Below are 221693 nucleotides of genomic sequence, written 5' to 3'. Positions count from 1 at the left end.
CAGAACATCCGCACCATCGCCACCGCGCCCTGGCTGCTGCTCCCCGGCGTCGCCGTGGTGGTGGCGGTACTGGTGCTCAACTTCGTCGGCGACGGGGTCCGCGACTCCGCCGACCCCTACAGATAAGGGCGGTGAGAGTCGTGCGGGCAGGCGAACGGGCGGCCGAGGCGGGCGGAGCCCCGGCCGCGCAGGCCGGCGGCGCCCCCGGGGCACCCGGCGGCGAGGTGCTGGTGGAGCTGCGGGGCCTCAAGACCCACTTCTTCACCGACGAGGGCACGGTGCGCGCCGTCGACGGGGTCGACCTGGAGATCCGGCGGGGCCGCACCCTGTGCGTGGTCGGGGAGAGCGGCTGCGGCAAGAGCATCACCGCCCGCTCCATCCTCCAGCTGGTGGAGGCGCCCGGCCGGGTGGTCGACGGGCGGATCCTGCTGCGCCGCGGCGGCGCCGACGGGGGGCCCGGCGAGGTCGTGGACCTGGCCGGACTCAAGCCGGGCGGCAAGGAGATCAGGAGCGTCCGCGGCAAGGACATCGCGATGATCTTCCAGGAGCCGATGACCTCGCTCTCGCTGGTGCACACGGTGGGCAACCAGATGGTCGAGGCCATCCGGGTGCACAACGACGTGGGCAAGCGCGAGGCGCGCGAGCGGGCGGTCGAGCTGCTGGGCATGGTGAACATCCCCAACCCCGGGCGGCTGGTGGACTCCTACCCGTTCCAGTTCTCCGGCGGGATGCGCCAGCGGGTGATGATCGCGATGGCGCTGTCGTGCGACCCCGGCCTGCTGATCGCCGACGAGCCGACGACCGCGCTGGACGTGACCACCCAGGCCCAGATCATGGAGCTGCTCAAGCGGCTCCAGCGCGAGCTGGGCATGGCGATCATGTTCATCACCCACGACATGGGCGTGGTGGCCGAGATGGCCGACGACGTGGCGATCATGTACCTGGGCAAGGTCGTGGAGAAGGGCCCGGTCGACGACATCTTCCACGACCCCAAGCACCCCTACACCCGGGCGCTGCTGGAGTCCATCCCCAAGATCGGGCACCGCCGCCGCGAGCGGCTGCGCTCGATCAAGGGCATCGTGCCCGATCCCGCCAACCGGCCCGCCGGCTGCGTCTTCCACACCCGCTGCGACGCCTTCATGCCGGGCCGCTGCGACGCCACCGTGCCGCCGCCCGTCGCGCTCGGCCCCGACCGGCAGGTGCGCTGCCTGCTCTACGGCGGTGACGGCGGCCCGGCCCCGGGAGCCCCCGACGCCCAGACCGCCGCGCCCGAACCCACCCCGGAGAGCAGCCATGGCGACTGAGACCACCCGCCCCGAGGAGCACGCCCCCGGGGGCGGCGGCGAGGCGCCCGACGAGCGGGTGCTGCTGGAGACCGAGGGCGTGCGGGTGCACTTCCCGATCCGCAAGGGCTTCCGGCAGAAGGTGGTCGGCCAGGTCAAGGCGGTCGACGGCGTCGACCTGAGCATCCGGGCCGGGGAGACCCTGGGCCTGGTGGGGGAGTCCGGCTGCGGCAAGACCACCCTCGGCTCGGCCGTCATGCGCGCCCGCGAGATCACCGGCGGCCGGATCCGCTTCCGCGCCTCCGACGGGCGGCTGCTCGACGTGTCGCGGCTGGGCCCTGACGACCTGCGCGCCTACCGGCGCGAGGTCCGGATGATCTTCCAGGACCCGCACGCCTCGCTGAACCCCCGGTTCACCCTGCTGGAGATCATCGGTGAGCCGATCCGGGTGAACGAGGGCCTGAGCGGCTCCGCCCTGGAGGAGCGGGTGGCCGCGATGCTGCGCAAGGTGGGGCTGCGGCCGGAGTACATGCGCCGCTACCCGCACGCCTTCTCCGGCGGCGAGCGGCAGCGGGTCAGCATCGCCCGCGCGCTCGCCCTCGACCCCCGGCTGGTGGTGGCCGACGAGGCGGTGAGCGCGCTGGACGTGTCGATCCGCTCGCAGATCCTCAACCTGCTGCAGGACCTCCAGGACGAGCTGAACCTCACCTACCTGTTCATCTCGCACGACCTGTCGGTCGTGGAGTACCTGTGCGACCGCGTCGCCGTCATGTACCTCGGCAAGATCGTGGAGCTGAGCGAGACGGAGCCGCTGTACGCCGCGCCGCGCCACCCCTACACCGAGGCGCTGCTGTCGGCGGTGCCCAAGCCCGACCCCCGGCTGCGCGGCGGCGAGCGCCGGATCGTGCTCACCGGCGATGTGCCCGACCCGTCGGATCCGCCGTCGGGCTGCTCCTTCCGCACCCGCTGCCGCTACGCCACCGAGCGCTGCGCGGCCGAGGAGCCGCCGCTGCGCGAGGTGGCGCCCGGCCGCCGCGCCGCCTGCCACTACGCCGAGGAACTGGAGCTCAACGGAGTGGTCTGAGCCGCCCCGGCCGCACGGGCCGGGGCGCCGCGGACCGTCCACCACTGTCCGGCCGCAAGGGCGAGCCGACTCGGGGGCCACGCCACAACGGAGGAAGCATCGATATGGACACGGGAACACCCACACGCGGGCGGCGCCGCCCGCGCACGAGAGCGCTCGGCGCGGTCGCCGGCGTCCTGGTCCTCGCGCTGACCGGTTGCAGCTTCTTCTCCACCGACCCCGCGGGGCAGGAGGAGGGCGCCGCCGTGGAGGGCGTCAACGAGGCGCCGATGCTGGCCGAGCGGGTCGAGGCGGGCGAGCTGCCGCCGCTGGCCGAGCGGCTGCCGGAGGACCCGGTCGTCGTGCAGCCGACCGAGCAGGTCGGCACCTACGGCGGGGAGTGGAACTCCGCCATCGCGGGCGTCGGCGACTGGCCGTGGCTGGGCCGCACCGTCGGCTACGAGAGCCTGACCCGCTGGAGCACCGACTGGACGGAGACCATCCCCAACCTGGCGGAGTCCTGGGAGTACAACGAGGACGCCACCCAGCTCACCTACACGCTGCGGGCCGGGCTGCGCTGGTCCGACGGCGAGCCCTTCACCTCGCGCGACATCGAGTTCGCGCTGAACGACATCTTCGGCAACGAGGAGGTCTCGCCCGAGGCCATCACCGACCCGGGCACCGTGGAGGTCGTCGACGACCAGACCTTCACCATCACCTGGGAGGAGCCGCGGGCGCTGTTCGCCGCCTCCGACCTGCTCAACTACCAGATCGTGAACAAGCCCCGGCACTACCTGGAGCAGTTCCACGAGGACTACAACCCCGACGCCCAGGAGCTGGCCGAGGAGGAGGGCTTCGACAGCTGGGTGGAGATGCTCGACGTGCGCGCGGGTGTCACCAACAGCGCCCTGACCTGGCAGAACCCCGAGCTGCCCACGATGAACCCGTGGATGGTGGTGGAGCCGCTGGCCGACTCGGGCACGATGGTGCTGGAGCGCAACCCCTACTACTGGAAGATCGACACGGAGGGCAACCAGCTGCCCTACATCGACCGGGTGAACTTCGAGATCATGCAGGACCCCGAGGTCATGCTCACCCGCGCGCTCAACGGCGACATCAACATGCACTCGCGGCACTTCAACACGCTGGCCAACCGGCCGGTGCTGGCCGAGAACCGCGAGCGGGGCAATTACGACTTCTTCGCACAGACGCCCAGTGAGATGAACACGAACGTCATCGCGTTCAACCTCACCCACGAGGACGAGAGCCTCCGCGAGGTCTTCAACGACATCGACTTCCGCATCGCGATGTCGCACGCGATCAACCGGCAGGAGGTCATCGACGTCGTCTACCAGGAGCAGGGCGAGCCGTGGCAGGCCGCGCCCCGCCGCGAGTCGCCGTACTACAACGAGGAGCTGGCCACCCAGTACCTGGAGTACGACCCCGAGCTGGCCGAGCAGATCCTCGACGACGCCGGCTACGAGCGGCGCGGCGGCGACGGGCCCCGGCTCGGCCCCGACGGCGAGCCGATCGCCTTCACGCTCTCGGTGGCCACCGACTTCCGGCCCGATCAGATCGACGCGATGGAGATGGTCGTCGGCTACTGGCAGGCCGTCGGCATCGACGTCCAGCTGCGGCCCGAGGACCGGGCGCTGTTCCTGGAGCGCAAGCAGAACAACGAGCACGAGGTCAGCGTCTGGTCCGGTGACAGCGGCCTCACCGACGTGCTCTACGACCCCCGCTGGTACGTGCCCTGGCACAGCGGCGAGTCGGCCTTCGCCATCCCGTGGGCGCAGTGGTACGCCTCCGAGGGCCAGGACGAGCGGGGTCAGGAGCCGTCGGAGCCGGCCCGGCAGCAGCTGGAGCTGTACGACCAGGTGCAGGCCGAGCCCGATCCGGCGGCGCAGCAGGAGCTGATGCGGCAGATCATCGATATCGCCCAGGACCAGTTCTGGGCGATGGGCATCGGCCTGACCCCGGAGACCTACGGCATCGTCGCCAACGACTTCCACAACGTCCCCGAGCGCATGTTCAGCGCCTCCAACTACAACGACCCCGGCCCCACCAACCCCGAGCAGTACTACGTCGAGCAGCCCTAGCCGGCCGGGTGGCGGCGCCGGCCGGGCGGGATCCGGCCGGCGCCGCCACCGGCGCGCCGGACCGCCCACCGCAACGGTCACAGGAGAACCCGTATGACCTCCGACACTTCCGCCCGTCCCGCCGCGCCGGTCCAGGGCGCCGACTCCACCGAGCCGGCCCCCAGCGGACTCGGGCTGGTCCACGAGCTCGACCGCTCGCTGCGGATCGGCTACGGCGGCACCGAGCTGACCCGGTACGTCTACCGGCCGTGGGACGTGCAGCTGGAGTCGCCGCGGCCCTACTTCCACCCGCTGCGCACCCTCGGCGGCGACCTGGTGAGCCTGTACCGCCCGCACGACCACGTGTGGCACAAGGGCATCGCCTGGTCGCTGCCCAATGTCGGCCCGGCCAACTTCTGGGGCGGCCCCACCTACCTGCGCGACCGCGGCTACCAGCAGCTGGACAATGACGGCGCCACCGTGCACCGCGCCTTCGACCGCGTGTCGGCGGACGGCGGCGCCGTCGAGATCGCGCACCGGCTGGACTGGGTCACCCAGCAGGGCGAGACCTGGTTCACTGAGACCCGCTCCGTGCGCGCCACCGTCCAGCCCGATCAGGGCGCCTGGACGCTCGTCTTCGACACCGAGTTCACCAACCGGACCGGCGCCGCCATCCGGATCGGCAGCCCCACCACCGAGGGCCGCGAGAACGCCGGCTACGGCGGCCTGTTCTGGCGCGGCCCCCGGTCCTTCTCCAACGGCACCGTGTACACCCCCGACGCCGTCGGCCGCGACGAGCTGATGGGCGTGCGGGCGCCGTGGATGGCCTACGCCGGCCGGCACGACGACCACGACCGCTCCTCCACCCTGGTCTTCGTCGACGAGCCCGCCAACCTCGGCCATCCGGTCAAGTGGTTCGTGCGCACCAACGTCTTCGCCTGCGTCTGCCCGGCCCCGTTCTTCGACGAGGAGGTCCCGGCCGAGCCCGGCGTCCCGCTCCGCTTCCGCTACGCCGTCGTCATCGCCGACGGCGACCGCGGCCGGGACGGCTCCGGCACCCTCGCCGAGACCGGCCGCAGCCAACTCGCCGAGGCCGCGGCGGTGCGGTCGTGAGGGCGGGGCGGGTGGCGTCGACCGGTGGGCACCGGGCTGTGGTGACGGGGCGCGGCCGCGGGCATGGACTACGCCGTGGCGCTGCGGCGCCGGCGGTGGATCGGCTCGACCAGGCCGTGCGGACGGCCGAGGAGGCGTACTCATGACGACCGAGCCCGGACTCCAGTACGACCTGGGAGCGGCGACCGGCCCCACCCCGGGCTTCCCCGGCGGGACGGCAGTCTCCCACCTGCGGGTCTACGACTGGCCCACCTCCGACGGCCTGGCCGGCGGCTCCCCGCACCTGCACACCGCCTCGGCGGAGGGCTACGTGGTGCTCCAGGGCTCCGGAGCGCTGGAGACGCTGAGCGCCGCCGGCTTCCACTCCACCCCGCTCTCGGCCGGCACCCTGCTGTGGTTCACCCCCGGCACCGTGCACCGGCTGGTCAACCACAGCGGCGACCTCGAACTCGTGGTGGTGATGCAGAACGCGGGCCTGCCCGAGGCGGGCGACGCCGTGCTGACCTACCCGCAGCACGTGCTCGCCGACGCCGAGGCGTACCGGGCGGCCACCGCGCTGCCCTCGGCCGCCGACTTCGCCAACGCGGCCGACGCCGACGACGCGATGGCCGCCGCCGCGCGCCGCCGCCGCGACCTGGCCATCGAGGGCTACCTGGCCCTGCGCGAGCGCGTGGTCTCCGAGGGCCCGCAGGCCCTGGCCGAACTGCACGAGGCGGCCGTCCGCCTCGTCACCGCCAAGGCGGCCGGCTGGCGCCACCCCTGGCGCTCCGGCCCCCTCGCCCAGGCCGAGACCACCGGCCGCCACCTCGACGACCTCGCCTCCGGCCACGCCCCCCACCTCTCCGACGCCACCGTCTACACCGCCCAGCGCCCCCAGGGCCTCCGCCGCCACGGCATGTGCGGCCGCCTCCAGGTCTGGGACCTCGACGGTGCCCAGCCCCTGACCTGACCCCACCCCCGCCGCCTCGCGCGGCCACCGCCCGGGCCGCCCCGCTCCCCCTCCACGGGACGGCCCGGGCGGACGGGGCGCGGTCGACCGCGGCTCCGCGAATCCGCTGCCGCACGGCAGGTGCGCTCACCTGTATGCGCAGAGGCGTAAAAGGCTCATATCGGCGTCATTCGTTGAATGATCTCTGTCGAGAACGGCCGCCGGTCGCCCGCGTCCACTTCTTGCTTTATCGTGACACCTGCACGTGATGCCGCCGATGGTCGGACTGGGTGGCGCATGTAATGGATGATCATCGCACCGACTGAAATGCGGCGAGTCGCCGATGCAATCCGGGATCGATTCTTCGATCAGATGTGCTCAGCGGAGCGCGACACCGTCTTCTTTGTGGGAAACCAGGCGAAGCGCACCCATGTCTTCTCGGTACTGGGGATCTACTACCCGAACCGCTAGGCCGCGGCCAGCCCGTTGAGGCGCCGCCGGATCTCCTCGAGGAGTACCGACCGGTGGCAGCGCTCCTCGGCGGCTTCGAAGCACATCAGCGCCACCGTCTGGGACTTCGCCTCTTCGGTGATCGCGTCGATCCAGCCGGCCGCCTCGGCGAACGCGATCAGGCCGTAGTAGTTGCCGCGCGCCTCGGTGAGTTCCTCGCGTGTTCCTGAGAAGCCGGGCCGGTTCCACTTCGGATTCCCGAGGGCGGGCGTGTGCAGGTACCTGATTCCGTGCCGGACGAGCCTGTCGCGCAGTTTCGTCTTGCTCAGTCCCGTTTTCCGGGAGATGGGAGTCAGGCGGACGTCGACGAGTAGCGATACGTCTCGGCGGAGGAGGTCCGAGATGAAATCATCGATGTTCGTTCCCTCGTATCCGACACCGATCGCGCCGGATGTGCTGAAAAGCGGAACGTCCATCGGAATCGACCTTCGGTTGCCGTAGCCGGGTCTGCCAATGCTAGCGAAGTACTTTGCCCTTCCAAAGGCATACGACACATCTGTGCCACCGTCGACGGTGTCTCACGACGGCCGTTTCGCCGTCTCGTCGTCCTCCGTGCCGGGTGGTGGGTCGGTGAGGCGGCGCAGGAGGGAGCGCAGTTCGCGGTGGCCGTCCTGGCCCAGGACGGCGGTGATGTCGTGGTGGGTGGCGGCCACCGCGGCGCGGGCGGCGGTCAGGCGGGTGTGGCCGCGTTCGGTGAGGCGCAGGGCGTAGCGGCGGCGGTCGGCTGGGTCGCGGGCGCGTTCGACCAGGCCGGCGGATTCCAGGTGGTCGACGAACTGGACCATGACGGACTCGGCGATGCCCATCCGGCGGGCGAGCCGCTGCTGGGGGCAGGGCTCCAGTTCGCTGAGGACGTTCAGGGCGCCGAAGTGCCGGGCGGCGATGCCGTGGCCGGCCAGGGCGGCGTCGTTGCGGTCGCGGAAGTGGTAGTACGCCTTGAGCAGCAGGAAGGCGCCGCGGTGCTCGGCGGTGCCGACCGCCTCGCGGGTGGGGCCGGGTGGCAGCAGCGCGTGCAGCAGCCGGATCAGCCGTTCGGTCTCGGCGGCGGACAGCGGCTCGGTGACCAGGGCTTCTAGGCGCTCGACGGCCGGGGCCAGTTCGTCGCGGGCGCGGCGGCCCTGCTCGGTGACGGCCAGGATGTAGGAGCGGCGGTCGCCGGGGTTGCGGCGGCGCTCGACCAGGCCCTGCTCCTCCAGCCGGTCGATCAGCTTGACCACGATGGTGCCGCTGACGTCCAGCAGGTCGGCCAGCCGCTGCTGGGAGTAGCTCTCGTCGCCGCAGAGCATGCTCAGGACCGCGTAGTCGCGGGGGTGCGGGCCGTCGGGCAGCAGCTCGCGGCGGAGCCGTTCCTGGCGGTCGAAGACCCTCCGCAGCAGGTATCCGACGTAGTCGCCGAGCGAACCGGGGACGGGGCGCTGGTCGGAGTGGTCGGCATGCGTCGTCAGCTCGGTCACCTCCCGCGCCAGGCTACCAGTTCGATGAAGGTAGTTAACGGTTCGCTAGGTTGATGATTATCCGCCTTGACCGTTAAGTGGCTTGACGATACGGTCTGGTCCGGCGGGGATGAGAGACGGCGGACCGGCAGCGCGGTCAGCGGCGGGGGAGGACGGCGATGGAGCCGAACGCGGCACCTGGGGCCCTGGAGTCGGAGGGCCCGGTCATCGGCGCCTACCTGCGCGAACTCGGACGGCGGCTGCGCGCCCAGCGCCGTCCGGCCGGCTTCACCGCCGACGTGCTCGCGGAGCTGGCCGGCGGCCTGGCCGACGCCGCCGCCAAGCACCGGCGCGCGGGCCTGGACCCGCACTCCGCCCAGCTGCGCGCGGTGGCCGAGTTCGGCTCGGCCCGCGAGCTGGCCGACGCCTACCTGGAGGCCGTCCCCGTCCGGCCGGGACCCGCCGCGCCCGGCGCGCGCCCCGGCGCCCGGCGCCTCGCACGGCCGGCCCGGCCGTGGTCGCTGGGCCTGAACACCTGAGACGGCCCGGCCCGTGAACCGCACCCGATCAGCGAGGTACCCGCGATGAGGCTCACCGTGTTCGGCGCCACCGGCGGCACCGGCCGCCGGCTGGTGGACCTGGCGCTCGCCGCCGGCCACGAGGTCACGGCCGCCGTCCGCGAGCCCGCGCGGCTGCCCGAGCGCGCCCCCGCCGCGCCCGCGCCGCATCCCGTCCGCTGCGACGTCCTCGACCGCGAGCAGGTCGCCGCCGCCGTCGCCGGGGCCGACGCCGTGCTGTCGGCCCTCGGCGCCACCGACGGCGGGCCCGTCTGCGGCACCGGCGTGCCGCACATCATCGCCGCGATGAAGGCGCACGGCGTCCGCCGGCTCGTCGCCCTCAGCGCCGCGCCGGTGCCCGACCGCGACCCCGGCGACCGGCCGCTGTACCGGCTCACCGTGCGGCCGATCCTGCGCGCGCTGTTCTCCGCCGCCTACGCCGACCTGGCGGTGATGGAGGGCGAGATCTTCACCAGCGGCCTGGACTGGACGGTACTGCGCCCGCCCCGGCTCACCGACGGACCCGCCACCGGCGCCTACCGCACCGCACTGCGCCGCAATGTGCCGGGCGGCTACGCGATCTCCCGGGCCGATCTCGCCGCCGAGATGCTGCGTGTGCTGGACGACTCGGCCGCGGTCCGCGCGACTGTGGGCATCGGCTACTGACTCCGGCCATGCCTGGACGCCCCGGCCACCGTCCGCGCCCCGTCGGCACCGGCGACCGACCCCGGCCGGGGTGTGGTCCGCCGCAGTACGCGGCTGCGGCGGGCACCAGGGTGGGGCGGCCTGCGGCTGTCATAGCCTGGGCCGATACCGGGTGCGCGGCGGGGCGTGTCCGGCCGGAGCCGACTCGGGGACGTTTTCCATGGCACAGCCGATCACCGTGGCCCGGCGGGCCGTGCGGTTGCTGCCGCATCCCGTGCGGGTGTGGCCGCGGCTGAGTGTCGGCGTGCTGCTCGGCGCGGGTACCGCGCTGCTCGAAGCGGTCTTGGGGGCTGTCGCGGGCCTGGCCTGGCTCGGCACCCTGGGACGGCCGGTGGCGCGCCGGGCGCTGGCGGCGCGGGTGAGCACCGTCGCGCACGAGCTGGTCCGCTGGGAGCGGCGCCGCATGGACCGCTGGTACGCCTCCGACGTCTCCGCGCCGCACCCGGCGCCGGGTGGCGGCACCGGTGCGCCGACCTATCTGGCGGTGCGGGTGCCCGTCGCGCTGGCCGGTGCCTGGGTGGTGCTGGGCGCCTCGCTGCTGTCCGTCGGCTCGGTCATCGTCGCGATCGGCGAGGGCGTCGTGTACGGGGCGCGCTCGGTGCACCTGAACTGGCCGGGCGTCAACCTGATCTCCAACAACGTCATCACCGGCGTCCTCATCGGCGCGACCCTGGGCTACCTGGCGGCGCGGCTCACCCTCGCGCTGGCCTCGGCCGAGCGCCGGCTGGCCGCGCGGATGCTGGGCCCCAGCCAGCAGGATCTGCTCGAACGCCGCATCACCGAGCTGACCGCCAGCCGGGCCGGCGTGGTGGAGGCGGTGAACACCGAGCGGCGCCGCATCGAGCGCGACCTGCACGACGGCGTCCAGCAGCGGCTCGTCGCCCTGTCCATGCTGCTCGGCCGGGCCAGGCGCGCCGCGGCCGCCGCCGGAGCGCCGGCCGGCGAGCTGCTGGACCAGGCGCACGACCAGACCCAGCGGGCGCTGGACGATCTGCGCGAGGTGGCCTGGCGCGTCTACCCCGCCACCCTGGACGACGTGGGGCTCTCCGCCGCGCTGTCGGGCATGGCAGAGCGCTCGGCGGTGCCGGTGCGGCTAAAGTACCGGCTGGCCGAGCGCCCGCCGGGCCCGGTGGAGGCGGCCGCCTACTTCGTCGTCTGCGAGGCCGTCACCAACGCCGTCAAGCACGCCGCCGCCTCGGCCATCGAGGTCCGCGTCGAACCGCGCGGAACCGCCGTCGCCATCCGCGTGCACGACGACGGCGCCGGCGGCGCCGACCCGGCGGGCACCGGCCTGTCCGGGCTGGCCCGCCGGGTGGCCGCCCTCGACGGCGCCTTCGCCGTGCACAGCCCGCCCGGCGGACCCACCACCGTCACCGCGGAGCTGCCATGCGGGTGATCCTCGCCGAGGACTCGGTGCTGCTGCGCGAGGGCCTGGTCCGGCTGCTGGCCGAGGAGGGTCACACGGTCGCGGCGGCCGTCGGCGACGGCGAGGCGCTGCTGGCCGAGCTGGACCGCGCCGCCGAGCCGCCCGACGTGGTCGTGGTGGACGTGCGGATGCCGCCGACCCACACCGACGAGGGCCTGCGGGCCGCACTCCAGATCCGGCGGCGCCGGCCCGGCATCGGCGTGCTGGTGCTCTCGCAGTACGTCGAGAAGCGCTACGCCACCGAGCTGCTGACCGCCTACAGCGGCGGAGTGGGCTACCTGCTCAAGGACCGCGTCGGCCAGGTCGAGGAGTTCCTGGCCGCGCTGGAGCGGGTGGCGGCCGGCGGCGCCGCCTTCGACCCCGAGGTGGTCCGCCAGCTGCTCGCTCGCACCAGCCACGTCGACCCGGTGGCGCGCCTCACCGCCCGCGAGCGCGAGGTGCTGCACGAGATGGCCCAGGGCCACGCCAACGCCTCCATCGGCGCCCGCCTGAGCATCACCCAGAGCGCCGTCGAGAAGCACATCAACGCCATCTTCGACAAGCTCGACCTCTCGCAGACCACCGGCTACAGCCGCCGCGTGCTCGCGGTGCTGCGGTACCTCGGCAGCTGAGCCGGGACGGCGACGGGATCTCCAGCGCCGCCGTTCCCAGCGGTGCGGAGAGCCTTGCGGACACGCTCGTAGCGGTCTTCGAGGATGTCGTCCATCCGGATCCGGTCCTGGAACCGGTCCAGCCGTGACGGGGCCTTCTGGTCGAACGCGAGGATTTCGAACCAGCGCTCCGGCCGTGGTCGCCGCCCTGTGACCAGCCCAGGGTCCCCCGGCCGTCCGTGTCCTGGGCCCGGCGTTCCACCTGCTGAAACCCTGATCGCCCTTGACGGAACGTCAGCGCGGTGTTACGCGATCATTACCGAACCGGTCAGGAGGTCGTGATGGTCGACAGCCCCGATCGCGAACCCGTATCCGCCGACCCGCCGCCGAGTCCCGCCCCCGCCCCCGCCCCCGATCCGATTCCGCCCGGTGAGCCCGTCAGACCCGGTCCCGACGCCGTCGCGGCTCCCGCCGCCGAGTACCCGCTGGGCGTGAGCCGTCCGCCGCTGGGGCTCGAGGACCTGCCGGAGCCCGAGGAGGTCTTCAAGGTCCGGCGGCTCGGGCCGCTGCAGATCGTCCAGTTCGTCATCGGCCCCAGCCTGATCGCGCTGGGCATCTCGGTCGGCAGCGGTGAGTGGCTGCTGGGGCCGCAGGCGGTCGGCTCCTTCGGCTTCGTCGGCGTCGGCTGGGTGATCACGGTCTCGGCGCTGCTGCAGACCTTCTACAACGTGGAGATCTCCCGGTACGTGGTGGCGACCGGCGAGGTGCCGATCGTCGGCTTCGGCCGGGTGCCGCCCGGCTGGAAGTTCTGGGTGCCCTTCTCGCTGTTCGTCTTCTACTTCGCCTTCATCTTCGGCGGCTGGGCGGCCGGGGCGGGGCAGGGCCTGTTCGCGCTGATCGCCGGGCGGGTGCACGAGCCGGACGAGGTCCAGTGGACCCGGCTGCTGGGCATCGGGCTGCTGCTGGTGGTCTTCCTGATCACCGTGCTGGCCCGCCGGATCTCCCGTGCCCTCGAACTGGCCAACTGGGTGATCATCGGCTCGCTGATCGCGGTGCTGCTGGTGGTGACGGTCGCGGTCGTGCCCGGCTCCGTCTGGCTGGAGGGCGTGAGCGGCCTGGTCACCCCGGCCGCGCCGCCGGAGGGCATCACCGCCACCCAGCTGGGCGGACTGGCCGGCTTCACCGCGCTGGCCTCCGGGCTGAACTGGTACGCGATGAACCACTACCGGGACAAGGGCTACGGCATGGGCCACCGGGTCGGCTTCCTGTCCGGCGTGCGCGGCGGGCGCGCCGAGGTGCGCCCGGTGGGCGTGACCTTCCCGGACACACCGGTGAACCGGTCCCGGTGGAAGCGCTGGTACCGGCTGCTGATGATCGACCTGTGGGGCGTGTTCTTCGTCGGCGCGATGCTCGGCATGCTGCTGCCGACGGTGCTGATGGCCCACCTGGTGGTGAGCAGCGGCGAGGCGCCCACCCCGGCGAACGTGCCGACCTTCGCCGCCGAGCAGTTGGGCGCCCAGTACGGCCCGGCGATGTTCGCGCTGATGCTGCTGATCGGGGTGCTGGTGCTCTTCTCCACCCAGCTGGGCATCTTCGAGGCGCTGGTCCGCAACTTCACCGACGCCGTCCACGCCACCAGCCCGCGGCTGCGGCGGCTGATCGAGGGCGACCCGCGGCGCTTCTACTACCCGTACATGCTGGTCGTGCTGGCCGTCATCGCGGTGGCGATGCACCTGGCGCTCCCGGCCGAGCTGGTGCAGATCTCGGCGAACATGTCCAACTTCGGCGCGCTGATGTTCCCCTTCGTGCTGATGTACCTGAACTCCCGACTGCCCCGGCCCGCCCGGCCGCGGCCCTGGCACTACGTGATCCTGGTGCTCAACTTCCTGTTCTTCGGCTTCTTCTTCGTCAACTTCGTCTACGAGTTCTTCACCGGGGCCGCCCTGGTGCGGTTCTGAGCGCCCGACCGGCCGGCCGCACCGCGGGCAGCGCCAAGGTGCGGCCGGCCCCTTACGGGTCGTCTCCGTAAATTTCCTACCAGGATGTCGACAAGTTCGTAGGTTTTGTATATGGCTGAGGCAGATCCAAGAGGCGTACCCCGTTCGTGCCCATCGGAGGATCCATGCCATTCAGCCGAATCGTCCCAGCCGCCGCCCTTCTGGCCGCCGCCCTGACCGTCCCGACCGCTGCCGCCCACGCCGCCCCGACCCCCGGCCCGGCCGCTCCGGCGCCTCCGGCGGCCACTGTCAGCCGTTACGTCCCCTTGACCGGATCGAGCAGCGCGAACCTGGGTCGCGCCGCCGGCTGCGCCGAGGGCGAGTCCGGCCGCTCCGGCGTCCGGGTGCTGTTCTTCGGCACTCAGGAGTCCGGCAACCGGCTCCGCCAGCCGGGCACCTGGGCCAGCACCACCACGCCCCGGGTGGCCGACACCGTCGCCAGCGGCTACGCCCAGCAGTGGGCCGCGGGCTTCGCCGAGTGCCGGGGCTCCAACACCGCCATCCTGGCGCTCGGTGTGAACAACAAGTCCGACGGCGGCGTCGGCGGCGCCGCGGCCGGCGCCCGCTGGGCCGCCCTGGTCTCCAGCGCCGACAGCGCCATCAGCGCCGCCGGGGTGACGGTCACCGCCGCCGTCGACGCCGAGCCCGGCTGGTCCAACCCCGCGTGGGCGCGCGGCTGGCTGGACGCCTTCACCGACGCCAACTCCCGCACCCTGTACGCGGTGAATTCCGCCGACGGCTGCCCGACCTACGGATCCACCTCCACCACCTGCAACAACGGCTGGACCGTCGCCGACGTGCACTACGTGTCGACCGGCGCCGCCTCCACCGTGCGGGCCATCCCGCAGATCTACCGAACCGACGGCATCCAGGCCCGGCAGTGGTCCCGGATCAGCTCCTGGGGCGCACGCGGCTCGGCCGGCCCGGTCAGGTTCGCGGGCGCCTTCTCGCAGCGGACCGCCTGCCAGCAGCGCGGCTGCACCAACACCGACAACACGCCGGCCGCCGCGTGGACCCAGCTGTACAACGAGCTGAACGCCCACTCCGAGACGGCCGTCGACAGCCTGCCCTACTCCACCGACGTCCGCTGGCCCTAGTTTCTGACCACATCCGGCCCGGCCCGCCGCCTGCGGGCCGGGCCGGCGCCCGTCGGACGGCCCCGTGGCATGGGGCCTCTGTGGCCGCTGGTGCGGACGCGACACGCCACGATCACTGCGCATTCTCCGGTTTGCCCTGTTCCGGGAAGTTACATTCGGTATTGTTCATGCCCGCCGGAGTGATCGATTCGGGCGCCGCCGCTCCACGCGCGCCCGTTAAGCCGACGAGGGGGCAGACGAACCGTGGATGTGGCACGGCTCAAGGACTCGTGGCGCGCGGTCGCCGCCCACGGCGACCAGGTCCCGCTGTTCTTCTACTCCTCCCTCTTCCTGAGCCATCCCGAGACCCGCGAGCTCTTCCCGACCGGCATGGCCGGGCAGCGCGACCGCCTGGTCTCGGCGCTGGGCCGCATCGTCTCCCAGGTCGACCAGGTCGACGAGCTGCTCCCCTTCCTGCAGGGCCTCGGCAAGGACCACCGCAGGTTCGCGGTGGTCGCCGAGCACTACCCGGCGGTCGGCGCCGCGCTGCTGGACACCCTCGCGCACTTCCTCGGCCCGGCCTGGACCGACGAGCTGGCCTCCGACTGGACCGCCGCCTACGGCCTGGTGGCCAAGGTGATGACCGAGGCGGCCGACGAGGCGGCGAAGGTCTGCCCGCCCTGGTGGGACGCTGAGATCATCAGCCACGAGCGGCGCGGCATGGACGTCGCCGTCTTCACCGTCCGCCCCAACTACCAGCTCGACTTCCGGCCGGGCCAGAGCGTCGCGGCCGAGAGCAACCTGCGCCCCAAGCTCTGGCGCTACCTGACCCCCGCCAACGCGCCCCGGGCCGACGGCACCATCGACTTCCACGTCCGCCAGGTCGACGGCGGCATCGTCAGCCCCGTCCTGGTCCACGGCGTGCGCCCCGGCGACTTCCTGCGGCTCGGCTCGCCCGTGGGCGAGCGGCTCACCCTCAGCGGCGAGGCCGACGCGGTGCTCATCGCCGGCGGCACCGGCATCGCGCCCTTCCGCGCCATCATCGAGCAGGTGGCCGCCGAGCACACCGCGGGCGGCACCCGCAAGGTGCACCTCTTCGCGGGCGCCGCGCTCAGCTTCTACCTGTACGACCTCGACGGGCTGCGCAAACTCGGCGAGGAGCACCCCTGGCTCACCGTGGTGCCGTGCGTCTCCCAGGGCCCGGCGCCGGCCGACGCGCGCACCGGCGACGCCGTCGACGTCGCGCTTCGGCACAGCACCTGGGCCGATCAGGACTTCTATGTCTGCGGCTCGCCGCAGATGGTCGCCGGCACGGTGCGGCGCCTGCGTGAGGAAGGCGTGCCGGACGACCGCGTCCGCACCGAGGAATTCGGTTCCGACACCCCAATCGGAGGCACATCGTGACCGTGTCCGAGGACACCTGGACGACGCGCGGGCCTCAGCCGCGCCTCAGCCCCGAACAGGTGCGCGCCCAGGAGTTCGGGCGGACGTCGCTCGGCCGCCGCGGGCTGAACGAGGACGAGGTACGCCAGTTCCTGCACCGCGTCGCCGAGGAGATCGCGGCCGGCGACGCCGAGAAGCTGTCGCTCCGCTCCGACCTGGAGCGGCTGCGCGACCGGTTCCGCGCCACCAAGGACACCGGCAAGCGGGACTCCGACGACGAGCAGCCCCAGCAGCAGCAGCCGCGGCGGCCCTCGGCCGAGGCGGTCAACGTGCTCGCCGCCGCCCAGCAGCAGGCCGACGCCTACATCGCGCAGGCGCAGGACTACGCCCGCCGCGTCACCGTCCAGGCCCGCGAGCAGGCCGAGCTCACCCTGCGCGAGGCGCAGGAGCGCGCCGAGGAGGCGGCGGACGAGGCGGGCCGCGTCTACCGGGCGCAGGCGGGGGAGCGCTACGCCGCCGAACTGGAGGAGATGGAGCGGCGGGTGGCCTGGCTGAAGACCTTCTGCCACGCCGTCCAGGTCCAGATGCAGGCGGCCAGCGACGCCTTCGCCAAGGAGATCGGCCGGCTCGGCGAGCTGTCGCTCAGCCAGCCCGACCTGGTCAAAGCCGAGGTGCGCGCGCCGGCCGCCAGGTCCGAGGAGACCGAGTTGACGGAGCGGCGATTCACCCGCTGAACGCCGCGACGTCCGCATCCGGACTCCGGCCGCTCCGCTCCGGATGCCCATTCGTTACCGTCGACCTGCCACACTGAGCCCTGATCGGCGGAAACGAACCTGAGCGAGGCGTGGCACGGTGGAATGGATCGTAGTGCTGCTCGTCATCGCGGCCCTGGTCGCGGTGATCGTCGTGCTGCTCCGGCAGCGCCGTGCGGCCGAACCGCAGGCGCGGCCCCCGGCCGTGCCGAGCGACCCCTTCGCCGACACCGGCACCGGCGGCGACCCCCGCTCGCTGAAGGCCGGCGACATGGTCGAGTACCTGGGCGACCGCTCCTGGGTGCGCGGCTCGCTGCGCCTGTCGGAGGGCGGCTCCACCTGGTCGGAGCACTTCCTCGACCTCAGTGAGCAGGGCTCGCCCAAGCGCTGGCTGTCGGTCGAGGAGGACCCCGACCTCCAGCTGGCCATGTGGACCTCGCTGCCGGAGTCCGACCTCACCCCGCACAGCCCGGTCCTGGAGTTCGAGGGCGTCACCTACCGGCTCCAGGAGCGCGGCACCGCCTCCTACCGCTCCGAGGGCACCACCGGGCTGCGGCCGCAGGGCGGCATGGACTACGCCGACTACGAGGCGCCCGACGGCCGCCAGCTGTCCTTCGAGCGCTTCGACCACGGCCGGTGGGAGCCCAGCCTCGGTACGCCCGTGCCCAACGGCAGCCTGACCATCTACCCGGGGAGCTGACCCGTGCGGGCGACCATCACCGCCCCCTTCTCCGACACCCGGGCCGACCAGCTCGTGTGGACGCTGGAGCACCCCGAGGCCGAGGCGCTGGCCGCCCGGGTGCTGACCGCGCCGGGCCTGCGGCTCGAACTGCGGGTGCTCGGCGCCTCCCATCAGGTGGCGCTGGACGGCGACGCAACCGCGCTGCTGGAGACCGTCGCCTGCCTGCCGCAGCGCCCCGGCGGGCTGCCGCCGCGCCGCGCCCTGCCGCTGCCCGGCATGGGCCGCTACGACTTCCGGTCCCGGGTGCGCCCGCTGGCGCCCGACGCGCTGGCCGAACGGGTCGAGCGGCTGGCCGCCGAGGTCGCCGCCCACCCGGGCGGGCTGATCGCCGCCTTCCCCGGCGGCCCGCACGCCGTCACCGCGCTGACGGCCGTACTCGCCCCCGGCCTGGTGCGCTGGCACAGCTGGCACGCCTATCCGCAGAGCGGCGAACTCGTCACCACCACGACCACGGTGAGCCTCCCATGAGCAGACGCACCGGAAGCAGCGACCAGGGAGGCGGCATGATCCGACGCCTGCGCACCGCCCACCGCCCCGACACCGACCGGGGCGCGAGCCAGTACACCTGGATCATCGTGATCGTGGTGGTCATCATCATCTTCCTGCTCCTCAGCCAGTGCCGCCCCGGCTACAGCAGCGGCGGCGGCTTCTTCTTCGGCGGCTACAGCGGCTCCAGCGGCGGCAGCGGGTTCCGCGGCGGCGGCCCCGGCTTCGGCAAATGACGACCCGACCAGCGCACACCGCGACAGCCAAGTGAGGATCCCGTGACCAATGTGCTCTACCTGACCGCCGCCGCCCTGGGCTACGGCCTGGTCGGCCTGGTGCTGATGGTGGTCGGCTACGTGCTGACCGACCTGCTCACCCCCGGACGGCTCGCCGACCTGATCTGGGTGAACCGCAACCGCAACGCCGCGGTGCTGCTCGCCTCCAACCTGCTCGGCGTCGGCATCATCGTCGCCATGGCCATCTTCGCCAGCGAGGAGGGCATCTGGCTCGGCCTGCTCAGCACCGTCGCCTACGGGCTGGTGGGGCTGGTGCTGATGGCGCTGTCCTTCCTGGTGGTCGACCTGCTCACCCCGGGCAAGCCCGGCACCGTGGTGGCCGAGACCGAGCTGCATCCGGCGGTGTGGGTGTCGGCCGCGGCGCACCTGGCCGTCGCGTTCATCGTCGCGGCCGCCATCTCTTGACCGGGAGCGGCCCGGCCGCTCCGACCACGGACGGCGGCGCGGCGGACGCGGCGCCCGTGGCGGACCCCGGGTCCGGCGCGGACGCCGGGCAGGCGGCCGCGCCGCTGCCCGGCGCGCTGGCCGGGCGGCCGCGGGCGGCCCGCCTGCTGGTGCTGCTGGCCGTCTTCATCTGCGCGGCCTGCGGCCTGGTCTACGAGCTGGCGCTGGTCGCGCTGGGCAGCTACCTGCTGGGCGACACCGTCACCCAGGCGGCCATCGTGCTGTCGGTGATGGTCTTCGCGATGGGCGTCGGCTCGCTGGCGACCAAGCGGCTGCGCCGGGCCGCCGCCTCCTTCGCCCTGGTGGAGGCGCTGCTCGCCCTGGTCGGCGGGCTGTCCGTGCTGCTGCTGTACGCCGCCTTCGCCTGGTTCAACCTCTACCAGCCGGCCCTGATCGTCATCGCCTTCGCGATCGGGGCGCTGATCGGCGCCGAGATCCCGCTGCTGATGATGCTGATCCAGCGGATCCGCAGGCAGGACGCCGCCAGCGCGGTGGCCGACCTCTTCGCCGCCGACTACATCGGGGCGCTCATCGGTGGCCTGGCCTTCCCCTTCCTGCTGCTGCCCATGCTCGGCCTGCTGCACGGGGCGCTGGTGGTGGGCGCGGTCAACGCGGTGGTCGGCGTGGCCGTGGTGCTCTGGCTGTTCCGGGGTGATCTCGGCCGCCGCAGCACGGTGCTGCTCAGCGCCGCGCTGGCCGTCGTCCTCGCGGTGCTCGGCGGCGCCTACGTGCTGGCCGACCGCTTCGAGGTGACGGCCAGGCAGGCGCTGTACCGCGATCCGATCGTGCACGCCGGCCGCTCCGCCTACCAGGAGATCGTGCTCACCCGCTCCCTCGACGGCCGCGACACCCGGCTCTTCCTCAACGGCGACCTCCAGTTCTCCTCGATCGACGAGTACCGCTACCACGAGGCCCTGGTCCACCCGGCGATGAACGGCCCGCACGGCGAGGTGCTGGTGCTGGGCGGCGGCGACGGCCTCGGCACCCGCGAGATCCTGCGCTATCCGGACGTCGAGCGGGTCACCCTGGTCGACCTGGACCCCGCCGTGGTCGAGCTGGCCCGCGAGGACCCGGTGCTGAGCGCCCTCAACGGCGGCGCCTTCGGCGACCCGCGGGTCGAGGCGGTCGCCGCCGACGCCTTCAACTGGCTGCGCGACAACCCCGACCGCTACGACGTGGTCGTCGCCGATCTGCCCGACCCCGACAATGTCGGCACCGCCAAGCTGTTCTCGGTGGAGTTCTACGAGCTGATCCGGCACGCGCTGCGCCCGGACGGCCGGCTGGTGGTGCAGGCCGGCTCGCCCTTCTTCGCCGCGGACGCTTACTGGAGCGTGGGCGCCGGGCTGAACGCGGCCGGGTACCAGGCGGTGCCCTACCAGGTCGACGTGCCGAGCTTCGGCAACTGGGGCTTCTTCCTCGCGGGCACCGGGGGGCCGCCCGAACTGGCGCTGGCCGCCGAGCGCCCCCGGCTGCGCTTCCTGGACGAGGCCACCCTGGCCGCCGCCGCGGTCTTCCCGGCCGACCGCAGGCGCACCGGCGCGCTGCCGTCCACCCTGCTGCGCCCGCGCATCATCGACTACTACGAGTCCGGCTGGGACGGCTACTGAGCCCTCGCGGCGCATGAACAGGGCGCGGCCGGATAGCCGGAGCGCATGGGAACTTCAGTCGACGGCGCGCCCCCCGCCGCCGCCGTGCGAGCGGCCGCACGCGGAGTGGTGGCCGCGATGGCCATGTCCGGTGTGCGCAGGCTGTGGACGGGACTCGGCCTGCAGGAGCGCACCCCGCCCGAGGACGTGCTGACAGAGACCGCGCCGCAAGTCTTCCTGCGGGTGCCGCGGGAGCGCCGCCCGGCCGTGGTCGAGCTGGCGCACTGGGCCTACGGCGGGACGGCCGGCGCCGCCTTCGGCCTGCTGCCGGCGCGGGTGCGCCGTGCCGCCTGGAGCGGCCCCGCCTACGGGATCGCGGTCTGGGCGCTGTTCGAAGGGGTGCTCGCCCCCGCGCTCGGCCTGCGCCACGCGAAGCCCGGGCGCCCGGCCGAGCGCGCGGCCTTCCTGGCCGACCACGTGCTGTACGGCCTCATCGTGGCCGCGCACCCGGCCGGGCGGCGGCCGTGAGCGGGCGGCCGGGCACCGGAGGTACGGACGCGGAGCTGCCGGTGCTCACCACGATGGAGGAGCTGCTGGCCGAGGTGGCCCGCCCCGAGGAGGTCTACGTGCGCCACTCCAAGGGGCCCGAGCACGACGCCGCGCGGACCAGTGTCGACTACGAGAGCGGCGTGCGGCTGCCCGGCCTGTCGGTCAACCCGCTCAGCCCGCCGTCGTGGTGGACGCGCCCGCCCGCTGACTGGGTGGCCCGCCAGGTCCGCTCGTACGCGCACCTCACGGGCGAAACCGGCAACCGGACCTGGCTGCTGTTCGGCCGCGTCATCGGCCGCGGCCCCGACAACGAGCCGCTGGTGGACCGGGTCCAACCGCTCGCCTGGCTGCACGACGAGCTGCTGATCACCGCCCGCCGCTGGTACGAGGCCCGTTTCGACGTGGGCCGGGCGACGGCGGGCTGAGCCGGGCGGGGCGCCTCAGCCCCGGCCGTGGCTGGTGGAGGGCTCCAGCGGTTCGCGCGGCGCGGGAAGATCCGGCAGCACCGGCGCGACCTTGTCCATGCCGGTGATCCACAGGACCTTGCGGACCGAGGGGCGGGGCCGGCTCAGGGTGAGCCGCCCGCCGCTGGCGCGGATGAGGCGTGCCGCGGTGTCGAGCGCGTCGACGCCGCTGGAGTCAATGAACCGCAATCCGGACAAATCAACGATTATGGTGTTCTCGGCCGCATGATTGGCGGCCAGCACCAGTCTGGTGGAAACCTCCAGAGCGTTGGATATGTCGATTTCGCCGGTGAGGTGGACCACGGCGCCGGCGTCGGCCTGGCCGTGGTTAACGCCTACATACACGAAAAAACCTGTCCGGACGATGGGTAAGGATGACGAAATCCTACGCCTTGTGCCGGAGCAGGCTGTCGTACGTACCGAAAACAGGCCGGGATCCTGGAAAGTCAGCCCTTCCGGGCATGACCGATATTGCGGCGGACCGCGGAGTGAGACGGCCTGATCAGTACGCGGCGCCGTCGAGGGTGAAAACCGCCCAGACCGATTTCCAGTCATCAGGCAGGAGCGTCCATCCCCACCGGGTGGAGAGCGCCTGCACGATGCCCAGGCCGCGGCCGTTCTCAAGCTCGCGGTCGGCCGGGTTCCGGTTGACCGGAAGTCGGTGGGTGGGATCGTTCACCAGGCAGATGAGGTGTTCGCCCCGGCGGGCCATCCGGAAGGGGAAGCAGGCCGGGGCCTGCGGCGCGACGCCCGCAGGGGTCATCGGGGCGGCGCCGGCGGCCGGGCCGCAGACTCCGAAGCCGTGCCGCAGCGCGTTGGAGACGAGCTCGGAGGCGATCAGCGCGACGTCGGTCTGGAGCGCTCCGGCCCGCCACTGGTCGAGCCGGCTGCGGCAGAAGCGGCGGGCCCGGGAGACGGATTCGGGGAGGGCGGGGAGCAGGATCGTGGCGCAGTCATCGGGGTAGCCGAAGCCGTGGGCGACGTGGTCGGGCCACCAGCTGAGCACGGAATCCGGTGCGATCGCGCGAGGCGCCACGGGGTGGGGGTGCGTGGCAGCGGTGGTGATCTTGCCCATCACCGGCACGATGACTCCTCGAGAGCGGGGGCCGAAGGCGGAGTTCAGCCAAGCGGACAATCTCGATTCTTCTCTACGCGTATCCCGTATGCAAGCCAGAATGCACGTGCAGATGCACATTTTTTTGCCGGGTGCAGCCGGATCTGAGCGGATCCGTCGCCTCGGTGCCGGAAGCGGCCGCCGAATGGGCCCCGAACGCGGGCATCGGCCCGCGTTCGGGAACCACGGGGCCCGGCGGGCTCAGCTCTTGCGGGCGCGCGAGGTGCGCCGGCCGCTCTCCTTCTTCAGCGCCGTCACCAGCTGCTGCTTGGTCATGCTCGACCGGCCGGAGATGTCCAGCCGCTTGGCCTCCTGGTAGAGGTGCTCCTTGCTGGCATTGGCGTCGACACCGCCCGCGGTGGGGCGGTCGCCGCCCTGCCGCCGCGCCCGAGGATTGCGCGCCTGGGAGTCGGAGGGCCCCTTGTCCTTCTTCGGCTGCCAGCGGTCGCCGACCTTCTCGAAGCCGTGCTTGAGGGCCGAGTAGGCGGTCCGGTGCGCGCGCTCGCCCTCGCCGTAGGTCTCGACGGCGGAGTCGTGCGCCTTGATCCAGGTCTCCTGCGCCTTCTTGGGCGAGCGCTGCAGCGTCGACGGCAGTTCCTGCCGGCCTGGCATGCCCGCCACCCCCTTCCGAGTCCGAAGCTCTGACGTGGCGTGTCGAACACTCCATCGCCTGCCCGGCAGGGGATACGGCAAACCGGCGCCGGAACGGGGCCTCAGGGGGCGGAGGGCGCGGCGTACCTGCCGATGTACTCGATCCGCCAGTCGCCGGGGTTCAGCCGCTCGGCCAGGCCGCGCAGCAGCTCGATGTCCTCATCCGCCCGCGGCGGGCTGATGCCGACCACGATGCGGGCCGCGGTGGCGGTGCGGTCGCCGCTCATGGCGTGGCAGCGGCCGGAGGCGACGGTGTGGACGGCGTCCAGCAGCCGCACCCACGGCTCGCGGTCCTCGGCGCGCATCGGCTCGCGGCGGGTGATGGTGAGGTGGCGCCAGCCGAGCACGATCTCGGCCACCTCGGTGGTGATGGGGTCGTCGTGGAACCGGAAGGACCGCTGTTCCCCGGAGTGTGACGGCATCGGCTCGGTTCGGCCCATGAGCGGGGTTTCCTCGTCGCAGGGGATGGGCGGGCGCGGGCCGGTCAGGGGCCGCTACCGCGTGTCGACTGGGTCATCGCTATCAGTGACGGTACCCGGTCGCGGACACAGGCCGGACCCGACGGGTGCCCGACGCTGGAGGGACGGCCCAGGACCGGAGTGCTGTCGATTATGTCCGTAGAGGCGACCAGTGTCCACGCACCGCTACGGAGTGCGCGGAAGGGCCGATTTCGCCGCCGCGGGGCCGTGCGCCTCGCGCAGGGTGGTCGACGGGGTCTCGCCGAAGCGCTGCCGGTAGGCGGCGGCGAAGCGGGCGAGGTGGGCGAAGCCGGTCTGGATGGCGATGGCCGAGACCGAACCGCGGGTGGGCTCGGCGCGCAGCAGCGCCGCCCTGGCCCGGTCGAGGCGGACGTTGCGCAGCAGCTGCATCGGGGTCAGGCCGTGGCTGCGGCGGCAGACGAACTGGAGGTAGCGCACGCTCACCCCGACGCCCTCGGCGATGTCGGCGACGCCGAGCGGGCGGTCGTAGTTGGCCTCCAGCCACTCCACCACCCGGGCGGCCAGCCCTGGCTCGATCCTCTCGGTGCGCAGGCCGCCGGCCAGCTCGGCGGTCGCGGTGTGCGGCAGGCCGAGCAGCAGCGCCGACAGCAGCGACTGCTCCAGGCTGCGCGCGGCCATCGGGTGCACGCCCTCCACGGCCACCTGGTCCAGGACGGTGACGGTGTAGCGCCAGGTCTGGTCGACCAGGGCCGGGCCGTGCACGGCCGACTCGTCGTCGCCGAAGAAGCGCAGCGGCTGCGCCATCGGGCGCCCGGTCAGCGACTGGAGGTGGTCCTGGAGCCGGCCCATGGAGGTGCTGACGACCAGGCAGCCGGCCACCGGATCGGGGGTCATCCGCATCCGCTCCTCGTCGGAGACCAGCACGGTGCCGCCGGTCACCTCCGAGCGCCCGGAGCCGAGGTAGCTGACGCCCATCTCGCCCTGCGGCACGCACAGCGCGAACTCGCCCTCGGTGGGCGGGGTCTCGACCACGGCGCCGCCGCCGCCGTAGCGCACCCACACCAGCCGCACCCGTTCGAGGGTGAGGCCGTTCACCACGCCGTCGAGGCCGACGGAGGGGTCGAGCGCGTGCAGGTCGTGGCCGACGGCCAGCGGCTCGACCGCGGCGTGCAGGTCGTCGACGCTCGTGCTGCTCAGGCGGTGGTGGGTCGTGAGCAGCGGCTCCGGGGCGGGGTCCTCCGCCGTCCGCAGGGGGGCCGACGCCACCGGGGAGTGGTGAGTCATGCACCCGATGGTAGGCGGCGTACCCGCGCCGCGGCAGCCCGACGGCGTGCTTGGGTGCCCCTTCCGTGCACTGACGGCGTCCCGTGTGCGCTTTTGGCGCCGAGTTCGCCCGGAATGGCGCCGGGCCTCAGCGGCCGGTGCTGACCGGTTCCTCGGCCACCCGCAGCCCCTCCTGGAGCCGGCTGAGGATGTCGTTGTCGCCGCGCTGGGCCAGCCGCGCGGTCAGCTCGGCCGGGCCGACCGGCTCGGTGCAGCCGATCCGCTGCGCGAGCACCCGCACCGCCTCCTCCAGGGTGGCGGGCGCGGTGTAGCCGCTCAGCGCGAGGCCGGCCGCGACCGGCTCGGTGCCCTCGGCGGCCAGCATCGGCCCCGGCAGCACGCGGGCGTCCAGCCGGTCCTCGCGCACCGAGACGAACACGCGGTCGCCCTGGCGCACCTCCATGCGGCCCAGCAGCGGGGCGAGGGAGTCGATGACCGGCTCGTCCTGCCAGACGAACACGATGACCTCGTCATGCGGTCCGAGCACCGACAGCAGCTGGCCCTGGCGCAGGCCGAGGTGGTCGGCGAAGCCGGCCGGGACCGCGATGGGGCGGCCGTCCAGGTGCTCAGCGGTGATGTCGATCCGGTGCCACCAGGTGCCCTCGGGCACCCGGAAGCAGCGGGCGGAGTCGGCGACGCCGATGGCCTGCTCGACCAGGTGGTGGGTGGGCAGGGCGGCGCGGTCGCGGCGGCGGCGGACCGGCAGCGGGATGGCCGGCAGCACCACGTCGGACAGCGGCGGCGGCTCGGGCGCGGAGGGGTCGTCGTTGATGACCTCGCCATTGCGGATGCTCAGGCCGGGAGTGGACAGGATCCAGGCGCGGGCGGCGTGCTTGCCGATGCCCAGGCGGTCCAGCAGCGCGCCCGCCTCGGTGACCGAGGGGCGCTGCGAGAGCAGTTCGCGGGTGCGCTGGCGCAGCTGCTGGACGTCGCCGGCCACCAGCCAGCCGTCGTGCAGGGCGAGGTTGCGGGTCAGGCTGACCAGCACCCGCCACACCGGGATGCCGATGACCGGCACCTCGGCGGAGTGGGCCGGGTGCGCCATCTGCATGTGCTCCAGGGTGGAAGCGGTGCCGAGCAGCTCGGTGACGTAGGCCAGGTGCTCGGCCATGTCGGCCGCCTCGGGGGAGTTGAGCCAGGTCAGCAGGCGCGACTCGGCGCTGCGCTGGGTGGTGCGCAGCGCGGCGGGGTCCATGCCGAGCCGCTGCGAGAGCGCGGTGACGCCGACGGGCTCGGCCGCGAACAGCCGCTCGGTGGCCACCCGCAGCTCCGCGTCGTCCCAGCGGCGCAGCTCGGTGTCGATCAGCCGCACCAGCGGGTCGAGCGGCTCGGCCGACGGCGCCGGCTCGGGATCCTCGGGCCGGTGCGCGGCCGGGACGGGCGGGGCCTCGGCGTCGGCCGGGATGGCCGGAGTGTCGAAGGTGGTGGGCGGCCCGGAGTCGGGCTCGTGTCCGGCGTGCGGGGCCAGCGCGCCCGGCGGCACGTACCTCGGCGGCGGGCCCTGGTGCTCGGCGTAGCCGGACTGGGGACCCGAAACGGCCTCGGCGACCGGCTCGGCGTAGCCGGCGTCGGCGGACTCGGGGACCTCGGCCGGGGGCGTCCAGTCGTGCGGGGCGTAGGGCTCGTCGGCCGGGGCCCAGTCGGGGCGGGCGGGCGGCTCGTCGGCGGGCGCGCGGTAGCCGGTGTCGGGGTCGGGCGCGTGGTCGGCGGCGGGCGGGGCCGGGAGCGGGGGCGGCTGGGGCGCCGCCTGCACCGGCGCGGCCGGCTCCTCGGCGGGCGGGACGGCGTCGGGCCACAGCTCGGGGCGGGCCTGGTCGACGACGTCGGTGGAGGCGACCAGGTACAGCAGCGCCGTGCGGACCGCCTCGGGCGCGTCGGCGGGGACCCAGTCGGCCACGGTGCGGGCGGCGTCGTGGGTGGAGGCCGGCAGGTCGAGTTCGTCGGGGTCGTCCAGCAGCCCGACGGCGAGCATGGGCGCCAGCACCTGGCGGGCCAGCCCGGCGATGACGTCGGTCGCGCCGAGGCCGGCCGGGTAGCGCCGTTCGCGCAGCCTGCGCGCGGTCTGGTCGGGCAGCAGCAGCGGCTCGGCCGCCCCGGAGCGCAGCGCCTCGGACAGCTCGCCCGGCCACTCCTCGGCCGGGACCGGCGGCAGCGCGCGCAGCGCGGGCAGCACGTCGCCCAGCGGCACGTGGTCCCAGTGCTGGTGCACCAGGCGGGTCACCCGGTGGTAGAGCCAGTCCTCGCCCACCACCCGGGCCACCCGCGGCAGCGCCATCGACTCCCACCAGGTGTCGGGCAGGCGGGAGTCGCCCAGGGCCTCGGAGAGGTCCTCGGGGCGGCTCCACCGCACGACGGGCAGAAGATCGCTCAGACACAGCGACGGGAGAAGGCGCATGGCCCCGATGCCTCCGGAGGGGTCGCAGGGACGGCCGGCAGGCCAGCCGCGACACGGGCCATCCCCCGGACTGGCCGAGCGTACCCGCGCCGGCCGTTCCGCTGGTCAGCGGAACGGACAAAACCACCGGCTCGCATTGTATGGGGGCGTTTACCGCGAGACGCTGAAATCCTGGAAGATGGCAGGATCAGACAGTCCTCGGCGAGCGCGCCCTGTGGTATACGAAGCCTGCCACGAACGGCCCCGGCACGTCCATGAGCAGCCGCGACAGCGCCAGACCGCTCGGCGCCCGCCCGCACCACCCGCCACCGCGCGGCGGCCGGGCCGAGGACGCCGCCCCTCGCGGCGCCGCCGCGGCCGGCCGCGGCGGGCCGGAGCGGAAGCGGTGGTGGCACGGGCGGCGGCGGCCGCGCCGGTCCGCCCGGAGTGCCCGCGGGTGACCCTGTGTAGTGTGATGATCGCCACCCGGAGCGCACCGGCTCCGCGCGCCCGCCGGGTCTCAGCCGAAGGCGGCGGCCACCCGCTCGGCGCCGAGCGCGGCGCCGACCCACTCGGCCTCGGCCTCCACCTCCGAGCGCCGCCGCGCGCCGAGTCCGTCGAAGGGCCGCACGGTGAGGGTGAGCCGCCCCGACGCCGAGCGCTGCCGCCAGGTGCCGGCGATCTCGCCGTCGACCAGCAGCACCCCGGGGTTGCCCGCCGGATTCCACACCGACCCGCGGCGCGTGCGGTCGGGGACGAGCAGTTCGCGGTCGGCCAGCTCGGTGACGGGGTCGTAGGGGCCGAGCAGCCGGGTGCCCTCCGGCTCGGGCGCGTCCAGCAGCGCGGCCGCCGCGTCTGCGAGCACGTAGTGGCGGTGCCCGCCCAGCCGCACCTCCTCCAGTTCGTCCTCGGCCAGCGCCCACCAGCGGCGGCCCGCCGCCGGGGTGAGGCCGAGCCATCCGGCCAGGTGCACCGGGCGGGCCGGGCCGAAGGCGCGCAGGAAGCGGCGGACCAGCTCGGCGCGGGCCGGCGCGGGGTCCGCGGGCGGGCCGGCCTCGCCGGTGGGCGGCAGATAGCGGAAGAGGGTGGAGTGCTCCACCTCGATGCGCAGCCCGGCCTGGAGGGTGGCGGCGCGGAACAGGCCGTCGTGGACGTGGTTCACGCCGCAGCCGCCGCACCACGGCGCCAGCCGGGGCGGCACCGCCGGGGTGACCGCCTCGCTCAGCTCGCCCTTGGTCAGCGGCTCGCCCGCCGCCATCGCCGCGCGCATCGCGTCGGCCACGTCGGCGAGGGCGGCGTCGTAGCGGACCCCGTCGGCGGACAGCTCCCGGCCGAAGGTGCCGAAGCTGTACGGGGCGATGTCGGCGCCGTCCTCGATGCGCAGCGCCGCCGTGTACAGGTCCACGTCGGCGGCGGCGTGCAGGTGGATGGCGCCGCGCACCGACTGCACCAGCGCGTGGCCGCCGGGGTCGTCGTCGGGCTCGATCCCCCTCAGCCGCAGCGCGAGCCGGGCGGTGCGGCCCGGCGGGTGGTCCTGGGCGCCGGTCGGCAGTACGTCGCGCATGGACAGGGCGCGGTAGGCGATCACCCGGCCGCGGTCCACGCTCCTCGCGCTCGTCCGCGTCATGCCTCCACGGTACGCACCGGTGCCCGACACGCCCGTGGCGGTCCCGCGCCTCGGCGCGGCGCGGATCAGCGCCCGCCCAGGCTCACCGTGATGTCGCGGGCGGCCTGCGCCACCGCCGGGCCGAGGTCGCGCACCCGCGCGGCGGGCAGCCTGCTGGCCAGCGCCGACACGCTCACGGCCGCCGCCACCGCGCCGTCGTGCCGGAAGATCGGCGCGCTCACGCAGCGCACCTCCGGCTCGTTCTCGCGGTCGTCGATGGCGTAGCCGCGCTCGCGCACCCGCGCCAGCTCGGCCCGGAACACCCCGGGGTCGGTGATCGTCTTCGGCGTGACGGCGGGCATGCCGCCCGCGATCACCTCCTCCACCACGTCCGCGCCGCTGAAGGCGAGGATCGCCTTGCCGACGGCGGTGCGGTAGGCGGGCATCCGGGCGCCGATCCGCGAGCCCATCCGGACCGTCGCCTCGTTCTCGACCTTGTCGACGTAGACCACCTCGCGGCCCTCCAGCACCACCAGGTGGCAGGTGTGGCCGGTGGCGCGCATCAGCGCGCGCAGCCGCTGCGCGGCCGCCGAGCGCAGGTCGAGCTGGTCCAGGTACGCCTGGCCGAGGCTGAGCGCGGCCGGGCCGAGCCGGAACAGGCCCGTCTCGCGGTCGCGGGTGAGCAGGTCCGCCTCCAGCAGCGGCGCGGCCAGCCGCAGCACGGTGCTCTTGTCGCAGCCGACCAGCTGCGCCAGCCGGGTCAGCGCCAGGCCGCCGCCGTCCGCGCCCGCCACCCGCACCGCCTCCAGCAGCGCCAGCGCCCGTCGCACCGACGAAGAGGCGTTGCGGGCCGGCCGGGGCGGCTCAGCCACGGCCGCCGCCCGGCACCGCGCCGCTCACCCCTTCACCGCCCCGGCCAGCCCCGCCACCAGGTGCCGCTGGACCGCGATGAAGAAGATCAGCACCGGGACGGTCATCAGCACCGAGCCGGCCATGATGCCGCCCCAGTCGTTCTCGTCGGGGCGGAAGAAGCCGAGCACGGCGATGGGCAGCGTCTGGTTCTCGCTGGCCGAGATGATGAAGGTCTGGGCGAACAGGAAGTCGTTCCAGGTGGAGATGAACGAGAAGATGCCGCAGGCCACCACGCCCGGCGCCACCAGCGGGAACAGGATGCGCGCCACGAAGCGGAAGCTGCCCGCGCCGTCGATGGCGGCCGCCTCCTCCAACTCCTGCGGCACCGCCCCGACGAAGCCGCGCAGCATCCAGATGGCGAAGGGGATGGAGAAGGCGGTGTGCACCAGGATCAGCGAGCCGAGGTGGTTCAGGCCCAGCGCGGGCACGGCGCCGCCCAGGTTGCGCAGCAGGAAGAACAGCGGGATCGTCAGCGCCTCCACCGGGACCATCTGCGCGACCAGCACCGTCACCAGCAGGGTGGTGCGCAGCCGGAAGCGGAAGCGGGTGAGCGCCACCGCGGCCAGGAAGGCGCACAGGGTGGACAGCCCCACCACCGCCAGCGCCACCACCAGGCTGTTGACGAAGTAGCGGCCGAAGCCCTCCACGGAGAGCACCCGGACGAAGGCGTCCAGGCTCGGCTCGGTGGTGTAGGGCAGCGCGTCGCCGGCCTCCAGGGCGGCGCGCGGCTTGAGCGCCGACAGCACCATCCAGTACAGCGGGAAGGCGACGACGAGGGCGGCCAGCAGCCCGGTGCCGTTGAGCAGCCAGCCCCGGGCCCGGGCGGGCGCGGAGCGGCAAGCGGCGGTCACAGCTCCTCCCCGGTGCGGCGCAGCGCCCGCAGGTAGACGAGGGTGGTGCCGAGCAGCAGCAGGGTCATCACGACGCCGATCGCCGAGCCGAGTCCGTACTGGTTGGCGGCGAAGGCCTGCTGGTAGCCGTAGACGTTGAGCACCAGGTTCTGGCCGGCGATGCCGCCGCCTCCCGTCATCACGTAGATCTGGGTGAAGATCTTGACGTCCCAGATGATGGACAGGATGGTCACCGTGGTGATCACCGGCCGCAGGATCGGCAGCATCACGTGCCAGACCAACCGGGGCGCCGAGGCGCCGTCGAGCCGGGCCGCCTCCAGCACCTCCTGCGGGATGGCCAGGATGCCCGCGTAGACGGTGACCATCACCAGCGGGAAGGAGCACCACACCACCTCGGCGCCGACCAGCCCGAAGGCCGACCACTTGCCGTAGGTCCAGGAGTGGCCCTCGAAGCCGCTCAGCCCCAGCCCGCTCAGCACCTGGTTGACCAGGCCGAGCGTGGGGTCGAACAGGAACAGCCAGACGGCGCTGCCGGTGACGGCCGGGGTGGCCCAGGCGCCCAGCGCGGCCAGGAAGAGCGCGGTGCGCACCCACGGGTGCAGCCGGGTGGCCAGCACCGCCAGCAGGACGCCCACCAGCAGGGTGGCCAGCACGCAGCCGCCCGCGAAGACCGCGGTGTTGCCCAGCACCGTCCAGAACTCCGGATCGCCCAGCAGCCGGGCGTAGTTGTCCAGGCCGGTGAACTCCAGCGGCTCGGCGCCGGTGACCTGCGGCTGGCGGTAGTCGAAGAACGAGACGTTGACCAGCTGGTAGAGGGGGTAGCCCATCAGCCCGGCCAGCACCAGCAGGGCCGGGGCCAGGTAGATCCAGGGTTCGAGGCGGCCGCGGGCCCGGCCGGCGGAGGGGGTGCCCCCCGTCCGGCCGGGGCCCGGCGCGGCGGCCGCGACCGGCGTCGCCGTCACCGCGGCTCCTAGCGGCCGTCGAAGGCGTCGTCCATCCGCCCGGCCGCCTCCGCCGCCGCCTCGTCCACCGTCGCCTGGCCGCCGGCCACCCGCTGCAGCATGGACGGGAGCACGGCTTGGGCGTCGATGGCGGTCCAGGCGCCGGTGGCCGGCACGAAGCGGGTGCCGGCCTCCAGGGTGGCGACGAAGGGCTCGATCGCCGGCTCGGCCTCGGCCGCCTCGGCCTGCACGTCGGTGAAGGTGGGCAGGTTGCCCATGGCGTCGAACATCCGGCGCTGGTACTCCTTGCCGCCCAGCAGCCGCAGGAACTCCACCGCGAGGGTGCGCCGCTCGGTCCCGGCCAGCACGCCGAGGTTGTTGCCGCCGGCGAAGGCGGGGGCGGTGCTGCCCGCCTCGGTGCCCGGCAGCGGCACCACCGCGTAGTCGCCGGCGACCTCGCTCTCGTCCACGGCCAGCCGGTTGAAGTCGCCGCCGATGGTCATGGCGGCGTCCCCGGCGATGAACTGCTGCACGCTGTCGTTGCCGGTCATCTCCGCGCAGGTCTGCGGCGGGCAGATCTCCTCGGTGAGCAGGTCCGTGTAGGCGGTGATGCCCTCGACGGACGCGGCGGAGTCGATGGCCGAGGCGAAGTGCGTGCCCTGCGCCTCGGCCAGTTCGCCGCCGTGCGCCCACAGGAAGGGCAGGAAGGCGTAGGTGTAGGCGCCGCCGGTGGAGATGCCCAGCAGCTCGGGCCGCTCGGCGCGGATCTCCTCGGCGGTGCCGGCCAGCTCGTCCAGGGTGGCCGGGGGCTCCAGGCCCAGCTCGTCGAAGACGTCGGTGCGGTAGTACAGCGCGCGCACGCCCACGTACCAGGGCAGCGCGTAGTTGCCGCCCTCCACCACGGTGGAGACCGCCAGGCCCGGGTCCATGTCGGCGTACTCGTCCCAGGCCTCCAGGTCCGCGCGGATGTCGGCCAGGCCGCCGGCCTCCACGTAGCCCGCGAGGTCGGTGTTGCCGAACTCCGCCACGTCGGGGGCGCTGGCGGGGTCGTTGAACGCGGCCTGGAAGCGCTCGGCCCGGCTCTCCACCGGGATGTACTGGACGTCGACGGTGACGCCCTCGTGGGCGGCCTCGAACTCGGCGACCGCCTGCTCGACCACGGTCTCCTTCGCCTCCTGGTTCACCTCGGTGAACAGCCAGACGCGCAGGGTGCCGGTGGTCTCATCGGCGCCGGAGGGGGAGTTGGTGGACTGCGGGGGCGCGCAGGACGCCAGCAGGGCGGCGGCACACAGCAGCCCGAGGGCGCGGACGACTCTCACCGGACCTCCAGGAGAGGGGAGCGGAGCGGGACCCCTCGCGCGGACGCGAGGGACGAGGGGAACCGCAATGTACAAACCGCCCCGGCCGGTGCTGAAGGTGATCTCCCGAATGTTGTGCACTGCACAATCGGGGGTGCTCTATGCAATACGGGTGCGCCACCGGCGCCGTCACGGCCGTCCGGACGGGACCGTCCGGACGGGCTCGGCGCGCCGGAGGCGGCCGCGCGGCTAGGGCAGCCGGAAGAACACCATCGGGTTGTCCTTGGTGTCGTGCACCCGCTCGGCGATGCCCAGCGACTCCTTCAGCTCCATCAGCCGCCGGTGCGTCTCGGGCGCCTTGGCCTGGGCCGGGGTGAAGTACTCGACGCCCTTGTCGGCCAGCCAGCGCAGCAGGACGGCGCCCTCGGTGAAGGGCAGCGGGCGGCGGCCGTGGAAGACGTCGTGCACGCTCACCGGGGTGCCCGAGGGGACCTTCGGGAAAAGGTGCTCGATGTACCAGTGCGCGAAGCGGCCGGAGTGCGCGGCGTCGATGAAGAGGTAGTCGACATCGGGGGGCAGGGTGCCGAGTTCGTTGCGCACATCGCCGTGGTGGAAGGTCCAGCGCTTCTCGGCGAGGTCGTCGGGGATATTGCTCTTCACATTGTCGACGAGGTCGTAGGAGTGCAGCTGCCCTTCACCGTTGTCGGCCAGCGCGCGCAGCAGCCAGGAGGTGGACCAGCCGTGGAAGGTGCCGATCTCCACCACCTGCCGCGGCCGCAGTTCGCGCAGCAGCAGATAGGTCATCTCCGCTTCGATGTCGTCCAGTTTGGGCTTCATCGTGGCCTGGCGGTCGGCGAGGAACCGCCGCTGCGCTTCGCGTGCGGCGCGCAGATCGGTGGCGAATGCCCGATAGAGCGCTGAAACGGACTCATCGGTCAGGGTGTTCGCGGTCAATTCCGTCTCCCTCGCTTATCGGTCCGGCGCGCGCACCGATGACCGAATGCGCACGCGCGGTCCCCCGTCACCACCGGTGCACCATATCGGTTGCCCAATGCGGCGGCGGCGCCCACGGCGAGGGCGTCAGTTCGGCGGCGGGGCGGCGGTGCTGGCCCTGACCACCACATCGCCCTCCACGTGCACCACCCGCGGCTCCTTGGCCGGGCCGTCGGTGAGGGCCAGCCGGGCGGCCTGCTCGCCCATCCGCTCCAGCGGCAGCCGGACGGTGGTCAGCTGCGGGGTGATGTCGCGGACGGTGGGGATGTCGTCGAAGCCGGCCACGGACATGTCCTGGGGCACCCGCACGCCCGCCTCGCGCAGCGCGGCGAGCGCGCCGGTGGCCATGACGTCGTTCACCGCGAACAGGCAGGTGGCGTTGGTGCCGGCCGCGAGGAGTTCGCGGGTGGCGCGGTAGCCGCCGTCGCGGGTGAAGGCGCCCGGCACGATGGCGCGGTCGGGCAGGCTGACGCCGGCCTGGGTGAGGCCGTCGCGGAAGCCGGCGATGCGGTCGGTGGCGGTGAGCAGGTGCGGGGCGCCGCCGAGCACCGCGAAGCGGCGGTGGCCCAGTTCGGCCAGGCGCAGCGCCAGCGACTGCGCGCCGGAGTAGTTGCCGGGGACGACGGTGTCGGCGTCCAGGGTGGCCTGGGAGACCAGCGCCACCCGGCCGCCCTGGGCGCGGAAGGCCTCGATCTCGGCGGCCAGCCGGTCGGTCTCCTCGGAGTGCGCGGTGCGGCTGCCGGCCAGTACCACGGCGCGGGCGCGGTGCGAGCGAAGGGTGGAGACCAGCGCGCTCTCGCGGTCGGCCTCGCGCGAGGTGGTGCCGAGCACCACCACCAGGCCCTGCTCCTCGGCCACCCGGGTGACCCCCGCCGCGATGCTGGAGAAGTAGGGGTCGGAGATGTCGTGCACCACCAGGCCGACGAGGGTGCTGGTGTTGCGGGCGAGGGTCTGCGCGGAGGCGTTGGCGAGGTAGCCGAGTTCGCGGGCGCTGTCGATCACCCGGCGGCGCAGCTGCTCGCCGACCTGGCGGGTGCTGCCGTTGAGGACCCGGGAAGCGGTTGCCAGCGAGACACCGGCGTGCTTGGCCACTTCGACCAGGGTCGCGTGCCGACGCTGCACCGGCTCCACCTCCTCACGCGCCCGCCGTCCGCGCGGTCGCGGGGCGGCCCAGAACGGTCGTAGCACCGCTGGGAAAGTTTTCCCGTCCATCATGGCAGACCGCGCCGCGGGCCGGACACCGGTCGGCGGGCGAAAGGCGAGCGAGTCGCACCATAGCGGGGCCGCGACAGGTGGGATACGATGGAAAACGCTTTCCGTGCGCGAAGGGTGGATGAATGGACAGTCAGGTACTCGGCATCGCCATGAACGGCGTCACGGGCCGGATGGGCTACCGGCAGCATCTGCTCCGGTCGATCCTGGCCATCCGGGAGGACGGCGGGGTGGCGCTGCCCGACGGCACCCGGGTGGTGCCCGAGCCGCTGCTGGTGGGCCGATCCGAACGCAAGCTGCGTGAGCTGGCCGACCGCCACGGCCTGGACCGGTGGACCACCGACCTGGACGGGGCGCTGTCCGATCCGTCGGTGAGCGTGTACTTCGACGCCCAGGTGACCTCCGCCCGCGAGGCCGCGCTGCGGGCCGCCATCACCGCGGGCAAGCACGTCTACGTCGAGAAGCCCACCGCCGACAGCCTGGCCGCCGCGATCGACCTGGCCCGGCTGGCCCGCGACGCCGGGGTGAAGAACGGGGTGGTGCAGGACAAGCTCTTCCTGCCCGGGCTGATCAAGCTGCGCCGCCTGGTCGACAGCGGCTTCTTCGGCCGGGTGCTGTCGGTGCGGGGCGAGTTCGGCTACTGGGTCTTCGAGGGCGACTGGCAGTCGGCCCAGCGCCCCAGCTGGAACTACCGCTCCGAGGACGGCGGCGGGATCGTGGTGGACATGTTCCCGCACTGGCAGTACCTGCTGGAGAACATCTTCGCGCCGGTGCGCCGGGTCAGCGCCACCGCCGTCACCCACCTGGACCGGCGCTGGGACGACGGCGTCCCCTACACGGCCACCGCCGACGACGCCGCCTACGGGGTCTTCGAGCTGGAGGGCGGCGTCATCGCGCAGATCAACTCCTCCTGGTGCGTGCGGGTGAACCGCGACGAGCTGGTGGAGTTCCAGGTCGACGGCACCGAGGGCAGCGCCGTGGCCGGGCTGCGGCACTGCCGCGCCCAGCACCGCTCGACCACCCCCAAGGCGGTGTGGGACCCCGACGTGGCCGATGGCGGCGGCTACCGCGAGCAGTGGCTGGAAGTGCCCGACAACGGCGAGATGGACAACGGTTTCCGGGCCCAGTGGGAGCTGTTCATCCGGCACGTCTGCGCCGACGAGCCCTTCGGGCACGACCTGCTCTCGGGAGCCCGCGGCGTGCAGCTGGCCGAGGCGGGGCTGGAGTCCTCGGCCACCGGCCGCAGGATCGACATCACGGAGATCGTGCTGTGAGCGGCCCGACGCTCCGGCTGCCCGGCGCCGACGGCGCCCTGCACTCCTACACCCTGCGCGGCGCGGCCGCCGTGGGCGCGGACGCGACCGGTGCCCCGCCGCGCTCGCGCACCGCCTACGCCGCCGCGCACGTGGTGGCCGACCCGCTGGCCGGGAACGCCCCCGACGCCCCGGCCCGGCTGGACTGGGACGCCACCCTCGCCTTCCGCCGCCACCTGTGGAGCACCGGCCTGGGCGTGGCCGAGGCGATGGACACCGCGCAGCGCGGCATGGGCCTGGACTGGCCGGCCACGGCCGAGCTGATCCGCCGCTCGGCCGCCGAGGCGGCGGCCTGCGGCGGCGCCCTGGTCTGCGGCGCGAGCACCGACCAGGCGCCGCCCGAGCTGGACTCCCTCGACGAGGTCGTGGCCGCCTACACCGAGCAGCTGGAGACGGTGGAGGCGGCCGGGGCCACGCCGGTGCTGATGGCCAGCCGGCAGCTGGCCGCGCTGGCCAGGGGCGCCGACGACTACGCCAAGGTCTACGACCGGCTGCTCGAACAGGTCGCGCGCCCCGTGGTGCTGCACTGGCTCGGCCCCGCCTTCGATCCGAAGCTGGCGGGCTACTGGGGCCACACCGACCCGGCCGACGCGATCCCGGCCGTCGCCGAGCTCATCTCCCGGCACGCCCGCGCCGTCGACGGCATCAAGGTCTCGCTGCTCGACGCGGAGCTCGAAGTGCGGCTGCGGCGGCTGCTGCCGCAGGGCGTGCGGCTGTACACCGGCGACGACTTCAACTACCCGGAGCTGATCCGGGGCGACTCCGCCGGCTTCTCGCACGCGCTGCTGGGCATCTTCGCCGCCATCGCGCCGGTCGCCGCCGCCGCGCTGCGCGCGCTGGACGAGGGCGACACCGCGCGCTACGAGGAGCTGATGGCGCCCACCGTGCCGCTGTCGCGGCACCTGTTCGCGGCGCCGACCTACTACTACAAGACCGGCATCGCCTTCCTGGCCTGGCTGGGCGGGCACCAGCGCGGCTTCACCATGGTCGGCGGCCTGCACAGCGCCCGCTCGCTGCCGCACCTGGCCGAGGCGCTGCGGCTGGCCGACGCGGCCGGGCTGCTGCCCGACGCCGAACTCGCGGCGGCGCGGATGCGCCGGCTGCTGGACGTGGCGGGGGTGGAGGCGTGAGCGCGGTCGACGTACCCTCGGGCCGGCCCGCCGGCATCCCCACCCCCCGGCCGGGGGACCCCCGGCTGGCCCGGCTCTCGGTGAACCAGGCGACCGTCAAGCAGTGGGACGTGGCCGCGCTGGTGCGCGGCTGCGCCGCGGCCGGCGTCCCCGCGGTCGGCCTGTGGCGCGAGCCCGTGGCCGCCGCCGGGCTGGCCCGCTCCGCCAAGCTGGTCCGCGACGCCGGGCTGCGGGTGTCGTCCTACTGCCGCGGCGGCTTCCTGACCGGCCCCGACGGCGCCGCCGCGCTGGCCGACAACCGAGCCGCGATCGACGAGGCGGCCGAACTCGGCGCGCCCTGCCTGGTCATGGTGGTCGGCGGCCTGCCCGAGGGCTCGCGCGACCTGCCGGGTGCGCGGGCCCGGGTCGCCGAGCGCCTGGCGGAGCTGGCCCCCTACGCGGGGGAGCGCGGGGTGCGGCTGGCCCTGGAGCCGCTGCACCCGATGTTCTGCGCCGACCGCGCGGTGCTCTCCACCCTCGGCCAGGCCCTCGACCTGGCCGAACCCTTCCCGGCCGAGCAGGTCGGCGTGGTGGTCGACGCCTACCACGTGTGGTGGGACCCGCAGGTGGAGCGCCGGATCGCCCAGGCGGCGGGCCGGATCGCCTCCTTCCAGGTCTGCGACTGGGTCCTCCCGCTCCCCGCCGACGTGCTCAACGGCCGCGGCATGGCCGGCGACGGCTGCATCGACCTGCGCGCCCTCCGCCGCTCGGCCGAGGCGGCCGGATACACGGGCGACATCGAGGTGGAGATCTTCAACGACGCCCTGACCCAGGCCGACGCCGACGCCGTCGTCGCCACCATCGCCCGCCGCCACATCGAGCACGTCCTGGAGCCGGAGGTCTAGGCCGGGCGGCCGCGGGCTCCGGCTCAGTCCTCGCAGGCGGTGCCGAAGGGGTTGTCCACGACATAGCGCCAGTAACCGTCGGCGCCGCGCCTGGCCACATCGGTCGCGGTGCCGGCGAGGTGCGTCTCGCGGCCGTCGGGCGCGGTGCCGTCGATGGTCCAGTCCACGATGTGCAGCGCGATGTCGCCGCTGACGTAGCAGTGGCGCGGTACGACCCGGATGGGGATGCGCAGCGCCAGCAGTTCGGCATTGGCGCGCACTCGCTCGCAGCCGGTGACCGGCTCACCCGGCCGGGCGGCGAAAGCGGCTTCCGGCTCATAGACGAGGTCGAGCCGTTCGGGATCGAAGCTGTTGAAGGCGCGGGCGAAGACGTGCGGGTGGTCGGCCGCCTCGGTGCTCAGCGGCACACTGGGGATATGAGCGGATCGGAGGTCGCGGTTCATGCGGCCAGTGAAACAGGCACCGGTGTGGGTCACCGAACGGAAACCCACGCGGCCTGGGATCCCGAGCTGGTACCGGACGGGCGCGGCCGTACCCGCAGGCCGGAGCCGGACTGTCCGGTCGAACTGGCGCTGGCCGCCGTCTCGGGCCGCTGGACCACGCTGCTGCTGCGGGAGCTGATGGCGGGCCCGTGCGGCTTCACGGAGCTGCGCGGGCGGCTGCCCGAGCTGTCGGCCAAGGTGCTCAGCGAGCGGCTGCGCACCCTGGCCGAACGCGGACTGGTCGCCGTCGAGCGCGAGCGCGGCTTCCCGGTGCGCACCCGCTACCGCCTGACGGAGGCCGGACAAGCGCTGCGGCCGCTGCTGGTCCAGCTGTACGCCACCGGCGCGCAGCTGGCGCGGCTCGCCTGAGCCTGCCCGGCCGCGGGCTACAGCAGTCCGCCCGTCTCCACCGGCAGCCCGGTCTCGAAGGAGCGGTTGGCGGCCAGGCCGCACAGCAGGGCGCGGGCGCCGTCGGTGTGGTCGGGGGCGGGGACGCCGGTGCCCGCGAACAGGGCGTCCAGCAGCAACCGGTCGCCGCCGCCGTGGCCGCCCTCGCCGATGGTGACGGGGACCTCCTCGGCGGGCTCCCAGTGCCGCTGGAGGGTGAGGCGGGAGGTGGTGTCCTTGGGGCCGGGGGCGTTGGAGTCCCAGGCGACGTGGTCGCGCTCCAGTACGTCCAGCTCCAGGCGGCCGCCGCTGCCGGTGAAGGCGACCCGGTAGCCCTCCCACGGGGAGTAGGCGGCCAGGTGGTAGCTGAGCGCGGTGCCGGAGCCGTAGCGGACCAGCAGCGACATGTCGTCCTCGACGGTGATGCCTGGGGCGAAGACGTTCTGGTCGCGGTGGTAGCCGTCCTCGTGCTCGGCGTCGAGGTACAGGGAGCGCAGCACGGGGTCGTCGGCGATCCGCAGCGCGAAGGGGTCGTCGGCGGCGCGGTCGTCGGCGTGGGCGCGGTCGTAGCCGCGGGCCAGGCCGCGGCGGCGGCCGTTGTCGTCGCCGTAGAAGAACAGCCGGCCCCAGCCGAAGACGGACTCCGGCTCGGCGCCCAGCCACCAGTTGACCAGGTCGAAGTGGTGGCTGGACTTGTGCACCAGCAGGCCGCCTGAGTTGGCCCGGTCGCGGTGCCAGCGCCGGAAGTAGTCGGCGCCGTGGGACAGGTCGAGCAGCCACTCGAAGTGCACCGAGCCGACCTCGCCGATGGCGCCCGCCGCCAGCAGCTCGCGGACCTTGGCGTGCACGGGGTTGTACCGGTAGTTGAAGGCGACCCGGACCCGGCCGCCGGTGCGCCGCTGCGCGTCGAGCACCTGGCGGCAGCCGGCCAGGTCGCTGGTCATCGGCTTCTCGGTGATCACGTCGCGCCCGGCGTCGAGCGCCGCCGCGATGTAGTGGGCGTGCGTGCGGTCGACCGAGCAGACGATGACCTCGTGCACGTCCTCCTTGTCCAGCATCTCGGCGAACCGGTCGGGGCCGTAGGCGGGGACCTCGGCGGCACCCTGCTCGCGGAGCAGGGCGTTGTGCGCCCGCATCCGGGTGAGGTTGGTGTCGCAGAAGGCGGCCGCGGTGCCGTGCGCGGCGTGCGAGCCGGCCAGTGCGGAGGTGTACATGCGGGCGCGGGAGCCCAGGCCGACGACGGCGTAGCGGCGCGGCTCGGCGGGCTGCTCGGAATGCTCGGTCACCTGATGATGGTAAGCGCTTTCCAAGGCTCCTGCCTAGGGGTAGTCTCCACGCAACCGCTCGGGCCGCTCCCGGTCCGGCGGAGCGGCCGGGGTGCGATGGGGCGCCTCCGCCGGTGTCGCGCCAGGTCTCCGGCTTCAGCCATTGACGCGCGTCCCGAACGCTGCTAGGAACCAGTTACTCCAATCCTGGATAGCGCTTACCGAGATTTCATGACACCATCTGGAAATCATCGGGAAATACGCTCCGCAATCAGAAGGAGGCCCGTGTATGACCTCCGGCCGTCGGTTTACCGTGATCCGGGTGCGCCTCGCTGAGCAGCCGGTGAGCTGGGCGAGAGAGGCGCCATGATCGGACTCCGCGAGCGGACGCGCGCCGGCTCGGACAATGTCCCCTCGGCCGCCGACACGCAGCGCACGCGCAGACGCTGGCGCGGCCGGCAGGACACTCTCGCGGCCGGCCTCTTTCTCGGGCCCTGGTTTATCGGTCTCATCTTCATCACGCTCGGGCCCATTCTCGCGTCGCTCTACTTCTCCTTCACGGATTACAGCCTGCTGTCCCCGCCGGAGTGGATCGGGCTGGAGAACTACCAGCGGATGCTGGAGGACGAGCGGCTGCACTCCTCGCTGGGCGTCACCGTCGTCTACGTGCTGGTGTCGGTGCCGCTCCAGTTGGCGCTGGCACTGGCGCTGGCCCTGGTGCTGGACCGGGGCGTGCGCGGCCTGCCGCTGTACCGCTCGGTGTACTACCTGCCGTCGCTGCTGGGCAGCAGCGTCGCGATCGCGCTGCTGTGGCAGCAGATGTTCGGCGCCGAGGGGCTGCTCAACGTCGTCCTCTCGCTGTTCGGGGTCACCGGCGAGAGCTGGATCTCCCACCCCGACTACGCGCTGTCGACCATCATCGGCCTCAACGTCTGGACCTTCGGCGCGCCGATGGTCATCTTCCTGGCCGGACTGCGCCAGATCCCGGCGATGTACTACGAGGCGGCGGCGGTCGACGGCGCGGGCCCGGTGCGCCGGTTCTTCCAGATCACCGTCCCGCTGCTCACCCCGATCATCTTCTTCAACCTGGTGCTGCAGATGATCAACGCCTTCCAGAGCTTCACCCAGGCGTTCATCGTGAGCGGCGGCACCGGCGGCCCGTCGGACTCGACCCTCTTCTACACGCTGTACCTGTACCAGCGCGGCTTCGGCGCCTTCGACATGGGCTACGCCTCGGCCATGGCCTGGCTGCTGCTGGTGATCATCGGAGGCTTCACCGCCGTGCACTTCATCGCCTCGAAGTACTGGGTGTTCTATGGTGACTGAGACGCAGCCCCGCGGCGCCGCCATGCGCGCCGCCCGCAGGCGGCGCGAGCACGTCCGCCGCCTGCTCACGCACCTCGGCCTCATCGCCTTCGGCGCGCTGATGCTCTACCCGCTGCTGTGGATGCTGGTCAGCTCGATCCGCGCCACCGAGCAGATCCTGCGCGACCCCAGCCTGCTTCCCAACAGCTTCGTGTGGCAGAACTACACCGAGGGCTGGGTGGCGCTGGAGCACCCCTTCCACCACTACCTGCTCAACTCCGGGATCGTGGTGGCCGGCTCGGTGGTGGCCAACCTGCTGGCCTGCTCGATGGCGGCCTACGCCTTCGCCCGGCTGGAGTTCCGCGGCAAGCGGCTCTTCTTCGCCATCATGCTCGCCACGATCATGCTGCCGGTGCACGTGGTGATCGTGCCGCAGTACATCCTGTTCTCGCAGCTGGACTGGATCAACACCTTCTATCCGCTGATCGTGCCGAAGCTGCTGGCCACGGACTCCTTCTTCATCTTCCTGATGGTGCAGTTCATCCGGGGCCTGCCGCGCGACCTGGACGAGGCGGCGCGCATCGACGGCTGCGGCCATATCGGCATCTTCGTGCGCATCATCCTGCCGCTGTCGGTGCCGGCGCTGGCCACCACCGCCATCTTCACCTTCATCTGGACCTGGAACGACTTCTTCACGCAGCTGGTGTTCCTGACCGATCCGGACCTGTACACCGTCCCGCTCGCGCTGCGCACCTTCGTGGACTCCACCAGCCAGACCTCGTGGGGTCCGCTGTTCGCCATGTCGATCGTCGCCCTGGGTCCGATCTTCGGCTTCTTCCTGGCCGGACAGCGCTATCTCGTCAAAGGCATCGCCACCACCGGAATCAAGTAGCCGGGACCGAACAAGCACCGCGAAAGGAGACGAGATGCCACCTCGTCTGGGCACCGACCGCCCGAGAACCGCCTCCGTCCGAGTCAGAGCGATCGCGGTGGCGGCCGTGCTCGCCCTGGCCGCGTCCGCCTGCGGCGGAGGCGGCGGCAGCGACGACGGGACCGTCACGCTCCGCTTCTCCTGGTGGGGGGCCGACGCCAGGCACGAGACGACCCAGCAGGTCATCGACCGCTTCGAGGAGCTCAACCCCGGCATCACCGTCGAGGGCGAGTACACCGACTGGGAGGGCTACTGGGACCGGCTGGCCACCACGGTGGCGGGCAACGACGCCCCCGACATCATCACGCACGAGGAGCGCTACCTGCGCGACTACGCCAGCCGCGGGGCGCTGCTCGACCTCAACGAGACCGAGATCGACACCTCGCAGATCGACCCGCTCGCCCTGGACGGCGGCGAGCTGGACGGCGGCATGTACGGGATCGCCACCGGCGTGAACGCCTTCGCGGTCGTCGCCGACCCGCAGGCCTTCGAGGACGCCGGCGTCGAGATGCCCGACGACGAGACGTGGACCTGGGAGGACTACATGCGGATCTCCGAGGAGATCTCGCAGAACTCCGAGGACGGCTTCTACGGCTCCCAGGACTTCGGCTTCACCGAGAACGCCTTCAACATCTTCGCCCGCCAGCGCGGTGAGAGCCTGTACACGGCCGACGGCTCCATCGGCTTCTCGCCGGAGACGCTGGAGGAGTGGTTCCAGATGCGGGTGGACATGATGGAGTCCGGCGCCACCCCGCCCGCCTCGCTGAGCGTCGAGAGCGACGCGGGCGGCCCCGACCTGTCGCTGCTGTCGACCAACACCGGCGCGATGGGCAGCTGGTGGACCAACCAGCTCGGCACCCTCGCGGGCACCGCCGGGCGCGACCTGGAGCTGCTGCGCTTCCCCGGCGAGAGCGAGGGCGAGCGCACCGGCATGTACTACAAGCCGGCCATGTACTACACCATCTCGGCGCGCACCGAGCACCCGGAGGAGGCGGCCCTCTTCGTCGACTTCCTGCTCAACGACCCGGCCGCGACGGAGCTGATCCTCTCCGACCGGGGCCTGCCCGCCAACATGGACCTGCGGGAGCAGTTCGTCCCCGAGTTCCCCGAGGCCGACGCGCAGAGCGCGGAGTTCCTGGCGAGCCTGGAGGACCACATCGTCGACGCCTCCCCGGTGCCCCCGATCGGCGCCGGCGAGGTCGAGCTGATCATGAAGCGGGTCGTCCAGCAGGTGCTCTTCGGCGAGCTGACCCCGGCCGAGGGCGCCCAGCAGTTCATCACCGACGTGGAGGCCGCCACCGGCGAGTGAGCCGGCGGCCTGATCACCGCCGGGCCGGATCCTCCGGCCCGGCGGTGCGCCACGCCTGGACACCGCCGACGTAGGCCGCCGCCGGCTCGCCGGGACCGGGCTCGCCCGCGGCGGCCGCCACCTCGGCGGCGTAGCGCTCGGCGTCGTCGCGCGGTTCGTAGCCGAGCGCGCGCGCCTCCTCCAGCGACCACCACCGCCGGGTGTTGTCCGACACCCCCCAGGCGACGCGGAAGCCGGGGTCCGGCGCGCTCAGGCACGCTTCCACCAGGCGGGCGCAGTCGTCGGGGGAGAGCCAGGTGGCCAGCATCCGCACATCGCTCGGCCGCTCGAAGCACGAGCCGATCCGCAGCGCGATCACGTCCAGCCCGTAGCGGTCGTGGTAGAGGCTGCCCAGGGCTTCGAGCGCCGCCTTGCCGACCCCGTAGAAGCCGTCGGGCCGGGGGAACAGGTAGTCGCCGGCCTCGCCCGCCGCGCGGGGGTGGAAGCCCACGGCGTGGTTGGAGCTGGCCAGCACCACCCGGCGCACCCCCGCCAGCCGCGCCGCCTCCAGCACCTTCTGGGTGCCGTCGATGTTGACCGACAGGATCCGCTCCCAGGCGTCCTCGCCGCTCAGCCCGGCCAGGTGCAGCACGGCGCCGACGCCGTCCATCGCGGCGGCCATGGCGGCGGCGTCGGTCACGTCGGCCGTCACGGTCTCCACCCGCTCGCCCTCGGCGGCGGGCGGCGGCGGCTCGGTGTCGAGCAGCCGCAGCACCCGGTCCGGCCGGGCCAGCCGGGGCCGCAGCAGGGTGCCCACGATGCCGGACGCACCGGTGATCAGCAGCCGTGCGGTCATGTCGCGCGTCCTCTCCGCTCTGCGCTTCGCGGTCCGGCCGGCGCGTCCGCGCCGCCTCAGCGGCCGCTGAGCGCCTTGGCGACGGCGGCCAGCCGCTCGGCGCTCGCCAGCCCGCCGTGGTACAGGTGGAGGTCCTGGGCGCCCGCCGCCGTGTAGCAGTCGATCAGCTCGCGCAGCAGCCCGGCGTCGGCCGGGCGCGGCGGCAGCGCGAGCACGTACGCGCCGAGCCGGGCGTCGGTGCCGCCGGGCCCGGCCCCGGCGGCCAGCCGCCGCAGCGCGCCCAGCCCGGCCACGTCGGCCTCGGGGGTGTTCCAGCAGTTGCCGACCAGGCCGTCGACGGCCGTGCCCACCTCGGGCGCGGCGGTGGCGAAGGGCCCGGTCGCCCACGGGTCCGCCGAGGCGTGCAGGGTGACGGGGACCGAGGGGTCCAGGCGGCGGATCTCGGCGACCAGCTCGCGCCGCAGCCGCGCCGCGATGCCCGTCCTGACGGCGGCCAGCGGCTCGGCCGTGTCGGCGCCCACCGCCGCCACCGTCGCGGGCGCGGCCGGGCCGTCCACCCCGGCGCGCACCCGCGCCGCCAGCCCGTCCGGGTCGATCCCGGCCTCCCGGTAGGCGGCCGCGCAGGCCGCGCAGAAGCAGAGCGAGAGCAGGGCCTGCCGGACCGGCGACCAGTCGGCGCCCTCGGTCTTCTCGTGGTGGCCGCCGTGCTTGAAGCCCAGCGGCCCGCAGGCCTCCAGCACCACGCCGTCCGGCCGCCCCTGCCGCACCACCTCGCGCACCAGGGTCCGGCAGAAGGCGGCGACGTCCGGCGCCGACGGGCACAGGGCGTAGGGGTAGCGGTCGCCGAAGGCGTTGCGCACGGCCACGTCGGGCGCGGCGTCGCCGAGGAGGGAGTTGTGGGTGAGCACCACCCAGGCGTGCACCGCGAGCCCGGCCGCGCGCAGCGCGTCGCGTGCGGTGCCGAAGGGGTCGGCCTCCTCCAGCCAGGTCGGCGCGGCCGGGACGAGCCGCTGCCCGCGCCAGGCGTCCGGCGCGACGGGCACGTAGCAGGCGGCGTGCCTGGCGTCCACCAGGCGGTGGCGCGGGTGGTGCGGGGTCGCCGCCCTGACCGTGTGGTAGTTCGCGGCCAGCGCGACCGCGCCGGCGCCCAGCCCGGCCAGCCGGGCCGGCGCGTCCGGGTCGCCCAGCACGTCCCAGGGGTAGGCGTAGATGACGTTCACCGCGGGTCCTCTCCTCGTGGGGCGCCGGCCGTAGGGGTCAGACCGGGTCGATGTGGCCGTCGGCGACCAGGACCTCGAAGGCGCGGCGCACCGAGCCGCCGGGCGGCAGCACCACCTCGTGCTCGAAGGCCAGCGCCGAGCCCACGCCCGGATAGCCGGCCACCCGGACGAACCAGGGGTCGGCCGCCGACGCGGCGTCGGCGCCGCGCAGCACCAGGGTGTAGCGGTCGTCGCCGCCTCCGCCGTCACCGTGCACGGCCAGCCACGGCGCGGGCTCGCCGTGCACCGCGTCCTCGCCCTCGGCGTCCGGCGTGCGGACCCGCAGCGGGGCGGCCGGGCGGGGCAGCCGCCAGAACAAGCCGCCGTAGCCGGCGCGCTCGCGGCCGTTGGTGCCGGGGCTGCCCAGCGGGACCGGGCGCTCGGTGGCGTTGCGCAGCTCGAAGGCGAACTCCAGCCGCCAGCCCTGGGGGGCGGGCGTCAGCCGCAGGCTGCGCTCCTCGGTCAGCACCCGGCCGCCCTCGCGCGACTCCCAGCGCAGCGTCTGGCCGAGATGGTCGTCCCCGCGCTCGCCCCAGGCGTCGTGCCGGATGGCGCCGTGGTCGTCCAGGGCCTGGTAGCCGCGGCCGCGCACGTAGGTGCGCCCGCCCCAGAAGTTGGTGCCCGCCACGTCCTGGAGGGAGACCGAGACGCCCAGGTGCCAGCGGTGGTCCTCGGGCGCGCAGTCGGTGACCGCGGTCCCGCCCAGGGTGGTGACGGGGTGCAGGAACGGGCGCGGGCCCAGGACCGGTTCCAGGTGCGGGGCGTCGTACTGGTAGGAGGCGACGGTGCGGCCGCCGACGGACAGCGGCAGCGGCGCGGGGCCGGGCTCAGCGGGCACCGACGGCCCCCCGGCGCGCGCTCCTGGCCCAGTCGGGACCGGCCTCCCCGAACAGCGCCAGCTCGCGGGCGCAGCGGGCGACCGCGCCGTCGACGCCCGCGATGATCGCGCGCCGCTCGGGCCCCTCGCCCTCCCAGCGCAGGTGCGCCTCGGGGATCGGGCGGGGCGGCGGCGCGAGCCGGATCGCCTCCAGCACCGCCATGAAGGCGCCGCAGCGGTGCGCCGCGGCCAGCAGCGGGACCTCGGGGTCGGCCAGGTGCTCGATCAGGTTCTCCAGCAGGTCGGTGCGCGGGTAGGTCCGCTCGCTGGTGCCGGTGGTGGTGTGCACGGTGATCCGGTCCTCGGTGTAGTGCACCACGGCGCGGCCGCGCGAGCCGGTCAGTTCAAGGTACGGGTCGGTGTTCTGCTCGGCGCACAGGGTGGCCGCCGCCGCGACGGTGCCGCCGTCGCGGGTGCGCACCCGCACGCTCACGGTGTCGTCGGCCTCGATCGGGCGGGCGCGGAAGCGCTCGACCTCCACGGCGGCGACGTCCTCGACGGTCTCGGCGCCGTGCAGCCGCAGTGCGGAGGCGAGGGCGTGCGCGAAGGGGTTGGTCAGCGCGCCGTCGGTGACGGGGGTGCCGTCCAGCTCCATCCGGCCCGCCCACGGGGTGCGGGCGTAGTAGGCGTCGGTGCGCACCCAGGTGCCGGCCGCGCCGATGCCGCGCAGGTCGCCGAGGATGCCGTCGCCGACCAGCCGGAGGGCGGCGGGCAGCGCGGCCGAGCCGAGGCTCTGGAAGCCGATCTGGCAGGGGCGGCCGGTCAGCTCGACGGTGCGCAGCAGCTCGGTGAAGTCGGCGAGGCGCGCGGCGGGCGGCTTCTCCACCAGCACGGCCGATCCGGCGCGCAGCGCGCGCACGGCCAGCGGCACATGGGTGTGGATGGGGGTGGCGATCACCGTGATCTCGGGGCGGCAGCGGTCCAGCAGCTCGTCCAGGTCGGCGGAGACGGGCACGCCGCCGATCTCGGCGCGGACCTCGGCGTCCAGCGGCCGGGGCTCGCACAGGCCGACCAGCGAGGTGGTGCCGAGCGCGCCCAGCCGGAGCAGCCGGGCGCGGTGGATTCGGCCGTAGCCGTACGCGCCCACCAGCAGCACACGGGCGGGGGTCTGCAAGGTCGGGTCCTTCCCTCGTGGGTCCGGCACGCCGCACGGAAAGCGTTTACCGAACCGTAGGATTCCGCGTTCGCGGCTGTCAACTCCCGTCCGGGCGCGGAGCGCCCGGAAAGACGGGCGGGGCATGGCGCGGCCGCGCCATGCCCCGCCTGGGCGGGCACCGGTCACCGAGGGCCGGCGCCCGCCGCCGGGCCGGTCAGATGCGGCCCGGTCCCGCGCCGTTCCGCACGATGGTGGGCACGTTGTTGGCGTTGTCCAGGCTGTAGGAGTAGGGGAGCGAGGCGACGCTGCCCGCACTCTCCGGCGAGCCGGAGCCGGTGAAGACGTTGCCGCGCTGGACCAGGCGGCCGTCGTCGGAGCTGGCGTAGCCGACCAGGGTGGGCTCGTCGACGTTCTCGAAGTAGTTGTTCTCCACGAGCACGCCCGCGTCCATGGTGGAGGCGACGCCGTACTCGTTGTCCCGGTAGTAGTTGTTGTAGACGTGCACGGTCTCGCCGAAGCGCACCCGCGGGTGGCGGGTCTGGCTGCCGTCGAAGAAGTTGTGGTGGTAGGTCACCCGCAGGTTGCCGTCGTCAGCGGTGTGGCCGTCGCTGTGACCCAGCAGCATGCTCTTCTCGTGGTTGTAGAAGCGGTTCCACGAGACGGTGATGAAGTCCGATTCGCGCTTGATGTCGACGCCGCCGTCATAACCGTTCGTGAAGCTGTTGTGGTCGATCCAGATGTTCGTCGACGCGTCCTGGACATTGATCGAGTCGTCAGCCGCGTTCGAGAAGTTCAGGTTCTGGATGATGACGTTCCGGACACCGTCGATGTCGAATCCGCCGCCGCGGATTCCGGAGCTGGAACCGACGCCGATGATCGTCTTGTTCGAGGCGACGTCCATCATTCCGGAGATGGTGATGACGCCGTTCACCTGGACGACCGCGTTGCCGGAGCTCTGGACGGCGTCCTCCAGTTCGCCGGCGGTGTCGACGTTGAAGACGGTGCCGTTGCCGCCGCCGGTGGTGCCGCCGTTGGTGGCCGCCCAGCCGGTGGGGGAGCCGACGAGCGGGCGCATGTCCAGCTGGGGGGTGGTGTCGGCGAAGGCGGTGGCGCCGCCGGCGAACAGCAGCGCGGTGAGCGCGGCGGCGGTGGCGACCCGGCGCCGCAGCGGCGGCCGGTTCCTGTGCGGGGGGGTTTCCATGAAAAGTGCTCCTTGGGCGTGAATTGACCGCACCGGCCGTTTGGGGGGGCATGCGGGAATGCGTTATGGAGAAGGAGGGCAGCATTGTTCGCACGCCCCTTGTCCGGGCACTTTCCCGCTCACCGGTACAGTCGTCTCGACGGGTAGACGCTAGTTCCTGGAAAGCGCTTTCCTGATCCAGAGGTTACAAACGGGTTTCAGGTGTGTCAATGGCTTTCCGGAGTTTTTTCGTCGCGGCTGGTGACCGTACCAAAATGATCTCGTGATTGGCGTGTGATGAGGTCGCCGGCCTCGCGACCGGGTGCGGGGCCGGCGGACGCGTCCGTCCGGGGCGCGGCCGGCGGCGCCCCTGGGGGCCGGGCCTCGCGGCGCCCGGGCCGCCCGGGAGGCGGCGGGCTGGCCGGATTTGGTCACCAGAGGTAATAGCGTATTTACTTTCCGATCACGCGGTGGTCCGCTCGTCGGGTGAAGCTGGTCCGGCTTCACAGCCAGTCCGCGACCCTGTCCTCAACCCTGTCCCCCGCTCACAGGGAGAGCCCTCGATGAGACGCGTCCAGACCGCCGTGCTCGCCGTCCTCGCCGCCGCCGCACTCCTGTTCGGCATGGCCGCCCCGGCCGCCGCCGCCCCGCCGACCCCGCCCAGCGCCGCCACCGCGCGCAGCCAGCTCGCCGCCCTCACCACCGAGGCCGAAGGCTCCTCCAGCCCCTACGACCGCGACCTCTTCCCGCACTGGTCACCGGTGTCGGGCAACTGCAACGCCCGCGAGACGGTGCTGCGCCGCGACGGCACCAACGTCACCGTGGGCAACGACTGCTACCCGACCTCGGGCAGCTGGTACAGCCCCTACGACGGGGTGACCCTCAGCAGCCCCTCGCAGGTGCAGATCGACCACATGATCCCGCTGGCCGAGGCGTGGCGCTCGGGCGCCGACACCTGGAGCACCGCGCGCCGCGAGGACTTCGCCAACGACCTGGCCACCGCGCAGCTGTGGGCGGTCAGCGGCTCCAGCAACCAGTCCAAGTCCGACCAGGACCCCGCCGAGTGGATGCCCACCCGCTCCGCCGTGCACTGCCTGTACGCGCGTGCGTGGGTGAACGTCAAGTACGTGTGGCGCCTCAGCGTCGACTCCGCCGAGCGCTCCGCGCTGACCAGCATCCTCAACCGCTGCTGACCGGCGGCACCGCCCGCCTCTCGCGGCCCCGGCACCTCGGTGCCGGGGCCGCACGCGTCTTCCCGCGGGTGTTGAATGTGTCCGGAGCCGCGCGGCGGGCGCGTCGGTCCGCTCGTAAACGGGAAGGCGGCCGTAGATGCTGATCGTGACCAACAGTGCGGCGGGCGGGACCGACGACGACACTGTGCGGCTGGTCGTGGCCGAGCTCGGCGAGGGCGTCGACACCGCGGGCAGCACCGACCCCGCGCAGCTGGACGAGCTGCTGGACCGGGGCCATGACACCGTCGTGGTGGCCGGCGGCGACGGCAGCCTGCACGCCGTGGTGAACGCGCTGTACCGCAGGGGCGAGCTGGCCGACCGCATCGTCGGCCTGGTCCCGCTGGGCACCGGCAACGACTTCGCCCAGGGCATGGGCATCCCGCTGGACGCGGCCGAGGCGGCCCGGCTGCTGCGCGGCCGCCGCCCCACCCCGGTCGACCTGCTGGTCGACGACACCGGCGAGGTGACGGTGAACGCGGTCCACCTGGGGGTGGGCGCCGAGGCCACCCGCGCCGCGCAGAACTGGAAGCCGCTCCTCGGCCCGGCCGGCTTCCCCGTCGGCGGCGTACTGGCCGGGGTGAGCGCCAAGGGCTGGCACGCCCGCGTCGAGGTCGACGGCCGGGCCCTGGTCGACAACGACCTGGAGATCCTGATGGTCGGCCTGGCCAACGGCCCCTTCATCGGCGGCGCCACCGGCGTCCTCAGCCCCGACGCCCGCCCTGACGACGGCCTGGTCGACGTGGTCGTGTCGCACGCCACCGGCATCGCCTCCCGGGTCGCCTACGCCATGGACCTGCACCGCGGCGAGCACCACGCCCGCGCCGACGTCACCTTCCTCCAGGGCCGCGAGGTCGCCGTCACCGGCGGCCCCTTCGCGATCAGCGCCGACGGCGAGTTCAGCGAGGGCCTGGAGTCCCGCACCTGGCGGGTGCTCCCCGGCGCGCTGAACTTCCTGGCCCCACCCGTCGAGGACCGGCCGGCGACCACCAGGCCGTAGCGGTGCCGCGCGGGGCGGGCGGAGCCGGGGCCACCCGGCTACGGATCGCCGGCTTCGCGGGCGGCTTCGGCCGCGGCGGGGTGCGAGGGCTGCGCGCCGGGCGCCTGGTCGACCGCCGAACGCAGCTCCGTCAGCCAGGCCAGATGGCTGAGCAGGGCCGCGCGTCCGGTCGGCGTCAGCCGGAACCAGGTCTTCGGGCGGCGGCCGACCGCCCCCTTGCGGACTTCGAGGTACCCGGCGGTCTCCAGGGTGCGGCTGTGCTTGGAGACCATCGGGTCGCTGACGCCGAGCAGTTCGCGGACGGTGGCGAAGTCCACCCACTCCGCGCCCTGGAGGAGCGCGCACATCGCCAGCCGGGGACCCGTCTCCAGGATCGGCCGGCGCCCGGCGGCGCCTGGAGCGCCCGAATCGCCATCGCCCGGCGGCTCCGGTGCCGTCACGGGTTGACCCGTCCGGCTTCGAGATCCCGGCGCATGACCGTGCGGATGCGGATCTGCCCCACGGAGGCGAGCACCGCGACCGGCACCAGCGCGGCGAGCGCGATGCCGAGCTGTCCGAGGTCCACCAGAATGTAGACGCCGACGAAGCCTGCGGCCGTACCGGCCATGACCGCGACCCACAGCCCCCGGGCGCTGGGATAGGCGAAGACCCGGCGCGGCAGGTACACGCCGCTGCGCCGCCGCCGGACCACCGCGTAGGCCGCCGAGCCCAGCGCCACCGCGAGCAGGCCCCACCGCAGGTAGGCGTCGGCGCCGGGCAGGAAAGACGACCAGATCGGTATCCCGGCGATCAGCACGCACACGGCCGCGAAGACGACCCAGTAGGCACGGGGCAGCTCGGCGTGGGCGGCGATCTTGCGGCGCATCTCGGCGACCTGGTCCAGCTCGGGTGTGTCGGCCATGTCCGTCTCCTGTCCGTCAGTCAGCTTTCGATATGGAAAGTAGATACCGTACGGGCAGAACTTGTCAATCGGGCTCTCTGGGCGTGGCGGGTCGTCGGCCCGGGTGGGGGCGCGTGCGGTGCGCCCGGCCGGGCGTGCGGCCCGCACCGGGCCTGCACGCGCGGAGACCGCGCAGATGCCGAAGGGGCGCACCACCGGCCGGTGGTGCGCCCCTCAATCGGAACGGACGGGCGGCGGCGATCGCTGATTCAGTGAAATCTCTTCCATCGGAAGTCCGCGCCGCGACGGCTACGACCGGCCGTCAGCGGTACCGGTCGGGGTGTCGTCGGTGAGGCGTGGGAGGGCGAGGGTGAATCCGTGGAGTTGGTGGGTGTCGGTTCGGTGGGTGGGGGTGAGGTGTCGCAGGGTGATCCAGGCGGGTTCGGTGGGGTGGGCGGTGGTGTGGGCCAGTAGCCAGGTGCGGAATTCGTTGCCGAGGGCTTGGACCATGAGGTCGGTGATGGTGGCCAGGTAGTGGGGGTCGGTGGTGGGCTTCACGGGGGTGGCGTCGGAGCTGGGCGGTGTGGTGGTGACCCACAGGACGAAGCACTGTTCGGGGGGTGCGGGCAGTACGGGCGACAGCATCGGGTCGGGATAGGTGGCCGGGCCGATGTGGGGCTGGGTGGGTGGGGTCATGATTCGTCGTCCTTGTGTGTGTCGGGGTCGGATCGGTCGGGGTCGGCTTGCTGGTCGAGCAGGGCCCGGACGTCCTCAGCGGTGTAGCGGCGGTGCCCGCCCAGGGTGCGGATGTAGGTCAGGCGCCCCTGGCGGGCCCAACTGGACACGGTCTTGGGATGCACGCGGAACAGATGTGCCACCTCTTGGGCGGTCATGAGTTCGGGCAGCTCGCCCTGGAGTTCTTCGGGCAGCGGCGGACGCTCGGGAAGCCGTGCGGGGTCGAACCAGTAGTGGCCGCTGATGAAGGCGGCGAAGATTTCGTTGTTTTCGGCCATCGCTTTGAGTGCCTGCGGGGTGCGGCCGGATAGGCGTGCGGCTTCTCCGAGCGGGACGTAGGCGGCGGGCATGGTCGTTGGGGTCCTTGAGGGCGGGGCGCGCATGGGTGCGCCGGAGACGGAACGGGTGATGGGGGTTCCGGCCGCGGGGGGGAGTGTCCCCCTGGGGCCTGCGCCGCCCCTGTTTGGGGCAGGTCGGGGGCGGGCGGGTGCTCGACCCCCGCGACCGGGACGATCAGGGGGCGCCGCGCCGGGCGGGCGGCGGCACCGGTCGGCCGGAGGACTTCGGCCAGTGCAGTTCGAAGTACACGGTGCGCCCGGTGGCATCGGCCCGGTCCCCGTAGGCAGTGGCCAGCGCGGCCACCAGCGCCAGCCCTCGTCCACCGGCCGCATCGGGGCCGCTCATCGCGTAGCGGGGGTGGGTTCCGGTGCGGTTGCCCGCATCGTCGCACTCCACCCGCACGTGTCGCCGCACGCGATCACACGCCACCCGCAAGCCGAACCATCCACCCGGACGACTAGAGCAGGTATGAGACAGCGCGTTGGTGGCCAGTTCCGACACCAGCAGCAGCGCGGTATCCACCACGTCATCCGGCACCCGGTTGTCGTCGAGTACCCGCCGCACCCACCGCCGCGCATCGGCCACCGACGCGGCCACACCCGCAAACCGCCGATCCACCGTCCCCGGCATCGCGATCACGGCACCACCGAGACCGATCACCGCACAGCCGCCTCGGCCAAGGCATCCGAACCCCCGCGCCGCCCTTGTGCCGACGCGCGCTCATGCGCGACAAGGTACGGACGGACCAGGGCGGGTGCCCTGGCGATGTCCTCCATCGCCAAGGTCTCGGTACGCTCCCACGACGCCTCCGGGCGACGCCGCAGCGGCGGCAATCGGCGCGGGGCGGTGGCGCGCCGACCGTGACACCACGTCCTGGGAACGAAGCCACGCGCGCACCGGATGAGACGACGCAGAGCATTCCGAGCGGCCTCCGACCAGCCGACCGGAGAGCCATTCCCATTTCGGGACCAACGGATGCGATGGGCGATTCTGAGCGCGGTGAGGGTGCGGTCGGAGTCGGTGTGGGGATCAAGTCTCGTCGCCAGTTGATGACGCCAACTGTCGACTGCGACGCGCTGCGGCGCTGGGTTCGCCATCGTCATCGCCTCCTTAGAAGGTGTGATGACGACGACGGTAAGGCTCCCGGTTCCCGGCCCGCTGGAAAGTTTCTCTTTGTTTCTAACGGGGTTCGAGCTGGTTCTTGCGATTGCTCATGCACCCTTGAGGGCGGCGCGCGCTCCGGCGATCAGCCGGTGCGCATGGTGCCCATACACCGCAGACTCTTGGAAACGGTCCCAGGCGCGGATAAAAAGGGCGACATCTACGGAGTCGTCCAGCCACAGTTCGGCGTTGAGGTTCTCCACGATGACCAGCCGTTCGTCGTAGATCCAGAACCCGTGGCTCGGCGGCAGTCGCAGCCGCGAGCTGAACGGAATGATCCCCAACTCGACGGTGTCGAGTCCTGCCAGGCCAGCAAGTCGGTCCAGCTGTCCGGCCATGACTTCGGGCGGAAAGATGAGCATCCGCAAGGCTGCTTCCCACACGACGAACCGAAACCTGCGCTTGGAGTCGTACAAGATCTCCTGGCGGCGGATTCGTGCCCGCACCGCTTCTTCGGTGTCACGAGGGGTCTGGTGAAAATCAGCGCTCACCATGAACATGTGGCGGGCGTACTCGGCCGTCTGGAAGATGCCGGGGATGCAGGACTCCTGGAAGCCCCGGAACAGAGTGGTGCGCTGGGATTCGTTGATCCCAGCCTCTTGGCGAGGTCTGTGCCCGGCCGCAAGCTGGCGGCGCCAGGTGCGGTACCTGGACTCCATGGTGCGTAGCAGCGTCACCAGTTCCCCGGCGGCTTCTGGACGACCGCATGCACGAGCCCATGCGGTCAAGTCCTCGGCCGTGGCGGTCTGCTTGCCGTTCTCCAGCTTGGAGATCTTCGAGTGGACCCAGCCCAGCGTTTGGGCCATCTGGCGACCGGTCAGCTTGCTCTCGGTGCGCAGCTCACGAAGCCGCGCACCGAGAGCAAGCCGAGCCTGCTGGAAATCGGTACTCATAGGGGTATGAATACCGTGGCCGGCCGGGCGAAGTGCCACGCGGCATCGCGGATCTGACAGCCCTTCAGTACCTGGTCAGGGTCGTCGGTCAGGCGCATGCCGAGGGATCTGTCTCCGTCGAAGGCGAAAATGCCGATGGTCTTGGAGTCGAAGAGCCAGAAATCCGAGTGTGGCGCGTGGGGGAGAAGCCCGGCGTCAGCCCGCGCCAGGTAGCGGATGTCCTCTCCCGCGTCGATACTGTCGGCGACATCGGACAACAGCCACCGCTGGTAGTCGGTCGGTGGGTCATCGATGATCCGCACCCGCTCGACGCGCTTCCCCGCAGACCTGAGCGCGCGCATGGTGGCCAGCCACGGCCGCTGCGGATCGGGTTCGGCGGGTTCCCCGCGCAGCCATGCCTGGAATTCCTCGGTCTCGGAGGCGACCCCGTAGGCCCGCCTGGTCTCCAAACGCCACGCGGTGTGCTCGAATCCGGCTTTGAAGAATTCGGTGATCTGCGGGCCGGTGATGCGGTCCAGCACGGCCTACTCCTTGGGCGCGTACTGAGTGAGCAAGGCACGCGGGATGACAACGGCGGCTTCTCCCGGCTTGACATGCTTCAATTGGGCCAGTGCCTCAGGCTCGGTGAGCTGATCGCCCTGCACGACGATGTCACCCGTCTCGGTTTCGTACAGAGTCGGGCAGTCGCCCTCCTTGGACGTCGACCCGATCATGCGCAACTCCATCGCGAAGTCCCTCCTTCGTAGGTGGTCGCATCGTAACCCTGAGTGTCCAGGCAGGGAGTGCGTTCAGCCGGTCCGCCAGCAGGGCTATCGCCCCGGCGTTCCGCCTTGGCATTCGGCCTCATCTTGGATTGACCACCACCAGGATGGCCCGCGCGGCCGGGCGTCGTCAGCGGTGACGACCCGACCCGCTCCCCTCACCCGCTGGGCCACCGCAGCACCAAGCGTCCGTCCAGGTCGCGGATCTCCATGGCGACGACATCCTCGGGCTTGCCCCGGGTGAACAGGGTGACCTCGGCCTGTTCGGCGTCGCGGGCGTCCCAGCTGCCGGCGCGTTCGGTGCTGCCGTCGGCGCGGACGACGGTGAGGACGTAGCCGGTGGTGGCGTCGCCGTAGTCGTAGCGGCTGTTGTAGACGCAGTCCAGTTCGATGCGGGTGCCCTCGGGGCGTTCGACCAGGGTGGCGGCGCCCCACATGTCGACCCCGCCGACCGGCTCGAAGACCGCCGGGGCGGCGACGGCGGACGGGGACGGGGCGGGCGTCGCGGGCGGGGGGGCGGGGCGCAGCAGCGCGCCGGCCGCGAAGGCGGCGGCGGCCAGGCAGGCGGCGGCCGCGACGGCCGCGGTGGCGGTGCGCAGCCGCGAGCGGCGGCGCGTGCGGCGCACCCGGTCCACCAGGGAGGGCAGCAGGCCGCCCGGTGGTGCCGGTGCGGACTCCAGCAGGTCGTCGGCCGAGGCGTGTGCGAGCAGGCCGGGCATGGGCGCCAGTTCGCCGACGGCGGCGCGGCACTCGGCGCAGCCGGTGCGCAGGTGCGCCTCGAAGCGCTCGCGGTCGTCGGGGTCCAGCGCACCCAGCACGTACGCGGCCGTGTCGAACCGGTGCGGGCAGCTCATCCGTCCCCCTCCTCTACGACGCCCATCTCCGCCAGCGCGACCCGCAGGGCGCGCAGCGCATAGTAGGTGCGCGACTTGACCGTCCCCGGCGGCACCCCCAGGCGCCGCGCCGCCTCCGACACGCTCCGGCCCTGGTAGAAGCACTCCACCAGCACCTCGCGGTGCGCCGGGCTGAGGCGGCGCAGCGCCTCGGCCACCAGCAGCGACTCGACGGCGGCGTCGACCTCGTCGTCGGTCGGCCGCTCCGGCGGGGCGTCGGTGACCACCTCGGGGCGTACCTGGCGGGCCCGCCACTCGTCGATCACCCGGTTGCGCAGGGTGCGGAAGAGCCAGCGGCGCGCCTCCACGTCGGGGGCGGACAGCACCTGGGGGTGCCGCCAGGCGCGCAGCATCGTCTCCTGCACCACGTCCTGCGCCCGGCCCTCGTCGCCGCCGGTCAGCCGCAGGGCGTAGCGCCACAGCGCGGAGGCGTGCTCGTCGTGCAGCGCCTTCAGCAGCCGTTCCTCGGTGGACACCCGGTCCGCCTCCCGCCCGCCGTCGCCCCGCCCTCAGCCGCCGGTGCCCCACACGGAGGCGGCCCCGGCGTGGCCCACCCGGATCACCATGAACACCACGGCGGCCGCTGAGAGCACCACCAGCACCCGCACCAGCACCATCGCCGTGCGCAGGCTCACGGCGGACGCCGGGGCGGGCCCGCCGCCCCCGTCCGGGACGGGCCCGCCGTCTCCGGCCTCCGCGCCCACCCGGGCCGCGACCGGCAGGTCGGCGGTACGGCGGTCGACCATCCGGCCGCCGACGACCAGCGCGGCCACCGCCACCGCGAACACCAGCGTAGGGGCGATCATCTGCTGGCCGAGCGCCATGTGCGCCGCGGCCGCCGGACTGAGCTGCCCGCGGCTCTCGGCCAGCTGCTCACCGGTGAACTGCGCCACCGGCACCGACACGGCCGCGGCCAGCGTGAGCACCAGCACCGGCCAGCCGTACGCGCGCCGCCAGGCGGGCCGCGCCGCGACCAGCACCGCGCACAGCGCCGCCAGCGGCACCAGCACCACGGCGGCGTGCACCACCAGGGGATGCGCCGGTACCCCGAACACGGCCAGCGCCAAGGATCGTGTCTCCATACCCGTCACTACGGCGCCCGGCCCCGTCCGGTTCAACCCGGGCGGGACGGACGCGGGCGGACGCCGGAGTGCCGGCCGCCCCGCGTTTCCCCCCGAGCCGCCAGGGCATCCGCACGGATGTGGACCACTCACGCGCTCCCGTGCTCGACGCTCTCGACGCCTATCACCGCACCGGTCAGACCCCCTTCACCCCGCCCGGGCACAAGCAGGGGCGGGGCGCCGACCCGCGGGTCGCCGCGGTGCTGGGTACGGACGTGTTCCGGTCCGATGTGCTCGCCACGGCAGGGCTGGACGACCGGCGGAGTTCGCAGGGGGTGCTGGCCGAGGCCGAGGCGCTGATGGCGGACGCGGTGCGCGCCGACCGGACCTTCTTCTCCACCTGCGGGAGTTCGCTGTCGGTCAAGGCGGCGATCCTGGCGGTGGCCGGGCCGGGGGAGACGCTGCTGATCGGCAGGGACGCGCACAAGGCGGTGGTGTCGGGGCTGGTGCTGTCGGGGGTGCGGCCCGTCTGGGTGGATCCGCACTGGGACGCCGAGCGGCACCTGGCCCACCCGCCGGGGCCCGAGGAGTACGCCGCCGCCTTCGACGAGCACCCCTACGCGTCCGGGGCGCTGGTGACCAGCCCCACGCCGTACGGCACCTGCGCGGACCTGGCCGCGATCGCCGAGGTCTGCCACGAGCGGGGCAGGCCGCTGGTGGTGGACGAGGCGTGGGGCGCGCACCTGCCCTTCCACCCCGGGCTGCCCCGGTGGGCGATGGACGCGGGGGCCGACGTGTGCGTCACCTCGGTGCACAAGATGGGCTCGGGCCTGGAGCAGGGCTCCGTCTACCACCTGCGCGGCGAGCTGATCGATCCGCGGGTGCTGAGCGCCCGCGCCGACCTGCTCGACACGACGAGCCCGTCCGTGCTGGTCTACGCGGCGCTGGACGGCTGGCGCCGCCAGATGGCCGAGCACGGCCGGGTGCTGTACGACCGCGCCTTGGCGCTCGCCGGGGAGCTACGGGACAAGATCGGCGCCGTCGAGGGGCTGCGGGTGAACGGGCCGGACGCCTTCTGCGGCCCCGGGCTCGCCTACGACCAGGACCCGCTGCAGATCGTCATCGATGTCAGCGCGCTGGGGGTGAGCGGCTACCGGCTGGCCGACTGGCTGCGCGCCGAGCACCAGATCAACCTGCACCTGGCCGACCACCGCCGGATCAGCGCCCAGCTGAGCCACGCCGACGACGAGCACACCGCCGGGCGCCTGCTGGAGGGGCTGCGCGACCTGGTCGCGCACGCGCCCAAGCTGCGGCCGGCCCCCGTCGTGGCGGTGCCCGACCCGGCCGACCTGCGCCTTGAGCAGGTCATGTCGCCGCGCGACGCCTTCTTCGCCGCCGTCGAGCAGGTGCCGCTGGACAAGGCGGCGGGCCGGGTGGCCGCCGAGATGCTGACGCCCTACCCGCCGGGAGTCCCGGCCGTCCTCCCCGGCGAGCGCTTGCACGCCGGAGTGCTGCGCTACCTGCGCAGCGGGGTGGAGGCCGGGATGGTGGTGCCCGACGCGGCCGATCCCGAACTGGGCAGCGTCAGGGTGGTGGCCGCGGAGGCCGAGCCCGGCTGAGCCGGGCCCGGCCCCCGGACGGCCGTCAGTCCGCGTCCGCCGCCCGGGCGGACCGGCGCGGTTCGAGGATGCCGCTGAGCAGCACGGCGCCCACCGCGATGACCGGGATCACCCCCAGGGCGAGGCCGAGCCCGGCCACGTCGGCGATCGCGCCGATGAGGGGCGGCAGCGCCAGGAAGCCGACCCTGGCCAGCCAGGCGGCGATCGTGACGCCGTCGCCGCTGCGCACCCCCGGCAGGTTCCCGGCGGCGTGCAGCCCGGCGGGGAACAGGGTGGACACGCCGAGGCCGAGCAGGCCGAAGCCGACCACAGCCGCGACCGGGTGCGCCACCGCGAGCGCCACGGCCAGCGAGACGCCGGCCAGCAGGGCGCCCGCCCGGCCCACCGCCCGGGCGCCGAAGCGGTCGGTCAACCGGTCGCCGAGCAGGCGGCCGATGGTCATCATCGTCTGGCAGGCGACGAAGGGCAGGCCCACGGCGAAGGCGGAGGCGTGCAGCGACTCGCTCATGTACACCGCGCCCCAGGAGGAGGCGGAGTCCTCCATGCCGCCCGCGAAGACCAGCAGCACACCCAGCCCGAGCAGGGTCAGCGCGGCCGGGCCGATCCGGCGCAGCGCGGCCAGCGGCCCGCCGCGCGCCGGAGTGCCGGTGCTCCCGGGGTCGGCGGTGCTCGGCGTGTCCGCGCCGTCCGCGTCGCCGGCCGCGCGGGCCTCGTCGGGGCGCTCCGCGTGCTCGGGCCCCGGCAGCAGGAAGAAGACGGTCGCGACGGAGGCCAGCACCAGCAGCACGCCGACGGCCGACAGGTGCGCCAGGATCGGCACCCCCAGCCCGCTCGCGGCCGACGCGGTCAGGCCGCCCGCCACGGCGCCGATGCTCCACAGGGCGTGGAAGCCGTTGATGATCGACCGGCCGTAGCGCCGCTGCACGCGCAGGCCGTGCGCGTTCATGGCGGAGTCCATCCACGCGTCCAGGGTGCCGAGCCCGAACATCACCGCCGCGAAGGCCGCCCAGCTCGGCGCGAGTCCGGCCGCGGGCAGCAGCAGCCCGCTCAGCACGCCCGCCGCCGCGGCCACCCGGCCGCTGCCGACCCGGGCGATCAGCGGCCCGGCGAGCATCCCCAGCAGCAGCGCGCCGGCCGGGCTGGCCGCGATGGCCAGGCCGAGCGCCGTGTTGGAGAGGTCGAGCCGGTCCTTGATGACCGGCATCCAGGGCACGATGTTGGCGAAGGTGTACCCGTTCACCAGGAAGAGCCCCGCGACCGCCAACCGGGCCCGCCTGCTGGTCACGTCGGCACGCACCGCGCGCCGGTCGTCAGTCCTCACCACACCTCCTCGTCGGCGCCGCCACGGGCGCTCTTCTTTCGTCTGACGCCTTGCGGGCACGGGGAATCGGCGCGTACCGGTCTGGCGGATCCGGCGCGCGCTCGGCCGCGACCAGCGTATTGGCGCCGACCGCGCCGCGACAGGGGCCGAGCGCATATTTGTCCGGACATGGGATGACGGGCCGACCGGGCCGGCCCGCGCAGCGGACCGGCACCGGGGGCGGACCGCTCAGGTGAGGGCGTGCACCAGCAGATCGGTCAGGCGCGGGGCGCCCGCCAGCTCGGGGTCCAGGTCGGGATCGTAGATGGCCAGGTCCACCCCGGCGGCCAGCGGAGAGGCAAGCAGCGGGCGCAGCACCGCCGCGAGCTGGTCGAAGTCCAGGCCGCCGGGCTCGGGGGAGTCGACGGCGGGCATCAGCTCGGCGTCGAGCACGTCGACGTCGACGTGCACCCAGAAGCCGTCCAGGTGGTCGGCGCTGAGCCGGTCGAGCGCCGCGCGGGCCGCCGCCCCGGGGTCGGCCCGCACCGCGGCCGCGTCCAGCAGGGTGATCCCGGCCGCCGCCGTCTCCTCGATGTCCTCGTCGTCCGGACGGAAACCGATGGCCACGACGTCCTCGGGCCGCAGGTAGGGCCGGGCGCCCGCGTCCAGCTCGGCCAGTGCCCCGCCCCGCCCGGTGAGCAGCGCCAGCCCCTCGCCGGCCGCCGCGCCCACCCCGATGCTGTTGCCGGGGTGCCGGTAGTCCAGGTGGCCGTCCAGGTAGGCGAGGCCGAAGCGGCCGGTGCGCCGGAGCGCCAGCCCGGCGCCGAGCAGCACGCTGCAGTCGCCGCCGAGGACGACGGGCAGCTCGCCCGCGGTGCGCATCGAGGCCAGCCGCTGGGCGAGCGCCCGCGTGTAGCCGGCGATCGCCTCCTCGTTGCGGACGGTGCCCGGCGTCCATTCCGCCCGGTAGCGCGCCGGGGTGAGCACCCCGGCGTCGCGGGCGCCGAGCCGGGCGAGCAGCCCCTGGTCGCGCAGCGCGCCGGGCGCCTTGTGGCAACCGGGTACCGAACCCTCCTCCGGCGGGTGCAGCCCGAGGTTGGACGGGGCGTCGAGCAGGGCGAGCGGGCGCATGGCGTCTCCTGGAAAGCGGGCGGCGGGCCGCGTCGCGGCCGCGTCGGTTGCCTCCATGATCACCCGGGCCACCGGCGCGGCTTCGCGGCGGGGTGGGCGGGGCGCGAGGTGGTCCGGCCGCCCGAAGGGGCCGGGGCGCGCCCCTAGCGGAAGCGCCCGATGACCCGGGTGAAGCCGAGGTGGCGGCCCTGGTCGGTCCTGATCAGTTCGTGCTCGTTGCGGACCAGTTCCCGGATGGCCGGGTCCTCGGGCAGCGGGCAGACCTCGTTCCACAGCCGCCACAGCCGCCAGCCGTCTGGGACCAGGTCGGCCGCCTCGACGTCGACGCGGCCGCTGCGCTCCCAGTGCCGGCGCCACCAGTCGGGGCTGTGGAAGGAGTAGTAGGCGGGGTCCCACAGCCCGCTCAGCTCCTCGGGCACGCCCGCGTCGAACTCGGCGGTCAGGCCGGGGGCGACGATGCCGATCCGGGTGCCCGGGCGGGCGAACCGGGCCAGGTAGTCCAGGTAGAGGTCACTGGTGCCGAAGTAGTGGTAGGAGTCGATGCTCACCACCGCGTCGAAGAAGCCGTGCGGGAAGGGCAGGTCGTGCGCCTCGGCCTTGATCGGGAAGACGGAGTCGCCCGCTCCGGCCTCGGCGGCCAGCCGGAAGATCTCGGTGGGCTCCACCCACAGCTCCGCCGCCCACACCTGGACGCCGAACTCCTTGGCCAGGAAGACGGAGGTCAGCCCGCGGCCGGGGCCGAGGTCGAGCACCCGCATGCCCGGCGACAGCTCCAGGTCGCGCGTCAGCGCTTCCAGCAGCCACAGCGGGTTGGGGCCCATCATGTTCGCGATGACCCACTCGGGGTCGTAGCCGGCGGTTCGGGGGTACTCGGGCAGGCGGGGGTACTCGGGCAGGCTGAGCCGGTCGGCGAGGGACCGGTCGGATTCGTCGCTCATGATCCGCGACGCTGGCAGAAGTCCCGGCGGCCGGGCAATCGAATTTGCGCCCGCCGCCCGCGGGTCAGCCGGCGCCGCCCGCCGCGATGCGGGTGCGGAACTCGCGGTAGCGGTCGGCGAAGCCGATCAGCACCACGCCCACCAGGACGCCCTCGCGGTGGTAGCCGACGACCACCTCGCCGTCGGGATCGCCGTCGAGCACCCGCACATCGGCCATGCCCAGCTCGGGGGAGCCGAAGGACTGGAGGTTCAGGTCGTACTGGTCGCTCCAGAAGGACGGGACCGGCCGGAAGGGCTCGTCGGGCACCGGCTCCCCGGCGACGGCGGCCGCCAGGGTGCGCGCGGCCCGCTTGGCGGTGTCGGGCGCCATGTTCCAGTGCTCGACCCGGCGCGGCGGCCCGCCGAAGAGCGGGTTGGGGAAGCGCGCCACATCGCCGACGGCCACCACCTCGTCGCGGCCGCCCACCCGCAGCGCGTTGTCGCACAGCACGCCGTCGCCCAGGTCCAGGCCGTTGCCGGTCAGCCACTCCACGTTCGGCCGCGAACCGACCGCCTCAACCAGCACGTCGGCGGGCAGCAGGGTGCCGTCGTCCAGCTCCACCGAGCGCAGCCGCCCGTCCGCGCCGTGCAGCGCCTCCAGGGTGCGGCCGAGCGCGAAGCGCACACCGCGCGCCTCGTGCCGGCGCCGCATCGCCGCGCCCAGCTCCGGGCCGAGCTGGCGCAGCAGCGGCACCTCGACCAGGTCGAGCACGGTGACCTCGCAGCCGGACTCCACCGCGCTCGCCGCCACCTCCGTGCCGACGAAGCCGGCGCCGACCACCACCACCCGCGCCCCGGGCGCCAGCTCGGCGCGGAGCGCGGCGGCGTCGTCGCGGGTGCGCAGCACGTGGCGGCCGCGCGGCCCGCCCGGGAGCGGCAGCCGCAGCGCGCGCAGCCCGGTGGCCACCACCAGGCCGTCGTACTCCGCCACCTCGCCGTCGGCCAGCCGGACCTTGCGGGCGGCGAGGTCGGCGGCGGCGACCTCGCGGCCGGTGCGCCAGTCGATGTCGGCCGCGCTCTTGCGCCGCCGCAGCGCCACCACCTCGTCGCTCACGCCCTCGACCAGCGCCCGCTTGGACAGCGGCGGCCGGTAGTAGGGCAGGTGCGGCTCGGCGCCGAACACCGTCAGCTCACCGGTGAAGCCGGCCGCCCGCAGCCCCTCGGCGGCCCGCAGCCCGCCCGCACCCGCGCCCACGACCACGATCCGGCGGTCCGCCTCCGACATCGACGCACTCCTCACGCACCCCGGCCGCCCGCGCGGCGGCTCCCGGACCGCACGCTACGCGATCGCCGCCCGGCGCGGGCGGCCGTCCGGGCGGGACGGGCGCCGCGGGCGCGTGCCCTCGGCGCGGGTGATGGCGGCGGCCCGGGGCGCCTAGCATGATCGCTGTTCTCGCGGACGGTCGGAGGGCCTGCCATGTGGAAAGAGCTGACCGGGCGGCTGTACCCCGACGCGGAGTTCGCCGCGCCCGCGTCCGACGCGGAGATCGACCGGATCGAGCGCCGGCTGGGCCAGGCGGTCCCGGAGGACCTGAGGGAGCTGCTGCGGCAGAGCGACGGCGTGCGGGCCGAGTACGGATCCGGGCTGGTGTGGTCGGTGCGGGAGATCATCGAGGAGAACACCGAGTTCCGCAGCAACGCCGACTTCGCCGAGCTGTACCGGCCCTTCGACCGGCTGATGCTCATCGGCGACAACGGCGGCGGCGACCGGTTCGGCTACGCCCGGGGACCGGCGGAACGGCCCGACGTGTTCGCCTGGGACCACGAGACCGACGAGCGCACATGCGTCGCCCGGTCGCTCCAGGACTACCTGGAGTGCCGGGCGGGTTCGGACGGCGACGACTGGTACAAGTGAGCGGGGCCGATCGGCCCTGCTAGCCGCCGCTCTCGCGGTCGGCCTCGAACTCCTCGTCGGCCGCGTCGGGACGCTCGGTCGCGGAGGTGCCGTCGTCGGTGACGGTCGGCTCGACCTCCCGGTCCTCCCGCGCGCGGGTGGGGTGGCCGCTGCGGACCATGCCCTCGGTCTCGTGGCGCAGGTTCTCGTCCACCCTCGGGCTGTGCTTGTCGCTGCCGCGCTGCATTCGCCTTCGCCCCCTACGGTCGCTTGGCAGGCGCCTGAACCCGCTGAGCTACCCGGCGCTCCGGCGCGGCAAACGGCGCCGCGGCCCGGCCCGCCAGGAGCGGACGGGCCTCAGGAGCGCTCGGCGAAGCGCTCGACCTGGCGGGTCTTCCCGGCCACGATCAGCACGTCGCCGCGGTGCACCACCGTGTCGGCGGTGGCGTAGGTGAAGTCCTCGCCCGGCCGCTTGATGCACACCACCGTGATGCCGTACTTGGAGCGCAACTGGGAGTCGCCGAGCCGCATCCCGACGGCCTCGGCCGGCGGGCGGGTCTTGCCGAGCGCGAACTCGTCCTCGAACTCGATGAAGTCCAGCATCCGGCCGGTCACCAGGTGGGCCACCCGCTCGCCCATGTCGTGCTCGGGCAGCACGACGTGGTGCGCGCCGATCTGCTCCAGGATGCGGCCGTGCTGGCGGGAGACCGCCTTGGCCCAGACGTTGCTGACGCCCAGGTCGACCAGGAGCGAGGTGGTCAGGATGCTCGCCTCGACGTCGGTGCCGATGCCGACCACGGCGCGGCTGAACTCGTGCGCCCCGATCTGCCGCAGCGCCTCGGGGTCGGTGGAGTCGGCCATGACGGTGTGGGTGAGCCGCTCGGCGAACTCCTGGACCAGGCGCTGGGTGGAGTCGACGCCCAGCACCTCCCAGCCCGAGCTGACCAGTTCGAGGGCGAGCGAACCACCGAAACGGCCCAGGCCGATCACCAGCACGCGGGTGTCCTTGGGCATCGCACGCGCCCGGCCGGATGCGGATTTGCGTCTAGCCAACGATGGGTCGCTCCTCGGGTAGTTCGTAGCGCAGGCTGCGTTCGCGCAGCGCCAGCGCGGCCGCCAGGGTGACCGGCCCGAGCCGTCCGGCGAACATCAGCGCGGTGATCAGGACGTGCCCGGCGGGCGGGAGGTCGGGTGTCACCCCCGTGGAGAGTCCTACCACTCCGAACGCGGACACTACCTCGAACATCACCACCGGAAGCCCGAAGTCGGTGATGGTGAGCAGCACCATCGTGCCGACCACCACCACGCCGAGGCTGATCAGCGCCACGCTGATGGCCTGCCGCTGGGTGGTGGCCGGGATGGTGCGGCCCATCACGTTCACCTTGCTGTCGCCGCGGGCCTCGGCGACCAGCACGAACAGCAGCAGCGCGAAGGTGGTGACCTTGATACCGCCGGCCGTGCTCACGCTGCCGCCGCCGATGAACATCAGCACCATCGTGCCGAGCAGGGTCGCCTCGTTCATCTGGCCGACGTCGACGCTGTTGAAGCCGGCGCTGCGCGGCATGGTGCCGTGGAAGAACCCGGCCAGCAGCTTGCCGCCCGGACTCAGCGGCCCGAGGGTGTTCGGGTTGTTCCACTCCAGCGCGGTGATCAGGAGGAAGCCGACCACCAGCAGCAGCCCGGAGGTGATCACGGTGATCTTGGTGTGCAGGTTCCAGCGGCGCGGCGTGCGCAGCCGCCGGCGCAGCTCCACCAGCACCGGGAAGCCCAGCGCCCCGGCGATCGCGGTGACGATGACCGGCAGGCAGATCCACGGGTCGGCGGCGAAGCCCATCATGCTGTCGGAGAACAGCGCGAAGCCCGCCTGGTTGAACGCGGCCACCGCGTGGAACACGCCGAACCACAGCGCTTGGGGGAAGGTGTAGTCGTAGCCGAGCCAGAACCGGGCGGTGAGCAGCACGGCCGTGACCGCCTCGAAGAACAGGCTCAGCCGCGCCACGTTCAGCGCCAGCGAGCGGAAGTCGCCCAGGCCCAGGCCGTGGCTCTCGGTCTGCGCGGTGATCTGGAGGCGCAGCCCCACCCGGCGGGAGACCAGCAGGCCGAAGACGGCCGCCAGCATCATGATGCCGAGCCCGCCCACCTGCACCAGGCACAGGATGATCACCTGGCCGAGGAAGGACCAGTGCACCGCGGTGTCGACGGCGGCCAGGCCCACCACGCACAGCGCCGAGGTGGCGGTGAACAGGGCGTCGACGAAGGTGGTCTGGTAGCCGGGGGCAGTGGCGGCCGGCAGCATCAGCAGGCCGGTGCCGATCATGATGCCGACGAAGAAGGCGGTCAGCACGATGCGGGCCGGGGCGCGCCAGGTGGGGGTGAGCTTGTGCAGCATCCGGGCGAAGCCGTCGCGCCTGCGGCGGCGCCGCATGCCCAGCGTCCAGCTCACCACCGCACCGCCCACCTTCCTCGCCCGCTGCCGCTGGTGCCGTTCGCGGGGCTCGGCGGAGGTGCCCCCGGTGGCCCGGCGGCGGCACCGGGAGCTGCCGCGGGGACCAATACTGCCAGCCCCCGCGGACGGCGCGGGGGCGACCCGGCGATCGGGCGGCGTGGGGCTCAGTCGGCGCCGAAGCGGCGCCGGGTGCTCGCGAAGGCGTCGTCGGTGCGCTCCAGCGCGGTGCGGATCTCGTCCTCGGTGTGCGCGGTGTTCAGGAACCAGTTGTGCCAGGGGTGCACGTAGACGCCCGCGGCCAGCGCGGCGGTCGTCCAGTGGTACGCCTTCTCGAAGCTCGTGTCGTCGGCGAAGGTCAGGAACGGGATCTGGGGCGGGCCGCTCTGGGTGACCGCGAGTCCGTGCGCGGCGGCCTGCTCGGCCAGCCCGGCGCGCAGCAGCTCGCCCGCGCGGGCCATCGCGGCGATCCCGCCGGTGTCGCGCAGGGTCTCCAGGGTGGCGACGGCGGCCGCCATCGGCGCGGCGGAGAACCAGAAGGAGCCGGTGCTGTACAGGCTCGCGGCCGCGTCGCGCAGCGCGTCGGTGCCGGTGACGGCGGCGATGGGGTGGCCGTTGCCGAGCGCCTTGCTCCAGGCGGTGAGGTCGGGGCGCACGCCCAGCGGCTCCCAGCTGCCGCCCAGGTCCAGCCGCCAGCCGGCCCGGACGTCGTCGATGACCAGCGCGGCGCCGATCCGGTCGGCCAGCGCGCGCAGGCCGCGTGCGAAGGCGGGGTCCGCCAGCTCCTGGTCCTCGAAGGCGTCGTGCCGGAACGGGGTGACGATGATGGCGGCCACGTCGCCCTCGGCGCTCGCCGCGGCCCGTTCGGCGCTGGCGAGGTCGTTGTAGGCGAACTCCACGAAGTCCGCGCGGTCGGCGGGGGTGAGGCCGACGGTGGCGGGGGTGAACCAGGAGTTCGCGCCGTGGTAGGCGCCGTGGGCCATCAGCACCTTGGCGCGGCCGGTGGCGGCGCGGGCCACCACCAGGGCCTGGGAGGTCGCGTCGGTGCCGTTCTTGGAGAACATCGCCCAGTCGGCGGAGGGCACCAGCTCGATCAGCAGCTCGGCCAGCTCCACGAAGACCGGGCCGGGGCCGTTGAGGGTGTCGCCCCTGGCCAGCTGGGCGGCGACGGCCTCCTCCACCCGGGGATGGCGGTGGCCGAGCAGGATCGGGCCCCACGACGACATCAGGTCGATGTACTCGCGCCCGTCGGCGTCGACAGTGCGGGCGCCCTCGCCGCGCACGAAGAACTGCGGGAAGTCCGGCGGGAACAGGGCGGCGTTGAGGTGCCCGTACATCCCGCCCGGCACGGCGCGGGCGGCGCGGGCGCGCAGGTCGGCGTCGCTGTGCGGGTGCCGGCCGGCGGGCCGGGTGCTCGGCTGGGTCACGGTGGTCCCCTTCTGGGTGTTCGGCGCGGGCCGCGCCCTCAGCGGTGCGCGGGGTCGAGCGGGCGCAGGGCGGTGGGCAGGTCGGTGAGCCCGGCGTCGGAGCCGAGGCCGGTGGCGGTGGCGGCCGCGGCGGCGGTGCCCCAGTGGGCGGCGGTGAGCGGCGGGCGGCCGTGCAGCAGCCCGGCCAGGAAGCCGGCGCTGTAGGCGTCGCCGCAGCCGGTGGTGTCGACCACCTCGACCGGCAGTGCGGGGACGTGGTGCTGCCCGTCGGCGGTGGCCAGCAGGCTGCCCTCGGCGCCGAGCGTGACGGCCACCCCGGCGGGGCCGGCGGCCAGCAGCGCGGCCGCGGCCGCGGCGGTGTCGCCGGTGCCGGCCAGCGCTCGGGCCTGCTCCTCGTTGGGCAGCAGGTAGTCGATGTGCGGCAGGAAGCTCGCGGTGGCCGCGACCAGGTCGGGCAGGTTGGACAGCAGGTCCATCGTGACGATCGTGCCGCCCGCGCGCACCTCGTCCAGCAGGGCCAGGAAGCCGGGCTCGTTCAGGCCGAAGGTGACGTCGGGGCCGCCGAGGTGCACGGCGGCCGCCGAGCGCAGCAGCGCGGGGTCGACGTCGGCCGTCTGCACGGTGAGGTTCGCGCCCGGCGCGTGGAAGGACGGGCGGCCGCCGTCGGCGCGGATCGGCAGCACCGAGGCGCTGGTCTGCGCGTCGGAGCGGCGGACGAGGTGGCGGGTGCCGACGCCGCGCCTGGCCAGCATCGCCAGCAGGAAGTCGCCCAGCTCGTCGTCGCCGATCGCCCCGGCCGTCTCGACGGGCAGCCCGAGCCGGACCAGGTCGACGGCGGTGGCGGCCGCCGCGCCCGCCGCGGTGACCCGGATCTGCTCGACGACGTGGGTGTCCTGTCCGTCGGGGATCGCCTCGACCGGGCGGGCGAGCACGTCCACGATGTGCGCGCCGAGGGTGACGACGGTGCCCGGGACGGGCGCGGATGCGGTCATGGGCGGTCCTCGGGTTCGGGCGGCCGGGCGGGACGGACCCGGCCGCGTACGGGAGCCGCCATAGTAGACAGGCGCCCGACTAAAAAGAAATACTCGGAAAGGTCCGGATCGGGGCGCGGAGGCGGGGCGGAGGTCGGGGGAATGCCGAAGGTGGTCGACCACGAGGCGCGGCGGCAGGAGATCGTCGAGGCGGCCTGGCGGGTGATCGTGCGCGAGGGCATCGACGGCGCCACCACCCGCGCCATCGCCCGCGAGGCGGGCTACTCCAACGGCGTGCTCACCCACTACTTCGCCGACAAGGCCGACATCCTGCTGCACGCGCTCCGCCTGTCCCACCAGCGGATCGTGCGGCGGCTGCACACCAAGCTCGCCGCGGCGCACGGCCTCGCCGCCCTGCGCGCCCTGTTGCTGGACAACCTGCCGCTGGACGCCCCCCGGGCCGAGGAGACCCGGCTGGAGATCGGCTTCTGGGGCGCGAGCCTCGGCCGCCCCGGACTCGCCGAGGTGCAGCGCTCCGAGGGCGGCGACCTGCGCGACGCCCTGCGCACCCTGCTGGACGAGGCGGCCGCCGGGGGCGAGATCGTGTCGGCGGAGGACCCCGACGACCTCGTCGAGCGGCTGCTCGCCCTGGTCGACGGCCTCAGCCTTCACCACGTGCTTTACCCCGACCGGATGCCCGCCGCCCGGGTCGAGCGCCTGCTGCTGGCCGAACTCGACCGCGTCGTGCCGGTCCCCGAGGAGGAGCGGTGACCGGGGCCGCCGACCCCGCCGTCCTTACCGAGGCGCTGCGCCGCGAGCTGTGCGCCACCGGCCGCCTGCTGGCCGCCGCCGGACTCGTCACCGGCACCTCGGGCAACCTCAGCGCCCGCCTGGGCGAGCTGGTGGTCGTCACCCCGGCGGGCGTCGCCCTGGACGCGCTCGAACCCGACGACTGCCCCGTGCTCGACCTGGCCGGAAACCGCCTGGCGGGCACCCTGGACCCCACCTCCGAGACCAGCCTGCACCTCGGCGTCTACCGCACCACCTTCGCGGGCGCCGCCGTGCACACCCACTCCCGCGACGCCGTCGCCGTCGCCTCCGTCCGCACCGAACTCCCGCCGCTGCACTACACCGCCCTCGCCCTCGGCGGCACCGTCCGCGTCGCCCCGTACGCCACCTACGGCACCCCTGAACTCGCCGAGTCGGTCCTCACCGCCCTGGACGGAAAGTCGGCCGCCCTGATGGCCAACCACGGCGCCCTCGCCATCGGCCCCGACCTCACCCGCGCCCGCGACAACGCCGAACTCCTCGAATGGCTCTGCGGCGTCTACATCCGCGCCTCGCAACTGGGCGAGCCCCGCGTCCTGACGGAAGCCGAACTCGTCGCCGTCATCGAACGCTCGGCCCGCCCGTGGCGGCCGGAAGGGACCTGACTCCGGCGCGGAAGGAACACCCGGCCGAAAAGAAGAAGCGGCTCCCGAAGGAGCCGCTAGGCCAGAGACGTTAACCTCTGGCGGGGTACGACCAAACTATACACGACCCGCTCGGTCTGGTCGCAACTGAGCGTGAGGGGTCAAGGGTCGTGAGCGTGCACACGGCGGTCCGCGCGGTGAAGCGGCTCGCCCCGGCCAAGCGGGTGGTGGCCGTCTTCCCGCCGAACAGCGGGTCGGGCGCGCTCGCCACCGAGGCGCGGCGGGCGGCCGGGGCCGCCGGGCCCGTCCCTGCTTCGCCCGGGGGTGGCGGGCATCAGTACCCTGTCGCTTGTGGAGGAGCGGGGGGCGTCGGTGGACGGTGGCGGTGAGCGGCTGACGGTGTCGTGGTGGCGGCGGCCGGGCGGCGGGGTGCGGCCGGTGGCGGTGACCGGGGTCTTCGATCTGCTGCACGTCGGGCATGTGCGCTTCCTGGTGCAGGCGCGGGCGGCGGGGACGGCGCTGGTGGTGGGGGTCGAGGACGATCCCCGGGTGCGGTCCTGGAAGGGGCCGGGGCGGCCGGTGGTGCCGGCGGCGCAGCGGGCCGAGGTGCTGGCCGCGCTGGAGTGCGTCGACGGAGTGTTCCTGGTGCACGGCGACCCGCAGGTGAACAAGCCCGACGCCTACCTCGACGTGCTGCGGGCCTGCGATCCCACGGCGCTGGCCTACACCAGCGGCGACCCCTACGCCGCCGAGAAGCGGCTCGCGGCGGCCGAACTGGGCATCGAGGTGGTCGAGATCGCGCTGGTCCCCGACCAGTCCACCACCCGGCTGCTGAACCGGCTGGAGTCCTGACCGTACCTGGGAATGCGGCATCCGCTCCGTTTCGCCATGAAATGGATTGACGGCTTCGCGTCGATACCGGCCGGAAAATGCCGTTGAATCGGTGCGAAAAGTGCGATGTCGGCATTGGGGCGCGACGGTGTGCGACCGGTCCGCGCCGCGCCGACCTGGGGTGTTTCATTCTCGGCCCGCGGCGGGTTAGTGTTCCGCTCGGCGGCGGTCCCTCCCTCCGGGGCACGTCGCGCCGGTCGTTTCAGAACTGTCTTCCGACGGAGGGATCGATCATGTCCAACCCGCTCGCCGAGGCGGTCGCAGCACTGCTCGGCACCGTTTTCGTCATCGCTCCCGGCGGACTCGCCGCCTCCTCGTCCGTCACCTCGATGAACTCCACCTTCGGCCTGTACGGCCCCGGGCGCATCGCCGTCTCCTACGACGAGTCGGTGCCCGTGGGCGCCCGCGGCGCGGTGCGGGTCACCAGCAGCGGCAACGGCGGCACGGCCGTGAACCTCACGGTGCACGGGCTGGAGCCCAACCGCGAGTACGGCGCGCATGTGCACACCGAGCGCTGCGGCCCCGACCCGGCCGACGCCGGGCCGCACTACCAGAACGAGGTCGACCCGGTGCAGCCCTCCGTCGACCCCGCCTACGCCAATCCGAGCAACGAGATCTGGCTCGACTTCACCACCGACCACACCGGCCACGACTCCGCGCACGCCGCGGTGAACTGGACCTTCCGCGAGGACGAGGCCCACTCGGTGGTCATCCACGAGCACCACACCGCCACCGGCCACGGCGTCGCCGGCACCGCGGGCGCCCGCCTGGGCTGCCTCACCTTCTCGATGTCCTGACCGCCGCCGATCCGACGCCTGGGCGGCATCAGCCCCGCGCCCGTTTCACCTCGCGGCCGCGCTTGCCGGTGTCGCTCACGGCGTCGACCACGAGCCAGACATTGGTCGACGGGTTCGGGCCGTTGCGATTCGCCTCTGTGTGCTCGGGGCAGGCCCGCTGGGCGCGCTGGCGCGCTGCTTCGTGGGCCGCGAAGGGAAAGTCGTCCGGCAGGTGCTTGTCGTAGCCGGGGATGCGCTTGGGCAGCTTGTTCTTTGCCAGGTGGTCGCGGCTCACTGCCGATAGATAGTCCTGGAAGTGGTACAGCAGCCACAGTTCGAAGCTCGGGTTGGATACGACGACCTTGATGCCGTTCCTCTTCGCGGTCTCCAGAGCGGGCAGCAGGGTGGTGTGCTCGTCAACGTCGACCAGGCACCACACCTCATCGAAGCGCAGGTTGGCGTCGCCGCGCGCATCCGCCTTCCTGGCTTCCTTGTTCCGTTCATCGATGGCGGCCTTGACGACATTGAGCGGATCGCACCCGATTCCCAGGGTCCGGCAATCCCGTAACTCGACCAGCTGTGACTGCAGGTAGCGTTTCAGCCCTTCAATATACTGGCATTCGGTCACCGTGCCCTCGCAGGCGATCAGCAGGCGCGGCCGCGCCTCACGCGTGCCGACCTTGCGGCGCAGACTCGGCTTTCCCCGGCGCGGGCTCATCGGACGCCCGATGAATGTCGATGAAGAGTTTCCGGATATCCGCGAAGTTCACGAACGGGACGGCCCCGTAGCGACCTTGCAGGTAGCCGCGCTCGGTGTTCTCCGAGCCCCGAGGATGGAACTCGGCGAGGGAGTACAGCGACGTAGCGCCGTCCTGGTCCTTCTCGGTGAACCATACTTCGTCCCGCTCCAGCAGATCGTTTTCGAGCATGCTACCGAGCAGGGCCGTGTCGTGGGAGGCGAACACGAGTTGTGCGTTCCTCGGGTTGATCTCGACATCCTTGAACATCCGGATCAAGGTCGACGTGATCATGGGATGCAGGCTGGAGTCGATTTCGTCCACCAGAAAGGCCTCTCCGTTCCGAAGGACGCTGAGGAGTGGCCCGGCGAGCGCCAGCCAGGCTTGAGTGCCGTCGCTTTCCTGGTCGATCGGGAGTATGCCGCCGGTCGGCTGGTGCCGAAGTGAGATCTTGAACGCGAGGTCCTCTCTCGCGCCTTTGCTGATCTGGTCAAATAATTCCTCGGGAACCTCAAGGTCTTTGATAAGGTTTTCGAAATGACTTATTGCCGTCTCCGGGAAAGAACTCTTGGTGATCTCGGTTCCCGATATGCCGAGATCGGCAACTTGGAGAAGGCGGTCGATGTGAGACTGGTCTACGGGGTCCTTGATGATTTGTTTCGTGGCGCTTGTGCGAGCGGCTTGGTCTCCGACGTGGGCGGACCTGATGCTCTGGGACAGTGAATGATGTAGGTTCCTGAGGAGATGATGATTATTGGAAGCGGCGCATGAAAGGTATAGTGAATTCTCGCGAGTCAGCTTCCTGATCTGATCCAGTTGACCGGTCAGATGGCGGCCGAAGGAGTATTCGTTCGTGGTGGAGCGCTCGAATAGTCGTTGTGATCGTCCATGTGGAAAGGTGAACAACCATTCGCTCGTGACGGCTGCGTCAGTGACTTCGAAGCCATAGGAATAACGCACCTGTTCCCAGGTGAAATCTATCTCATAGAACGATGGGTCGGCGCGCGCCTTCTTGTCGAGAAAGAACGGCGTCCGTGGTACTCCTTTGTCGGGAGGCCAGAACATATGCGACTCGTAGATGGCTTCCTTCATCCAGCGCAGCGCATCCAGCACGTTCGACTTACCCGAGGCGTTCGCACCGTAGATCCCGGCGACCCGCGCCGTGGGCGGGATCTCGCCGCCCTTCGGCTTCGGCTCGCCCCTTCGGGGGACCCGCACAAGGGAGAGTTCCTGTTCGTCCCGGAGCGAGCGGTGGTTCTTCACTCGGAACCTCAACAGCATGGTCGCCCTCTCTCACGCCCGTCCAGCGCCACACTATGCAGTTTGAGGTCAACTTGCGAAGGCTTTCGTCGTAAAGAGCTGCCAAACCGCTGTCCAGATGGCCTCGCGTGCCTCAGTCTGCCGCGAGTCCGCCCAGGTGGCGTCTGACCTGGGCTGTGACGATCTCGGCCTCGCCCGGCTGGAGTTGGTCGGGGCCGAGCCACAGGCCGCGGGCGGCGCCGAGGGGGGCGTCGGGGAGGACGGCGACGGCGGGGTCGTCCTTCCGCAGGGCGGTGATGGCGGCGGCGACCCGGTCGGGGGTGGCGTCGACGCGCAGGTGGACGCGGGGGACCGGCTGCCCGGCCTCGTTGAGGGGGTCGCGGGTGGCGGTGACGCCGGGGAGGTCGGACAGTTCGGCCAGCCAGTGGGCGACGGTCGCCTCCCAGTCGCGGGCGAGCGCGTCGTGGTCGAGTTCGACATAGCGCTGCACGGCGGCCAGCAGGCCGGCGATCTCCTCCTTGCCCGCCTTCATCGCGCGGGCCAGCCGCTGGTAGGGGGCGCCGTTGAGGCGGGCGGCCTCCACCAGGTCGGCGCGGCCGACCATCAGGCCGCTGGCCTGCGGGCCGCGCAGGGCCTTGCCGCCGCTGAAGACGGCGAGGTCGGCGCCGGCCTCGGCGGTGAAGTGCCACAGGTTGGAGACGGGCGGCAGCTGGGCGGCGGCGTCGACGATGACGGGCACGCCCCGCTCGTGCGCCGCCCTGACCACCTGGTCCAGCGGGAGCGCGCCGGGCGGCAGGTGCGAGCCGGCGACGTAGAGGACGGCGGCGGTGCGCTCGGTGAGCGCCGCCTCAAGCTCCCAGTCGAAGGTCTGCAGCACATTGCCGATCTGGCGGACGCGGGCGCCGGCCAGCGTCACGGCCGGGTCGTAGGGGATGCGGTGCGCGGCGTGCATCACGACCTCGTCGGGGATATCGGGCTCGCCGGCCGCGCCCTCGGAGATCCGGCCGATCAGCCGGGGGTCGCCGCCGGTGCGAGCGGCCAGCACGCCCAGGACCAGGGCGGCCGCGCAGCCGGAGGTGGCGTAGGCGGCCTCGTTGCGGGTCAGCTCCGCGAGCCGGCGGCCCGCCGCGGCGTGCAGCTCGTGCATGTCCACGAAGGCGCCGGCGGCCTCGCGCATCGCGTCCAGCACCTCGGGCGGCATCAGCGAGCCGCCCAGCGCGGTGAAGGTGGTGCTGGCGTTGATCACCCGGGTGAGCCCGAGCGCGGTGTGGAAGCCCATGGTCGCGTGGTCGTCCTTCGGTTCGGGGGCGGTCGGTGGCGAAGGGGCGGCCGGACGGCTCAGCCCAGCTCGCGGGAGATGGCGTCGGTGGTGGCGCGCAGCTCGGGCAGCAGCTTGCTCAGCTCGGGCAGCGCCGCGATGACCTTCAGCGAGGTGATCGAGACGGCGGCGACGATGTCGCCGGTGCTGTTGCGCACGGGGGCGGCGACGCAGTTGATGAAGTCCTCGAACTCGCCGTCGTCCACGCCCCAGCCGCGCTGCGCGATCCGCTCCAACTCGGCGTCGAGCGCGCCGAGGGTGTCGAAGGTGGTGCTGGTGTGCGAGGTCAGCTCGGCGGCGGCCAGCACCTCCTCGCGCCGCTCGGGGGTGAGCTGGGCGAGGATCACCTTGCCGACGCCGCTGGCGTGCGGTGAGGCGGGCCGCCCGATCCGCGAGTACATCCGCACCGCGCCCGAGGACTCCACCTTGTCGATGTAGATGATCTCCCGGCCGACCAGCTGGGCCAGGTGGATGGTGTGGCCGCAGGACTGGTGCAGCGCGCGGATGTGCGGGGCGGCGACCTGGCGCACGTCCAGCGACTCCAGCGCCTCCTGGGCGATGGCGATCAGCCGGGTGCCGACCGCGTACCTGCCGTCGGCGCGGCGCAGCGCGAAGCCGTTGGCCTCCAGCGTCTGCAGCAGCCGCAGCGCGGTGGAGCGGTGCACGCCGAGCCGGTCGGCCACCTCCGACAGCCCCCGCGCCCGCTCGGCCAGGAACTCGACGATGACGATCGCCCGCTGCACCGTCTGCGACATACCGGTCCGTGCTCCTCGCCGTGGTGGTGGCGCCGCCGCGGTACGCCCGCGCCGGCGCGGGCCGCCCGGGCGGCGGCAGCTCCGCGCCGGCCCGGTGACGGCCATGAGTGCGTGCATATAATGCCGCCTCGATTGCATATGGCGCAACAGGTGCGGAGGCGTGATGGTGGACCGGCAGGCGGCGGCGGACTGGCGACCCGACTACGAACTGCTGCTGCGGGGCGGCACGGTGGTGGACGGCACCGGCGGGCCGCCACGCCGCGCCGACGTGCTGATCCGCGACGGCAGGATCGCCTCGATGGAGCGGCACCGGCCCGGCTTCCCGCTGCCCCAGCACACGATCGATGTGGGGGGCCTGGTGGTGGCGCCCGGCTTCATCGACATGCACTCCCACTCCGACCTGGCCGTACTGGCCGATCCCGAGCACATCGCCAAGGTGGCGCAGGGCGTCACCACCGAGGTGCTGGGCCAGGACGGGCTCAGCTACGCCCCCGTCACCGACGCCACCCTCGGCCAGCTGCGCGAGCAGCTGCGCGGCTGGAACGGCGACCCGGAGTTGGACTACGACTGGCGCAGCGTCGGCGAGTACCTGGACCGGATCGACCGCGGCGCCGCCGTCAACGCCGCCTACCTGGTGCCGCACGGGACCGTGCGGCTGGCCGTGATGGGCACCGACGAGCGCGCGGCCACCGCCGAAGAGCTGGCCCGGATGCGGGCGCTGGTGGAGGAGGGGCTGGCGCAGGGCGCCGCCGGCCTGTCGACCGGCCTCACCTACACCCCCGGCATGTACGCCGATGACGAGGAGATCGTCGAGCTGTGCGCCGCGGTCCGCGCCCACGGCGGCTACTACTGCCCGCACCACCGCAACTACGGCGCCGAGGTGGTCCGCGGCTATCTGGACTGCCTGGAGATCGCCCGCCGCGCGCAGGTGCCGCTGCACCTGGCGCACTGCCATGTCAACTTCCCGCCCAACGCGGGCCGCGCCCACGAGGTGCTGGACGCGATCGACCGCGCGAGCGCCGAGCACGGCCTGGACGTCACCCTCGACACCTATCCCTACCTGGCCGGGGCCACCTACCTGGCGGCGCTGCTGCCCAGCCGGGTCCAGGCCGGCGGTACCGCGGCCACGCTGGCGCGGCTGCGCGACCCGGCCCGCCGCGCCGAGATCGCGCACGAGATCGAGGTCAGCGGCTCCGACGGCCACCACGGCATGCCGATGGACTGGTCCACCATCGTCATCTCGGGCACCGGCGAGGAGCAGGCGTGGGCGGTCGGCCGGTCCATCGCCGAGCTGGCCGCCGAGCGCGGCGCCGCCCCGGCCGAGCTCTTCTTCGACCTGCTGCTCGCCGACGAGCTGGCCACCGGTTGCCTGGTGCAGGTCGGCAACGAGGACAACGTGCGCGCCATCATGACGCACCGCGCGCACACCGGCGGCAGCGACGGCATCCTGGTCGGCGCCCGGCCGCACCCGCGCGGCTGGGGCACCTTCCCCCGCTACCTGGGCCACTACGTCCGCGAGCTGGGCCTGCTCAGCCTGGAGGAGGCCGTCGCGCACTTCACCTCGCGCCCGGCCCGCCGCCTCGGCCTGGCCGACCGGGGCGTGCTGCGCCGGGGGGCGGTGGCCGACCTGGTCGTCTTCGACCCCGACCGGGTCGCCGACACCGCCACGTACGAGAACCCCAAGCGCCGCCCCGCGGGCATCGAGCACGTGTTCGTCAACGGGGTGAAGACCCTGGCCTACGGCCGCCGCACCGGCCTGCTGCCCGGGCGCGCGCTGCGCCGCCGGACGGACCCGCGCGGATAACGGTTCGGGAATCCGCTATTGACACGCGGCCCTCCCACCAGCAAAGTTTCACCCCACAAAGAGCGCAACAAGCGTTGCGACATGTGCAACAGCAGGACGGTAGCTGGGAGAGGCGATGAGGTCGAAGACGATGCGCGGGGCGGCGCTTGGCGTCGCCGTGGGGCTGGGCCTGACGCTGTCCGGCTGCGCCGGGGCGGGAGGCGGCGGCCAGGGCGGCGAGGGCCCCTCGGTGGAGGAGGGCGGGCAGCTCACCTTCGCCAACTGGCAGTGGCTCGAACCCGGCAGGGGCGAGCAGATCTGGAGTGCCGTCGGCGGCTACTCCGAGGCCAATCCCCAGGTGGAACTGGTCCAGCAGGAGATCGTCCGGGCCGACTACGAACGCACGATCAGCACCCAGATCGGCAGCGGCCAGGGACCCGACGTGTTCATCATCCCCGACACCTACTTCCCGGAACTGGCCGCCTCCGGGGCGCTGGAACCCCTCGACGGCGTCCTCGACCCGGCCGACCAGGAGCGGCTGAACGCCACCAACGAGAACTTCGCCGTCGACGGCCAGCAGCTCGCGCTGACCTGGGAGAGCGTCCCCTTCGCCTTCTTCTGGAACGAGAACCTGCTGGACGAGGCCGGCGTGGAGCCGCCGACCAGTCCCGAGGAACTGGTCGAGGCCGCGCAGACCGTCCAGGACGAGACCGGCGCCACCGGCTTCGCGGTGCGGCACCAGATGAACGAGGAGACCGTCTGGTGGCTGGACTTCGCCAACTGGCCGTACGGCTTCGGCGGCGGCTGGTCCGACGGCGAGCAGCTGACCATCGACTCCGCTGAGAACATCGAGGCGCTCACCGCCTACCAGGAGGTCTACGACTCCGGCGCCTTCGCCGTCGGCGACGACGCCTCCACCTTCCGCTCCCGCTTCGCCGAGGGCGAGGTGGCAATGATGATCGACAACAGCTCCGCGCTGCTGACCATGGTGGCCGACAACGAGACGGTGACCAGCGAGGACATCGGCGCCTCGCCGCTGCCCTTCACCACCGACGGCTCCACCTACGCCGGCTTCGCGATCGGCATCAACGCCAACAGCCAGAACAAGGAGCTGGCCCGCGACTTCGTCCGGTGGATGTTCACCCAGGAGGGCCAGGCCGCGATGGCCGAGGGCCTGGCGCCCAGCCTGGTCGGCACGGACGTGGAGGTGCCCGCCGACTTCGTCGAGGCCAACCCCTGGGTGCCCACCTTCCACGAGCAGCTGCCCAACGCCACCACCGCCGTGATCGCCGGCTTCGAGACCGAGACCCCGCAGATCCGCACCGCGATCCTCACCCAGGTCGCCCGGGTGCTGACCGAGGACGTCGACCCGGCCGAGGCGCTGGCGCAGGCCCAGGCCGACGCCGAGGCGGCGGTGGAGTAGCCGAGTGAGCGCATCCGCCGCGCCGACCCGCGACGCGCCGCCGCCCGCCAAGCGGCGGCGCCGTCGCCAGGTCGCGCCCTACGTCTTCGCCGCGGCCGCGGCGCTGTACCTGCTGGCGTTCACCGCCACACCGCTGTTCCGCGGCGTCGACATGAGCTTCACCGACACCCGGCTGCTCAACCCGACCGGGGGTCGCTACATCGGCTTCGACAACTACGTGTCGGTGCTGGGCGGCGCGGCCTTCTGGAACTCGGTCGCCACCACGCTGGTCTACACCGGGGCCACCGTCGCCTGCTCGCTGGTCTTCGGCACAGCGGCCGCCGTGCTGATCAACCGGGCCTTCCCGGGCCGCACCTTCGCCCGCGCCGTCATGACGCTGCCCTGGGCGGTGCCGACGGTCGCCGTCGTGCTGGTGTTCCGCTGGATCTACAACGACGGCACCGGCGTGGCCAACCAGGTCACCGGCGCACTGGGCCTGGGCCAGCCCAACTGGCTGATCGACCCGCGCTACGGCATGCTCGCGGTGCTGATCGCCACGGTCTGGAAGGTGACCCCCTTCGTCATGCTGGTCGTGCTGGCCGCGCTCCAGTCGGTGCCCGACGAGCTGTACGAGGCGACCCGCGTCGACGGGGCCGACGGGCTCAGCACCTTCAAGGCGGTCGTGCTGCCCTACCTGATGCCCACCCTGCGGGTCGTCGCGCTGCTGATGACCATCTGGTCCTTCCGCCGCTTCGAGATCATCTTCCTGCTCACCGGCGGCGGCGCGGACACCAACACCATCGTGGTGCACGTCTACCGCGAAGCCTTCCTCAACTCCGACCTCGGCACCGCCGCCGCGATCGGGATGCTCGGCCTGGTGCTGTCGCTCATCGTGACCGTCGTCTACTTCGTCATGGAGCGGCGGGCCATGCTGCAGGAGGGGGACAGGTAATGCTGATGCACCGCAGGCTCTCGCTGGGCGTGCGCGTCGTACTGGCCCTGGCCACGACCGTACTGGCCGGCTTCCCGGTCTACTGGATGTTCGACACCGCCACCACCCCCAGCGACGCCCTCTACCGCGGCGACCAGTCCTGGCTGCCCGACCTCACCCGCGCGGGCAACGTCTTCAGCGTGCTCGCCTCCGACACCCCCTTCCTGCGCTGGCTCGGCAACTCCGCCGTGATCGCCTTCGGCACCACCCTGCTGAGCCTGGCCATCGCGGTGATGGCCGCCTACGCGCTCAGCCGGTACAAGTTCCACGGCAAGGGCCTGCTCGGCTTCGGCCTGTTCGCCACCCAGATGCTGCCCGAGGCGCTGCTACTGGTGCCGCTGTACTCGCTCTTCGCGATCCTCGGGCTGCTCAACGGCCTGGGCGGGCTGATCCTGGTGAACACCTCCTTCGCCATGCCGGTCGCGGTGTGGATCCTGAAGTCGGCCATGGACGGGGTGCCCTACGAGATCGAGGAGTCCGCGCGGGTGGACGGCTGCTCGCCCTTCGCGATCCTCCAGATGATCATGCTGCCGATCGTGATGCCGAGCCTGGCCGCCGCCGCCGTGATCGCCTTCTTTGACGGCTGGAACGAGTACCTGTTCGCCACCACCTTCATCGAGGACCGCGAGCTGTGGGCGGCCTCGACCGGGCTGGCCTCGTTCGTCGGCGAGTTCAGCACACCGCTGGACACCGTCTTCTCGGCCGCGCTGCTGTTCACCCTGCCCGCCATCGTTTTCTTCCTGCTGATGCAGCGCCGCATCGTGAGCGGCCTGACCGCGGGTTCTGTGAAGGGATAGCCGGATGCCTGTCATCCACTTCAACGGGATCAGCAAGCGGTTCGGCGACAACGTCGTCATCCGCGAGTTCGAGGCCGAGGTGCCCGACCAGGAGTTCCTGGTGCTGCTCGGCCCCTCAGGCTGCGGCAAGTCCACCATGCTGCGGATGATCGCCGGACTCACCGACATCACCAGCGGCGAGCTGCGCCTGGACGGCGAACTCGTCAACGAGAAGACGCCCAAGCAGCGCAACGTCGCCTTCGTCTTCCAGTCCTACGCGCTGTACCCGCACATGAGCGTGCGGGCGAACATCGCCTTCCCGCTGGTCATGGACCGCTTCCGCTGGTGGCACCACATCCCGTTCGTCAACGGCTTCGTCAAGCGGGCCATCATGCGCGACCCCCAGGTGGCCGCCAAGGTCGCCGAGGTCGCCGAGATGCTGGAGCTGACCGACTACCTGGACCGCAGGCCGCGCGCGCTGTCGGGCGGCCAGCGCCAGCGGGTCGCGGTGGCCCGCGCGCTAGTGCGGGAGCCGTCCATCTACCTGCTGGACGAGCCGCTGTCCAACCTCGACGCCAAGCTGCGCACCCAGATGCGCGCGGAGATCTCCGCGCTGTACCAGCGGGTCGGCAAGAGCTTCGTCTACGTCACCCACGACCAGGTCGAGGCGATGACCATGGGCACGAAGATCATCGTGCTCAACGGCGGCGTAGTGCAGCAGTACGGCACCCCCAAGGAGATCTACGACCGCCCGGCCAACACCTTCGTCGCCCGCTTCATCGGCTCGCCGGCGATGAACCTGATCCCGGCGGAGGCGGCGGCCGGCACGGTCCGCGTCGAGAGCGGCGGCGCGCTCGAACTCCCGGCCTCGGACCCCGACCGCGCCCCGCAGGACGGCGCGCTCACCCTGGGCGTGCGCGCCGAGAAGGTGCGCATCCGGCCCGCGTCCGAGGGCGGGCCCGGCCTGGAGGGGCACGTCACCATGGTCGAGCACCTGGGCGCCGAGACCATCGTCGGCTTCAAGTTCGGCCCGGCCGCCGCCTCGGGGGAGGTGGGCGCCGCCGCCTCGCGCGACCTGCACTACGCGCGCATCCCCGGCGACGTGGTCTTCGACTTCAACGAGCCGTGCCGGATCGAGCTGGACCTGACCGGCGCGTCCTGGTTCGACCCCGAGAGCGGTGAGCGGATCACCGGCGCCCCGGTGCCGGCATGACCGACGGCGACGACGGCGGCCGCGCCGCCGCCGAGGTGGTCTGCGTCGGCGAGACGATGGCCCTGCTCACCCCGGTGGACGCCCGGCCGCTGCTGGAGCGGCCGCGGCTGGAGATGGCGCTGGGCGGCGCCGAGTCCAATGTCGCCTGCGGCCTCGCCGGGCTCGGCCACCGGGCCGCCTGGCTGAGCCGCGTCGGCGACGACCCCTTCGGCGCGCTGGTCCGCGCCGAGGTGGCCGCTCGCGGCGTGGACACCGCGCACGTGGAGGTCGACCCCGACCGGCCGACCGGCGTGTACTTCAAGGACCCCAGGCCCGGCGGCACCCGCGTGCACTACTACCGGCGCGGTTCGGCCGCCGCCGCCATGGACGCCGGGCTGGCCGCGCGGCCGGGCACCGGCGCCGTGCTGCGCGGCGCCCGGATCGTGCACCTGTCCGGCATCACCCCGGTGCTGTCGGAGAGCTGCGCCGAGCTGACCGACGAGCTGCTGGTGCGGCGCGCGGTGCCCGGCCCGCTGCTGAGCTTCGACGTCAACCACCGCCCGGCGCTGTGGTCGGCGCAGCAGGCGGCCGAGCCGCTGCTGCGGCTGGCCCGCGCCGCCGACCTGGTCTTCGTCGGCCGCGACGAGGCGCAGACCCTGTGGGGCACCGGTGATCCGGCGGCGATCCGGCGGCTGCTCGGCTCGGTGCCCGCGGTGGTGGTCAAGGACGCGGGCGAGGGCGCCACCCTGTTCGCCGCCGACGGCCCGGCGACCTTCGTGCCCGCGCTGCGGGTGCCGGTGGTCGAACCGGTCGGCGCGGGTGACGCCTTCGCGGCCGGGTACCTGTCCGGACTGCTGGACGGGCGCGACCCGGTGCGGCGGCTGCGGCTGGGCCACCTGCTGGCCGCGATGACCCTGCGCCAGGTCGGCGACCTGGCCGAACCGCCCCCGGCCGGGTCGCGCGAGCGGCTGATCGGCCTGTCCGAGCACGAGTGGGCCGGCGCCCGGCTGCCCGGTCCGGAGCCGGCCGCCGCCGACCTGCCCTGAGCGGCGGACCGCCGTCCGCCGTCCGCGCCGACCCGCAGTGAGGAGTGCTGCCATGACGACCGCACCGGAGAACCCGTCCGGATTCGACGCGATCTTCGGCGACCGCCGGGTGATGGCGATCCTGCGCGGAATGCCGCCCGGGCAGACCGTCGAACTCGCCCAGCGCGCCTGGGACCTGGGCATCGAGCAGGTCGAGGTGCCGGTGCAGACCCCCGACGCGCTGCCCTCGCTGGCGGCGGCGGTGGCCGCGGCCCGCGAGCGCGGCCGAGACATCGGTGCGGGCACCGTCACCACGGTCGAGCAGGTGCGCGCGGTGGCCGCGGCGGGCGCCGTGTTCACGGTGGCGCCCGGCTTCGACCCCGCCGTCGCCGCCGCCTCGGCCGCCGCTGGGCTGCCGCACCTGCCGGGGGTGGCCACTCCCACCGAGGTGCAGCAGGCGGTCCGGCACGGCCTGAGCTGGCTGAAGATGTTCCCGGCCACCGCGCTGGGCACCGCCTGGTTCAGCGCGATGCGCGGCCCGTTCCCCGCCGTCAGACTGGTGGCCACCGGGGGCGTCGACGCCCGCAACGCCGCGGAGTACTTCGCGGCCGGGGCGCGGGTGGTCGCCGTCGGCTCGGCGCTGGCCGACCCCGAGCAGCTGGACCTGCTCGCACCCCTGGTGCGGGCCTGACACCCATCCACCGCAGAGCCTGGAGGGCAGTGTGAGCAAGCAGCAGATCAGTACCGACGGGGCCCCGCGCCCGGCCGGAAGCTACAGCCAGGGCATCGCCACCGGCGGCTTCCTCTACACGGCCGGCTTCGGCCCGCAGGACCCCGCCACCGGCGAGATCGCCGAGAGCGTCGGGGAGCAGACCAGGCAGGTGCTGCGCAATATCGCGGCGGTGCTGGCCGAGCGCGGCCTGACCTTCGACGACGTCGTCAAGGTGACCGCGCACCTCCAGCACCTCAAGCGCGACTTCGCCGAGTACGACGCCGCCTACCGCGAGTTCTTCACCGAGCCCTTCCCGGTGCGCACCACGGTCGGCTCGGACCTCTACGACATCCTGGTGGAGATCGACGTGGTCGCGCGGCTGCGCGGCTGAAGGGGAGCGGTGTGAAGATCACCCAGGTCGAGACCTTCCTGGTCGCCCCGCGCTGGCTGTTCGTCAAGATCAGCACGGACGACGGCCCCGACGGGTGGGGCGAGGCGACCCTGGAGAGCCGGTCGGAGCCGGTGGCGGCGGCCGTCGACGTCCTCGCCGAGTACCTGCTCGGCGCCGATCCGCTGCGGATCGAGGCGCACTGGCAGGTGCTGACCAGATCCGGCTTCTACCGGGGCGGCCCGGTGCTGTCCTCGGCGGTGGCCGGGATCGACCAGGCGCTGTGGGACATCGCGGGCAAGTACCGCGGCGCGCCCGTGCACGAACTGCTCGGCGGGCCGGTCCGCGAGCGGGTGCGGGTGTACTCCTGGATCGGCGGCGACGACCCCGCCGAGATCGCCGACCAGGCCGCCGCCCAGCGCGAGGCCGGGTTCACCGCGGTCAAGATGAACGGCTCGGGCGCGCTGGAGCCGATCGACACCCCGCTCGCCGTCGACCGGACGGTGGCGCTGGCCGCCGCCGCCCGCGAGGCGCTGGGCAGCGACGCCGACTTCGGCATCGACTTCCACGGCCGCTTCAGCACCGCGATGGCCCGCCGGGTGCTGCGCGAACTGGAGCCGCTGCGGCCCATGTTCGTGGAGGAGCCGGTGCTGCCCGAGTACGCGCCGCACCGGCTGCGCGACGTGGTGGAGTCCACCTCCATCCCGATCGCCACCGGCGAGCGCATCTACGACCGGCCCGGCTTCCTGCCGGTGCTCCAGGCCGGGATCGGGGTGGCCCAGCCCGACCTGGCGCACTGCGGCGGCATCTCCGAGGGGCGCAGGATCGCGTCGCTGGCCGAGACCTTCGACGTGCACATCGCGCCGCACTGCCCGCTCGGCCCGCTCGCGCTGGCCGCCTCGCTGCAACTGGCCTTCGCGACGCCGAACTTCCTGATCCAGGAGCAGAGCGCCGGCATCCACTACAACACCACCGCCGAACTGCTCGACTACCTGGTGGACCCCTCGGTGTTCGCCTTCACCGGCGGCTACTGCCCGCGGCCCACCGCCCCCGGCCTCGGCGTCCAGATCGACGAGGCCGCCGTCCGCAAGGCCGCGGCCGACGGCCACCGCTGGCGCGGCCCGGTCTGGCGGCGCCGCGACGGCTCCTTCGCGGAGTGGTGAGCCGGCCGGCCGGCCGCTCCGCCCTGGTCCTGGTGCTCGGCGGCGGGGCGCTCATCGCGCTCGTCGCCGCCATCGGGTGGGCGGCGCGGCCGGCCGAGCCGGCCGAGGACGCATGGGAACCTACGGGTGGGACGCCGTCCCCGACCGCCTCGTCATCACCCGCGCGGGTATCGAGCAGGCGGTCTGGGCGGAGTTCCACCGGCACGGCCTCCCCCCGCCGCGCTGCGACGCCGGCATCCCCGAGGCGAGCGCGCACCCGCCTGGCACCGAACTGGAGCACCGCTGCTACCTGCCCGCCACCGGGGCCGAACCCGACCAGCGGACCGTGATGATCACCATCACCGTCCAGCACGGCGGTCCGCTGCTGCGGAGCGTGCCCCAGCCCTGATCCGCCCGGCGGACGGGCCGGGCGGGTGTCCGAGGGGCGGCGGCATCGGGCGCGCCACCGTCCGGCCTGCGATTTTACGGCGTGCGGAAATGCCGCCGCGGATGTGCACCGCGCGGTGGAGGAGCCGTTCAGAAGGCCACCGCTGTTCCCGCTTCAGTGGATGGTAATCACCTTTCGGCGCGCGAATATCGACCACGGACCGCAATTCTCCGAACGGCGTGCGGGCGGCCGCGGACCAGGGCGGGACGGTATTCGATTCCGCGGCCGAGGGATGGCCGGTGCGGGGCGCGCCGCCGCCGCGGCGCCTGGTCTGCGGCGGGGCGGCGCGCCGGGCCGGTCAGGTGACGCGCACCGCGCCGGCGAAGTGGCCGCGGTAGTGGCCGGACATCCGCACCACCTCGACGCGGCCGCCGGAGTTGGGGGCGTGCACCATCCGGCCGCCGCCCAGGTAGATCCCGGCGTGCCCGGGGCCGGAGTAGAAGAACACCACGTCGCCGCGGCGCAGGTTCCCGTAGGAGACCCGGGTGCCGACGTCGTACTGGTCGTAGGTGGTGCGCGGCAGCCGCACGCCCGCCTTGCGGAACGACCACTGCACCAGGCCCGAGCAGTCGAAGGCGTCGGGTCCCTCGGCGCCGTAGCGGTAGGGCTTGCCGACCCTGCTGAGCGCGTGCTCGACGGCCTCCTCGGCGGTGCCCGGAGCGCGCTCGGCCGGGAGCGGCCCGGCCGAGGCGGGCGCGGTGGCCCCGGCCAGCGTCGTCAGCCCGACCACCACCGCGGCCATGGCGGCCGCGAAGCCGGTATGGGACCGGCGGGCCTTTTTGAGCCGTTGTTTGGCGGTGAAAACAGTGGTGAACAGCATTGGATCCCCCGTTGAGTGCTGGGCCGAATCCCCCGTGGGCGGCGCATCGGCCCTGGCGCCACCGCGGATCAGAACAGCACACCGGCCGCGATTCGCCGAGCAATTAAGTGCGGAAGCCGATGGTCCTGGTGTTCTTTTTACCTTCCGTTCGAAACCAGGGATTGTGCATCGGGGCCGACTGGCGAAGCATTGGCGCATGACCCAAGCACCTGAGCCCGCGCGTCCCGACGCGGGCAATGCCGAGATACTGCGGTCGATCACCGAACTGGTGGAGGAGGAGCGCGCGCTGCGGAACCGGAGCGGCGCGCAGGGCCCGCAGGCCCTGAGCGCCGAGGAGCGCGACCGTCTGAAAGGTCTGGAGGTCCGGCTCGACCAGTGCTGGGACCTGCTCAGGCAGCGCCGCGCCGAGGCCGAGTTCGGCCGCGACCCCGACGACGCGAGCGTGCGCCCGCCGGGGCAGGTCGAGAACTACCGCCAGTAGCGGGCGCCGCCGGCGCCGGTCCGGTTCCAGCCCCCGGCGGCCGGAACCGGACCGCCCGACCGGTCCCCGTTCGTGCGGGTAGCGCCCGGACACGGGCAGAATGCCGGTGTGCCGAACACGTGGACCGCCCCTGAGCGCCCGGACGGCCGGCGGTGATCGAGGCGCTGGTCGGAACCGGGCTCGCCTCCGCCGCGGGCCTGAACGCCTACATTCCGCTGCTGGTCGTCGGCCTGCTGGCCCGCTACACCGAGCTGGTGCCGCTGTCGGGCGGCTGGGAGTGGCTGGAGCACCCCGTCACCCTCGTCGTGCTCGGCGTGCTGCTGGTCATCGAGGTGGTGGCCGACAAGGTCCCGATGGTCGACCACGTCAACGACGTGCTGCAGACCGTGGTCCGGCCCACCTCGGGCGGTATCGCCTTCGGCGCCGGGGCGGCCGCGCAGACGGTCGACCCCACCGCCGCCACCGCGGCCGACTGGGGGCCGGTCATCGCCGGAGTGCTGATCGCGCTCGCCTTCCACGGCCTCAAGGCGGTCGGCCGGGCCGGGGTGAACGCCGCCACCATGGGCGCCGGCGCGCCGATCGTCAGCACCGCCGAGGACGGCCTGAGCCTGGGCATGGCGCTGGCGGCGGTGCTCGCCCCCGTGCTCGGGCTGGTGCTCGCGCTGGGCACCGCCGCCGGGCTGGTGGTGCTGTGGCGACGGCGGCGGGCGCGCCGCCGCGCCGAGCGGGACCGGGCCGCGCCGCCGGGCTGAGCGGTCAGCCGCCGGAGGGCTCCTCGCCCAGGCAGGCGGCGAGCACGCCGGTGAGCCGGTCCTCCAGCCGCTGGGGGTCGTAGTCGGCCAGGCCGCCGCGCTCGTGGATCTGGCGCAGGGTACTCGCCCCCACCAGGAAGGTGACGGCCAGCTCGGCGCGCAGTTCGGCCTCGGGCCCGTCAAGGCGCTCCCGCAGCGGGCCGACCAGCGCGGAGTCCAGCCGCTCCCGGAACACCGCCTTCAGGTCGGGGTCGGCGCTCGACCGGTTCAGCGCGCGCAGCAGCGGGCTGCCGCCGCCGTGCGTGCGCTCGACCATGTGCCGGGCCAGCCGGCGCGGCAGTCCGGCGCGGTCGCCCTCGAAGATGCGCGGGAAGGCCGCCTCCTCGGCCACCACCTCGCGCAGCAGGCCGAGCTTGGAGCCGAAGTACCGGTTGATCAGCGCGACGTTCACGCCCGCCGCGGCGGCGATCGCCCGCGAGGACACCGCGCCGTACTCCTCGCGGGTGAACAGGTCTCGGGCCGCGTCCAGGATGCGCCGCCGGGTGAGGGCGCGGTCCCTGACGGGTGGACGCCCGCCGGCGTCCGCGTCGGCGTCCCGGTGGAACGCGCCTGGGGTGTCGCTTGGCACGGAAATCGCCCTCACCTGGTACGGAGCCGTCTGCGGCCTGGACGCAGCCCATTGTGGCGCACCGCCGCCGGGGCTCGGTCGCTTGACAAGTAAACAGTGTTTACTTAGTTTGGTTGTACCGTACATCAATTCTCCGCCGACCGGTGCGGTCCCCGTCCACGCGCCCGCCCCCGCCGGTGCGCTCGACCATGGACCCAGGAGGCACGGCACGCCATGGCGCAACCCGTCGTCCGGCAGGAGGACGCCCCCGAGGCGGAGGCGGGCGGGTACAGCCGCCGCCAGATCGCCGCCATCCTGACCGGGCTGATGCTCGCGATGCTCACCTCGATGCTCTCGACCTCGATCGTGGGCACCGCGCTGCCGACCATCGTCGGCGAGCTGGGCGGGCAGGAGCAGCTGTCGTGGGTGGCCAGCGCCACCCTGCTGGCGCTGACCGCCTCCACCCCGCTGTGGGGCAAGCTGTCGGACCTCTACGGCCGCAAGCGCATGTTCCAGCTCTCCCTGGTCATCTTCGTGCTCGCCTCGGCCGGCGCGGGCTTCGCCGCCGACATGCCGCAGCTCATCGCGGCCCGCTTCTTCCAGGGCGTCGGCGCGGGCGGCCTGGCCGCCCTGCCGCAGATCATCCTCGGCGACGTGTTCACCCCGCGCGAGCGCGGCCGCTACGGCGGGGTACTCGGCTCCGTCTTCGCCGTGTCCACCGTGGCCGGACCGCTGCTCGGCGGCTTCATCGTGGACACCTCATGGCTCGGCTGGCGCTGGTGCTTCTTCATCACCATCCCGCTCGCCGTCATCCCGATGGTGGCGCTGCACTTCAACGCGCACATCCCCAACCGCAGGAACCGCGACGCCCGCATCGACTGGTGGGGCGCCACCGCCATCACCGGCGCGGCCGCCGCCGCCATGCTGCTGCTCTCCCTCGGCGGCCGCGAGTTCGCCTGGGTCTCCTGGCCGTCGGCCGCCCTGCTGGTCCTCACGGTGGCGCTGGTGGCGCTCGCGGTGCCGGCCGAGCGGCGGGCGTCGGACCCGATCCTGCCGCCGCGGCTGTTCCGCAACCGCTCGGTGGTGCTGGCCAGCCTCGGCCTGGCGGTCATCGCCAGCGCCATGTTCGGCATGATGATCTACCTGCCGCAGTACCTGCAGATCGTCAAGGGGCTGAGCCCCACCGCGTCGGGGCTGATGATGGTCCCGATGGTCGGCACCGTGCTGGTCACCTCGATCGGCTCCGGCGTGCTGGTCAGCCGCACCGGCGTCTGGAAGCCCTATCCGGTGGTCGGGATGGTGCTGGTCTGCGCCTCGCTGCTGCTGCTGTCCACCCTGGACACCGGGACCAGCCTGACCCTGCTCGGCTCCTACATCGCCGTGCTGGGCGCCGGGATCGGCCTCACCCTGCAGATCCTGCTGCTGGCCGCGCAGAACGCCGTGGAGCGCGCCGACATCGCGGTCGCGGTCTCGGGCGCCTCGTTCTTCCGCTCGCTGGGCGGCGCGATGGGCGTGGCCGTCTTCGGCGCCATCCTGACCAACCGGCTGGCCGGCGAGCTGGCCGCGGGGGCGCCGCCCGGGGCGGCCGCCGGCGGCCCGGCCGTCGCGCTCGGCTCGCCCGACGCCATCCTCGCCCTGCCCGAGGCGGTGCGCACCCTGGTGGTCGGCGCCTTCAGCGAGGCCATGGGCACGCTCTTCCTCGCCGGGGTGCCCATCATGCTGGTGGGGCTGGTCCTGGTGCTGTTCGTCCCCGGCACGCCGCTCAAGGGCCGTTAGCGGGCGCGCTCACAGGTAGCGGTGGAAGCCCTCGGCGGAGTTCTCGAAGCCGACGGCCGCGTAGAACTGGTGGGCGTCCTCGCGCGACTGGTGCGACAGCAGCTCCATCCGGAAGCAGCCCGCTGCCTCGGCGCGGTCGACGGCCTCGTCGACGAGCGCCCGGCCGACACCGCGCCGGCGGTGCGGCGGGTCGACCACCAGGTTGTCCACCACCGCCCACGGCTTGGCGTCGTGGGTGAGGTTGGCGACCAGGATCAGGTCGAGCGTGCCGATCAGCTGGCCGCGCCGCTCGGCGATCAGGACCGTGCGGTCGGGGTCGGACTCGATACGGGTCCAGGCGCGGACCGCCGCCGACGACATCCGCGCGTTGTGGCCGGGGGAGGGGACGTCGCCGAGGTGCTGGAGCAGCCTGAGCAGAGCCCCCAGGTCGGACCGGATGGCCGCCCGGATGGTGAATGGTTCGCGCATTGTGCAGCCAATTATGGGTGATCGCGAACCAGTGCCGCGCCCGGCCGCCGGGGGCCCGCGGAGCCCGCCCCGTCAGGGGCCGCCCGCGGGCCGCTCGTCACGGCCGAGGCAGGCCCCTCAGTTCTTCCTGATGATCCGGACGGTGGTCTGCGCCGGATCCTTGCTGTCGTCGGCCTCCGGCGCCGTCTCCGCGGCGGCCGGCGAGCGGTCGGCCTGCTTGGCGCCGGTGGACAGCCGGGTGGTCGCCTCAGCGTCGGTGCCCGCGGGCGCGGCCTGCCGGTCGGAGCGCTCCTGCTGCGCCACCGCCACCGCCCGCTGCTGCGGCCGGATCGGGTCGGTGGACTCGGGGTCGCCCTCGCGCTCGCGCGCCGGCCGCTCCGCCGCCTCGGCGCCGGGAGCCGCCGACGGCCTGCGGTCCTGCGGCGGGCGGTTCTCCGGACGGTCCTGCTCCGGACGCGGACCCGACTGCGCCGCCGGCGGCTGCGAACCGGTGCCGACGTGCCCCTGCTGCCCGGACCGGCCCTCGGCCGGGGCAGCAGAGCCGCGCTGCTCGGGACGGCGGGACACACCCGGGCTGACCGGGCGGCTCGAGCGCCCCTCGGACCGGGGCGCCTTCTTGTTCACCGTCTCCTCGATCGACGCCGAGGACTCCTCGTGCCGAAGCAGGTCGGCCAGCGTGTCGCGGATGTCGGTGAGCCGGCGCAGCGCCTCGCCGTGGGTGGCCATGGCCGTCTCAAGGCGGCGGTCGGCCGTCTCGTTCACGACGGTGGCGCGGCGGTCGGCCTCGCTGCGGACGCGCTCGGCCTCGGCCTGGGTGACGCTGCGCAGCTGGTCGGCCTCCTTGCGGGCCGTGCCCACCAGCTCCTGCGCCTGCTCGCGGGCGGCGCTGACCAGGCGGTCGGCGTGGGTCTGCGCCTCGGCGACGACCCGCTGGGCCTCCTGGGACGCCTCGGCGCGGATGCCCTCGATCTCCTTGTCGATGGAGGAGCGCTTGGCGCTGGCCTCCTCCTCGGCGAGTTTGAGGATCTGGGACATGCGCTCGCTGAGCACTTCGTGCTCGGCCTTGGGCGCGGCCTGCTCACGGGCGGACTGGAGTTCGCGCCGCGCCTGCTCGGTCTCGTCCAGGGCGCGGGCCAGCCGCTCCTGGAGGTCGCGGTTCTGGTGGTGGAGTCGGGCGATGAAGTCGTCGACCTGGCGCCGTTCGTAGCCCTTCCGCACGACGTCGAACTGGTCGTCGCGGAGCAGGTTCGGCAAGAATTCGTTCTGTTCGTTCATAGCCAATCACGTGGGTTGGTGGCGAATCGCGGAGCGACGTCGGTGGTGCGCAGCGGCTGAGGGAGCAAGGTGCGATGGTGCGGAGACGCTTCCCCCATCATCCCCCTACGCAGCCGAAACATGTGGTCCGCACGTCATATCGCCAGGTTGGGTTCGTCCGGGGCAAGCGCGACATCCAGTTCTGGACTACCACACGGTCGTGCCGTCCCGGCCCGGATCGGCGAACATCGACCCCGAAAAGCGTGCCGCCGCGTACCCCGGTCACAATTATGTCCGTCGGTCCCGCCGGTCCGACCCCGACCACTCGATCGGCAGGATGGGCGCGCCGGTGCCGCGGCCGAGGCCCCGCCGGTACCCGACCCGCCTCCTTCCCAGTGAGGGGCCGCTCATGCACCCCGTCCGGATCATGCTGGAACGCCTGCGAGCAAGCGGTTCCGACACCGCGGAACCGGTCGGGCAGTGGGCGGAGCTGCTGGCCGCCGCCACCGGCCTCCCCGCCGGGCGGCTGCGCGCGATGCTGGCCGATTCCGGCTCCGCCCCGCCGCCGATCACCCCGGCGCTGCCCGCCGCCCAGGTGGTGGTGCTGCTGGCCGGCTATGCCGACCAGGCCCGCCGGCTCGCCGAGGCGGAGCCCGCCCTGGCCGGGCCCGGCGGCGCGGACGCGGTCGGGCGCAGCGCCGAGGAGGCGCGGGCCGAACTGGTGCAGCTCGCGGTCGAGGAGGCGGCCGCGCCCGGACCCGGCGGCGAGCCCGACGACAGCGCGGACGAGCCGGACGAACGCGAGGCGGACGGGGACGACGAGGGCGAGGACGACGGCCCTCCGGGCGGCGGCCCCTGGGCCCGAGGCGCACTGTCCGGCATCGTCCGCTCGCGGGTGCTGCCGTGGGCGGTGGCCGCCGTCGCACTGGCGCTCGCGGCCGGCCAGTTCACCACCGGGACACTGGCCAGGGCCGAGGCCGGCTCCACGGAGCTGCCGCTTGTGGAGACCCCGGTGGGCACCGGCGGCCGCAGTGTCGTGCACATCGACGGCACCCCCGGCGGCGACGGCGGGCACGACCTCGAGCACACCATTCACATCCTGGAGACCGGCCTGGCCGATATGCAGCAGGTCATCGACGCCGAGCTGGGCACCGCACTGGGCTACACCCTGTTGCAGAGCGGTCCGTGGACCGACCACTACTGCGGTCCGGGCTCCCGCGATCCCTGGCGGATCGAGATGGAGACCCGCGCACTCGACCCGCGGCAGGCCGCGGCGGCGCGCGGCGCCCTGATCGCCTACTGGCACGAACTCGGCTTCACCACCGTCTCCAGCTACCGTTTCGAGCAGGGCGAGAACGCGACCGGCTCCATCCGCTCCACCGACGACCCCAGCGAACCCTCGTTCCCGGGCGACTACCAGTGGGAGTTCTCGGTGAACTCCTACCGCACGCCCGCGCGGATCTTCGCCACCAGCCCGTGCGTGCAGGAGCGGCAGTAAGGGGAGGCCGGGACCGGTGGAGCACCGGACGACGACAGCGAGGGAAAGGCACGGCGTGTCCCAAGGACAGAGCGTGCCGGAAGGGCAGGACATGTCGGACTACGCCGAGCGCTACCCCGGAGCCTGGATCGGGTCCGCCGACTTCGGCGGCCCGGAGATCCACCCCGAGGCGTGGGTGGCCCCCACCGCCGTGGTGGTGGGCCGGGTCATCCTCGGCCCCGGCAGCACCGTCTGGTACGGCTCGGTGCTGCGCGCCGAGGCCGAGGACATCGAGGTGGGCGCCGAGGTGAACATCCAGGACGGCTGCGTGCTGCACGTCGACCCCGGCGAGCCCACCCTGCTGGAGGACCGCGTCAGCCTGGGCCACCAGGCCATGGTGCACGGCGCGCACATCGGCACCGGCGCGCTGATCGGCATCGGCGCGGCCGTGCTGCACCGCGCCACCGTCGGGGCGGGCGCGCTGGTGGCCGCCGGAGCGGTGGTGCCGCCGGGCACCGCGGTGCCGGCCGGGGTGCTCTACGCCGGGGTGCCCGGACGCGTCATCAGGGAGCTGACCGACGACGACATCGCCCGGCAGGCGCGCACTCCCGACAACTACGTGCGCAGGGGCGCCGAGCACGCCGGAGTGCGCTGGGCGGGCTAGCCGGCGCGCGGTTTCCGCCCGCCCGCCGGGGTTAGGGGCCCGGCATGGCCAAGCGCGAGATCGTGATCGTCGGTGCGGGGCACGTCGGGCTCTACGCCGCCCTGCGGATGCAGCGCCGGATGGGGCCGCTGATCCGCTCCGGCCGGGTGCGCATCACCCTCATCGACTCCCAGTCCTACATGACCTATCAGCCCTTCCTGCCCGAGGCGGCGGCCGGCAGCGTCGAGCCCCGCCACGTGGTGGTGCCGCTGCGCCGGGTGCTGCCCCGCCTCCGCGTCCTCGCCGGGGTGGTGCGCGGCTGCGACCCCTCCGAGCGCACTGTGCGCTTCACCCCGGCCGGCGGCGGCGAGCGCACCATCGGCTATGACGTGCTGGTGATGGCCCCCGGCTCGATCTCCCGGGTGCTGCCGGTGCCGGGCCTGGCCGAGCACGGCATCGGCTTCAAGACCATCGAGGAGGCGGTGGCGCTGCGCAACCACGTCCTCTACCAGCTCGACATCGCCGCCGCCACCGAGGACCCCGAGCTGCGCCGCCAGGCGCTCACCTTCATGTTCGTCGGCGCCGGCTTCGCGGGCGTGGAGGCCTTCGCCGAGCTGGAGGACATGGCCAGGGACGTCGCCCGCAAGGAGTACCCCGGCATCGGCGCCGAGGAGATGCGCTGGATCCTGGTCGAGGCGACCGAGCGCATCCTGCCCGAGGTGGGTCCGGAGATGGGCGCCTGGACGGCGGAGCGGCTGCGCGCCCGCGGCTGCGAGGTGCGGCTGAAGACCATGGTCGACAAGGTCGAGGCCGATGCCGTCACCCTCAACGACGGTGAGCGGGTGCCCACCTCCACCCTGGTGTGGACGGCCGGGGTCAAGCCCAACCCGCTGGTCCGCGAGAGCGGCCTGCCCATCGACGACAAGGGCCGCATCTCGGCCACCGCCCTGCTCACGGTGCACGACCACCCCGAGGTGTACACGGCGGGCGACTGCGCGGCCGTGCCCGACCTGACCAAGCCGGGGGAGTTCTGCGCGCCCAATGCCCAGCACGCCGTCCGCCAGGCGGTGCGGCTGGCCGACAATGTGCACGCCGCCCTGCTGGGCCGGCCGCAGCGCCCCTACCGGCACGCCTACGCCGGCTCGCTGGCCAGCCTGGGCCTGTTCGACGGCGTGGCCAATGTCTACGGGGTGCGGGTCAAGGGCCTGCCGGCCTGGGCGCTGCACCGCGTCTACCACCTGGGCCGGGTCCCGACCTTCAACCGCAAGGCGCGGGTGACCGCGGACTGGGCGCTGGCGCTGTGCTTCCCCAGGGACGCCGTCTCGCTGGGCACCCTGCACGACCCAAGGCACACCTTCGAGGACGCCGCCGCCGAGTCCGGCGCGGTGCGATGACCCGGACGGGCGGGCCGGGAAGGCCGATGGGCAACGGGAAAATGACTCGCGTTAGCCATGTGCGGACCCCTGGTCCCGCCGTAGCCTGAACGGCAGGTTATGGGAGACCGCAGGGGACCGCGGCACCCGCGAGGCGCCGGCTCGCCGGCGCCGGCGGGCCGCGGGCAGGGCAACGGGGAGGAGGGCGCGGTGAACAACCTCGACATGCGCCTTCACGACCACGTCGCGCTGGACGAGATCGAGTTGTACGCCGAGGTGCTGACGGCGGTGGCGATCAGCGAACGGCGGCTGTCGGTCGAGGAGATCGACGAGGTTCTCGGCCTGCGCGTGCCGGTCGGCCAGGATGTGACTCGTTAGTACTAGTCCGCTTAGCAGCCGGGTGCCGGCGCCCGCGGCGGCCCGCCGCCGCCGAGCGGGCCCGCCGCGCTGAAGCCGCGGCGCTCCCGTCCCCCCGGTCGAGCGCGGCAACCGCCCCCCGGCGCGGACCGGCGTGATCCGCGTCGCTTTTCCACCCCCTCCCTCCGGGCCCCGGCCGGCACCGCACCGGCCGCGCCGCCCCTTCTCCCCGCCGTCCCCCGCGCCGGAGCGCCTGCCGCCACGCCGCTGCCGCGCCCGGCGGCGGTCCGGACATCCGGCCGGTCCGCCGGGTGCGGATCCGCCGCCTTCCAGACCGATGGCGGACAGGGTTCGATCGATATCCGCTGGGTGTTCGCTTGGTGCTCACTTGCCCGTAACATCCTCACGAGCCATGTCTGCCCGGGAGAGGGGCGGAAGAGTTGGGGGAACAACCGTGCGCCTGCGCCTGACGCCGCGCGAGGACAGCTTCTACGAGTTGTTCTCTGACTCGGCGAACAACCTGGTCACCGCATCGCGGCTGCTCAGCGAGCTGATCAGCGACGACAGCGAGCGCGAGGCCATCGCGGAGAAGCTGCGCGTCTGCGAGCACGTGGGTGACGAGCATACCCATGTGATCATGAGGCGGCTTAACGAGACCTTCATCACCCCCTTCGACCGCGAGGACATCTACCGGCTGGCCGGCACCCTCGACGACGTGATGGACGCGATGGAGGCCGCCGCCGACCTGGTGGTGCTGTACCAGATCAAGCAGCTGCCCCGCGACGTGGTCCAGCAGGTGGCCGTGCTGGAGCGGGCCGCCGAGATCACCGCGGAGGCGATGCCGCGGCTGCGCTCCATGCGCGACCTCACCGAGTACTGGATCGAGATCAACCGGCTGGAGAACCAGGCCGACCAGATCTACCGGCGGCTGCTGGCCCACCTGTTCAGCGGCGAGTACGACTCCCTGAGCGTGTTGAAGCTCAAGGACGTCATCGAGCAGCTGGAAGAGGCGGCCGACGCCTTCGAGCGCGTCGCGAACACGATCGAGAGCATCGCGGTCAAGGAGTCCTAGGTCGTGCTCCTGCCTCTGGACGCCGAGTTCCTCGCGCTCCTCGTGGTCGTCGGCGTCGCCCTGTTCTTCAACTACACCAACGGCTTCCACGACGCGGCCAACGCCATCGCCACCTCCGTGTCCACCCGGGCGCTGACTCCGCGCACCGCGCTGGCGATGGCGGCGGTGATGAACCTGATCGGCGCCTTCCTCGGCACCGGGGTGGCCGAGACGGTCGGCGCCGACATCATCGAGGCGCCCCAGGGCATGAACGGGCTGGCCGTGGTCTTCGCCGCACTGGTCGGCGCGATCACCTGGAACCTGGTCACCTGGTGGTTCGGCCTGCCCTCGTCCTCCTCGCACGCCCTCATCGGCGGCATGATCGGCGCGGCGCTGGCCGCCACCAGCACGGTGCTGTGGAACGGGGTGCTGGACAGCGTCGTCATCCCGATGGTGCTGTCGCCGATCGTCGGCGGGCTGCTCGGCTACCTGGTGATGGTGGCCATCCTGTGGATCTTCCGAAGGTCCAGCCCCCGCCGGGTGAGCCGCGGCTTCCGGCTGGCGCAGACCGTCTCGGCCGCCGCCATGGCGCTCGGCCACGGCCTGCAGGACGCGCAGAAGACCATGGGCATCGTGGTGCTGGCCCTGGTCACCACCGGCTACCAGACCGGCTACAGCGTGCCGGTGTGGGTCACCGTGCTCACTGCGAGCGTGCTCTCGCTGGGCACCTACGCGGGCGGCTGGCGGATCATGCGCACGCTGGGGCGGCGGGTGATCGAGCTGGATCCGCCCAAGGGCTTCGCCGCCGAGGCGACGGCCGCCAGCGTGCTGTACGCCACCGCCTTCATCTGGCACGCGCCCATCTCCACCACCCACACCATCACCTCGGCGATCATGGGCGTGGGCGCCACCAAGCGGCTGTCGGCGGTGCGCTGGGGGGTGGCCGGCAACATCGTGTTCGCCTGGGTGCTGACCATCCCGGCCGCCGGGCTGGTCGCCGCGGCCGTCTACTGGCTCACCGCGCTGGTGCTCTAGCCCGGGAACCGGGAGGCGCCGTGCGGGCGGGGGCCTGCCCGCCCGCACGGGCGCCGGTCAGCCGAAGCGGCCGGTGATGTAGTTCTCGGTGTCCTTCTTGTCGGGGTTGGTGAAGATCTTGTTGGTGTCGCCCATCTCCACCAGCATGCCGCCCTTGCCGGGGGCCGACAGGTTGAAGAAGGCGGTGGTCTCGCTGACGCGGGCCGCCTGCTGCATGTTGTGGGTGACGATGACGATCGTGTACTCGGTCTTCAGCTCCGCGATCAGGTCCTCGATGGCGAGGGTGGAGATCGGGTCGAGCGCCGAGCAGGGCTCGTCCATCAGCAGCACGTCGGGCCGCACCGCGATGGCGCGGGCGATGCACAGCCGCTGCTGCTGGCCGCCGGACAGGCCCGCCCCGGGGCGGTTCAGCCGGTCCTTGACCTCGTTCCACAGGTTGGCGCCGCGCAGCGCCCGCTCCACCAGGGCGTCCAGCTCCGCCTTGGGCATCCGGCGGCCGTTCAGCCGCACCCCGGCGATCACGTTGTCGTAGATCGACATGGTGGGGAAGGGGTTGGGGCGCTGGAAGACCATGCCGATCTGGCCGCGCACCGCGACCGGGTCGACATTGGCGGCGTAGATGTCCTGGTCGTCCAGGAGCACCTTGCCCTCGACCCGGGTGCCGGGGATGACCTCGTGCATCCGGTTCAGCGCCCGCAGGTAGGTGGACTTGCCGCAGCCCGACGGGCCGATGAACGCGGTCACCGAGCGCGGCTCGATGGTCATGGAGACGTCCTCCACGGCGCGGAAGGCACCGTAGTAGACATTGAGTCCGGAGACGTCGATTCGCTTAGCCACAGCTTTTCCTCATCGTCCTCAGGTCGTGCCGGTCGGGGGTGCGGGGCGCCGCTTGGGGCGCGGGCCGGGTCACCGCCCGGTCCTCGGGGCGAAGATCCGCGACACCAGCCGGGCCAGCAGGTTCAGCGCCATGACGATCACGATCAGGGTCAGCGCCGCCGCCCACGCGCGCTCGAACGGGATCTGCCCGCCCTGGGAGATCTGCCGGTACACGTACACCGGCAGGGTGATCATGCGGCTGTCGAAGGCGTTGAAGTTGATCGAGTCGGTGAACCCGGCGGTGACCAGCAGCGGAGCGGTCTCGCCGATGATCCGGGCGATCGCGATCATCACGCCGGTGGTGACGCCCGCGATCGAGGTGGGCAGCACCACCTTCACGATCGTGCGCCACTTGGGCACGCCCAGCGCGTACGACGCCTCCCGCAGCTCGTTGGGCACCAGCTTCAGCATCTCCTCGCTGGAGCGGACCACCACCGGGATCATCAGCACCGACAGGGCGCACGAGCCCGCGAAGCCCATGAAGTTGCCGGCGCCGAACAGCTGCAGCCACAGCGCCGCGATGAACAGGCCCGCCACGATCGACGGGATGCCGGTCATCACGTCCACGAAGAAGGTGATGGCCTGCGCCAGCCGCCCCCGGCCGTACTCCACCAGGTAGATGGCGGTCATCAGCCCGACAGGCACCGAGATGACGGTGGCCCAGCCGGTGACGATGAGGGTGCCCATGATGGCGTGGTAGGCGCCGCCGGCGTCGTCCCTGGCCAGGACGTTGCGCATCGAGGTCTGCAGGAAGTAGGGGTCCAGCCGCAGGACGCCGTTCTGCACCGTGGTCCACAACACGCTGACCAGCGGGATCATCGCCAGGCCGAAGCAGACGTACACCAGGGTGGTGACCAGGCGGTCCTTGGCGCGGCGCCCGCCCTCGACCGAGGCCGAGGCGGCGGTGATGGTGACCGCGAACAGCAGCACGGACAGCACGGTCCACTGCGCCAGCCCGAACGCGCCCACCGCGACCAGGACGGCCGCCACCACCGCGGCGCTGCCGGCCAGCGTGGCGGCCGGAGCCCAGCGCGGCAGGCTGCGGCTCAGCAGGGACACACCCGCGCCCGGCGCGGCGGGGGGTGTGGTCAGGGTGCTCATTCGGTGAACTCCTTGCGGCGCGACACGATGTAGCGGGCGGCCATGTTCACCACCAGGGTGATCGCGAACAGCACCAGGCCGGCCGCGATCAGCGCACTCACCTGCAAGGTGCTGGCTTCGGGGAACTGGAGGGCGATCAGGGCGGCGATGGTCTGGTGGTGGCCGGCCTGGAGCAGGAAGAAGTCGATCAGCAGGCCCGGCGAGAGCACCATGGCGACCGCCATCGTCTCGCCCAGCGCGCGGCCCAGCCCCAGCATGGCCGCGCTGATCACGCCGGAGCGGCCGAAGGGCAGCACCGCCATCCGGATCATCTCCCAGCGGGTGGCGCCGAGGGCGAGCGCGGCCTCCTCGTGCATGGTGGGGGTCTTCAGGAAGACCTCGCGGGCCACCGCGGTGACGATCGGCAGGATCATCACGGCCAGCACGATGGAGGCGGTGAGGATGGTGCGCGGCGGGCTGGCCACCGGGCCCGCGAAGATCGGGATGAAGCCCAGGTAGCGGTTGAGTCCTTCGAAGAACGGGCCGATCTGCGGCATCAGCCAGGTGATGCCCCACAGGCCGTAGACGACGCTGGGGATCGCGGCCAGCAGGTCGACGACGTAGCCGAGCAGCGACGCCAGCCGGCGCGGGGCGTAGTGGCTGATGAACAGGGCGATGCCCACGGCCACCGGGGTGGCGATGACCAGGGCCAGCACCGCGGCGAGCAGCGTGCCGAAGACCAGGGCGGCGACACCGAAGGACGGCGCGTCGCCGCTGGGCGCCCACTCGGTGTCCGTCAGGAAGTTGCCCTGGTTCTCGCTCAGCGCCGGCAGCGCCTGCACGAGCAGGAACACCGCGACGGCGGCGAGGATGACCAGGATGAGCACGCCGGACAGGCGTGCGCTGTTCTCGAAGACGAGGTCGCCGGGCCGGCGCCTGGTCCTGCGGCCGGGCGGCGGTTTGGCCGGCTGCTCCGTCTGGGGGGGCTGGGTGGTGGTCATGCGGGCTCCGGTGGGAACTTCTCGGTGCTGCGGCGGGTCACGGGGAAGGTGCTTCAGACATGCCTCGAGCCGGGTGACCACTGAGGGTCACCCGACTCAGGGGCTACGTGCCGACGCGGCTGTCAGGCGCCAAGGCCCTCGAGCACCGCCATCACGTTCTCACGGGTGGTCTCCGAGATCGGCGCGGAGCCGGCCTCGGTGGCCGCGACCTGCTGGCCGTCCTCGCTGGCCAGGTAGGACACGAAGCTCTGCACCAGCGCGCCCTCCTCGGCGTTCTCGTAGGAGGTGCAGATGATCTCATAGGAGATCAGCACGATCGGGTAGACCCCGGCCTCTTCGGTGGTGTAGTCGAGCTCGATGGCGAGGTCGCCCTCTGCCACGCCCTCGGCGGCGGGGGAGCTGTCCACGATGGCCGCGGCGGCCTCGGGGGAGAACTCCACGAACTCCTCGCCCACGCCCACGCGGGCGGAGGAGAGGTCGTTGGCCGCGACCTGGCTGGCGTCGACGTAGCCGATGGTGCCGTTGCCGCCCTGGACGGTGGTGACCACGCCGGCCGAGCCCTGGCCGGACTGCGAGGACAGCTCGCTCGGCCAGTCGCCGGAGACCTCGTGCGGCCAGGCGTCGGGCGCCACGGCGGACAGGTAGGCGACGAAGTTCTCGGTGGTGCCCGACTCGTCGGAGCGGTTGACCGGGGTGATCTCCAGGTCGGGAAGCTCGGCGTCGGGGTTGTCGGCCGCGATCGCCTCGTCGTTCCAGTTGGTGATCTCCTGGTTGAAGATCCCGGCGATGACCTCGGGGCTAAGGTTCAGCTCATCGACGCCCTCCAGGTTGAAGATGACGGCGATCGGGCTGATGTACAGCGGGAGGTGCACGGCCTGGCCGCCGCAGCGCTCGTCGGCCGCCGCCTGCTCCTCGGCGTCCATCACCGCGTCGGAGCCGGCGAGCGCGATCGCGCCGTCGGCGAAGTTGGTGCGGCCGGCGCCGGAGCCGGTGGGGTCGTAGTTGACCGTCGCATCCGGGCAGGCGCTCTGGTAGGCCGACCGCCAGGCGTTCATCGCGAGTTCCTGCGAGGTGGCGCCGCCCGCGTTCAGCGTGCCGGGAGCGCACTCCACCCCCTCGGGGAGGGCCGCGGGGGAGGCGCTGCCGCCGCCCGCCGGCTCGGGGTCGCCGCCACAGGCGCTCAGGGCGAGGGCGCCGGCCAGCGCCACACCCGCGAACTTGCCGTACTTGGAGAGCTTCACTGCCCTACCTGTCCTTCCATGGACTGGGTCATGGGATTGGGGAATGGCCCGATCCGCGGACCACGCAAAGTGACGCTAAGGAGGACAAGTGACGATCCGTTCGTGCAAAGGTGAACTGGCAGTGAACGGTGCCGCTTCGGTAAGGGAAATCACAGTGGCCTACTACTAACGTACGTATGAACACGCAGGTCACCGGCGTGAAGTCACGATACAAGCACGTCTCGGCATCGGTTCCCAAACCTTGACAACCATGCGCCGTTGTTTTAGGCGCGGCCACATGCTGTGCTCCGCCGGCCGACGGAACGTGATCGCCGCACCGCGCCCGAAACCCCGGCACGTCAGCCGCCTCCCAGCGGTGAACCGGAGTGTAACCCCAGGTCAGGGCGGTTCCGGTTCATTCGAGTACATGATGTCGGCATCCCACTCGGTGAAACCGAGCCCCCGGTACAGCCGTACGGCCGGGGCGTTGTCGGCCTCGACGTAGAGCAGCACCTGCTCCAGCCCGCGGTCGCGGAGGTGGCCCAGCCCGACCACGGTCAGCAGCCGGCCCAGCCCGCGCCCCTGCGCCGCCGGATCGATCCCGACCACGTAGACCTCGCCCACCGGCCGCCCCGGATCCAGGCCGGCGCCGTCGGCGTGCACCTTGGTCCAGTGGAAGCCGAGCAGCGCGCCGGTGGTGCCGTCCTCGACCAGGAAGAAGCCGTCGGGGTCGAACCAGTCCTCGTCCTCGCGGTGGCGGAGGTCGAGGAGGGTCATCGAGCCCTGCTCGGGGTGGTCGGCGAAGGCGCGGGCGTTCGCCTCCAGCCACGCCGCCTCGTCGGCGCCGGGCCGGAAGGTGCGGACCCTCATGCCAAGCGGCACGCTCACCTCGGGCAGCGCCGGCGCCGCCGCGCCCAGCGGGCGGCGCATCTTCAGCAGCTCGCGCACCGGGCGCAGCCCGGCCCGCTCCGCGAGCCGCCCGGCGGCCGGGTGCCGCCCGTGCGCCCACAGCCGCAGCACCCGGGGCCCGGCCTCGGCGAGCAGCCGGTCCAGCAGCAGTCGGCCGTGGCCGCGCCCGCGGTGGCCGGGGTGCACGACCAGCTCGGCGACGCAGTCGCTGGCCAGGCCGTCCAGCTCCGCGGTGGCCAGCCCCGCCAGCTCGTCGCCGGACCACAGCAGGATGTGCCGCAGCGCCGTCTGGCCGCCGTAGCGCAGCCGCAGCGCGGCCTGCTCCGACAGCGGGGCGGTGGAGTCGGCCGCCGTCGCGGCGTCGACCAGCCGCAGCGCCGCGGCCGCCTGGTCGTCGGAGAGCTCTGGATGCACCTCGATGCGGACGTCGATCATGAAGCCAGCCTACGGGCGGGGCCCGCTCCGGCCCGGTCCGACGCGTCCGGTGCGCCCCGATCGGTCCGGGCCGTCCGCCGCGCCGCTCAGGCCGGGGTGCGGCGGTGCCGTCCGGGGTAGGCCGCGCCGGTGCGCACCCGGCGGGCGCCCAGCCAGGCGGGCAGTGCCAGCCAGACCAGCACCGCGGCGGCGCCGGCCAGGACGGCGGGGCGCAGGGTGGGCGCGGGGCCGAGCGCGGCGGCTCCGGTGGTGGCGCCCGCGGGCAGCGCCCGGCCGGAGCCGGGCGGCTCGGGGGTGACGGTGGGAAGCGCCAGTTCGGCGGTGACCAGCGGCAGCGGGATCGGCGCGTCGGCGGCGGACGGGGCCGCGAAGGAGGCGCCGGGCGGGCCGAGCAGCGGCGGGCCCACCTCGACCGGCGCCGGCACCGGGCCGCTGGTGGTGGCGAAGGGCTCGCCGCCCTGCGCGCCGCCGCCGTCCGATGAGCCGCCGGACGGGCCGTCGGAACCGTCAGAGCCGCCGCCGGAGCCGCCGTCCCCGGAGCCGCCGCCACCGCCATCGCCGCCGGGTGAGCCGCCGCCACCGCCGGGCGGGCCGTCCGAGCCGGTCGAGGTCGGCGAGGGGCCGGTCGGCGACGGGGAGGGGCCGGTGGGCGAACCGGTGGGCGATCCCGTGGGTTCCCCGGTCGGCTCGGGCTCCTGGGTCGGCTCGGGTTCCCCGGTGGGCTCCGGCTCCTCAGTGGGCTCCGGCTCCTCGGTCGGCTCCGGTTCCTGCGTGGGCTCGGGCTCCTGGGTGGGCTCGGGCTCCTGGGTGGGTTCCGGTTCCTGCGTCGGCTCGGGCTCCTGCGTGGGCTCGGGCTCGCCGCAGGTCTCCGCGCTCGGGCACGGCGAGGGCGAGGGTTCGGCGTGCGCCGCCGGGGTGAACGCGAAGGCGGAGAGCCAGACCACCAGGCCGACGACCAGGGCGGGCAGGGCGCGGACGGAGCTTCGGCGCCGCATGGTCAGCCTCCGGGGACTCGACCGCCGGTGCGGGTCGTGCTTCGACCGCTGCCGGCGCGGGGGTGGTCAGTCGGTGGGCGGCTACTTCTTCCAGAAGGTGAGCAGAGCGAAGTCGAAGGGCTTCAGGCTGACCGGCCTGCGGTGCCGGCCGGTGCCGTAGCCGCCGACGCGCACCCGGCGGGCCGGGATGGCGGGGATGGCCAGCCAGGCCAGCAGGGCCAGCACGCCGAGCAGGATGGCGGGCTGCACGGTGGGCGAGGGCTCGGCGACGTCGGCGACATTGGCGGTGGTCGCCGCCGGGTCCTCGCCGGAGACCGAGGGGGTGACCATCGGCAGCGCCAGTTCGTCCTGGAGCAGCGGGGAGTCGGCCAAGGGGTCGCCGCCGAGGAGGTCGTCGAGGTCGCCGCCGGTCAGCCCGGAGCTGGGCACGTCCAGCAGCGGGCCGTTGGCCGAGGGGGACCAGCCGGACCAGCCGCCGTTGGAGCCGTTGGACCCGTTCGACGGCGAGCCGCCGCCGGAGCCTCCGCCAGAGCCGGACTCCGACTCGGAGGGGTCCGGGTCGGGGGTCGGGTCCGGGTCGTCGGAGCCGGTGGGGGAGGGCGTGGGGGTGGGGCTAGGGGTGGGGCAGTCGTCGCCGCGCGGCACGGTGGAGCCGTCGTCGCAGGCGATGCGCTCCGACAGCACCGTCACCCCGGCGGCCTCGGACTCCACCGGCTCTGCGCCCTCGGCCGTGGCGGTTCCCACGGCGCTCAACTCCAGGTTCTCGGTGCCCTCGGCCTCGACCGCGCCCTCGGCGGTGAGCACGGTGGTGGGGCCGGTGTTGGGCTGGATGGTGGCGGGGAGTTCGAGCTGCGCAAGCTCCTCGAAGGCGGCGTCCAGCTCGGCGGGCACCACGTTGACCTCGGCCGACTCGATGACGACCGGCTGGTCGTTGGGGTTGACCACGCCCAGGCTGAAGACGAGTTCGGAGTCGCTTTCGACCTCGCCGGTCGGCCGGACCGTGAGCACGAGCTCGATCGGCTCGGCGGGGGTGCTCGGGCTGGGGCTCGGGTCGGCGGTGCCGGTGTCGGCCCAGCTGACGCCGGCGCCGAGCGGCACGAACAGCGCCATCCCCGCGGTGGCGGCGATGAGCGACCGAGCCGTCACACGTCCGCGAATCGTCACCGCTACCGCCCTCCCAGTACTACGGCCGCCGGCCGCGGGTCGAGGATGTGCAGCAGTCTATGTACCTGGTATCGCTCGAACCACACATCCACACCGCAAACGGTAACGGGGCGACCCCTGCGCGCGTCAACACGCGGGGCCGCCCCCGGTCACCGCCTCCAGCGCGTCGGCCCTGGTCGGGCAGGTGGCGGCCGGAGCGCGGCGGCAGCGAATTAACCGGCGGTTACGGTCTCGGCCTCGCCGAGTTCGCCCAGTTCAGGGACGAAGCGGTAGCCGACGTTGCGGACCGTGCCGATGAGGGTCTCGTGCTCGGTGCCGAGCTTGGCGCGCAGCCGCCGGACGTGGACGTCGATGGTGCGGGTGCCGCCGAAGTAGTCGTAGCCCCAGACCTCCTGGAGCAGCTGGGCGCGGGTGAAGACCCGGCCGGGGTGCTGGGCCAGGAACTTCAGCAGCTCGAACTCCTTGAAGGTGAGGTCGAGCACCTGGCCGCGCAGCCGCGCGCTGTAGGTGGCCTCCTCGATCACCAGGTCGCCGCAGCGTATCTCCCCGGTGTCGCCGTCGCCGTCGGTGCGGCCCACGGCGAGCCGCAGCCGGGCCTCGACCTCGGCGGGGCCCGCGTCGGCGAGGACGACGTCGTCCAGGCCCCAGTCGGCGCTGATCGCGGCCAGGCCGCCCTCGGTGACGATGGCGATCAGCGGGCAGCGCAGGCCGGTCGTGGTGAGCAGCCGGCAGAGGTCGCGCGCCACGACCAGCTGGCGCCGGGCGTCCACGAGCACGGCGTGCACGGGGGCGCTCTCGCTGGTCTGGAGGTCGATCAGGGCGGCGGCCTCGGCCGGCGCGAGCTGCACCTGGTGGGTCAGCAGCCCGAGCGCGGGCAGGATCTCGTCCGCGGGCTCGGTGGTGTCGGTGAGGAGCAGTAGGTTGCTCATACATGCCCTTCCACAGCGTGGAACCCCGGGATGACAGGGCTCGAACGACGAAGGGATCCGGGCAACATCCACCCACCTGGCGCCTTTGCCGGGATCCCGTCCGCAGACAAGGATAACCGACATGCCCACCGTGACCATGAGGTACTGGGCCGCGGCCCGCGAGGCCGCGGGCACCCAGGAGGAGAGCTGCGAGGCCGCCACGCTCGCCGAGGCGCTGGCCGCGGTGCGGGCGCGGCGCTCCGGCGACGACCGCTTCGGCCGGGTGCTGGCGCGCAGCTCCTTCCTCGTGGACTCCGATCCGGTGGGCCGCCGCGACCCCGCCGGCGTGGCGCTGGCCGAGGGCGCCACCGTCGAGGTGCTGCCCCCCTTCGCGGGCGGCTGACGCCCGGTCGCGCGGGGCGGGCGGACGCGGGCCCGCGCGACCGGGAGCGGCCGGGCCCCTGCCGGCGGACTCGGCCCAGCGAACCGGACAAGCCGGGCGAACGGGCCTAACGGGAAAATGTGCCCGGGATGTTCGCCCGCTTTTCCGCCATGTCAATCCTTCCTATTACGACAAGCGGTAAGGTTTCCCGCGATTCAGGTGGGGCACGACGCGCCTGCCGCTTCGAGGACCGTGCGCAGCGCCTCCGCTACGGACGGTACGGAATGATTGGGTGCGCCATGCGTAGGTTTCTGGGTTGTCTGGGCATCGTGCTGATCGTGCTCGTCATCGGTCTGGGCATTCTGGACCGGGTCGCGCACAGCGCCGCGCAGTCGGAGCTTGCCGGCCGCATCCAGTCGGGCTTCCAGCTGGAGAGCGAGCCCGCGGTCGCCATCGCCGGCTTCCCCTTCCTCACCCAGGCGGTGAGCGGCACCTACGACGAGATCCGCGTCACCATGGGCGAGCAGACCTACGAGGACGTCCAGGTCAGCTCGGTCGACGTCTACCTCCGCGAGGTCCAGGCGCCGCTGTCGGACCTCCTCACCTCCGGCGCCGCCTCCGTGGTGGCCGGCAGCGCCGAGGGCACCGTCGTCGTCCCCTACTCCGAGGTCCAGCGCCGCGCCCCCGAGGGCTTCGAGATCACCCCGGAGGGCGACCTCCTGCGCATCGACGGCCAGATCACCGCCCTCGGCATGGCCGTCCCCGTCTCCGCCACCCTCGCCCTGGAAGTCACCGAAGAGGGCCTCCAGGCCGTCCCCCAGCAGGTCAGCGTCGACAGCGTCCCCATCGAGGCCGTCCAGGACCAGCTCGGCTTCGGCATGGGCTTCTCCACCCTCCCCATGGGCCTCCAGATCTCCGACGCCGTCGTCCGCGACGAGGGCATCGCCATCACCGCCACCGGCCAGGACATCCCGCTCTCGCAGACGCCGCAGTAGGAGCTTCCGGCAACGAGAGTGCTGCGCCGTCCGGAGTTGCCACCGGGAATAGCCCGAGATCCCGTGATGATTGGATCTTGGTATGACCGGAACGGCCGGACTCGTGGTCCTGGTGGTGGCGCTGGGGGGCGCCACCGTGTTCGGGCTGGTGTGGCGGTGGCGCGGCGGGCGGTTCCGCGGGGTGCGGCGGGGAGGCGCGGTGGGCGGCGGGGCGGTCGGCGAGGTGCTGAGCGCGGCGGAGCTGGGTGAACCGCTGGGAGAGCGGGCGACGGTGGTGCAGTTCTCCAGCGCGTTCTGCCAGCCGTGCCGGGCGACGCGGCGGGTGGTGGCCGAGGTGGCGGGCATGGTCGACGGAGTGCGGCAGGTGGAGCTGGACGCGGAGGCCAATCTCGGACTGGTGCGGCGCCTGAACGTGCTGCGCACGCCCACGCTGCTGGTGCTGGACGCCGAGGGCGCCGTGGTGCGGCGGGCGGCCGGGCTGCCGCGGAAGGCCGACGTGATCGCGGCGATCGGCGAGGCCGTCCGGTGACGCGCTCCGCCGCTGCGGCGCCGAGGCGGAGCGGCCGGGCGGCGCCCGCGGTCCGGCCGAAAGCCGCCCGGCGGGCCGCCGCCGTGGTGCTGATCACAGGCTTCCGGGCCGCCGGCGGGGGGTGGTACGGAAACTCGGCCGTGACATCGCCGGTCATGCGCCGTAGCATCGGGGACGTGCTCACCGGAACCAGGCAGCTGCTCACCAAGCGGCGCGCGGTCGACTTCGGCCGCTGCGAGACCGCGCTCTGTCGTACTGCCTGAGCTTCCCCGGCCTGGATGTCCCCGCGCCCCGGCGCGGGTCGACACCGCCGCATCGCGCACCGTCCCCGGAGCACCCCGCTCCGTCACCCGCACCACTCCGCTCTTTCGTCCCCTGCGAAGGGCCTGAACCATGCAGATCGATCCGCGCGGGCAGCGCTTCGCCGCCGTGCTGACGACGCTCGTGCTGGCCGCCGTGCTGGTCACCGGGAGCGTGTGGCTGCTGGCGGCCCAGGCGGCGGTGTTCGCGATCGCCGCGCTGGCCGGGCCGCGCCACTCGCCCTACGGCCTGCTGTACGCGGTCGCGCTGCGGCCCAGGCTCGGGCCGCCGGCCGAACTGGAGGACGCCGCCCCGCCCCGCTTCGCGCAGGGCGTCGGGCTGGCCTTCGCGCTGGCCGGGCTGGCCGGCTACGCGCTGGGCGCCGAGTGGCTGGCGCTGGGCGCCACGGCGGCGGCACTGGTCGCCGCCTTCCTCAACGCGGCCTTCGGCTTCTGCCTGGGCTGCGAGATGTACCTGGTGCTGCGGCGGCTGCTCCCGGCCGGGCGCGCCGCCGCCTGACCCGGCCGGTGCGGCCGACGCCGTCCGCACGGCGACGTCAATCACTACCGATCAGACCGGATAGATCAAGCAAGCCGAACAAGGAGGCTCATCATGGCCCGCTCCGACGTCCTCGTGGACGCCGACTGGGTGGAAGCCCACCTGGACGACCCCAGCGTTGTCATCGCCGAGGTCGACGAGGACACGTCGGCGTACGACAAGGGGCACATCCGCAACGCGGTCAAGATCGACTGGAAGAAGGACCTGCAGGACCCGGTGCGGCGCGACTTCGTCGACCGCGAGGGCTTCGAGAAGCTGCTGTCCAGCCGGGGCATCGGCAACGACCACACCGTCGTGCTCTACGGCGGCAACAACAACTGGTTCGCCGCCTACGCCTACTGGTACTTCAAGCTCTACGGCCACCAGGACGTCAAGCTGCTCGACGGCGGCCGCAAGAAGTGGGAGCTGGACTCCCGCGAGCTGGTCGAGGAGGTGCCGGAGCGCACCCCCACCAGCTACAGCGCCTCCGAGCAGGACGCGTCCATCCGCGCCTTCCGCGACGAGGTCGTCGCGGCGATCGGCAGCAAGGCGCTGGTCGACGTGCGCTCGCCCGACGAGTTCACCGGCAAGCTGCTGGCCCCCGCGCACCTGCCGCAGGAGACCTCGCAGCGCCCCGGCCACATCCCCACGGCGCGCAACATCCCGTGGGCGAAGACCGCCAACGAGGACGGCACCTTCAAGTCCGACGAGGAGCTGAAGGAGCTGTACCAGGACGCCGGCGTCGACCTGGACAAGGACGTCATCGCCTACTGCCGGATCGGCGAGCGCTCCTCGCACACCTGGTTCGCCCTGCACGAGCTGCTCGGCCTGGACAACGTGAAGAACTACGACGGCTCCTGGACCGAGTACGGCTCGCTGGTGGGCGTGCCCGTGGAGCTGGGGGAGGCCAAGTGAGCGCCGACGGCTGCGGTGCCCCGGTGGGCGGGGTCGCGCTGGAGGACGTCGACGCGGGCGGCCAGGCCGTGATCCAGGGCACCGTCACCCGCGACGGCCGGCCCGTGCGCGGCGCCTACGCGCGGCTGCTCAACCCCGACGGTGAGTTCGCCGGCGAGGTCGCCACCGGCGACGAGGGCACCTTCCGCTTCTTCGCCGCCGACGGCCCCTGGCAGCTGCGCGTGCTCGCCTCGGGCGGCTTCGCCGAGACCTACCCGGTCCAGGCGGAGACCGGCAAGGTGATCGACGTCCAGGTCACCGCCTGAGCGCACCCGCCCGTTTCCGTCCCACGTCCGCTCCCGGCGCCCGCGCGGTGCCGGGAGCGGACGCGTCTGAGCGGCCGCGCCGCACCGCCCTGTCGTTCGGGTGACAACACCCTTACTCGCGCGCCGGACGGCGGAAGCGCCGCTGAGCTGCCCCGACGCCGCTACCAGCGGCTAAGTGATCACCAGGGCGGACATAGCGATCTGGACAGCGGCCAGCCCGCCTGAAAACCTTGTTGCCGAAAAACCCCGAACGGTGACGGGCCCCGAGACGCCTGGTCCAGCCCGCCCACCAGCCGGTTCCGCCGAACGCCCAAGGGTCCCATGCCGACGCCAGACGCCCGCCGACGCGGCCCTCGGCGTGCCAGATACCTGCTGCCGAAGACCATGCCGCGCCGTGCGCAGGTCCTCGGCGCCTGCTGGCTGCTGTGGCTGCTCGCGCACCTCGTGCTCGCGCAGCTGGCGCTGCTCGCCGTCGCGGGCCTCTACCTGATCGCCCGCGCCGCCAGGCTGCCCGCGTCCTGGCTGGTGGTGCCGGCCGCGTTCAGCCTGCTGTGGGCGCTGGTCACCGGGCCCGTCGACGCCGTCGCGGGGCTGGTGCGCGGCCCCCTTGAGGTGCTCGGCTACTTCGGCGGCGTCGCCGGCGACCCCGCCCGGCTGCGCGACCCCGCCGCCGCCTGGGCGGGCTGGGCCGGCTGGCTGCCCGGCCAGCTGCCGCTGGCCATCGCGGTCGGCGCCGCGGAGGCGGCATTCTTCGTCTGGCTCGACTGGCTGCACACCGACGAGTGGCGGGTGGGGCACCGCCACCCCTCCCCGCTGGTGCTGCTGCGCCGGGCCGGTTCGGGCCTGGCGGTGCGCCGGGGCGCGGTGCTGACCAAGGACGGCGTCGCGGTCGGCGTGGTGCGGCGCACCGGCGAGCGCGCGGTGCTGACCTGGCGCGAGCTGGCCGAGGGCGTGCTGACCGTCGGCATGTCCCGCACCGGGGTGAGCACCACCAGCTTCCAGCTCGTCTACGGGGCGCTGCGCCGCCGCAAGCCGGTGGTCGCCGTCGACCTGTCCGGCAGCGACGAGATCCGGCGCCGCTTCCTGGACGCCTGCCGCGCCACCGGTATCCCCGCCCAGGTCATCGGCCCCGGCGAGGCCGCCGTGTACGAGCCGCTGCGCCGCGGCGACCCCGCCCACCGCGCCGAACTCGTGCTCGGCATGGTCGACTGGGCGGGCATCGCCGAGCAGCACCGCAGGACCGCCCGCGCCTACCTGCGCGAGCTGTTCGCGGTGCTGGACGCCGCGCCCGGCGACCCCCGCACCCCCGTCCTGGCCGAGGTGGCGCACCTGCTCGGCCCGGCGGCGCTGCGGGCGCGCGCCGAGGTGATCCCCGCCCACCACCCGCACCGCAAGCGGCTGCTGGAGCGGGTCAAGGTCTGCGTCAAGGTGATCGAGGCCGACGCCCGGCCGCTGCCCACCGTCGCGGCGCGGCTGCGCGAACTGCTCGGCTCCGAACTCGGCCCCTCGCTGCGCCCCGACCCCGGGCGGCTCGCCGAGGGCGAGGCAGGCGACGGCGGCGTGGACCTCGAACGGCTCATCGTGCGGCGCGGCGCCGTCCTGTTCAGCCTGGACACCTCCGCCCACGGCCGCGCCGCCGCCTCCCTGGCCGGGCTGGTCGTCCACGACCTGCTGGCCCGCTGCGCCGAGCTGCGCGAGATGGGCATCGGCGGCGACGCCCTGGTCTGGATCGACCGCTGCGACGAACTGCCCGCCGAGCCCCTGGCCGAGCTGGTGAACCGGGGCGTGCGCGACGGCGTCGCCCCCGTCTTCACCACCTCCGACGACCGCGCCGAGGTCGGCTCCACCCTGGACCGCTTCGGCGAGCGCATGGGCACTGTGCTCATCCACCGGATGACCGACTCCGACGCCGCCTTCCGGCTGGCCCGGCTGGCCGGCGAGCGGCGCGGCACGGTGGCCGCGCCGGAGGTCGCCGAGAGCGCCGCGTACAGCGCCGGCCTGGACGAGCCGGGCGAGGGGCCCAGCCACGACCGCGTGCTGGCGGTCACCCCCGCCGAGATCCAGGAACTGGACGATTACACCTTCGTCATGGCCGTCAAACGGCCGAGGCGGCGCATGCTGGCCGACGTGCTCGCCGTGCCGCCGCGGCTCGGCCACGCCGCCGCGCCCGCCGACACCGGAACGGAGGCCGCCGAGCCCGCGCCGCCCGTCCCCGCCCGGAAGCGCGCCGCCGCCCCGGCCGATCCGGCCGGATCCGGTCGGCCCGGCGGCCGCGGCATGCCGCTCGCCGCCCCCGTCCCCGCCGACGCCGACGCCGGCCCGGCCGCGCCGCGGCAGCGCTGGCGGCCCCCCGACCTCGACCCCGCCCCGCCCGAGCCGCCCGCCCCGCCCATCCGCCCGACCGGCCCCGCGCCGCTACAGTTCCGCACACGGGGACCGCAGGACCGGGCGCCGGGCGGCTCGACCCCGCCGCCGCGCCGGAGACCCCGAACAACAGGCCCGTAGCACAGGCAGGAACTCGATGTCGGCTGATTCACCTGAGCTCCGCGTCCGCCCCGACCAGGTCAGACTGGGCTGGCAGTTCCGCCAGGACCACCCCGACCCCGGACCGCCGCCGCGCCGCCCCGTGCCCCCCGAGCACGACCGGATCAGCGACGACTGGGTCGCGGCCCAGCGCCGCGAGGAGAACCTGATCAACCGGCCGCTCAAGGCCGTGCTGATCGGCGCCGCCGCCGGCGTGGTCGTCTTCCTGGTGCTGACCGCCACCGGCGCGGTCAACTCCGTCCTGGGCGCGATCCTGATCGGCTGCTGCCTGGTGATCACCGCCCTCACCGCCTACGCCACCTGGCAGGGCGGCCAGGCGCTCAAGGAGCGCATCCGCGAGGAGCAGGAACGGCTGGACCGCATCCGGACCGAGAAGGACCGCAGGCTCCGCATCGAGCAGGAGGAGCACGCCGAACTCCACCACGTCTGGCAGGAGCGCCGCGAGGAGTTCGAACGGCAGCGCCCCTGGCAGGCCGTCGCCCTGCCGCCTGACGTCAACCGGGTCGACCTGGCCGGGGGCACCCTGGTCGGCTGGTCCGCGGCGGTCACCATGATCGGCGCCGCCCGGCTCGCGGCCGGCGGCGACGTGATCGTGCTCGACCTGTCCGACGGCGCCGTCGCCACCGACCTGGTCGCGATGGCCGAGCGCTCGGGCGTCGACCCGCTGGTGTGGGTGCTCCCGGCCGACCTGCCCCGGCTCGACCTCGGCCTGGGCCTGGGGCGGGAGGCCACCGCCGACCTGCTCTCGCTGGTCGTCAGCGTCAGTGAGAAGGAGAGCAGCACCCGAGACCTCTCCTTCGACAACTCCATCCTCGACCGCCTGCTCGGCATCCTCGGCGAGGGCGCCACCATCGCCTCCGTCGCCGCCGCGCTGCGCGCCCTGGCCCAGGTGGGCGACCCGCGCGACGACGTGCGGGCCGGTCTGCTCACCCCCGAGCAGGTGGAGCGGATCACCACCCTGTACGGCCAGGGCGCCACCGACCGGGTGGTGATCGAGCGCGCCTGGGCGCTGGAGGCGCAGCTGCGCAAGCTGGAGTCGCTGGGCACCCGCCCGGCCCGGATGCCGCGCTCGCGGCTGCGGGTGGTCGCCACCGACCGCCGCTCCGGCGTCTTCGGCAACAAGGTGCTCGGCACCTACGCGGTCACCGCGCTCACCCACCTGCTCCGCCAGGCGCCCGAGGCGCTGCCCTGGCAGCACACCCTGATCGTCTGCGGCGCCGAGAAGCTGCGCGGCGACGTGCTCGACCGGCTCACCGACGCCTGCGAGTCCACCCGCGCCGGACTCGTGCTCGCCTACCGCTCGCTGGGCGCCCCCGTGAAGGAGCGGCTCGGCCGGGGCCACGCCGCCGTCGCGTACATGCGGCTGGGCAACGCCGAGGACGCCAAGGCGGCCGCCGAGCAGCTGGGCACCGAGCACCGCTTCGTGCTCAGCCAGCTCACCGAGACCGTCGGCTCCTCCATCACCGACACCCTCGGCGACTCCTACACCTCCACCGTCGGCACCAGCGACTCCACCTCCACCACCTACTCGGAGTCCACCAGCAAGGGCCGCAGCCGGGGCAGCGGCCACAGCGACGACGGCTGGCTGCTGTCGGCGTCGGGCACCTTCTCCAGCAGCCGCGACGCGAACTCCTCCTTCTCCACCAGCGACTCCACCGCCATCAGCGAGGGCATCAACGCCTCCACCGCCTGGGGGCGGAACACCTCCCGCGCGATCGGCACCAACGAGTCGCAGGCGCAGAGCCTCCAGCGCTCCCGCGAGTTCCTGGTCGAGCAGCACGAGCTGCAGCAGCTGCCCGCCACCGCGATGATCATCACCTACGCCGACGCGAGCGGGCGCAGGCTGGTGCTGGCCGACGTCAACCCCGCCCTGCACGCCCTGGAGAACCGCACCATCGCGGAGTTCGACGGCGCCCGCCGCACCGGCGGCGTGGCCGCGCCGGTGCCCGAGGCGCCGGTGCCGGGCGCGGCCGCCCCGGCGCCGCTGCCGCCGCCCGACGCCCCCGAGGAGCCCGCCCAGGCCGGGCCCGCCGCCCGCCCCGTCGTGCCCAGCCGGGTCGACCCGCCGTCCCCGATGTCCACCGCCCCGCCCAACCTCGGGCCGCCGCCGGAACGGCTGGACTGGCGCACCCGGAGGCCCCGCCGCTGAGGCCCTCGGCCGCCCGCCGCGCCGTTACGGGTCGGTTACCCGTGCGCGGCGGCCGGCCGGGGCGGCTACGATCCTTCAGACGGAGTCCTGCCCGTTGTCGGCTGTGATGTGGAGAAGATGAGCAAGCTATCGTTGCGAGCCCGGCTCGCCGCGACGCTGGGACTCAGCGCCGCGCGGCTGTCGCGGGCCACCGGCCGGGGCGACGGCTCGGTCATCGGCGGACGGGTCGCCCTCAAGGTCGAGCCCGACGTACTCGCCGAACTGTCCCGCGGCCGCCAGTTGGCCCTGGTCAGCGCCACCAACGGCAAGACCACCACCACCCGGCTGATCACCAACGCGCTGCGCGCGCTCGGCCCGGTCGCCACCAACGAGTTCGGCGCGAACATGCCGTCGGGCCACATCACCGCGCTCTCCTCCGACCTCGAAGCGCGCAACGCCGTGCTGGAGGTCGACGAGAAGTACCTGCCGATGGTGCTGTCCGACACCAAGGCGGCCGTGGTGGTGCTGATGAACCTCAGCCGCGACCAGATGGACCGCGCCTCCGAGATCAACCTGCTCGCCCAGAAGTGGCGCTTCGCGCTGCGCGGCAGTCCCGCGCACGTCGTCGCCAACTGCGACGAGCCGCTGGTCGCCTGGGCCGGCCTCGGCTCCTCCAATGCCACCTGGGTGGCGGCCGGCCAGCGGTGGAAGGAGGACTCCTGGTGCTGCCCCGAGTGCGGCGGCCACCTCGACCGCTCCGCCGACCCCCACTGGGAGTGCCACGAGTGCGGCCTGCGCCGCCCTGAGCCGTCCTGGGTCCTCGACGGCGACACCGTCACCGACCCCCACGGCCGCAAGCACGAGCTGCGGATGAAGCTGCCCGGCGACGCCAACCGCGCCAACGCCGCCATCGCGCTGGCCACCGCCGCCGTCTTCGGCGTGCCGCCCGACAACGCGCTGCCGCGGCTGCGCGAGGTCACCTCGGTGGCCGGGCGCTACTCCTCGATCCAGCGCGGCCCCGTCGAGGTGCGGCTGCTGATGGCCAAGAACCCCGCGGGCTGGCTGGAGTCCTTCGCCATCCTCGACCCCCCGCCGGTGCCGGTGGCGCTGTCGGTGAACGCCCAGGTGCCCGACGGCCGCGACACCTCCTGGCTGTGGGACGTCGACTACACCGTGCTGCGCGGCCGCAAGGTGTTCGTGCTCGGCGAGCGCCGCACCGACCTCGCGCTGCGCCTGGACACCGACGACGTCGAGTTCGAGGTCATCGACCACATCGACCAGGCCGTCGCCAAGACCGGCACCAAGCGCCTGGACGTGGTCGCCAACTACACCGCCTTCCAGCAGATCCGCACGGAGTGGGGCAGGGTCACGTGAACGACAGCGCGCTTCGGATCGTCTGGATCTACCCCGACCTGCTCAGCACCTACGGCGACCAGGGCAACGCCCTCATCCTGGAGCGCCGCGCCCGGCTGCGCGGCATCCCCACCGAGATCGTGCACGTCCACTCCAGCGACGCCGTGCCGGTCGAGGGCGACGTCTACCTGCTCGGCGGCGGCGAGGACCGCCCGCAGATCCTGGCCGCGCGGCGGCTGATCGCCGACGGCGGCCTCAAGCGCGCCGCCGAGCGCGGCGCCGCCGTGCTGGCCATCTGCGCCGGATACCAGATCATCGGCGAGACCTTCGGCGACGACAAGGATAATCCCATCGCCGGGGTGGGCCTGCTCGACATCCGCAGCGGCCGCGGCGACCGCCGCGCGGTCGGCGAGCTGGTCGCCGACGTGGATCCCGCGCTGGGCGTGCCGAGGATCACCGGCTTCGAGAACCACCAGGGCCGCACCCAGCTCGGCCCCGGCACCACCCCGCTGTCGCGCACGGTGGTCGGCGTCGGCAATGGCGACGGCTTCGAGGGCGGCTACGCCGGACACGTCGTCGGCAGCTACCTGCACGGCCCGGCCCTGCCGCGCAACCCCGGCCTGGCCGACCTGCTGCTGCGCTGGACGGTCGGCGAGATCCCGCCGCTGCCGCCCGGCTGGGGCGAGCGGCTGCGCGAGGAGCGGCTGGCCGCCGCCATCGGCTGAGCGGGCCCGGCTCCGCTCAGCCGAACACCGGCAGCAGCGCCGCCACCGCCCCGCCCGCGGCCGCCACGGCCGCGCCGATGAAGCCGATCCGCTCCCGGATGTGCAGGCCCTTGGTGATCTCGGCCTCGCTGCGGGTGGAGACGACGAACTCCTGCCCCTCGGGCTTGGCCATCACCAGCTCGGGCCCCTGCCGCACCACCTGGCCGAGCGCGTACAGCCGGGTGCCGGGGGTGATGATCCACTCCCGGTAGGTGTAGCCGAGGGTGCCGCCACCCCCGGCCCGGAAGCTGAACGGGCCCAGCTGCACGGTGTGGCCGTCGCGGGCCTCCTGGTAGCGGTCGAAGCTCTTGACCGCGCCGTCGACCGACGCCTCCGCGGGCGCGAGGGTGAGCAGACCGCTGTCGTCCTGGAGCCGGAAGGGCGCCGGTGAGCGCTCGTCGGCCACCTGCTGCTGCCTCCGCCGCCGCTCGCGCCGCTTGGTCTGGGAGTTGTACTCCCACTTCTCGTAGTGGCGGGTGACGGTGGTGCGGTGCCACACGCACGCCGTGCCCGAGAACGGGCCGCGCACCGGCCCGCCGGCACCGGGCTGCGCGACCCCCACGGCCTCGCAGTGCAGTTCGGCCCGCAGCCCGAGGGCCTGGTTCATCTCCACCACGCTCAGCGTGGGGGTGTCCTGCATCCGCCACCGCTTCTTGCGCGAGAGGTACCCGAACACGGCCAGCCCGGCCGCCACCACCCCGAGCCCCAGCGCCACTATCAGTTCGACCTGCACTCCGCCCCCCCCTCGTCCCGCGCCGCCGGATGGCGGCGGCCATGCGGTTATACCGCGCCATAAGAGACGCATGGACCGGTGGCGGGCGACAGGGGCGGAAGCGGCCGGATCAGGTCAGACGGCCGCCGGTGCCGCGCGTCCAGGACGGTCCGCCGCATGTCCGGGCGAAGGACAGGGACGCTGTGGCCCGGCTCGGGGCGGATGCGATCGAAGCGCTCCGGCTAGTACACCAGCGCCTGTACGCCCTCGGCGGTGACCTCTTCGACGAAGGCGGGGGCACCGGCGATGCGGACGCCGTCGAGCAGGTCCTCGCCGGTGAGGCCGCGGCGGGCGGCGCACTGGGTGCAGACGGTGATGCGTCCGGCGGCCAGGACCGTGCCGATCAGGTCGGCGAGCGGGGCCGCCTCGGGGAGTTCGAACTCCTCGGCGCGGCCGGGGACGGCCAGCCAGGCGGCCTCGCCGGTGAGCCAGAGGGAGATCTCCACCCCGCTGGCGGCGGCCGAGGCCGCGACGGTGAACGCCTGGTTGCAGCGTTCGGGCTCGTCGGTTCCGGCCGTGGCCTTGATCACCAGAGAGCGCGCCATGCCAGCACCCTAACCGCTGTACGGGCCGGGTGGTCCAGGGGCGGGGGCCGGGTTCAGCCGATGGCGAGCAGGGTGACGCCCGCCGCGGCCGTCAGCACGACGGTGACGCCGTAGCCGACGGCGCGGACCGCGTCGGCGGGGCCGAAGGGCGGGTGCGGGGCGGGCGGGGCGGCGGCGAAGCGCAGCCGCCCGTCGGGCGGTGCCGTCAGCACCGGCACACCGTCGCGCTCCTCGACCGCGCCGGTGACCTCCAGTTGCTCGCCCGGTCTGACCACCCACTCCAGGTACTCGAACTCCAGGGTCTCGCCGCGGAACACGCCCGAGATGCGGCCGGCCACCCGGGCGAGGAGGTCGTCGCCCTTGCCGCTGCGCTCGGCGCTGCGCGAGATCACCCGTTGCAGGCACATGAGCGCGTCGTCGGGCACGGCCTCGCGGCCGTCGACCAGCAGCCGACCGAAGGGGCCGGTCAGCACGAAGGTGTCGGGCGAGGTGAACTCGGCGATGGAGTCCCACCGCAGCTCGCCGGGCGGCGCCTCGCCGCCCTGGGAGGGGTCGGGCCGCTCCGCGGTCTCGGCGTGCGCCGGGCGGCGGCGGGGGGCCGGGCGGGTGCGGTAGTGGCGGCGGACCTCGTGGCCGTGCCAGACGCACTCCACCCCGGCCAGCCGCGACTCCACCGGGCCGCCGGGGCCCGGGGCGGCGGTGCCGACCAGCACCGCGGGCACGCCCGGCTCCGGCGGCGGCGCCATCCGGCGCCGTGCCGCCTCCCGCCACCAGCGCCGCAGCGCCGTCCAGGCCAGCGGGGCGACCAGCGCCGCGACGATCACGAGCGCAGCACCGGCCAGCGCCATCACGCGCGTCCTCTCGGGTCGTTCGGTTGCTCGTTATGGTTCCGATATTCATACACCGTCGCCGAAGCCGCGGAGGCCACAAGGGCGACGGGGTGATGAACACCGCGTAGTACCACCGAAGCCCCGCGCACCTTGCGTAGGCTGGGCCCCCATGGACACACCGCTGCACCCGGCTCTGGAGAGGCTGTCGTTCCTGCTCGGCGTCTGGGAGGGCGCCGGAGTGGGCGGGCACGCCACCATGGACGGCTTCCGCTTCGGGCAGGAAGTCACCTTCACCCACACCGGCCGGCCCTACCTCGTGTACACCAGCACCGCCTGGCGCCTCGACGACGACGGCCGCATCGGCGAGACGGTTGCCGCGGAGTCGGGCTTCTGGCGGCCCGTGAGCGCCGCGCGGCCGGGCGCCGACGGCGCGCAGGCGGGCGCCGAGGAGGCCGAAGGGCTCGACAACGGCGTAGAGGTGCTGCTGACGCACCCCGAGGGCTATTCGGAGGTCTACGTCGGCACAGTGGCCTTCCGCCGGGTGGAGCTGCACACCGATGTGGTGGCGCGCACCGAGACCGCGCACGAGGTGACCGGCGGCCACCGGCTGTACGGGATGATCGGCGAGGACCTGGGCTACGCCTGGGACATCGCGGCCTTCGGGGAGCCGCTCCAGTCGTACCTGTCGGCGCAGCTCAAGCGGGTGCGCTGAGGTCCGGCGGCGCTCGGCCGAGACGAGAAGGGGGCCGCCGGCCGGCCCCCGAAAATGGGCGAACCCCTGGGTCGTCTCCGGACGGAGACCGGTCGACCGGACTGGTGTCGACCCCCAGGGGCCCGGGTGTCTGCCTTGGATTCGCGAGCCGTCATCGACTGGCAACCAGGCGACGGCGGCTAGCGGACAGCCACCTCGCGAGTCCTAGAAGCATGCACTTTCGGACCACCTCCTTTCGCGCGTAGTTGAACGCTATGCGGCACCGGACGCAGGAGGCAACTCTTTTTTCGTGAGCCGCGTCGCACGGCCATGCATACACTCGGAGGCATGTCGGCGACCTGGCACCAAGAACTCCGCTCCCGCGGCTACCGGGTGACCCCGCAGCGGCAGATGGTGCTGGAGGCCATCGAGCACCTGGTGCACGCCACCCCGGAGGAGATCTGCGCCAAGGTGCAGGAGACCGCCAGGGGCGTGAACATCTCCACCGTGTACCGCACCCTGGAGCTGCTGGAGGAGCTGGGGCTGGTCACCCACACCCACCTCAGCCACGGCGCCCCCACCTACCACCTCGCCGAGCACGCCGACCACATCCACCTGGTCTGCCGCGACTGCGGCGAGGTCATCGAGATCAGCCCGTCCGTCGCCGACGGCTTCGTGAACCGGCTGCGCGGCGAACTCGGCTTCGAGACCGACATCCACCACCTCACCGTCTTCGGCCGCTGCGGCGGCTGCCCCGGCGACCACGCGCCCGCGGGCCGCGCCTCGCAAGGGCAGCACCACGGCCGCTGACGGTCAGCGCGGCGCGGCCGCGCCGCCGGGGCGGGGGTAGCGGACGACCAGGACGGCCTCGGCGTCGCCGTCCGGGGCGCTGTACTCGTGCGGCACGTCGGCGGCCCAGTCCGCCTGCCGCCCCGGGCCCACGAGGGTGGCCGCTCCGGTGGGGCCCACCCGGGCGGTGCCGCCGAGGACAATGATGCGCTCCGTGGTGCCGGGAGGGTGGGCGGGCGACTCCTGGAGCGCGCCGGCGCGGACGCGCACCCGGAAGACCTCCGTGGTCGCCTCGTCGTCCTGGTACCGCTCCAGCAGCACCGCGTCGACCGCCCCGCCGGACACCTCGGCCTGCGCGGTGGCGGGGGTGAGCACCGCGGTGAGGTGCGTGGAGAGCGCCGTGGTGAGCGCGTAGAGGGTCTCCAGGGTGGGATTGCGCCGGCCGCTCTCCAGTTCGGAGAGCGTCGCCTTGCCCAGGCCGGAGCGCCGGGCCAGCTCGGAGAGGGAGATGCCCTGCTCCGTGCGGAGTTCTCGCAGACGTCGGCCCACCTGGCCGGCCAGATCCATGCTTCCCCTCGGCTCGCCTTCGGTGCGGGACGCCTTGACTGTACGCCGTCCGGTCCCTAGTGTTCCGCAAACAGAACGTTCTGTTTATGGAACGGAGGCGCCATGGCCGTCACCCGGCTCCGGCACATCCCCGGCATCGGCGTGGACCAGGTGGGCGAGGCGGCCGACGCCGCCCGCGACCCCGAGCTGCTGCGCCTGGAGAACCTGGACACCGACCTGCGGCCGCCGCGCGTCGCACTGGAGACCACCCGCGCCGCGGTCGACGACCCCGCCGCCAACAGCTACCTGCCCTTCCGCGGGCGCCGCTCGCTGCGCGAGGCCGCCGCCCGGCACGTCGGCAGCCTCGCGGGTGCGGCCTACGACCCCGACACCGAGTGCGTGAGCGTGGCGGGCGGCCTCAACGGAGTGCTCAACGTGCTGCTCGCCGTGGTCGAGCCGGGCCGCGAGGTGGTGCTGGCGGACCCCGTCTACGCCGGGCTGGCCAACCGCGTCCGGCTCGCCGGCGGCGTGCCCCGGCACGTGCCGTCCACCCGTGCGGCGGCGGGCTGGGAGACCGACCCCGACGAGCTCGCCGCCGCGGTCGGCCCCGACACCGCGGCCGTGCTGGTCATGTCGCCCGCGATGCCGACCGGAGCCGTCCTCGACCGCCGCCACTGGGACGCGCTGGCCCCGGCCGTGGCCGAACACGGCTGCTGGCTGGTCTACGACGCCGCGATGGAGCGGATCCGCTTCGACGGGCGCGCCCCCGACCACCCCGCCGCCCACCCCGGCCTGGCCGAGCGCACCATCACCGTGGGCTCCGCCGCCAAGGAGCTGCGCATGATCGGCTGGCGGGTCGGCTGGGTCGTCGGACCGGCCGCCATCATGGCCGATGTCGAACTGGTCGGGCTGACCAATGTCGTCTGCCAGGTCGGCATCGCACAGGAGGCGGTCGCCGCCGCCCTGACCGCTCCGGACGCGGCCGCCGACGTCGCCGCCGCGACCCGCGAGTGGCAGCGGCGCCGCGACCTCGTGCTGAGGCAGCTCGCCGACTACCCCTGCGTCCGCCCGCACGGCGGCTGGTCCCTGCTCGTCGACACCGGCGCCATGGGCCTCGCCCCCGCGGCGGCCGCCGAACTGCTCTTCCACCGCGGCCGCGTCGCGGCGACGCCCATGACCGGCTGGGGCCCCAGCGGCGCCGACTTCCTGCGCCTGGTGTTCTCCAACGAGCCGGTGGAACGCCTCGGCGGCCTGCGCGACCGCTTCCGGGCGGCGCTCGGCTGAGGCCGGGGGCGGGGTGCCGGGCGGCGGTCCGTCACACGGCGAGGTCGCGGTCGGGCACGGTGCCGGTGCGCGGCGCCTCGTGCGGGCGGCCCTTCAGCTCGTGGAAGCCCGGCACACCCGCGACCAGCAGGGTGCCGTCCCACAGCCGCCCGGCGTCCTCGCCCACCGGCACCCGGGAGATGACCGGGCCGAAGAAGGCGGTCGCCTCCGGGCCCCGGTCGGCGTCCACCGCGATGACCGGGGTACCGACGTGGTCGCCGCCGATCAGCTCCATCGCGCGCCCGTGCGAGGCGCGGACGGCGCCGTCGTGCTCGGTGGCGGTGGCGGCCCCGGCCAGTTCCACCGGCAGGCCCGCCTCGGCCAGGGCGTCGGGGACCGCCTCCCAGTCCGGGCCGCCGGGCCCGTGGAAGCGGCGGCCCAGCGCGGTGTAGAAGCGGCCGAGCGCCTGCTCGCCGCCGTGGGCCGCCACGGCGGCGCAGATCCGCACCGGCATCCACAGGTAGCCCTCGGTGTCGCCCTCGGGGTCCTCGTCGCGGTGCTCGTTCAGGACCGCCAGGCTCATCACGTGCCAGCGCACCGCGACGGGCCTGACCCGCTCGACCTCCCGCATCCACCGGGAGGTGAGCCAGGTGTAGGGGCAGGCCGGGTCGAACCAGAAGTCCACCGCGACCGGGCCGTTCTCCGGGCCCGCCGTGGTCTGCGCCATCGTCCGTCCTCTCAGCCGCCGCGCGGCGCGTACATGATGACGGCGACGCCGACCAGGCAGATCAGCGCCCCGATGATGTCGTAGCGGTCCGGCCGGTAGCCGTCGAGCACCATGCCCCACACCAGCGACCCGGCCACGAACACCCCGCCGTAGGCGGCCAGGATGCGGCCGAAGTGCGCGTCGGGCTGGAGGGTGGCGACGAAGCCGTACAGGCCCAGCGCCAGCACCCCGGCGCCGATCCAGATCCAGCCGCGGTGCTCGCGCACGCCCTGCCAGACCAGCCAGGCGCCGCCGATCTCGGCCAGCGCGGCGAGCGCGAACAGCAGGATGGAGCGGAGCGGCATGGCGGCCCTTCGATCGCGGGGCCCGTCGGCACGGACCGGCCCGCCAACGCTACCGAACGGACGGACCGGCGCCGAAAAGCTCCGCGAGCATGCCGAGGCCCGCCTCGGGCGCCCGCACCGCCATGCGCAACCCCTCGGCGTCCAGCTCCAGGGTGAAGGCGAAGAAGCCGCAGCAGTCCAGCTCGGCCGCTGCCAGCCGCGCCAGCTCGGCGGCCAGCTCCGGTTCCGTCGGAAAGATCAGCCGTACTCCGTCAGGTCGCGCCTCCCGCCGCACGGCCCGCGCCGCCAGCGCCCGCCAGGCGGCGACCCGCGCCGCCATCGCGTCCGGGGGCAGCGAGCAGGCGGCGGCCGGGGCAGCCGCCGCGTCCGCGCGGCAGGCGCAGTCGCGGCCGCACGCGGCGGGGGCGGCGCCGCGCTCGACGGGTGCGGCGTCCGGGAAGCGCGCCGGGGCGGCGCGGTGGTCGACGCAGCCGCAGCCGTCGCGGCACGGGCCGGACGGGGGCGGGGCGGCCAGGGCGGCGTCCGCCTCGGCCAGGGCGGCGGCGCCGGCCGCGAGTCCGGCGGCGCGCTCGGCCGTGCGCTCGGCGCGCTCGGCGAGCAGCGGGCGCAGCGCGGCCCGCACGGGGCCGCAGGCGCCGCCCTCCCAGACCGCCAGCAGGCGGCCGATCTCGGGCAGCGGCAGGCCGTAGGACCTGGCGGTGCGGATCAGGGCGAGGCGGTCGAGGTCGGTGTCGCCGTAGCGGCGGTGGCCCGCGGCCGTGCGGCGGGCCGGGAGCAGGCCCGCCTGCTCGTAGAAGCGGAGCGTGCTCGCCGGGAAGCCGCTGCGCGCGGCGAGGTCGGAGATCCGGTAGTCGCCCATGGGGCGACGGTACGCCTTCGAGTCGGGTCGAAGGTCAAGTGCCGGGGCCGGCCGTGACCAGGGACGTGCGGCCCCGGCGCGGCCGAGCCGCCTGGGGCGGCCCCGGGTGAGGAGCGTCTAGGCCGGCCGGTTCCCGGGGTGCGGCCGTGGCCGGCCGTCGTGGCGCAGCCGGAGGCGGCGCCGGGGATGGGAGCGCAGCACCGGATGCAGGCGCCAGCCCTGCTCCGAGGCGACACCCAGGACGTAAGCGGCGCCCGCGCCCCGGTAGTAGTGCGCGCCGAGGTCGAGGTCGCGGTGGATCTCGCGGGCGGGCCCGGCGGTCTCCACCAGCCGCGTCTGCCTCCCGACGCGCCGGTCCACCCGCGCCCGGTAGTACGCCGTGTCGCCGTCCCGCACCAGTGCCACCGGCGTGACGCACCACAGCGGGATGAACGGCACCCGGCTCAGCAGGGCGTCCAGCACCCGCACCGCGCCGGTCTCGGCGCGCGGCACCAGGTAGACGAGCAGCTGGGCGACGGCCGCCGCGCCGTAGCAGCAGATCGCGAAGAGGACCCACAGCACCCACCACAGGGGCAGGAACAGGAGGGTCAGCGGGAGCAGCAGCAGCCAGCGCAGCGCGGCCGGCCGGGCCGGGAGCGGTCCCCAGGCCGGGTCGTCGTGGTCGGGCACGGACGATGCGTTCCCCTCGGTTCGCCATGGTCTTGCACAGTGCGCCGGTGAGTGTACGCCGGAGGCCGTCGGCCTGGAGCGGCGGGTGCTCGCGGCGGGCAAGGCGGTGCGCCCGGCCGGCGGTCAGGGCGGTGCGCCCCGGCGGCTAGGCCCTCGGGGTGCGGCGGAGGGTGATGTTGGCGTTGGCGCCGGTGTCGGGGGAGACGACGACCTCCTGGGCGGCGGCGATGCCGTCGGCCAGCAGTTCGGCGTCGACCGGGGTGTTCCGCTTGACCACGGCGAGGGCGATGGGGCCGAGTTCATGGTGGCGGGCGGCGCTGCCGACGAAGCCGACGGCGCGGCCCGCCGCCTCCACCGGTGCGCCGTGCGCGGGGAGCCGGTCGGCGTGGCCGTCGAGGTGCAGCATGACCAGGCGGCGCGGCGGGCGGCCGAGGTTGTGCACCCGCGCGACGGTCTCCTGGCCCCGGTAGCAGCCCTTGTCCAGGTGGACGGCCGGGCCGATCCAGCCGGTCTCGTGCGGGATGGTGCGGTCGTCGGTGTCCAGGCCGAGGCGGGGGCGGTGCGCGGCGATGCGCCGCGCCTCGTAGGCCCACATCCCGGCCGGGCGCACCCCGGCGGCGGTGAGCGCCTGGGCGGTGGCGGCGGCGGTCTCCGTCGGGACGAAGAGGTCGACCTCTTCGCCGGTGCGGCGGGCCACCAGGCCGTCGGGGACGTGCGCGGCCGCCTCGGGGCCGGCGAGGGTGAGGACGGTGAAGGAGTCCGTGACGTCGTCCACCTCGACCCGCAGCAGGAAGCGCATGGAGTCCAAGTAGGCGTGCAGCGCGCCGATCGTGCCGGGCTCGACGTGCGCCCAGAAGGCGGTGCCGTCGTCGACGGCGCTCAGGTGGTGCTCGACGTGGCCGTGCGGGCCCAGCACCAGCGCCTCGGTGGCCTCGCCCGGCGGGAGCTCGCGCACGAGCTGGGAGGTGAGGTCGTTCAACCAGCCGAGCCGGTCGGGCCCGGTGACGCGCAGCACGCCCCGGTTCCCCCGGTCCACCCACCCGGCCGCGCGTTCCAGCGCGCGCTGCTCGGCGACGGGATCGCCGTAGTGGGCGGCCACGTCGGCGTCGGGGGCGGCGCCCGGCACCGCGCCGGGCAGGCTGAGCGACACGGAGTTCATGCCTTCAGGCTATGCGGTCGGGGACGGAGCCGGACGGGCGGAGTCGTGGTCGGCGGAGGTCGTCGCGGATCCGGCACGCGGGTGATGCCGGCGCGGGTTCGCCGCCCAGCGCGATCCCCTGCGAATTGCCCCCGCATTGCGCTTCCCTGCCCCGACCATGACCCGCGCTCCGTATTCGCGCGCTCACCCTCCGGGCACGACTCGGGAGGGTCGCGGCCGCCGGTAGGGAGCCGAGGCGCCACCCGCCGGAATTCGCCACGAACGGAGTTCACCATGGCCGATGCCTACTTCGCCTTCACCACCACCCCGCACGAACCGGAGTTCGTCTTCAAGCTCACCGACGACGCCCGGATCGCGCACGCCCGCCGGATCGTGTCCGGCGAGGAGACGGAGCGGGTCCACGTGCACGGCCGGATCATCAAGAGGCAGATGCCCTACAACCCGCGCTGGGACTTCAGCCTGGACCCCGACACCGTCGACTTCTTCGAGGTGGCGATCGAGGTGTGCGACGCCAACACCCAGTACGTCAACGACCACCTGGACGAGGCGGGCGGCGCCTTCCTCCCCGGCGGCCACTGGTGCCCCTGGAGCTCCCGGGTCATCCGCGAGGTCAGCCCCGAACGCGCCGGGGCCTGACCCGCGCGCCTGAGCCCGCGCCGGGAGCGGCGCGGGCTCAGCTGAGGGTGCGGAACTGGCGGGTGGCCGAGATCGCGCCCGACATGGTGAGGGTGAAGGTGCGGATGGAGTCGGCGAAGTCCGACAGCCGCCAGTCGGCCGGGCCGTGGTACCAGGGCAGGTCGTCGTGGCCGCCGCCGTTCGCGCCCGCGCTGGCCAGGATCTGCGCCCAGCGGTCGACCAGGTCGAACACGATGGCGTACGGCAGGTAGCGGGAGAACAGCTCCACCCGCTGCTCGGTCGGCACCTCTCCGGCCTCGGCGCGGTGCAGGTACTCGCGGAAGCCCAAGGTGTGCGCGAACACCGCGCTGCCCTGGGCGGTCTTCGCGGGCATGTACTGCGCGCCCACGGCCAGCGCCGCGCCCGCGATCACCACCGCCAGGCCGGTGACCGCGTAGGTGGTGAAGAAGGCCAGCCCCACGGTGAGCACCGCCCCCGCCACGCACACCGCGATGCCGACGGTGGCGGTGCGCCCCCGGGTGGCGTCGGGGCGCCGCGCGAACCAGCCCAGCCGCACCACGTCGCGGTACAGCTCGCTGCGGACCTCGGCGAGCCGGGCCGCGAAGGTGTCGCCGAGTTCGGAGACGCGGACGTCGTCGCGGCCGTTGAACAGCGCGTCCAGCAGCACCTTCTCGTAGCGCAGCAGCGGATCCCCCGACGGCGGGGTGCGCTTGCGCAGCAGCCAGTCGATCGCGGAGAAGTGCTCGCGCTCCTGCTCGTGGATGTCGATGTGGCCGCGCGCCGCCAGGTCGACGATGGTGGCGGTGATGTCGACCACGTCGGCCTGCTCGTCGATGAGGGTGCCGATCTGCCCCGGGTGCACGCCGTCGGGCGGCCGGAACTCCAGCCCGCCGCCCGGCCGCTCGGCCACCGGGGCGTGGTCGCCCTCGGGGGCGTGCTCGCGACGGGCCCGTTCGTCGCGGCCGCGCACCCGGATCAGCAGCGCCACCCCGCCGACCAGCGCCACCAGCAGCACACCGAAGGCCGCCCCCGCCGACGGGGTGATCTGGAAGGCCCGCCAGAAGGCCGACACGTGCTCAAGCCGCGGCTCCCCGGGTGCGGTGCCCGACGGGTAGCCCACGGCCACGCCCAGCTCCTGGCCGGGCCCCAGCCTGGCCTGCTCGAAGTGGGCCAGGCTCGCCTGGTGGCCGCCCATGTTCGAGGTGGTGCAGTACATCGAGCTGGCGGGGTCGCCCGCGGTGCACGACAGGTTCAGCGGCGGCGCCTGCGCCGTGACGGTGACCCGGATGTCGGCCGCGGGCACGCTGTAGCCCCCGGCCGCCACCCACTGGAGTTCGTCGCTGTCCGACAGCGAGGTGGTGGCGCCGTGCACCCGGTAGCGCAGCACCACCACCTGGTCCTCGGCCGCCTCCTGGGTGGAGAAGCGGACGGTGGTGGTGTCGGCGCCCTCGTCAACGCTCAGCCGCACGGGGCTGCCGTCCGGGCTCGCCGCTTCGAGGCCGTCGACCCGGTAGACGCGGTCGTAGCTGTCGTTGTACGGGGCGCGGGTGACGAAGGTGCGGCTCAGCTCGGTTCCGGCGCGCAGCACGAGCGTCTCCTGGGCGTCGAGCACACCGTCGGTGCCGACCCTCAGCTCGATCTCGGCCGCCTGGATCGAGCCGCCCAGGACGTCGGCCGCCGCCGGTGCGGCTCCGAACGCGCCGACCGCGACGGCCGCCCCCGCGACCACGGCGGCAAGTCCCCGAACCCACACCATGGGGCCCGACTTTACCGTGCGCGATGGTGCGTTCCGTGAACTCCGCAAGACCGTACGCACCTGCTCACGGCGGGGCTGCGAAGCACCGCCGGGGTGTCCCCGGCAGGCTCTAGGCTTGGTCTCCGCAAAGTGGACGGAAGGCGGTGGGCGCGCATGGCCGAGCGGTCGCACGGCGGGGGCGCCCCCGCGCGGGCGCGCGCCGCCGACCGCTACGCCCCCCGTCCGCTCCCGGCGCAGCGGCGGCGCGGCATGGACCTCGGCACCGCCTTCGCGCTGGTGCTCGGTGTGCTGGCCTTCGCGCTGGCCGGGATCGTCGCGGTGGCCGCGCTGCTCACCGACTCCGACCAGCGCACCACCGCCGGGCCCGGGCGCTTCGGCGAGCCGTCCGGCCTGGCGACGCCCGAGGACGGCCGCCCGCCCGGCACCCGCCCCTCGGGGCAGCGGGCGCTCACCGACAACCCCCTCTACACGGCCGGCCCGCTGCCCACGTCGGTGTGCGAGCCGCCGGAGCTGGCCATCCACGACGAAGCGTCGATGACGGCCTTCCTGCACGCCACCACCGACTGCCTCGACGCCACCTGGGCGGCCGAGTTCGCCGACACCGGCATGCCCTTCGGCGCGCCGGAACGGGTGTTCTGGACCGTCCCGGGCCGCAGCCCGTGCGGCGACTACCCGCTCAACGGCAGCGCCGCCTTCTACTGCGCCGCCAACAAGGGCCTCTACATCGGCGTCGACGACGTCGTGCACAACTCGGCCGGAGCCGAGCAGCCCGTCGTCTACGGCAGCCTCATCGGGCACGAGTACGCCCACCACGTGCAGATGGAGGCGGGCATCCTCGGCTACATGCACGACCGCCGCCGCCGTGCCGACGGCGCCGCCGAGGCCCACACCTGGACCCGCCGCAGCGAACTCCAGGCCAACTGCCTGTCCGGCGTCTTCCTCGGCAGCGTCGCCGACAGCTTCCCCGTGGGCGAGGAGCAGCGCGCCGCCGCCCTGGCCGACGCCTACGCCCGCGGCGACGGCTCGGCGTCCGCCGAGCGCACCCACGGCACCCCGGAGAACGCCCGCGACTGGCTCGCCCGCGGCCTGGCCGAGAGCGACCCGGGCGCCTGCGACACCTGGTCGGCGGCGGAGGCGTCGGTGCGCTGAGGCGAGCGGGGCGGCGACCGGCGCCGGCCGGCACGAGGGCCGCGCCGTAGGCGGCGCGGCCCCCTGCGCGTTCCGAGGGTCCTCAGGACGCCCCGTCCCCGGTGAGCCGGTCGATCCAGGACTGCCAGGCGGCGGTGCGCGAGGCGCGGTCGACCGCGACGCCGTAGAAGTACTGGGTGGTGCTCACCATGCGGTGCAGGTCGTCGACCATGAACCGGACCAGGCCGTCTCGGGTGCGGACGCCCAGCAGCATGCCGCCGCGCAGGTCCACCGCGCCCTCGACGGGTTCGACGCCCTCGGGGGCGAGCCGCACCCGCTCGCCGATCGCCGGGTCGGCGCCCAGGCGGGCGAGCAGATCGGCCCAGACCGCCGCGCCGGGCCGGTCGGTGAACCCGGTGGCGATCACATTGGCCACCGGCAGCCCGGCGAAGTGCCGGAAGTACTCGGCCAGGTTGTGCAGGAACATCTCCCAGCCCGCGCCGAAGCCGTCGTACTCGGCCTCCCAGTCGTCGCCGCCGAAGAAGCCGCTCTGGACGAGGCGGAGCACCGTGGTACCGCCCTCGCCGCCCTCGACCAGGAACTCGATCGTCATCGGCGGGGCGCCGTCCGGGCCGGGCGCCCCGTAGACGATCCGCCGGCCCGGCTCGTGCTCCAGCACCTGGCCCATCTGGGTGCTGCCGCCGCCGAAGTCGGCCTCGATCCGTCCATCCGTCTGCTCGTGCGGCACGAACCAGACCGACATGCCCTCCGGGGTGGAGACCGCCCGCCACACCTGCTCAGGGGCGGCGGCCAGCTCGATCTCCTTGGCCAGGCGCCGGTGCTCGTCCACCGCGGTCAGTCCTGCTGGGTGAGGACGATGAGGTTGCCGCAGGTGTCGTCGAACACGGCCTGCGCACCGAAATCCGTCTTCGTCGGCTCCTGGGTGAAGTTGACGCCGTACTCCCGCATCCGCCGGTAGTCCTGCTGGAGGTCCGTGCTGCCGAGCATGGTGAACGGGATGCCCGCGTCGTAGAGCGTCCGCTTGTACACCTGCGCGGCCGGTTCGCCGCCGATCTGGATGCCCGGGTTGCCGTCGGGTTCGAGCAGGAGCTCGACGCCGTCGGGCGCCTCGGGCGAGACGACGGTCAGCCACCGGGCGCCGCCGGCCGGGATGTCGTGCTTCTTCACGAAGCCCAGCGCGCCGGTGTAGAACTCCAGGGCCTTCTCCTGGTCATCGACCAGGATGCTGGTGACCGGAACGTACATGATCAACCCTTCTCTTCTCGTCGGACCGTCGGGTGCACGGCGATCACGATGCGGTGCGAGCGCCCGCCGGACGCGGACTCGTCGTGGTACTTGGAGACCAGCGACGTCACTGCCCCGGCCAGTTCTTCGGCGAACATGGCGCGGTCGGCCGCGGAGGCGAACCGGACCTCGCCGTCGATGGCGAAGGTGGCCAGCCGTTTGCGGGCCTTGGCCGCGGAGGTGACCAGCTCGCCCACGTCGCGCACCAGCCGCGCCGCCAGCGCGAGCAGCCAGCGCGCCGACAGCTGGTCGCGCGAGCGCTCGGGGTCGGGTTCGACCGCCGACAGGGCGCTCGGCGAGATCACGTACGAGGCCGCGGTGGCCCGCAGTACGCGCTCGGTGCAGTTGCCCTTGCGCCGCTCCTCGACCAGCTCGACCAGCCCGTGCCGCTCCAGCGCGCGCAGGTGGTAGTTGGCCTTCTGCCGGGTGAGCCCGACCCGCTGCGCCAGTGTGGTCGCCGAGCCTGGTTCGGCCAGTTCGGCGAGGAGCCTGGCGCGCACCGGGTCGAGTGAGGCCTCGGCCGCCTTCGGATCGTCGATCACCGCCACGTCGTGCATGGCCCTACCGTCGCACCGACAATTTAATTTGTCAAGGACGTTGAAGTGGTCGGCCGACGAGTAGTCGAGATATAACGTGACTCGGTTCACGTGCCTGTTGCAAGCAGAACGCTTGCAATTGCAAGCGCCGTGGATAGGCTTCTGGGCATGGCGACGCTCAAGGTCGACTCGATCGGCGAGTACATCCGGCAGCAGCGCGAGCAGGCGAAGATCTCGCTTCGGCAGCTCGCGCAGGCGGCCGGGGTGTCCAACCCGTACCTGAGCCAGATCGAGCGGGGCCTGCGCAAGCCGAGCGCGGAGATCCTGCAGCAGATCGCCAAGGGGCTGCGGATCTCGGCCGAGGCGCTCTACGTCCAGGCGGGATTCCTGGACGAGAGCGGGGCCGGGTCCGACGTGCGCCGGGCGGTGCTCGCCGACCGGGGCATCAACGACCGGCAGAAGCAGGTGCTGCTGGAGATCTACGAGTCCTTCCGCAAGGAGAACGAACGGACCGGCGACGTCCACGGTGGCGGCGAGGCCGAGAACGGCCGGACGACCACCACGGACAGCCCGTCGGCCGAAAGCGAGGCGCCCGACGTACCGGCGGAGGCGGGCCCGCGGGCCGACGCCTCCGAGGCGGGCGCGAGCCGTTGACGGCGCCGAGCCGCCGCACGAAGACCCATAGGCCGGAGACCAGTCACCCGAAGGGACCGAAGACATGCCGCTGACCGATGAGATGAAGAAGCTCCGCGAGAGCAAGGCCTTCTACGCCGTGGCCGGGGCGGGCGACCTCGCCGCCGAGACCATCCGCACCGTGCCCGACCGGCTGCGCCAGGCGCAGGAGCGCAGCGACTTCGCCAAGCTCCAGGACCGCGCCGTCGCCTACGCGGGCGTGGTGGGCTCCAAGGCGAGCGAGATCGTGGACCAGCTGGCCGAGCGCGGCCGAGTGGCCATGGAGCGCGCCAACCGTCGGGCCAACGCCCAGCTGGAGGCCGCCGAGCGCGCCCGCGCCACCGAGGCCGCCCGCGAGGCCGCCGAGCGCGCCGAGGCCGTGCCGACCGTGACCGTGGTCGACAGCAAGCCGGCCGACTCGACCGAGCCGACCACGCCGGGCGGCCAGGCCGCCTCGGGCAGCTGACGGGCGGACGCACCCAGGCCGACCGGCCGCGCGGCCGACCGACCGGGCCGCGCCCGGAAGAACCGCGACCGGCTGACGTCGGTCAAGGCGGGCGCCCCCGCCGCGTCGGCCGCCTACGGCCGGCCTCGACGGTGGTCGGGCGGTCGGCCGTGGAGGCCGCCGCCGGCCCCGCCACCGGCACGGGGCCGGGAACCCTCAGGGGTCCCGGCCCCGTTGAACCACAGACGGCCGTCGGAGGGGGAGACCCCTTGATCACAATCCTGGCAGTTCCGGCGGTCGCGGGGCCGGGCGGATCGGAATCTGTGCACAAGCCGGCCCGGTGGGCCGGAGTTTTCCACAGTTGCCGGATCGGGACTGGCCCGTCACGGCCCGCGCACGGAAGACTTGAAAGCAAGGGGACTCCCCCTGGTCCCGGGGAGCGGTCCGCCCTCCGGGCGGCGCTCCCGGCGCCGGGCCGCGGCGGCGGCGCGGTGCGGGGCGGGCCTCAGCGGTAGCGGCGACGACAGGAGTGATCTACCGGCCATGCAATTCGTGGTGTATCTGTTCTGGGCTCTGGCCATCGCGGCCTTCGTGGTCGAGTTGGTCGCGCTCGTGGAGGCGGTGCGCACGCCGGCGAGCGCGTACACCGCCGCGAGCAAGATGACCAAGCAGATCTGGCTCATCATCCTGGGTATCGCCACGGTCTGCGGACTCGCCGGCGCCGTACAGATGATCAGCCCGATCGGCTTCCTCACGGTCGGCGCCTTCGTGGCCGGCTGCGTCTTCCTCGTCGACGTCCGCCCGGCCGTGAAGCCCTACCGGGGCAAGTCCGGCGGAAGCAACAACGGCCCCTACGGCCCCTGGTAGGCGCGCACCGCGCCCGCCAGGACCTGATCCGCGACGGTGCCGTCCCGAACTCCGGGGCGGCACCGTCTCCGTTCGCCCCCGCATCGGTGGACGGCGTCGGCACCGAAGTGGGCGTCGGCCGCGGTCCTCCGGCCGCCGCAGCCCATCGAAGAAGCCGGTCGGGCGGAGCCTGCCGGCGCGAGCACGGCACCGGCCGCGCTTCCCGGTCCGCCGCAGCCCATCGCGAGAAGCCCGCCGGCTGGAGTCCACGGCGTGAGCCCGGCCGTCCGCGGCGCGTCGGCCGCCGCCTCGCAGCCCCCGGAAGACACCCATCCGGGACCCCGCCAGTTGACCTCAACCATGCTTGAGCCTTTACCGTCGCAGCCGTCCGGTGCAGGACCATCACCGAAAGGCGCAGGCACATGACACGGCTCGATCTCGGACCCATCGGCGTGACGCTCGACGTGCGGGCGGACGGCGGACACCTCGACCACGCCGCCACCCTGGAGAAGCTCGGCTACTCGGCGATCTGGATCGCCGGCGGCCAGCTCGCGACGCTGGACCCGCTGCGCGAGGTGATCCGCGCGACCGAGTCGATCCCCGTGGGGAGCGCGATCATCCCGGCCCGGGTGTACCCGCCCGAGGACGTGGTCGCGCTGCGCCGCGAGATCGAGGCGAGCGATCCCGGGCGGCTCATCGCCGGACTGGGCGGGACGCACGGCGAACGCCCGCTGCGCACCATGAACGCCTACCTCGACAGCCTGGACGCCGCCGACCCGCCGGTCCCGGCCGGGGCCCGCGTGCTGTCGGCCCTGGGGCCGCGGATGCTGGAGCTGTCCCGCGACCGCGCCGCCGGAGCGCTGTCGCTGCTGGTAACCCCGGAGTTCACCGCCCACGCCCGCCGGATCCTCGGTGAGCGGGCCGCCCTGGCCGTCATGGAGTACGTCGTCGTGGAAAGCGATCCGCGCCTGGCCCGGGACACGGTCCGCGAGTCGATCGCCTTCCTGTCCACGGTCGGCGGCTACCCGCAGAACCTGCGCCGGATGGGCTTCACCGACGACGACATCGCCGCGACGAGCGACCGCCTGATCGACGGCCTGGTCGCCTGGGGCGGGGTCGACGCCGTCGCCGCCCGGGTCCGCCGCCACCTCGACGCCGGCGCCGACCAGGTCGTCCTCGGCGTCCAGTCGACGGACCCCGGCGCCGTCCCGCACGCGGAGTGGCGGGCGCTCGCGGACGCCCTCATCGGCTGACCGGGCCGGACGGGCTCAGGGGCCCGGCTCGTCCTCGGCGCGCGCCGAGGGGCGCATGCCGATGTTGTCGATCAGGGAGGGCGGGTCGCCCATCGCGATCTGCGGCACCGCCCCGCCCATCGGGATCTGCGACGACTCGGGCCACGGCATGGCGGGCGGCGCGGCGGGCGCTTGGGCGGCCGCTCCGGTCGCCGGCGCCGCCGGGACGCCGCCGCGGGCGGCTGCCTCACCGCGGCCACCGTCCTCGCGGGCGCACTCGGTCACCGTGCGGATGCAGGTCCGCAGCACGTGCAGCATCGAGAAGCCCTTGCTGTCGTAGCGGTCGCCGGACCCCAGGCGCGCCACGTGGCCGTCGAGGAGTTCGGCCGCGCCGGTGATCCGGTCCAGCTGGGCGGCGCCGCAGTGGCGCGTCGCGGCGTGCAGCCAGAACTGGGCCTGGACCAGGTCGTCGAACCACTCGCGCTGGTGCTCCTGCCTGAGGACGGCCGAACCGCCGCCTCCGTCGAACTCCGACCGGAGGTTCGCGGCGCGCAGCAGGTGCCGCAGCGCCCCGTCGTAGGCGGCGGCGCGCTGGTCGCGGCGCCACTTCCGCTCTTCGCGGCGCGCCTGCCGGTGCTCGGTCAGCACCGCCCCGAACAGGGTGATCAGCGCGCCGAGCAGCGCACCGACCAGTCCGATGATCGCCGATGTCATGGCCGCTCCTCACGATCGGCACCGTGCCCAGTGCCCAGTGTGCAGTGCGCGGAGTCAGACCTCCGGCCGTCCTCCATCGTTCCCGATCCGCCGCCGCTTACGGCAGATCGGCCGCCTCTGCTTCACTCGCCCCATGCTGAGCATCGGATCGGTCGTACTGGGCGTGGCCGACGTACCGCGCGCCGTCGCCTTCTGGACGCGGGCGCTGGGCTACGTCCCGCGCGAGGAGCCCGAGGCGGACTGGGCGGTGCTGCGGCCCGCACAGGGCGCCGGCGTGCAGCTGTCGCTGGGCCGCAGCAAGACCCCGGCCCAGGACCGCCCCCGTGTCCACCTCGACCTCTACGCGGGCGACGCCGCCGACCAGGCGGCCGAGGTCGAGCGGCTGCTCGCCCTGGGCGCGCGGCGCGTCGCCTGGGAGCTCTATCCCGAGGACGCCGACTTCGTCGTCCTCGCCGACCCCGACGGCAACCGCTTCTGCGTCATCGACACCGGCCGGGGCTGACGCGCGGGCGCCGTGCCGTCCGGGCCTAGCCCGCCCCCTCCGGCGACGGGGTGCCCTGGCGCTGGGCCGGGACGTTCGGGGCCGGGGTGCCCGTGACGGCGTCGGCGCTGGCGGTGGCGGCGGCGAGCAGGGCCGGGCGGTAGTCGGGGTCCTCGGTGTAGCGGCCGTGCGCCTCGACGGGCGGGTAGAGGGCGTCGCCGGGGCCGGGGTCGTACTCGCGGGGGTCGGGCAGCGGCTCGCCCGGCGGTACCGTGCGGCCGCGCGGCAGGTGGATCTGGCCGCCGATCGGGTCGGTGGTGCGCCACAGGTTGGTCCACGTGGCGGTGCGGGCGTTGAGGTCCTCGAAGGCGACCGGGCCGAAGTAGGCCGGGAAGTAGCGCGAGTACAGGCGGTCCAGCGGCGAGCCGTAGGTGAGCAGCGCCACCTTGCCCTGGCAGTCCTCCGGCAGCTGCCAGATGGTGGCGGCGGCCAGCACCGAACCCTGGGAGTGGCCCGACAGCACCACGCCCACGCCCTCGCGCACGGCCGCGCTGACCCGGCTCACCAGCTGCGGCACGCTGCGCTCGGCGTAGCAGGGCGGGCTGAGCGGGTGGGCGGCGCGGGGCCAGAAGGTGCCGACGTCCCACAGGATGCCGACCGCCTGCCGCACCGGCCGGTTCACGTAGGCGGTGCGGCCGAGGAAGACCAGCCCGATGAGCAGCAGCCCGCTCAGCCAGGTGCCCAGGGTGACCATCGCGTCCACCGACCCGAGCAGCGGCTCCGGCATGTCGCCCAGCGCCAGGGTCGGCACGTACAGCGCCTCGTCGGCCACCGCCTGGGTCAGCAGCGCGTCCACCCGGCCGCCGGAGGCGGTCCCGAAGGTCACCACCACCAGGGCCAGCGCAGGGAGCATCAGCGCCACCAGGCAGACCGGCAGCGCCTCGGTGAGCCGGCCCAGCGCACGCCCCCGGGCGATCTCGTCGGTGCGCCCGGGGTCGGCGTCGGAGCCGTACTGCCGCACCACCGGCTCACGCATGCCCACCGCCAGCCGCCGGTAGGCGAACCACAGGCCCGCGACCATCAGCAGCGCCGTCAGCGCCTCCACTGTGAAGCCCACCAGCACCCACGCGTAGGCGCCCGGCAGGCTGAACGGCACGCAGCCCGCCTCGGGCGTGCTCGGCCCGATCGGACAGCCGCCCAGCCAGCCCGCGGAGCGGATCGCCACCGCCGCCGAGAAGGCGCCGCCCAGCAGCACGCCCAGCGCCGCCGTCAGCGGCCCGGCCAGCCCGCGCAGCGCCGCGGCACGGTGCTGCCTGCCGGTGGTGTACAGCAGCGCCGTCACCACCAGCAGCGCCAGCAGCAGCACGCACTGCGCCAGGAACAGCCCGGCCAGCAGCCCTGAGAAGCCGGGCAGCGGCCCGGCCGCCGCCCAGCCCGGCCGGGGCACGCACGCGTAGCCCGCCGCCGCCACCAGGGTGAGGATCGACGCCGCCCGCACGAACGGGTACGCGGCGCCGAGCCGCCCCGGCCACCGGCGCCCCGAGCCGGGCCAGCTCTCCAGCATCGCCAGCAGCGTGCACAGCCCGGCCAGCACCGCCGCGACCAGCACCAGCCACCAGCCCACCGCCGCCTGGGCGCCCGCGCCCGCCGCGTCGTCGGCCCGCCAGGGTGCCAGGGCCAGCAGCCCGGCCACCGCCGCCAGCGAGGCCGACACGTGCACGGTGCGCAGCCGCCCCACGATCGCCCGGCCCCGCCAGAAGCCCGGCCGCGACAGCGGCGCCTCGGCCTCCCGGTGCACGGGGTCGGCGGAGCGGTCGGTCTCGTAGTCCTTCCAGGCGCGGTGCGACAGCCGCCACAGCACCCCCACCACCAGCACTGGCACCGCCGCCGCCAGCGCCAGCCTGCGCCCGGGCGAGGCCCACCAGCCGGTGGACACCACGTGCAGCCAGCCCTCGCTGCCGCACGCCGCGGTGGACGCGCACTGCCAGGCGACGATGTCCATCGACACCCCCGCCGAGGCCAGCGCCAGCAGCAGGGTCAGCGACAGCGCGAGCAGCCGCACCACCGCGTCGTAGACGTGGTTGACGGCGTTGTGCGCGGCGCCGTAGCCGCCGCCCAGTTGCCGGGGCCGCATCCAGTAGGCGAGATTGGCCAGCATGAACGGGAGCAGCAGCAGCCACAGCGCCCGCGAGGAGCGGCCCGAGGTGAGGTTCCCCCAGGTGTACGCCTCCTTGACGACATCGCCCGGCGGCGGCTCCACATCGCGGCGGAGCCGGAAGAAGCCGGCCAGTCCGTCGCCGAGCACGCGCACCGAGGGCACGCAGTCCAGCAGTTCATCGGCCGGGGTGCCGCTGACCCCGTGGATCCGCAGCTCGATCGCCCGCCAGCGCCCGGGATTCGCGTCCATGCCGTCCTCGCCGTCGTCGCCGTGACTCTCAGCATGCGCCAGGACGACGCGCCGTGACAGTGCTTCTCAGCGGCTTCTTCCGGATCGGCCGGGACCGGCCGTGCGGCGGCGGCTCACAGCGGCAGGTTCCACAGCGCGAAGGTGGCGGCCATCAGCCCGGCGGAGGCGCCGAGGATGGCCAGCTGGGCGCGGCGCGAGAGCGCGGCCGACGGCTCCAGCAGCCGCGACACCCGGGTGACCACGTCGTGCTCGGTGCCCGCGGCGCTCAGCGCCCCCGAGGGCACCCGGCCCGGCCCGGCCGCGCCGATGCGCAGCAGCGCCATGGCGAGGGTGCGCGCGGCCAGCTGCCGCCGCGCCTGGTCGTCGGCGCACATCTCGATCAGCAGCCCGACGGCGGCGTAGGACGACTCCACCACGCCGACGCCGGGGAAGGCGCGGCGCAGCGAGGCGAAGGGCAGCAGCACGAGGTCGTGGCGCTCGCGTAGGTGGGCGTGCTCGTGGGCCATCACCGCGTCCAGTTCGCCCCGGTCGAGCAGGGCGAGGGTGCCGGCGCTCACCACCACCTGGGAGCGCACGCCCGGCACGCAGTAGGCGGCCGCGGCGGGGTGGTCGAGCACCAGCGCGCCCGGCAGCTCGGGGTGGCCGCGGCCGACCAGGTTCAGCAGCTCGCGGTGGCGCTGCCTGGCCCGCATCACCGCCACGAAGGAGGCGACCAGCATCCACAGCAGCAGCCCGGTGAGCCCGGCGGCGGCGCCGATGGCCGCCAGCTGGAAGGGGCCGACGGTGGTCAGGCCGGTGGGCGAGGCGAGTTCGCCGGCGAGCGCGAGCAGCCCGCCCACGACGCCCTGGCCGTAGGGGAGCAGCCCGACCGCGAGCAGCGCGCCGATCGCGGCGAAGCCCCACGCCAGGCCGATGGCCTGCCACGCCACCACCGCGGCGTGCGGCCCCCGCAGCGGCCACGCGGCCCGCCGCAGCCGACGCGCCGCGTACATGCAGCCCACGGCGATGGAGGCGAGTAGGACGGCGCTGACCATGGTGTCACGTCCTCGGATGCTCGATCTCGGAGAGTGCGCGCCGCAGCACCTCGGCCTCGTCGCCGCTCATCGAGCGCACGAAGGCGGCGAGCGCGGCGTCCTTGTCCCCGGTCTGCTCCAGCGCGTCGAACATCAGCTCGGTGACGTAGCTCTCCCGGCTGGCCGCCGGACGGTAGCGCCAGGCGCGGCCGTCGCGGCTGCGGTCGACGATGCCCTTCTTCGCCAGGCGGTCGAGCACGGTCATCACCGTGGTGTGCGCGAGGTCGCGGTCGGCGAGCGCACGGCCGACATCGCGCACGGTCAGGGGCTCGGACCGCCCCCACAGGACGTCCATGACTGCGCGTTCGAGGTCGCCGAGCCGATTCATGGCTCTGAGTCTACTCGGCGTCGTACTACCTGGCGTAGTGGGGGAGGCCAGCAAAGGCTGACGTGCCGGAAAGGCGAATCTCACCCGGGGGGACATGGACGCGTGCCCGGGAACGCGCCTCGGCCCGCGCGGCGCGGATCCGCCGCCCGGTCCGGTGATTCCCGCCCTGGACGCCCACATGGTCCCTACCAAACCACATTTCGCGCATCGCCTCACCCCGTCCGGGGAATGTCCGAACCCGTACGCGCCGTCCGGGCGCGTCCGCCGATCCGGGGAGGGACCGCCGCTGAGCACGCTGCCACCTGACGAGGCCCGCGAGCGCTTCGCCGCGCAGCGGGTGGCCCGGCTGGCCACGGTCGGGCCCGAGGGCCGCCCCCACCTGGTCCCCGTCGTCTTCGCCGTGCACCAAGACACCCTGGCCACGGCCGTCGACGGCAAGCCCAAGAGCACCGCCCGGCTGCGCCGCCTCGCGCACATCGCCGCCGATCCCGAGGTCGCGCTGCTCGCCGACCACTACGACGACGACTGGACCGCGCTGTGGTGGGCCCGCGCCGACGGCTCGGCGCGGGTGCTGCACAGCGGGCCCGAGCGCGCGGCCGCGCTCGACCGGCTCGCGGCCCGCTACGCCCCGTACCGCGCCGAGCGCCCCGACGGGCCCGTCATCGTGGTCGACGTGCGCCGCTGGAGCGGCTGGTCGTACCGGTGAGCGCGCCGGGCGGTCAGTACTCCAGTTCGGGGCGCAGCCGCAGCGGCCCGCCGACGCGGTGCAGGTGGCGCAGCACCTGCGCATAGGAGTCCAGCAGCCCCGTCTCGTGGTACGCGACGCCGTGCCGGGCGCAGAAGGCGCGCACCACCGCCTGGGCGCGGCGCAGACTTGGCCGGGGCATGGACGGGAACAGGTGGTGCTCGATCTGGTAGTTGAGCCCGCCGAGCGTGAAGTCGGTGAAGGGGCCGCCCCGGATATTGCGCGAGGTCAGCACCTGGCGGCGCAGGTAGTCGGGGGCGGTGCCCTTGGCGTAGACCGGCATGCCCTTGTGGTTGGGCGCGAACGAGCAGCCCATGTACAGCCCGAACAGGCCCTGCTGGACCAGCAGGAAGCACACCGCCTGGGCCGGTGTCAGCACCCAGAACAGGGCGGTGAGGTAGCCGGCGAAGTGCACCGCGAGCAGCGAGCCCTCCAGCAGCCGGGACCTCGTCGTGCCGCCGTCGCGCGCCAGCAGTGCGCGCACACTGGCGACGTGCAGGTGGAAGGCTTCCAGCAGCAGCATTGGGAAGAACAGCCACGCCTGGTGGCGGCCCAGCCACGCGTGCGCCCCGCGGCGGCCGCGGGCGGAGTCCTCGGTGAAGGCGAGCGCTGCACCGCCGATGTCGGGGTCGCGGTCGACCTCGTTGGGGTGGGCGTGGTGCCGGTTGTGCTTGGTGTTCCACCAGCCGTAGCCGAGGCCGACGAGCAGGTTCCCGTGCAGCCGGCCGAGCAGCGTGTTGACGCGGCGGGATGTGGAGATCTGCTGGTGGCCGGCGTCGTGGCCGATGAACGCGGTCTGGGTGAACATCACCGCCAGGAAGGCGGCGACGAGCAGCTGCCACCACGACTCGCCGATCAGGGCGAAGGCGGTCCAGCCGGCCGCGAGCAGCAGCAGGTTGACGGCGATCTTGACGGAGTAGTAGCCGGGGCGGCGCTTGAGCAGCCCGGCCTGCTTGACCTCACGGGACAGCAGCGCGTAGTCGCTGCCCCGTTCGCGGGCCGGAGCCGCTTGGACACTCCGGTCCCTACTGGGTGCGGTCACGTGTACCTCCTACGGGCCTACCGGCCGACGCCGGCCCCGGGATGGTGGAGGGGTGGAAGGGCCGGGAGGATACACGGCCCCGAGCCGTCGGCGGTGCCGGTACGGCTCAGGCAGGCCCGCACCGCGGACCTGCCTGATCAGTGATCTAGAGGTGTAGGCCTCAGAGGGCGCGGACCACATCGGCCTGCAGACCCTTGGGACCCTGCACCGTGGAGAACTCGACCTTCTGGTCTTCCTCCAGCGAGCGGTAGCCGCCCATGTCGATCGCCGAGAAGTGCACGAAGACGTCGGGCGTGCCGTCGTCGGGTGCGATGAAGCCGAAGCCCTTCTCGGAGTTGAACCACTTCACGGTTCCGTTGGTCATGTGTTTCTCCTTCAATGGCGTGCTGCTCGGACCCGCGCATTCGCGCGGTCCGCGGCTGCCGGCCGCCCGCCCTCGAAGAGGAAACCCTTGCAAAGACGGTCAAACGCCCGCTGTCAGAACTTCACGGGCGCTTTCACGATCGCAAACTTCGACTACAACCACTCCGTACAGCACATTGGCGGCCCGGGAAATTCCCCGCCCCGGCGCCGGATCCGGAATTCGCGGCCGGCGGACCGCGTTCCACCTCACAGTCAAGGTCTTCGTGCTCGTGGTCTCACCGTCACGCCCGCGGATTCCGCGGCGCGACGCCGACTCCACCCGGAGCAGGCCGGACCCGCCGCGACCCCACCCGCACGGCGGCGCGCGCCCGCGCCCGGCGCCGTGGAGATGAGGCACCGATGACGAACGAACCCGACACCCGGGTGCGGCTGACAACCCGCCGCCTGCCCGGACACACCCTGATCGCGCTCGGCGGCGAACTCGACGTCGCCACCACCGCCGCCGTCCGCGACCGGATCATGCACACGCTGGCGGACGCCGCCGGCCCGGTGATCATCGACCTGTCCGAGGTCGTCTTCGCGGACACTTCCGGCCTGGCGCTGCTGGTCGGCGCGCAGCGGCGCGCCGAGGACGGCGGGTTCGGCCTGGTGCTGGCGGGGCCGCCGCCGCGGGTGCGGGCCCTGCTCCGGCTGACCGGCCTGGACGAGGGCTTCATCATCCACGCCACCGCGGCCGAGGCGGCGGCCGCCGCGCCCGCCGCGCTGTGAGCCCGGGCGCACGGGCACAATGGCGGCACCAGACCGCCCGTCCGTGAGGAGCGCAGCGCCGTGCCGATCGAGCTCGTCCTGGGAGACATCACCGAGCAGCGGGTCGACGCCGTGGTGAACGCGGCCAACTCCTCCCTGCTCGGAGGCGGCGGCGTCGACGGCGCCATCCACCGGGCCGGCGGCCCGGAGATCCTGGCGGCCTGCCGCGAGCTGCGCGCCGAGCGCCACCCCGACGGGCTGCCCACCGGCCAGGCCGTCGCCACCACCGCCGGGCGGCTGCCGGCCCGCTGGGTGGTGCACACCGTCGGACCCGTCCACTCCGCCCGCGAGGACCGCTCCGGGCTGCTGGCGTCGTGCTACCGGGAGTCGCTGCGGGTCGCCGCCGAGCTGGGCGCCCGCACCATCGCCTTCCCGGCCGTCTCCGCCGGGGTCTACGGCTGGCCGATGGACGACGCGGCCAGGATCGCGGTGGGCACCGTGCGCGCCACCCCCAACGAGCTGGACGAGATCCGCTTCGTGCTGTTCGACCCCGGCGCCTACGCCGCCTTCGAGCGGGCGGCCGCGGGCTGAGGCGCCGGCCGGCGCCCCGAAGTCGATCACTTACCGTGACCAAATGATGGTCCGCCGACGGTTCGACGCCCGCCGGCGGCACCGTACTCTTGTCCCGTGTCTCGTTCGCGGGTACTCCTCACCGCCATCGGCTCCGCAGCCGTCCTGGTGCTGGCCCTGGTGCTCAGCGCCGGTCCCGGCCTGCCCGGCGGCGACCGTCCGCAGGTCTTCGAGTTCTCCGGCGCGCAGCTGCTGCCGCAGGCCACCCGGCCCGCGCCGAGCATCCCGGCCGCGCCCGGAAATGTAGCCGTCTGTGACGAACCCGGCGAAGACGAGATCCTGCGGATCGACGACGAAGGCGCGCCGGGAGGCGAGCGGGAGATCTGGGTGCGCCGCCCGCCCGGCCCCGACCGCGCCGACATGCCGGTGCTGTACCTGCTGCACGGCTCCACCACCCACCACACCACCATCCGCGACGCCGACATCGGCCCGCTGCTGGACGCCGAGATGTGCCGCACCGGCGTCGAGTTCGTCATCGCGGCGCCGCACGGCCAGGCCGACGACGGCTCCGACACCGAGTGGGGCGACGACGTCGACGGCAGCTTCCGGATCGAGACCTTCGTCACCGAGACCGCCATCGAGGAGGTCGAGGGCGAGAACCGCCGCGATCCCGCGCTGCGCGCCATCGGCGGCTTCTCGATGGGCGGCTACGGCTCCGCGGCGCTGGCGCTGCGCCACCCCGAGCTGTACAGCCAGGTGGTGAGCTGGGCGGGCTACTTCCGGGTGGACGACCCCTCGGGCACCTTCGGCCCCGACCCCGACGACGAGCACGCCCCCGACCACCTCATCGAGGACCCCGGCACCCACCGGCTGCGCTTCATGCTGATCGAGGGCGAAGACGACCGCACCCCGCTGCAGATCGGCTCCATCCACGGCGAGGCCGAGCGCTTCGCCGAGATCCTGCGTGAGCGCGACGTCCACGTCGAGACGCTGTTCCCGCCCGGCGGCCACACCTTCGACGCCTGGACGCCCACCCTGGACGAGGCGACCGACTTCCTGGTCAACGGCTGGCAGTACCCCGCCGCCACCTCCTAGCCGCGCGCCCGGCCCACCGGCGCGAGTGTGCGCCACGGCACCGTCAGCTCGCCCAGGCGCCAGCGCGACGGGCCGTCCAGCAGCGGCCAGCGGCCGCGCAGCCCGGCGGCCGCCCGCACCCACCGCTGCCGCTTGCCGAAGGCGGCGTAGCCCGCCGCCCGGTCCCAGGCGGCGTCCCACTCCCGCAGGAAGGCGTGCACGGGCTCGCCGGGCACATTGCGGTGGATGAGGGTCTTGGGCAGCCGCTCGGCCAGCGCCGACGGGCGGGTGAAGGAGCCCAGGTGCGCGGCGAAGGTGATGCTGACCGGGCCGTCCGGCGCCACCGCCGCCCACACCGCCCGCCGGCCGGTCTCGTCGCAGGTGCCCTCGACCAGCAGTCCGCCGGGGGCGAGCCGGGCGCGTAGCGCCGCCCAGCCGGCGTAGGCCGCCGCCTCGTCGTACTGGCGGAGCACGTTCAGCGCCCGCACCAGCACCGGCGGCCGGGCCACCGGCAGTTCGAAGCCGCCGTGGGCGAAGTCCAGGCCCGGCCGCAGGTGGGGCCGGGCGGCGGCCACCCGCTCGGGGTCGATCTCCAGGCCCACGACGGACACGTCCGCGCGGACGGCGCGCAGCCGCCCGAACAGTTCGACGGTGGTCACCGGCGAGGCGCCGAAGCCCAGGTCGACCACGAGCGGCGGCGGCCCGCCGCGCAGCAGCCCCGAGCGGGTGCCGACGATCCACCGGTCGATCCGGCGCAGCCGGTTGGGCGCGGTGGTGCCCCGGGTGACCTGCCCCTCGGCCCGGCGGGGCCGCGCCCGGGCCTCAGGCACGCTGCTCCCTGACCAGCCGCAGGAAGGCCTTGACCCCGGCGATCAGCTCCTGGTTGTCGGTGAGGGTGCTGATGGCGTCCTCGAAGCGGCGTCCCACCGCGTCCAGCTCGGCCTCCAGCGCGCGGTCGCGGTCCAGCGACTCCCGTCGCAGCTCCTCCAGCGCGGCGGCGGTCCGCTCGGCGCGCTCGGCGGCGGCGAGGTCGGCCTCCTCGCGCGCCTCGTCGTGCCGCTTCAGCCCCGCCTCCAGGGCGGCGACCCGCTCCTTGAGGGTGAGCACGTCGTCGCGCGGGTGGGTGGTCTCGCGGCCCAGCTCCGCGATCCGCTTCCGCAGGTGCCTGAAGTAGGCGCCGGCCGGACGCAGGAAGGTGCTGAGCAGGTAGAAGCCGACGAAGTAGTAGCCGACCTCCGCACCGGAGAAGACGGTGATGACGGCGATCACGCCCGCCGAGACCAGGTGGGCGGCGATCGCGGCGACCAGCATCCGGCGGGCGATCCGCCGCGCCTCGGTCTCGCGCTCGGCGGGCACCTCGATGCCGCGCTCCCGGCTGAGCCGGATGTCGTGGATCAGCGACCAGGCGCCGAAGTAGACGTTCCACGGCACCGTCAGCAGCACCACCAGCCACATCAGGCAGAGCGCGCCGAAGCCGACGGTCAGCACCACCTGGAGCGGGACCTCCAGCAGGTACACCAGCAGCAGCGTGGCGAGCGTGACGACGACGGTCGCGAACACGAGCCAGATCCTGGACACGGGCTGTCCTCCTCGCGGGGCGGGGGCGGGTGCGGGGCGCCGCCAGTGTCCCCGGCCGGGGAAGCCGGGCGGCACCGCCGCGCTACTCAGGCCCCGGCGCGCGGCTACTCAGGCCCGGGCCCGCCCCGGCCGCGCGCTCAGCGGCTCTCGCGGTGCAGCTTCCGCCCCGCCTGGGCGCGCGGGCGCACCACCAGCTGGTCGATGTTGACGTGCGCGGGGCGGGTGAGCGCCCACGCGATGCAGTCGGCGACGTCGTCGGCGCTGAGCGGGTCGACGACGCCCTCGTAGACCTTGGCGGCCCGCTCGGCGTCGCCGCGGTAGCGGACCAGGCTGAACTCCTCGGTGCGCACCAGCCCGGGCGCCACCTCGGTGACGCGCACCGGCTGCCCGAGCAGCTCCACCCGCAGCACCTCGGTCAGCGCCGCCTGACCCGACTTGGCGGCGTTGTACCCGGCGCCGCCCTCGTAGTACAGGCGCGCCGCCGTGGAGGTGACGTTGAGCACATGGCCGTCGCCGGAGGCGATCAGCTTCGGCAGCAGCGCCTTGGTCATGTGCAGGGTGCCGAGCACATTGGTCTCGTACATCGTCCGCCAGGCGTCGACGTCGGCCTCGGCCACCGTCTCCATCCCCACCGCGCCGCCCGCGTTGTTCACCAGCACGTCGCAGTGCGGCAGCGTGTCGGCGAAGGCCGCCACCGACGCGGAATCGGTCACGTCCAGGGCGGCGGCGCGCGCCCCGATCTCGTCGGCCAGCGCGTCGAGCCGGTCGCGCCGCCGGGCCGCGACCACCACCTGGAAGCCCTCCTGGGCCAGCCGGCGCGCGGTGGCCGCGCCGATGCCGCTGCTTGCTCCGGTAACTACCGCTGTCTTGGTCACGCCCCCATTGTGCTGGTCCGGCCGGTGGCGGGCGAAACCGCGAACGGCCGCGCCCCGCGGGCCCCGCCCCCGGTGCGGCCGCGGCCGGGCCCGGTCGGCACACTGAATCCGTGCGTCGGTTCGCTGCGTCAAGTCGCGGGAACAGCCCCCGCGCCCGGCGCGGTTGCCCCCGTGGGAGGTGGTGCGGCGGTGCGTGAGAGGACGGCGCCCGGGCCGCGCAGGATCGCGATGGTGAGCCTGCACACATCGCCGCTGGAGCAGCCCGGCGGCGGCGACGCGGGCGGCATGAACGTCTACGTGATGCAGACGGCCAGGCGGCTGGCCGAGCGCGGTGTGGCCGTGGACGTGTTCACCCGGGCCACCTCCGCCGCCCAGCCGCCCGCCGTGGCCGCCGCCCCCGGCGTGACCGTGCGGCACATCCCGGCCGGGCCCTTCGGGCCGCTGGCCAAGGAGCGGCTGCCCGCCCAGCTGTGCCCGTTCACCTTCGGCGTGCTGCGCGCCGAGGCCGAGCACGCCCCCGGCCACTACGACCTCGTGCACAGCCACTACTGGCTGTCGGGCAAGGCCGCCGCCGTCTGCCGGCAGCGCTGGGGCGTGCCGCTGGTGCACTCCATGCACACCCTCGCCCGGGTCAAGAACGCCGCGCTGCCCGAAGGGGAGCCGCCAGAGCCCGACCTGCGGCTGCGCGGCGAGACCCAGGTGGTAGAGGCGGCCGACCGGCTGATCGCCAACACCGCCGAGGAGGCCGGGCAGCTGGTCCGGCTCTACGGCGCCGCCCCCGGCGCGGTGCGCACCGTCGCCCCCGGCGTCGACCTGGACGTCTTCGGCCCCGGCTCCGCCCGCGCGGCCCGCGACCGCCTCGGGCTGCGCCCCGGTGACGTGGTGCTGCTCTTCGTCGGCCGGGTGCAGCGGCTCAAGGCCCCCGACGTGCTGGTGCGGGCCGCCGCCCGGCTGGCCGCCGCCGACCCCGCCCTGCGCGAGCGGCTGGTGGTCGCCGTGGTGGGCGGGCTGTCGGGCGGCTCCGACGCCGTCGGCCCGGCCCGGCTGCGCCGGCTGGCCCGCCAGGCGGGCATCGGCGACCGGATCAGGCTGGAGCCGCCGTGCCGCCAGGAGCGGCTGGCCGACTGGTACCGCGCCGCCACCGCGACGGTGGTGCCCTCCTACTCGGAGTCCTTCGGCCTGGTCGCGGTCGAGTCGCAGGCCTGCGGCACCCCGGTGGTCGCCGCCGCCGTCGGCGGACTGGCCACGGCGGTGCGCGACGGCGTCTCCGGCGTGCTGGTGCCCGGCCACGAGCCCGAGCGCTACGCCGCGGTGCTGCGCCGGCTGGTGGAGAACCCGGACTGGCGGGACCGGCTCGGCCGCGCCGGGCGGCGGCACGCCGCGGGCTTCGGCTGGTCGCGTACCGTGGACGGTCTGATGGACGCCTACACCGAACTCCTCGCCCCCGCCCGGCTGCGCCCGGCGGTGAACCGGTGAGCGCCGAGGCCGCCGCCCGCGCCGCCGTCGAGCGCTGCCTGGCCGAGGCCGGCGTCGACTTCGAGAGCCCCTCGCCCGGCTCCTACCTGGTGCGGCTGCCCGGCCGCCGCAAGCTCGCCACCTGGACCTGGCTGGTCGTCGGCGCGCACAGCGTCAAGGTCGAGGCATTCTTCTGCCGCCGGCCCGATGAGAACCACGCGGCCTTCTACCGCTGGCTGCTGGAGAAGAACGCCCGCATGTACGGCGTGCGCTTCGCCCTGGACCCCATCGGCGACGTCTACCTGACCGGCCACATCGCGCACGCCGCCGTCGGCGACGACGAGGTCGACCGCGTCCTCGGCGCGGTGCTGGAGTACTCCGACGACTACTTCAACCCCGCCCTCGAACTCGGCTTCGGCACCGCCATCCGCAAGGAGTGGGCCTGGCGCACCAGCCGGGGCGAGAGCACCCGCAACCTGGAGGCCTTCCGGCACCTCGCCGAACCGGCCGAGTGAGCCGCCCGGGCGGCCCCGGTACCGGCAGAGGTCTACACCTGCCCTGAGTAGGCTGGCCCCCATGGCGACATTGGTACTGCTTCGACACGGTGAGAGCGTCTGGAACGCCAAGGGCCTCTTCACCGGATGGGTTGACGTCGATCTCTCCGAGAAAGGCGAGCAGGAGGCCCGCACCGGCGGGCGGCTGCTGGCCGAGGCCGGGTTCACCCCCGACGTCGTGTACACCTCCACCCTCAAGCGGGCGATCCGCACCGCGAACCTCGCCCTGGAGACCGCCGACCTGCTCTGGCTGCCGGTGCGCCGCAGCTGGCGGCTGAACGAGCGCCACTACGGCGCCCTCCAGGGCAAGGACAAGGCCCAGACCCGCGCCGAGTTCGGCGACGAGCAGTTCATGATCTGGCGCCGCTCCTACGACACCCCGCCGCCCCCGCTGGCCGACGACGACCGGTACTCCCAGGTCGGCGACCCCCGCTACGCCCACCTCCCGCAGGAGATCGTGCCGCGCACCGAGTGCCTGGCCGACGTGGTGGTGCGGCTGCTGCCCTACTGGTACGACCAGATCGTCCCCGAGCTGTCGGCCGGCCGCACCGTGCTGGTCGCCGCGCACGGCAACTCCCTGCGCGCCCTGGTCAAGCACCTCGACGGCGTCAGCGACACCGAGATCGCCGGCCTGAACATCCCCACCGGCATCCCGCTCGTCTACGACCTCGCCGACGACTTCACCCCCCGCAAGCCGGGCGGCGAGTACCTGGACCCCCAGGCCGCCGCGGCCGCCATCGAAGCGGTCAAGAACCAGGGCAAGAAGTAGCCGTGTCCGCGCCGGGTCCCTGCTCGCGGTCGCACCGCGGGTAGGGGCGCGCGGCGCCCGTCCCTGGTTCAGCTCCGGCGCTCACGCCAGCGCCGCCACCAGTGGCCGTAGGCGTAGCGCACGCGGACCGAGCCCATGGCCGATCTGCCGGTGACGCGGAAGTGGGGCTGCCCGGGGGCGGGGACCTCGGGGACGGTGGTCTTGGCGGTGCCGAAGGAGGCGGTGACCTCCATGGTGGCGGTGGCGCCGTCGGGGAGCACGATGGCGACCGAGCCGGCGTGCGCCTCGATCTCGATCTCGACCAGGCGGCCCGGGAGCACGGCCTGGCGGAAGTCCAGGTAGGCGGAGCCCATCGAGCCGCGCACCACCAGTTTGCGCGGTACCCGCCAGGCGCCGGTGCGGCGCGCGGTGGTGCCCACGGCGTGCACCTCGACGGTGTCGGCGGGCGCGAGGTCGCGGCCGTCGGGCATGGACAGCGCCGGATCGGACAGCTCGGGGTCGCCGGGGAGGTCGTCGGTGATGGGGACGAGGTCGCCGTAGGTGCGGGCGGCGTAGGTGGCCGTCAGGCGCTCGTCGAGTTCCTCAAGGGTGATGCGCCCGTCGCCGGCGGCCTCGCGCAGCTGCTCGGCCACGGACTCGCGGTCGGAGTCGGACACGCGCAGCCGGGCCCGCTCCGGCGGAAGGTTGGTCGACACGGAAGGAACATTACTCAGCCCCGGCCGCCCTGCCGACCCCCGAGCGGGCGCGGATCGCGCGCTCGGGGGCCTCGGCCGGAGGGCGGTCCGGGACCGGATGGGGACGGGCCGGCTCAGTCCTCCTCGTGCTTCTCGCCGGTGATCACGTAGATCATGTTGTGCGCGACGTGGACGGCGTGGTCGGCGTAGCGCTCGAAGTAGCGCCCGGCCAGGGTGAGGTCGACGGCCGGCTCCACGCCGTGCTGCCAGCCGCTGCTCAGGATCCTGGTGAGCAGCTGGGTGCGGAGCGCGTCCATGCGGTCGTCGTCGCCCTCCAGCTCCTTGGCGAGTTCGTCGTCGTGGGTGGCGATGACCGTGCCGGTCTTGGTGATGAGCAGTTCGGCGGTGGTGCCCATCTCCAGGATGATCGGCCGCAGCTGCTGCGGCACGGCGGAGTCGGGGTGCCGGCGGCGCGCGATCTTGGCGATGTGCACCGCCAGATCGCCCATCCGCTCCAGTTCGCTGGCCATCTGCATGGAGGTGACCAGGGTGCGGAGGTCCTTGGCGACCGGCTGCTGCAGCGCCATCAGCTCCAGGGTCGCCTCCTCGGTCTCATCGTTGAGGCGGTTCACCTCCGCGTCGCCCGTGATGACGGACTCGGCGGCCTGGAGGTCGGCGTCGAGCAGGGCGGTGGTCGCTCGCGCCATCGCGGTCCTGACCAGCTGCGTCAGCCGCACCAGGCGGTCGGTGACGGCGTCGAGTTCCTCGTGGTAAGTATCGCGCATGGCCTCAATCGTCCTCAGTCGGCCGTGAATCACTCACGCCGATCGGGTGAATTCTCGACGAACCTGTCACTGTCCAGGCTACGCGGAGGGTACGGCCCTTGCCTGCGCGTTTACGATCGAATTGTGCAGGAGGAGCTTCTCGTCGGAGTCGCCTTCCTCGTCGGTCTCATGACGGGGGTCGCGGCGTTCGTGACCTTCAAACTGAGCGAGGCGAGCAGCCGCGCGGCCGAGCCGCCCGCGGCCGGACCGGCGCTGCCCGACGGCATCGCCGAGGTGCTGACCGCGCTGCCGTCCTCGGCGGTCGTCTTGGACAACGCCGACCGCGTGCTGCGCGCCAGCTCGGCCGCCCGCGCGTTCGGCCTGGTCAGAGGCGACCGCCTGGTGATCAGTGAGCTGCTGGCCATGGCCCGGCAGGTCCGCAGGGACGGCGTCATCCGCGAGACCGAGATCGACGTCGCGCTGCGCAAGTTCGGCCCCGACAGCACCACCTTCGCGGTGCGGGTGGCGCCGCTGGGCAGCACCGGCCTGGTGCTGGTGCTCGCCGAGGACCAGACCGAGCGGCGGCGGGTCGAGGCGGTCCGCCGCGACTTCGTCGCCAATGTCAGCCACGAGCTCAAGACCCCGGTCGGCGCCCTGTCGCTGCTGGCCGAGACGGTCGAGGGCGCCAGCGACGACCCCGAGGCGGTGCGCCGCTTCGCCGGCCGCATGCAGCACGAGGCCACCCGGCTGACCAGCGTGATCCAGGACCTCATCACCCTGTCGCGCATCCAGGGTGCCGAGCCGATGGCCGAGCCCGCCCTGGTGGAGGTGGACTCCGTCATCGCCGAGGCGCTGGACGCCAACCAGCTGGTCGCCGACGCCAAGGACATCGAGCTGGTCTCCGGCGGCGAGCCCGATGTGGTGGTTCTCGGCGACGAGCGGCTGCTGGTCACCGCGGTGCGCAACCTGGTGGCCAACGCCGTCGCCTACAGCCCCGACGGCACCCGCGTGGTGGTGGCGGTCGAGACCTCCGACGGCCTGGCCAGCATCACCGTCACCGACCAGGGCATCGGCATCCCGCCGGGTGATCTGGAGCGGATCTTCGAACGTTTCTACCGGGTGGACGCGGCCCGCTCGCGCTCCACCGGCGGCACCGGCCTCGGCCTCGCGATCGTCAAGCACGTCGCCACCCACCACCGCGGCGAGGTCGCGGTGTGGAGCCAGGAGGGCGCGGGGTCGACCTTCACCCTCAAGGTGCCGCTGCCAGACCCCAAGGAGCGCGACAGCTCCGGGATCACCACCACCCTTCGGGAGGCATCACAGTGACGCGCGTACTCGTCGTCGAGGACGAGGAGTCCTACAGCGACGCCCTGTCCTACATGCTGCGCAAGGAAGGCTTCGAAGTCGCCGTCGCGCCGACCGGGACGGCCGCGCTCGAGACCTTCGACCGCACCGGGGCCGACCTGGTGCTGCTCGATCTGATGCTGCCCGGACTGCCCGGCACCGAGGTCTGCCGCACCCTGCGGCAGAAGTCGAACGTGCCGGTGATCATGCTCACCGCCAAGGACAGCGAGATCGACAAGGTCGTCGGCCTGGAGCTGGGCGCCGACGACTACGTCACCAAGCCCTTCTCCTCCCGGGAGCTGGTCGCCCGCATCCGCGCCGTGCTGCGGCGCAGGGGCGAGGACGAGGTCATGCTGCCGACCACCCTGGAGGCCGGGCCGGTCCGCATGGACGTCGAGCGCCACGTCGTCACGGTGCGCGGCGACGGCGTGCAGCTGCCGCTCAAGGAGTTCGAGCTGCTGGAGGTGCTGCTGCGCAACGCCGGCCGGGTGCTCACCCGGATGCAGCTCATCGACCGCGTCTGGGGCGCCGACTACGTCGGCGACACCAAGACCCTCGACGTGCACGTCAAGCGGCTGCGCGCCAAGATCGAGCCCGACCCCGGCAACCCCCGCTTCATCGTCACGGTGCGCGGGCTCGGCTACAAGTTCGAGCCCACCGCCGACGCGGAGGCCGAGACCGCGGCCGGATGACGGCCGGGTCCGGTGCCGCGCCGGGCGGCCGGCGGGCCGGTCGGCCCGGCGGCCGCGGCCGCCGTCCGTTTGCACTGGTGAGCGCCGCCATCGCTCCTCCCGGGCCGCTCCCGACCGGTGACACGGCGGCCAATTGCCGCGTTGACCTGCGGCTTCGCATTGTCGGGCGGCCTAGGGAGGAGGAAGGCGTGGTATCCTTGGTATAGCGGAAGGGGTACTTGCCACATGTCTTTCAAGGTCGGCGACACCGTCGTCTACCCCCACCATGGGGCTGCTCGTATCGAAGCTATCGAGATTCGAACCATCAAGGGCGAGGACAGGACCTATCTGGTCCTGAAGGTCGACAAGGGCGACCTCACCGTCCGGGTGCCCGCGGAGAACGCCGAGGAAGTGGGCGTCCGCGATGTGGTCGGTCAGGAGGGGTTGGAGCGGGTGTTCTCGGTGCTGCGCGCCCCGCACACCGAGGAGCCGACCAACTGGTCCCGGCGTTACAAAGCAAATCTGGAAAAGCTCGCATCCGGCGACGTCAACAAGGTCGCGGAAGTCGTCCGCGATTTGTGGCGGCGCGACAAGGAGCGCGGGCTTTCGGCCGGTGAAAAGCGGATGCTGGCCAAGGCTCGTCAGATTCTGGTGAGTGAACTCGCCCTCGCCGAGAAGACGAACGAGGACAAGGCGGAGAAGCTCCTGGACGAGGTGCTGGCCACCTGAACAGCGAGTCGGTGGGCGCGGGTGCAGCCGCGCCCGTGTTGCTACCACGGGTGGGCGTCGGAACCGACGTCCACCCGTTCGCTGTCGGTCGGCCGCTGCACCTGGCCGGGCTGCTGTGGCCCGGGCAGGACGGCGTGGCCGGCCATTCCGACGGCGATGTGGCGGCCCATGCCGCCTGCGACGCGCTGCTGTCGGCCTGCGGCCTGGGCGACCTCGGCGCCCAGTTCGGCACCAGCGACCCCCGCTGGTCCGGCGCCTCGGGCGTCGCCCTGCTCGGCGAGGTGCGGCGGCGGGTCGCCGATGCCGGCTTCGCCATCGGCAATGTCGCCGTGCAGGTCGTCGGGAACCGCCCCAAGCTGGCGCCGCGCCGGGCCGAGGCGGAGCGGGTGCTCACCGAGGCGGTGGGCGCGCCCGTGACGGTCTCGGCCACCACCACCGACGGCCTGGGCCTCACCGGCCGGGGCGAGGGCATCGCCGCGATCGCCACCGCGCTGGTCTACCCCGCCTGAGCCCGCGCCCTCGCCCGCTACAGCGGCGCCGGGTGGATGGTCACCGCCACCTCGCCCAGCGGCACCCGCTCGCCCTGCGGGCCGCGGCCGAAGGCGTGCACCCGCACGCTGTCGCCATCGGCCAGGTAGCCCCGGGTGCTGCCGTCGACCAGTTCGAGCGGGCGGGCGCCGTCGTCGGTGAGTTCCAGCAGGCAGCCGCGCTCGGTGCGGGCCGGGCCCGAGATGGTGCCGGTGCTGATCAGGTCGCCGGTGCGCAGCCGGTGGCCGCCCGAGGCGGCCTGCGCGAACAGTTGCGCGGGGGTCCAGGCCAGGGCGGCCGTGCGCGGCCGCGACACCACCTGGCCGTTGAGCTCCAACTCCAGGTCGATGGCGGGCGCGGGCTCCGGCGCGAGCAGGTACGGCAGCGGCGTGCGGGAGCCGGGCGCCTCCTCGGCGGCGGGCACCGGCCCGGCCAGCGCGTGCGTCGGGGTGACCCACGGCGAGACGACGGTGCGGAAGGCGTCGCCGAGCAGCGCGCCGAGCGGGCCGAAGGCCCAGGTCTGGAAGTCGCGGGCGCAGAAGTCGGCCACCAGGGTGAGGCCGAAGACGTGGTCGGCGTAGTCGGCGGCGGTGACCAGGCGGTCGGCGGGCGTGGGCACCCCCACCACGGCGGCCAGCTTCACCGCGACGTCGAGCTTGGTGGTGGGCCCGAAGGCCGCTCCCTCGGCGCCCTCGGCGCGGAACTGGCCGCTGGGCCGCTCGACCGGGGCGGCCGAGGTGCGGACCGCGCCGGCCCGGCGCGGCAGCGCGAAGGGCATTCCGGCGGCGCTGGGCGGTAGCGGGCTGCCGTCGGCGCCGAGCAGTTCGGCCACCGCCTCGGCGTGCGCGGGCGCGGAGCTGAACTCCACCACGTCGCCGGTGGCGACCGGCGGGTGCAGCTCCACCTCGCCGATCGGGCTGAGATGGCGGGACAGCCCCGGGGCGGCGCCAGCGGCGAGCAGCCCGGCCAGCCGGTCGCGCACGGAGGTCCAGGCGGGCCGGCCGGCCCGCAGGAAGGCGTTGAGGGAGCCGGCCGCGAACCAGCGGCGGTCGCCGACGGCCTCCTCGGCCGCGAGGCCGGCCAGGTCGAGCACCTGGGTGCCGACGGCGGCGCCCACGCGCGGCAGCTCGCCCCGCCGGGAGAAGACGCCGTAGCGCGGCTGCCAGGCGGCGTCCGCCGGACCGGGGGCCGTCACGGCTCAGCCGCCCGGCGGCACGGGCCCGCTGCGCACCCGGCCCATGGGCGGCTCGGTCGGCACGGCGTGCGATTCGTCGCCTGAGGGGTCGTCGGGCTGGGGGTCGGGCACGGCGCCCTCGTCGTCGTAGCCGCGCGACCGGGCGGCGGCTTCGCCGCCGCGGGCGGGGGCCGGGGCCGCCAGGGGCGCGGGCTCGTCGACGGGCGTGCGCGGGTGGTGGCCGGTGGTGCCCGGGGTGCGCTGCGGCAGCCGGGGGAGGGTGTGCCGCCGCACGTCGCGGTGGCGGACCGGGACCCGGGCCAGCGAGGGCGCCGCGGCTGGCTCGCCGGGCGCCTCGGGCTCGGGCGCCGGCTCGGTGACCGGCTCGGGCTCGGGGCGCCGGAAGCGGCCGGTGGTGGTGGTCGCGTTCGCGGCCGACACTGCGGACACCGCGGGCTCGCGGTCCGGCTCGGGCTCAGGCGCCCCGGCGGGCTCCGGTTCACCCGGGCGGGGCGGCCCGGGGGGCGGCGCCTCGGGGCCGTCCGCCTCGGCCGGAGCGCCGCTCGCGGCGGCCGCGGCCGGCCGGGCGTCCGGCTCGGGCCCGGGCTCGGGCCGCTGCTCGGACAGGGCGGGCGGCTCGGGCAGGGCGCGGACGGGGGCCAGCGGCACGGTGGTGTCGGCCGGCCCGGCCTGCTCGGGGGCGTCGGTGTACTCGGGCCGGTCGGCGTGCCCGGCGGGCGGCTCGGCGCGCTCGTCGTCGTCGGGCGCGCGCACCAGGGTGAACAGCAGCCAGGAGACCAGCCCGAAGGCGAGCCAGGGGATGGCGGCCAGGCCGGTGGCGAGGTCGGGGCGGACGATACCGGCCGGGGCGGCGCCGTAGACGGTGGCGGCCAGCAGCAGGACCAGCAGCGCGTAGAACAGCAGCTCGGTGGCGAGCACCAGCACCCAGTGGCGGGCGTTGAGGGCCAGCACGCCGATGAAGAAGGCGGCCAGCAGCGCGTAGCCGAGCGACGGGTACAGGAAGGCCTGCTGGGCGGGCACGCCGCCGCGCACCACCAGGGCGAGGATCGCGGCGAAGGACAGGTAGACCGCGGCGCCGCCCACCGCGAGGCCGACCAGCAGCACGCTGAGGGTGGCCAGCAGCCGGGGGAGCCGGCGCCGGCTGGGGGGCCGGGGGGCCGCTGGGCGCGCGGACCTGGGGTGTCTGGTCTCCATCAGAAGGGAGATTAGCCAAGTTTGCCGTGACTCGGGGGTAGTTGATCGTCGGCGCCGGGGATCTGGGGATGCGGCCGGACGCGCCCGGCCGCGTCCGGGACGGGGCGGCCGCAATCCTCGCGGACGCGGCCCTTCGCGGAGGCCGATCGCCTAACCTGTGAGACGTGAGCCTGCGCTTCTATGACACCCGGCACCGTGCGGTACGCGACTTCGTCCCGGTCATCCCGGGGCGCGCCTCGCTGTACCTGTGTGGCGCCACTGTGCAGGCTCCGCCGCACATCGGCCACATCCGGTCAGGGATCAACTTCGACATCCTGCGCCGCTGGCTGAGCCACCGCGGCTACGAGGTCACCTTCTGCCGGAACGTCACCGACATCGACGACAAGATCATCAACACCGCGGCGGCCGAGGGCGTGCCGTGGTGGGCGGTGAGCGAGCGCAACCAGCGCGCGTTCACCTGGGCGTATGACGTGCTGGGCTGCCTGCCGCCCACCGTGGAGCCGCGCGCCACGGGCCACGTCCCCGAGATGATCGTGCTGATGCGGCGGCTGATCGAGTCCGGCCACGCCTACGCGGCCGAGGGCGACGTCTACTTCTCCGTCGACTCCTTCCCCGAGTACGGCGAGCTGTCCAACCAGCGCCCCGAGGCGATGCGCGCCTCCGACGACTCCTCGGCCCCCTGCAAGCGCGACGTCCGCGACTTCGCGCTGTGGAAGGGCGCCAAGCCGGGCGAGCCGAGCTGGGAGACCCCGTGGGGGGAGGGGCGCCCCGGCTGGCACCTGGAGTGCTCGGCCATGGCCACCAAGTACCTCGGCGCCGCCTTCGACATCCACGGCGGCGGCCTCGACCTCGTCTTCCCGCACCACGAGAACGAGCTGGCCCAGTCGCGGGCGGCCGGCGACCCCTTCGCGCAGTACTGGCTGCACAACGGCCTGCTCACCGTGGGCGGCGAGAAGATGAGCAAGTCGGTGGGCAACTCCCTGCTCATCCCCGACCTGGTCCGCCGGGTCCGCCCGGTGGAGCTGCGCTACTACCTGGGCCAGGCCCACTACCGCTCCACCTTCGACTTCTCCGACGAGGCGCTGGCCGAGGCGGCCGCCGCCTACCAGCGGATCGAGGGCTTCGCGGCGCGAGCGGTCGAGATCGTCGGGGTGCAGGAGCCCGGCGAGGTCCCGGCCGAGTTCGCCGCCGCGCTCGACGACGACCTCGGCGTCCCGGCCGGGCTCGCGGTGGTGCACGCCGCCGTGCGCGACGGCAACTCCGCGCTGGCCGCGGACGACAAGGACCGCGCCGCCCGGCACCTCGCCGAGCTGCGCGGCATGCTCGGCGTCCTCGGCGTCGACCCGCTGGCCGAGCCCTGGGCGGGCTCCGGGGACGGCTCGGAGGCGCGCGAGGTGGTCGACGCGCTGGTCGCGGTGGTGCTGGAGCAGCGCCAGGCGGCCAGGGCCCGCAAGGACTACGCCGCCGCCGACGCCATCCGCGACCAGCTGGCCTCGGCCGGGGTGCTGGTCGAGGACACCCCGCACGGCCCCCGCTGGGAGCTGAAGCGGGGCTGAGCGGGCCCGGCGCTCGCATAGCATCGGAGGGTTGCGGGCGCCACGCCCCGGCGGCGGCGCCGCTCGCGTACGACCCAACGGCGGCCGGACCGATCCTGTCAGTCCGTCCCAGCGCCGCCCCCTTTCGATCGGGAGAAGCACCATGACGGCCAGCAAAGGCGGCCGCGGATCGCGGGCGCCCAAGGGCAGCGGCGGAAAGGGCCACCGCGCCCTGGAAGGGCGCAAGGACACCATCCCCGCCTCGCAGCGGCACTGGTACGGCAAGAAGCAGGCCGACCGCGCCGCCAAGCGCGACGCCAAGTTCGGCGACGCCCCCGCCCCGCGCGCCGTCGCGGCGCGCCGCGGCCGGGGCGAGCGCGAGATGGTGGTCGGCCGCAACCCGGTGGTCGAGGCGCTGCGGGCCCGCGTCCCCGCCGACGCGCTGCTGCTGGGCGTGAGCGTCGACGCCGACGACCGCGTCAAGGAGGCCGTCCGCATCGCCGGCGACCTCGGCGTGCCCGTGCAGGAGGCCGGCCGGGCCGAGCTGGACCGGCGCACCGAGGGCGCGCCGCACCAGGGCCTGGCCCTGGTGGTGCCGCCGTTCCCGTACGTGCACCCCGGCGAACTGCTCGAATCGGCCATGGCGGCCGAGGCGCCCGCGCTGGTGGTGGCGCTTGACGGCATCACCGACCCCCACAACCTCGGCGCGGTGGCCCGCTCGGCGGCCGCGTTCGGGGCGCACGGCCTGCTCATCCCGGAGCGCCGCGCGGCCGGGGTGACCGCCGCCGCCTGGAAGACCTCGGCCGGCACCCTGGCCCGGCTGCCGGTGGCGCGGGCGGTGAACCTCACCCGCACCCTGGAGGACTACCGGCGGGCCGGCCTGTTCGTGGTCGGCCTGGACGGCACGGCCGAGGCCGACATTGACGCGGTCGACCTGCTCACCGGCCCGGTCGTGGTGGTGGTCGGCTCCGAGGGCCGCGGCCTGTCGCGCCTGGTGCGCGAGCGCTGCGACCTGGTGGCCCGCATCCCGATGGGCCCGGCGGCCGAGTCGCTGAACGCGTCGGTCGCCTCCGGCGTGGCGCTGTACGAGGTCAGCCGCTCGCGGTCGCGCTCAGCCTAGTGCGGTGACCGGCGGCATCGGCCGACGCCGACGCCGTCCCGGGCGGCCGGTCCGAGACCGTGCGAGTCGGTCATGAGCCGAGGAGGAGGCGTGCCGCTTCGAGCACGACCGCGTCGTCGTTCTCGGCGTCCTCGTCGTCGGTCCGGGTCATCACCGCGAAGCTGCGAGGGGGCTGCCCCGGGCGGTACAGGACGCCGGCGTCGTTGACGACGCCGTACGCGCCCGCGCCTGTACGGTCGGTGAGCTCGTCGCCGGTCCGCAGCGCTTCGGTGATCCGTGAGGTCTCGTTCCAGAGCATCCAGGTGTTCAGCCGAGCGGCGGTGTAGGCACCGGCGCTTCGCTCCACGAGGACGGCATGCATCAGCATCGCCACCTCGGCCGGAGTGCTGGTGTCGCGGTCGTCGCCGGGCACCGCGGCGTTCAGTTCGGGTTCGAGGCGGTCGAACCTCGTGACCGCCGCGCCGAGCGATCGGGTGAACTCCGTCAGTACCGCTGGGCCGCCCAACTCGGCGAGCAGCAGGTTCGCAGCCGTGTTGTCGCTGTAGCGCAGGGCGGCCTCGGCAAGATCATGGGGGCTGATGGGACCGCTGCGCTCTGACAGCACCGCCGAGTTGATGACGACGTCGGACTCGTCGTAATCGATCGCCGCGTCATACCAGTATTCGCGGTCGTCGCCCCGGTCGTGCAGGAGCGCGGCCACGAGGAAGCTCTTGAACACCGAGCACGTCGGCATCACCTGGTCCGGCCGGTGCGCCACGAGCCGCCGGCCGCCTTCGAGCAGTACCGCCCCGACCGTGCGGCCGGTGCGCTCTTCCAGGGCGACCAGCCCATCTACGACGCCTCCCGGGTCGGAAGCGGGGATGGGGGTGGGATCGGGCCCGGTGCCCGGACGTTCGTCGCCCGCGCAGCCGACGAGAGCCCCGAGCGAGCTGACGAGCAGACCGCCGAGCGCCGTGCGACGGGACAAGGGACGGGCCAGAAGAGAAGGACGAGGAGTCATGTGACGATCGTGCCGCCGCGTCGTTACGCTGTCACAGCATGAAATCCGGCGGATCAATGTGGGAAAGGCATGCATGGCTCGTACGCTCGACCTCGTTCCGGCGTGCCAGGCGTTCGTGGCCGTCGCGCGGCAGGAGAGTTTCACGGTGGGCGCGGCGTCCATCGCCGTCTCGCAGCCCGTGGTGAGTCGGCGCGTCGCCGCGCTGGAGCGTGCGCTGGGCGGCGCGCTGCTGGAGCGCTCCTCCCGGCGCGTCTCCCTCACCCGCTACGGCAGGACCATGCTTCCGGTCGCCGAGCAGGTCGTGGCCGCCGTGCAGGCCTTGCACGACGGGGCCGCCCGCCACCGTGAGGGCGCTCTGCTGCTGGCGCTGCCCGATGGCCCTGAGATCGTGGAAATCGCCTACCTGGCGTCCCGCGCACTCGCACGCGGTGTCGCCGTCGAGACCCGGCCCGGCGATCCGGACGGACGGCGTCGTGCCCTGGCGGGGGATCTGGTCGACCTCGCGGTCGTCACGGCTCCCGCCGATGTCGCGCGATGGACCTCCCCCCTGGGCGTGGCCGCGCGCGGCGGAGCGGCCGGGCCCTTCCACCTGACCGAACTCCGGCGCGGTCGGCGCGACCGCACCGCGGTCACCCTGTGGGGGACCGCGGAGGACGACGTCGCCCATATCCGCGACCCACTGGAACGCGCACGCGACGCGCACGGCCTGGCACTCGGCCAGGTGCGCTGGACGAGCACCGTCGTAGCCGTTCAGCGGGCCATCGGGACCTCGGACCTCGTCCTGACCACGGCGGCCGATGCCGCCCGGTTCGCCCTGCACTGGCGTCCCATGGTCGATCCCGCGCTGCGCCGCGGCCACGACCTACTCGCCGGAGCCGACCGGAGGCACGCGGCCGACCTGCTCGCGCCGCTCATCGGCGAGCTCCTGCATCCGCCCGACGACACCGCGGGAGCTCCGGATGCCGACTGAAGCACGACTGCTCGCCGAGGTCACGGACCTCCTCGACCGCGCCGGGCTCCGGGCCGGCATCTGCGTGCGCGACCTGGAGACCGGACGCGAGATCGCTCTCGACGCGGACCGGGCCTTCCCGCTCGCCTCAGTGGTCAAACTGCCGCTCGTGATGGCGCTGCTGATCCGGCACGACCGCGGCGACGGCCCGGCACTCGACGACGCCGTCGACATCGATCCGGCGCACAGCACAACGGGTCCGGGCGGGCTCAGCCGCTTCCGCCGGCCGGCGAGGATCGCGGTGGACGACCTGATGTACCTCGCGATGTGCGTCAGCGACAACGCGGCCGGCGACGAACTCTTCCGCCTGTGCCCGCCGGAGGAGGTCACGGCAGCGCTGCGCAAGCGCGGCCACCGCGACATCACGGTCCGGCACCTCGTGGACGACCTGCAGCGCAGTGTCGCCGAGCGACTCGGCGACGAAGGACCGCACCTCGCACTCGCACTCGCCATCCGGTCGGCGACCCGCGGTGGCGGCGATGTGATCCCGCAGCTGGACGTCGCACGCGCCAACGTTGGGACCGCCCGTGCCCTCACCGACCTGCTCGCCGACATCTGGTCCGCAACCGGTCCGTGGGCGGTCCGGCTGCGCGAACTCATGGCCGCCAACATGCTGCGCCAGCGCCTGGCTCCCGATTTGGAGTCCGACGTCGCCCGGTGGTCCTCCAAGGCCGGTACCTTCCTCACCCTGCGCCACGAGGCCGGCGTGCTCGAGCACGAGTTCGGCGACCGCTACGCGATCGCCGTCCTCTCGGAGTCATCAGTCCCGGCGCGCGCGCAGCCGGCGGCCGACGCCGCGCTCGGCGAGGCCGCACGACTGCTCCATCGGCATCTCCGCTCTCTCAACCCGGCCATCGCGAGCACCGGCGGCCAGTGACATCCGGTCGGGCGGCGCGGTGTGCCTCCGCCCATCGCCTCCGGTACACGACGACCGAGTCCACCGCCGCCGCCCTCCGCGCGTCCGCGCCCGGCGGCCGATCCGCGCGGCTATGGCGCCGTTCCGCCCTGGCCTGCGGCGATGTCGGTGAAGGACCGTTACGGGGGGTTTTCGCGGCGGGCGGACGGGCAGCAGGGTAACCGGTCGCGTACGGAGGGTGGCCCATCCGCTCGCGCCGGGCGTCGACCTCGCACCCCGACCGCTCCGCCCTGCCGGAACGCCCGGCACCGGCCGAGGCCCGCCCCTCGGCGCCCGGCCGTGCAGCGGAGCGGGGCCCGGACGCCGCGGCCGGAGCGGCGCGGGCCGCCGGGTGCGGACCACGGGCTTTCGGGGGAGGCGGCGATGGCGGACGGAACGGTGCTCGCCCTGGTGCGGGAGCGTGCGCGGGAGTACGGCCGGGTCGTGACGGACCGCGGCAGATGGGCCGAGGTGCTGGCACCGGGGCTCGACCTCCCGCCGCAGGGCTGGAAGATCCACATCTCGGCCCGGCCGTCCACCCTGGGCGCCACGGTCGAGCGGGTGCTGCCGCTGCTGCTGGAGGCGCCGTGCCGCTTCGAGTTCGCCCGCGACGTGCAGGCGATGGTCGAGATCAACTCCTCGCGGAGCGGGATCGGCGGTGTCGGCAAGGCCGTCACCGTCTACCCGGATCCCGAGCACTTCGCCGGACTGGCCGGGAAGCTCGCCGCCGAACTGGTCGGCCTGGAGGGGCCGCGCGTCGACGGCGACCGCAGGGTCCGCCCCGACGCCCCCGTCTACTACCGCTACGCGCCCTTCCGCCCCGGCTACGCCGCCGGCGCCGCCGGCGACTTCGAGAGCGTGGTGCGCGGCCCCGACGGCCGACCGCACCCCGCCGCCCCCACCGCCGGCTACCACCCGCCGACCTGGAGCCCCGACCCGCTCACCGGGGCACTGCCCCCGCCCCCCGGGCCGGACGGCGACGCCCGCCAGGGCCCGGCCGAACTGCTGCTCGGCGGCCGCTACGCGGTGCCGTCGGCGCTGCAGCGGCGCGCCACCGGCGGCGTGTACCGGGGGACCGACCAGGTGACCGGCGCCGCCGTGGTGGTCAAGGAGGCGCGCGCCCACACCGAGGAGGACCGCTCGGGGCGGCGCGACGCCCGCACCCGGCTGCGCGAGGAGCGTCGGGTGCTGGAGGCGCTGGCCGGCCTGGACGGGGTGCCGCAGGTGCTCGACCACTTCAGGCACGGCCCGGACGAGTTCCTGGTCACCACCGACGCCGGCCCCTGCGACCTGCGCGTCGACGTGATCGAGCGCGGCCCCTACACCACGGCCGAGCGCGACCTCGCCGGGCTGGCCGCCAGGCTGCTCGCGGTGGTCGACGCGGTGCACGGGCGCGGCGTCGTCATCGGCGACCTGGCGCCCAAGAACGTGGTGGTCGGCGACGGCGGCCGGCTCACCCTGGTCGACTTCGAACTCGGCCACGGCGCCGGCCAGCGCTTCCACGGCTGGACCCCCGGCTACTCCTCGCCCGCGCAGGAGCGCGGCGAGCCCACCGGGGTTGCCGACGACTACTACTCCCTGGGCGCCACCCTGTTCTACGCCGCCACCGGGATGGCGCCGCTGACCCGCCCGACCCGGCGGGTGCCCGACGACGGGCGGATGGCGGCCACCCTGCGCGCCCAGCACCCCGGGCCGCACCCGGTCAGGGACCTCATCCCCGAACTCGTCGCCGACGACCCCGCCCGCCGGTGCGCCGCGGTGCGGGCGCTGCGCGAGCGGCGCCCGGCCGTCCCGGCCCCGCGCGGCGCCCCCCGCTACACGGTGGCGGCCGGCTCGGTGCCCGCGCTGCTGCACGGCGCGCTGGAGCAGGCGCACACCGCCGCCCGCGCGCTGCTCGAAGGGGGCGACCGCGGCCCGGCCGGCTTCCCCAGCCCCGTCAACCTCTACCGGGGCGGCGCCGGGATCGGCATGGAGCTGCTGCGCCACGGCGACCCCGCGTCGCGGCGGCTGGCCGAGGCGCTCGCCTACTGGGCGGCCGGCTTCCTCACCCTCGCCGAGGCGCCGCCCGGGCTGTGGACCGGCCAGGCCGGCGCGGCCGTCTTCCTGGCCGCCGCGGCGCGCGCCCTGGAACCTCCCGGGCTCGACCGCTCCGTGCGGGCGCTGGCCCGCTCCGCCCCGGAGGCGGCGCCCGGCGCCGACCTGGCCGGCGGCGCCGCCGGGATCGGCCTCGGCCAGCTGCTGCTGTGGCACCACACCGGCGACGGCACCCGGCTCGGCCTGGCCGCCCGCTGCGCGCGGCGGCTGGTCGAGGCGGCGCCTGGGGAGGAGGGCGCGGGACCGGACGGCGAGCCGCCGCCGGGCCGGGCGCTCGGCCTCGCGCACGGCCTGGCCGGCGCGGCGCACGTGCTCGCGCTGTACCAGCGGGCGGCCGCGGCGCACCCGGACGCGGTCGCGGCGGACGGCCCCGAAGCCGAGCCGCTGGACGCGGCCGTCGACGCCCGGTTCGCGGCGCTGGCCGACCGGCTGCCCGAGCTGCTGGACGCGGCCGCCCGCCCCGCCGCCCGGCCCGCGGCCGCCTCGCTGTGCCAGGGGCTGGCCGGGATCGGCACGGTGCTGCTGCGCGCCCCCGGGCCGCGCGCCGAGGAGTACCGGCGCCTGGCGGCGGCCGCCGCCGACGCCTGCCACGCGCACGCGCCCCGGATGCCCGGCACCTCGCAGTGCTGCGGGCTGGCCGGGATCGGCGAGCTGCTGCTGGACGTGGCCGAGCACACCGGCGACGGCGCCTACCGCGACCGCGCCCGCGACGTGGCCGGCCTGATGCTGACCCGCTCCGACGGCACGCCGCGGGCGCCGGTCTTCCTGGACCAGACCCGCCGCCCCGGCGGCGGCTGGGCCACCGGCGCCACCGGGGTGCTGGCCTTCCTGCGCCGGCTGGACCGCCCGGGGGAGCCGCGCCAGTGGCTCGGCGACGAGCTGCGCGCCGCCCTGCCCGCCCCGGCGCGCGGCGCCGTGCCCGCCCCGCGCGCCGCCGCCCTGGAGGGCGCGCGGGGAGGCGCGAGCGGCGGTTGACCTTGCCGTTACGTCAACTCCTAACGTCGGTCCCATGAGCGAGAACGACACCGCACCCGTGATCGACCGGACCATCTACCCGATGCCGATGTTCGCCACCTTCCAGGTCGCCGACATCGCCGCCGCCACCGCCTTCTACCAGGCCGTCGGCTTCGTCTCCCTGGCCGTCATCCCCGGCCCCGACGGCGGCCCCGCGGTGGTGCACCTGCGCCGCACGCGCAACCAGGACCTGCTGCTCGTGCCCGGGAAGCCCGAGCGCGGCAGCACCACCGTGAGCTTCCTCGCGGCCGGGCAGGACCTCGCCGGGCTGGCCGCCGCGCTGCGCGCCGCCGCCCCGGCCGGGGCCCGCGTCGAGGGGCCCGCCGACACGCCCTGGTTCACCTCCGACCTCACCATCGACGACCCCGACGGCAACCGGATCATCATCACCGCGCGCCGCGACGCCGAGACCGCCCGCGCCATGGAGTGGGCCCGCGACACCATCCAGGGCGACTTCGTGGTCGAGAACTAGAGTCGCGTCAGGGGGAGGGCGCCGTGGAGTGGACCATCCAGCAGGTCGCCGAGAGCGCGGGCGTCACCAGCCGGACGCTGCGCCACTACGACGACATCGGGCTGCTGCGGCCCTCCCGGGTCGGCGGCAACGGCTACCGCTACTACGACGCGGCCGCCATGGCCCGGCTGCAGCGCATCCTGCTCCTGCGCGAGCTGGGGCTGAGCCTGCCCGCCATCGCCGAGGTGCTGGACCGCCAGCGCGACGAGGACGCGGCCCTGCGCGCCCACATCGCCTACCTCGAAGCCGAGCGCGCCCGCCTCGACCAGCGCATCACGGCCGTCCGGCACGCCCTGGACGCCCGCCGCTCCGGCACCGACCCGTCCCTGGAAATGATGCTGGAGGGCTTCAACGACCCCTACCGCGACGACATCGTCTCCCGCTGGGGCGAGCGCGTCTTCGAGGAGAGCAACGCCTGGTGGCACGGGAAGAGCCTGCGCGAGCAGATGGAGTGGAAGCGCGACACCGACGACCTGGTCGCCGCCTGGGTCGCGGCCTGGGAGGACGGCGAGTCCCCCGGCTCGCCCCGCGCGCAGGCGCTGGCCGCCCGGCACGTCGCCTGGCTCGGCGCGATCCCGGGCACCCCGGTGGCCGACGGAGACCGCGAGCGCTCCATCGAACTGGTGCGCGACCTGGGCCGCATCTACGTGGAGGACCCCAACTACGCGGCCGCCTACGGGGGCGTGGCCGCCGCCGCGTTCGTCCGAGACTCCCTGCGCGAGTACACCCGGCGCTCCATGTAGCCGCCGCCCGCTCGGCTCAGCCGGCCACCGGGTGGATGGCCAGCTTGAACTGGGCGTGGGTGAGGTCCAGTGCGCCGGCGGCGTTGTGGCGCACCAGGAAGCCGATGGGGGTGCCGGGGCGCACGAACATCTCGTGCGACTTGTGCGCGTACTGGCCGCCGGGGCTGGCGGCGCGGTCCTCGGTGGCGGTGGAGTCGTAGCCGGTGGACAGGCCGAGCGGGTCGCGCACGAAGCGGTCGCGCACCTCGGTGTAGGAGCCGTCGGCCCAGTAGGCCATCGCGGTCAGCGAGCCCCAGCCGCCGACCGCCGGCCAGATCAGCCCGGCGCGGTCGTCGGCGCGCCAGTCGGCGATCCGGTGGCCGTCGGGCTGCGCCGCCTGGTGCATGCCGTGGGCGTCGTAGGACTCCCCGCCCCCGAAGGGGAAGCGCACGATGTGGTACTCGCCGTCGCCGGGCACCGACTGCGGCTCGTTCAGGATCAGCGAGCAGACGTGCACCGCCACCGGCGCCTCCTCACTCCAGGCGGGGACTCCCCGCGTCGACGGACACGCAGAGCGTAGCGGCCCCGCCGCCCCCGCGGCAGGGGCGGCGGAACTCAGGCGGAGGTGGGGCGGGGCGTCCCGGGCAGCGGCGGCAGGTCGCCGGGTATCTGCTCGAAGCGCCGCCGCAGCGGCCAGGGGTGGTAGGCGTGCAGGGCGGTGAGGACGGAGGCCAGCGGCGCGTCCGTCCCCCGCGCGTCGGCCGGGAGCCGGGCGAGGACGGAGTCGAGCGTGCTGGGCGCCCGCTCCGTGGTCGCGACCGCGGCCAGCGCCGCGCGCAGCGGCTCCGCCGCGTCCGCGCGCCGCCCCAGCCGCAGCAGCGTCTGGCACTCGTGCAGCGCCAGCGTCCACATCCGCTCGTGCCGGTCCAGGGCGGCGGCGGCCAGCGCGCGGTTGCGCTGCCGCTGGACCTCGGGGTTCGGGTCGAGGTCGTCGGGCACTTCGGCGGTGGCGGCGGGGCGCGGCCGGGTGGCCGGCGGCAACGGCGGCGGGGCACTCGCGTGGTGGTGCAGGCGCGCGTAGAGCAGCGCGATATAGCCGACCAGCGCCGCGAGCGCGGCTCCGCCGCCCGCCGCCGAGCCGCCCCAGGGCGCCGGTCCCCCGAAGGCCAGGTAGACGCAGCCGGCCGCCAGCACCGCCGAGCCGCCGAAGCAGAGCGCGGCCAGCGCCGGCAGCCACCGCCGCGGCCCGGGCCCGGCCTCGACGCGCTCGGCCACCGGATCGGGCAGGTAGCGGGGCGGCCGCGGCGCGGCCGCGTGCTCGGTGACGGCGCGGGCCAGCAGCTCGGCGGAGCCGGCGACGGCGGCGGTGACCGCCGCGCCGCCCAGGTAGCCGGCGAGCTGGGCGGTCATGGCGGGCAGCGGACCGGCCGGCAGGGCGAGCAGCCCGTGCCCGGCGATCCCGGCGTGCGCGACACCGGCGGCCAGCGCCGCGAGCAGCACGGCCGCGCCCGGCCCCGGCCGGACGGGCCGCTCGGGCGGCGGCTCGGGAGCGGGCGCGGGGGCGGACTCGGGCGTGGGGGAGCCCGGGTACCGGGGCGGCATCGGGACCTCCGCGTAGCGATCCAGTGCGCCGAGGGCCGCGGTGTGCGTGGTGAGCAGCTGGTGGCCGCGCTCGCGCAGCCACCGGTCGCCGTGGCCGGCCGGTTCGTACCGCCCGGTCCGCCGGGCTCCTGGCCGGGCGCTCATCGCTCCTCCTGGGCATCGTTCGCGGGCTCGGGCTCGTTCGCGGGACGCGCTTCGCGGTCGGCCGCGGCGTCGGGCGGTGCGGCTCCCAGCCGGGTGTACAGGCGGGTCCGCGACTCGGCCAGCGCGGCGCGCAGCGGCGCCGGGTCCAGCTCGCGCACCGACCTGACCACCTCGGCGAGCGGGCCGAGGCCCGGCGTGGGCTGCCGGACGTTCTCGAAGAAGCGGTACAGCAGCTCGACGTCCTCGGCGGTCAGCTCGCTCGCCGCGGACGGGGGCGGCCGATCGGGGTCGTCGGGGAAGGCGTCGCCGGGCGCCTGGAAGCCGATGACCCGCGGCGGCTCCCAGCCGGCCCGGCCGTGCCGCAGCCGGGCCGGCAGGATCAGCGCCGACCAGGCCCGCCCCAGCTCGGCGCGGGCCTGGGTCAGGCACTGGTCGCGGCTGGAGCGCAGGGTGCGCCAGTCGGCGTCCAGCCGGCCGAGGGCGCTTTCGGCCGCGGCGACCCGCTGCTCGGCCTCCTTGCGGATCCGCTTCATCCGGCGCCGCGCGGACCCGATCTTCTCCTGGTACGGGTGGTAAGCGTCGATCTCGCCGGCCATCACGATCAGCGCGAGCATGAGCAGCAGCACGATCACCTGCCAGGGGTGGGCGCTGATGTCGGCGTCGGGCCCGGCGGCCTCGTTGTTGGCCCGGATCCCGGCCCACAGCGCGAACACGCACAGCAGCACGACGGGGAAGGAGAGCAGCGCCACCGTCCGCAGCGCGCCGTCGGCGAGCCGCCGCAGCAGGGCGGCCACGCCGCCGCCGCCCGTCTCGGCCGTCCGCCAGTGGTGCCGCAGCCGCCAGACCGGTCCGGCGAGCCGCCGGGCGCCGAAGTACATCCCGATGGCGAGCACCGCGCCGACGCCCAACCCGAGCAGGCGCAGCAGGTCGTCCCGGCCGGCGTTGAGCAGGCTGGAGAAGACCTGCTGGAAGAACCAGGCGTCGAACACGGCGACGACGGCCAGCGCGCCCAGGCTGAGCCACCGCAGCAGCCGCGGCGGCGGCTCCAGCTCGGAGCGGGTGTGGTCGGCGAAGTCGCGCTCGACGGCGGCGATGTCCGCGGGGCCGGCGGCCAGCCGCTCGTCCCGCGCCAGCTCCTCCAGCCGCGCGATCGCCGAGTCCGCCCGGGTGTGAGCGCCGCTCACCCGGGCGGTGAGCCCGTCGAGGTAGTCGCGGTAGCCGTTGAGCAGCGCGGCGACCCGCGCGCCGGAGGTGACCAGCTCGGCCATCTCGCCGTTGTCGAGCCGGTCGGGCTCATGCGGTTCGACCAGCGAGCCGTACACGGTCTGCTCGTGCAGGCGGCAGCCGCAGCCGTGGTGGCAGGGGAACGGGGCCAGCGGGATCGCTTCGGGGAATCTGAGCGCCGGCTCGCCGCGCTCCGGTGGTGTGTCGATCATGGTGTCTCGCTCCTGGGCGCGTGGTCAGGCCTGGTTGAATTCGATCTCGACCCGGCGGTTGAGCCGTCCGCACTCCTCGTCGAAGGCGCCGGCGGACATGTCGTCGCAGACGGGCGCGGAGTCGCCGCGCCCTTCGGCCCGCACCCGGGTGAAGCCCTCCGCCGCCAGGTGGCGGCGGACGGCCTCGGCCCTGCGCTGGGACAGCCCCTCGTTGTAGCCGTCGTCGCCGCGCGAGTCGGTGTGCCCGGTGACCTCGACGGTGCCGCGCCGGTCCAGCAGGCCGTCGTTGGCCGCCACGACGGCGTCGATGCTCTCGACCGCCTCGGGCAGCAGTTCGGCGGAGTCGGTGTCGAACAGGGCGTCGGCCGACACCGTCACGGTGATGCCCTCGTCGTCGTAGCCGGCCAGCAGCACCGGTGCGTCCTGCTCCCGCTCCACCTCGGGCGCCGGCACCCACAGCTGGTCGGACGCCTCGGTGAAGTCCCCGGATCCGGTGCCGGTCAGCTCGGCGCCGACGGCGTCCCAGAAAGCCGCGATCCGCTCAGTGCCCTGTGTGCCGCTCAGCTCGCCGGTATGCTCGACCCCCTCGCCGGAGATCCCGACGAGGCGCAGGTCCACGCCCGCAAGGGAGGCGTCCGGCCATTCACCGCGCTCCTGGCAGTCGGCCGCGATCGCGGAGTGGTCGGCTTCGGCGCCGAGCACCCGGTTCAGGTCCATGCATCCGGTGTTGCTCTGGCCGTCCGTCACGATCATCAGCTGCCGCTCCCCTTCGCCGGTGAAGCTCTCTGCTCCGGCGCTGATCGCGGCCAGCACGTCGGTGCCGGGCGCGCGAGGTGGGGCGGCGATGGCCTCCTGGACCGTCCCGCGCACGCAGCCGCGGATCTGTTCGAGCTGCTGCTCGTCGCCCTGGGCCAGCACCTCGGGGAGCGGGGCCGCGTCGATGTGGGGGGTGACGCTGGAGGCGTCGCCGTCGAAGGTGCCGACCGAGACCAGGCGCTCGCCCGACAGATCGAAGACCGCCGCGACGGCGTCGGCCACGTCCTGGCCGAAGTCGCGGACCTCGCCGCTGTCGGTCTCCCACATGGACGCGGACAGGTCGATCAGCACCACGAGTTCGGCGGCGACGTCGGAGGGGTCGGCGCCGGCCTGCGCCTCGGTCCACGCGCACGCGTCGGCGGTCTCGTCGGGTTCGGGCACGCCGATCAGCGCGTCGCAGCCCGCCAGCGGCAGCGCGGCGGCGGCGAGGGCGGCGGCCAGGCGCGGCAGCGGTCCGCGGTGGTCAGCGCGCATGGCCGGCCTCCCCGACGGCCGTGCCGTTCCCCCGGTCGCGGGCGGGCACCGGCAGGCCGAGCTGCTTGAGCATCTCCCGGAAGATGTGGTCGGAGCTCATCATGAAGCTGACCTGGTCGAGTTCGCCTTCGCGGTTGGTGGAGATGATCTCGCTGAGGTCGTTGAACAGCTCGACGGTGGCGCTCTGCCGCTCCTGGAGCATCTCCGCCAGCCGCTCGGTGGCGTGCTCGGGCGTCTCCGCGAGGCTGAGCGCGTAGGGCGCCAGCCAGGTGGCCCGCGAGTCGTCGACCTCTCCGGCGCCCTTGAGCGCGTCGAGCAGCAGCTCCTCCCACTCGTAGCGCAGCATGCGCAGCTGGGCGATCCTGGCCACCTGGTAGCGGCCCTGGCCGTCCAGCTTGATCAGCTCGTTCCCGACGCGGACGAGCAGTTCCCGCACCGGCTCGCTCACGTCGACGCGGCTGCGGGTGGTGCACTGCACCTCGCCGTCGTCGAAGCAGCCGGCCAGGCGCGTCGACAGCGCCTCCTCCAGCTCCGCCGCCTGGAAGGGCTGGTAGCGGCGGGCCAGCGGACGCACCAGGTCGATCACCCGGTCGGTGATCTCGGTGCGGTGCCGGGCGAGCGAGCGGCGCAGCCGCGCCTCGGTGCTCTCGCGCAGGCTCTCGTCCAGGATCGTCACCTGCGCGCACCAGTAGCAGCGCACCTCGATGACGAACACGTGCCCGTCGCCGGCGGCGGGCGACTCGAAGCGGACGGTGTCGGGCCGGGCGTGCACGGTGACCTGGAGCGGGCGCTCCGGCTCGGCCGGGTCGGGCCACGGGGGCAGCGGTTCGTTCTCCCGGTCGGTCCGCGGCCGGCCGGGGACGCGCGCCGCCGGGTCGGCGGCGCGGCCGAGGTCGATGGGGCGGCCCAGCCGGCCGCGCAGCCGGTCGACCAGCCGCCGCCACAGGGCGCGCGCCGAAGCTCGTGTACTCATCGGGTCCCCTCTCCCGCCGCCCGGTGGCGGCGGAACTCGCGGTAGAACGCGATCCTGGAGCGCAGCCGCGGATCGGCCGCCAGCCGCGCGAACAGGTCGTGCATGTAGGCACGCTCGGGCGTGCCGGGGGCGGCGGAGCGGTCCCAGCTGATCAGGAACCGCCACGCGTGGTGGAACAGGTGCGCGTCGACCAGGGCGGTCCGCCACAGCTGGACGATGTCCTCGACGGGCACGGTGCCGGCGGACCCGTCGGGCGGGTCGGCCAGCCAGCTCAGCAGGTCGTAGCGCTCGGGCCGCCGGGGCGCCCCGTCCGCGCCGGACCCGCCGGGGTCGGCCGGCAGCAGGGCGATCAGCATCAGCGCCTGGGTGACCTGCGGCGTCACCGCGGGGTCGCGGCGCGCCCAGGCCAGCAGTTCGCTGAGCACCTCGCCGCGCTGATCGGGGCCCGCGGTGTAGATCTCGGCCAGCGCCGAGCTGACCAGCCAGCGGACGTCGGGCCGCAGCACCTGCCCCGGGCGGCCCCGCGTCCAGCGCCGGGCGAGCACCACCTCGCGGATGCCGCGCAGCGCCTCCTGCGGGTCGTCGCGGCCGATCTCCGTGCCGTAGGCGCGCAGCGCGATCAGCACCTGGAGTCGGTCGCCCGACCGCGCCCACCTGCGCAGCACCGCGCGGGCCTCGTCCGCGCGCGCCCCGTCCTTGACCGCCTTCTCCAGCAGCCAGGCGGCCGCCTGGTGGTGCGCCGGCCGGACCGACCCGGCCCACGCGTCGAGCACCTCGCGCTTGATCTCGGCGAAGTCGATGCCGGCCAGCCGGCCGAGCGTCTGGGCCGCGCTGATCCGGACCCGGGTGTCGTGGTCGAGGCACAGCTCGCGCAGCCAGTCCAGCAGCGGCCCGCGGCAGGCGTCGAACTCGCTCCAGGCGACGTCGACCAGCGCCCCGGCCAGCCGGGGCTGCTTCATCCGGACCAGCTGCCGAACGGAGCCGCCCGTCGCCGGTCCGGCGGAGCGGGCCGCCACGATCCGGATGTGCCGAGTGCGGTTGTGCAGCGGGTCGGTGAACACCTGGCGGCCACGGGAGCCGTGCGGGTTCTCGGTGGCGCGCAGCAGCTCGGCCAGCCGGCCGGCGGCGCGGATCACCGTGTTCAGCTCGTGCCTGTCGAGCACGGCGCCGGCCAGCGCGTAGGCCTGCTGGGTGGGGGACTCCACCGCGGGCGCGGCGCGCAGCAGCTCGCGCGCCTGGTGGCACAGCAGCCGGTGCCGCACCTGGCGGACCGCGGGCGGCGCGCCCCGACCGGTACGCCACCAGTCGGCCAGCACCGACGCCAGTTCCACGCATTCGGCGGGCGCGGTCAGCTCGTCCAGCCAGTCGCGCGTCTCGGCGTCCTCGCGCGCCGCCGCGAGCACGGCGCCGTCCTGCTCCGGCGCGTCCAGGCAGTGGCGCAGGTGCGCGCGCAGGATCCGCTCCGGGGCGGCCGGCTGGTGGTGCAGCTGGTACTGGCGCACCTCGGTGACGGGGTTGGGCTCATCGATGAGCACCACCAGCGACGCTCTGTTCTGCCGCAGCCAGGACTGGACCTCCTTCACCTCGGCGTCGGGCACCGTGGCCGGCCACATCTGCCCGGTCGCGTCCAGGACGTGGCCGTGCCCGGGGCGCAGCCGGGCGGTCAGGGTGCCGAAGGGGCTCTGCGGATGCAGCACGGCGACGAGCGGGTCCCGCTCGGTCCGCAGCGACCACCGGGCGAGCGCGTCGCCGGCCGAGGCGTGGCGGCCGGTGGACGCGGGGCCGGTCAGGAAGACCAGCGACAGGGTGTCGAGCAGCATCCGCAGCTGGGGGTCGGACCGGGTCGCCACGTAGGTCCTGGCGTCCTCGCGCAGCCGGTCCGGGTCGACCGGGCCGGGCCGTTCGTGGCGGCCGCCCCCGTCGGGGCCGCCCCCGAAGCTGATGCCCTGGCCGTCGGTGATGACCACGGAGCCGATGACGGTGCGGTTGTCGAAGCCGGCCAGCCGCTGCTCGCGCTCCAGGCCGCGCTGGCGGAAGGCGTTGTCGGAGAACGCGTCCTCGCCCGGGTCGATCGCCGGGGCGGGCTGCGCCGGGGCGGGCGGTTCGGCCGCCGGGGGCGGGCCGTCCGGCACGGGATCGCCGGGCGGCGCCGGTGCGGGCAGGGCGGGCGGCGTGGCGACCGGCTCGGGATCACCGGCGACCGGCTCTTGAGGCTCCCGTGGCTCTCCCAGCGGGAGCGCCGGCGGGGGAGCGCCGGGCGGCTCGGAGGTCTCCGGGGGCCGCTCGGGGCTGTCGGTGCTCATCGGTCCGACGGCTTCCCGTAGTGCTTGTGGCGGCCGCCGAAGGTGGTGTTGTGGGCGTTGGGCATCTCGATGCGCTCGTAGTAGTCGCCGCTGACGTGCCTGCTGCCGTCGACATCGCGCCCGAGCACGGCGTCGCCGCCGACGCTGCCCGACACGGTGTTGGCGGTGCCGTCCGGGCCGGGCGCGGCGGCAGGCCGCTCTCCCCCGGCGGGCTCGGACGCCGGGCGGCCCGGCACGTGCAGCCAGGCGGTGGCGGCGAAGTTCTTGGCCGGGACGCTGACCGGCACCTCGCGGAAGTCCTCGGCCAGCAGGTCGTCGTGGTTGTGCCGGATGACGTCGGTGAAGATGCGGTCGGAGACGATGAGCACCAGGTCGGAGCCCGGGTGGCGCTCCAGCGCGTCCTTGGCGGGCTCGGACTCGCACAGCCGGCTGACCGTGACGACGGCGTCGCCCGCGAAGCCGTTGTCGGCGAGGTGCACGATGCCCTCGTGCGCGGCCAGCCGGACGCGCAGCCGGGCGTGCTCGGCGCGGTCGCGGTTGTAGTGGAACAGGGCGACACGCAGCTCGCGGACCAGGCCGCTGATGGTGCGGGCCTCGTCGATGCCGGGCGGCAGCAGGGCCAGCTCGCCGTCGCCCTGCGGCTGCCTGGTCCAGTGCGCGCGCTCCAGGCCGGCCCGGCGGCACGAGGTCTCCAGCACCTTGGGCAGCGCGCGCTGCGCCTCGTACTGGCCGACGTCGTCGCGGGAGCCGTAGGACTTGAGGTCGGCGCTGAAGCACAGCCGGCGGATTCCCGGGTTCAGCGGTCCGGTGGATTCCATGGGCGACCCTCCTGGGGCGGTCGGTGGTGAGCGCGGAACCGGCGGCGGACGCGGCCGCCGGCTGCCGTCACCGTGCCGCGCGCCGGGGAGGGGCACCTCATCCGTTTACGGGATCTTCCGGATCCGGCCGCATCGCGCCCTTCGGGCCGCCGTGACCGGCCTGGCCGCCCGTGCCGCGGCCGCCCGGAAGGCCCTGGTGGCGGGCGGAATAGCGCCTCGGCGGGCCGGGTTGACCACGGCATGCCCATCGAGATCGGCGTCATCCTGCCGACGTCCACCCCCGATCCCGCCCGGCCGATCCTCGGCGACGTCCGGGAGAGCGCCCGGTTCGCCGAGGAGGCCGGGCTCGACTCGGTCTGGTCCACCGACCACCTGGCGGCCAGCGGCCCGATGCTGGACAGCACCGTCGTGCTGGCCACCGCGGCCGCGGTCACCACCCGCGTCACCGTCGGCTTCAACGTGATGCTGCTGTCCCTGCGGCCGGTCGCCTGGGCCGCCAAGCAGGTCGGCTCGCTGCAGTACGTGTCGGGCGGCCGGGTGGTCCTGGGCGTCGGCACCGGCAACCCCGCGCACGGCGACGTCGCCTGGCGCGCGGCGGGGCTGCCCTACGCCGAGCGGGGGCGGCGCACCGACGCGGCGCTAGCGCTGCTTCCCGACCTCGTCACCGGGAAGCCGACCGTCCTGAACGACGGCACGGAGCTGGCGATCGCTCCGGGCGCGGCGATGCCGCCCGTGGTGGTGGCCGGCGACGCGCGCCCGGCGCTGCGCCGGGCGGCCAGGTACGGCGACGGCTGGGCCACCATCGCCTCACCGCCCGAGAAGGTCGCCGAGGGGCTGGCCGAGATCGGCCGGCTCGCCGCCGAGCACGGCCGCCCGCCGGTCAGGGCGACGGTCGTCGCGCCCGGGCTGGACGCCGATCCGCGGCGGGCCGCCGAGCGGCTGGCCGGCTACGAGGCGGCCGGGGTCGAGCGGGTGATCCTCGGCGTGAGCGGCCCCGACTGGCGGCGCGACTACGAGTTCGCGGCGGAGCTGCGCGCCGCCTACCGCTGATCCGGGCCGTCGGCGCGGCGGCCCTCAGGCGTCCGGGCAGGTGCCGAGGCCGCCGAGGGAGCGCAGTGCGTCGGCGTCCTTGACCACCCAGCCCCGGTAGCCGGTGGCGATGACGTCGTCGCGGCGCAGCTCGGTGAGGGCCTTGTGCACGGCGGGCTCGGACGCGCTGACCAGGCCGGCCAGCTCGGGCTGGGTGAGGGAGACGCTGAGCTCGACGCCCTGGGGGGTGGCCTTGCCGTAGGCCCTGGCGAGCTCGACCAGCACCCGGGCCACCCGGACCCGCACCGGGCGGCCGTTGAAGTCGACCAGCTTGTGGGTGGCGCCGCGCAGCTTCGCCGAGATCGACGAGATGATCGTCTCGCCGGCGCCCGGGTTCGCGGTGAGGAAGCGGCGGAAGTCGTCGCGGGTGATGACGCGTCCGAGCACGGCGCCGCCGGCCGTGACGGTGGCCAGCCGGGGGTCGCCGTCCAGGGCGGCGAGTTCGCCGACGAGGTCGCCGCCGACCCGGATCGCCAGGAAGGTCACCCGTCCTTCGTCGCCGGCGCCGGTGATCTTCACATAGCCGTCGAGGAGCACGATCACCTGGGTGGTGGACTCGCCCTGCCTGATGAGGGTCTGCCCCGCCGCGTAGAGGCGCGGCCGGCCCCGGGCGAGGAGGTCGTCGCGTTCGGCCTCGGTGAGCCTGGCCAGAGTGGTCGCCGGAGGCCAGGAGACCTGACCGCTGCCGAATATCTGACGTTCCATGATCACCGCCCATGATCATTTCGGGGACTTGTCAAGATTTAATAGTGCCATGGGCGACATATCCGCGTACGGAAGCGGCGTGACCGTTCCCGGTCGACGCCCCATTTGTTATTGATATTTGCGCGATGCGGCCGTTTTCGGGCGACAATTGGGCGCGGTATCGATTAATGCGCAAATGGGAGCGATCGTGTGGAAAGGGGCAGAGCGGGCGCCGGGACGCTCGGGCGGGCCTGGTGCGGAGCGCCGCTCAGCCGGCGGTGCGCGCCAGGGCGTCCAGGAACGCCTCCTGGGCGGCGATGATCCGCCCGCGGGCGTCGGGCAGCGGGAGCCAGGCGACGCGGTCGAGTTCGGGGAACTCCCGCAGCCGCCCGGAGCCGCGCGGCCATTCCATCGTGAAGGTGCCCGGCACGATCCGCTCCGGGTCGAGTTCGGCCTCCAGCGCCCAGACCGCGACCACCTTGCCCCCGGCCTGGCGCACCGAACCGAGGTCCAGTGGTTCCCCTTCGGGCACCGGCAGCCCCAGCTCCTCGGTGAACTCCCGCCGCGCCGCCGCCAGCGGCTCCTCGTCCGGGCCGTACTCGCCCTTGGGCACCGACCACGCCCGCGCGTCCCTGCGCGCCCACATCGGCCCGCCCATATGCCCCAGCAGCACCTCGATACCGCCGGGGCGCCGCCGGAACAGCAGCAGACCGGCACTGCGCCTCGCCATCCGCCCATTCCACCACGGGTGAGGGCGGGTGCGGCGTCCGGCGGGCGGTGGTGCGCGGTGGGCGCGTCATGACGCGGATGCGCTGACGGACGGAGGCATCAGGGAATCATGGATCCAGGGTTTCCTGGATCCATCGATTCATGTACCGTCATTCCCGTGCTGACGATCGCGACCGACATCGACGCCCTCGCCCGGTTCGGGCGAGCCCTGGCCGACCCGCTGCGCTGCCGCGTCCTGCTGCTGCTGCGCGAGGCGCCCGCCCACCCCGCCGACCTGGCCGCCGCCCTCGGCGTGAGCCGCACCCGGCTGTCCAACCACCTCGCCTGCCTGCGCGACTGCGGGCTGGTGGTCGCGGTCCCCGTCGGCCGCCGGGTCCGCTACGAGCTGGCCGACGCCCGGCTCGGCCATGCCCTTGACGACCTGCGCTCGGCCGTGCTCGCGGTGCGCACCGAGGCGAGCTGCCCGGACGCCGCCGACAAAGGCTGCTGCTGATGTCCGCGGCCGCCGTGCTCCCCGACGCGCGCCGCGCGGTGCTGACCCGCCGGGTCCGGCTGCTGGTGGCCGCGACCATCGCCTACAACGCCGTCGAGGCCGCCGTCGCGCTCACCGCGGGGACGCTCGCCTCCTCGGCGGCGCTGATCGGCTTCGGCCTGGACTCCGTCATCGAGGTCTCCTCCGCCGCCGCGGTCGCCTGGCAGTTCTCCGCCCGCACCGAGCCGGCCCGCCGGGCGCGCGAGCGCACCGCGCTACGGGTGATCGCGATCTCCTTCTTCGCGCTGGCGGCCTACGTCGGCTTCGAGGCGGTGCGCGCCCTGGCGGGTGCGGCCGAGGCGGAGCCCTCGGTACCCGGCATCGCGCTGGCCGCCCTCTCCCTGGCCGTGATGCCCTTCCTGTCGCTGGCCCAGCGCCGGGCCGGCCGCGAACTCGGCTCCGCGTCCGCCGTCGCCGACTCCAAGCAGACGCTGATCTGCACCTACCTGTCGGCCGCGCTCCTGGTCGGCCTGGCTGCCAACGCCCTGCTCGGCTGGGCCTGGGCCGACCCGGCCGCCGCCCTCCTCATCGCCGCCCTCGCCCTCAGGGAGGGCGTCACGGCCTGGCGCGGCGACCCCTGCTGCGCCCCCGCGGGCATCGCGCTCACCGCCCGTCCGGCCGCCGACTCCTGCTGCGCCACGGACGCGGCCCGGCCCGCACCGACCGCCGACGCCGCCGCGCCCGCCGCGGACGCCTGCGCATGCTGTGCCGGGGCCGGGGCCGATGGCGGAGGTACGGCGCGGCGGTGACGCGGCCGGACCGCCTGGCGGCGGCGCTCGCCCCGGACGCCGAAAAGCGCGAGGGGCGACCGATCCGATGTCGATCGGTCGATTGGACGGCATTGTGCGATCGGATCGGCCGAATCGGTGCCGCGGGCGGTGCGAATCCGCATCGGTACCATCCGGCCGCGCAGGTGCCGTCCGAAATGGCTGGCCGGTGTGGTCGGACAGGCGAATTCGCGACAGTGTGATCCTTTCGGGGCCGGTGAATGGGACTCCGTGGTAAAAACAGATGCGACTGGCATCTGGATGGCGACCCAAGCGACCTGGACGGACGGAGTCGGCGGGACCGTTCGGAGCGCACGCCGGTCCACCCTCGCCCGCGTCCAGGCGTCGCGTGACCGGTCGGACGCGCAGTGTGACCAGCAGTGTGACCAATCGGGTCGGTCGCGAGCTGGAAAGGGCAGAAACTGCCGGGACAACTTCCTGGCTCGACTGCCGGACCGCACTGCATCCTGGAATGGCTTCGGGCAGGTACGCGCCCGGTGGCGGGCGACCGGCCCCCTACTTCCCCCATGGAGGCCGGCCGGAGTCCCCGGCACCCACGGTGCGCCGGTCCCGATCGAGGAACGCGTGTACGTGGCACAATTGGGCGCACGGTGGGTCCCCACGGTCCGCCGCGGTCCTGCCCGTACGCGCGCCCTCACGATCCAGGTGAGGGCGGCACACCCTCCTCCACCTCTCCTGCCGCCCTCACCTTTATCGGCCCCACATCCCTCATGCGCCTTCGCCCCCGCACCCGTCCCGCCGCCCGCCCCGCCGGAGCACTGGTCCGCGCCTGCGCGCTGCTGTGCGCGCTGACGCTGCTCCCGGCGCCGCCCGCCGCGGCCGACACCACCGCCGACCCCGCGTCCGGCGAACTCCAGCAGGAACTGTGGGCGCTGCCGGCCATCGGCGTCCCCGAGGTGTGGGAGACCACCCGGGGCGGCGGCATCACGGTCGCCGTCGTCGATACCCCGGTCGATCCCGCCCACCCCGACCTGGTCGACAACCTCGCCATCGGCTCCGGCGCCGACACCGGCGGCGCCGACCTCGCCCACGGCACCGCCATGGCCGGGCTCATCGCCGCGCACGGCCACGGCGCCGAGCACGCGGCCGGGCTCACCGGTGTCGCCCCGGACGCCTCGCTGCTGGCGGTCCCGGTGCCCGAGGGCGGCGACGGCGCCGAGCGCGAGGCGGCGCTGGCCCGCGCCATCCGGCAGGCGGCCACCGGCGGCGCGCAGGTGATCAGCCTCTCCTACAGCGGCGCCGCCCCCGCCTCCAGGCTCAGCGAGGCGGAGCGCCAGGCCATCGAGTTCGCCGCCGACCAGGGCGCCGTCCTCGTCGCCGCCGCGGGCGACACCGCCGACGGAGCGGCCTTTCCCGGCGCCCACGACGCCGTCCTCGCCGTCGGCCCGGTCGACCAGAGCCTCGCCCCCGACCCGCTGGCCGGCTCCGGCACGGAACTGTGGGCACCGGGCACCGCCCTCACCAGCACCGCCCCCGGCGGCGGCTACGCCGACACCAGCGGCGCCGCCGCCGCGGCCTCCGTCACCGCGGGCGTCGCCGCACTCGTCCGCGCCGCCCACCCCCGGCTCAGCCCCGCCCAGGTCGTCCAGGCCCTGGGCGGTCCACCCGCCCCGAGCACCGAGGAGTCCGCCGAGCCGACCGGCTCCAGCACGGACTCCACCGCCGAGGGCGCCACCGGCACGGCCGCCCCCGTCCTCGACGCGGCGGCCGCCCTGGCCGCGGCCGCCGAACTGGACGCCGCGCTCCCGTCCCCGTCTGCCGCCGCCCCGCCCCCCGACGAGACCGCCGACACCGGCGTCGACTGGCTGGTCCTCACCGCCATCATCGCCCTGGGCGTCGCGGGCCTCACCGTCCTGCTGCTGCTCACCCTCCGCCGCCGCTCCTACCGCTGGACCGGCTGAATCCCGCTACGCCCCCGCGCCCCGAAGCACTACCATTCAACTGACCCGCCGACGTGGCTCAACTGGCAGAGCAGCTGTCTTGTAAACAGCAGGTTAGGGGTTCGAGTCCCCTCGTCGGCTCCAAGTCCGCGTTGAACACCAGGTCAGACAGCCGGGGATCGACGGGGCCGGGCGGGCCGCGCCCGCGCGGTACACATTCGGTACACATGGCTCAGGCAGCCTCCGCCGTGCGCTGCTTCTCAGCGGCGCCGCTCAGCGCTCCCGCGCGGCGCGCGTCGACCGCTTCGGCCACCTCATCCAACCGGTCGGGGAACAGGTGCCCGTAGGTGTCGAGCGTGATCGACGGCTTGGCGTGGCCCAGCATCTTCTGGATCACGAGCACATCCGCCCCGGCGGCGATCGCCAGCGACGCCGCCGTGTGGCGAAGCTTGTGCGGCGTCACCTTCCGGCCCGAGAGGCCGGCCTTCGCCAACGCCTTGTTGAAGTACCTCGGCCGCCAGGTCCGCAACCACAGCGGCCCGCCGCGCGGCGCGGTGAACACCAGGGCATCGGCGTCGCGCCCCTCAACGAGCGGCCGCAGCTCGTCAACGAGGAACGCGGGAATCGGGACCTGCCGCCGCTCGTGGGTCTTCGGCGTGTCCAGGCTCAGCGTGCCCTTGTTGTCGGTGTACTGCTGGACGACGTGCGCGCGGCGCGCCTCCAGGTCGAGCCTGCCCACGGTGAGCGCCGACGCCTCACCCCACCGCAAGCCGGTGTAGGCAAGGAACAGGATCAGCGGCCGGTACTCTCCGGCGGCCGTCGCCAGCACCTCGACTTCCACGTGCGTCAGATAGACGTGGTCGGCCATGGGCAGCCGGGGAAGCGGCACGTCCCGCGCCGGGTTGACAGCGATCTTGCCGGACTTCACCGCCCATTCCATCACCATGAGGAAGACGAGATGGATCATGCGGATCGTGGCCGGGCCGAGCGACGCCTTCTTCTTGCCCGGCTCGGATTCCAGCTTGGCGATCCAGGCCGCGACCTCTTCGAACCGGACCGACGCGACCGCGCGGGCGCCCCACTGCGGCAGCACGTAGTCGTCCAGCGCGTCCCGGTACACGTTCTTCGACCCGTCCTTGAGCTGCACCTGGGCCGTGAACCAGGCGTCCGCCACGTCACGCACCTTGACCTTGCCCGCGGCCGGGTCCCGGTAGGTCCCGCTGTCCAGCTGCCGCTCGACGTCGCGCTTCGCCGCGTCGGCTTCCGTCACCGTGCCGACGGTCTTCGTCTTGAGCTTCCCGGCCGGGTTGTACCACCGGACCCGCCACCGGCCGGGCGGGGTGCGCTTCGCCTTCTTCGCCGCCGCCACGCGCTCGCGGTAGTCGGCGTGCTCGGCGCGGTCCTCGATCCACACGCGGGACATCAGTCGTCACCCCGATCAGGCGCCGACGGCGCGGACCGAGGGTTGGTGACCTCCCACCGGTTGGCGCCGGGCTCATCGACCCACCTCGTGCCGTCGTGCGTGAGCTGGACCCGAAACGGACCGCGCTCGCGTATCTCGATGAAGTGCTGCACTTCCATGAGCGTGAGGGGGCGCATGTAGGGGCGGTTCTCTTCCAGCCAGCGGCTACGGGCCTCCCACGTCTGATCGGAGGGTGTCCCCGGCAATGGCGTCTCACCGTGCACCCACCTCCACGCCCTGTCCCAAGGCGCGGTGACCTCAGCCGCCAAGGCCACCTCGGGACCGCCCGGCGGTCGCCCCGGCCACTCGCTGGTGTCCGGCTCACGTGCAGGCAAGAGCAGCGCGCCCGGGGAGACGCCGAGCGCGAGCGCCAGCGCGACAAGATCGTCTGCGTCAACGCGGCGCTGTCCCGCTTCAATGCGCGACAGGCCGAGCGTAGGGATCTCCCGGCCGACAGCGCGCAGTCGGCGAGACAGTTCGGCGAGTGTGAGGTTCTGGGCCTCACGGATGCGCTTGACGTTGGCCTGGACCTGTTCGCCTACCGGCCCAAGCGGGTTCTTCTGAGCAGCCATAGCGCCACCATGGCATCATTTCGATAGCAACGCAAGACATCTCGAAGTTAGTTCGCATCTACTTGACAGCACGCACTGGTTCGCATCATTCTTGATCGCGTCAGGCATCACTTTGATGCATGATGCGATCGAGGAGATGGCATGGAGACGCGCAACCTGGGCACACCGCCCGAGGTAGCCCGCCACCTCGGAATTCCGGAGAAGACGCTGGCGCAGTGGCGCTATCTCGGAAAAGGACCGAAGTGGTCGAAGGTGGGACGCCATGTGCGCTACCGGTGGTCCGACGTCGAGCGCTGGCTGGACAGCCAGTCGGGCGGGCGGGTCGCCTGATGCAGACACACGAAGGGGCCGCCCCCCGCATCACCGGGGAACGGCCCGACGTCGATACGGCGCCCTGGCCCAACGACACCGTCAGCGTACCCGCCCGGCCTGACGCTCTTCGGCTGGCCGCGCTCGGCTACGCCGCGCGGGGGTGGCCGGTGTTCCCGTGCGAGCCCGGCTGTAAGGCGCCGCTCGGCGCGCTGGTGCCGCACGGCTTCCGCGACGCGACCACCGATCCCGAGGTGATCTCGGCGTGGTGGTCGCGGTGCCCGGACGCGAACGTGGCGATCGCTACCGGGGCGCCGGCCGTGGACGTGCTCGACGTCGACGTCAAGCCGGGCGGCAGCGGGTTCGCCGCACTCGACCGGGCCAAGGCGGCCGGGCTCCTCGTCGGCGCTTGTGCCCTGGTGTCTACGCCGAGCGGTGGGGCGCACGTCTACTTCAAGGGCACGACCCGGGGGTGCGGGGCGCTGTCCCGGCACTTCTTGGACTTCAAGGCCAGCGGCGGCTATGTGCTCGCCCCGCCTTCGGTGATCGATGAGCGCGACCCCAAGGCACGCCGGGACCCGGGGCGCCGTGGCCGCTACGAGCTGGTTCAGCACCGGGACATCACTCCGCGCGACCTGGACTGGTCGGCGGTCAAGCGGCTTCTGGCCCCGCCGGCGCGGGCGAGCGCTCCGCGCCGGGTCCCCCCGCCTACCGGAGGACTTCCCCGGTGGCTCACTGATCGGCTGGCAGACCTCAGCGTTGCCGACCGGTCGGCTCACTTTCACGGCACGGTCGGGGCGTGCTGGCGTGCGGGGCTCTCCCAGGAGCAAGCCGTTGACCTGTTGACGCCCTGGTGTGAGGCCGTGGGCAAGTACCCCGGCCGCGTGGCCGCTGAAGTCGCCCGGTCCTGGGCCAAGATCCAAGAAGGTGCCGCGTGAACCTCGACGACCTCGACCAGGGCGACACGTTGGCGGGCCTGCTGGATGAGGTGCACGCCGCGTTCACTCGGTACGTGGTGCTGCCGAGTCCGGAGGCCGCTGACGCCGTGGTGCTGTGGTGTGCGGCCACCCATGCCCAGACGGTGGCCGACAACGCGCCCCGGCTGGTCGTGAAGGCGCCTGAGAAGCGGTGCGGCAAGTCGCGGTGCCTGGACATCGTGGAGTCGATCAGCTTCAAGCCGATCGTGGCCGTCAACGCCACTCCGGCCGCGATCTTCCGTTCCATCGAGGCCGAGGAGCCGCCGACGCTGATCTTCGATGAGGCCGACACGATCTTTCCGGCCAGGGGCGGCAAGGTCGCCGAGCAGAACGAGGAGCTGCGGGGCCTGCTCAACGCCGGGCACCAGCGCGGCCGCCCGGCGCGGCGCGTGGTCGGCAAGGGCACCGAGCAGTTCGTGGCCGAGTTCCCCACCTTCGCCATGGCCGCGCTCGCCGGCATCGGGTCGATGCCGGACACGATCGAGGACCGCGCCGTGGTCATCACGATGCGGCGCCGGGCACCGGGCGAGAAGGTGGACAAGTTCCGCTACCGGCGCGACCAGCTGCCGCTACACGAACTCCGCGACCGACTGTCCGACTGCGTGCGGGCGAACCTCGACGAACTCGGCCAGGCCGAGCCGAACATGCCGGTTGAGGACCGGGCCGCCGACACCTGGGAACCGCTCATCGCGCTCGCCGACGTGGCCGGCGGCAGCTGGCCGAAGCGCGCCCGCCAGGCGGCGAAGGCGCTCACGGACGCGCACGAGCAGGCCGACACCGGCAGCTCCACCGGCGTCCGGCTCCTGGCCGACTGCCGCGCCGTGTTCACCGCCAAGGGCGACCCGAACGCGATCAAGACCACCGACCTCCTCAACGGCCTAAAGGCCATCGAGGAAGCACCCTGGGCCGAGTGGGGCAAGAACGGGCTCACCGCCCGCAAGCTCGGCGACTTCCTCCGCGAGTACGACATCACGTCGAGCAACATCGACTTCGCCCCCGGTCGGATCGACCGAGCCAAGGGCTACCTCCGGCTGAAGTTCGCCGACGCCTGGTCGCGCTACTGCGCACCGGCCGCCGACACCGCGCCGTCCAACGGCGACGGTGAACCGTACCACCCGTACCAAGCTCATCCTCCCAGCTCAGCCCAGGTACGGAATGAGGGCGTGGTACGGAACGATCCGTACCAGGAAACGATCCGTACCACTCCGACCAGCACAGACGACGGTGGTACGGGTGGTACGGAACATGTCGACGAACTCGCCGAGTGCGCCGTCTCCGGCTGCACGAACGCCCCCCGACGGGCCTGCCACACCTGCGCCGACCACATGGAGCACGAGACCGCCATGCGCCGCCAGGCGCGCGAACGAAGCGAGGCAGCATGATCGAGATGTTCATCTACCCCGAGGAACTGGCCGACGTCGCGGCGCGGTCGTCCTGCCCGGACTGCAAGGGCGGGACCGGCATCCTCGTCCAGGCCGACGCCACCGGCGTCCGGTGGGACCCGACGCAAGTTCACCTTGGCGCCTGCCCGGCCCAGCAAAGGGGGGTCGCGGAGCGCGACGCCCTGGTGCTCGCGGCGTTCGACCGGCTCCCCACGGGGATGGCCGAGCGGTGCCGGGCCGAGATCGATCAGTGGTTCGGTCACCTCTGGCACATAGTCGCTGCGGCGCGGCGCGGTGTGCTCGTCTCGCGGTCCTACCGCCGGCCGCTGCACGAGCAGTTGAAGGCCGAGGGTGACCGCCGCGCCCAGCTGGATGACCGGACGTGGATCGTGTGGGACGCCTTCGCCGAGTCCGCGCGGCTCGGCGCGGCGCCCCGTGAAACCGAACACGAGTTCGAGTGATCCGGTAGAATGGAAGCCGTTCCTATGCCGGGAATGTCGGACGGGGAGGGAAGGCCTCCCTTCCCGTCCTCCGCGTCGTGGCGCGGGAACCCGGGGCCTGTCCTGGCTCGCTTCCGGATCTTCAAGGCCGCACTCACCATGCGAACCATCCGGAGGACACTGTGAAGTTCCCTGCGCTCGAAGCCAAGCAGGCCGAGCTGAAGAAGATCTTCGACGAGGCCGGTCCCGACATCGACATGTCGAAGGTCAAGAGCATCCCGGGCACCGCCGCCGACAAGGTCGCCCACATCAAGGCGCTGAACGCCGAGATCGACGCGCTCAAGCAGGTCGAGCGCGCCGCCCTGAACGGCGGCCGCGAGGGCGGCAGCGAGCCCGACGGCGGGCCGGTGGCGCCGTTCCGCAAGAACCAGCGGATGCTGACTCCCCAGCAGAAGGCCGTGGACTGGCTCGCCTCCCAGGGCACGAAGACCTTCGACGAGGAGTTCCGGCTCGGCTACCTCGGCGCGCACCTCAAGGCGATGATGGGCGAACCCGGCGACCTCGCGCGGTACCGGAGCGAGCTCCCCGCCGCGCTGAAGGACATGAGCACGTCGGGTTCGCCCGAGCTCGTGCCGGCCCCGATCGCCGCCCAGCTGATCGACCGGCTCCGCTCCGTCAGTTCGGTGATGGCCTCCGGCGCGATGACGGTGCCCATGACCACCAGCACGCTGTCGATGCCGCGCATCGTGTCCGACCCGTCGGTGTCGTGGCTCAACGAGGGCGCGACGGTCACCCCCTCCGACGGCGACGTGGACGCCGTGACCTTCACCGCCCGGCGCCTGACCGCGCTGACGAAGGTCTCCCAGGAGTTGGCCGAGGACTCCAACCCGGTCGCCGTCGGCGCCGTGCTCGCCCAGTCCATGGCCGCTTCGTTCGCCATCGAACTCGACCGTGTGGCGCTGCGAGGCTCAGGCACCCCGCCCGAGCCCGACGGGGTGCGCAACCAGACCGGCGTCTCGATCACCTCGGCCGTCGGCGCGGCCGACTGGGGCACCCTGTCGAATCTCGCCGCCACGGTCGCCACCGCCAACAGCATCCCCACCGGCTTCATCTGGTCCGTTCGCACCGCCAACGCCGTCGGCCAGCTCCGCGAGGACGGTGCGACCGGCGCCTACCTGATGCCACCGACCCACATCGCCGACATCCCGCGCCGCGCCACGACCGCCGTGCCCATCGACTTGGGCGCGGGCACGAACGAGTCAGAGATCTACTGCGGCAACTGGGCCGAGCTGATGATCGGCATCCGGATCGGGTTCGAGCTGCGCACCCTCAACGAGCGGTACGCCGACGAGGGCAAGATCGGCGTGCTCGGCCGGATGCGCGCGGACGTACAGCTACGGCACGGCGCGAGCTTCGCCGTCGGCACCGGCGTGACGAACTGATGTCCCTGCTCAAGTACACCGGTGGCGACGGGTACGACGAGGTGCGGCGCATGGAGCGCGGCCCCGCCGGCCCGCCGCCACCGGCACGCCCCCGGCACCGGGCCGCGGTCACGTGCTTCGTGGCCGACGGCCCCGGCCGGTACGTGCTCGTGAAGCAGGGTCAGACCGTCCCTGCGCATCTGGCCGACGCCGAGCGCACGCCCGCCGAGTGGGACGACCACGGCCAGTGCTGGCGCCTGCCGAGCCCGGATGCGGCCCGGCCGCGCTCAGGCCGACGGAAGAAGGCGGCCAAGGCATCTACCAGCGAGCGGCCGGTGGTTGACCCCGACGCCAGCGAACCGGCCGAGCCAGCTGCTCCCCGCTGGTAGCCGGGAACCGGACGGGGACACCGCCAGGCAGCACGGGGGGCGGGGGGTCGCCTTGGGAGGGCACCGGTCGACCCCGCGCCCCTACGTATTCGAAATTTGTGTGGCCGGAGCGGGGCGGGGCGCCCATGATCATCCGCCGAATTCTTGCGGGGGGAGAAGAGGGAGCGTGCGGGCAGGGTCTCCCGCTCGTTCCATCACGTCGCACCCCACCCCCCCCGGGGGGCGACCGGGGTAGCCCGCCACCATTTCGGTCCGCCAGCCGGACGGAAATGGGAAGGACCCTCGCGGCGCGCGCCGTCAACCGCGAGGGTCCCGCATACCGCCGTGGCCCTGGGACGCCCCTCCTCCTCTGCCCGTCCGCCTCAGGGGAACCGGACGGACCGGCCCAGGACCACGACACCAGCACCGCAGCGGGCTCCCAACGGGGCGCGATGTCTGCCCGCTGCGGTGGCTCACACGACCGCAGGGGGCGGCAGCTCCACCACGGTGGGGACGAAGACCAGCTGCACACCGGCCGCCGTCGTGACGAGCAGCCGGAAGTGGTCGGACTGGATGCCCGATCCGTTCGACAGCCGCAGCAGGCCGCGCACGGTCGCCGTGATCCATGTCCCGTCCGCCGTCACGCCGTCCGCCTCGGCCAGCTCGGCCGCATGGGCGCGGGTACCGGCATGGGCGACGTAGACGACGGTCAGGGGCGCGGATCGGCTCGGCATGGACCCAACGTTCGCCTACGCTGACAGCACGGGCCAGCCCGTGACCGTTGACCGCGCCCCAGAGTCAACAGTCAACGACCATGGTGAGGCGACACCATGACCGCATTCGGCGACCACCTCCGTGACCTCATGACGGAACGCGGCGTCAGCCTGCGCAAGCTGGCCGCTGCCGTGCACTTCGACGTCGGCTACCTCTCCCGCGCCGCGCGTGGCCTACAGCCGCCCAGCGCCGAGCTGGTGGCCGCCTTGGATGCCGAGCTGGGCGCCGGCGGAACGCTGATCGAAGCCGCTGCCCCGCCGCTCGACGGTGACGACCAGGCGGACGCCGACGACGAGGCCGGCGTCTTGCTGGACTTCATGCGACGTGCCGAAGCGTCCGACCTCGGCCCGGGGACGCTGGACGTCACGCACGCCACGATCGACCAGCTGTGCCGCGAGTACCCGACCATGCCGGGTCCCAAGCTGCGCAAGCGCGGCAACGCGGTCATGAACCGCGTCCTGGGAATGCTCGACATGCGGACCACGCTCGCCGAGCATCGCGAACTACTCGTTGCCGCCGGATGGCTGGCCGCCCTGCTCGGGTGCGTGCACTACGACGTAGGCGACCGGATCGCCGCCGAGACCGCGCGCCGCGTCGCGTTCCAACTCGGCGAGCAGGCCGGGCACGGCGAGATCATCGCGTGGTCGTTCGAGATGGCCGCGTGGTTCGCGCTCACGGAAGGGCGTTACCCCGACGTCGTTGCAGCGGCCCAGGCCGGGCAGGAACACGCCGGGGTGACGAGCGCGGGCGTCCAGCTCGCGTTGCAGGAGGCGAAGGCGTGGGCGCGCATGGGGGATAGCCGCGCCGAAGACGCCATGAAGGCCGGGAACAAGGTCCTGGCCCAGCTGCCGCGCCCAACGCACCCCGAACACCACTTCGTGTTCGACCCGTCCAAGGCGGAGTTCTACGCCGCCACGATCTACGCCCTGCTCGGCTGGAACGACGTCGCCGAGGAACACGCACGCGAGGTCATCGACCAGTGCCAGCAGCCGACCGGTACCCGGTGGCCCATGCGACTCGCCGACGCCCGGGTGAACCTCGGCCTGGTCGCCGGCCGCCGTGGTGACCTGGACGAAGCCGTCCACCACGGGCGCGGCGCGTTCGAGTTCAAGCGGCGTTCGGGAGCGCTGTTCAGCAGGGCCGGCGACCTGCTCGCCGAGCTGAACCAGCGCTACCCCGGTGAGCCCCTGGTCGGTGAGTACCGGGACTTCCTCGCCACGGCGAAGGCCAGTGCGTAGGCCGACCTGCACCGGCCGCTGGCTGGTTCAGGTCGGGGGTACTCACAACGTGAGTACCCCCGGTCCTTGACGCACCGGCCGCTGCCTGGTGCGTCAGCGGGGTACCGGCCAGCGTGTACCCCGCCGTTCCGCTAGGCGGAACGTTGTGATGGGCCGCCGTCGCGGGCTTGTCGCACTTGGTCCAAGATCGCGTGCGCGAACTCCTCGGCCTCATCCACCGTCAGGAAGTCCACGTGCTCTTCCTCGCTCATCGCGCGCAGCCAGATCAGCACCCGGGGCTCAGCCTCTCGGTAGCCCTGCTCCAACGAGGTCTCGCACATCTGGAGGTGCCAGCCGCCCGGCTCGCCCGGGTCGGAGTCCTTCCACTGCGCCAGCAGCGACATGGGGACCGCGACGAACTCGCCGTGGTGCAGCCGGTCATCCGGCCCGTCGGATTCGTCATGTCTCCCGTCGCACCACGCGGGGCAGGGACCGGTCAGCCAGCCGGGGCGGGTCGCTGCGGGGATCTCGGGGTTGGGAGTAGCGTTGTTCATGGTTCGGACCTCCGTTACGTGGTGGTCCGGCCAGCGCCCGACCGGCATCGCCTTGCCTGGTCGGGCGCACTTCTCGCGGTACACATTCGGTACACATGGGCGCGGGAAGGGCCGGGAATCTGCGAGATTCAATGAGTCGTGTTTTCGCAGTTCACCGGCGGTCTGGGGGTGTTCGCGCAGGTCTCAACCTACGGTGCGGGCTAACAGCAGGTTAGGGGTTCGAGTCCCCTCGTCGGCTCCAGAACCAAGGGCCCCGGCCGAAGGCCCGCGGGGCCGCGTCCCGCGCCGTGGCGGTCCGGCCTGCGGCTGGGCGGGGGCGGAGAATTCGGGTTCGCGGACGCGTGGGGCAGGCGTCCGATACGGTTGCCAGGCCGTCCGATCAAGGTTTCCGGTGGTATCCGCCGGTCCAGCCGTTTCGTCCGCATCCTCCGGGAGCGACCGTGGGAGATGTCGTTGCCGCAGGCGACGCCCGCGGTTTCGGCCTGTTCCTGCGCGGGCTGCGGCGGGGGCGGGGCTTGAGCCAGGAGACCCTGGCGCTGCGTTCGGGGCTCTCCGACCGCGCCATTCGCGATCTGGAGCGCGGGCGGGTGCGGCGGCCCAGGCGGGCGACGGTGGAGCTGCTGGTGGCCTCGCTGGAGCTGGGGCCCGACGAGGCCGACCGGCTGCGCGCGATGGCGCTCGCGGGGTCTGGGAGCGCGGACGCCGCGCATGACACGGTGCCCGCGCAGCTGCCGGCCGACATTCCCGACTTCACCGGGCGGCGCGAGGTGCTGGACCGGGTGGAGTCGCTGCTGGTGCGCGGGCAGGCCGACGGACAGGCGGTGGCGGTGGTGGCGCTGGCCGGCATCGGCGGGGTCGGCAAGACCACCGTGGCGGTGCGCGCCGCGCACCGGGTGCGGCGGCGGTTCCCCGACGGGCAGCTCTACGCCGACCTCCAGGGCGCACGGCACCAGCCGATGGAGCCCGCCGCCGTGCTGGCGCTCTTCCTGCGCGCGCTCGGGGTGCCCGAGGCGGCGCTGCCCGCGCGGCTGGACGAGCGCTCCACCCTGCTGCGCACCCGGCTGTCGGGCCGGCGGGTGCTGCTGGTGCTCGACAACGCCCGCGACGCCGCCCAGGTGCGCCCTGTGCTGCCGGGCAGCCCCAGCTGCGCGGTGCTGGTCACCGCCCGGTCCCGGCTGGTCGGGCTGGGCGGCGCCACGGTGGTGGACGTCGACTGCCTGGACCGCGACGAGGGTGTGGCGCTGCTGGCCGCCATCGTCGGCCGCGAGCGGGTCGAGGCCGAGCCGGACGCGGCCGCCGAGCTGGTCGCGGCCTGCGCCGGGCTGCCGCTGGCGGTCCGGATCGCCGGGGCCCGGCTGGTGGCCAGGCCCGGCTGGCGGCTGCGCACCCTGGCCGACCGGCTGGCCTCGCGCCAGCGCCGCCTGGACGAGCTGCAGCTGGACGACCTCGCGGTCCGCGCCGTCTTCCAGGTCGCCTACGAGCAGCTGGCCGACCCCGCCGCCCCGGAACCCTCCGGCGGCGCGGCGCGGATGTTCCGGCTGCTGGGCTGGCTGGACCACGAGTCGGTCGGCGAGGCGGCGGCGGGCGCCGCGCTGGGCGTGGACGCCGACACGGCGGGAGTGCTGCTGGAGCGGCTGGTCGACGCCCAGCTGCTCATCCCGCAGGGCCCCGGCCGGTACCGCTTCCACGACCTGGTCCGGCTGTTCGCCCGCGAGCAGGCGCTGCGCGAGGAGCCGCCCGGCGAGCTGTCCGCCGCGCTCGCCCGCGCCGTCCGCGGCTACCTGGCCGCCCTCCAGGAGGCCAACCGGCTGCTGCGCCCCGGGCGGCTGCTGCCCCGGCTGCCGCCCGAGGGGGCGGCCGGCCCGGCCCCGGCCGATCCCGAGGACGCGCTCGCCTGGCTGGAGGCCGAGCATCCGAGCATCCTGCCGATCGCCTTCCAGGCGCTGCGCGACCCGGAGCAGCCGGTGCTGCCGATCGCCTGCCTGGTCGACCACCTGCAGACCGTGATGGAGTTCTGGGGGCACGGCGAGAGCCTGGAGGAGCTGGTCGGGCTGGTCGACGCCGCGGCCGTGCGCGCGGGCGACGGCTACGCCCGCGCCCTGGCCGGCATGGACCCGGCCCGCACCGCCTGGAGCGCGCCGCCGGACGAGGCGCACCAGCGGCTGGAGACCTCGCTGCGGCTGTTCGAGGAGCTGGGCGCGCACGACGGCGTCGTCCGCGCGCTCAACCGCCTGGGCATGCTGCACCTGGACCGCGACCCCCGCCGGGCCAAGGGCTACTTCGACCGCGCCATGCGGGTCTGCCTCGACCACGGCCTGCGCCGCGGCGAGGGCGGCCTGCTGTGCAACCAGGGCCTCGCCCACCAGCGGCTCGGCGAGCACGACCGGGCCGCCGACTGCTACGAGCGGGCCCTGGTGGTGCAGCGCGAGATCGGCGACCGCGACGGCCTCGCCAACACCGTCAACAACCTGGGCCGGCTCCGCACCGAGCAGCACCGCTACGACGAGGCCGTCGCCTGCCACCGCGAGAGCCTGCGGGTCGGCCGGCACGGCGGGAACCGCTTCTGGGAGATCGAGGCGCTGGTCTCGCTGGCCGCCGCCTACCGCGGCCTCGGCCTGCCGCAGGCCGGGCTGATGCGGGTCGAGCGCGCGCTGGAGCTGAGCGAGCGGCTGGGCAACGGCCACGCCGAGGGCACCGCCCTCAACGAGCGCGCCCACACCTTGTTCGCTATGGGCGAACACGCCCGCGCCGCCGCCGATTGGCGCCGTGCGCTGGAGCGGCTGGAGCAGGCCGGTTCGGAGGAGGCGACGGCGGTGCGCGCCGTGCTGGCCCGGCTGCCCGCGGAGTGAGGCCGGCCGCGCCAGTCAGCCCGGCCGCTCGGCGTCGGTCTCGGTCTCGTCGGGACGGGTGATGTCGGGCGGGCTGGCGATCGCGGCGGCCGCGAAGCGCGACAGCAGCCGGGCGAACTCCGAGCGCTCGTGCTCGGTCCAGTCGCGCATCAGCCGGCCGAAGTAGCGGGTGCGGTGCCGCTGGGTGGCGGCCATCACCCGCCGGCCGGCCGCGCTCAGCTCCAGCGGGGCCCGGCGGGCGTCCACGGTGGAGGCGCGGCGCACGACGTAGCCGGCCTCGATGCTGTCGGCGACCAGTCGGCTCGCGGTGGAGGGGTCGACGTCGAGCCGTTCGGCCACCGCGCCGACGGTGACCTCCTCGGCGCCGGCGTCCAGCGCGCGGCCGACGGCGTGGATGACCAGGACGTGCGAGAGGTACAGCCGCTCACCGGTGTCGAGCTGGGCCTGGAGTTCGCGGTGCAGCCGGGGCTTGGCCCAGATCCGGCGCAGCCGCAGGACGGCCTGGTCGATCAGCATCTCGGGAGCGTCCGGCGCGGGCGTGCCGTCGCCGTTCGGGCGTTCCATGACCGCACTGTACCGACATTATGTGTATAGCGCAGCTATCTCGCGATCATTCCTGGAGGGTGATCCCCACCGCCGCGCCGGGCCGCACGTCCAGCAGCCGGGCGGCGTTGCCGGCGTTCACCGCGACCGCGAGCAGCCCGGCGGAGTCGATGAAGGCGACCAGCTGCCCGACCGGGACCGAGCCGAAGGTCATCCCGTACGGCAGCGGCTGCCGCTGGTCGGACCAGCTCAGCACCAGGGTGGAGCCGAGCGGCGCGCCGATGCGCTCCAGTTCGGCGGCGCCGGTGGCCAGCTGCACATTGCCGAAGCGGTCCACGGTGCGCACCTCGGTGACGATCTGCTCGCCGCGCACCTCGTTGCGCGGCGGCGCCAGCCGCACCAGGCTCTCGGCCGGCACCTCGGTGGCCACCTCGGCCAGCCGGTCCACCCGGCCCGACCCGGCCAGCTCGGCCGCGATCGGCGCGAAGATGTCGCGGCCGTGGAAGGTCGCCGAGGTCGGGTGCCGGTGGAACTCGGGCCGGTCCAGCTCGTAGGCGCGCGCCTCGCCCCGGTGGGCGAGGGCGTCCAGCGCCCAGCAGAGCAGGCCGTTGTCCGGGCCGATCAGCACGGTCTCGCCGAGGGCGACCGCGACGGCGCGGCGCTCGGTGCCGACCCCGGGGTCGACCACGGCGACGTGCACGCTGCGGTGCGGGAAGTAGGGGAGGGCGGCGCTGAGCACTGCGGCGCCGTGGCGGATGTCGCCGGGGGCGATGGTGTGGCTCAGGTCCATCAGCCGGGTGCCCGGCGGCGCCGACCCGGCCACCACGCCGTGCAGCACGGCGACGTATCCGTCATCGAGGCCGTAATCGGTCAGGAAGGTGACCGCCGCGAAGGGCTGCGCGCTCTCACTCACCCGATCAACACTAGGGCTTTTTCCCGCTCGGCCCACCGGCGCGGCCGCGGCCGCCGTTGCATGATCGTTTCCCGATCGTGTCGAGATCTCTGCGTCTTCCGGTGGGACGCAGCCGGAATCTGTACTATATGTCGCGCCAGCGAGTGACCGCGGCGCGGCAGCGTCTCCACGTCCCCACCGTTCCCGCAGATCCGGGAATGCGAGGATGTCGCCCGGTCCGCATGGCGACGACGGCGTCCGGCCGGGGTGACCACTCCTGCCGGAAGCGCCAGCCGGGCCCCCAATTCCCGCCTGCCCGGCGGCAGGGCGGCGGTCGGTCGACGACCGGCGAAGCAAGCGAGCAGAGGTCAGGAGGCCGTCCATGGCAGCGGACGGTTCGGACGAAGCAGTGCCGAAACCCGCATTGACAGAGCGCGAGCGGAGCATCCTCGCCTTCGAGCAGCAGTGGTGGAAACTCGTCGGGTCCAAGGAGCAGGCCATCCGCGACGAGTTCGCGATCTCGCCGACCCGCTACTACCAGCTGCTGAGCAGCCTCATCGACCGGCCGGAGGCGCTGGCGCACGACCCCATGCTGGTCAAGCGCCTCCAGCGCCTGCGAGCCGGCCGCCGCAGGCAGCGGACCGCGCGTAAGCTCGGCATCCAGTTGGACCTGCACGGCCAGGAACTGTGAGGTAGAACCCGTTGCCGCTTCCCGACCCGACCACTGAGCAGGGCCGCGCCGGGCTGGCGGCGCTGTGCGCGGACCCGGCGGGCGCCGTGGTCGCGCTGGACTTCGACGGCACCCTGGCGCCCATCGTGCCCGACCCCGCCCAGGCGCGCGCCCATCCGGGCGCGGCGCCGGCGCTGCGCCGGCTGCTGCGGCGGATCGACTCCGTGGCGATCATCACCGGCCGCCCCGCCGGGCTCGCCGTCGAGTACGGCGGCCTGGCCGGGCTGGACCGCCTGGTGGTGCTGGGCGGCTACGGCCGCCAGCGCTGGGAGGCCGGGCGGCTGAGCGAGCCCGAGCCGCCGGCGGGCGTGGCCGAGGCGCGTGCGGCACTGCCCGCCGTGCTGAGCGAGGCGGGCGCGCCCGAGGGCACCTGGATCGAGGACAAGGGCCAGGCGGTGGCGGTGCACACCCGCCGCGCCGCCGAGCCCGAGCGCGCCTTCGCGCTGCTGCGCGGCCCGCTGGTCGCGCTGGCCGAGCGCACCGGCCTGGCCGTCGAGCCGGGGCGGCTGGTCATCGAGCTGCGGCCGCCCGGTATCGACAAGGGCACCGCCCTGCGCCGTTACCTCGCCGAGCGGGGCGCCCGCTCGGTGCTGTTCGGCGGCGACGACCTCGGCGACGTCCCCGCCTTCACCGAGCTGGCCCGGCTGCGCGAGCAGGGCCTGCCCGGCCTGGCGGTGTGCAGCGGCTCGGCGGAGGTCACCGAGCTGACCCGCCTCGCCGACGTGGTCGTGGACGGCCCGGCGGGCGTCGTCGCGCTGCTGGAGGGGTACGCGGACGCGATCGGCGCCTGAGGGCGCCGGACGCCGCAGCCCGGCACGTGCCGCAGGTAGGCGCGCGGGCCGGCGTAGCGGTGGTCGTGCGAGCCGCCCCAGGGGGCCAGGCCGAAGCCCTCGGCGGGCGCCTCCACCAGTGTGGACCTGCCCGAGCCGGTCTCGCCGACCAGGAAGGCGACCGGCGCTGTGGAGCGCGGCCCGTGCGCCGGCAGTTCACGCACGCACGGCGCCGACCACGGCCGCGCGGCGGCATGTCGTCCGAACGCCACATTGTGCTCACCTTCGGACGCTCCGGCGCGCCCGCCATGGCCGGGGGCATCACGGCGTGCAATAATTCATCCACTGATGAATTTCTCTCGGAGGTGGCGACGTGGCCACGAATCCTGATTCCCCGACTCCAGCTACCACCACCTGCGCGATCGCCGGCGGCGGCCCCGCGGGCGTCATGCTCGGCCTGCTGCTGGCGCGCGCCGGTGTCGACGTCACCGTGCTGGAGAAGCACGGCGACTTCCTGCGCGACTTCCGGGGCGACACCGTGCACCCATCGACCCTGGCGATCCTCGGCGAACTCGGCCTCAGCGAGGAGTTCGAGCGGCTGCCCCACAACGAGGTGTCGCGGCTGGCACTGCGGGCGGGCGACAGCGGCGGCATCTCCATCGACCTGTCCGTACTGCGCGGCCCCTACAAGTACGTCGCGATGGTGCCGCAGTGGGACCTGCTCGACCTGCTGGTCCGCGAGGCGTCCCGCTACCCCTCCTTCCACCTGCTGATGAACGCCGAGGTCACCGGGGTGATGCGCCAAGGCGACCGCGCCGTGGGCCTGCGCTACCGCCGCCGCGACGGCGCCGGCGGCGAACACGAACTGCCCGCCGCCCTCGTCGTCGGCGCCGACGGCCGCGACTCGGTGGTGCGCACCGCCGCCGCCCTGCGGCCGGTCGACTTCGGCGCCCCGATGGACGTCGCCTGGTTCCGGATCAGCCGGCGGCCCGAGGACCCCTCCGGGGTGATGGGGCGCATCGTGCACGGCGCGATGGGGGTGGCCATCGACCGCTCCTCCTACTGGCAGATGGCCTACATCTTCCCCAAGGGCGGCTTCGACGAGCTGCGGGCGCGCGGCATCGAGCGCTTCCGCGAGCGGCTGCGCGAGCTGTTCCCGGTCCTCGGCGACCGCGTCGGCGAACTCGCCGACTTCGAGCGGGTCTTCCTGCTGCGGGTCGGTGTCGACCGGCTGCGCCGCTGGTACCGCGAAGGGCTGCTGTGCATCGGCGACGCCGCCCACATCATGAGCCCGATCGGCGGCGTCGGCATCAACCTCGCCGTCCAGGACGCGGTCGCCACCGCCAACATCACGGCCGGGCCGCTGCTGGCGGCGCAGCGCGACGGCACCCCGCTGCCCGTCGAGCCGCTGGCCCGGGTGCAGCGCCGCCGCGCCTGGCCCGCCGTCGGCACCCAGAGCATCCAGCTGCTGCTGCAGCGCACCGTGATCCAGAGCGCGCTGGCCGAGGAGCGCGGCCGGCGGCTCGGCCCGCCGCCGATCCTGGCCGAGCGCCGCTGGGTGCGCGCGCTCTTCGCCAACGCCATGATGGTCGGCCTGCGCCCGGAGCACGTCAGGACGCCCGCCACCGACCCGGCCGTGCGGCGCTGACCGCGCCCGCCGCCGGGGGCGGCGGGCGCCGTGCGCTTCAGCCCAGGCGCTCGGCCTGGGCGGCGAACCAGCGCTGCGGCGGCAGCATGGTGGCGGCGTCGGCCAGCCGGGCGGTGCGCTGCTTGCGCTCGTCGTCGGACTGCTCCAGCGCGGCGTGCAGCGCCCGCGCCGTCTCCGACACGTCGTAGGGGTTCACCAGCAGCGCGTCGTCGCCCAGCTCGCCCGCCGCGCCCGCCTCGGTGGACAGCACCAGCGCGCAGCCGCCCTGGGAGAGCACCGGGCCCTCCTTGGCGACCAGGTTCATCCCGTCCCTGATCGGGTTCACCACCAGCACGTCGGCCAGCTGGTAGGCGGCGAGCGAGCGCGGATAGTCGTCCTTGACCTGCAATATCAGCGGCACCCAGCCCTCGGTGCCGAACTCGGCGTTGATCTCCTCGGCGGTCCGGCGCACCGCCTCGGTGTAGGCGCGGTACTCGGGCAGGTCGTGGCGGCTCGGGTAGGCGAAGGCGAGGTGCACGACCCTGCCGTGCCACTCCGGATGGTCGGTCAGGAACTCCCGGTAGGCGGCCAGCCCGCGCACGATGTTCTTGGACAGCTCGGTGCGGTCCACCCGCACGATCAGCCTGCGGTCGCCCACCTGCGCGCGCAGCGCCTCGCGCCGCTCGGCCACGTCCTCGGCCGCGGCGCGCTCCTGCATCGCGGGCCCGTCCACGCCCAGCCCGTACACGCCCACCCGGACCACCCGGCCGCCGAAGCTGACGCTGCGGGTGCGGTGGTCGATCTCGGCGTCCAGGAAGGCGGCGCAGCAGTCCAGGAAGGCGTCCGCCCAGCGCTCGGTGAGGAAGCCGACCTCGTCGGCGCCCAGGATGCCGGTCAGCACCTCTCTGCCGATGTCGGCAGGCAGCAGCCGGTAGTACTCCGGCGGCGCCCACGGGGTGTGCGAGAAGTGCGCGATGCGCAGGTCGGGGCGGCGGTCGCGCAGCATGCGCGGCGTCAGCGTCAGGTGGTAGTCCTGCACGAAGACTCTGGCGCCGTCGGCCGACTCCGCCACCAGCGCGTCGGCGAAGGCCCCGTTGTAGTCGCGGTAGGCCGCCCAGTCGGCGCGGAAGGCGGCGTCGAAGGCGGGCGCGTTGGGGGTGTCGAAGAGCAGGTGGTGCACGAACCACAGCACGGAGTTGGCCACCGTGTTGTAGGCGCGGTGGAAGGTGTCCTCGGGCACGTCGATCATGTGCACCGCGATGCCGCCGGTGTCGTGGCCCGCCTCGTCCAGCCGTCCGCCCGGCGCCTCGCGCACGGCCAGCCGGTCGGCCTCCGACAGCGCCGCGCACACCCACACGGTGCCGGCGCCGGCCGCGGCCGCGGAGAGCCCGGAGACCAGCCCGCCGCCCCCTCGCCGCAGGGAGAGCGAGCCGTCGTCGGCCTGTGAGAAGGAGACGGGTCCGCGGTTGGACGCGACGAGGATGTTCGCCTTATTCACCGTTGGCTCACCTGTTTCCCATCGGGCTGCGCAGGTTCCTAGTAGAACACCGGGGGGTCGTTCCCGATCGAGGCGGGGCCGACTCGTGCGATTCCGGTCACACCGCCGGGGACGGATCCGCAGGCCGGGGCGGTGCACCGCCCCGGCCAGGGGCTTCCTCCGCCGGCGGCGGGGAATGGAGAACCGGACGAAGCGTGCGTTACAGTGAGCGGCGGCGGCTCACGCACCCGCGGCACTCTGCCGCGCCGGTGGCGATGCCGTCCCACAACCGCAATTGAGTCTTAGAACAGCGTCTTACAACAGAACAGTGCTCATCCAGAGGGGTGGAGGGACCGGCCCTGCGAAGCCCCGGCAACCCTCCCGGTGAACGTGCCCGCGGTACAGCGCGGGCGGCGGCCGGGACAGGTGCCAACTCCGGCTCGTGGTCAGATCGGCCACGGGAAAGATGAGGAGGAGTTGCCTCGCATGGCGATCACCGCCACCCACAGTGCCGCCGAGACCGGCACACCAGGTTCCGCGTCCCCTTCGTTCGGCCCCGCCGTGGCGCTGTCGTGCCGCGAGTGCGGCGAGCGCTACCCGCTCGGCCCCGTCTTCGCCTGCGAGCAGTGTTTCGGGCCGCTCGAAGTGGCCTACGAGTTCTCCGGCGTCACCCGCGAGTCCATCGCGGCCGGTCCCCGCTCCATCTGGCGCTACGCCGGGCTGCTGCCGGTGCCCGCCGACGTCGCCGCCAAGCCCAACCTCGCCCCCGGCCTGACCAAGCTGGTGCGGGCCGACAACCTCGCCCGCGAACTGGGCATGCGCGCCCTGCACGTCAAGGACGACTCCGGCAACCCCACCCACTCCTTCAAGGACCGCGTGGTGGCCATCGCGCTGGAGGCGGCGCGCACCTTCGGCTTCACCACCCTGTCGTGCTCGTCCACCGGCAACCTCGCCGGCGCCGTCGGCGCCGCCGCCGCCCGCGCCGGGCTGCGCGCCTGCGTCTTCATCCCCACCGGCCTGGAGCCGGGCAAGGTGGTGATGGCGGCCGTCTACGGCGGGCAGCTGATCGCCATCGACGGCAGCTACGACGACGTGAACCGCTTCTGCTCGGAGCTGATCGGCGACCCCGCCGGCGAGGGCTGGGGCTTCGTCAACGTCAACCTGCGCCCCTACTACGCCGAGGGCTCCAAGACCCTCGCCTACGAGATCGCCGAGCAGCTGGACTGGCGGCTGCCCGACCAGCTCGTCATCCCGATCGCGTCCGGCTCCCAGCTCACCAAGGTCGACAAGGGGCTGCGCGAGCTGATCGCCCTCGGCCTGGTCGAGGAGAAGCCCTACAAGATCTTCGGCGCCCAGGCCACGGGCTGCTCCCCGGTCGCCACCGCGTACAAGGCCGGCCGCGAGGTCATCCAGCCGGTCAAGCCCGACACCATCGCCAAGTCGCTGGCGATCGGCAACCCCGCCGACGCCCCCTACGTGCTCGACATCGCCCGCCGCACCGGCGGCGCGGTCGAGGACGTCAGCGACCCCGAGATCGTCGACGCCATCAAGCTGCTGGCCCGCACCGAGGGCATCTTCGCGGAGACGGCCGGCGGGGTCACCCTCGGCGTGCTGCGCAAGCTGCTGGCCGCCGGAACCCTGGACCCCGACGCCGAGACCGTCGTCCTCAACACCGGCGACGGCCTGAAGACCCTCGACGCCGTCGGCGCCGGTGTCACCGCCACGATCAAGCCCTCCCTCGACGCCTTCCTCGAAGCGGGCCTGGTCCGCTAGCGCGGTCCGGTTCCTGTCCCTTTCCACCAGCCTGAGCACCTGAGGAGACGACGATGAGCGTGCGCGTGCGCATCCCGACCATCCTGCGCGACTACACCAAGGGCGAGGCCGAGGTGACCGCCGAGGGCGCCAGCCTCAAGGCGGTCCTGGACGATCTGGAGGCCAACTACACCGGCATCCGGGCCCGCGTCCTGGACGACTCCGGCAAGATCCGCCGCTTCGTGAACATCTACGTCGGCGACGAGGACGTCCGCTTCGCCGAGGGCCTGGACACCGCCACCCCGGACGGCACCCAGGTGTCGGTGATCCCGGCCGTGGCCGGGGGCTGACCGCCCGCCTCCCGGGCCCGCCGCGGCGGGCCCGGTGGCCGGGGCTAGTCCGCCACGCGCACGCCGATGTCGGTCAGCAGCGCGGCGGCCTGCGCCGCGGAGATGACGGCGCCGCGCAGCACGGCGGCGTCGCGCAGCGGGAAGTCGCCGAGGTCCGCGCCGCGCAGGTCGGCGCCGTCGAGCCGGGTGTCGCGCAGGTTGGCGCCGCGCAGCCGGCTGCCGGTCCACACGGTGTCGCGCAGGTCGGCGGCGGCGAGGTCGGCGTCGTCCAGCCGCACGTCCTCGACGGTGCGGCCGCGCAGGTCGAGCCCTGCCGCGCGCAGGCCCGAGGCATTGCAGCCCGACAGGGTGAAGCCGACGCCGCGCAGCCGCCGGAGGTCGGCGCCGGTGAGCCGGCAGCCGGAGAAGACGGCGTCGGTGAGCACGGCGCCCGACCAGCGGGTGGCGGCCAGGTCGACGCTGGTGAAGACCGCGTCGGTGCAGTCGGCGTCGGTGAAGCGGGCGCCGCCGGCCCGGCCGCCGCGCACGGCGGCGCCGTCCAGCATGGCGTCGTCCAGCGCCGCGCCCGACAGGTCGCAGCCGGTGAACGAGGCGCCCGCCAGCAGCGCGCCGGAGAGGTCGGCCTCGCTGAGGTCGCAGTCGCGGAAGGCGAGGGGCGCGGGCGCGCCGCGGCGGACCGCCAGCAGCGGGCCGAGCGAGCGCCCGGCCAGGTCCAGGCCGGCCAGCTCGCCGCCTGCCTCCAGCGCCGCCGTCAGCTCGGTGTCGGACAGGACCGCTCCGCCGGTGGTCATCCTGTTCCTCCTGGGTGCTCGCAGGCCCCGGCCCGGCGCCGGGGAAGGCCGTGGGGAGCCTACGGGTGAGCACCGTCACCCGGTGGGAGGCCGACCGGCCGCACCGCTCGCGCGGCCGGTGCGGACGCGCCGTATCCGCAGGCAGGACGGGTGCTTCGGCCGCTCCGCTTGCACTCGCCGGGGGAGAGTGCTAGACAATGCATTGGCACTCTCGGACTGAGAGTGCCAGGGAGCTATGCGGGATCGGGGCGATGAGGCCCCCGCCGCCGGCAGAAGGGCTGCCGTTGGGCTGGGGTCGTCCGTCGCGGGCGTCGGCCCGGACACCGCAGTACCAGCCCGGTATCGGGAGGACACCAGCTTATGGCAGCCAAACTGATCGCGTTCGACGAGGAGGCCCGGCGCGGCCTCGAGCGCGGTTTGAACCAGCTTGCGGACACCGTCAAGGTCACGCTCGGCCCGCGCGGCCGCAACGTCGTGCTGGAGAAGAAGTGGGGCGCCCCCACGATCACCAACGACGGTGTGTCGATCGCTAAGGAGATCGAGCTCGAGGACCCCTGGGAGAAGATCGGGGCCGAGCTCGTCAAGGAAGTAGCCAAGAAGACCGACGACGTCGCGGGTGACGGCACCACCACCGCGACCGTGCTCGCCCAGGCGCTGGTGCGCAAGGGCCTGAGCAACGTCGTGTCGGGCGCCAACCCGCTGGCCCTCAAGCGCGGCATCGAGTCCGCGGTCGAGCGCGTCAGCGAGGAACTGGCCAACCTCGCCAAGGACGTGGAGACCAAGGAGCAGATCGCCTCCACCGCCTCCATCTCCGCGGGCGACCCCCAGATCGGCGAGATCATCGCCGAGGCGCTGGACAAGGTCGGCAAGGAAGGCGTCATCACCGTCGAGGAGAGCAACACCTTCGGCCTGGAGCTGGAGCTCACCGAGGGCATGCGCTTCGACAAGGGCTACATCTCGCCGTACTTCGTCACCGACCCCGAGCGCATGGAGACCGTCCTGGAGGACCCCTACATCCTCCTGGTCAACTCCAAGGTGTCGGCCAACAAGGACCTCGTGCCCCTGGTGGACAAGGTCGTGCAGTCCGGCAAGCCGCTGCTGATCATCGCCGAGGACGTCGAGGGCGAGGCCCTGGCCACCCTGATCGTCAACAAGATCCGCGGCCTGTTCAAGTCGGCCGCCGTCAAGGCGCCCGGCTTCGGCGACCGCCGCGAGGCCCAGCTGACCGACATCGCCATCCTCACCGGCGGCCAGGTCATCAGCGAGAAGGTCGGCCTCAAGCTCGAGACCGCCGAGCTGGACCTGCTGGGCCGCGCCCGCAAGGTCGTCATCACCAAGGACGAGACCACCATCGTGGACGGCCTGGGCGACGCCGACCAGATCGCGGGCCGGGTCAAGGAGATCCGCAACGAGATCGAGCGGACCGACTCCGACTACGACCGCGAGAAGCTGCAGGAGCGGCTCGCCAAGCTGGCCGGCGGCGTCGCGGTGATCCGCGCCGGTGCCGCCACCGAGGTGGAGCTGAAGGAGCGCAAGCACCGCATCGAGGACGCCGTGCGCAACGCCAAGGCGGCCGTCGAGGAGGGCATCGTCCCCGGCGGCGGCGTGGCGCTGCTGCAGGCCAGCGCCCCGGCCTTCGAGAAGCTGGACCTGGAGGGCGACGAGCTCACCGGTGCCCAGATCGTGCGCTACGCGCTTGAGGCGCCGATCAAGCAGATCGCGGTGAACGCCGGCCTCGAGGGCGGCGTGGTGGTCGAGAAGGTCAAGAGCCTGGAGTCGGGCGTCGGCCTGAACGCCGCCACCGGCGAGTACGTCAACCTGTTCGACGCCGGCATCATCGACCCGGCCAAGGTGACCCGCTCGGCGCTGCAGAACGCCGCGTCGATCGCGGCGCTGTTCCTCACCACCGAGGCCGTCATCGCCGAGAAGCCGGAGAAGGAGAAGGCGCCGGCCGGCGGCGCCCCGGACATGGGCGGCATGGACTTCTAGTCCTCCTCCCGTACCGGCAGTACCGGCGGCACTCCCAGGGGCCGGTGTCCGCGAGCGCAGCTCGGGGGCACCGGCCCTTAGTGTGCGGGCCGCCGTCCGCCATTAGTGCAAGTTGCACTAATGGGGAGAGCTATATAGATTGATGCCGCCAAGTCCGGCGGCGGAGCCGGACGGACCGACGCGGGGGAGGCGGGCGATGTCCGGCCGCGCCAGTACCAGGGACCTGGTCGAGCTGACCGTGCTCGCGCTGCTCACCCGCGGGCCCCAGCACCCCTACGCCCTGCACCGGCAGATCCGCGAGTACCGCAAGGACTACGTCACCGGCCTGCCACGCAGCCTCTACCACGCGGTCGAGCGGCTGGCCGAGGCCGAGTTCATCGCCGCCGTCGAGACCAGCCGCGCGGGCCGCCGCCCCGAGCGCACCGTGTACGAGCTGACCGACGAGGGCCGCGCCGAGCTGCGCGACCGCCTGCGGGTCCGGCTGGAGACCCCGGTCGCCGATCCGGCGCCGTTCACCGCCGCCCTGTCCCTGCTGGGCGTGCTCTCCCCGGCGGAGGCCGGCCGGGCACTGGCCACCCGGGCGGCGGGCCTGGACGGGCGGATCGCCGCCGTCGAGGCGACGCTGGCCGGCCTGTCGGCCGTGCTGCCCCGGCTGCTGCTGATCGAGCACGAGTTCGAGCGGGCCCGGCTGACCGCCGAGCGCGACTGGGTGCGCGGCCTGCTCGGCGAACTGGAGCGCGGCGAACTCGACCTGGACCCGGCCCGCGCCGAGCCGCCCGGCGGCCCGCCGCCGGAAGGCGGCCGCTGACCGGCCCGCGGCCGCGCGGCCGCCCCTGAAAACGCCTCCGGCCGGATGCGCCAACATCCGGCCGGAGCGAAGCCGACCAGCCGGTACGGCCGGACGACCCGTCAGCGGGCTCACTCTATCCGGACCGGATCGGCGGGTCGTCCGACCGCGCCCGGACACCCGTCCCGGCGCCCACTCCGGAAGGAAACGCCATGAGCCACCGGTCCACGACCGCCGACCCGGCCGCCGAGCAGGAGATCGCCGCCCTGCTCGACCGGATGAACGCGGCCTGGAACGCCGGCGACGCCGACGCCTACGGCGCCGTGTTCACCGACGATGCCGCCTACGTCGTCTTCGACGGCACCCTGCTGCACGGCCGCGCCGCAATCGCCGACCTGCACCGCATGCTCTTCGCCGGGCCGCTGCGCGGCACCCGGCTGACCGGCGGCGCGGGTCAGCCGGACGGCTCCGGCCCGCTGGTCCGCCTCCTGGCCGACGGCGTCGCCCACATCGTCACCGACGGCGGCATGGCCATGCAGCCGCAGGCCGCCCCCGACCCGGGGCACGACTCCCGGGTGTCGCTGGTGGCCGTCCGCGAGGCGGACGGCTGGCGGCTGGCCGCCTTCCACAACACCCGCCGCCGCCCGGCGGGAGCGGGCCGCCCTTAGGGCACGGCCGACGCCGCCGGGCCGGTACGGGTCGAACGGCGTCGTCACCGGGCGCGGATCGTGTGAACGCCCGGACCTGACTGTGCCAGAGGGCTCGTCGACCTGGGGCCGTATGGGGCGCGGCGGTGGTCGTCACCGCCGCGCCCGAAGCCCGCACCGGCCTTGTCGGCGAGAGGTCAATCGGGAACCGAGATCAGCGGCCCCCGCGGCCGTTAGTGCCAGTACTCCTCGTAACCCCAGGCGAAGATGATGTGGCACCGCAGGCTGGAACTGCCGTCGGGCGTGAAGGTGATGAGCTGGTGCCCCACCACGTCGAGGTCCAGCGCCGGGTTCGTCCACCGTCCGGCGTACAGCGTGGGTCCAACGCCGAAACTGCCGCCGGGCAGATTCCCTTGGATGATTCCATAGTCGTCGGAGTGAGCCGAGTAGCCGCCCTCAAATGGAGGGTACGCAAAACCTGTGTCGTACTCCCAGTTGTACTGCTCGATGAGGATGGAGCCGCCCGGATAACCCGGGTCGTCGAAGTTGCCGACCGTTCCCGAGTAGTAGTCGACGACGCCCTCGTACGGAACCGGAAGGTCGTACCAGTCGGCCGTGTACATATCGATCGTGAAGAAGTACCGCCCCGCCTCGCACTGGCCGGTCCAGGTCCCTGGAACCACCTCGTGGGCGAAGACGGTATTGGCTGAGAGGCTCGGAGCCGCCGACGTCGACGGGGTCGGGTTCACTTCGGCGGAGGCGGAGGCGGAGGCGGGGGTGACCGCGAACAGCGAGGCGAGTACGCCCGCAGCCACCAGCCCGCGCAGTATCGGCTTCATCATAGAATAATGGCCGCCTTTGCTTATCGTGGAAGACCGCGCATGCACCTCACAGGCTAATTTTAATTCTTTCCAGGTGTGCGTCCAGTGGATTTACATCATATTGCCGTCCGGTGAAGTCTGATATTTTGGGTATGGCAATCTCTTGCGGTCGCCGCCTGTATCAAAGTTGATCATTAGCCATTCGTTCGCCACACCCGATCCGGCCTGCCCATGATCGCCGGCCCTATGATCAACTGCACGGGATGGTGACGTCGATGCGCAGCGAGCTGTGGTCGGTGTGCTCCATGTCGATGGTGCCGCCGTCGCCGAACTCGAAGGCGTCGGGGCTGACGATGTGCATGACGCCGCCGTTGCCCTTGCGGTAGTAGCCGTCGGGGACGCAGCCCTGGACGTTGAGGGAGTCGTCGCCGAAGAGGTCGTTCCAGAAGCCGCCTTCGCTGTACTCCAGGTTGAAGTCGCCGCCGCTGATCGTGTTTCCGCCGGCCATCTGGCCGCCGAGGCCCATCAGCTCCTCGGCCTGCCGGCCCGCCGTCTCCTCGTGCCGGGACAGGTGGGTGGCGCAGGCGGCGAACTCCGGGTACTCCAGGCAGGCGTAGCCGCGGTCCTCGCCGTCCTCGCCCAGGGCGTCCGGGTCGCTGTCCTGGGCGTGGTAGTCGCCCTCCTGCTCGACGGGCTCGAAGTCCGACAGTTCGCCGTTGACCATGACGACGTTGCCGTAGGGGGTGCCGTCCTGGCAGGTGACGCCGGAGCTGTGGAAGTTGTAGTCGACCTCGTCGTGCACCTGCTCCATCGCCTCGACCAGCGGTCCAGGGCCCCCATCGGCCGCCTCCACGTCGGACAGGCAGATCTCGTTCACCGTGACGATGTCCGGCGGGTCGTCGCTGGTGGTGATCAGGCTCGTCGCCTCGGGGATGGCCTGCCCGTCCTCGTAGCACGGGGCCGCGCCGCTGTTGCACAGGTTCATCTGCAGGATGTCGGCCTGCTGCGGCACGCAGTCCAGCGCCCAGACCGAGGGCGCCGCCGTGACGGAGAGCACCGCGGCGAGCACCAGGGCCTTCGGTGCGGTGCGCAGGGCGGGAGCGGTCGCCATCTCAGTCCTCGCAGGGGGCGTCGTCGGGGTCGGTGGGCTCGGTGGTGCGGCCGCCGCGCACGGCGGGCGGCTCGTCGCCGCCGTCGGCCGTCGCGACGTAGGGCGCGGGGGCGGTGCCGTCGCCGGCGTCGTCGTCCTCGGGCAGCGGCGCCTCGACGAACTGGAACTGCGGCTCCGGCACCACCGGACCGCCGTCGCCGGTGTCGGCCGCCACGGGGGCGGCGTCACCGCACTCGGCGTCCGGCGAGAACAGCGAGCAGACCGCGGCCTCGATCTGGGCGGGCACGGTGGTGAACAGCCCGGCCGCGTAGATGCCGCCCACGAGCGCACCCGCGAGCACGATCAGCGCCGCGTACTCCAGCACCGAGGCGCCGCGCTCCTTGACATGCGTTTTCTTCCACATGGACCGGGAGTGTGGGCCGCCGGGGGTGCTGCGACAAGGTGCCATGGGTGCGTACTCGGTTCCGTGCGCGCTGACGTGGGGTGAGTGGGCGGTCCAGATCCGGCCGCGGAGCCGGCCGGAAGCTGGAGAGGCGGGGCGGCGGCGGCCGCCCCGCCTCGGGGAGGCCCGGCCGGGAGGAGAGGAGTGTGACCGGCCGGGTGTGGTCGTCTGGGCGGAGTGTGCACCGTTCCGCCGGTATGACCAGTGTGGCCCCGGGTGCGCCGGGCGCGCATGAGCCCGCGGACCCAGTCCGGGCCCGAATCCGCTTGGGTCCGGCGGCTCAGCCGGACCGGGCGGGGGCCGGGGCTTTCTTGGGCCGGGCCCGGGTGGCGGCCGGGCGGCTCGGGCGCGGGAACGGCCGCCGACCAGCGGGATCGGCGGCCGCTTACGGCCGTGCCGGTGGCGCCGGGACGGCGGACCGATATGGTCCAGTGTCGTGACGGATCTGTTCAATTCGCCGGTCCTGCTGGTCGACCAGCCCAAGCGCTTCTTCGTCGACCAGTCCGAGTACCACGTGTTCAACGGCCAGGGGCAGCGCGTCGCCCACGTGCACGAGATCAACCTGAGCGCGGGCATGCAGGTGCTGCGCTTCATGGCCGAGAGCACTACCGGCTTCCGCCGCCAACTGGCGGTGAACGACGCCTACGGGCGGCCGCTGTTCCTGATCGACAAGTCGTGGGAGCTGTTCACGGCCACCACCTCGATCTCGGTGCCCAACGGGCCGGTGATCGGCTACATCGACCAGGACTTCAAGCTGCTGAAGTCCAGCTTCCGGCTGCTGGACGGCTACAAGCGGCTCGTCGGCACCATCTCCGGCGACTTCTGGGGCTGGGACTTCGCCCTCAGCGACGCCAACGGCCTGGAGGTCGCCCGGGTGAACAAGCAGTACGCCGGCCTGACCGCCGAGGTCTTCACCGCGGCCGACCGCTACGCCCTCCACATGCGCTACGGCAACCTCCCCGAGCCCCTGCGCACCCTGGTGATCGCCTCCGGCGTCACCATCGACCTGGTCCTCCAGGAGGGCAAGCGCTAGGGACCGGAACCGGCCCGGTCCGCCGCCCCCGGACGCTGTTGGGCCCCGCCCCAGCTGGGTAGGCACCCGGTGTGCCGGTGACAGATGTGAACGCGGATCAGTGGGCGATGCGGCGGAGCGGGGACGGCGGGGCGCGTCCGGTGGGAACGAGAGCGCTGGCCGCGGTCGGCGCCGTGCTCGGGCTGGTCTGGCTGGTGGCGGTGCTGTCCGGCGCGGGCGCCGACGCCCTGTGCGGCCCCGGCTCGCAGAGCTGCCTGGAGCGCATCCGGCTCTTCGACTGGGTGTCGGCCGCCCCTGCTCTACTGGCCGCCGTCCTGACGGCCGCCGCCGCGGGCACCCGCCCCGGCCCCGAGCGCGCCCAGGTGCGCCGCTACGCCCTCGGCTACGCGGTCGTCGCGTGGACGATGGCCCTCGCGGTGCTGTTCGTGGGCTACGCGCCGATCGGCTAGCGCGGCGCCCGCCCCCCGCCTGGTGGGCGGGGGACGGGCTCTGTTCGTGCTACGGCAGGGTGTCCAGGTGGCCGCCGACGACGGTGGCGAAGCGGTCGCCGTTGAGGCCGTCCCAGTTGGTGGACCAGGTCATGGCGCCGCCCAGGCCGGGCCAGGTGCGGGGCGGGGTGAAGCTGCCGCACGAGGTGCCGCGGGTGAGGCAGTCCAGCGCGCGGTTGACCACGGTGGCGTCCACGTAGCCGCTGCCGGCCGCCCGCGAGGAGGCCGGGACGCCCAGGGAGACCTGGTGCGGTTCCAGGTGCTGGAGCAGGATGCACGCCTGCGCGGCGATGAACTCCACGCCGCCCTGGGAGTAGACCCGGCCGTCGCAGCCGTTCATGCTGCCGGAGTTGTAGTACTGGGTGTGCACGGCGTCGATCAGGTGGGGGATCTCCTCGACCAGCTGCATGTAGGGGCCGTCGAACTGGAACTCGATGGTCTGCGGCGCCATGGTGAGCACGAAGTCGTCGCCGGCCCTGGCGGCCAGCTGCCGCGCCGCCTCGGCGACGTTCGTGCCGTTCATGCCGTGCTCCAGGTCGATGTCCAGGCCGTCGAAGCCGTACTCCTGCATCAGGCCGTGGAAGCTGTTGACGAAGTTGGCCACCGAGGTGGGCTGGCCGAAGTCGACATTGCCCAGCTCGCCGCCGATCGACAGGATCACGTGCTTGCCCTCGGCCTGCGCCTGGGCGATGTCGGCGATGAACTGCTGGCGGGTGTAGCCGCCGAGCGCGCTGGACAGCGCCGGGTCGAGGTTGAAGGTGACCGCGCCCGGCTGCCCGGCGACCTGGTCGGCGAAGGCCACCACGATCACGTCGTAGTTGTCGTGCACGTCGCTGAGCCGCTGCGGCTCGGCGCCGTTGACGAAGTTCTGCCAGTAGCCGGTCAGGTGCGGGTTGGGCAGGGTGCCGCTGTTGTTGCCGCCGCCGGTGCCGGTGGTGGCGGTGACCTCGGCGGAGCGGGCCGACTCCCCGGCGCCGTTGTAGGCGGCGACGGAGAAGCGGTAGGCGGTCTGCCCGGCCAGCCCGGTGACGGTGTGGCTGGTGCCCGGGACGGTGGCGACCAGCGTGCCGTTGCGGTAGACGCGGTAGCCGTCGGGGTCGCCGCCGGCGGCGTTCCAGCGCAGGCTCACCGAGGACGCGGTGGTGCCGGTGACGGTCAGTCCGCCGGGAGAGGCGGGCGGCTGCTCCTCGCCGCCGCCCACCGGGTCGCCGTCGAGCACGACGTCGTCCAGGTAGTAGGCGCCCTGGCCGTGCCAGCCGTGCGCGAAGATCGTGACGCGGCCGCTCGCGCCGCTGGTGACGTTCAGCGTCAGCTGGGTCCAGGCGTTCGGCGAGGACGCCCAGGTGCTCGTGGAGCCGCCCGCGACGCCGTCGGCGCCCAGGAAGGTGTAGTTGCCGCGCACCCAGGCCGACAGCCGGTAGGGCGAGTTCGGCTGGACGGTGACGGTCCGCTGGCAGCGCGCGGTGTCCTGCCCGGCCGGGGTGCCCGACAGCGCCCGGGAGCCGGCGTGCACCGGGCTGGTGACCAGGGCGTGCTGCCCGGAGCAGGACCAGGCGCCCAGGCCGCCGGACTCGAAACCGGAGTCGGTGACGACATTGACCGCCGCGGCGGGGGAGGCGGGCAGCAACGCCATGGCCAGCGCGCCGAGCACCGCGAGCAGGCCGGCCGCCGCGCGGCGCGGCCAGGACGGACGGTGGGACGGGGGACCGGACGGCGGGGGTTCGACGTGCACGGCGAAGTCCTTCGGTCGGAAGTGGGCGCCGGACCGGCCGGACCGGCGGCGGGCAGGCTCCCGCCGGGCCCGGCGGGAACCGCGTACTGTCCCGACCGTCGACGCCGCAGCGCCTCCCGGCCGGCTTGCGTGCACGCTCACAATGTGGACGAGCGCGCCGCCGCCGGTCAAGGATTTCGCCGCAGAAACTGGCAACAAACTTTACGGTTGGAGTGTCGACGCAGGTGGGCGAGCCCGTCACTGTAGGTGACGGCGCCGCGTCCGCGCAGGAGAGGGCCGGACTGCCCACCACGCGCAGAAGCGCGGCCGTCCCGAGCGGTCCGGACCGCCTCCGCTCAGATCTCCTCGCCCGCCAGCACGTCCTCGGCGTCCACGATCCGGTAGGCGTAGCCCTGCTCGGCCAGGAAGCGCTGGCGGTGGGCGGCGTAGTCCTGGTCGAGGGTGTCGCGGGCGACGATCGCGTAGAAGCGCGCGGTGCGGCCGTCGGCCTTGGGGCGCAGGACGCGGCCGAGGCGCTGGGCCTCCTCCTGCCGGGAGCCGAAGGAGCCCGACACCTGGATGGCCACCGACGCCTCGGGCAGGTCGATGGAGAAGTTCGCCACCTTCGACACCACCAGGGTGCTCAGCTCGCCCGCGCGGAAGGCGTCGAAGAGCCGCTCGCGCTCCTTGATCCGGGTCTCGCCCTTGATCACGGGGGCGTCCAGCGCCTCGCCCAGCTCGTCGAGCTGGTCGATGTAGGAGCCGATGACCAGGGTGGGCTGCCCGGCGTGCCGGGCGGCGAGGTCGCGGACGACGGCCGTCTTGGCGCCGGTGGAGGCGCAGAAGCGGTAGCGGTCCTCGGGCTCGGCGGTGGCGTAGGCCAGCCGCTCGCCGTCGGTGAGGGTGACGCGCACCTCCACGCAGTCGGCGGGCGCGATCCAGCCCTGGTCCTCCATCTCCTTCCACGGGGCGTCGTAGCGCTTCGGCCCGATCAGCGAGAACACGTCGCCCTCGCGGCCGTCCTCGCGCACCAGGGTGGCGGTGAGGCCGAGGCGGCGGCGGGCCTGGAGGTCGGCGGTCATCCGGAAGATCGGCGCGGGCAGCAGGTGCACCTCGTCGTAGACCACCAGCCCCCAGTCGCGTGCGTCGAACAGCTCCAGGTGGCTGTAGACGCCCTTGCGGCGCGAGGTCATCACCTGGTAGGTGGCGATGGTGACCGGCCGGATCTCCTTGCGGCTGCCGGAGTACTCGCCGATCTCGTCCTCGGTGAGCGTGGTGCGGCGCAGCAGCTCGCTCTTCCACTGGTGCACCGAGACGGTGTTGGTCACCAGGATCAGGGTGGTGGCGCGGGCGTGGGCCATGGCCGCCGCGCCCACGATCGTCTTGCCCGCGCCGCACGGCAGCACCACCACGCCCGAGCCGCCGTGCCAGAAGCTCTCGGCCGCCTCCTGCTGGTAGCCGCGCAGCGACCAGCCGTCGGTGGCCAGCTCGATGGGGTGCGCCTCGCCGTCGACGTAGCCGGCCAGGTCCTCGGCCGGCCAGCCCAGCTTCAGCAGCGCCTGCTTGAGGTTGCCGCGCTCGCTGGGGTGCACCGCGACGATGTCGGGCTCCAGCCGCTCGCCCAGCATGGCCTTGGTCTTCTTGGCGCGCAGCACCTCCTCCAGCACCGCGCGGTCCAGCGCCTGGAGCACCAGGCCGTGCACGGGGTGGCTGTGCAGCTGGAGCCGTCCGTAGCGGCCCATCGTCTCGGCGATGTCGACCAGCAGGGAGTGCGGCACCGGGTAGCGCGAGTGGGTGAGCAGCGCGTCGACCACCTGCTCGGCGTCGTGCCCGGCCGCCCGCGCGTTCCACAGCGCCAGCGGGGTGATCCGGTAGGTGTGGACGTGCTCGGGCGAGCGCTCCAGCTCGGCGAAGGGGGCGATGGCGCGGCGGCACTCGGCGGCGAGGGGGTGGCTCACCTCCAGCAGCAGCGTCTTGTCCGACTGCACGATGAGCGGGCCGTCGGTCACGGGGGCCTCCACGGGTAGGGGCGGGCGGGCCGGCCGGGGGGCCGCGCACGTACCGGTATAACGCCTGCGACCCTCCCCCGCCTTCCGAACGGGCGGGACGGCCTCGCCGAACGGGCTCAGCGGCCGTATTCGGACGTGCGGGCTTCGCGGCGGCCCGCGTGGTTCGTGCGACAGTGAGCGATTGTGGAACTGACCGAGTCGCTCCGGCTCCTCGCCGAGCAGAACATGTCCGGTGTGGCCTTCCTGGCGGCCTATGGCGTGACGTGGCTGATCTGCGGTGTCCTCTGGCGAAGGGTGTCAGAGCGCGCGGCCGCCTTCGCCACCCTCTTCCAGGGCATGGTGGCCTTCCCCGCGGCCCTCGGCCTGTCCGCACTGATCGGGGCGATCGGCCAGGATCGGCCAGTGGCCGACGAGATCACCCAGCTCTCGGCGCTGGTCGGGACCTCCCAGGCCCTCGGTCTGCCGTTCCTCGTCTACCTCGCCGTCAAGCAGCAGTACACCCTCGTGCCCGCGGCCTTCACGGGGATCACGTCGATGCACTTCGTCCTGTACTCGTGGCTGTACCAGACACCGGTCTATATCGTGATGGCCCTACTGATCTCCCTGGGCACCGCGACCGTGATGCTCATGGCACCGGAGGCCGATCGGCGGGCCGGACCGCAGCGGGTCAGCCTGCTGACCGGTGGCCTGCTGCTGGCGACCGGTCTCGTCTTCCTGGTCCTGCACACCGCCGCCGACTAGGTCCTGCGAGCACCCCCCGCCACGGGGTGCGGGCCGCGTTCGGCCGCGTGACCCCACCCCGACCAGGAGAAGCACCGCCTAGGCGAGCGCGCCGATGATGAAGAGCAGGAAGAAGAAGCCGATCCACAGGACCGGGGTGAGGGCCAGGCACACCCACGACCAGCGGGTCAGCCGGGAGACGCGCTCTTCGTCGACGTGCTCGCCGATGGCCATCGCGGCCAGCGCGATACCGCCGATGGACGGCAGCCCGAGGCACCACACCAGCGCGAGGATGTTGAAGACGAGCGAGGCCGTGGCGCCGCCGTGGCTGATCCGCGGCGGCGGAGGCGGCGCGTAGCGGGGCGCCATCGGCGCCGCGGGCGCCTCCCAGCCCGACGTGGGCGGCTGCACGGCGTAGTCCTGCTGGTCGGGCCACCCCGGCTGCTCCCAGCCCTGCGGGCCGTACTGCTGCGGCGTGGCGTAGGGGTCCCATCCGGCGGGATCGCCCTGCGGCCCCCACTGGTTGCTCATGCGGTCGCTCCTCTTCGGCGGGTCGGGGTGTCAGTAGGACATGAAGGCGGACAGCAGGCCCACGCCGTACAGGGCGACGAAGATGACGCAGATCACCAGCGAGGCCCCGGCCAGCGCCACCGAGGCGTTCGCGAGCCCCTTCGTGGTCGACGGGTTCGGCGAGCGGAGCGAGAGCGCCAGGATGGCGCAGACGATGCCGCCCAGCGAGGTGAAGAGGACGAACACGCTGAGGCAGCAGGCGAACAGCCCCAGGCAGTTCAGCACGAGCCCGACGATCGCCAGGGTGTTCGCCGGCCCCGGGCCGCCCTGGCCAGGGCCGGGCGGCGGGGGGCCCGGCGGCGGGCCGTAGCCGCCGGGGCCGTAGCCGCCCGCGCCGTAACCGCCGGTAGGGCCCTGGGCTGCCCCGTAGCCGCCGGTGGGGCCGCCGTGGCCGGGAGGGGGATAGGGGTTCTGGCCGCCCGGGCCGTTCCAGCCCTGCGCGCCCCACTGGTCGCTCATGCGCCGAACCTCCGCAGCCGACGGGTATACCCGCAATCGTGTCACATCCGGTAGCCGCGGGCGGGGCGAGCGGGAGTCCCGCGGACACACTCCGCCACTTGGACGCGGTGGAGGGGCGTCCGGCTCCGGCCACCTCGCCCTAGGCGGGTGTGGAGCCGGCCACTTCGGCGACGCCGGTGATGCGGTGCAGCGCGAAGCGGTGCACGGCGGCGCGGGTGGCGTCGTAGGCGGTGAGGTAGCCGCCCTCGACCCGGGCGGGCTCCACGATGCGGCTGCTGGCCTGGCCATCGTTGTCCAGGTAGCCGATCCACACCCGCGCGCCCGCGTTCACCGCCGCCGACAGGGTGGCCAGGGTGGCGGCCACCGCCGAGCGGGGCGGGGCGTCGGCGGGCGCGGCGAGCGGGCGGCGCTCGGTGGTGGCCGCCTCGTCGCCGGCCCGCAGCGCGCGCACGGCGGCGCGGCGCAGCGCCGCGTCAGGGGTGCGCGGCTGGGCGGCGGCGGGCTGGGCCTCGGCCCGGCGCAGCCGCGGCCGGCTCAGCACGACGGTGCCGTCGGCGGCCTCGGGCACCGGCGCGTAGCCCAGCTCGCGCAGCGCCTCCACCAGGATCGGCCGGGTGGTGTGGCCGGCCACCACGGTGGGGGCCAGCCGGAACAGCTGGAGGTGGCCGGCGCGGGGGTCGGCGAGCACCTGGTCGAGCGTGACGGGGTCGTCGCAGCGCAGGTAGGCGCCTGCCGTGCCGACCCGCAGCCGGCCGTGCCTGCGCGCGGTGTCCTCGACCAGGTAGCGCAGCGGCTGCGGGACGGGGGTGGCGGAGCGGGTCTCCAGCAGCGCCAGTATCTGGTCAGTGCCCTGGCCGTGGTCGAGGGCGCGGCGGACGGAGTCGGGGGTGAAGCGGTAGACGGTGGCGCCGCCGGTGGACTCCACCTCGGCCAGCTGCGCCAGCCGTCTGGCCAGCTCGGGGACGAGCGGTCCCGGGGCGACTGCGGTGAGGTCGGCCTGGAGCAGGACGTGGTCGACCGGCTCGGGCAGGTGCGGGGCGAGCGCCTCGGCCGCCGCCTCCTCGCCCGAGGGCAGCGCGGGGCCGTGCGCGGCGAGCGCGCCGAGCCCGATCAGTCCCAGTTCGGCCGCCTCGCGCAGGGTGGCGTCCACCACCAGCTCGTAGCCGGCGCCCTGGCGGCGCGGCCGCTCCCAGGCGAGCCGGGCGGCCAGCGCCGCGCGCTCGGGGGCCAGGCCGGGGGCGGCGGCCAGCGCGGCGAGCACGTCGGCGCGGATCTCGGGGGCGGCGCCGCGGTCCAGGCCGGGGCCGAGGGCGTTGACCGGCTTGCCGCGCTCGTCGCGGCGGCCGGTCAGCGAGGCGACGCGGGTGGACTCCAGCCAGGCGGTGGCGAGCCGGGCCCAGCGCCGGGCCGGCTCGGCCTGGCACCACAGGTCGTAGCCGACGGTGGGCAGCCACTCGCCGTCGTGCGCGGCCAGCAGCCCGGCGGCGTGCGCCGCCTCCAGCGCGGTGGCGGCCGCCGTCTCGTCCAGGTCGAGGGCCTGCGCCAGCCGGCGCAGCTCCCTGGTGCCCAGGCCGCCCGCGCGCAGCACGGAAGGGGGCTCGTCGGCGATCGCGTCCAGCAGGGACTGGACGGTGCGCAGGAAGGTGAGGGCCTGCCCGCCCGCGGCGCGGTCGACCAGGTCGGGGCGGCGCTCGGTGCCGGTGAGCGGCGGGGCCGCCGCGGAGTCGCGGAAGAGCGCGCCGCCGCGCAGCAGGAGGCCGACCTCCCGGGGCAGCGCGACGGTGCTCTCGTCGACGGCCGCGAGCAGGCCGCGAGCGAGCAGCCGGTCGATCGGTGAGGACGCGTCGGCCCGGCGCACCCGCCGGCGGGCCGAGGCCACGCTGCCCTTGGACGGCCCCCAGGCCAGCCGGTCCAGGGCCGCCCGCGCCTCGGGCCCCGCCTCCTCGGCCAGGGCGGCCACCCGCGCAGGCTCGGCGAGCAGCCCGGCCACCCGCTCGGCGAGGTCGGCGCCGGACAGGGTGGGGTCGCGGTCGGCGGGCGCGGAGTGCGCGCCGGCGGCGGGGTCGGAGGCGGCGCGGATGTCGATGAGCAGGTCGACCAGCTGGTCGGTGGGGTAGCCGGCGAAGACGAGCGACGCGCGGGGGCCGAGCCCGGCGGGCGAGGGCAGCACCGCGTCCAGGCCGGGCGCCGGGCGCAGGCCGGTGGCCGACTCCCAGATGAGCGCGCGGGTGAGCAGCAGTTCGGCGGCGCGGCTCGTATCGGCGGGCTCGGGCGGGGTGCCGCCGTCGGGGGTGAGCAGCGCGGGCAGCTCCTCCGGCGCGGCCGCCCCCACGGCGACCAGCGCCTCCACCACCCGGAGCGCGACGAGGTCCAGCCGGTCGAGCGCCCGGACCAGCGCGGCCCGGGTGGTCGCCCGGGCGGCCAGCGAGCGGAGGTCGGCGGGGACGGGGGTGATGAGGTCGGGGCGCGCGTCGAAGAGCGCCGCCAGCCGGTCGTCCGGGGCGGCGCGCAGCCAGGAGACATACGTATCGTGAGCGCCCATCCGACCTACGTTAAGCGATCCCGGGCGCTGCCGCGGCACGCCGCCCCGGACCGGGTGTGGCGGCGGCGGCGGGCCCGCCCGCTGCCGGCTCGGCGGCGGACGCCTCCCGCAGCTGTGTCACTGTCCGGCAAGAAGTAATTACGGAGTGTGATTAAGGCTGGTGGTGAGGGGTATAACCCTGACACGTTCCGCTCCACACCGCCCAGGAGGAACGCCACTAAAGCCGGTGGGCCCGCCCGCCGGAGCGCGGCGCCCCCGCCCATTCCGTCCCGACTCCGCATAGCGGGCGGGGGGCGCCGCCGACGGGGACCCGGACTTCGCGTCCGGGTCCCCGTTCGCTTGTCCGGCCCGACCGCTCGCGTCGGCCGCCGGTGCCGTGCGGATGAACGCGTGGGCGAGACGTGGACCGGGCTCGCGGGCGACGGCCGGGGGCGCCGCGGGCGGCGCCCGATTTGTGACCGAAGGCGGGCAGGTGATTTTCGCGTCCGCGCGGCGGGTGCCGGTAACCTAGAGGGGACAGGGGCTCCAGGCGCGCGCACGTGCCGGGGCCTCTCGCGAGACAGGCAGGCTGCGGCGATCCGGCCACGATTCTACGACGAGGTTTCACGTGCCCACCGGCAAGGTCAAGTGGTACGACACGGGCAAGGGGTTCGGATTCCTCACCAGTGACGACGGTGGTGAGGTGTTCGTCCACTCCTCCGCGCTGCCCGCCGGCGCCGTGCTGCACAGCGGCCAGCGGGTGGAGTTCGGCGTGGCCCAGGGGCGCAAGGGCGCCCAGGCCCTCCAGGTGAAGGTCCTCGACGCACCGCGCTCGGTGGCGAAGGCGCTGCGCAAGAAGCCCGAGGAAATGGTCGTCATCGTGGAGGACCTGATCAAGCTGCTCGACCACGTCTCGGGCGCGTACCGCAGGGACAAGCACCCCGACCGCCGCGAGGCGGCCAAGATCGCCCAGGTGCTGCGGGCGGTCGCCGAGGACCTCGAAGCCTGAGCCCGCCGCGGCGCGGCGGCGCCGCATGCGCGCAGTTCACCTGTGGTGCCAATCGCCCCCGGCCCCGGTTAAGCTCAGGATGCGGGGTGCCGGCCGACCGGCCGAGGCCGGCGGGGGCGTGAGAGCCGTCCTGCCCCTGCGGCGCCGGCGGCGCCCACCCGCGCACCGCCACGTGACGAGAGAATCGGTAGCTGTGAGCCCTACTCAGACGCGTTCCCGTACGCCGGCCGTCGACCCGGCCTGCGCCGAGGCGGTCGACCTCGCCCGCTCCGCCGCGGTCGAGATCAGCCGTCCCGAGTACGTCGGCGAGCACCTCGCGCTGCGCGCCGAGGGCGACCGGGTGGTCACCCACTACTTCGACTGCGCCGATCCGGGCTACCAGGGCTGGCGCTTCGCCGTGACGGTGGCCCGGGCCGCCCGCGCGAAGGTCGTCACGGTGAGCGAGAGCGTGCTGCTCCCCGGCACCGACGCCCTGCTGGCGCCCGAGTGGGTGCCGTGGAAGGAGCGGCTGCGCCCCGGCGACCTCGGCGTCGGCGACCTGCTGCCCACCCCCGAGGACGACGACCGCCTCGCGCCCGGCTTCACCCAGGTGCCGCAGGACGACCCCGACCCGCTGCGCGCCGCCCTGGCCGCCGACGCCCCCGACCGCCAGATGCTGTGGGAGCTCGGCCTGGGCCGCCCCCGGGTGCTCTCCGCCATCGGCCGCGACGAGGCGGCGCACCGCTGGTACACCTCCGACGCGGGCCCCGACAGCCCCATCGCCGACTCCGCCCCCGGCCACTGCGCCGACTGCGGCTTCATGGTCCCGCTGGCGGGCGGCCTCCGCCAGCTCTTCGGCGTCTGCGCCAACGCCTTCGCCCCCGACGACGGCAAGGTCGTCTCCCTCGACCACGGCTGCGGCGCCCACTCCGAAGCCGTCCTCCCCGCCGTCGCCACCGAACCGCCGCCCCCGATCGTGGACGAACTGGGCTACGACATCATCCCGGCGGGCCAGGCCACGGACGAGCCGCCCGCCGAGAAGCCGGACGGGGACTGAGCCCCGCCACCATGTGAACAGCGAGACGGCCCCCGCCTCCGGAGGGAGTGGCGGGGGCCTTGTGCTGACACGTGTAGGAGCTGGGCCAGGGGCTAAGGATCTTGTGCCCGGGGAATGAAGCATGGTGCCCGTCGCCCTGGTGAGGAGAGCGCATTGGCGCCAGCTGCCGTACCCCCGTGGGGACTGACCCGGATGCGACCCTTCCCGGCCGCCGCTCCGGTCTGCTACGCGCGCATCGAACTTGATCCCGAGACCCAGACGGCCCGTTGCCTGGATGCGGCCGGGCAGGTGATCGAGGCGGGCAAGCACGGCACCAATGTGCGCCAGGACACCCATACGGAGACCCACGCCGGTCCGGACGGAGCGAACCCCGGTAGTCCCCGAACCGACACCAGCGTGGACTACGGACCCGATTGAGCGAGCGTCCTGTCCTGGTCGTCACCGAACTGCGCGATGCGACGGCCGACCTGGTGACCACCGAACTCCACCGGCGTGGGGTGCCGGTGGTGCGGCTGGATCCGGGGACCTTCCCCGCTGAGGTGGAACTGGCCGCCACCGTGGACGAGGAAGGGCTCACCGGCGCGGTCGTCACTCCCACCCGGCGCTTGGCCTTGGCGGGGGTGCGGTCGGTGTACTGGCGGCGCCCTTCTCCCTACGTCGCCGCTCAGGAGCTGACCGAGTCGGACCGGCGGTGGGTGGTGGAGCAGTCCCGGTGGGGACTGGGCGGAGTGCTCGCCAGCCTGCCGGGAGCGCTGTACGTGAACCA

231 protein-coding genes, 1 tRNA gene and 1 riboswitch (2 of these 233 cut by a window edge) are annotated in these 221693 nt (G+C 73.7%); of the genes, 122 read left to right on the top strand and 110 right to left on the bottom strand.

The window, feature by feature from the left end; all coding sequences use genetic code 11:
• The 7 genes from CLV72_RS09370 to CLV72_RS32105 all read left to right on the top strand — a co-directional run.
• Window positions 1–126 carry the 3' portion of an ABC transporter permease gene (locus tag CLV72_RS09370; RefSeq protein ID WP_106243103.1) on the top strand. Its footprint begins 1035 nt before the window's first position, so 126 of the gene's 1161 nt are visible here — the last part of the coding sequence; its start codon lies beyond the left edge, outside the window; its stop codon occupies window positions 124–126.
• A gap of 98 nt (window positions 127–224) precedes the next feature.
• Window positions 225–1304 carry an ABC transporter ATP-binding protein gene (locus CLV72_RS09365; protein ID WP_106243648.1) on the top strand — a complete coding sequence of 360 codons (1080 nt, stop codon included), beginning with the start codon at window positions 225–227 and terminating at the stop codon, window positions 1302–1304.
• Window positions 1294–2367, top strand: a complete 1074-nt coding sequence (locus CLV72_RS09360) for an ABC transporter ATP-binding protein (RefSeq protein WP_106243101.1) — start codon at window positions 1294–1296, stop codon at window positions 2365–2367. The genes CLV72_RS09365 and CLV72_RS09360 overlap by 11 nt, the downstream gene beginning before the upstream one ends.
• Window positions 2368–2471: 104 nt before the next feature.
• A complete protein-coding gene (locus CLV72_RS09355) occupies window positions 2472–4445 on the top strand; it encodes an ABC transporter substrate-binding protein (protein ID WP_106243098.1) in 1974 nt (657 codons plus the stop codon).
• A gap of 93 nt (window positions 4446–4538) precedes the next feature.
• Window positions 4539–5537 carry a DUF6807 domain-containing protein gene (locus tag CLV72_RS09350; RefSeq protein ID WP_106243095.1) on the top strand — a complete coding sequence of 333 codons (999 nt, stop codon included), beginning with the start codon at window positions 4539–4541 and terminating at the stop codon, window positions 5535–5537.
• Window positions 5538–5679: 142 nt separating this feature from the next.
• On the top strand, window positions 5680–6486 hold the full coding sequence (locus CLV72_RS09345) for a cupin domain-containing protein (protein ID WP_106243091.1): 807 nt from the start codon (window positions 5680–5682) through the stop codon (window positions 6484–6486).
• Between the two features lie 285 nt (window positions 6487–6771).
• Complete coding sequence (locus tag CLV72_RS32105) at window positions 6772–6936, top strand: hypothetical protein (RefSeq protein WP_170140902.1); 165 nt, start codon at window positions 6772–6774, stop codon at window positions 6934–6936.
• Here CLV72_RS32105 and CLV72_RS09340 read toward each other — a convergent pair.
• On the bottom strand, window positions 6933–7391 hold the full coding sequence (locus tag CLV72_RS09340; RefSeq protein ID WP_106243086.1) for a DUF488 domain-containing protein: 459 nt from the start codon (window positions 7389–7391) through the stop codon (window positions 6933–6935). The genes CLV72_RS32105 and CLV72_RS09340 overlap by 4 nt on opposite strands.
• A 102-nt stretch (window positions 7392–7493) precedes the next feature.
• Window positions 7494–8429: a MarR family winged helix-turn-helix transcriptional regulator gene (locus CLV72_RS09335; protein WP_106243082.1), complete on the bottom strand. Its 936-nt coding sequence runs from the start codon at window positions 8427–8429 to the stop codon at window positions 7494–7496.
• Between the two features lie 158 nt (window positions 8430–8587).
• Here CLV72_RS09335 and CLV72_RS09330 point away from each other — a divergent pair, with 158 nt between their 5' ends.
• From CLV72_RS09330 to CLV72_RS09260, 15 genes are all read left to right on the top strand, one after another.
• The gene (locus tag CLV72_RS09330; RefSeq protein ID WP_106243079.1) at window positions 8588–8947 is read left to right on the top strand and encodes a permease prefix domain 1-containing protein; all 360 of its coding nucleotides are present in this window, start codon (window positions 8588–8590) and stop codon (window positions 8945–8947) included.
• Between the two features lie 45 nt (window positions 8948–8992).
• Window positions 8993–9631: an NAD(P)-dependent oxidoreductase gene (locus tag CLV72_RS09325; protein ID WP_106243076.1), complete on the top strand. Its 639-nt coding sequence runs from the start codon at window positions 8993–8995 to the stop codon at window positions 9629–9631.
• 199 nt (window positions 9632–9830) lie between these two features.
• Entirely contained in the window at window positions 9831–11066 is a 1236-nt protein-coding gene (locus tag CLV72_RS09320) for a sensor histidine kinase (protein WP_106243072.1), read from the top strand.
• Window positions 11057–11707 carry a response regulator transcription factor gene (locus CLV72_RS09315; protein WP_106243069.1) on the top strand — a complete coding sequence of 217 codons (651 nt, stop codon included), beginning with the start codon at window positions 11057–11059 and terminating at the stop codon, window positions 11705–11707. The genes CLV72_RS09320 and CLV72_RS09315 overlap by 10 nt, the downstream gene beginning before the upstream one ends.
• Before the next feature lie 320 nt (window positions 11708–12027).
• A complete protein-coding gene (locus CLV72_RS09310; protein WP_106243066.1) occupies window positions 12028–13644 on the top strand; it encodes an Nramp family divalent metal transporter in 1617 nt (538 codons plus the stop codon).
• 305 nt (window positions 13645–13949) lie between these two features.
• A complete protein-coding gene (locus tag CLV72_RS32765; RefSeq protein ID WP_211302781.1) occupies window positions 13950–14780 on the top strand; it encodes a hypothetical protein in 831 nt (276 codons plus the stop codon).
• Between the two features lie 243 nt (window positions 14781–15023).
• Window positions 15024–16163, top strand: a complete 1140-nt coding sequence (locus CLV72_RS09300; RefSeq protein ID WP_106243062.1) for a globin domain-containing protein — start codon at window positions 15024–15026, stop codon at window positions 16161–16163.
• On the top strand, window positions 16160–16876 hold the full coding sequence (locus CLV72_RS09295) for a DivIVA domain-containing protein (protein WP_170140927.1): 717 nt from the start codon (window positions 16160–16162) through the stop codon (window positions 16874–16876). Before CLV72_RS09300 ends, CLV72_RS09295 begins: the two co-directional genes overlap by 4 nt.
• Before the next feature lie 127 nt (window positions 16877–17003).
• A complete protein-coding gene (locus CLV72_RS09290) occupies window positions 17004–17594 on the top strand; it encodes a DUF4178 domain-containing protein (protein WP_425428055.1) in 591 nt (196 codons plus the stop codon).
• A 3-nt stretch (window positions 17595–17597) separates the two neighbouring features.
• A complete protein-coding gene (locus CLV72_RS09285) occupies window positions 17598–18104 on the top strand; it encodes a DUF2617 family protein (protein ID WP_106243051.1) in 507 nt (168 codons plus the stop codon).
• A gap of 35 nt (window positions 18105–18139) precedes the next feature.
• The gene (locus tag CLV72_RS09280; protein WP_106243048.1) at window positions 18140–18358 is read left to right on the top strand and encodes a hypothetical protein; all 219 of its coding nucleotides are present in this window, start codon (window positions 18140–18142) and stop codon (window positions 18356–18358) included.
• Between the two features lie 42 nt (window positions 18359–18400).
• On the top strand, window positions 18401–18823 hold the full coding sequence (locus tag CLV72_RS09275) for a DUF350 domain-containing protein (protein WP_211302780.1): 423 nt from the start codon (window positions 18401–18403) through the stop codon (window positions 18821–18823).
• A gap of 104 nt (window positions 18824–18927) precedes the next feature.
• Entirely contained in the window at window positions 18928–20469 is a 1542-nt protein-coding gene (locus CLV72_RS09270) for a polyamine aminopropyltransferase (RefSeq protein WP_245930079.1), read from the top strand.
• Window positions 20470–20514: 45 nt separating this feature from the next.
• On the top strand, window positions 20515–20976 hold the full coding sequence (locus CLV72_RS09265) for a DUF1440 domain-containing protein (RefSeq protein WP_245930025.1): 462 nt from the start codon (window positions 20515–20517) through the stop codon (window positions 20974–20976).
• Entirely contained in the window at window positions 20973–21422 is a 450-nt protein-coding gene (locus tag CLV72_RS09260; protein ID WP_106243041.1) for a DUF6098 family protein, read from the top strand. Before CLV72_RS09265 ends, CLV72_RS09260 begins: the two co-directional genes overlap by 4 nt.
• Before the next feature lie 15 nt (window positions 21423–21437).
• On the opposite strand, the gene CLV72_RS32100 is transcribed toward CLV72_RS09260, so the two are convergent.
• From CLV72_RS32100 to CLV72_RS09195, 13 genes are all read right to left on the bottom strand, one after another.
• A complete protein-coding gene (locus CLV72_RS32100) occupies window positions 21438–21764 on the bottom strand; it encodes an STAS domain-containing protein (RefSeq protein WP_170140926.1) in 327 nt (108 codons plus the stop codon).
• A 199-nt stretch (window positions 21765–21963) separates the two neighbouring features.
• Window positions 21964–22536 carry an ATP-binding protein gene (locus CLV72_RS09250; protein ID WP_106243032.1) on the bottom strand — a complete coding sequence of 191 codons (573 nt, stop codon included), beginning with the start codon at window positions 22534–22536 and terminating at the stop codon, window positions 21964–21966.
• 240 nt (window positions 22537–22776) lie between these two features.
• Entirely contained in the window at window positions 22777–23187 is a 411-nt protein-coding gene (locus tag CLV72_RS09245) for a ChaB family protein (protein ID WP_106243637.1), read from the bottom strand.
• A gap of 101 nt (window positions 23188–23288) precedes the next feature.
• Window positions 23289–23666, bottom strand: a complete 378-nt coding sequence (locus tag CLV72_RS09240) for a hypothetical protein (protein WP_106243029.1) — start codon at window positions 23664–23666, stop codon at window positions 23289–23291.
• A 204-nt stretch (window positions 23667–23870) separates the two neighbouring features.
• Window positions 23871–24950: a helix-turn-helix transcriptional regulator gene (locus tag CLV72_RS09235; RefSeq protein WP_146159396.1), complete on the bottom strand. Its 1080-nt coding sequence runs from the start codon at window positions 24948–24950 to the stop codon at window positions 23871–23873.
• Window positions 24951–25077: 127 nt separating this feature from the next.
• Window positions 25078–27384: a hypothetical protein gene (locus CLV72_RS09230; protein WP_146159395.1), complete on the bottom strand. Its 2307-nt coding sequence runs from the start codon at window positions 27382–27384 to the stop codon at window positions 25078–25080.
• Window positions 27385–27883: 499 nt separating this feature from the next.
• Window positions 27884–28990, bottom strand: coding sequence for a winged helix DNA-binding domain-containing protein (locus CLV72_RS09225; RefSeq protein ID WP_106243016.1), 1107 nt, complete (start codon window positions 28988–28990; stop codon window positions 27884–27886).
• A gap of 65 nt (window positions 28991–29055) precedes the next feature.
• Entirely contained in the window at window positions 29056–29841 is a 786-nt protein-coding gene (locus CLV72_RS09220) for an IclR family transcriptional regulator (protein ID WP_106243012.1), read from the bottom strand.
• 24 nt (window positions 29842–29865) lie between these two features.
• Window positions 29866–30732 carry a carbohydrate ABC transporter permease gene (locus CLV72_RS09215; protein ID WP_245930023.1) on the bottom strand — a complete coding sequence of 289 codons (867 nt, stop codon included), beginning with the start codon at window positions 30730–30732 and terminating at the stop codon, window positions 29866–29868.
• Window positions 30729–31598 (bottom strand): carbohydrate ABC transporter permease, encoded by an 870-nt coding sequence (locus CLV72_RS09210; RefSeq protein WP_342755659.1) that lies wholly within the window; start codon window positions 31596–31598, stop codon window positions 30729–30731. Before CLV72_RS09210 ends, CLV72_RS09215 begins: the two co-directional genes overlap by 4 nt.
• Before the next feature lie 104 nt (window positions 31599–31702).
• On the bottom strand, window positions 31703–32992 hold the full coding sequence (locus tag CLV72_RS09205; protein ID WP_106243008.1) for an extracellular solute-binding protein: 1290 nt from the start codon (window positions 32990–32992) through the stop codon (window positions 31703–31705).
• Between the two features lie 228 nt (window positions 32993–33220).
• Window positions 33221–33925: a class I SAM-dependent methyltransferase gene (locus tag CLV72_RS09200; protein ID WP_106243005.1), complete on the bottom strand. Its 705-nt coding sequence runs from the start codon at window positions 33923–33925 to the stop codon at window positions 33221–33223.
• Window positions 33926–34051: 126 nt separating this feature from the next.
• Window positions 34052–35086 (bottom strand): LacI family DNA-binding transcriptional regulator, encoded by a 1035-nt coding sequence (locus CLV72_RS09195; protein ID WP_170140925.1) that lies wholly within the window; start codon window positions 35084–35086, stop codon window positions 34052–34054.
• 215 nt (window positions 35087–35301) lie between these two features.
• On the opposite strand from CLV72_RS09195, the gene CLV72_RS09190 reads away from it, so the two are divergent.
• The 3 genes from CLV72_RS09190 to CLV72_RS09180 are packed head-to-tail and all read left to right on the top strand — an operon-like array spanning window position 35302 to window position 38503.
• Complete coding sequence (locus CLV72_RS09190) at window positions 35302–36450, top strand: Gfo/Idh/MocA family protein (RefSeq protein WP_106243002.1); 1149 nt, start codon at window positions 35302–35304, stop codon at window positions 36448–36450.
• Complete coding sequence (locus CLV72_RS09185; RefSeq protein WP_106242999.1) at window positions 36447–37619, top strand: dihydrodipicolinate synthase family protein; 1173 nt, start codon at window positions 36447–36449, stop codon at window positions 37617–37619. The genes CLV72_RS09190 and CLV72_RS09185 overlap by 4 nt, the downstream gene beginning before the upstream one ends.
• A complete protein-coding gene (locus tag CLV72_RS09180) occupies window positions 37616–38503 on the top strand; it encodes a sugar phosphate isomerase/epimerase family protein (RefSeq protein WP_106242996.1) in 888 nt (295 codons plus the stop codon). The genes CLV72_RS09185 and CLV72_RS09180 overlap by 4 nt, the downstream gene beginning before the upstream one ends.
• Window positions 38504–38526: 23 nt before the next feature.
• On the opposite strand, the gene CLV72_RS09175 is transcribed toward CLV72_RS09180, so the two are convergent.
• Complete coding sequence (locus CLV72_RS09175) at window positions 38527–38910, bottom strand: YybH family protein (protein ID WP_245930021.1); 384 nt, start codon at window positions 38908–38910, stop codon at window positions 38527–38529.
• 60 nt (window positions 38911–38970) lie between these two features.
• On the opposite strand from CLV72_RS09175, the gene CLV72_RS09170 reads away from it, so the two are divergent.
• Entirely contained in the window at window positions 38971–39354 is a 384-nt protein-coding gene (locus CLV72_RS09170) for a winged helix-turn-helix transcriptional regulator (protein ID WP_245930020.1), read from the top strand.
• Window positions 39355–39371: 17 nt separating this feature from the next.
• Here CLV72_RS09170 and CLV72_RS09165 read toward each other — a convergent pair whose 3' ends face one another.
• Window positions 39372–40586, bottom strand: coding sequence for a Gfo/Idh/MocA family oxidoreductase (locus tag CLV72_RS09165; protein ID WP_106243625.1), 1215 nt, complete (start codon window positions 40584–40586; stop codon window positions 39372–39374).
• Between the two features lie 417 nt (window positions 40587–41003).
• Between CLV72_RS09165 and CLV72_RS09160 the strand changes: the two genes are divergently transcribed.
• The 3 genes from CLV72_RS09160 to CLV72_RS09150 are packed head-to-tail and all read left to right on the top strand — an operon-like array spanning window position 41004 to window position 44182.
• Complete coding sequence (locus CLV72_RS09160) at window positions 41004–41963, top strand: carbohydrate ABC transporter permease (protein ID WP_106242984.1); 960 nt, start codon at window positions 41004–41006, stop codon at window positions 41961–41963.
• A complete protein-coding gene (locus tag CLV72_RS09155) occupies window positions 41953–42834 on the top strand; it encodes a carbohydrate ABC transporter permease (protein ID WP_106242980.1) in 882 nt (293 codons plus the stop codon). Before CLV72_RS09160 ends, CLV72_RS09155 begins: the two co-directional genes overlap by 11 nt.
• Before the next feature lie 34 nt (window positions 42835–42868).
• A complete protein-coding gene (locus CLV72_RS09150) occupies window positions 42869–44182 on the top strand; it encodes an ABC transporter substrate-binding protein (protein ID WP_106242976.1) in 1314 nt (437 codons plus the stop codon).
• A gap of 13 nt (window positions 44183–44195) precedes the next feature.
• Here the strand turns inward: CLV72_RS09150 and CLV72_RS09145 are convergent, their stop codons facing one another.
• The 5 genes from CLV72_RS09145 to CLV72_RS09125 all read right to left on the bottom strand — a co-directional run bounded on the left by CLV72_RS09145 (window position 44196) and on the right by CLV72_RS09125 (window position 49450).
• A complete protein-coding gene (locus tag CLV72_RS09145) occupies window positions 44196–45017 on the bottom strand; it encodes an NAD-dependent epimerase/dehydratase family protein (RefSeq protein ID WP_106242970.1) in 822 nt (273 codons plus the stop codon).
• A gap of 56 nt (window positions 45018–45073) precedes the next feature.
• Window positions 45074–46237, bottom strand: coding sequence for a hypothetical protein (locus CLV72_RS32760; RefSeq protein WP_106242967.1), 1164 nt, complete (start codon window positions 46235–46237; stop codon window positions 45074–45076).
• A 37-nt stretch (window positions 46238–46274) separates the two neighbouring features.
• Complete coding sequence (locus CLV72_RS09135) at window positions 46275–47114, bottom strand: DUF6807 domain-containing protein (protein WP_106242965.1); 840 nt, start codon at window positions 47112–47114, stop codon at window positions 46275–46277.
• Entirely contained in the window at window positions 47104–48267 is a 1164-nt protein-coding gene (locus CLV72_RS09130; RefSeq protein WP_245930019.1) for a Gfo/Idh/MocA family protein, read from the bottom strand. The genes CLV72_RS09135 and CLV72_RS09130 overlap by 11 nt, the downstream gene beginning before the upstream one ends.
• Window positions 48268–48463: 196 nt before the next feature.
• Window positions 48464–49450 carry a pectate lyase family protein gene (locus tag CLV72_RS09125; protein ID WP_106242958.1) on the bottom strand — a complete coding sequence of 329 codons (987 nt, stop codon included), beginning with the start codon at window positions 49448–49450 and terminating at the stop codon, window positions 48464–48466.
• Window positions 49451–49992: 542 nt separating this feature from the next.
• Between CLV72_RS09125 and CLV72_RS09120 the strand changes: the two genes are divergently transcribed.
• Both CLV72_RS09120 and CLV72_RS09115 read left to right on the top strand, forming a co-directional pair.
• A complete protein-coding gene (locus CLV72_RS09120) occupies window positions 49993–50622 on the top strand; it encodes an HNH endonuclease family protein (RefSeq protein ID WP_106242955.1) in 630 nt (209 codons plus the stop codon).
• Between the two features lie 136 nt (window positions 50623–50758).
• On the top strand, window positions 50759–51658 hold the full coding sequence (locus CLV72_RS09115; protein ID WP_106242953.1) for a diacylglycerol/lipid kinase family protein: 900 nt from the start codon (window positions 50759–50761) through the stop codon (window positions 51656–51658).
• A 38-nt stretch (window positions 51659–51696) separates the two neighbouring features.
• On the opposite strand, the gene CLV72_RS09110 is transcribed toward CLV72_RS09115, so the two are convergent.
• The 11 genes from CLV72_RS09110 to CLV72_RS09060 all read right to left on the bottom strand — a co-directional run bounded on the left by CLV72_RS09110 (window position 51697) and on the right by CLV72_RS09060 (window position 58402).
• Window positions 51697–52098 (bottom strand): winged helix-turn-helix domain-containing protein, encoded by a 402-nt coding sequence (locus tag CLV72_RS09110; RefSeq protein WP_245930018.1) that lies wholly within the window; start codon window positions 52096–52098, stop codon window positions 51697–51699.
• Window positions 52095–52559: a hypothetical protein gene (locus CLV72_RS09105; protein ID WP_106242948.1), complete on the bottom strand. Its 465-nt coding sequence runs from the start codon at window positions 52557–52559 to the stop codon at window positions 52095–52097. The genes CLV72_RS09110 and CLV72_RS09105 overlap by 4 nt, the downstream gene beginning before the upstream one ends.
• A gap of 288 nt (window positions 52560–52847) precedes the next feature.
• Window positions 52848–53234 (bottom strand): hypothetical protein, encoded by a 387-nt coding sequence (locus tag CLV72_RS09100; protein WP_106242946.1) that lies wholly within the window; start codon window positions 53232–53234, stop codon window positions 52848–52850.
• A complete protein-coding gene (locus tag CLV72_RS33895; RefSeq protein ID WP_146159394.1) occupies window positions 53231–53551 on the bottom strand; it encodes a BldC family transcriptional regulator in 321 nt (106 codons plus the stop codon). The genes CLV72_RS09100 and CLV72_RS33895 overlap by 4 nt, the downstream gene beginning before the upstream one ends.
• A gap of 235 nt (window positions 53552–53786) precedes the next feature.
• Window positions 53787–54272 (bottom strand): ATP-binding protein, encoded by a 486-nt coding sequence (locus CLV72_RS09090; protein ID WP_106242944.1) that lies wholly within the window; start codon window positions 54270–54272, stop codon window positions 53787–53789.
• 551 nt (window positions 54273–54823) lie between these two features.
• Entirely contained in the window at window positions 54824–55666 is an 843-nt protein-coding gene (locus CLV72_RS09085; RefSeq protein ID WP_106242941.1) for a helix-turn-helix domain-containing protein, read from the bottom strand.
• A complete protein-coding gene (locus tag CLV72_RS09080) occupies window positions 55663–56187 on the bottom strand; it encodes a DUF6879 family protein (protein WP_245930016.1) in 525 nt (174 codons plus the stop codon). Before CLV72_RS09080 ends, CLV72_RS09085 begins: the two co-directional genes overlap by 4 nt.
• A gap of 3 nt (window positions 56188–56190) precedes the next feature.
• Window positions 56191–56391 carry a hypothetical protein gene (locus CLV72_RS09075; protein ID WP_106242939.1) on the bottom strand — a complete coding sequence of 67 codons (201 nt, stop codon included), beginning with the start codon at window positions 56389–56391 and terminating at the stop codon, window positions 56191–56193.
• A gap of 194 nt (window positions 56392–56585) precedes the next feature.
• On the bottom strand, window positions 56586–57281 hold the full coding sequence (locus CLV72_RS09070; protein ID WP_106242936.1) for an anti-sigma factor family protein: 696 nt from the start codon (window positions 57279–57281) through the stop codon (window positions 56586–56588).
• Window positions 57278–57796: a sigma-70 family RNA polymerase sigma factor gene (locus tag CLV72_RS09065; RefSeq protein WP_106242933.1), complete on the bottom strand. Its 519-nt coding sequence runs from the start codon at window positions 57794–57796 to the stop codon at window positions 57278–57280. Before CLV72_RS09065 ends, CLV72_RS09070 begins: the two co-directional genes overlap by 4 nt.
• A 33-nt stretch (window positions 57797–57829) precedes the next feature.
• The gene (locus CLV72_RS09060) at window positions 57830–58402 is read right to left on the bottom strand and encodes a DUF2231 domain-containing protein (protein ID WP_146159393.1); all 573 of its coding nucleotides are present in this window, start codon (window positions 58400–58402) and stop codon (window positions 57830–57832) included.
• Between the two features lie 119 nt (window positions 58403–58521).
• On the opposite strand from CLV72_RS09060, the gene CLV72_RS33595 reads away from it, so the two are divergent.
• Window positions 58522–60000 carry an aminotransferase class I/II-fold pyridoxal phosphate-dependent enzyme gene (locus CLV72_RS33595; RefSeq protein WP_106242928.1) on the top strand — a complete coding sequence of 493 codons (1479 nt, stop codon included), beginning with the start codon at window positions 58522–58524 and terminating at the stop codon, window positions 59998–60000.
• Window positions 60001–60025: 25 nt separating this feature from the next.
• Here CLV72_RS33595 and CLV72_RS09050 read toward each other — a convergent pair whose 3' ends face one another.
• From CLV72_RS09050 to CLV72_RS09035, 4 genes are all read right to left on the bottom strand, one after another.
• Window positions 60026–61324 (bottom strand): MFS transporter, encoded by a 1299-nt coding sequence (locus tag CLV72_RS09050; RefSeq protein ID WP_425428051.1) that lies wholly within the window; start codon window positions 61322–61324, stop codon window positions 60026–60028.
• 225 nt (window positions 61325–61549) lie between these two features.
• Window positions 61550–62431, bottom strand: a complete 882-nt coding sequence (locus CLV72_RS09045) for an arginase family protein (RefSeq protein WP_106242923.1) — start codon at window positions 62429–62431, stop codon at window positions 61550–61552.
• A 143-nt stretch (window positions 62432–62574) separates the two neighbouring features.
• On the bottom strand, window positions 62575–63369 hold the full coding sequence (locus CLV72_RS09040; RefSeq protein ID WP_106242920.1) for an SAM-dependent methyltransferase: 795 nt from the start codon (window positions 63367–63369) through the stop codon (window positions 62575–62577).
• Window positions 63370–63433: 64 nt separating this feature from the next.
• Complete coding sequence (locus CLV72_RS09035; RefSeq protein WP_211302779.1) at window positions 63434–64633, bottom strand: NAD(P)/FAD-dependent oxidoreductase; 1200 nt, start codon at window positions 64631–64633, stop codon at window positions 63434–63436.
• Between the two features lie 192 nt (window positions 64634–64825).
• Between CLV72_RS09035 and CLV72_RS09030 the strand changes: the two genes are divergently transcribed.
• Complete coding sequence (locus tag CLV72_RS09030) at window positions 64826–65263, top strand: SMI1/KNR4 family protein (RefSeq protein WP_106242917.1); 438 nt, start codon at window positions 64826–64828, stop codon at window positions 65261–65263.
• A 19-nt stretch (window positions 65264–65282) separates the two neighbouring features.
• On the opposite strand, the gene CLV72_RS09025 is transcribed toward CLV72_RS09030, so the two are convergent.
• From CLV72_RS09025 to CLV72_RS09005, 5 genes are all read right to left on the bottom strand, one after another.
• On the bottom strand, window positions 65283–65489 hold the full coding sequence (locus CLV72_RS09025; RefSeq protein ID WP_106242915.1) for a hypothetical protein: 207 nt from the start codon (window positions 65487–65489) through the stop codon (window positions 65283–65285).
• A 110-nt stretch (window positions 65490–65599) separates the two neighbouring features.
• Window positions 65600–66256 (bottom strand): potassium channel family protein, encoded by a 657-nt coding sequence (locus CLV72_RS09020; RefSeq protein ID WP_106242912.1) that lies wholly within the window; start codon window positions 66254–66256, stop codon window positions 65600–65602.
• A gap of 31 nt (window positions 66257–66287) precedes the next feature.
• Window positions 66288–67685 (bottom strand): TrkH family potassium uptake protein, encoded by a 1398-nt coding sequence (locus CLV72_RS09015; RefSeq protein WP_245930012.1) that lies wholly within the window; start codon window positions 67683–67685, stop codon window positions 66288–66290.
• Between the two features lie 167 nt (window positions 67686–67852).
• The gene (locus tag CLV72_RS09010) at window positions 67853–69112 is read right to left on the bottom strand and encodes an aminotransferase class III-fold pyridoxal phosphate-dependent enzyme (protein ID WP_245930010.1); all 1260 of its coding nucleotides are present in this window, start codon (window positions 69110–69112) and stop codon (window positions 67853–67855) included.
• A 38-nt stretch (window positions 69113–69150) separates the two neighbouring features.
• Window positions 69151–70104, bottom strand: coding sequence for a carbohydrate kinase family protein (locus tag CLV72_RS09005; protein ID WP_106242909.1), 954 nt, complete (start codon window positions 70102–70104; stop codon window positions 69151–69153).
• 141 nt (window positions 70105–70245) lie between these two features.
• Between CLV72_RS09005 and CLV72_RS09000 the strand changes: the two genes are divergently transcribed.
• The 4 genes from CLV72_RS09000 (at window position 70246) to CLV72_RS08985 (ending at window position 73183) form a co-directional block, all read left to right on the top strand.
• Window positions 70246–70854, top strand: a complete 609-nt coding sequence (locus tag CLV72_RS09000; RefSeq protein ID WP_106242906.1) for a TetR/AcrR family transcriptional regulator — start codon at window positions 70246–70248, stop codon at window positions 70852–70854.
• A complete protein-coding gene (locus tag CLV72_RS08995) occupies window positions 70851–71516 on the top strand; it encodes a class II aldolase/adducin family protein (protein WP_106242902.1) in 666 nt (221 codons plus the stop codon). Before CLV72_RS09000 ends, CLV72_RS08995 begins: the two co-directional genes overlap by 4 nt.
• Window positions 71517–71846: 330 nt before the next feature.
• The gene (locus CLV72_RS08990; protein WP_342755658.1) at window positions 71847–72347 is read left to right on the top strand and encodes an adenylyltransferase/cytidyltransferase family protein; all 501 of its coding nucleotides are present in this window, start codon (window positions 71847–71849) and stop codon (window positions 72345–72347) included.
• Between the two features lie 272 nt (window positions 72348–72619).
• Complete coding sequence (locus tag CLV72_RS08985; RefSeq protein WP_106242895.1) at window positions 72620–73183, top strand: superoxide dismutase family protein; 564 nt, start codon at window positions 72620–72622, stop codon at window positions 73181–73183.
• 28 nt (window positions 73184–73211) lie between these two features.
• On the opposite strand, the gene CLV72_RS08980 is transcribed toward CLV72_RS08985, so the two are convergent.
• The 4 genes from CLV72_RS08980 to CLV72_RS08965 form a co-directional block, all read right to left on the bottom strand.
• Entirely contained in the window at window positions 73212–73880 is a 669-nt protein-coding gene (locus CLV72_RS08980; RefSeq protein ID WP_245930009.1) for an RloB family protein, read from the bottom strand.
• A complete protein-coding gene (locus tag CLV72_RS08975; protein WP_106242892.1) occupies window positions 73828–75180 on the bottom strand; it encodes an AAA family ATPase in 1353 nt (450 codons plus the stop codon). Before CLV72_RS08975 ends, CLV72_RS08980 begins: the two co-directional genes overlap by 53 nt.
• A 112-nt stretch (window positions 75181–75292) precedes the next feature.
• A complete protein-coding gene (locus tag CLV72_RS08970; RefSeq protein ID WP_106242889.1) occupies window positions 75293–76438 on the bottom strand; it encodes an aminotransferase class V-fold PLP-dependent enzyme in 1146 nt (381 codons plus the stop codon).
• Between the two features lie 59 nt (window positions 76439–76497).
• The gene (locus tag CLV72_RS08965; protein WP_106242885.1) at window positions 76498–77232 is read right to left on the bottom strand and encodes an IclR family transcriptional regulator; all 735 of its coding nucleotides are present in this window, start codon (window positions 77230–77232) and stop codon (window positions 76498–76500) included.
• Window positions 77233–77395: 163 nt separating this feature from the next.
• Between CLV72_RS08965 and CLV72_RS08960 the strand changes: the two genes are divergently transcribed.
• From CLV72_RS08960 to CLV72_RS08915, 10 genes are all read left to right on the top strand, one after another.
• A complete protein-coding gene (locus tag CLV72_RS08960) occupies window positions 77396–79036 on the top strand; it encodes an N-acyl-D-amino-acid deacylase family protein (protein ID WP_106242881.1) in 1641 nt (546 codons plus the stop codon).
• A 115-nt stretch (window positions 79037–79151) separates the two neighbouring features.
• On the top strand, window positions 79152–80438 hold the full coding sequence (locus CLV72_RS08955; RefSeq protein WP_106242877.1) for an ABC transporter substrate-binding protein: 1287 nt from the start codon (window positions 79152–79154) through the stop codon (window positions 80436–80438).
• A gap of 4 nt (window positions 80439–80442) precedes the next feature.
• Window positions 80443–81369 carry a carbohydrate ABC transporter permease gene (locus tag CLV72_RS08950; protein ID WP_106242874.1) on the top strand — a complete coding sequence of 309 codons (927 nt, stop codon included), beginning with the start codon at window positions 80443–80445 and terminating at the stop codon, window positions 81367–81369.
• A gap of 5 nt (window positions 81370–81374) precedes the next feature.
• The gene (locus tag CLV72_RS08945) at window positions 81375–82205 is read left to right on the top strand and encodes a carbohydrate ABC transporter permease (RefSeq protein WP_211302778.1); all 831 of its coding nucleotides are present in this window, start codon (window positions 81375–81377) and stop codon (window positions 82203–82205) included.
• Between the two features lie 4 nt (window positions 82206–82209).
• Window positions 82210–83397, top strand: a complete 1188-nt coding sequence (locus CLV72_RS08940) for an ABC transporter ATP-binding protein (RefSeq protein ID WP_106242867.1) — start codon at window positions 82210–82212, stop codon at window positions 83395–83397.
• Window positions 83394–84422 (top strand): sugar kinase, encoded by a 1029-nt coding sequence (locus tag CLV72_RS08935; protein WP_106242864.1) that lies wholly within the window; start codon window positions 83394–83396, stop codon window positions 84420–84422. Before CLV72_RS08940 ends, CLV72_RS08935 begins: the two co-directional genes overlap by 4 nt.
• 52 nt (window positions 84423–84474) lie before the next feature.
• On the top strand, window positions 84475–85092 hold the full coding sequence (locus CLV72_RS08930) for a bifunctional 4-hydroxy-2-oxoglutarate aldolase/2-dehydro-3-deoxy-phosphogluconate aldolase (RefSeq protein WP_106242860.1): 618 nt from the start codon (window positions 84475–84477) through the stop codon (window positions 85090–85092).
• A 31-nt stretch (window positions 85093–85123) separates the two neighbouring features.
• Window positions 85124–85504, top strand: coding sequence for a RidA family protein (locus CLV72_RS08925; RefSeq protein ID WP_106242857.1), 381 nt, complete (start codon window positions 85124–85126; stop codon window positions 85502–85504).
• An 11-nt stretch (window positions 85505–85515) separates the two neighbouring features.
• Window positions 85516–86664, top strand: a complete 1149-nt coding sequence (dgoD, locus tag CLV72_RS08920) for a galactonate dehydratase (protein WP_106242853.1) — start codon at window positions 85516–85518, stop codon at window positions 86662–86664.
• Window positions 86665–86776: 112 nt separating this feature from the next.
• Entirely contained in the window at window positions 86777–87052 is a 276-nt protein-coding gene (locus CLV72_RS08915; RefSeq protein WP_106242849.1) for a hypothetical protein, read from the top strand.
• Between the two features lie 337 nt (window positions 87053–87389).
• Here CLV72_RS08915 and CLV72_RS08910 read toward each other — a convergent pair whose 3' ends face one another.
• Window positions 87390–87911 (bottom strand): C40 family peptidase, encoded by a 522-nt coding sequence (locus CLV72_RS08910; protein WP_245930008.1) that lies wholly within the window; start codon window positions 87909–87911, stop codon window positions 87390–87392.
• A gap of 196 nt (window positions 87912–88107) precedes the next feature.
• Between CLV72_RS08910 and CLV72_RS08905 the strand changes: the two genes are divergently transcribed.
• Together CLV72_RS08905 and CLV72_RS08900 are read left to right on the top strand one after the other, a co-directional pair.
• Window positions 88108–88392 carry a DUF2630 family protein gene (locus CLV72_RS08905; RefSeq protein WP_106242845.1) on the top strand — a complete coding sequence of 95 codons (285 nt, stop codon included), beginning with the start codon at window positions 88108–88110 and terminating at the stop codon, window positions 88390–88392.
• A 152-nt stretch (window positions 88393–88544) separates the two neighbouring features.
• Entirely contained in the window at window positions 88545–89144 is a 600-nt protein-coding gene (locus CLV72_RS08900) for a DUF4126 domain-containing protein (RefSeq protein ID WP_106242842.1), read from the top strand.
• 4 nt (window positions 89145–89148) lie between these two features.
• Here CLV72_RS08900 and CLV72_RS08895 read toward each other — a convergent pair whose 3' ends face one another.
• A complete protein-coding gene (locus CLV72_RS08895; RefSeq protein ID WP_245930007.1) occupies window positions 89149–89772 on the bottom strand; it encodes a TetR/AcrR family transcriptional regulator in 624 nt (207 codons plus the stop codon).
• Window positions 89773–89985: 213 nt separating this feature from the next.
• On the opposite strand from CLV72_RS08895, the gene CLV72_RS08890 reads away from it, so the two are divergent.
• Window positions 89986–91527 (top strand): MDR family MFS transporter, encoded by a 1542-nt coding sequence (locus CLV72_RS08890; protein ID WP_106242836.1) that lies wholly within the window; start codon window positions 89986–89988, stop codon window positions 91525–91527.
• Window positions 91528–91536: 9 nt separating this feature from the next.
• Here the strand turns inward: CLV72_RS08890 and CLV72_RS08885 are convergent, their stop codons facing one another.
• Together CLV72_RS08885 and CLV72_RS08880 are read right to left on the bottom strand one after the other, a co-directional pair.
• Window positions 91537–91995, bottom strand: coding sequence for a GNAT family N-acetyltransferase (locus tag CLV72_RS08885; protein ID WP_106242833.1), 459 nt, complete (start codon window positions 91993–91995; stop codon window positions 91537–91539).
• Between the two features lie 117 nt (window positions 91996–92112).
• On the bottom strand, window positions 92113–93249 hold the full coding sequence (locus CLV72_RS08880) for a hypothetical protein (RefSeq protein ID WP_146159392.1): 1137 nt from the start codon (window positions 93247–93249) through the stop codon (window positions 92113–92115).
• A 409-nt stretch (window positions 93250–93658) separates the two neighbouring features.
• Between CLV72_RS08880 and CLV72_RS08875 the strand changes: the two genes are divergently transcribed.
• The 6 genes from CLV72_RS08875 to CLV72_RS08855 all read left to right on the top strand — a co-directional run bounded on the left by CLV72_RS08875 (window position 93659) and on the right by CLV72_RS08855 (window position 99185).
• Complete coding sequence (locus tag CLV72_RS08875) at window positions 93659–94747, top strand: hypothetical protein (RefSeq protein ID WP_106242826.1); 1089 nt, start codon at window positions 93659–93661, stop codon at window positions 94745–94747.
• A gap of 91 nt (window positions 94748–94838) precedes the next feature.
• On the top strand, window positions 94839–95390 hold the full coding sequence (locus tag CLV72_RS08870) for a gamma carbonic anhydrase family protein (protein WP_106242824.1): 552 nt from the start codon (window positions 94839–94841) through the stop codon (window positions 95388–95390).
• 44 nt (window positions 95391–95434) lie between these two features.
• Window positions 95435–96763, top strand: coding sequence for an NAD(P)/FAD-dependent oxidoreductase (locus CLV72_RS08865; protein WP_106242822.1), 1329 nt, complete (start codon window positions 95435–95437; stop codon window positions 96761–96763).
• Between the two features lie 189 nt (window positions 96764–96952).
• On the top strand, window positions 96953–97120 hold the full coding sequence (locus CLV72_RS32095) for a hypothetical protein (RefSeq protein ID WP_170140901.1): 168 nt from the start codon (window positions 96953–96955) through the stop codon (window positions 97118–97120).
• 433 nt (window positions 97121–97553) lie between these two features.
• Window positions 97554–98171, top strand: a complete 618-nt coding sequence (locus CLV72_RS08860; protein ID WP_106242820.1) for a DUF47 domain-containing protein — start codon at window positions 97554–97556, stop codon at window positions 98169–98171.
• A 3-nt stretch (window positions 98172–98174) separates the two neighbouring features.
• The gene (locus CLV72_RS08855; protein WP_425428050.1) at window positions 98175–99185 is read left to right on the top strand and encodes an inorganic phosphate transporter; all 1011 of its coding nucleotides are present in this window, start codon (window positions 98175–98177) and stop codon (window positions 99183–99185) included.
• Between the two features lie 57 nt (window positions 99186–99242).
• Here the strand turns inward: CLV72_RS08855 and pstB are convergent, their stop codons facing one another.
• The 8 genes from pstB to CLV72_RS08815 all read right to left on the bottom strand — a co-directional run bounded on the left by pstB (window position 99243) and on the right by CLV72_RS08815 (window position 107794).
• A complete protein-coding gene (pstB, locus tag CLV72_RS08850) occupies window positions 99243–100022 on the bottom strand; it encodes a phosphate ABC transporter ATP-binding protein PstB (protein WP_106242816.1) in 780 nt (259 codons plus the stop codon).
• A gap of 69 nt (window positions 100023–100091) precedes the next feature.
• Window positions 100092–101162: a phosphate ABC transporter permease PstA gene (gene pstA / locus CLV72_RS08845; protein ID WP_106242813.1), complete on the bottom strand. Its 1071-nt coding sequence runs from the start codon at window positions 101160–101162 to the stop codon at window positions 100092–100094.
• Complete coding sequence (gene pstC, locus CLV72_RS08840; RefSeq protein ID WP_106242811.1) at window positions 101159–102142, bottom strand: phosphate ABC transporter permease subunit PstC; 984 nt, start codon at window positions 102140–102142, stop codon at window positions 101159–101161. Before pstC ends, pstA begins: the two co-directional genes overlap by 4 nt.
• Before the next feature lie 122 nt (window positions 102143–102264).
• The gene (gene pstS / locus CLV72_RS08835; RefSeq protein WP_106242808.1) at window positions 102265–103383 is read right to left on the bottom strand and encodes a phosphate ABC transporter substrate-binding protein PstS; all 1119 of its coding nucleotides are present in this window, start codon (window positions 103381–103383) and stop codon (window positions 102265–102267) included.
• 378 nt (window positions 103384–103761) lie between these two features.
• Window positions 103762–104706 carry a mycothiol synthase gene (mshD, locus tag CLV72_RS08830; protein ID WP_106242805.1) on the bottom strand — a complete coding sequence of 315 codons (945 nt, stop codon included), beginning with the start codon at window positions 104704–104706 and terminating at the stop codon, window positions 103762–103764.
• 86 nt (window positions 104707–104792) lie between these two features.
• Entirely contained in the window at window positions 104793–105701 is a 909-nt protein-coding gene (locus tag CLV72_RS32755) for a hypothetical protein (RefSeq protein ID WP_211302777.1), read from the bottom strand.
• A gap of 81 nt (window positions 105702–105782) precedes the next feature.
• On the bottom strand, window positions 105783–106847 hold the full coding sequence (locus CLV72_RS08820) for a hypothetical protein (protein ID WP_106242801.1): 1065 nt from the start codon (window positions 106845–106847) through the stop codon (window positions 105783–105785).
• Between the two features lie 230 nt (window positions 106848–107077).
• Entirely contained in the window at window positions 107078–107794 is a 717-nt protein-coding gene (locus CLV72_RS08815; protein WP_106242798.1) for a winged helix-turn-helix transcriptional regulator, read from the bottom strand.
• A 121-nt stretch (window positions 107795–107915) separates the two neighbouring features.
• On the opposite strand from CLV72_RS08815, the gene CLV72_RS08810 reads away from it, so the two are divergent.
• The 10 genes from CLV72_RS08810 (at window position 107916) to CLV72_RS08760 (ending at window position 118486) form a co-directional block, all read left to right on the top strand.
• Entirely contained in the window at window positions 107916–108176 is a 261-nt protein-coding gene (locus tag CLV72_RS08810) for a MoaD/ThiS family protein (RefSeq protein WP_106242795.1), read from the top strand.
• A gap of 278 nt (window positions 108177–108454) precedes the next feature.
• Complete coding sequence (locus CLV72_RS08805) at window positions 108455–109150, top strand: LmeA family phospholipid-binding protein (RefSeq protein ID WP_170140924.1); 696 nt, start codon at window positions 108455–108457, stop codon at window positions 109148–109150.
• Window positions 109151–109349: 199 nt separating this feature from the next.
• Entirely contained in the window at window positions 109350–109679 is a 330-nt protein-coding gene (locus CLV72_RS08800) for a thioredoxin family protein (RefSeq protein ID WP_245930071.1), read from the top strand.
• Window positions 109680–110072: 393 nt separating this feature from the next.
• Window positions 110073–110498 (top strand): DUF4395 domain-containing protein, encoded by a 426-nt coding sequence (locus CLV72_RS08790; protein ID WP_106242782.1) that lies wholly within the window; start codon window positions 110073–110075, stop codon window positions 110496–110498.
• A gap of 93 nt (window positions 110499–110591) precedes the next feature.
• The gene (locus CLV72_RS08785) at window positions 110592–111431 is read left to right on the top strand and encodes a sulfurtransferase (protein ID WP_106242778.1); all 840 of its coding nucleotides are present in this window, start codon (window positions 110592–110594) and stop codon (window positions 111429–111431) included.
• The gene (locus CLV72_RS08780; protein ID WP_106242775.1) at window positions 111428–111736 is read left to right on the top strand and encodes a DUF1416 domain-containing protein; all 309 of its coding nucleotides are present in this window, start codon (window positions 111428–111430) and stop codon (window positions 111734–111736) included. Before CLV72_RS08785 ends, CLV72_RS08780 begins: the two co-directional genes overlap by 4 nt.
• A gap of 321 nt (window positions 111737–112057) precedes the next feature.
• Window positions 112058–114241: a type IV secretory system conjugative DNA transfer family protein gene (locus CLV72_RS08775; protein WP_146159391.1), complete on the top strand. Its 2184-nt coding sequence runs from the start codon at window positions 112058–112060 to the stop codon at window positions 114239–114241.
• Window positions 114242–114257: 16 nt separating this feature from the next.
• Window positions 114258–116429: a coiled-coil domain-containing protein gene (locus CLV72_RS08770; protein ID WP_211302776.1), complete on the top strand. Its 2172-nt coding sequence runs from the start codon at window positions 114258–114260 to the stop codon at window positions 116427–116429.
• Window positions 116430–116546: 117 nt separating this feature from the next.
• Window positions 116547–117782: a MurT ligase domain-containing protein gene (locus CLV72_RS08765; protein WP_106243595.1), complete on the top strand. Its 1236-nt coding sequence runs from the start codon at window positions 116547–116549 to the stop codon at window positions 117780–117782.
• On the top strand, window positions 117779–118486 hold the full coding sequence (locus CLV72_RS08760; protein WP_106242768.1) for a type 1 glutamine amidotransferase: 708 nt from the start codon (window positions 117779–117781) through the stop codon (window positions 118484–118486). The genes CLV72_RS08765 and CLV72_RS08760 overlap by 4 nt, the downstream gene beginning before the upstream one ends.
• A 16-nt stretch (window positions 118487–118502) precedes the next feature.
• Here the strand turns inward: CLV72_RS08760 and CLV72_RS08755 are convergent, their stop codons facing one another.
• From CLV72_RS08755 to CLV72_RS08745, 3 genes are all read right to left on the bottom strand, one after another.
• Complete coding sequence (locus CLV72_RS08755; RefSeq protein WP_170140923.1) at window positions 118503–119258, bottom strand: GIDE domain-containing protein; 756 nt, start codon at window positions 119256–119258, stop codon at window positions 118503–118505.
• Window positions 119259–119479: 221 nt separating this feature from the next.
• A complete protein-coding gene (locus CLV72_RS08750; protein WP_106242760.1) occupies window positions 119480–119842 on the bottom strand; it encodes a DsrE family protein in 363 nt (120 codons plus the stop codon).
• A gap of 53 nt (window positions 119843–119895) precedes the next feature.
• Window positions 119896–120690 (bottom strand): GIDE domain-containing protein, encoded by a 795-nt coding sequence (locus CLV72_RS08745; protein WP_106242757.1) that lies wholly within the window; start codon window positions 120688–120690, stop codon window positions 119896–119898.
• Window positions 120691–120841: 151 nt separating this feature from the next.
• Between CLV72_RS08745 and CLV72_RS08740 the strand changes: the two genes are divergently transcribed.
• Window positions 120842–121384: a heme-binding beta-barrel domain-containing protein gene (locus CLV72_RS08740; RefSeq protein ID WP_106242754.1), complete on the top strand. Its 543-nt coding sequence runs from the start codon at window positions 120842–120844 to the stop codon at window positions 121382–121384.
• A gap of 327 nt (window positions 121385–121711) precedes the next feature.
• Window positions 121712–122173 (top strand): Fur family transcriptional regulator, encoded by a 462-nt coding sequence (locus CLV72_RS08735; RefSeq protein WP_106242750.1) that lies wholly within the window; start codon window positions 121712–121714, stop codon window positions 122171–122173.
• A 3-nt stretch (window positions 122174–122176) separates the two neighbouring features.
• On the opposite strand, the gene CLV72_RS08730 is transcribed toward CLV72_RS08735, so the two are convergent.
• Window positions 122177–122719 carry a helix-turn-helix domain-containing protein gene (locus CLV72_RS08730; protein WP_106242745.1) on the bottom strand — a complete coding sequence of 181 codons (543 nt, stop codon included), beginning with the start codon at window positions 122717–122719 and terminating at the stop codon, window positions 122177–122179.
• Between the two features lie 102 nt (window positions 122720–122821).
• On the opposite strand from CLV72_RS08730, the gene CLV72_RS08725 reads away from it, so the two are divergent.
• A complete protein-coding gene (locus tag CLV72_RS08725; RefSeq protein ID WP_106242742.1) occupies window positions 122822–123982 on the top strand; it encodes a pyridoxal phosphate-dependent aminotransferase in 1161 nt (386 codons plus the stop codon).
• Between the two features lie 31 nt (window positions 123983–124013).
• Here CLV72_RS08725 and CLV72_RS08720 read toward each other — a convergent pair whose 3' ends face one another.
• From CLV72_RS08720 to ygfZ, 5 genes are all read right to left on the bottom strand, one after another.
• The gene (locus tag CLV72_RS08720) at window positions 124014–124688 is read right to left on the bottom strand and encodes a mycothiol-dependent nitroreductase Rv2466c family protein (RefSeq protein ID WP_106242739.1); all 675 of its coding nucleotides are present in this window, start codon (window positions 124686–124688) and stop codon (window positions 124014–124016) included.
• Between the two features lie 11 nt (window positions 124689–124699).
• Entirely contained in the window at window positions 124700–125032 is a 333-nt protein-coding gene (locus tag CLV72_RS08715; RefSeq protein ID WP_106242736.1) for a YnfA family protein, read from the bottom strand.
• A 49-nt stretch (window positions 125033–125081) separates the two neighbouring features.
• Complete coding sequence (locus tag CLV72_RS08710) at window positions 125082–125891, bottom strand: MerR family transcriptional regulator (RefSeq protein ID WP_106242733.1); 810 nt, start codon at window positions 125889–125891, stop codon at window positions 125082–125084.
• 117 nt (window positions 125892–126008) lie between these two features.
• Entirely contained in the window at window positions 126009–126560 is a 552-nt protein-coding gene (locus tag CLV72_RS08705) for a hypothetical protein (protein WP_106242731.1), read from the bottom strand.
• A gap of 145 nt (window positions 126561–126705) precedes the next feature.
• Window positions 126706–127719, bottom strand: coding sequence for a CAF17-like 4Fe-4S cluster assembly/insertion protein YgfZ (ygfZ, locus tag CLV72_RS08700; protein WP_106242728.1), 1014 nt, complete (start codon window positions 127717–127719; stop codon window positions 126706–126708).
• 273 nt (window positions 127720–127992) lie between these two features.
• Between ygfZ and CLV72_RS08695 the strand changes: the two genes are divergently transcribed.
• A complete protein-coding gene (locus tag CLV72_RS08695) occupies window positions 127993–128355 on the top strand; it encodes a BP74-related protein (RefSeq protein ID WP_106242725.1) in 363 nt (120 codons plus the stop codon).
• Between the two features lie 37 nt (window positions 128356–128392).
• Here the strand turns inward: CLV72_RS08695 and CLV72_RS08690 are convergent, their stop codons facing one another.
• Window positions 128393–130111 (bottom strand): DUF2207 domain-containing protein, encoded by a 1719-nt coding sequence (locus tag CLV72_RS08690; RefSeq protein ID WP_106242721.1) that lies wholly within the window; start codon window positions 130109–130111, stop codon window positions 128393–128395.
• A 153-nt stretch (window positions 130112–130264) separates the two neighbouring features.
• Here CLV72_RS08690 and CLV72_RS08685 point away from each other — a divergent pair, with 153 nt between their 5' ends.
• On the top strand, window positions 130265–131260 hold the full coding sequence (locus CLV72_RS08685; RefSeq protein ID WP_245930006.1) for a neutral zinc metallopeptidase: 996 nt from the start codon (window positions 130265–130267) through the stop codon (window positions 131258–131260).
• Between the two features lie 82 nt (window positions 131261–131342).
• Here CLV72_RS08685 and CLV72_RS08680 read toward each other — a convergent pair whose 3' ends face one another.
• Genes CLV72_RS08680 through CLV72_RS08670 form a run of 3 tightly spaced genes read right to left on the bottom strand, consistent with a single transcriptional unit; the run spans window position 131343 to window position 133101 of the window.
• On the bottom strand, window positions 131343–132089 hold the full coding sequence (locus CLV72_RS08680; RefSeq protein WP_106242719.1) for an SRPBCC family protein: 747 nt from the start codon (window positions 132087–132089) through the stop codon (window positions 131343–131345).
• A 5-nt stretch (window positions 132090–132094) separates the two neighbouring features.
• Window positions 132095–132505 (bottom strand): VOC family protein, encoded by a 411-nt coding sequence (locus CLV72_RS08675; RefSeq protein WP_170140922.1) that lies wholly within the window; start codon window positions 132503–132505, stop codon window positions 132095–132097.
• A gap of 2 nt (window positions 132506–132507) precedes the next feature.
• A complete protein-coding gene (locus CLV72_RS08670) occupies window positions 132508–133101 on the bottom strand; it encodes an ArsR/SmtB family transcription factor (protein WP_106242716.1) in 594 nt (197 codons plus the stop codon).
• Between the two features lie 147 nt (window positions 133102–133248).
• Here CLV72_RS08670 and CLV72_RS08665 point away from each other — a divergent pair, with 147 nt between their 5' ends.
• The 4 genes from CLV72_RS08665 (at window position 133249) to CLV72_RS08650 (ending at window position 136296) form a co-directional block, all read left to right on the top strand.
• On the top strand, window positions 133249–133734 hold the full coding sequence (locus tag CLV72_RS08665) for a helix-turn-helix domain-containing protein (RefSeq protein ID WP_106242713.1): 486 nt from the start codon (window positions 133249–133251) through the stop codon (window positions 133732–133734).
• 64 nt (window positions 133735–133798) lie between these two features.
• A complete protein-coding gene (locus CLV72_RS08660) occupies window positions 133799–134218 on the top strand; it encodes a hypothetical protein (RefSeq protein ID WP_106242710.1) in 420 nt (139 codons plus the stop codon).
• Between the two features lie 522 nt (window positions 134219–134740).
• On the top strand, window positions 134741–135064 hold the full coding sequence (locus CLV72_RS08655) for a DUF2516 family protein (RefSeq protein ID WP_106242706.1): 324 nt from the start codon (window positions 134741–134743) through the stop codon (window positions 135062–135064).
• Between the two features lie 401 nt (window positions 135065–135465).
• Window positions 135466–136296: a TIGR03620 family F420-dependent LLM class oxidoreductase gene (locus CLV72_RS08650; RefSeq protein ID WP_106242704.1), complete on the top strand. Its 831-nt coding sequence runs from the start codon at window positions 135466–135468 to the stop codon at window positions 136294–136296.
• A gap of 15 nt (window positions 136297–136311) precedes the next feature.
• Here CLV72_RS08650 and CLV72_RS08645 read toward each other — a convergent pair whose 3' ends face one another.
• Entirely contained in the window at window positions 136312–136989 is a 678-nt protein-coding gene (locus CLV72_RS08645) for a hypothetical protein (RefSeq protein ID WP_106242701.1), read from the bottom strand.
• Window positions 136990–137122: 133 nt separating this feature from the next.
• Between CLV72_RS08645 and CLV72_RS08640 the strand changes: the two genes are divergently transcribed.
• Window positions 137123–137491, top strand: coding sequence for a VOC family protein (locus CLV72_RS08640; protein ID WP_106242698.1), 369 nt, complete (start codon window positions 137123–137125; stop codon window positions 137489–137491).
• A 25-nt stretch (window positions 137492–137516) separates the two neighbouring features.
• Here CLV72_RS08640 and CLV72_RS08635 read toward each other — a convergent pair whose 3' ends face one another.
• The 3 genes from CLV72_RS08635 to CLV72_RS08625 all read right to left on the bottom strand — a co-directional run bounded on the left by CLV72_RS08635 (window position 137517) and on the right by CLV72_RS08625 (window position 141278).
• On the bottom strand, window positions 137517–139877 hold the full coding sequence (locus CLV72_RS08635; RefSeq protein ID WP_106242696.1) for a hypothetical protein: 2361 nt from the start codon (window positions 139875–139877) through the stop codon (window positions 137517–137519).
• 113 nt (window positions 139878–139990) lie between these two features.
• Window positions 139991–140911, bottom strand: a complete 921-nt coding sequence (locus CLV72_RS08630; RefSeq protein ID WP_106242692.1) for a M56 family metallopeptidase — start codon at window positions 140909–140911, stop codon at window positions 139991–139993.
• Window positions 140912–140915: 4 nt separating this feature from the next.
• Window positions 140916–141278 (bottom strand): BlaI/MecI/CopY family transcriptional regulator, encoded by a 363-nt coding sequence (locus CLV72_RS08625; RefSeq protein WP_106242689.1) that lies wholly within the window; start codon window positions 141276–141278, stop codon window positions 140916–140918.
• Window positions 141279–141456: 178 nt separating this feature from the next.
• On the opposite strand from CLV72_RS08625, the gene CLV72_RS08620 reads away from it, so the two are divergent.
• A complete protein-coding gene (locus tag CLV72_RS08620; protein WP_106243588.1) occupies window positions 141457–141984 on the top strand; it encodes a TIGR03668 family PPOX class F420-dependent oxidoreductase in 528 nt (175 codons plus the stop codon).
• 13 nt (window positions 141985–141997) lie between these two features.
• On the opposite strand, the gene CLV72_RS08615 is transcribed toward CLV72_RS08620, so the two are convergent.
• Entirely contained in the window at window positions 141998–143065 is a 1068-nt protein-coding gene (locus CLV72_RS08615) for a fatty acid desaturase family protein (protein ID WP_106242685.1), read from the bottom strand.
• 160 nt (window positions 143066–143225) lie between these two features.
• Window positions 143226–143429, bottom strand: coding sequence for a cold-shock protein (locus CLV72_RS08610; RefSeq protein WP_106242681.1), 204 nt, complete (start codon window positions 143427–143429; stop codon window positions 143226–143228).
• A gap of 398 nt (window positions 143430–143827) precedes the next feature.
• On the opposite strand from CLV72_RS08610, the gene CLV72_RS32090 reads away from it, so the two are divergent.
• The 3 genes from CLV72_RS32090 (at window position 143828) to CLV72_RS08595 (ending at window position 145840) form a co-directional block, all read left to right on the top strand.
• A complete protein-coding gene (locus CLV72_RS32090; RefSeq protein WP_170140921.1) occupies window positions 143828–144196 on the top strand; it encodes an STAS domain-containing protein in 369 nt (122 codons plus the stop codon).
• A 60-nt stretch (window positions 144197–144256) separates the two neighbouring features.
• Window positions 144257–144766, top strand: coding sequence for an O-acetyl-ADP-ribose deacetylase (locus CLV72_RS08600; RefSeq protein ID WP_106242675.1), 510 nt, complete (start codon window positions 144257–144259; stop codon window positions 144764–144766).
• A gap of 96 nt (window positions 144767–144862) precedes the next feature.
• Complete coding sequence (locus CLV72_RS08595; protein ID WP_106242672.1) at window positions 144863–145840, top strand: alpha/beta hydrolase; 978 nt, start codon at window positions 144863–144865, stop codon at window positions 145838–145840.
• Here CLV72_RS08595 and CLV72_RS08590 read toward each other — a convergent pair.
• The 3 genes from CLV72_RS08590 to CLV72_RS08580 all read right to left on the bottom strand — a co-directional run bounded on the left by CLV72_RS08590 (window position 145837) and on the right by CLV72_RS08580 (window position 148272).
• Window positions 145837–146649 (bottom strand): class I SAM-dependent methyltransferase, encoded by an 813-nt coding sequence (locus CLV72_RS08590; RefSeq protein WP_106242670.1) that lies wholly within the window; start codon window positions 146647–146649, stop codon window positions 145837–145839. The two genes, CLV72_RS08595 and CLV72_RS08590, sit on opposite strands and share 4 nt — an antisense overlap.
• Entirely contained in the window at window positions 146642–147397 is a 756-nt protein-coding gene (locus tag CLV72_RS08585) for a hypothetical protein (protein WP_106242667.1), read from the bottom strand. The genes CLV72_RS08590 and CLV72_RS08585 overlap by 8 nt, the downstream gene beginning before the upstream one ends.
• A gap of 137 nt (window positions 147398–147534) precedes the next feature.
• Window positions 147535–148272 carry an SDR family NAD(P)-dependent oxidoreductase gene (locus tag CLV72_RS08580; protein WP_106242665.1) on the bottom strand — a complete coding sequence of 246 codons (738 nt, stop codon included), beginning with the start codon at window positions 148270–148272 and terminating at the stop codon, window positions 147535–147537.
• A gap of 228 nt (window positions 148273–148500) precedes the next feature.
• On the opposite strand from CLV72_RS08580, the gene mshA reads away from it, so the two are divergent.
• The 3 genes from mshA (at window position 148501) to CLV72_RS08565 (ending at window position 151050) form a co-directional block, all read left to right on the top strand.
• Window positions 148501–149748, top strand: coding sequence for a D-inositol-3-phosphate glycosyltransferase (mshA, locus tag CLV72_RS08575; protein ID WP_106242662.1), 1248 nt, complete (start codon window positions 148501–148503; stop codon window positions 149746–149748).
• Complete coding sequence (locus tag CLV72_RS08570; RefSeq protein WP_106242659.1) at window positions 149745–150242, top strand: type III secretion system chaperone family protein; 498 nt, start codon at window positions 149745–149747, stop codon at window positions 150240–150242. Before mshA ends, CLV72_RS08570 begins: the two co-directional genes overlap by 4 nt.
• Window positions 150243–150303: 61 nt before the next feature.
• Window positions 150304–151050, top strand: a complete 747-nt coding sequence (locus CLV72_RS08565) for a phosphoglyceromutase (protein ID WP_106242656.1) — start codon at window positions 150304–150306, stop codon at window positions 151048–151050.
• A gap of 68 nt (window positions 151051–151118) precedes the next feature.
• Here CLV72_RS08565 and CLV72_RS08560 read toward each other — a convergent pair whose 3' ends face one another.
• Both CLV72_RS08560 and phoU read right to left on the bottom strand, forming a co-directional pair.
• Window positions 151119–151745 carry a DUF1707 SHOCT-like domain-containing protein gene (locus CLV72_RS08560; protein WP_245930005.1) on the bottom strand — a complete coding sequence of 209 codons (627 nt, stop codon included), beginning with the start codon at window positions 151743–151745 and terminating at the stop codon, window positions 151119–151121.
• 113 nt (window positions 151746–151858) lie between these two features.
• Complete coding sequence (gene phoU / locus CLV72_RS08555) at window positions 151859–152509, bottom strand: phosphate signaling complex protein PhoU (protein ID WP_106242653.1); 651 nt, start codon at window positions 152507–152509, stop codon at window positions 151859–151861.
• Window positions 152510–152632: 123 nt separating this feature from the next.
• On the opposite strand from phoU, the gene CLV72_RS08550 reads away from it, so the two are divergent.
• From CLV72_RS08550 to ispF, 4 genes are all read left to right on the top strand, one after another.
• On the top strand, window positions 152633–153814 hold the full coding sequence (locus tag CLV72_RS08550) for a sensor histidine kinase (RefSeq protein WP_245930004.1): 1182 nt from the start codon (window positions 152633–152635) through the stop codon (window positions 153812–153814).
• Window positions 153811–154524 carry a response regulator transcription factor gene (locus CLV72_RS08545; RefSeq protein WP_106242645.1) on the top strand — a complete coding sequence of 238 codons (714 nt, stop codon included), beginning with the start codon at window positions 153811–153813 and terminating at the stop codon, window positions 154522–154524. The genes CLV72_RS08550 and CLV72_RS08545 overlap by 4 nt, the downstream gene beginning before the upstream one ends.
• Before the next feature lie 225 nt (window positions 154525–154749).
• Complete coding sequence (locus CLV72_RS08540) at window positions 154750–155232, top strand: CarD family transcriptional regulator (RefSeq protein ID WP_106242642.1); 483 nt, start codon at window positions 154750–154752, stop codon at window positions 155230–155232.
• A 50-nt stretch (window positions 155233–155282) separates the two neighbouring features.
• Window positions 155283–155741 (top strand): 2-C-methyl-D-erythritol 2,4-cyclodiphosphate synthase, encoded by a 459-nt coding sequence (gene ispF, locus CLV72_RS08535; protein WP_106242639.1) that lies wholly within the window; start codon window positions 155283–155285, stop codon window positions 155739–155741.
• Window positions 155742–155758: 17 nt separating this feature from the next.
• Here the strand turns inward: ispF and CLV72_RS08530 are convergent, their stop codons facing one another.
• Window positions 155759–156955 carry a fumarylacetoacetate hydrolase family protein gene (locus CLV72_RS08530; protein WP_106242636.1) on the bottom strand — a complete coding sequence of 399 codons (1197 nt, stop codon included), beginning with the start codon at window positions 156953–156955 and terminating at the stop codon, window positions 155759–155761.
• 3 nt (window positions 156956–156958) lie between these two features.
• Window positions 156959–158149 carry a hypothetical protein gene (locus tag CLV72_RS08525; RefSeq protein WP_106242633.1) on the bottom strand — a complete coding sequence of 397 codons (1191 nt, stop codon included), beginning with the start codon at window positions 158147–158149 and terminating at the stop codon, window positions 156959–156961.
• A 164-nt stretch (window positions 158150–158313) separates the two neighbouring features.
• Here CLV72_RS08525 and cysS point away from each other — a divergent pair, with 164 nt between their 5' ends.
• Together cysS and rlmB are read left to right on the top strand one after the other, a co-directional pair.
• Window positions 158314–159705 carry a cysteine--tRNA ligase gene (gene cysS, locus CLV72_RS08520; protein WP_106242631.1) on the top strand — a complete coding sequence of 464 codons (1392 nt, stop codon included), beginning with the start codon at window positions 158314–158316 and terminating at the stop codon, window positions 159703–159705.
• A 142-nt stretch (window positions 159706–159847) separates the two neighbouring features.
• Window positions 159848–160804 (top strand): 23S rRNA (guanosine(2251)-2'-O)-methyltransferase RlmB, encoded by a 957-nt coding sequence (gene rlmB, locus CLV72_RS08515; protein WP_106242628.1) that lies wholly within the window; start codon window positions 159848–159850, stop codon window positions 160802–160804.
• 70 nt (window positions 160805–160874) lie between these two features.
• Here rlmB and CLV72_RS08510 read toward each other — a convergent pair whose 3' ends face one another.
• The gene (locus tag CLV72_RS08510) at window positions 160875–161804 is read right to left on the bottom strand and encodes a serine hydrolase (protein ID WP_170140920.1); all 930 of its coding nucleotides are present in this window, start codon (window positions 161802–161804) and stop codon (window positions 160875–160877) included.
• A 73-nt stretch (window positions 161805–161877) separates the two neighbouring features.
• Between CLV72_RS08510 and CLV72_RS08505 the strand changes: the two genes are divergently transcribed.
• The 5 genes from CLV72_RS08505 (at window position 161878) to CLV72_RS08485 (ending at window position 168070) form a co-directional block, all read left to right on the top strand.
• Complete coding sequence (locus tag CLV72_RS08505) at window positions 161878–162774, top strand: LysR family transcriptional regulator (RefSeq protein WP_106242625.1); 897 nt, start codon at window positions 161878–161880, stop codon at window positions 162772–162774.
• A complete protein-coding gene (locus CLV72_RS08500) occupies window positions 162764–163690 on the top strand; it encodes a serine hydrolase (protein WP_106242622.1) in 927 nt (308 codons plus the stop codon). Before CLV72_RS08505 ends, CLV72_RS08500 begins: the two co-directional genes overlap by 11 nt.
• Before the next feature lie 402 nt (window positions 163691–164092).
• Entirely contained in the window at window positions 164093–166777 is a 2685-nt protein-coding gene (lanL, locus tag CLV72_RS08495; protein ID WP_106242619.1) for a class IV lanthionine synthetase LanL, read from the top strand.
• A 34-nt stretch (window positions 166778–166811) separates the two neighbouring features.
• Window positions 166812–167288 carry a VOC family protein gene (locus CLV72_RS08490; protein ID WP_106242616.1) on the top strand — a complete coding sequence of 159 codons (477 nt, stop codon included), beginning with the start codon at window positions 166812–166814 and terminating at the stop codon, window positions 167286–167288.
• A 23-nt stretch (window positions 167289–167311) separates the two neighbouring features.
• Window positions 167312–168070 carry a MerR family transcriptional regulator gene (locus CLV72_RS08485; RefSeq protein WP_106242611.1) on the top strand — a complete coding sequence of 253 codons (759 nt, stop codon included), beginning with the start codon at window positions 167312–167314 and terminating at the stop codon, window positions 168068–168070.
• 16 nt (window positions 168071–168086) lie between these two features.
• On the opposite strand, the gene CLV72_RS08480 is transcribed toward CLV72_RS08485, so the two are convergent.
• The 7 genes from CLV72_RS08480 to CLV72_RS08450 all read right to left on the bottom strand — a co-directional run bounded on the left by CLV72_RS08480 (window position 168087) and on the right by CLV72_RS08450 (window position 176615).
• Window positions 168087–168572 (bottom strand): hypothetical protein, encoded by a 486-nt coding sequence (locus tag CLV72_RS08480; RefSeq protein WP_106242607.1) that lies wholly within the window; start codon window positions 168570–168572, stop codon window positions 168087–168089.
• 92 nt (window positions 168573–168664) lie between these two features.
• Window positions 168665–169795, bottom strand: a complete 1131-nt coding sequence (locus CLV72_RS08475) for a hypothetical protein (RefSeq protein ID WP_106242604.1) — start codon at window positions 169793–169795, stop codon at window positions 168665–168667.
• Complete coding sequence (locus CLV72_RS08470; protein ID WP_106242600.1) at window positions 169792–171231, bottom strand: hypothetical protein; 1440 nt, start codon at window positions 171229–171231, stop codon at window positions 169792–169794. The genes CLV72_RS08475 and CLV72_RS08470 overlap by 4 nt, the downstream gene beginning before the upstream one ends.
• A 24-nt stretch (window positions 171232–171255) precedes the next feature.
• Window positions 171256–172521 (bottom strand): OmpA family protein, encoded by a 1266-nt coding sequence (locus tag CLV72_RS08465; RefSeq protein ID WP_106242597.1) that lies wholly within the window; start codon window positions 172519–172521, stop codon window positions 171256–171258.
• A complete protein-coding gene (locus CLV72_RS08460) occupies window positions 172511–173494 on the bottom strand; it encodes a hypothetical protein (protein ID WP_106242594.1) in 984 nt (327 codons plus the stop codon). The genes CLV72_RS08465 and CLV72_RS08460 overlap by 11 nt, the downstream gene beginning before the upstream one ends.
• On the bottom strand, window positions 173491–175797 hold the full coding sequence (locus tag CLV72_RS08455; RefSeq protein WP_106242590.1) for a hypothetical protein: 2307 nt from the start codon (window positions 175795–175797) through the stop codon (window positions 173491–173493). Before CLV72_RS08455 ends, CLV72_RS08460 begins: the two co-directional genes overlap by 4 nt.
• Window positions 175794–176615 (bottom strand): hypothetical protein, encoded by an 822-nt coding sequence (locus CLV72_RS08450; protein ID WP_106242586.1) that lies wholly within the window; start codon window positions 176613–176615, stop codon window positions 175794–175796. Before CLV72_RS08450 ends, CLV72_RS08455 begins: the two co-directional genes overlap by 4 nt.
• Window positions 176616–176855: 240 nt before the next feature.
• Here CLV72_RS08450 and CLV72_RS08445 point away from each other — a divergent pair, with 240 nt between their 5' ends.
• Complete coding sequence (locus tag CLV72_RS08445) at window positions 176856–177665, top strand: LLM class flavin-dependent oxidoreductase (protein ID WP_106242583.1); 810 nt, start codon at window positions 176856–176858, stop codon at window positions 177663–177665.
• A 24-nt stretch (window positions 177666–177689) separates the two neighbouring features.
• Here the strand turns inward: CLV72_RS08445 and CLV72_RS08440 are convergent, their stop codons facing one another.
• Both CLV72_RS08440 and CLV72_RS08435 read right to left on the bottom strand, forming a co-directional pair.
• Window positions 177690–178409 (bottom strand): Crp/Fnr family transcriptional regulator, encoded by a 720-nt coding sequence (locus CLV72_RS08440; RefSeq protein ID WP_106243578.1) that lies wholly within the window; start codon window positions 178407–178409, stop codon window positions 177690–177692.
• A 247-nt stretch (window positions 178410–178656) separates the two neighbouring features.
• Window positions 178657–179118, bottom strand: a complete 462-nt coding sequence (locus tag CLV72_RS08435; protein ID WP_106242579.1) for an NUDIX hydrolase — start codon at window positions 179116–179118, stop codon at window positions 178657–178659.
• A 156-nt stretch (window positions 179119–179274) separates the two neighbouring features.
• Between CLV72_RS08435 and CLV72_RS08430 the strand changes: the two genes are divergently transcribed.
• The 4 genes from CLV72_RS08430 (at window position 179275) to CLV72_RS08415 (ending at window position 182461) form a co-directional block, all read left to right on the top strand.
• Window positions 179275–179610, top strand: coding sequence for an ArsR/SmtB family transcription factor (locus CLV72_RS08430; protein WP_245930003.1), 336 nt, complete (start codon window positions 179275–179277; stop codon window positions 179608–179610).
• Complete coding sequence (locus CLV72_RS08425) at window positions 179610–180398, top strand: cation efflux transmembrane domain-containing protein (RefSeq protein WP_106242576.1); 789 nt, start codon at window positions 179610–179612, stop codon at window positions 180396–180398. The genes CLV72_RS08430 and CLV72_RS08425 overlap by 1 nt, the downstream gene beginning before the upstream one ends.
• A gap of 749 nt (window positions 180399–181147) precedes the next feature.
• Window positions 181148–182338: a S8 family serine peptidase gene (locus CLV72_RS08420; protein ID WP_146159389.1), complete on the top strand. Its 1191-nt coding sequence runs from the start codon at window positions 181148–181150 to the stop codon at window positions 182336–182338.
• A gap of 47 nt (window positions 182339–182385) precedes the next feature.
• A tRNA-Thr gene (locus tag CLV72_RS08415) sits at window positions 182386–182461 on the top strand.
• Window positions 182462–182549: 88 nt separating this feature from the next.
• Here the strand turns inward: CLV72_RS08415 and CLV72_RS08410 are convergent.
• Both CLV72_RS08410 and CLV72_RS08405 read right to left on the bottom strand, forming a co-directional pair.
• Window positions 182550–183740 (bottom strand): tyrosine-type recombinase/integrase, encoded by a 1191-nt coding sequence (locus tag CLV72_RS08410; protein WP_106242569.1) that lies wholly within the window; start codon window positions 183738–183740, stop codon window positions 182550–182552.
• Entirely contained in the window at window positions 183740–184351 is a 612-nt protein-coding gene (locus CLV72_RS08405) for a helix-turn-helix domain-containing protein (RefSeq protein WP_106242566.1), read from the bottom strand. The genes CLV72_RS08410 and CLV72_RS08405 overlap by 1 nt, the downstream gene beginning before the upstream one ends.
• A 141-nt stretch (window positions 184352–184492) precedes the next feature.
• Here CLV72_RS08405 and CLV72_RS08400 point away from each other — a divergent pair, with 141 nt between their 5' ends.
• From CLV72_RS08400 to CLV72_RS08375, 6 genes are all read left to right on the top strand, one after another.
• The gene (locus CLV72_RS08400) at window positions 184493–184681 is read left to right on the top strand and encodes a helix-turn-helix transcriptional regulator (RefSeq protein WP_106242562.1); all 189 of its coding nucleotides are present in this window, start codon (window positions 184493–184495) and stop codon (window positions 184679–184681) included.
• Entirely contained in the window at window positions 184681–185598 is a 918-nt protein-coding gene (locus tag CLV72_RS08395; RefSeq protein WP_106242558.1) for a bifunctional DNA primase/polymerase, read from the top strand. The genes CLV72_RS08400 and CLV72_RS08395 overlap by 1 nt, the downstream gene beginning before the upstream one ends.
• Window positions 185595–187019, top strand: a complete 1425-nt coding sequence (locus tag CLV72_RS08390) for a DUF3631 domain-containing protein (RefSeq protein ID WP_106242555.1) — start codon at window positions 185595–185597, stop codon at window positions 187017–187019. The genes CLV72_RS08395 and CLV72_RS08390 overlap by 4 nt, the downstream gene beginning before the upstream one ends.
• Window positions 187016–187480 carry a hypothetical protein gene (locus tag CLV72_RS08385; protein ID WP_106242552.1) on the top strand — a complete coding sequence of 155 codons (465 nt, stop codon included), beginning with the start codon at window positions 187016–187018 and terminating at the stop codon, window positions 187478–187480. Before CLV72_RS08390 ends, CLV72_RS08385 begins: the two co-directional genes overlap by 4 nt.
• Before the next feature lie 161 nt (window positions 187481–187641).
• Window positions 187642–188901 (top strand): phage major capsid protein, encoded by a 1260-nt coding sequence (locus CLV72_RS08380; protein WP_170140918.1) that lies wholly within the window; start codon window positions 187642–187644, stop codon window positions 188899–188901.
• A complete protein-coding gene (locus CLV72_RS08375; RefSeq protein ID WP_106242545.1) occupies window positions 188901–189269 on the top strand; it encodes a hypothetical protein in 369 nt (122 codons plus the stop codon). Before CLV72_RS08380 ends, CLV72_RS08375 begins: the two co-directional genes overlap by 1 nt.
• Before the next feature lie 452 nt (window positions 189270–189721).
• Here CLV72_RS08375 and CLV72_RS08370 read toward each other — a convergent pair whose 3' ends face one another.
• On the bottom strand, window positions 189722–189982 hold the full coding sequence (locus CLV72_RS08370) for a hypothetical protein (RefSeq protein WP_106242542.1): 261 nt from the start codon (window positions 189980–189982) through the stop codon (window positions 189722–189724).
• Between the two features lie 96 nt (window positions 189983–190078).
• Here CLV72_RS08370 and CLV72_RS08365 point away from each other — a divergent pair, with 96 nt between their 5' ends.
• Entirely contained in the window at window positions 190079–191260 is a 1182-nt protein-coding gene (locus tag CLV72_RS08365) for a helix-turn-helix domain-containing protein (protein WP_106242539.1), read from the top strand.
• 131 nt (window positions 191261–191391) lie between these two features.
• Here the strand turns inward: CLV72_RS08365 and CLV72_RS08360 are convergent, their stop codons facing one another.
• Window positions 191392–191793, bottom strand: a complete 402-nt coding sequence (locus CLV72_RS08360; RefSeq protein WP_146159388.1) for a DUF6907 domain-containing protein — start codon at window positions 191791–191793, stop codon at window positions 191392–191394.
• A 440-nt stretch (window positions 191794–192233) separates the two neighbouring features.
• Between CLV72_RS08360 and CLV72_RS08355 the strand changes: the two genes are divergently transcribed.
• Window positions 192234–194642 carry an ATP-binding protein gene (locus tag CLV72_RS08355; protein ID WP_170140917.1) on the top strand — a complete coding sequence of 803 codons (2409 nt, stop codon included), beginning with the start codon at window positions 192234–192236 and terminating at the stop codon, window positions 194640–194642.
• Window positions 194643–194657: 15 nt separating this feature from the next.
• On the opposite strand, the gene CLV72_RS08350 is transcribed toward CLV72_RS08355, so the two are convergent.
• Both CLV72_RS08350 and CLV72_RS08345 read right to left on the bottom strand, forming a co-directional pair.
• Window positions 194658–195206 carry a MarR family winged helix-turn-helix transcriptional regulator gene (locus CLV72_RS08350; protein ID WP_106242528.1) on the bottom strand — a complete coding sequence of 183 codons (549 nt, stop codon included), beginning with the start codon at window positions 195204–195206 and terminating at the stop codon, window positions 194658–194660.
• Window positions 195207–195252: 46 nt separating this feature from the next.
• The gene (locus CLV72_RS08345; RefSeq protein WP_245930001.1) at window positions 195253–196098 is read right to left on the bottom strand and encodes an SAM hydrolase/SAM-dependent halogenase family protein; all 846 of its coding nucleotides are present in this window, start codon (window positions 196096–196098) and stop codon (window positions 195253–195255) included.
• Window positions 196099–196459: 361 nt separating this feature from the next.
• On the opposite strand from CLV72_RS08345, the gene CLV72_RS08340 reads away from it, so the two are divergent.
• The 3 genes from CLV72_RS08340 to CLV72_RS08325 all read left to right on the top strand — a co-directional run bounded on the left by CLV72_RS08340 (window position 196460) and on the right by CLV72_RS08325 (window position 199225).
• Window positions 196460–196768 (top strand): DUF3263 domain-containing protein, encoded by a 309-nt coding sequence (locus tag CLV72_RS08340; protein ID WP_106242521.1) that lies wholly within the window; start codon window positions 196460–196462, stop codon window positions 196766–196768.
• Window positions 196769–196779: 11 nt separating this feature from the next.
• The gene (gene otsB / locus CLV72_RS08335; protein ID WP_106242517.1) at window positions 196780–197598 is read left to right on the top strand and encodes a trehalose-phosphatase; all 819 of its coding nucleotides are present in this window, start codon (window positions 196780–196782) and stop codon (window positions 197596–197598) included.
• A gap of 352 nt (window positions 197599–197950) precedes the next feature.
• Window positions 197951–199225, top strand: coding sequence for an FAD-dependent oxidoreductase (locus tag CLV72_RS08325; RefSeq protein ID WP_245929999.1), 1275 nt, complete (start codon window positions 197951–197953; stop codon window positions 199223–199225).
• A 37-nt stretch (window positions 199226–199262) separates the two neighbouring features.
• Here the strand turns inward: CLV72_RS08325 and CLV72_RS08320 are convergent, their stop codons facing one another.
• Entirely contained in the window at window positions 199263–200702 is a 1440-nt protein-coding gene (locus CLV72_RS08320) for an alpha,alpha-trehalose-phosphate synthase (UDP-forming) (RefSeq protein WP_106242510.1), read from the bottom strand.
• A gap of 308 nt (window positions 200703–201010) precedes the next feature.
• A riboswitch (SAM riboswitch) is annotated at window positions 201011–201154 on the top strand.
• Window positions 201155–201167: 13 nt separating this feature from the next.
• Between CLV72_RS08320 and thrC the strand changes: the two genes are divergently transcribed.
• Both thrC and CLV72_RS08310 read left to right on the top strand, forming a co-directional pair.
• A complete protein-coding gene (thrC, locus tag CLV72_RS08315) occupies window positions 201168–202454 on the top strand; it encodes a threonine synthase (protein ID WP_106242507.1) in 1287 nt (428 codons plus the stop codon).
• A gap of 53 nt (window positions 202455–202507) precedes the next feature.
• A complete protein-coding gene (locus CLV72_RS08310; protein WP_106242502.1) occupies window positions 202508–202783 on the top strand; it encodes a MoaD/ThiS family protein in 276 nt (91 codons plus the stop codon).
• A 44-nt stretch (window positions 202784–202827) separates the two neighbouring features.
• Here CLV72_RS08310 and CLV72_RS08305 read toward each other — a convergent pair whose 3' ends face one another.
• Window positions 202828–203574: a pentapeptide repeat-containing protein gene (locus CLV72_RS08305; protein ID WP_106242499.1), complete on the bottom strand. Its 747-nt coding sequence runs from the start codon at window positions 203572–203574 to the stop codon at window positions 202828–202830.
• Window positions 203575–203934: 360 nt separating this feature from the next.
• Here CLV72_RS08305 and groL point away from each other — a divergent pair, with 360 nt between their 5' ends.
• The 3 genes from groL to CLV72_RS08290 all read left to right on the top strand — a co-directional run bounded on the left by groL (window position 203935) and on the right by CLV72_RS08290 (window position 207018).
• Entirely contained in the window at window positions 203935–205563 is a 1629-nt protein-coding gene (groL, locus tag CLV72_RS08300) for a chaperonin GroEL (RefSeq protein WP_106242494.1), read from the top strand.
• A gap of 196 nt (window positions 205564–205759) precedes the next feature.
• Window positions 205760–206371, top strand: coding sequence for a PadR family transcriptional regulator (locus tag CLV72_RS08295; protein WP_106242490.1), 612 nt, complete (start codon window positions 205760–205762; stop codon window positions 206369–206371).
• A 191-nt stretch (window positions 206372–206562) separates the two neighbouring features.
• Window positions 206563–207018 (top strand): SgcJ/EcaC family oxidoreductase, encoded by a 456-nt coding sequence (locus tag CLV72_RS08290; protein WP_106242486.1) that lies wholly within the window; start codon window positions 206563–206565, stop codon window positions 207016–207018.
• Window positions 207019–207230: 212 nt separating this feature from the next.
• Here the strand turns inward: CLV72_RS08290 and CLV72_RS08285 are convergent, their stop codons facing one another.
• The 3 genes from CLV72_RS08285 to CLV72_RS08275 all read right to left on the bottom strand — a co-directional run bounded on the left by CLV72_RS08285 (window position 207231) and on the right by CLV72_RS08275 (window position 209332).
• Window positions 207231–207836: a hypothetical protein gene (locus CLV72_RS08285; protein ID WP_146159387.1), complete on the bottom strand. Its 606-nt coding sequence runs from the start codon at window positions 207834–207836 to the stop codon at window positions 207231–207233.
• A gap of 232 nt (window positions 207837–208068) precedes the next feature.
• Window positions 208069–208929 carry an exonuclease/endonuclease/phosphatase family protein gene (locus tag CLV72_RS08280; RefSeq protein WP_106242479.1) on the bottom strand — a complete coding sequence of 287 codons (861 nt, stop codon included), beginning with the start codon at window positions 208927–208929 and terminating at the stop codon, window positions 208069–208071.
• Between the two features lies 1 nt (window position 208930).
• A complete protein-coding gene (locus CLV72_RS08275) occupies window positions 208931–209332 on the bottom strand; it encodes a hypothetical protein (protein ID WP_146159386.1) in 402 nt (133 codons plus the stop codon).
• A gap of 475 nt (window positions 209333–209807) precedes the next feature.
• Here CLV72_RS08275 and CLV72_RS08270 point away from each other — a divergent pair, with 475 nt between their 5' ends.
• Window positions 209808–210404: an LURP-one-related/scramblase family protein gene (locus CLV72_RS08270; RefSeq protein WP_106242472.1), complete on the top strand. Its 597-nt coding sequence runs from the start codon at window positions 209808–209810 to the stop codon at window positions 210402–210404.
• Between the two features lie 140 nt (window positions 210405–210544).
• Window positions 210545–210853, top strand: coding sequence for a hypothetical protein (locus CLV72_RS08265; RefSeq protein ID WP_146159385.1), 309 nt, complete (start codon window positions 210545–210547; stop codon window positions 210851–210853).
• A gap of 49 nt (window positions 210854–210902) precedes the next feature.
• Here CLV72_RS08265 and CLV72_RS08260 read toward each other — a convergent pair whose 3' ends face one another.
• Both CLV72_RS08260 and CLV72_RS08255 read right to left on the bottom strand, forming a co-directional pair.
• The gene (locus tag CLV72_RS08260; protein ID WP_211302775.1) at window positions 210903–212624 is read right to left on the bottom strand and encodes a chitinase; all 1722 of its coding nucleotides are present in this window, start codon (window positions 212622–212624) and stop codon (window positions 210903–210905) included.
• Between the two features lie 335 nt (window positions 212625–212959).
• Complete coding sequence (locus tag CLV72_RS08255) at window positions 212960–214612, bottom strand: DNA repair helicase XPB (RefSeq protein WP_106242464.1); 1653 nt, start codon at window positions 214610–214612, stop codon at window positions 212960–212962.
• Between the two features lie 183 nt (window positions 214613–214795).
• Between CLV72_RS08255 and CLV72_RS08250 the strand changes: the two genes are divergently transcribed.
• Window positions 214796–215353: a DUF7010 family protein gene (locus tag CLV72_RS08250; RefSeq protein ID WP_106242461.1), complete on the top strand. Its 558-nt coding sequence runs from the start codon at window positions 214796–214798 to the stop codon at window positions 215351–215353.
• 78 nt (window positions 215354–215431) lie between these two features.
• Here CLV72_RS08250 and CLV72_RS08245 read toward each other — a convergent pair whose 3' ends face one another.
• The 3 genes from CLV72_RS08245 to CLV72_RS08235 all read right to left on the bottom strand — a co-directional run bounded on the left by CLV72_RS08245 (window position 215432) and on the right by CLV72_RS08235 (window position 218903).
• Window positions 215432–215863, bottom strand: coding sequence for a hypothetical protein (locus tag CLV72_RS08245; RefSeq protein ID WP_106242458.1), 432 nt, complete (start codon window positions 215861–215863; stop codon window positions 215432–215434).
• Between the two features lie 30 nt (window positions 215864–215893).
• Window positions 215894–216361 carry a hypothetical protein gene (locus CLV72_RS08240; protein WP_106242456.1) on the bottom strand — a complete coding sequence of 156 codons (468 nt, stop codon included), beginning with the start codon at window positions 216359–216361 and terminating at the stop codon, window positions 215894–215896.
• Between the two features lie 139 nt (window positions 216362–216500).
• Window positions 216501–218903, bottom strand: coding sequence for a helicase-associated domain-containing protein (locus CLV72_RS08235; protein WP_106242453.1), 2403 nt, complete (start codon window positions 218901–218903; stop codon window positions 216501–216503).
• Between the two features lie 607 nt (window positions 218904–219510).
• Here CLV72_RS08235 and CLV72_RS08230 point away from each other — a divergent pair.
• The 4 genes from CLV72_RS08230 to tgmB all read left to right on the top strand — a co-directional run.
• A complete protein-coding gene (locus CLV72_RS08230) occupies window positions 219511–219891 on the top strand; it encodes a cold-shock protein (protein WP_106242449.1) in 381 nt (126 codons plus the stop codon).
• 193 nt (window positions 219892–220084) lie between these two features.
• Window positions 220085–220927, top strand: coding sequence for a DUF3027 domain-containing protein (locus CLV72_RS08225; RefSeq protein WP_245929998.1), 843 nt, complete (start codon window positions 220085–220087; stop codon window positions 220925–220927).
• A gap of 114 nt (window positions 220928–221041) precedes the next feature.
• A complete protein-coding gene (tgmA, locus tag CLV72_RS08220; RefSeq protein WP_106242442.1) occupies window positions 221042–221344 on the top strand; it encodes a putative ATP-grasp-modified RiPP in 303 nt (100 codons plus the stop codon).
• Window positions 221341–221693 carry the beginning of an ATP-grasp ribosomal peptide maturase gene (gene tgmB, locus CLV72_RS08215; protein WP_106242439.1) on the top strand. It continues 598 nt past the right edge of the window, so 353 of the gene's 951 nt are visible here — the first part of the coding sequence; its start codon is at window positions 221341–221343; the stop codon falls past the right edge of the window. The genes tgmA and tgmB overlap by 4 nt, the downstream gene beginning before the upstream one ends.

Source organism: Allonocardiopsis opalescens, assembly GCF_003002095.1.
Classification (GTDB): Bacteria; Actinomycetota; Actinomycetes; order Streptosporangiales; family Streptosporangiaceae; genus Allonocardiopsis; species Allonocardiopsis opalescens.
The sequence above is the reverse complement of the archived record's forward strand: the minus strand, read 5'-3'. Positions and strand labels throughout refer to the sequence as shown.

What these genes read in the sequence shown, in the direction of transcription:
- CLV72_RS09360 (WP_106243101.1), top strand. Translation starts at nt 1,294, where the DNA reads ATGGCGACTGAGACCACCCGCCCCGAGGAGCACGCCCCCGGGGGCGGC.
- CLV72_RS09355 (WP_106243098.1), top strand. Translation starts at nt 2,472, where the DNA reads ATGGACACGGGAACACCCACACGCGGGCGGCGCCGCCCGCGCACGAGA.
- CLV72_RS09350 (WP_106243095.1), top strand. Translation starts at nt 4,539, where the DNA reads ATGACCTCCGACACTTCCGCCCGTCCCGCCGCGCCGGTCCAGGGCGCC.
- CLV72_RS09345 (WP_106243091.1), top strand. Translation starts at nt 5,680, where the DNA reads ATGACGACCGAGCCCGGACTCCAGTACGACCTGGGAGCGGCGACCGGC.
- CLV72_RS32105 (WP_170140902.1), top strand. Translation starts at nt 6,772, where the DNA reads ATGATCATCGCACCGACTGAAATGCGGCGAGTCGCCGATGCAATCCGG.
- CLV72_RS09340 (WP_106243086.1), bottom strand. Translation starts at nt 7,391, where the DNA reads ATGGACGTTCCGCTTTTCAGCACATCCGGCGCGATCGGTGTCGGATAC.
- CLV72_RS09330 (WP_106243079.1), top strand. Translation starts at nt 8,588, where the DNA reads ATGGAGCCGAACGCGGCACCTGGGGCCCTGGAGTCGGAGGGCCCGGTC.
- CLV72_RS09325 (WP_106243076.1), top strand. Translation starts at nt 8,993, where the DNA reads ATGAGGCTCACCGTGTTCGGCGCCACCGGCGGCACCGGCCGCCGGCTG.
- CLV72_RS09320 (WP_106243072.1), top strand. Translation starts at nt 9,831, where the DNA reads ATGGCACAGCCGATCACCGTGGCCCGGCGGGCCGTGCGGTTGCTGCCG.
- CLV72_RS09315 (WP_106243069.1), top strand. Translation starts at nt 11,057, where the DNA reads ATGCGGGTGATCCTCGCCGAGGACTCGGTGCTGCTGCGCGAGGGCCTG.
- CLV72_RS09310 (WP_106243066.1), top strand. Translation starts at nt 12,028, where the DNA reads ATGGTCGACAGCCCCGATCGCGAACCCGTATCCGCCGACCCGCCGCCG.
- CLV72_RS09280 (WP_106243048.1), top strand. Translation starts at nt 18,140, where the DNA reads ATGATCCGACGCCTGCGCACCGCCCACCGCCCCGACACCGACCGGGGC.
- CLV72_RS09265 (WP_245930025.1), top strand. Translation starts at nt 20,515, where the DNA reads ATGGGAACTTCAGTCGACGGCGCGCCCCCCGCCGCCGCCGTGCGAGCG.
- CLV72_RS09250 (WP_106243032.1), bottom strand. Translation starts at nt 22,536, where the DNA reads ATGGGCAAGATCACCACCGCTGCCACGCACCCCCACCCCGTGGCGCCT.
- CLV72_RS09245 (WP_106243637.1), bottom strand. Translation starts at nt 23,187, where the DNA reads ATGCCAGGCCGGCAGGAACTGCCGTCGACGCTGCAGCGCTCGCCCAAG.
- CLV72_RS09240 (WP_106243029.1), bottom strand. Translation starts at nt 23,666, where the DNA reads ATGGGCCGAACCGAGCCGATGCCGTCACACTCCGGGGAACAGCGGTCC.
- CLV72_RS09235 (WP_146159396.1), bottom strand. Translation starts at nt 24,950, where the DNA reads ATGACTCACCACTCCCCGGTGGCGTCGGCCCCCCTGCGGACGGCGGAG.
- CLV72_RS09230 (WP_146159395.1), bottom strand. Translation starts at nt 27,384, where the DNA reads ATGCGCCTTCTCCCGTCGCTGTGTCTGAGCGATCTTCTGCCCGTCGTG.
- CLV72_RS09225 (WP_106243016.1), bottom strand. Translation starts at nt 28,990, where the DNA reads ATGACGCGGACGAGCGCGAGGAGCGTGGACCGCGGCCGGGTGATCGCC.
- CLV72_RS09190 (WP_106243002.1), top strand. Translation starts at nt 35,302, where the DNA reads ATGGACAGTCAGGTACTCGGCATCGCCATGAACGGCGTCACGGGCCGG.
- CLV72_RS09165 (WP_106243625.1), bottom strand. Translation starts at nt 40,586, where the DNA reads ATGTACACCTCCGCACTGGCCGGCTCGCACGCCGCGCACGGCACCGCG.
- CLV72_RS09160 (WP_106242984.1), top strand. Translation starts at nt 41,004, where the DNA reads ATGATCGGACTCCGCGAGCGGACGCGCGCCGGCTCGGACAATGTCCCC.
- CLV72_RS09155 (WP_106242980.1), top strand. Translation starts at nt 41,953, where the DNA reads ATGGTGACTGAGACGCAGCCCCGCGGCGCCGCCATGCGCGCCGCCCGC.
- CLV72_RS09150 (WP_106242976.1), top strand. Translation starts at nt 42,869, where the DNA reads ATGCCACCTCGTCTGGGCACCGACCGCCCGAGAACCGCCTCCGTCCGA.
- CLV72_RS09145 (WP_106242970.1), bottom strand. Translation starts at nt 45,017, where the DNA reads ATGACCGCACGGCTGCTGATCACCGGTGCGTCCGGCATCGTGGGCACC.
- CLV72_RS09125 (WP_106242958.1), bottom strand. Translation starts at nt 49,450, where the DNA reads ATGGAAACCCCCCCGCACAGGAACCGGCCGCCGCTGCGGCGCCGGGTC.
- CLV72_RS09120 (WP_106242955.1), top strand. Translation starts at nt 49,993, where the DNA reads ATGAGACGCGTCCAGACCGCCGTGCTCGCCGTCCTCGCCGCCGCCGCA.
- CLV72_RS09115 (WP_106242953.1), top strand. Translation starts at nt 50,759, where the DNA reads ATGCTGATCGTGACCAACAGTGCGGCGGGCGGGACCGACGACGACACT.
- CLV72_RS09105 (WP_106242948.1), bottom strand. Translation starts at nt 52,559, where the DNA reads ATGGCCGACACACCCGAGCTGGACCAGGTCGCCGAGATGCGCCGCAAG.
- CLV72_RS09100 (WP_106242946.1), bottom strand. Translation starts at nt 53,234, where the DNA reads ATGACCCCACCCACCCAGCCCCACATCGGCCCGGCCACCTATCCCGAC.
- CLV72_RS33895 (WP_146159394.1), bottom strand. Translation starts at nt 53,551, where the DNA reads ATGGCCGAAAACAACGAAATCTTCGCCGCCTTCATCAGCGGCCACTAC.
- CLV72_RS09085 (WP_106242941.1), bottom strand. Translation starts at nt 55,666, where the DNA reads ATGAGTACCGATTTCCAGCAGGCTCGGCTTGCTCTCGGTGCGCGGCTT.
- CLV72_RS09075 (WP_106242939.1), bottom strand. Translation starts at nt 56,391, where the DNA reads ATGGAGTTGCGCATGATCGGGTCGACGTCCAAGGAGGGCGACTGCCCG.
- CLV72_RS09070 (WP_106242936.1), bottom strand. Translation starts at nt 57,281, where the DNA reads ATGAGCTGCCCGCACCGGTTCGACACGGCCGCGTACGTGCTGGGTGCG.
- CLV72_RS09060 (WP_146159393.1), bottom strand. Translation starts at nt 58,402, where the DNA reads ATGGAGACACGATCCTTGGCGCTGGCCGTGTTCGGGGTACCGGCGCAT.
- CLV72_RS09045 (WP_106242923.1), bottom strand. Translation starts at nt 62,431, where the DNA reads ATGCGCCCGCTCGCCCTGCTCGACGCCCCGTCCAACCTCGGGCTGCAC.
- CLV72_RS09040 (WP_106242920.1), bottom strand. Translation starts at nt 63,369, where the DNA reads ATGAGCGACGAATCCGACCGGTCCCTCGCCGACCGGCTCAGCCTGCCC.
- CLV72_RS09035 (WP_211302779.1), bottom strand. Translation starts at nt 64,633, where the DNA reads ATGTCGGAGGCGGACCGCCGGATCGTGGTCGTGGGCGCGGGTGCGGGC.
- CLV72_RS09030 (WP_106242917.1), top strand. Translation starts at nt 64,826, where the DNA reads ATGTGGAAAGAGCTGACCGGGCGGCTGTACCCCGACGCGGAGTTCGCC.
- CLV72_RS09025 (WP_106242915.1), bottom strand. Translation starts at nt 65,489, where the DNA reads ATGCAGCGCGGCAGCGACAAGCACAGCCCGAGGGTGGACGAGAACCTG.
- CLV72_RS09020 (WP_106242912.1), bottom strand. Translation starts at nt 66,256, where the DNA reads ATGCCCAAGGACACCCGCGTGCTGGTGATCGGCCTGGGCCGTTTCGGT.
- CLV72_RS09005 (WP_106242909.1), bottom strand. Translation starts at nt 70,104, where the DNA reads ATGACCGCATCCGCGCCCGTCCCGGGCACCGTCGTCACCCTCGGCGCG.
- CLV72_RS09000 (WP_106242906.1), top strand. Translation starts at nt 70,246, where the DNA reads ATGCCGAAGGTGGTCGACCACGAGGCGCGGCGGCAGGAGATCGTCGAG.
- CLV72_RS08985 (WP_106242895.1), top strand. Translation starts at nt 72,620, where the DNA reads ATGTCCAACCCGCTCGCCGAGGCGGTCGCAGCACTGCTCGGCACCGTT.
- CLV72_RS08980 (WP_245930009.1), bottom strand. Translation starts at nt 73,880, where the DNA reads ATGAGCCCGCGCCGGGGAAAGCCGAGTCTGCGCCGCAAGGTCGGCACG.
- CLV72_RS08975 (WP_106242892.1), bottom strand. Translation starts at nt 75,180, where the DNA reads ATGCTGTTGAGGTTCCGAGTGAAGAACCACCGCTCGCTCCGGGACGAA.
- CLV72_RS08970 (WP_106242889.1), bottom strand. Translation starts at nt 76,438, where the DNA reads ATGGGCTTCCACACCGCGCTCGGGCTCACCCGGGTGATCAACGCCAGC.
- CLV72_RS08965 (WP_106242885.1), bottom strand. Translation starts at nt 77,232, where the DNA reads ATGTCGCAGACGGTGCAGCGGGCGATCGTCATCGTCGAGTTCCTGGCC.
- CLV72_RS08960 (WP_106242881.1), top strand. Translation starts at nt 77,396, where the DNA reads ATGGTGGACCGGCAGGCGGCGGCGGACTGGCGACCCGACTACGAACTG.
- CLV72_RS08955 (WP_106242877.1), top strand. Translation starts at nt 79,152, where the DNA reads ATGAGGTCGAAGACGATGCGCGGGGCGGCGCTTGGCGTCGCCGTGGGG.
- CLV72_RS08945 (WP_211302778.1), top strand. Translation starts at nt 81,375, where the DNA reads ATGCACCGCAGGCTCTCGCTGGGCGTGCGCGTCGTACTGGCCCTGGCC.
- CLV72_RS08940 (WP_106242867.1), top strand. Translation starts at nt 82,210, where the DNA reads ATGCCTGTCATCCACTTCAACGGGATCAGCAAGCGGTTCGGCGACAAC.
- CLV72_RS08935 (WP_106242864.1), top strand. Translation starts at nt 83,394, where the DNA reads ATGACCGACGGCGACGACGGCGGCCGCGCCGCCGCCGAGGTGGTCTGC.
- CLV72_RS08930 (WP_106242860.1), top strand. Translation starts at nt 84,475, where the DNA reads ATGACGACCGCACCGGAGAACCCGTCCGGATTCGACGCGATCTTCGGC.
- CLV72_RS08915 (WP_106242849.1), top strand. Translation starts at nt 86,777, where the DNA reads ATGGGAACCTACGGGTGGGACGCCGTCCCCGACCGCCTCGTCATCACC.
- CLV72_RS08910 (WP_245930008.1), bottom strand. Translation starts at nt 87,911, where the DNA reads ATGCTGTTCACCACTGTTTTCACCGCCAAACAACGGCTCAAAAAGGCC.
- CLV72_RS08905 (WP_106242845.1), top strand. Translation starts at nt 88,108, where the DNA reads ATGACCCAAGCACCTGAGCCCGCGCGTCCCGACGCGGGCAATGCCGAG.
- CLV72_RS08890 (WP_106242836.1), top strand. Translation starts at nt 89,986, where the DNA reads ATGGCGCAACCCGTCGTCCGGCAGGAGGACGCCCCCGAGGCGGAGGCG.
- CLV72_RS08885 (WP_106242833.1), bottom strand. Translation starts at nt 91,995, where the DNA reads ATGCGCGAACCATTCACCATCCGGGCGGCCATCCGGTCCGACCTGGGG.
- CLV72_RS08875 (WP_106242826.1), top strand. Translation starts at nt 93,659, where the DNA reads ATGCACCCCGTCCGGATCATGCTGGAACGCCTGCGAGCAAGCGGTTCC.
- CLV72_RS08870 (WP_106242824.1), top strand. Translation starts at nt 94,839, where the DNA reads ATGTCGGACTACGCCGAGCGCTACCCCGGAGCCTGGATCGGGTCCGCC.
- CLV72_RS08865 (WP_106242822.1), top strand. Translation starts at nt 95,435, where the DNA reads ATGGCCAAGCGCGAGATCGTGATCGTCGGTGCGGGGCACGTCGGGCTC.
- pstA (WP_106242813.1), bottom strand. Translation starts at nt 101,162, where the DNA reads ATGAGCACCCTGACCACACCCCCCGCCGCGCCGGGCGCGGGTGTGTCC.
- pstC (WP_106242811.1), bottom strand. Translation starts at nt 102,142, where the DNA reads ATGACCACCACCCAGCCCCCCCAGACGGAGCAGCCGGCCAAACCGCCG.
- mshD (WP_106242805.1), bottom strand. Translation starts at nt 104,706, where the DNA reads ATGATCGACGTCCGCATCGAGGTGCATCCAGAGCTCTCCGACGACCAG.
- CLV72_RS32755 (WP_211302777.1), bottom strand. Translation starts at nt 105,701, where the DNA reads ATGCGGCGCCGAAGCTCCGTCCGCGCCCTGCCCGCCCTGGTCGTCGGC.
- CLV72_RS08815 (WP_106242798.1), bottom strand. Translation starts at nt 107,794, where the DNA reads ATGAGCAACCTACTGCTCCTCACCGACACCACCGAGCCCGCGGACGAG.
- CLV72_RS08810 (WP_106242795.1), top strand. Translation starts at nt 107,916, where the DNA reads ATGCCCACCGTGACCATGAGGTACTGGGCCGCGGCCCGCGAGGCCGCG.
- CLV72_RS08805 (WP_170140924.1), top strand. Translation starts at nt 108,455, where the DNA reads ATGCGTAGGTTTCTGGGTTGTCTGGGCATCGTGCTGATCGTGCTCGTC.
- CLV72_RS08790 (WP_106242782.1), top strand. Translation starts at nt 110,073, where the DNA reads ATGCAGATCGATCCGCGCGGGCAGCGCTTCGCCGCCGTGCTGACGACG.
- CLV72_RS08785 (WP_106242778.1), top strand. Translation starts at nt 110,592, where the DNA reads ATGGCCCGCTCCGACGTCCTCGTGGACGCCGACTGGGTGGAAGCCCAC.
- CLV72_RS08775 (WP_146159391.1), top strand. Translation starts at nt 112,058, where the DNA reads ATGCCGACGCCAGACGCCCGCCGACGCGGCCCTCGGCGTGCCAGATAC.
- CLV72_RS08770 (WP_211302776.1), top strand. Translation starts at nt 114,258, where the DNA reads ATGTCGGCTGATTCACCTGAGCTCCGCGTCCGCCCCGACCAGGTCAGA.
- CLV72_RS08765 (WP_106243595.1), top strand. Translation starts at nt 116,547, where the DNA reads ATGAGCAAGCTATCGTTGCGAGCCCGGCTCGCCGCGACGCTGGGACTC.
- CLV72_RS08750 (WP_106242760.1), bottom strand. Translation starts at nt 119,842, where the DNA reads ATGGCGCGCTCTCTGGTGATCAAGGCCACGGCCGGAACCGACGAGCCC.
- CLV72_RS08745 (WP_106242757.1), bottom strand. Translation starts at nt 120,690, where the DNA reads ATGGCGCTGGCCGGTGCTGCGCTCGTGATCGTCGCGGCGCTGGTCGCC.
- CLV72_RS08740 (WP_106242754.1), top strand. Translation starts at nt 120,842, where the DNA reads ATGGACACACCGCTGCACCCGGCTCTGGAGAGGCTGTCGTTCCTGCTC.
- CLV72_RS08735 (WP_106242750.1), top strand. Translation starts at nt 121,712, where the DNA reads ATGTCGGCGACCTGGCACCAAGAACTCCGCTCCCGCGGCTACCGGGTG.
- CLV72_RS08730 (WP_106242745.1), bottom strand. Translation starts at nt 122,719, where the DNA reads ATGGATCTGGCCGGCCAGGTGGGCCGACGTCTGCGAGAACTCCGCACG.
- CLV72_RS08725 (WP_106242742.1), top strand. Translation starts at nt 122,822, where the DNA reads ATGGCCGTCACCCGGCTCCGGCACATCCCCGGCATCGGCGTGGACCAG.
- CLV72_RS08720 (WP_106242739.1), bottom strand. Translation starts at nt 124,688, where the DNA reads ATGGCGCAGACCACGGCGGGCCCGGAGAACGGCCCGGTCGCGGTGGAC.
- CLV72_RS08715 (WP_106242736.1), bottom strand. Translation starts at nt 125,032, where the DNA reads ATGCCGCTCCGCTCCATCCTGCTGTTCGCGCTCGCCGCGCTGGCCGAG.
- CLV72_RS08710 (WP_106242733.1), bottom strand. Translation starts at nt 125,891, where the DNA reads ATGGGCGACTACCGGATCTCCGACCTCGCCGCGCGCAGCGGCTTCCCG.
- ygfZ (WP_106242728.1), bottom strand. Translation starts at nt 127,719, where the DNA reads ATGAACTCCGTGTCGCTCAGCCTGCCCGGCGCGGTGCCGGGCGCCGCC.
- CLV72_RS08695 (WP_106242725.1), top strand. Translation starts at nt 127,993, where the DNA reads ATGGCCGATGCCTACTTCGCCTTCACCACCACCCCGCACGAACCGGAG.
- CLV72_RS08690 (WP_106242721.1), bottom strand. Translation starts at nt 130,111, where the DNA reads ATGGTGTGGGTTCGGGGACTTGCCGCCGTGGTCGCGGGGGCGGCCGTC.
- CLV72_RS08685 (WP_245930006.1), top strand. Translation starts at nt 130,265, where the DNA reads ATGGCCGAGCGGTCGCACGGCGGGGGCGCCCCCGCGCGGGCGCGCGCC.
- CLV72_RS08675 (WP_170140922.1), bottom strand. Translation starts at nt 132,505, where the DNA reads ATGTACGTTCCGGTCACCAGCATCCTGGTCGATGACCAGGAGAAGGCC.
- CLV72_RS08670 (WP_106242716.1), bottom strand. Translation starts at nt 133,101, where the DNA reads ATGCACGACGTGGCGGTGATCGACGATCCGAAGGCGGCCGAGGCCTCA.
- CLV72_RS08665 (WP_106242713.1), top strand. Translation starts at nt 133,249, where the DNA reads ATGGCGACGCTCAAGGTCGACTCGATCGGCGAGTACATCCGGCAGCAG.
- CLV72_RS08660 (WP_106242710.1), top strand. Translation starts at nt 133,799, where the DNA reads ATGCCGCTGACCGATGAGATGAAGAAGCTCCGCGAGAGCAAGGCCTTC.
- CLV72_RS08655 (WP_106242706.1), top strand. Translation starts at nt 134,741, where the DNA reads ATGCAATTCGTGGTGTATCTGTTCTGGGCTCTGGCCATCGCGGCCTTC.
- CLV72_RS08650 (WP_106242704.1), top strand. Translation starts at nt 135,466, where the DNA reads ATGACACGGCTCGATCTCGGACCCATCGGCGTGACGCTCGACGTGCGG.
- CLV72_RS08645 (WP_106242701.1), bottom strand. Translation starts at nt 136,989, where the DNA reads ATGACATCGGCGATCATCGGACTGGTCGGTGCGCTGCTCGGCGCGCTG.
- CLV72_RS08640 (WP_106242698.1), top strand. Translation starts at nt 137,123, where the DNA reads ATGCTGAGCATCGGATCGGTCGTACTGGGCGTGGCCGACGTACCGCGC.
- CLV72_RS08635 (WP_106242696.1), bottom strand. Translation starts at nt 139,877, where the DNA reads ATGGACGCGAATCCCGGGCGCTGGCGGGCGATCGAGCTGCGGATCCAC.
- CLV72_RS08630 (WP_106242692.1), bottom strand. Translation starts at nt 140,911, where the DNA reads ATGGTCAGCGCCGTCCTACTCGCCTCCATCGCCGTGGGCTGCATGTAC.
- CLV72_RS08625 (WP_106242689.1), bottom strand. Translation starts at nt 141,278, where the DNA reads ATGAATCGGCTCGGCGACCTCGAACGCGCAGTCATGGACGTCCTGTGG.
- CLV72_RS08620 (WP_106243588.1), top strand. Translation starts at nt 141,457, where the DNA reads ATGGTCCCTACCAAACCACATTTCGCGCATCGCCTCACCCCGTCCGGG.
- CLV72_RS08610 (WP_106242681.1), bottom strand. Translation starts at nt 143,429, where the DNA reads ATGACCAACGGAACCGTGAAGTGGTTCAACTCCGAGAAGGGCTTCGGC.
- CLV72_RS32090 (WP_170140921.1), top strand. Translation starts at nt 143,828, where the DNA reads ATGACGAACGAACCCGACACCCGGGTGCGGCTGACAACCCGCCGCCTG.
- mshA (WP_106242662.1), top strand. Translation starts at nt 148,501, where the DNA reads ATGGTGAGCCTGCACACATCGCCGCTGGAGCAGCCCGGCGGCGGCGAC.
- CLV72_RS08565 (WP_106242656.1), top strand. Translation starts at nt 150,304, where the DNA reads ATGGCGACATTGGTACTGCTTCGACACGGTGAGAGCGTCTGGAACGCC.
- phoU (WP_106242653.1), bottom strand. Translation starts at nt 152,509, where the DNA reads ATGCGCGATACTTACCACGAGGAACTCGACGCCGTCACCGACCGCCTG.
- CLV72_RS08540 (WP_106242642.1), top strand. Translation starts at nt 154,750, where the DNA reads ATGTCTTTCAAGGTCGGCGACACCGTCGTCTACCCCCACCATGGGGCT.
- CLV72_RS08525 (WP_106242633.1), bottom strand. Translation starts at nt 158,149, where the DNA reads ATGGAGACCAGACACCCCAGGTCCGCGCGCCCAGCGGCCCCCCGGCCC.
- rlmB (WP_106242628.1), top strand. Translation starts at nt 159,848, where the DNA reads ATGACGGCCAGCAAAGGCGGCCGCGGATCGCGGGCGCCCAAGGGCAGC.
- CLV72_RS08510 (WP_170140920.1), bottom strand. Translation starts at nt 161,804, where the DNA reads ATGACTCCTCGTCCTTCTCTTCTGGCCCGTCCCTTGTCCCGTCGCACG.
- CLV72_RS08505 (WP_106242625.1), top strand. Translation starts at nt 161,878, where the DNA reads ATGGCTCGTACGCTCGACCTCGTTCCGGCGTGCCAGGCGTTCGTGGCC.
- CLV72_RS08500 (WP_106242622.1), top strand. Translation starts at nt 162,764, where the DNA reads ATGCCGACTGAAGCACGACTGCTCGCCGAGGTCACGGACCTCCTCGAC.
- lanL (WP_106242619.1), top strand. Translation starts at nt 164,093, where the DNA reads ATGGCGGACGGAACGGTGCTCGCCCTGGTGCGGGAGCGTGCGCGGGAG.
- CLV72_RS08490 (WP_106242616.1), top strand. Translation starts at nt 166,812, where the DNA reads ATGAGCGAGAACGACACCGCACCCGTGATCGACCGGACCATCTACCCG.
- CLV72_RS08475 (WP_106242604.1), bottom strand. Translation starts at nt 169,795, where the DNA reads ATGAGCGCCCGGCCAGGAGCCCGGCGGACCGGGCGGTACGAACCGGCC.
- CLV72_RS08470 (WP_106242600.1), bottom strand. Translation starts at nt 171,231, where the DNA reads ATGATCGACACACCACCGGAGCGCGGCGAGCCGGCGCTCAGATTCCCC.
- CLV72_RS08465 (WP_106242597.1), bottom strand. Translation starts at nt 172,521, where the DNA reads ATGCGCGCTGACCACCGCGGACCGCTGCCGCGCCTGGCCGCCGCCCTC.
- CLV72_RS08460 (WP_106242594.1), bottom strand. Translation starts at nt 173,494, where the DNA reads ATGAGTACACGAGCTTCGGCGCGCGCCCTGTGGCGGCGGCTGGTCGAC.
- CLV72_RS08455 (WP_106242590.1), bottom strand. Translation starts at nt 175,797, where the DNA reads ATGAGCACCGACAGCCCCGAGCGGCCCCCGGAGACCTCCGAGCCGCCC.
- CLV72_RS08450 (WP_106242586.1), bottom strand. Translation starts at nt 176,615, where the DNA reads ATGGAATCCACCGGACCGCTGAACCCGGGAATCCGCCGGCTGTGCTTC.
- CLV72_RS08445 (WP_106242583.1), top strand. Translation starts at nt 176,856, where the DNA reads ATGCCCATCGAGATCGGCGTCATCCTGCCGACGTCCACCCCCGATCCC.
- CLV72_RS08440 (WP_106243578.1), bottom strand. Translation starts at nt 178,409, where the DNA reads ATGGAACGTCAGATATTCGGCAGCGGTCAGGTCTCCTGGCCTCCGGCG.
- CLV72_RS08435 (WP_106242579.1), bottom strand. Translation starts at nt 179,118, where the DNA reads ATGGCGAGGCGCAGTGCCGGTCTGCTGCTGTTCCGGCGGCGCCCCGGC.
- CLV72_RS08425 (WP_106242576.1), top strand. Translation starts at nt 179,610, where the DNA reads ATGTCCGCGGCCGCCGTGCTCCCCGACGCGCGCCGCGCGGTGCTGACC.
- CLV72_RS08420 (WP_146159389.1), top strand. Translation starts at nt 181,148, where the DNA reads ATGCGCCTTCGCCCCCGCACCCGTCCCGCCGCCCGCCCCGCCGGAGCA.
- CLV72_RS08410 (WP_106242569.1), bottom strand. Translation starts at nt 183,740, where the DNA reads ATGTCCCGCGTGTGGATCGAGGACCGCGCCGAGCACGCCGACTACCGC.
- CLV72_RS08405 (WP_106242566.1), bottom strand. Translation starts at nt 184,351, where the DNA reads ATGGCTGCTCAGAAGAACCCGCTTGGGCCGGTAGGCGAACAGGTCCAG.
- CLV72_RS08400 (WP_106242562.1), top strand. Translation starts at nt 184,493, where the DNA reads ATGGAGACGCGCAACCTGGGCACACCGCCCGAGGTAGCCCGCCACCTC.
- CLV72_RS08395 (WP_106242558.1), top strand. Translation starts at nt 184,681, where the DNA reads ATGCAGACACACGAAGGGGCCGCCCCCCGCATCACCGGGGAACGGCCC.
- CLV72_RS08385 (WP_106242552.1), top strand. Translation starts at nt 187,016, where the DNA reads ATGATCGAGATGTTCATCTACCCCGAGGAACTGGCCGACGTCGCGGCG.
- CLV72_RS08375 (WP_106242545.1), top strand. Translation starts at nt 188,901, where the DNA reads ATGTCCCTGCTCAAGTACACCGGTGGCGACGGGTACGACGAGGTGCGG.
- CLV72_RS08370 (WP_106242542.1), bottom strand. Translation starts at nt 189,982, where the DNA reads ATGCCGAGCCGATCCGCGCCCCTGACCGTCGTCTACGTCGCCCATGCC.
- CLV72_RS08365 (WP_106242539.1), top strand. Translation starts at nt 190,079, where the DNA reads ATGACCGCATTCGGCGACCACCTCCGTGACCTCATGACGGAACGCGGC.
- CLV72_RS08360 (WP_146159388.1), bottom strand. Translation starts at nt 191,793, where the DNA reads ATGAACAACGCTACTCCCAACCCCGAGATCCCCGCAGCGACCCGCCCC.
- CLV72_RS08350 (WP_106242528.1), bottom strand. Translation starts at nt 195,206, where the DNA reads ATGGAACGCCCGAACGGCGACGGCACGCCCGCGCCGGACGCTCCCGAG.
- CLV72_RS08340 (WP_106242521.1), top strand. Translation starts at nt 196,460, where the DNA reads ATGGCAGCGGACGGTTCGGACGAAGCAGTGCCGAAACCCGCATTGACA.
- thrC (WP_106242507.1), top strand. Translation starts at nt 201,168, where the DNA reads ATGGCGATCACCGCCACCCACAGTGCCGCCGAGACCGGCACACCAGGT.
- CLV72_RS08310 (WP_106242502.1), top strand. Translation starts at nt 202,508, where the DNA reads ATGAGCGTGCGCGTGCGCATCCCGACCATCCTGCGCGACTACACCAAG.
- CLV72_RS08305 (WP_106242499.1), bottom strand. Translation starts at nt 203,574, where the DNA reads ATGACCACCGGCGGAGCGGTCCTGTCCGACACCGAGCTGACGGCGGCG.
- groL (WP_106242494.1), top strand. Translation starts at nt 203,935, where the DNA reads ATGGCAGCCAAACTGATCGCGTTCGACGAGGAGGCCCGGCGCGGCCTC.
- CLV72_RS08295 (WP_106242490.1), top strand. Translation starts at nt 205,760, where the DNA reads ATGTCCGGCCGCGCCAGTACCAGGGACCTGGTCGAGCTGACCGTGCTC.
- CLV72_RS08290 (WP_106242486.1), top strand. Translation starts at nt 206,563, where the DNA reads ATGAGCCACCGGTCCACGACCGCCGACCCGGCCGCCGAGCAGGAGATC.
- CLV72_RS08285 (WP_146159387.1), bottom strand. Translation starts at nt 207,836, where the DNA reads ATGAAGCCGATACTGCGCGGGCTGGTGGCTGCGGGCGTACTCGCCTCG.
- CLV72_RS08280 (WP_106242479.1), bottom strand. Translation starts at nt 208,929, where the DNA reads ATGGCGACCGCTCCCGCCCTGCGCACCGCACCGAAGGCCCTGGTGCTC.
- CLV72_RS08275 (WP_146159386.1), bottom strand. Translation starts at nt 209,332, where the DNA reads ATGTGGAAGAAAACGCATGTCAAGGAGCGCGGCGCCTCGGTGCTGGAG.
- CLV72_RS08245 (WP_106242458.1), bottom strand. Translation starts at nt 215,863, where the DNA reads ATGAGCAACCAGTGGGGGCCGCAGGGCGATCCCGCCGGATGGGACCCC.
- CLV72_RS08240 (WP_106242456.1), bottom strand. Translation starts at nt 216,361, where the DNA reads ATGAGCGACCAGTGGGGCGCGCAGGGCTGGAACGGCCCGGGCGGCCAG.
- CLV72_RS08235 (WP_106242453.1), bottom strand. Translation starts at nt 218,903, where the DNA reads ATGGGCGCTCACGATACGTATGTCTCCTGGCTGCGCGCCGCCCCGGAC.
- tgmA (WP_106242442.1), top strand. Translation starts at nt 221,042, where the DNA reads ATGAAGCATGGTGCCCGTCGCCCTGGTGAGGAGAGCGCATTGGCGCCA.